This is a genomic window from Mesorhizobium sp. M4B.F.Ca.ET.143.01.1.1, from assembly GCF_004792275.1.
Lineage (GTDB): Bacteria > Pseudomonadota > Alphaproteobacteria > Rhizobiales > Rhizobiaceae > Mesorhizobium > Mesorhizobium abyssinicae.
Window position 1 is genome coordinate 1 of the sequence record NZ_SRSR01000010.1, and the last position, 225,031, is coordinate 225,031.

Sequence of the window (225,031 nt, forward strand, 5' to 3'; positions counted from 1 at the left end):
TCACGCCCAAGTCGGGGTAACGGGCGAGATCAACGATGATGTCCGCCGACAACCCTTCCGCGATACGCGTCCAGCGTTCTTCTCCACCGAGGTTGTCAAACGGGAGAACTGCGACGACAGGCGGCCCACACAGGTCTGTCGAACGGCGTTCGAATGGTAACTGGTCGAGTTCTTGGAGGCGGCGATCCGCAAGCAATGCAGCGAGCGCACTTTGCTGCGAACGTCGAGTTTCCGATAGATCGCCGACAGATGGGTCCGAACCGTGGCCGGCGCTATGAAGAACATCTCGCCGATTTCACGATATGTCATCCCCTCAGCGAACTTTGTCGCTATCATCCGCTCCCGGTTCGACAGAACGGTCAAGGGATTGTCTACGACTCTAAGCATCGCCCTCAACCTCGAACCGCTGTCGGCGAGAAGCCAGATTTAGCGAGGGCAGAAAGTACTACAAATGCGGGCCGAAAACACCGCATTTGTGTGATTCCGTCTGGCGGCCCTGGCCCAAGCCTATGTCGACCGGCGCACTCTCTCCGCGGTTAGCATGGTGATCTAGTCGGGACAGGAGGCGTGTCAAATCGGCGGCCCGGCCTGCCGGGCGTCGGGGGCAGACCTTCGAATGCTTTGAAAAAAATGATTCAAGTCAAAGCGCGGGCCGACATTTCCCTCAATGGTGGCGGGATGTGGAATCCGATCGCAAGCGCTCCGTTTGGTCGAAATCTCGAACTGGCCGTTATCGACGAGGACGGCCTGCACGCGCTCGTATTCCCCTGCAGGAAGGTGCAGGAAGGCTGGCGGGATGCCGTCACCGGCGTGCGCGTCGACATCCGCCCAACACACTGGCGTGACTGGGAAGCAGAAAATAGGCAGGCGGGTTCGCTTCCCGCCCCGGCCTAGTGCTTGGAATCGGCGATCAACGCCATGCGTACCAGATGCGACAGGCTGCCGGCGCCCATTTTGCTCATGACGTTTGCGCGATGGATCTCGACGGTGCGCGGACTGATGCCGAGGTCGTAAGCTATCGACTTATTAGGCAGTCCCGACACCAGTCCGTCGAGCACCTGTCGCTCACGCTCCGACAGGGTCGATAGGCAATTTCGGATCTCGGCGGCTTGCGGGTGCGTTGCGACCGCCAGATTGCGGTTGTCCAGCGCTGATCGAATCGCATCGATGAGCACCTGATCGTCGAACGGCTTCTCGATGAAGTCGGCGGCTCCCTCCTTCATCGCCTGAACGGCGAGCGCAACATCCGCATGACCCGTCATCACGATTACCGGGACGGTATGTCCGCGTGTCCGCAGCTGCCGCAGGAACTCTATCCCGTCGATGCCGGGCATACGCACGTCGGTGACGATGCAGCCATCGATAGTCTTCGGCGCAGTCGCGAGAAAGGCGGTCGCGGACTCATGCAGGCGCACGGCAAAATCAGCTGTCGCGAGCAGGAAGCCAAGCGACTTGCGAACATCGACATCATCGTCAACCACATGCACGACATCACTACCGGCCATTGGCGACCTCTTCCTTCTCCACGACGCGCAAGGTGAACCGGAAAGCGGTTCCTCCGCCTGGCATTGGCTCGGCCCAGATATGACCGCCATGCGATTCAACAATAGTGCGACAAATCGACAGGCCGACACCCATGCCCTGTTTCTTGGTGGTGACAAAGGGCTGGAAGAGCTGGGTCGAAACCTCGGGCGCCAAGCCCGGGCCGGTGTCTACCACGCTCACTTCCGCCATTCCGTCGCTACGTGCGGTCGTAGCCACCCGCAACTCACGGCGCGGTGCCCCCTGCATGGCCTCGACGGCATTGCGCATGAGGTTGAGCAGAACCTGCTGGATCTGGATGCGATCGGTGAGCACGAGCTCGGCTGCCGGGTCAAGATGATAGCTGACGCGGACATCGGCCTCCCTGGCGCCGACCAGGGCTAGCGACGCGGCCTCTTCGATCAGCTTCGGCAGCCGTTCGACCTGTCGTTCGCTTTCACCTCTTGAAACGAAATCGCGAAGGTGCCGGATGACATCTCCCGCCCGCAAGGCCTGTTCCGCCGCCTTCTCGACGGCGTCCCTCAACATTGGCGCGTTCTCTTCCGTGCTTTTCTCAAGCAGCCTGCGACTGCCCTTCAGATAGTTGGTAATGGCCGTCAACGGCTGGTTGATCTCATGCGCAAGCGTGGAGGCCATTTCGCCAAGCGCGGTAAACCGCGCCATGTGAAGCAGCTCCTGTTGCTGCTCCTGTATTCTGGCTTCTGCCCGATGGCGTTCGGTCAGGTCGCGGCAGAAGCCGGTGAAGAAGCGTCCGGTTCCCGGATGCATCTCGCCGACGGAAAGTTCCATGGGAAAGGTCGAACCATCCTTGCGCATTCCGGTGACCGTGCGACCAAGCCCGATGATCCGGCGCTCTCCGGTTGTCAGATAGCGGTGCAGATAGGCGTCATGCTCGTCGCGATAGGGTGCCGGCATCAGCAGGCTGACATTCTGGCCTATGACTTCGCTCGATGCATAGCCGAACAACGTCTCTGCGGCTGTGCTGAAGGATTGGATGCGGCCTTGCTCATCGATGACGACCATTGCATCCGGCACCGTTGCCAAGATCGAACGCAGATGGTCCTCACGCAGCCGAAGTGCGGCATTCGCAAAGGACAGCTCGCTAACATCCGTGCCTTCGACGAAGATCGCAGTGACGCGGCCATTGTCATCCTTGATCGGCTGGTAGACGAAATCGAGGATGCGCTCTTCTGCGGGCTCATCGGGCCTGTTGCGAAGGACGACCTTTTCCCCCTGGCCTCTATGTGGCTCGCCGGTCTTGTACACCTCGTCAAGCCGTTCGAAAAACGCTTGACCTTCGAGCTCGGGAAGCGCCTCGCGCACCGGCTTGCCAATCACCTGCCTGTTGTCGATCAGACGTTGGTAGGCGGCGTTGGTCAGTTCGAAGACATGATCCGGCTCACGCACGAGGGCCATGAAGCCGGGAGCCTGCTCGAACATCTGTGACAGAACGGATTTCAGCTTCGTCCCGCCGACCGGCAAAATAGGCGCTTCGTCTTGGCTCACCTGAAGTCCTTGGATTCGGCCACTCTTGCAAGAAGGGCTAATTATCACTCCTGGCCGCTTGCGCCAAACCTATCGAGGCAAACGTCTCAGAACGAAAACGGCGGCGCTTTTGACTCGCATCAAGGCATCGGGCGCCGGCGAATGCAATCGTTCAGGCACCCGACGACTTCTGAAAAAGGTGCCTTGCATGGCCTATAAGTCAATCATTGCAAATCTTGCGATAGATGCACCGCCCGCGCCCTTGGTGAAACTGGGGGTCGAACTGGCCGAGCGCTTCGGAGCGCACCTTGTTGGCCTAGCGGCCGCCGATGTTCCGCCCCTCGTCGCCACCGGTAACGGTCTGGTCTACGAGGGCGAGGTCATGCAGATCCAGCGAACCGAGATCGAAAAACGGCTTGCCGAGCTTAGGGCCGAGTTCGAGAGGTTGGTACCGGCATCGGTGAGCAGTGAATGGGGGCAGGCGGTGTGCAGTCCCACACGGTTCCTCAGCGAGTCCTCCCGCGCGGCCGACCTTATAGTCACCGGCGGAGGTGGCGAAAATGTCTATCGCGCCGTCGATATCGGGAGCCTGGCGCTCGGCGCAGGCCGGCCCATCCTCATTGCCGCGAGCAATGCCGAACATGTCATGGCAAAGACCGTGTTGGTCGCCTGGAAGGACACCAGGGAGGCGCGACGGGCGATTGCCGATGCGTTGCCGTTCCTCGCCGGCGCCAACAGAGTGGTTATCGTCACTATGGATACCGACCGTCATGAAAGCATCCGCGACAGTCTCGCCGATATCGCCGCCTATCTCGAACATCACGGCATCATGGCACGGACTGAACTGATACCCGATGAGGCTGACGGTCACCGGTTGCTTGCATTCGCGCACTCGATCCAGGCCGACCTGATCGTCTCCGGCGCCTACGGCCACAGCCGCCTGCGGGAATGGGCCTTCGGCGGCGTCACTCGCTCGCTGATCGAGAGCAACGGCATCCATCGCTTCATGTCGTATTGACCGCCGGCCGGAATCATCCGAGCCGGAGTTGCCTGTTGACCAAGATCAAGGCGGCGGCCCCCAGCATTGACGATCATGGCTGAGAACAGGAGTGATCCCAATGACTTTTCTCGACTACCTGATTTCAGTAGACGCCAGGACCGCCTTGATGGGACGCATGATGCAGAAGCTCGGCGTCGACAGACAGTTGAAGGTCATCGCGGACCATGCCGCCGTTACCAACCGGGCGGTAGACCGCTGCCGCTCCTGCGGTCACCAGGATGAATGTTCGACCTGGCTTGACCAACACCTGCAAGCCGACGACCCACCAGATTACTGCCGCAACCGCGACCTCATTGCACGGCTGCAGCATGCGGCCGGCCAGCGATAGTTGCTTTCAGCAGCGGCCGACCGCATGTAGCGTCCCATCGCTTGCGCGTAGCGGAGAGGTCTGCGAATGCCGTTGGACTTCCGGGGTTTGACAAGTGCCACCGTGTCAAACCGAGTTTGCAGGTGATGGATTTGCCTCCACGGGACAGGCAGTTTTGAGCAGGCTGTTTTTCCTGGAAGCATTTCTGCTCTTCGTCGCGCCCGGGCCAACCAATGCTCTTCTGATGGCCGGCGCGGCCAAGCGGCAGAAGGCGATTGCACTCTTGGTCGCACAGGCCTGCGGATAGGGGATCGCAGCAGCCTGCTGGTTTGCGCTGCGCCTGCCGTCCGACGCGTTCAGGTACTCAAGCTGGGTGCAGCCGTATGGCTCGCAATACTTGGCGTGCGTCTGATAGGCATCGACCGGATCGACGCATCCGAAGACGGGGATGGCCTTTCTGTTCTGGTAACGACTGCCCTCAACCCGAAAGCCTTCATATATTGTCTGGCAACCGTGCCGGTAGACGCGAGGCCATATGACTTGGGCTTGTTCTGGATTGTGCTCTTGGTGACCACAGCCGCCTCCGGCTCGATGTGGCTCTTGCTCGGTAGGCGGCTCAGCGGAGGCGAAGAAATGGCAGACAGGATCGCGGGTGCGGCGCTTGTTGTATTTGCCTTGACGCTGCTGCGGCCTCTGTTGGCAATAGCCGCGACCTAGGTTCAACGCGGATATTAATTCGAATTTTGGGTCATGCAGAATTTCTGCCGTGCTGAACTAAGAGACAAGCACCACCGACAGCGGCCCCGCGCAGAAAAGGTTATCCGTCACCGCACTTACGCCGCCGACATTTTCAGCGGCGACAATGGCTGCCTGCCGTTCGCGTTCGTCGAAGATGGCACCGCTCAGTATCACTACCCCTTTGTCCACCGTCACGTCGATCATGTCCTTGCCGGCCAATTTCTGCTTCGCAAGCTCGGCAATAATCTTCTGACGGATCTGATCGTCGTCCGTGGCTGTAGGGGCCGATCCGGGCAAGGCATTCAGCAATGCCCGCAGAAGATCGGAGCGGGTGACAATGCCGACAACGTTGCCATCGTCGACGACGGGAATACGTTTGACGTGATGGCGCATCATGAGTTCGACGATCTCGGGCAGCGATACGCTGGGGGATACCGTAACGACATCCGTCGTCATTACCTCCTCGATACGCCGTCCGTTGGCTTGAACATATTCGTCGGCGGCTCTTCCGGGGCTCACGAGAAACTCCAGCCAACGCGAGCGCCTGCGTTGCGTGCCGAGCTCTCCGCGGCGCAGGAAGTCTCCTTCGCTGACAATGCCCACCAGCGCGCCGTCGCTGCCAATGACCGGAAGGCCGCTGATCTTCCTGGAGAGCATCAACCCTACCGCATCGGAGATCGACGCCGTAGGTCCTATCCCGATGACCGGTGCGGTCATAATGGCGTCGGCCTGCATGTCTGCCTCCCGTGATATCGATCGGTCATTGTCGAGATCTTGCGCGGCAGATGCCTTGATCTCAATCATTTCCGGCTTCGACGGATGTCATTTTGCTTGTCGTCGCGGTCGATGAGTATCCGCGCCGCGGCTCCATCAAGATCCTCGTACTGACCGCTTCTCAAGGCCCACAGGAAGCCAGTCAGTCCAAGCGCACCGAGGAACAGCGCTACCGGGATGAGGTAGATGAGCGTCGTCATGAGAGTTGAACCAGCATGCCGGGGCGCGCGCGCCGATCTTGCCAAGCGAATTCAGCCGATGAACTTCTCGCGGAACCTTGCAGCCGCAGGGCGTTTCCGATCACGATCAGCGACGAGGCGGACATCGCGACCGCCGCAAGCAGCGGCGTCACATGCCCCGATATGGCGATCGGCACCGCAAACGCGTTGTAGACGATCGCGATGGCGATGTTCTGGCGAATGAGCCGACCTGCCTTCCTCGAGACATCCAGGGCGAGAGGCACTGCCAAAAGGCTTTCGCGCAGGAAGACGAAGTCGGCGGCATTGCGACCGACGTCTGCCGCGGTCGCGGGGGCCATCGAGACATGTGCCGCACCAAGCGCCGGGGTATCGTTGAGCCCATCGCCCACCATCAGAACCTTGTGGCCCTGCCTCGACAGCGCCTCGATCCGCTCGACCTTGCCGGACGGAAGCAGCGCCGGAACGAAGCTGTCGATACCCAGCGCCTTGGCGACTTGGCCGCAGGCATTGGCGGTATCGCCGGACAGCATCTCGACGGCCACGCCGCCATTCTGCAACGCTCCGAGCGCGGCCTTGGCATCGGCGCGCGCAGCATCCTCGAACGCGAAGGCGGCGACGATCGCCCCGTTCTTCGAGAGCACCGTTCCGCCAAAGCCGCCAGATTTGCCTTCGCCGCCGGTTCGAGCCTTCCATCCAGCCCATCCGCGCCGGCCGAGGCGCCAGGTATTCCCCTCGGTGACGGCCTCGATGCCGTAGCCTGGGTGTTCGCTGACAGACTCGAGCCTGGGTTGACCGGAAAAACCCGCGAAAACGGCTATGGCCTTCGAGAACGGATGGCGCGAATGCGCGGCCATGTCGGCTGCGATCGCCAGCATGGTCGGGTCGATGGACGACGCGTTGACCAGCCTCGGCTGTCCGAGTGTGAGCGTCCCGGTCTTGTCGAACACCGCCGTGTCGATCGCGGCCAGCCGTTCCATGGCCGAACCGTCCTTGACCATGACGCCGGCCTCGAACAGGCGCCGCGCCGCGACCACCTGCACGATCGGTACGGCGAGGCCGAGCGCGCAAGGGCAAGTGATGATGAGAACGGCGATCGCGATCGTCATTGCCAAGTGCCAGTCGCCGGACGCGACCATCCAGCTCAGGAATGTCAGCAAGGCCGCGAGATGAACCACAGGTGCATAGAGGGCAGAGACCCGGTCGGCGATCCTGCGATACTGCGAGCGGCCACCCTCTGCGGCATCCATGAGTCGGACCATTTCGGCCAGGAAGGAATCCTTCGCCGCGGCCGTGGCCTGCATGGTCAGCGAACCAGTGAGATTGAGCGTGCCGGCCTGCACCTGCGCTCCCGAGCCCACGGTCCGGGGCGCGCTTTCCCCGGATACCAGCGAGCAGTCGAGATCAGAGATTCCGCTGAGGATATTGCCATCGACCGGAATCCGCTCGCCGGCCGCGATGAGCAGTTGCATGCCCGGTTCGATCTCGCCGACGGGCAGGTAGTCGCGTGTATCGTCACCCCGCAGCACCATGGCGCCGCGCGCCGCCAGTTGCGCCAGGCCGTTCACTGCGGTCCGTGCGCGCTCCCGCATCACGTGATCCAGCGTACGGCCGATCAGAAGGAAGAACAGCAAGGACACCGACGCATCGAAATAGGCGTGCTCGCCGTGCGTGATCGTCTCGTAGAGGCTCATGGCATAGGCGAGCGAGACACCGACCGCTATCGGGACATCCATGTTCATGCGACCGTGGCGCAGCGCATTCGAGGCCGAGCGGAAATAGATGCCGCCGGCGAAGGCGAGCGCGGGGATGGCGATCAGCGCCGAAACCCAGTGGAATAGGTCGCGGGTCGCGCCTTCTGCGCCGGACCAGACCGAGACCGAAAGCAGCATGATGTTGCCCGCCGCAAAGCCAGCGACCGCGACGGCGCGGATCAGTTCCGACAGCGTCTTGTCCTTCCCGTCAGGCTCCGGATCGAACAGGTGCGCTTCATAGCCCAGTCGTCCAAGCGTAGCGACGAATGCTGGAACCTCATCGCCACGCCAGCGGACCGAAACACGTTTTGTCGACAAGTTGACGCGAGCGCCTTCGACATGGCCCAGCTTGCCGATTGCCGTCTCGATCGTCTGGATGCAGGCAGCGCAATGAACCGTTGGCACCGAGAGGTCGGTCTGGTGCAGGTCATCGCCAAGCGAGCGGCTGGCTAGCCTGATTTCCTGGCTCGACGGCAGGGCGGATGTGGCCCCGTCGAGATCCAGCGCCATTTCGGCGCCTGGTGCACAACAGCTCATTGCAGCGCTCCATGGGAAATCATGATTCTGCGCACGTCGCGATAGGGCTCCGCCAGACCGGCGTCGGCATCGATTTCGACGATCCAGACGCCGTCCTTCGGTGTATGACGGACGCCGAATTCCTGGCCCGAGCCAGAAGCCAGAACGACAGTCTTGTCCTCTGCTTCATAGGCAGGATGACGGAACCGGACTTTCACGCCATGCAGTGGAACAGGCTTGCCGGCGGCGTCGCTCAAGCTGTAGCGCACGTTGCCCGACACGATCGTCAGTTCGCCAGTCCAGCCGAGCGCCGCCTGCGCGCGACCTTCCTCCGCCTTTCGGTTGAACTGCTGGCTCGCCACATAGGTGTTTTCGACGACAAGGCCAGTCCAGCTCTTGCTGGCGAGGGTCGCCATGGTCACGTTGACCCCAATGACCACGCCAAAGAAGCCGAGAATGGTGAAAAGCATGTGCCGGCCGGTGAATTCGCGGGATCTCTGCGAATGGGCACTCATCTGGCGTTCTCCGGTGCATTGAACGTGGCTGTGTATTCTGCGGACTCGTGGCCGGCCCTGTCGTCGATCCGGAACTTGAAGCTTTGCGTGATCCCAAGAATCTGTCCCGGGGGCTGGCGCACGAAAACCTTCAGCGTCTTCAACCGGTCAGGCTCGACCAGGGTGGCGAAAGAGCGAGCCGGAGTAAGATCGACGCCGACCGTGCTCATCTCGGCGCCCGGCAGACCTTGCAAGGTGAGGACGATGGTCCTTGGCTCAGGGATCATGTTGAGCAGCTTGACGGTGTAGCCGTTGCGGATCGAGCCGTCGGAAAGAGTGACGAATTGAGGGTTGCGGTCGTGCAGGACATTGATCTCCAGCCGCTCGCGGGTCAGCAGCGAGTAAACCAGTGCGGCTCCGACTGCCGACCAGGCGCCAAGATAGATAAAGGTGCGCGGACGGAAGATCTTGCGTATGTGGAAATGCGCCAACTTCTCGGAGAATGTGCCGCCGGCGGTTCGCACCAGCGAAGGGTCCACCGGGCGTTCACCGCCCCCAGTGGCCACAGCCATGTTGGCGTTGTAATCGGACAATGTCGCATAGGAGATCAATCCGCGCTCCCTGCCGAGCTTGTCCATAATGCTGTCGCAGGCATCGATGCAAAGCGCGCAGGTGATGCATTCAAGCTGCTGGCCGTCGCGAATGTCGATCCCCATCGGGCAGACTGCGACACAGGCGTTGCAGTCGACGCAATCGCCGATTGGCTGTCCAGCGGCTATGGCCTTCTTGGCATGGCGCGAGCGGGGCTCGCCGCGCCAGTCATTGTAGGTGACGGTGAGCGAATTCTCGTCCAGCATGGCGGCCTGAATACGCGGCCACGGGCACATATAGGTGCAGACCTGCTCACGCATCAGTCCGCCGAACGTGTAGGTGGTCGCCGTCAGCACAGCGATGGTTGCGTAAGCAACCGGTGCGGCAGCGCCAGTGAAGACTTCGCCAATCAGCGTCGGCGCATCAGCAAAGTAGAAGATCCAGGCGCCCCCCGTGGCTGCCGCTATGACTAGCCAGATCGCGTGTTTCGACGCACGCAACACAAGTTTGCGCGCGGTCCATGGGCCGGCATCGAGTTTCATGCGTGCGTTTCGATCGCCCTCGACCGCACGCTCGACGACGAGAAACAGGTCGACCCAGACAGTCTGCGGACAAGTGTAGCCGCACCAGGCCCGGCCGACCGTGGATGTGATCAGGAAAAGGCCGATGCCGGCCATCATCAGAAGGCCGGCGACATAGTAGAATTCCTGGGGCCATATCTCGATGAAGAAGAAATAGAAGCGGCGGTTGGCGAGATCGAGGAGCACGGCCTGGTCTGGGGCGAACGGCCCGCGATCCCATCTCAGCCATGGCGTCAGATAGTAGATGCCCAGCGTAATCGCCATCACCAGCCATTTGAAGCGGCGAAAACTGCCCGAGGCCCGTTTCGGGAAAATCTTCTTCCGGGCAGCATAGAGCGGCTGCCGGGTCTTGGCGGAATTGACCGCCTGGGCTTCCAGTCGTTCTACCTGTATCTGATCCAGCACGGTTGTCTCCACTCGCGCGCTGGCGATTGTCGTGCCCGCGCTGAGCCAAACAATGCCGCTCGGCCGGCCGAGCCGCGTTGATGCAGGTCAATCTTGGAATGTCGGAAATGAACCGAGGCCCGGCGCGGCCGGGCCTCGTCGCTTTGGCGGCTGAGGGAAGAGAACAGGCCCCCGCCTTCCTATTTTCCGCCGCCAAGCGAATGGACGTAGACCGCAAGTTCCTTGACCTTGGTCTCGCCGAGACGTCCGATCCAGGCTGGCATGACGCCATGTTTCGGCTCGCGGACCTGGGCCGCGATGGCCGTCTCGCCCGATCCGTAGAGCCAGATCGCATCGGTCAGGTCAGGTGCCCCGAACTCCCTGTTGCCCTTCGCATTAGCGCCATGGCAGGCGACGCAATTTTCCGCGAACACCTTGGCGCCGGGCTCGATCAGGCCTTTGTTCTGGACCGGACCGGAAAGGCCGGCGACATAGGCGCTGACCTGCTTGATCTGGTCGCCCGTGATGATGGCACCAAACGCAGGCATTTCCGATTGCCGCGTATCCGGATCCGAGGCGAAGCGGATGCCGTGCATGATCGTCTGCTCAACCTGGGTGGCCATGCCGCCCCATAGCCAGTCGTCGTCATTGAGGTTGGGAAAGCCTTTGGATCCTTGCGCACCCGAGCCATGGCACTGGACGCAATTGACCTTGAACGTGGCTCCGCCGGCCGCGACCGCGAATTCACGCAGCGCGTCGTCAGCAGCAATCTGGGAGACGGTCTTTTCCTGGATGGCAGCGACATATTTGCCTTTGGCGGCTTCTGCGGCCGCCAGCTCGTTCCTGACATCGTTGCGGCTGGAATAGCCGAGCACGCCCTTCGTCGCTGAAGATAGCATCGGCCATGCCGGATAGGCGATGGTGTAACCCACTGCCCAGATGATGGTGACGTAGAAAGTTATCACCCACCAGCGGGGAAGAGGATTGTTGAGTTCCTTGATGCCATCCCACTCATGGCCGGTCGTCGAAATACCCGAGACGTCGTCGATATGCTCTGAGCTCATGATCAATCGTCCTTGAGGGGAATACGGGCGGCTTCATCGGCCTGGGCGCGGCCACCCGGCCGGAGTGCGAAAGCAATGCATCCGACAAAGAAGACCGCCATGGCGAGCAGGCCCCAGCTGTCTGCGAATTCCCGCATCAGAGTGTAATCCATGTTCGCTCTCCTCAGCGGTAACCGGCGGCTTCGTCATAGTTTTTGAAATCGACCAGGGTGCCGAGCATCTGGAGGTAAGCGACCAGGGCATCCATTTCGGTGACCTGCTGCGGATTGCCATCAAAGTCGCCGATCTTGGCCTTCGGATAGCGTTTCTCGAGGCCAGACGTATCGGCGTTCGGGTCTGCCTGCGCGATCAGATCGGCGTTGGCGTTGGCGATCATGTCATCGGAATAGGGGACTCCCACACGCCTGTTCGCGATCAGATGCGTCGAGAAGTCCTTTATTTCGATCGGCGCGTCCTTCAGGAAGGCATAGCTCGGCATGATTGATTCCGGCACCACCGAACGTGGGTCCATAAGGTGCTGGACGTTCCAATCGTTCGAGTATCGGTCGCCGACCCGGGCAAGGTCAGGGCCAGTACGTTTCGAGCCCCACTGAAACGGATGATCGTACATCGACTCGGCGGCCAGGCTGTAGTGGCCGTAACGCTCGACCTCGTCGCGGAACGGCCTGATCATCTGGCTGTGGCAGAGATAGCAGCCCTCGCGCACATAGATGTTGCGGCCTGCAAGTTCGAGTGGCGAATAGGGCCGCATGCCTTCGACTTTCTCGATCGTGTTGTCGAGATAGAAGAGCGGCGCGATCTCGACGATGCCGCCGACAGTCACCACAAGCAGCGAGCCGACGAGAAGAAGCGTGGCGTTCTTCTCGATGATCGCGTGTTTGTCCATCAAGCCCATTGTCTGGCTCCTTATTCGGCAAGCTGGAGGGCGGGTTCGGAACCCGGCAATGGTTGCTCCTCGCGCTGATAGCCGAGGATGGTCATGGTGATATTCCAGGCCATGAGCAGCGCGCCGGAGAGATACAGCGCGCCGCCCGCCGCGCGCATCACATAGTATGGATGCATGGCGGCGACGGTTTCGGCGAAGGAGTAGACCAGGAAGCCCTGCTCGTCGTACTCACGCCACATCAGGCCTTGCATGATGCCGGAGACCCACATGACCGCGGCGTAGACGACGATCCCGAGGGTCGCCAGCCAGAAGTGCCAGGTGACCAGCCGCAGCGAATAGAGCCGTTGCCGGTTCCATAGCTTCGGCACCATGTAATAGATCGCGCCGAACGAGATCATGCCCACCCAGCCGAGCGCACCCGAATGGACGTGCCCGATGGTCCAGTCCGTATAGTGCGACAGCGAGTTGACGGTCTTGATCGACATCATCGGACCCTCGAAGGTCGACATGCCGTAGAAGGCGATAGCCATCACCATCATGCGGATGATCGGGTCTGTACGGATCTTGTCCCAGGCACCGGAGAGCGTCATCAGGCCGTTGATCATGCCGCCCCATGAAGGCATCCAGAGCATGATCGAAAACACCATGCCGAGCGTCTGTGCCCAGTCGGGGAGGGCGGTGTAGTGCAGATGATGCGGCCCGGCCCAGATGTAGAGGAAGATGATCGCCCAGAAGTGGATGATCGAGAGCCGGTAGGAATAGACCGGCCGGTTGGCCTGCTTGGGCACGAAATAGTACATCATGCCAAGGAAGCCGGCGGTCAGGAAGAAACCGACGGCGTTGTGGCCGTACCACCACTGCGTCAAGGCATCCTGCACGCCCGAGAAGGCCGAGTAACTCTTCGAACCCAGGAAGGAGGCCGGCATCGACAGGTTGTTGACCACGTGCAGCATTGCGATGGTCACGATGAAGGATAGGTAGAACCAGTTGGCGACGTAAATATGCGGTTCCTTGCGCTTCATGATCGTGCCGAGGAACAGGAGGAGATAGGCGACCCAGACGATGGTCAGCCAGATGTCCACGTACCATTCGGGCTCAGCGTATTCGCGGCTTTCGGTGATGCCGAGGAGGTAGCCGGTGGCGGCCATGACAATGAAAAGCTGATAGCCCCAGAACACGAACCAGGCGAGATCGCCGCCGAAGAGCCGTGCGCGGCACGTACGCTGCACGACATACAAGGACGTGCAAAGCAGCGCGTTACCGCCGAAAGCAAAGACAACGCCGGATGTGTGCAGCGGCCGCAGACGGCCGAAATTGAACCAGGGCTGGATATTGAGATCCGGATAGGCAAGCTGCAGCGCAATGACCACGCCGACCAGCATGCCGACAACACCCCAGAACATGGTGGCGATGGCGCCGTAGCGGACCGGGCCATCCATGTAAGCCTCTGGGTCAATCGGGGCCGCCGGCTTGAACTCCGTCTTGCGCAACAGGATCGCAGTGAAGCCGGCCACGGCGAAGAACAACACCCACATGTGCTGGCGGAAAGGCTCATCCGCGCCGAAGCCTGCCGCGACGAGGGCCGCAAAGGCAAACAGGCTTAGAAGGACGATCTCCGTGCCAAATCTCATCGCGAAGTCCCCGATCTCGAATTTCCGGCGGATCGTGACCGCCATCGGCACGAATTCGGGATTTTCCCTTTTCTGGCCTTGATCCAGGTCAAAGGGCGGCTTCTTTTTTGTTTGGGGAGCGACAGTTCTGCAGAACGACGCAATGGGGCAGCCTGCAGGCGAACTGTTGGATTCAGATAGGGCGGCCGAAGCGGATATTATTACTTTCCCGGAGAAGGGACGATTGGCAGTTCAATCGCCGCAGCGTTCCTCAAGCCGAGCAACGCTTTCCAGGCTGATATGCCGCCTATTTGCAATCCTAATCACACCATCTGTTCGCAGCTTGGACAATTCGCGACTGGCAGTCCCGATCGTCAGTCCAAGAAAGTCAGCTATATCCGCGCGTTTGACTGGCAAGTCGAAGCTCATCGAGTTCGCCGAGTGGTTGCCAGGACCTATGTTCCTCAGAAGGAAGCTTGCGACCTTTTCCGAAGCAGTCTTGCGCCCCAACGCCGCCATCCAATAGCGTGCTTCGTCAAGCTGCTTCAGCGCGTGCTTTAGCAGCACACGCCTAAGCGCTGGCGTTTCCTCCATCATGCGCTCGATGATCGTCTTTGAAAACGAGCATAGCGTCACCTTCGTGAGGGCTCGCGCCGTGATGGGCCATTGTGCCTTGAAAGGCCTGCCCAGAAAATCGGGCGCGAAATGGAAGCCGACAATCTGCTGACGTCCATCCGAGAGGTTTCTCGTAAGTTTGATTACGCCGGACAGTACATTCGAGTAGGCTCCGTCGTCGGCCAATTCTGTCCCCCCCGGGATTTCATGCCTTGATGAAGCCTTGGCCAGGTTGACTAGTTGCCCAGTCTCAAGTGCGCCGCATAATCCACCTTGTCGCGCTTCGCAGGACTCACAGATCGTGGGAATGTCAGCTTGTTGAGCACCCTGTTTGATGGCCATTGTGACGCCTATGATCAATAGGACGCCTATTTGCTCCGACTGTGGCCTGCACCGCCTTGATCGAGATCAAGGCTTTGTCGGTGCTTGTTCCTAGGCCGGTGGCACCAGCGCTGCAAAGAAGAACAGTATGGGCTCTGTCGCCAATCATCAGCCGCCGCAGCGTTGTTCCAGCCGGCTCAGGCTGTCTACGATTATGTGTCGATGGTTCTCGATGCGGATTACCCCATCGGCTCGCAGCCTGGTCAACTGGCGACTTACCGTCTCGATCGTCAGCCCAAGGAAGTCAGCAATATCGGAGCGTGATAGGGGCAGATCGTAACTTGTCGGCCCAGCCGCGACATCAACGGCCGGATCGATATTCCTGGTGATCATCAGAAGAAAGCTCGCGACCTTCTCCGAGGCTGTCTTGCGCCCCAGCGCCACCATCCAGCTGCGCGCATCGTCAAGCTCGTTCAGCTTCTGCTCAAGCAGGCGATGCTCCAGCTCCTGCGAGTCTTTCATCATCCGCTCGATGACGGTCTTTGGAAATGAGCACAGCGACACCTCTGTCGCAGCTTCGGCATTGATAGCACTTTCCGCCTTGAACGGACGCCCCAAGAAATCCGGCGCGAACTGGAGTCCGACAATTTGCTGCCTTCCGTCCGGAAGGCTTTTTGTCAACTTAACCACCCCGGAAAGCACGTTTGAATAGCGTTCAACAGCTTCGGCATCGCCAACCAACTCACCGCCCGGGGGAACGGCACGCCTCGACGAGGTCTTGGCCAACTTGATCAATTGATCGGGCTCGAGCGCGCCGCACACCCCCCGGTGGCGCGCTTCGCAGGATCGGCAAAGAACGGGGATGCCGGCACTGTGGACATCCTGTCTGATCGTCATTGCATCGCTCGAGCCCAGAGAGAGAAATAGAATACCATACCGCATCTCGTTGCTGTTGCGTCAGTTTGTCCGTGGCGCCAAATGCCTTGATTGAAATCAAGGCTCGCCACACTTGCGCGGGCTACCTTGGCCCCATGCCAGCGAAAGCAATCAAAGACGCACGCCCCGTTTTGACGACCAATCCGGCAGAGAACGTGCCTCGTTACACGAGTTACCCAACGGCGCCGCACTTTTATCCGGGCGTTGACGCGGTAGTGGTTCGTGGATGGATGGACGCGCTCGAAGGCGATGACGAGATATCATTATATCTGCATATTCCGTATTGCGACCGGCTTTGCTGGTTCTGCGCCTGCCATACCAAGCAGACACGTCACTATGCTCCTGTGGCCACTTTTCTGCACTCCCTACATAGGGAGATCGAAACTGTCGGCAGGTTTGTGAGCGGTCGGGGCAAGGTCCGCGCCGTCCATTTCGGGGGCGGCTCCCCGACGATGCTGAAGCCCGACGACATCCTGGCGCTCGGTAGAGCGTTGCGGGACCGGTTCGACTTTCTCGATGATGCCAGTCTTAGCGTCGAGATCGACCCAAACGATATGGACGAAGGGCGGCTGGATGCCTTCGCTGCGATCGGCATGACGAGAGCGAGCCTTGGCGTCCAGGACTTCGATCCCAAAGTGCAGAGGGCTATCAATCGCGAGCAGAGTTTTGCCCTCACGAGAAGCATTGTCGATGCGGTCCGCGCGCGGGGCGTTGCATCCGTCAATCTGGACCTGCTCTATGGGCTGCCGCATCAGACTTGCGAGAGTGTTGCAACGACCGTCGCCCAGGCGCTGACGCTGGCGCCAGACAGGCTGGCTCTATTCGGCTACGCGCATGTGCCATGGTTCAAGAAGCACCAGACGATGATCGATGAAGCCTGGCTGCCCGATTCCGCCGCACGTCTGGCGCAGTCGCAGCTTACTGCACGACTGATTGTCGAGGCCGGATACGAGGCCTTGGGATTGGATCATTTCGCAAAACCGGAGGACACGCTGGCCATCGCCGCCCGCGCCGGCAAGATCCGTCGCAATTTTCAGGGCTATACCGAAGACCAATGCGAAACGCTTATCGGTCTTGGCCCCTCCTCGATCAGCCGATACCGGCAAGGCTACGCCCAGAACATCGTTGCGACCGGCGAGTACGAAAAGGCCGTCAATTCCGGACAGGTGGCGACAGCGCGAGGGATTGAATTCAGTGTCGATGATCAGGCGAGAGGCTGGGTCATCGAACGCCTGATGTGCCAATTCGCTTTCTCGGCGACAGACCTTGTCGAACGTTTTGGAAACGTCGGCCAACGGCTACTTTGTGAAGCGAGTCGACTGGCCATTGCCAGCGCAGGACAGGTTCTCCGGCTCGAAGGCGAGAATTTCGTCGTACCGGAGGAAAGCCGTCCGCTTGTCCGGACCGTGGCGGCGAAATTTGACAAATACCTGAAGAATGGAATCGGCCGGCATTCGGCGGCGGTGTGAACCGACCGCTCCAAGCCACAAGTCAAAAGTGCTCGCCAATCCTGAATGGACCGACGCGCGTGCCGGCGGCAATCAGATAAGCAGTCGACCAGCCGATCAGCAGAAACCCGTTGACGCCTTCCAGCGCCGCCAGGATTCGCCAGCCATGGGCGGGCACCACGTCCCCATAGCCGACGGTCGAAAAAGTGATGGTCGAAAAATAAAAGCCGTCTCGAAGTCGCTCAAGATTCCGAGCAGCCGGTAGATACCAGCCCATAACCAGACTTCTGCCGTCATGACGACAAAAAGCCCCATCACCACGCTGATCATGGCGACGATCCGGCTGCGGCGGCCGTGCATGCGGAAGAGCGCCACAAGATGTGTCATCACGTGAGTGATCGCGATAAGACCGAAAGTGTGGATCAGGACCGTCAGGCTTATGACGATCGTGCCGACGCAAAGATTAAGGATCATGCGAGGAACCTACTGGCCCCGATCGCTTGGAGTCCTTGCGCAAAATCAAGCCCCGCACCGGTCTGGCAGAATCACAGCGCCCGGCGCTTGCCAAGCCGACCTATTCGCTACCACCGGCCGCCGCTGGAGCAAGGCGAAAGAACATCGCAAGCTTCAGACTTGTCGCTATCCGTTCCGCTCGGTCGACAAACACCGCCGCCGTTTCAGGTGCGAAGAGTTCAGCGGCCGTCTCGCCGAACAAATCCTGCCAGATACCGAAATCGGCTTCGGTGACGTCCTGGAGTTTGAGGTGCGCCGGCGCCGGGCGGCCGTGATAGTCACCGCTCTTGAGGATGACCGAACACCAGAAGGCGGTCATCTTCTCCAGGTGCGGATCCCAAGCGCCGGTGATCTCGCGCGCGAAGATCGGCCCGAGCCGCTCGTCGCTCCTGACCTTGGCATAGAATTGGCGTACAAGTCTTCCTATTGACGCCCGATCGATGCCGGCGTGGTCCAAAGGTTGTTCTGCGACGGGGCGCACCCTGTCAGTCAATACTGGTTTCACTGTCATCATGCACTTTCGTTTACGGTGCTGTCAGGACAATTCTAGGTGCCGAAGGGCGGCCTGCACGGCACCGGACCGGTCGCGGACAAGCCGGAAACCCAGATTGTCAGGCGGCGTGCCGACCGCGCAACCGCCACTTTTGCCATCGCGGATGAAGTTCGACATGTAAGTGCGATGGAATCCCTCGACAACGTGCACTCCGCAATTGTCGATCGAGCTCGCAATCCCTAAGCCGTCGCTGGCGATAGTTGCGTGGACGTAGCACGTCGAGGTCCATTCCCAGATATTGCCAGCAACGTCCGCCAATCCCTTTGAGTTGGTGCCGAAAGCTCCCTGTACCCTTGGTTCAGGGTAGGGCTTCCGTCCAAGCGAACTCTCGGTGCGGTATTGGGCAAGCCAGCGACGGGCCGGGTTATTGGGGTCGTTTTCTTTACTCTCGATATCGCTCCGGAATCGTTCACCGGCGGCATAGGCCCACTCGGCATCCGTCGGCAGCCGCCATGCATCTCCAGTGCGGTTTGAAATCCAGTTCGCATAGGCTTCCGCATCAATATGGCTTACACCGGTGACTGCAACGTTGCCAATCTTGCGCGGGTCGGCTGGCTTGCAGGCGCCGTCCGCTACGCAGCGTGCATATTCGACGACGCTTACCTGATATTTCATGATCTCCAGTGGCGCGTCGATCCATACTTGCACGATGGGCGCCGCGACGGGGTGGTTCTCCTTGAGGAATTCCCCCGGCTCAGCGTGATCGAACACGCCTGGTCTGAGAATCACCATTTCGCTGACGGTTGCCGGTTGAGGGAACTCCATAGATCTGGTGTCGAGCGTATGGGTTATGCCCACGCCGATCAAGGCAGCAGCTGCAATCGTTCCGAAGGCAAAGACTGGGTCGAGGGACATCGCATCAAGTCCGGCTGTGGGTGCAACCCCTTGGCTCCGCCGTGGGATTGCACCGAGGTTCCGATCTCCCGACTACGAAGCGATGACCCTAGGCGCCTCGATCTGCATCATCAGATCGTCGTCCCAGCTGCCGTCGACCGTGAAGTGCGCGGTCGCGCCAAGCTCCACCGCCTCAATGAGATTGTGGTTCACATAGGCATAGACGCCCGGCTGCAGGAACGTGTAGAGCGCCGCCCCAGCGGACCCGCCACGGATGAACCAGGTTTCCATGTCCTTGGCCGGCGGGTTTGCAAACTTGCCCCCTTCCCAGACGAAGTCGCCATGGCCGCCGATAAGGTGCGGGCGGGTGTCGCGATTGGCCTGCGAGTGCACGATCAGGACAGTCTCGCCGACTTTGGCCTTCATGGCGTTGTCGCCGGTCAGCGATCCTGCCTTGCCGTTGAACACGACATGGGTCGGGATCAACCCGCGCATCACCTTCACGGTGTCGTCATAGTTGTCGCCGGCCGACTCGTACTTCTTGAATTTTCCCTGCTCGTCGCGGGGGATGTAGAAGTCGTTCTCGCCGATATAGTAGATGCGGTCATAGCGGACGGTCTTGCCCTTGTCGTCCTTCAGGCCGTCACGCGGCAGCACCATCACGGCTCCGCTCATCCCCGACACGACATGCCACGGGATCATCGCGCCGCCCGGCGCGCAGTGATAGACGAAGGTTCCCGTTCGCGTTGCCTTGAAGCGCAGCGTGACCTGCTCGCCGGGGTTGATCAGCGTCAGCGCACCGCCGCCTAGCGCGCCGGTCGCCGCATGGAAGTCGATGTTGTGGGCGAGACTGTTGGTGTCCGGGTTGATCAGTGTGAGCTCGAGATAGTCACCCTCATGCACGACCATGAGCGGGCCAGGGATGGAACCATTGTAGGTCATGGCGTTGAGCTGCGTGCCATCGGCATCGATGACCATCGGCTTCTCTTCGACATTCATGGTGAATTCGACGACCTTGGGGCCCCCCTTGGCCACCTGGTCGTGAGCATGCACGAAGGGCGGCGCGACGAGGATCACTTTCTCGCGCGGCAACCCGGCTACATCCTTCGGCTTGGCGGCTGCCATGGCCGGCGTTGCGCCAACGGCGGCAACGGCGGCTGCGGTGAGAACAGAACCCAATAGAGCTTCACGTCTCGTAAGCATCGTCATCTCCTTCGATTGCAACGGTTGAATGCCGTGAGGATAATTGATTTGCAGGCCGCGTCTTTGCGTTTACGCAAATCTCAAAAGAGAAGCCGGGTTGCTCTTGGAAACAGAGCGAGATCACGCGCTCCCAGGAAAATCACGGATGTGACGGAAATGGCCGGACAGACCCCTCCCTGGTCTGCCCGGCCAGTGCCTCCAGCCCGCCATTGCCGGAGGCAGTCCAAGAGATGTCAAATCAGTTCGAAGCAGCCTTGGTCGCTTCGGCGAAGAGTTCGGCAAAGACGGGCTTTGCCTTGCCAACCTGCTTGACGGCTTGCGCCGCATCGAGGTTGACCGGCTTGCCGACGACGATCAGTGCAACCATGCCCATGCCGAAGTGCGGGGCACACTTGACGCCATAGACGCCCTCCTTGGTAAGCGTCACGGTTACTTCTTCGCTTGGCTTGCTCTTGAAAGGCTCGGCGCCGTCCGGGATCATGTCCTTGATGCTCTCGGCGTTGTGGGATTTGTCGGTCGGCACGAACTTGACCGTGTCGCCGGGCGCCGCGCGGACAAAGGCAGGCTGGAAGACCATGGAGCCTTTCTCTCCTTTGTTCAGCATCTGTACGACGTGTTCCGCGGCATTGACCGGGGCAACGACAGACAGCAGGGCGATCGCTGCGGCAATCAGAGGCAGTTTCATTTGGAAGTCCTTTCTTGAAGTTCATCACGGCATCGACCGTCGTTGATGCTTGTAAGCTGCCGCGCGGCCTGCGATTTGAGCTGGCGCAGATTGGATGATGAAAAATGACTGGCGGAATCGAGCGCCAGCCGGTCGGCTTTTTTCAGCGAGCGTCCTTGCCACGCGCATGCAGACGCGGCTGCATTAGAATGCCGCCAAACTGGACTGCATAGCCGACGAAGGCGGCCACCCAGAGCACAGCTGAGACATGAAGGAAGATTGAGTAGGAAGGCGCCATGGAAGCCGCCACGCGCAAGATGGCAGCTATGACGATGGCACCGAAAACCGCGCATGTCGCGCTATTTGCTCTCAATTCTCGGCCAGTGTGGCCGAAGGTGGTGCGCGTCATGACGGCAAGCGTCATACAGGCGATCGCGCCCACCGCCAAGGCGTGAATTCCCGCCGCCATTGGGATGGTCTCCGGGGCGAAGGCGGACAGCCCGGCAAGCAGAAGTCCAACCGGTACAAAGACGAATGCGATGTGCAGGATCACAAGCAGGGGGTCGGACAGCGTCCGGGTGCCCGCCCAGCGGGCGAGTCGGACAGCATTGAAGATTGCGCCTGCGATCAGCAGAACGCCGGTACCCTTTGCTTCAGGATAGACGGTCCACGCCGCAAGCCCCGCCGCGGAAAGCGCGATCGTCCCAACATCGTATCTGCCAAAGGGTGTCGGGAGCCGTCCCGGCTTTTCGCGAACCAGCCAATTGCGGGTGAAGCTCGGTATGATGCGGCCGCCGATAACCATGACGAGAATGACGACCGCTCCCAGGCCGAGGCGGCGGCTCGTATCGGATATCCCGACGAAATGGGCTTCGACATGAAACAGGACATTTGCCACCAGAAGGGTCGCGACCGGCAACAGCACCTTGAGGTTCCGCCAGTTTCGACCGGCGATGATTTCCGCCGCTGCTGCAACCACTACGGCAACAAGAAATGAGCAATCTATTACTGCGCTCAGGAGCCAGCCGGTTTCCTGCGAGAAGAACACGGCGACCCGGCCCGCGATCCAGATCGATACCAGCAGGGCCAAGCGGAAATCCTGAACCGGCAGTCGTCCCGTCCAGTTCGGGATTGCGGTAAGCAGGAACCCGGTAATGACTGCCGTCAGATAGCCAAAGAGCAGTTCGTGGATATGCCAATCCACAGGCACAAACAGGCTAAGCGTTGCAAGCTTGCCGTAGTAGAGAGGCAACCACATAAGAATGGCGAGGCCGGCCTGCAGCGAGCCGAGTAGAAAGAAGGGCCGGAAGCCATAGGAAAGAATTGCAGGATAAGCGCTTGGCTGTGTCCGCGGAATTGCCATGATATGCCTCGCCGGGCAGGGATGCCCTCATTGTTCTTCTATCCTATGTCTGACGGGTGCAATTTGCCCCAGCGCAAACAATGCCAGGATCGCAGACGACGGCGAACAGATGGCATCACTTGTCGATGGGCGGTCGTCCGTGACACAGTCTGGAATCGGATTGTTGAAGCCGGGGAGGAATGGCAGTTGGCAAGCCTCGATCGATCGCTGATTGCCGGGTTGTTGGTCTTCGAGGGCATGACTACCGCGGATCTCGATCGAATAGTCGGGCAGGCGAAGTCGATGCGGATCGCTCGGGACCAGCCGGTTTTCGAGCAGGAGCAGGAAGCACATTCCTTTTTCCTACTGCTGGACGGCCACGTGCGCGTGGTGAAATCGACGCCCGACGGTCATGAGGTGACGGTGCGCTACATAAGTCCAGGAGAACTGATGGGCATCGCTTATGCGCTTGGCCGCACCACCTATCCAGCGAACGCAATCGCCGCCGTCGATTGCGTGGTTCTGGCCTGGCCAAGCCATCTCTGGCCGACATTCGCTGCCAGTTTCCCGAGCTTCAGCGCCAACACCTACAAGGCTGTCGGCACAAGGCTCCAAGATGCCCATGCGCGTGTCATCGAGATGGCCACCGAGCAGGTGGACCAGCGCGTCGCCCATGCGCTGCTCAAGCTGGTCAAGCAGACTGGCAAGAAGACCGTAGAAGGAATTCTCATCGACTTCCCCATCTCACGACAGGACATTGCCGAGATGACGGGCACGACACTCCATACGGTGAGCCGGCTGCTGTCGGCATGGGAAGACCAGGGATTGGTCAAAAGCGGGCGTCAAAAGGTGACCGTAGTCGAACCTCACCGGCTCCTTCTGATCGCGGAAGGCCGTGCCGAGAAAAGCTAGTCGGGGTCGGAATTCTCTATCGCCGCCTGCAAATCACTATTGAGTTGTTCCTCGTCCAGATCGTGCTCCCGTGCTGCGTCGGAAACGGTGTGGAACGAAGCAATCGGGCAGCCGACGCAAAGCATGCCGTGCTGTAGCAGGACCCGGACGGCGGCCGGCGACCCGTGCATGATTTCGTCCATCGTCGCATCGTCGTTGATCTTGCTTTTCATGCCGCTTGCTCGCGTCTTGGAAGCGGGTATCTTGCATCCTCTTTCCGGGAGGCTCGTTGCGCTGAGACAAAGAGCAAGCAGCTTGCTGCACCCCCTCGCGTCTGAACTACGCAGATCGTCGACCGCGTCAGAAACGGCTTGGCCGTCCCAATGGTTACGAAGCGGTTCGCCAAAATTCATTCAGGAAGCAGATCCGGCCACTCAGCGACCGTTTTTCCTCCACGCAATGGCAGCTTCGCGCCTGATATCGGCCGATGCGGTAAGGTTTGGCGTTTCCCAAAAGAGGTCATTGCTACCGGCCTTGGGGAGGCCAATTGTGATCAATTCAGATCGCTGGGCCGCGCCGCTGAAGCGATCGATCCTGAAATCATCGAGCGGCGTTTCGTTACGACCGGTCGTAATGAGTTCGGCCATGGCATCGCCGACGGCCGGACCGAGTTGGGCCGTGTCCGCAGAAGCCGAAGGCGTGGAACAGTCCCGGCGTCGTCGCCGAGCATCCATGACCGGCAGCCTATCCCGCACATCCCTCGCAGTACTCCTCCTGATACTTGGATTCGCCAGGCCATACGAGAGAATACGAAGGAAAGGGTTGGCTAACCACCCGCTAACGTATTGATTTTCTGTAGAAAACGATGGCCCTCCAGCCTGACATGACCATTGATTTCGCACGCGAAAAATGCGTCAATCTGGGGCGTGACGGTACTCTCTCCAACGGCCAAGGGCGCAGGCGGGCGCTACAAGGTGGCGTAAAATTGGCCGACTGCTGCCGATAGTTGCCGAAACCTCAAAAAATTTTTGCGGCATTTTTTGTCTTTGAAATTAATAGCGTAATTTTTTTACGGCCTTCATGCCGGAATTGTAGCAGACCAGGAAATATTGGGCAGTAATTTCAATGGGTTATACGCCAAGTAAATAATCGAGTGGGAGTAGGGGTCAGCGTAGTCTGGAGTGCTCCATAAATCCGCTTTTGTGCAAGAATAAACGATAGCGGAACGTTCAACCTCCAAGGTCTGATGTCGTGAGCCGACCCCAAGTCGCCCTTCGGCAGCATCCGCGATCGGACCACAAACCACGCCATGTGAGGAAGCCAAAAGGACGTGGTGAGTTGATCGCTGCTGGCGTCGGCACTGCACGCTCGCATTCGCGGTAGGACTAGCATACGCTCGCCGTGCCGAAGCTTCGACCTATGGGCAGGCAGGACACAGGCATGGAGCGACGCCTCACCGCAATTCTTGCTGCCGACGTCGTCGGCTACAGCCGCCTCATGGGAGCCGACGAGGTTGGCAGGCTTGCACAGCTGAAGAGGCTTCGCGCTGAAGTGATCGAGCCCAAGATCACAGCATCGCACGGACGCATCGTCGGTTCCGCTGGCGACAGCCTTCTTGTCGGATTCGCCAGCGCAGTCCACGCGGTGCAGTGTGCGGTCGAAGCCCAGGAGGGTTTGGCCGCTCTCAATGCAAGTTTGCCCGAAGACAAGCGCATGACTTTCCGCATGGGAGTGAATTTGGGCGACGTGATTGCACAGGACGATACGATCTACGGTGATGGCGTGAACATCGCCGCGCGGCTCGAGAAGCTTGCAGAACCTGGCGGCGTCTGCGTCGCGAGCAACGTCTACGAGCAGGTCAAAGGCAAACTGGACTATGCCTACACCGACCTCGGCAGCCATCAGGTCCACAACATCGTGGAGGCGGTGCGCGCCTATCGGGTCAGTCGAGCAAAACCCACTTCGGCATTCTCGACACGGGACACGCTGACGCTTCCCGAAAAACCGTCCATCGCGGTCTTGCCATTCGACAACATGAGTGGCGACCCCGAGCAGGGCTACTTCGCTGACGGCATGGTTGAGGAGATCATCACCGCGCTGTCCCGGACGCGCTGGCTGTTCGTCATCGCGCGCAACTCGAGCTTTACCTACAAGGGGCGGGCAGTGGACATCAAGCAGGTCGGACGCGAGCTTGGTGTGCGCTACGTGCTTGAAGGGAGCGTGCGCAAGGCGGCGAGCAGGATTCGCATCACCGGGCAGCTTATCGACGCGACAACGGGAGCACATCTATGGGCCGACCGTTTCGACGGCGGGCTGGAGGACGTTTTTGACCTGCAGGAGGAAGTCACCCGCAGTGTCGTTGGAGCGATCGCTCCGAAGCTGGAACAGGCAGAGATCGAGCGGGCCAAGCGCAAGCCGACCGAGCACCTTGACGCTTACGACTACTATCTGCGCGGGATAGCAAGCCTCCACCAGTTGACCAGGGAATCCACCGCAGACGCCCTTCAGTTGTTTTACAAAGCCATCGAACTCGACCCTGAATTTGCCTCGGCATACGGCATGGCCGCCTGGTGTGCCGTCATGCGCAAGGCCAACGGCTGGATGACGGATCGCAAGCAGGAAACCGCCGAAACCGAGCGCCTGGCTCTGAAGGCCGTGGATTTGGGCAGGGATGACGCGATCGCTCTTTCCCGCGGCGGGACCGCGCTCGCCTACGTCGTGGGCGACAATAATAGCGGGGCAGCGTTCATTGATCGCGCGCTTGCGCTCAATCCGAACCTGGCTACCGCGTGGCTATTCAGCGGCTGGGTCAGGGCCGACCTCGGCGATACGGAAACTTCGCTCCGGCACCTGGCGACCGCGATACGCATGAGCCCAGTCGACCCGCTCATGTTCGACATGCAGAATGCGGTTGCGGTGGCTCATCTCTTCGCTGGTCGATTTGAGGAGGCATCATCTTGGGCTGAAAGGTCGTTGCGGGAAAAGCCCGACTTTTTGGGGTCGTTGCGCTTTGCCGCTGCAAGCTATGCTCACGCGGGCCGAACCGAGGATGCGCAAAAAGTGGTGAGCCGAATGCTCGCCCTCGATCCCGGCCAACGAATTTCCAATCTCGCCGACGTCGTTTCAACTAGCCGTCCGGCCGATATGGCTCTGCTTGCAGAAGGTTTGCGAAAGGCGGGGCTGCCGGAATAGCGCTGTCAGGCTGGCGCATCGATCGCGAGTTGGTAGTTATGACGTGGGCAGCCTGGTGGCACGATGTCGCCGCCAGATAGCAACCAGATCCGTCATGTCGGCGGCCCTCGCGACCAATGGGGTTGGGGTTTCGATTAGCCCAAGCGGCGCAGGCGATCGCTCATTGGCTGGAAGTCACGTGTGCCTGCCAGGGGTCCCCGGATAATTGAGATTCGGGGGCTCCGGCGGAGAATGGGTCTCCGCCGGAGCACGCAACATCACTTCATCAGGTCGGTCCAGATACGGGTATAGAGTTCGTCGACCTCGGCGGGGCAGACTTCCTGCCAGCCGCCGGCGGCAATGTACTCCGCCGGAATGTTCAACTCGGGCGCGGCCTTGATGTCGTCGCGCATGAATTGGGTCGAGCCCTTGATGCCGTTGGCATAGGTCGCGAAGTTCGAAATCAGGGCCGCGTTTTCAGGCGCCATGATGAAGTTCAGGAACTTCTTGGCATTGTCCGGATGCGGCGCGTCGGCGAGAATTGCTACGCTGTCCATGAACAGCGAATAGCCTTCCTTGGGGAAGCCGAGCTTTATGTCGGCATTGACCTGCCGCGCCCGGAATGCGGCGCCATTGTAGTAGAGCTGGGCCAGCGTATCGCGGCTGTCCATCTTTTCGATGCCGTAATCCATCGAGACCCAGGACTTCTTGGCTTCAAGCAGCTTGTCTCGAACCTTCTTCAGCAGCGCCTTGTCTCCGGTGCACCAAGTGCCGCCCACGTACCGGATGGCGGCATAGAGAACATCGTTCTTCTCGGGCACGACATTGATCTTGCCCTTCAGTTCCTGCGGCGGATCGAGCCAGATTGCGCTGGTGTTGATGTCACCCTTGTAGACGGAAGTGGCAACGACCGGCCCAGTCATACCCCACTGCCACGGCACAGAGTAATGACGGCCCGGATCCCAGCTGACATTCACCCAGCGTTCGTCGACATTCTTGAAATTCGGCATCTGGTCGGGCCGCGATTCAAGGAGGAGCCCCTCTTTGATCCAGATCGGCACGAAATTGGCCGACGGAACCACCATGTCGAAACCCGAGCCGCCCGCCCTGACCTTGGACAGCGCGGTATCGTTGGAGTCGTAGTCCGTCACCGTGACCTTGATGCCGGTTTCCTTCTTGAATTTTTCCAGGAGTTCCGGGCTGGTGTAGTTGCCCCAGTTGTAGAGGCTCAATTCTTCCTCCGCGAGGGCCGCTGAACTTGCTGCCGCGAGCAGCATCGCCGATGTCAGCGCCGTCAATATGGATCGCATGCTTGTCACTCCTCTGTAAGGTTGCTTATTTTTTGCGGTTGATCAGATGCACGGCCGTCACCAGAAGGATCGAGGGCACCAGAAGCATGGTGGCGGCAGCATTGACTTCGGGGGTCATGTCTCGACGGATCTGACCCAGCATGTAGGTCGGCAGGGTTTCCTGTCCGCCGGACTTCACCAGATCGGTGATGACGACATCATCGAGCGAAATGACGAAGGCCAGCATGAAACCCGCTACGATGCCGGGCGCCAGCCTCGGAAGCGTCACATGCAGGAACGCCTTCCACGGATCCGCATAGAGATCGGCTGCCGCGGTTTCGAGGGTCAGATCCATGCCTTCCAGCCGAGCGCGGATCGGCAGATACGCAAACGGGATGCAGAAGGCCGTGTGCGCCAGGACCAGATAGCCGGTGCCCGAGTAGCCGGTTGCCGACTTGACTGCGGCGAACACGATCAGAAGCGAGATGGCCGTTACGATTTCAGGAACGATCAGAGGCTGGTTGATCAGGGCGTAGGAGACCAACTGCCCGCGATAGGCGTCGGTTCGGGTCATGGCAATGGCAGCCATCGTGGCCATGACGGTCGCCAGGACGCCGGCCACGGTGGCAAGAAACAAAGAGAAGAGGGCTGCGTTAATGATCAGGTCGTTGTGCCAGGCCTTGACGAACCAATCGAACGAGAAGCCGCCCCAGACGCCGAGCGAGGAGGTCGCGTTGAAGGCGAACACGACGAGGATGAGGATCGGCAAATAGAGAGCGACGATCGCCAATCGCGCAATGATGCTGAAGCCTGGCTGCGCCTTCAAATCGAATGCGTGCTGACTAGCCGCCATGCGCATTCTCCTTACCCGAACTTCCGCGGATGTAGATGATGAGCGCCACTGTCACGATCACCAGGAGGCAGATGGACAGTGCTGCCCCGAGGGGCCAGTTTCGACCCTGACCGAACTGCAGTTCGATCAGGTTGCCCATCATCATGTTCTTTCCCCCGCCCAGGACGCGCGGCGTCACATAGGCGCCGATTGCGGGGATGAAGACGAGGATCGATCCGGCGATCAGGCCCGGCTTGCAGGAGGGGATGACGATATGCCAAAGCACCTTTGAGCGCGTCGCATAAAGATCGTACCCTGCCTCAACAAGGTTGAAATCCATCCGCTCGAGGCTCGCATAGATCGGCAGCACCATGAGCGGCAGGTAGACGTAGACGAGCCCCAGGAGAACCGCCCCGTCCGTGAAAAGCATCTGCATGGGCTTGTCGATCAACCCGGCCCAGATGAGGATGTTGTTGACCGGCCCCTGATTGGACAGGAGGCCCATGATCGCGAAGGTGCGGATCAGAAGATTGGTCCAAAAGGGGATCGTGATCAGCAGCATCCATTGGGACCGGACCTGCTCGGGCCGGGTGGCGATGTAATAGGCGGTCGGGAAGCCGATGAGCAGCGTGGCCAGCGTCGCTACCAGTGCCAGTTTGATGGAACGCCAGAAGATGATGAGATTGGCGTCGGCCAGTACGAGCGTGTCGTCAAAGGGATCCCGCTCCACAAAGACATTCGTCCAGCCGTCGAGGCTGAAGTGACCGAGCGCGACCCCGCCGAAGGCACCCTTTGCCATCACCGAATAGACAAGCATCACTGCAAGCGGCCCGACAGAGGCGATCACGATGGTCGCTAGCGCCGGCGCCTTGAGCAACCAGCGGCGCCGGCCTTCGGCGGTTCGGCGTGTGGCCGCCATCTCAGCGATGCTGGACATGGTCGCCTCCGAGCAGCCGGGCGCTATGGCTATGGATTCGCAGCCATACCTGTGTGCCGGACGTCCTGATTTTCTCTTGTTCCGGGCTGTTGGTCAGGCGGGCCGTGAAAGTCGAACCGTCGTTCAGGCGCAATTGAAGGCGGGTGTCCGTCCCAACGAAAACCTCGTCCTCGACGACTGCAGGAATGCAGTCCGATGACGGGGAGTCGAGGACGTCGACATGTTCCGGGCGGATCAGGACCTGAACCGTCCCGTCGCCGGAAGTTCCGGCTTTGCCGTAGGCGGTAGCGACAGCGCCAGCAATTCTGACCTGGTGAGCATCCGCAGCCGCCTGCCCGACAAGCCGGCCGCTCAGAATGTTCGATTCGCCGATGAAGTCGGCGACGAACCTGTCCACCGGAGCGTTGTAGATTTCCCGTGGACGGCCAACCTGGAGCACCCGTCCACGGTTCATGACGGCAATGCGATCGGACATTGCCAGGGCCTCCTCCTGATCGTGCGTCACGAAGATAAAAGTGATGCCGGTTTCGGTTTGGAGCCGCTTCAGTTCGACCTGCATTTCCTTTCTCAGCTTGTAGTCGAGGGCCGACAACGGTTCATCGAGCAAAAGCACTTCCGGTTGCGGAGCCAGAGCGCGGGCCAGGGCGACACGCTGCTGTTGCCCGCCGGAGATTTCACTGGTCCGCCGGTCGGCAAGCGTTTCCATCCGCACGAGTTTCAGCATCGCGGCCACGCGATCCACGCTCCGGGACTTCGTCCAGCCCAGCATTTTCAGTCCGAAACCGATGTTCTCGGCGACAGACATGTGGGGAAAGAGTGCGTAGTTCTGGAAAACCGTGTTGATGGGCCGCCGAAACGGCGGAAGCGCCGCAATGTCCTTGCCGCGGAGCAGGATTTGTCCATTGGTCGGAAAGTTGAACCCGGCGATCAGCCTCAGAAGGGTCGTTTTTCCGCAGCCGGACGGACCCAGCAACGTAAAGAACTCGTTTTCGGCAATGTCGATCGACACATCGTCAAGCGCCAGAAAGGCCGAAGCGCCGGTCCCATAACTCTTATGCAGGCCGATCGCCTGGACCGCCAGGCGACGATCGGCGGTTTGCGGCTGGATGGGTTGGGACAATGCCAGCATATCAGGCCTCGAAGGTCACGCGACCGCCGCAGACGGTGAGTGCGGGTGAGAGGGTGTTGATCTCCTCGGGTGAAACGGCCTCGATATCGCCGGATAGGAGGACAAAATCGGCGAAATGACCGGGTTTGAGTTGTCCCTTCCGGTCCTCCGCGTGTTCGGCATAGGCGCCTTCGATCGTGTAGGCCGCAATCGCCTCGTGGACGGTGTAGCTCTGGTCTGGCAGATGCGGCGCCCAGGGCTTGCGGTTGACGGCCGCGTGGATGCCAGCCAGGACATCAATTCGCGCCACCGGCCAATCCGACGCGAAGACAACATGGGCTCCCGCCTGCTTTAAGGTCCGCCAGGCATAGGCAAGCGGCCAGCGATAGGGCCCGATGCGGGTCTTGGCCGGTTCAAGCGGGAAATCCATCACGCCTGGGGGATGCGCCGGCTGCATGGATGCGATCGCGCCAAGGGCAGCAAAGCGCGGAATGTCGGTGGGCTGGATGACCTCGATGTGCTCGACCCGGTGGCGCGCGTCCCGCGGGCCATTGGCCTTCACGGCGGCTTCATAGCCGTTCAGGACCGAGCGCACCGCGCCGTCGCCGATCGCGTGCACGGCGATCTGCAAACCGCGCCGGTCCGCCTCGATCGCCATTTCCGTGAATTGGGCCTGGGTGAAGAGCGGTTCCCCGGTGAAGTCGGGCCTGTCAGCATAGCCGTCGACGAGATAAGCGGTGTAGCCTTCGATCACGCCGTCATAAAACGCCTTCACGAGACCGGAATTCAGCCAGTCTCCGCGATAGTCGTCATTCATGCGGGACGCCTTTTCCAGCATGGCCACCGTCATGAAGTTCTTGAAATGGAAGGGAACCTTGACGCGGCAGAGCAGGGCGCCCTGTTCCTGGATCTCGGTGAGCAGTTCCAGCGTGTAAAGATTTCCGTCCATGTTGTGGATCGACGTGATCCCGTGCCTGGCGCACCAGGCCAGGGCGGCTTTTATGGATGCCCGGTCCAGCGCCCTTTCCTCTGGCGTTGGCGGTTCGGGCGGCTCGCCTCCCGTGGAAAGCCCCAGCGACGAACGAAAGGTGCCGGCATAGACATTGACCGGTCCGAAGGCCTCGACTTCGCGCAGTTCGCCGGTGGCGAGGGCGTCCCCGCCCATGACCACCTCGTTGCCGGGCCCCAGTGCCTTTCCATGGAGAAGCCCGACTTCCTTGAGCAGTATGGTATTCGCCCACATCGTGTGATGGTCGAAGGCCACGAAGGCCAGCGGCCGGTCATCGAGAATGCTGTCGAGGAAATGCCGGTCGATCGGCCTGCCGTCGAGCATGTCGTAATCGGCACCTTGGCAGAAAAGGACCTTCGCCTCCGGATTTGCCGCCGCGTGAGCCCGCACTTTGTCGCGGATCGCGGCTTCACCCTTCGTGCCCGTCAGCAACAGGTCATTGAGGATGGCGCCGCCGCCAAACACATGCATGTGCGCTTCGATGAAGCCCGGCAGCACGCTTCGGCCGGCAGCGTCGATTATCCGCGTCGAATTGCCGGCAAGCGGCAGCACTTCGGTTGCGTCGCCAACAGCGAGGATTCGTCCGTTGGCGATTGCCATCGCAGAAGCCGTCGCCGGGTCGGGTCCATGGTCAGAATTCTTGCGTTCGTGACCACCATGTCTGCTTGCATCAATGACGTTCCCCCAGCCTGCCCAATTCCCCTTTCGGGTAGGGCAGCAATTGACTACGCTTTTTGCATACTTTGTTGTATACAATATGCGCTTGCGAATGCGCGAGTCAACCGGTACCTATTTGCCGCGTTGACGCCAGCCGGTGTTAGGAGCCCCGATGAACGACGTTGCCCGCGGCCATTTGCGTCAGTCGACCTATGAATCGATCAAGGCGATGATCGTGACCGGGCAGCTGTCACCGGGTAGGCGAATTACGGAACTCGAGCTCGTCGAACAGCTTCAGGTCAGCCGGACGCCGGTGCGCGAGGCGCTCAATCGATTGGAGCGTGACGGGCTTGTGGTCGAACGTCCCCGCACCGGATTTGCGGTGGTTCAATTTGACGAGACGATGCTTCGGAATGTGTTCGACATCCGGGCTGAGCTGGACGCCTATGCGACGACCTTGGCGATCGCCCGCATCACCCTCGATGAAGTGGAGCTGCTGCGCGGCTTGGTCGCGGACTGCGAGCGCCTGGCGCAAACCGATTCGGCTCCTCGCGCCCGGCTGGAAGAGATGCAGACCGGCATGGAAATCCATCGCGCAATCGCGCGATTTAGCGCCAACGCCATGCTCGCGGAAATGCTGAACGGACTTTTGGACAAGTGCCAGGTCTATGTCTGGATGGAGTTGACCCAGTTGAACGACTGGAAGGCGGCGCGTGACGACCATCACATGATCGTTGAAGCGATCGCTGCCGGGGACGCCGACACGGCCTGCCGCGAATCCCGCCGTCATATCCGGCAATCGAGGGATGGCATCCTGGACCTCATGCTCAGGCAGCGCGATCTGCGCGACCTGTATCTATCCCGGACCGAGGAGTTGCAGACGCGGCCGGGTCTGGCTGTTTAGGCTTCGCAAAATTGACGTTTCTGCTGGTGTCATCTGCCGGGACATCTGGCGCTGTGTGACGTGGCGGATGCGGACATGCCATCGACGCTTGTCCCGCCATTCGGCGAAGAATTGGCAGGGAGACGCCAGCACCATGATGCACTCGGACCAGATCCATATCGATGCGGATATCGTTCGCGCGATGGTCTTCGACCAGTTCCCGGAGCACCGCCACGAGAAGATCGAGCAGCTTGGCGCGATCGGTACGGTCAATGCAATCTTCAGGATCGGATCGAGTGTAGCGGCAAGATTCCCGCTGCGTGCGATGGCGCCTGTCGAGTGCGCCAATATGCTGCGCAACGAAGCCGCGGCCATGACCGAGTTTGCCGCGCATTCTTCGGTTGCCTGTCCTCGACCGCTCGGGCTTGGTCAACCGGGCCCGCTCTATCCGCTGCCTTGGGCAATGCAGAGTTGGATAGAAGGTGACGTTGCCACGCACGATGGGCTTGCTGCTTGCGCGACCTTCGCACGCGACATTGCCAGGCTGATTGCGGCGCTGCGGGCAGCGACCACGGATGGACGTCGTTTTGATGGGCAAGGGAGGGGCGGCAGTCTTCCGGACCACGACGAGTGGATGTCGATCTGTTTCAACAACAGCGAGGGTCTCCTGGACGTGTCTCGGCTCCGTCGCATCTGGGCTCGGCTGCGTGAACTGCCGCCGTCCGGTCCCGACGTTCTGGGCCATCGCGATCTTATTCCGGCCAACCTGCTGGTGCGTGGGGACCGCCTTGTTGGTGTGCTCGACTGCGGCAGCTTCGGACCGGCCGACCCGGCCTTGGATCTTGTCGCCGCATGGCATCTTTTTGATCGCAGTCGGCGCGAAACCGTGCGTGCCCATCTTGGATCAAGCCAGCTCGAGTGGCAGCGCGGAGCGGCATGGGCCTTCCAGCAGGCGATGGGCCTGGTCTGGTACTATCGGAGCACCAACCCCGCCATGAGTGCGCTTGGCCGCTCGACGCTCTCCCGCATCATCGACGATCTGGAAATCTGATCCGAACCTGGGCGTCGTTCGGGCCTAAGTTCCTTCACAAGCGCAGGGAACCTGCGTAGCGGCAGCTCATGACCGCTCGTGCAGCAAGGCGGCGTGGGCGACCAATGCATCGATGATCACGCGCATGCGCGGCGGTACGACGCGGCCGGCGCTCCACAGCAGGTGGATGGGGGCAGTGTCCACGGCCGAGCTCATCAGCACTGGCACCAGCTCGCCGCGACGCAAGCTGTTGCCGGCGAGCCAGTCGGGCAGGAAGGCAATGCCGCAGCCGGCGACCGCCGCCTGCAACAGCGCATCGCCGTCGCCGATCATCAGCCTGGCTTGCGGCTGGTAGAGCATGGTTCCGTTGCCATCGGGCAGTGGCCATGGGTTGATGAAGTCGCGCCGGCCGTAGACCAGCAGCGCATGCTGGGCCAGCCCTTGGATATCGGCGGGTGTCCCGGCCGTGGCCAGGTAGGCGGGGCTGGCGCACAACAGCGAACGCTGCGTGCCCAGCCGTCGGGCGGTCCGTGAGGCATTGTCCGCGAGAGGGCCGAGGCGCACGGCGAGGTCGATGCCGTCGTCGACAAGGTCGGCGCGGTGGTCATCGAAGCCGATCTCGAGCCGGAGCGCCGGATGGTCCTTGGCCAGCCCGAACAGCACCGGCGCCACCCAGCGGCGGCCAAAGGCCAGCGGCAGAGCTAGCCGCACCACGCCCGCCGGCGCCTGTCGCCCGGCGGCGATGACGTCCTGTGCCTCGCTGAGCCCCGCAAGCGCGCGCCGGCAGGCCTCGTAGTAGATCTCGCCGTCGGCCGTCAGGCTCAAGCGGCGGGTTGTCCGGTTGAGCAGGCGCACGCCCAGCCGCTGCTCGAGCTGCAGCACCTTGCGACCGACGGCCGATTTGGTCAGGCGTAGCCGCGCCGCCGCTGCGGTAAAGGTGCCCGCATCGACGGCTTCGACGAAGGCGAGGGCGCCCCCAAGGCTGCCAGCTATGAGGCTCATTGTATATCCAATCGCAACGATCTTCCGACAAATTCGCACCATTGTAGCTGAATGCGCGATGGTAATACAGGCCGACAGGGTTGGAGATGCGCAATGGATGACATGACTGAAGCCTGGCGCATGACCGGGTTTGGGCTCGACAAGCTGGTACGCGGGGCGGTGCCGTTGCCGTCGGTCGGCCGGCGCGCGCTGTTGGTCGCGGTGCGCGCGGTGGCGCTCAACTTCAAGGACCTGCTGTTGATCGATGGCAAGTTGCCGGCGATGTCGCTGCCCTTCGTGCCGGCGTCGGACGCGGTGGGCGAGGTGGTCGCCATCGGGTCTGAAGTGACGCGTTTCCGCGTCGGCGACCGCGTGTTAGGGCAGGTGATTGCCGACTGGGCCGACGGCGATGGGCCGCCGGTGTTGCACAGACAGACGCTGGGGTTGTCGCTGCCGGGCGTGCTGGCGCGCCACGTCGTGTTCGGCGAGGACGCCGCCGTGCCGGCGCCGGCTTCGCTTGGCGACGAGGAAGCAGCGACTTTGCCAATCGCGGCGCTCACCGCCTGGTCGGCGTTGGTCGAGTCCAGACGGTCGCGGCCGGGCACGACCGTACTTATCGAAGGAACCGGCGGCGTGGCGCTATTTGCACTGCAATTCGCGCTGGCCTTCGGGCAAGTCCCTATCCTGATGTCGCGCCACGCCGACAAGCTCGAACGCGCCCGGATGCTAGGGGCAAGGCTCTGCGTCGACGCCGGCGCCAACCCCGACTGGACCGCACAAGTGCGGACGCTTACGGGCGGGCGCGGGGTCGACCATGTACTGGAGCTGATCGGCGGCGCCAATCTGCGGCAATCGATCGAGACAGTGGCAGCCGGCGGACTTGTATCCCTCATCGGCCAACTGGCGGGTACCGAGCTGTCCGTGCCGACACCGGTGCTGACGCGCAACCGCATTACGCTGCAGGGCATCGCCACGGGCTCGCGACGGCAGTTCGAGCGCATGAATGTGGCAATCGAGGCGCTGGGCGTCAGACCGGTGATCGATGCCGTCTATCCCTTCGAGGCGGTCCACGAGGCTTTCGAGCACCAGCGGCGCGGGCCGTACGGCAAGGTCGTGGTCAGTCTGGGCCAAATGCCGAGCTAGACAGGCATCCCACCCTGATCGTTTTCGCGACGCCGTTGCAGAGCTTCCCTTACCGCGCGCACGACATCAGCGTTGTCGGGAAAGTATCCCTTGCGCCTCGATGTCACGACCTGACCGGCCACCGCGACCTGGAATACGCCCCCTTTGCCGCGCTGGTCTTGCGCCCCGGCAACGACTGCTGCGGTACCTGGACATCATCTCGGATCGGCTCGCTGCCGATGGCTATGTGCGGGGCTGTCTGATCGGCGACTTCAGCCTGGAGGTGGTCCAGGAGAGCGAGCCGCTGCGCCAACATCTCGTCGCGATGTACCGGGAGTGGCTTCAGCCCTTTAGCGACTGCATCGCGGAGGCCCAGGCTGCCGGGGAAATCGACAGCACGTTCGCTCCACGGGATCTGGCGGAGTTTCTTCTTGCCTCCTGGGAAGGCGCGATCCTGCGCATGAAAGTGGAGCGTTCCGGCGAACCGCTCCGACGGTTCAAGGACATCGCCTTCGCTACCGTTTTTGGTCCGCCATAATTTTCCGATTTGACACTAAGGGGTGGCAAGAACGTCTTCAGGATCTGGCTTTTCGCCACTCCTCGTACTCTCCGCGGGCATCCTCATGCAGCGGATAATAGCGTTGCAACGACCCGCCCTGCATGAGCTTTTCGCGCGAGAATTCCTCCCAATCGTGATGCTTCTGCGCCTCTTCGATCACCTTCGCGGCCATTGCGACGGGAACCACCACCACCCCGTCATCGTCGGCAACGATGATGTCGCCGGGGATCACCGTGACATTGCCGCATGCAATCGGAACGTTGACGGCATTGGGATAGATGCTGGTCTGCACATGGTAATTGGGCGTCCAGCCGCGCAGCCATAGGGGCAGATCGAGCTTCTCGACATTGGGCCGATCGCGCATGCACCCGTCGATGACGATGCCAGCGCCGCCTCTGCCCTTGAAATAGGTCGACATCATATCGCCGAAGACACCCGAACTCATGTCACCGCGCGCGTCGACCACGACCACATCGCCCTCCTGAGCGTGGTAGAGCACGTGCCGGTGCAATTGCGTCTCCGGATCGGCATATTCTCCCTCGTTGAAGAGGTCGGGCCGCTGCGGCAGGAACTGCAGCGTCAGCGCCGGGCCGACGATCGACTTGCCGTGGTTCTGCGCCACCGGACCGACCATATGCGGATTGCGGAAGCCCATGTGACCAAGCGTGCCGGCAACGGTCGCGGCACCGATCTCCCTCAGCGCGTCGATCAGGTCCTTGGACGGCCGGGTGATGTCGGGGCTATGCGTCATGGTGGACTCCGGTTGACGTTGCGCTACCAGTTCGTGACAGAACCATCGCGGCGCTTGAGGTGGGGTGCTTCCCAGAAACGGAAACTCTGCGCCTGGATCGCCGCCTCGTTGATCTCGACGCCGAGCCCCGGCAGATCGCTGACCGGATAGTCGGGGCCGTCGAGCTGTGGTTGCACCGGGAAGAACTCGGAACTGTCGAAGCCCAGCTTTCTTTCCGGCGCCCTGGTCTCGAGCCAGGCGAAATTCGGCACTGCGGCGGCGAGATGTATGGTCGCGGCGGTGCACACCGGACCAAGGGGATTGTGCGGCATCAGGTCCACATAGTGCGCCTCGCTCCAGCCCGCGACCTTCATCGCTTCGGTGAGCCCGCCGACATTGCAGACATCGAGCCGATTGAACTGATGGATGCCGCGCTCGATGTAGGGCAGGAATTGCCACTTGCTGGCGAATTCCTCGCCGATGGCGAATGGGATGTCGGTCATCGTGCGCAGGGATTCGTAGGCCTCCGGCGTCTCGTCCCGTATCGGCTCCTCCAGGAAATCAAGCACGCCGCGGCCGAGCTTGTTGCAGAAGCTTGCCGCCTCGGCCACCGACAGCCGATGATGGTAGTCGATGCCGAGCACGAGGTCGTTGCCCAGCGCCTCGCGCGCCCTGTTCAGCATGCTTGCGGTGGCGCCGATCGACTCGCGCGGCTCGAAGATGTCCCTGCTGCTTTGCCCGACGGGAAAGAAGCGTATCGCCTGCCACCCCTGCGCGCGCAGTTCCCCGGCTCGTTCGATGGCGGCTTCGCCCTCGGCCTCGTCTCCGGTCGAGGCGAAGGTCGGGATGCGGTCGCGCTGCTTGCCGCCGAGCAGCTCATAAACCGGCACCCCCAGCGACTTGCCCTTGATGTCGTGCAGGGCGATGTCGATGGCCGAGATGGCCGCCTGCAGGACGCGCCCGCCTTCGAAGTACTGGCTGCGATAGATCTCTTGCCAGATCCGGCCGATCTGCATCGGGTCACGGCCGATGAGGAACTCGCGATAGTGCTCGATCGCGCCGGCCACGGCTTTCTCGCGACCGCTCAAGCCGCTCTCGCCCCAGCCGAAGATGCCCTGATCGGTCTCGATCTTGACCAGCATCTGGTTGCGGGTTCCCACCCACACCGGATAGGGCTTGATCGCCGTGATCTTCAGCTTCGTGGTCATTCACACTCGTTCCACACGCATCCGCCCTGTCTCAGTTGGCCTCGAGGGCCATCTCCGTTTCGCCGTCGAACAGGTGGATGCGCTCCTGGTCGAACTCGAGCCAGATCTGCTCGTCGGGTGCGACGGCGATGGTGGGGGACACGCTGATATTGATGATCGCGCCGGAGAGGAACGCTTGCACGAAGGTGATGTCTCCGGTCGGCTCCACCGTGTAGGCTTTGGCCGGAATGGCGCCGGGAACGGCGCTCTTGTGCAGCTTGATCGTCGAATGTCGCGCACCGAGCACGACCTTCCTGGTGGTCGCTCCCTGGACCTTGCGCGCGTTGAGTTCCGACAGTGCAAGGCTCCAGCCTTCAGCGCTCGTCAGAGCGGTGGCGCCGTTGGCCGTCGATGCCTCCAGCGGAATGAGGCTCATGGCCGGGCTGCCCACGAAGCTCGCGACGAACATGTTGGCGGGATGGGCGAAAACTTGTGCCGGCGAATCGTATTGCTGCAGATAGCCGCCGTTCATCACGGCCATCCTGTCTGCCATGGTGACGGCCTCCAGCTGGTCGTGCGTGACGTAGACGATCGTCGCCTCGAGGTCCTGATGGAAGCGCTTGATTTCGGACCGCATCTGCACGCGCAGCTTTGCGTCGAGGTTGGAGAGCGGTTCGTCCATCAGGAATACCGCCGGATCTCGAACCAGCGCGCGGCCGAGCGCCACGCGCTGCTGTTGCCCGCCCGAAAGTTCGCGCGGCTTGCGCTCGAGCAGTTGCGTCATGTCGAGCACCCGCGCCGCTTCCCTGACCTTCCTGTCGATCTCGTCCTTGGGCAGCTTGCGCATCTGCAGCGGGAAGGCGAGGTTCATATAGACCGACTTTTGCGGATAGAGCGCGTAGTTCTGGAACACCATAGCGATGTCCCGGTCCTTGGGGTCGAGGTCGTTGACCACCCGGTCGCCGATGAGGATGTCGCCCGATGTGATCGGGATCAGCCCAGCGATGAGGTTGAGTGTTGTTGTCTTGCCGCAGCCTGAAGGGCCGACGAGCGCAACGAACTCGCCGTCATCGACCGTCAGCGAAACCTCGTTGACGGCTTTGAAGCCGCCATAGGTCTTGACGAGATCTTTGAGGACCACGTGGGCCATCGGCAACTCCCTAGTGCTTGACCGCGCCTTCGGTAAGGGCGCGTACGAAGTATCGTTGCAGGACGAGGAAGAGGACCACGACGGGCACGCTCATCATGAAGCTGGCAGCCATCAGACCCGGGAAGTCGGTCGTGTTTTCCGAGAAGAAGCGCTGGATACCGACCGGCAATGTCAGCTGCTCGTTCTTGGAGAGGAAGGTGTACGCGTAGATGTATTCGTTCCATGCGCCGATGAAGGAATAGATCGCCGTGGCGATGATGCCTGGCGCCGAGAGCGGCATCACGATCAGGACAAAGGCCTGGAACCGCGTCGCCCCGTCGATGCGCGCCGCCTGCTCGAGCTGCACCGGGATGTTGTCGTAGAAGCCCTTGAGGAGCCAGATTGCCAGCGGCAGGCCGAAGGTGAGGTAGGTGAGAATGAGCGACCCATGCGTGTTCACCAGCCCGATGGCGCGCATCAGGATGAAGAGCGGCACGAGAAAGATCACCGCCGGGAACATGTTGCGCAGCAATACGGCGAAGAACAGGAAGTTCCGGCCGGGAAACGTGAAGCGAGAAAACGCGTAGGCCGCGGGAACCGCCACGATCACCGAAAGGATGGTCGTGGCTGTGGAGACGAAAAGGCTGTTCCAGAAGAAGCGGAGGAAGTCCTGGCCGACGCTGTTCTGCGGATCGAGCAGCTTCTGGTAGCTGGCAAGGGTTGGTTGGTCAGGCCACCATTGCGGCGGGAACTGCATCGCGGCGAAGCCGGACTTGATCGAGGTGAGCAGCATCCAGATCATCGGCAATGCGGTGTAGAGCAGCATGAATATGAGGAAGATACGCCCGCCCCATCGCCATCCGTCGATGCTCGCACGTCGACGGGCCTGACCCAGGCGGGCTGTCTCGGCGATCGTGCTCATGCGCCTGCATCCTTGCGTTCGTTTCCGCTTAGCGCGCGGACGTAGAAGTAGCCGAGCGTCATCAGGATGAGGAAAAGAAGCACCGAATAGGCCGATGCCACCCCCCAGCGCTGCCGGCCGAAGGCGAGCTCATAGATGTGGGTGATCCAGATGTGCGATGCGTTGGACGGCCCGCCGCCGGTCATGATCCAGGGGATGATGAAGGAATTGAAGTTGGCCACCGCCAGCAGCAGGATCGTCACCGTGGAGACGTTTCTCAAATGCGGGAAGGTGACGTGCCAGAAGCGCTGCCATGCATTGGCGCCGTCGACTTTTGCGGCGCGCAACAACTGCTCGGGGACTGTCTGAAGACCGGCCATCATCATGATCATGGCGAACGGAAACTCCCGCCAGATATTGACGACGATCAGGGAGGGCAGCACCGTGCTGACGCTGTCGATGAAATTCGGCGGCCGATCGGCCAATCCGAGGCCGACCAGTACCGCGCCGATGATTCCAAAGTCCGAATGGTAGATCCACTTCCAGATATAGGATGCGGCGACCGCGCTGATGACCCAGGGAATGATCAGGATGGCGCGCAGCACGCCCCGGCCGACAAACTCGCGATGGAGCGCCAGCGCGCAGGCAAATCCCAGGACAAAGGAGATGAAGGTGGATGCCAGTGTCCAGATAAGGGTGTTGGAGGTGACCTTCCAGAACACCGGACTGGTGAGGATGGCGGTGTAGTTGCCGAAGCCGACGAAGATCTTGTCGCGGAGCTGCAGGCCAGGTGGCGTGTTGAAGAACGACAGCTCGATCGTGTAGTAGATCGGATAAGCGATGACGATCAGCATCACGGCAATCGCAGGAAGCACGTACGCGTAGTCAGCGCGATGCTCCCAAATCTTGCCCGGCAGGGGTCGCAATCTTCGCCGAGCCCCGGTCTTTCCGGCCACGATCGTCACTTTGGCGTGCCCTTGTTTTTCGGAGCGAACCGGCCGCGCGCTCGGCGCAGCCGGCAAGATCGGGTCAGGCTTCGGCTAGAGGCCGCCGCCCATCAGGTCTTTCACCTTCTTGGCCGCGTCGTCCGCTGCCTGGTCGACGGTCATCGCACCGGTCAGGGCATTCTGCAGCATGTCCGGGACGATGATGTTCATGATCTCGGGCGATTGCGGCAGCGCCGGGAACGGGATGCCGTATGGCAGCATCGAGGTGGTGACATCGAGGAACTTGATGCTGTCCAGCCGCTCCTTCATCCATTTGGTCTTGAAGCCGTTAAGGTTGCCCGGGTTCGAGCCGGCGTAGGCCATCTTCAGCGACCACTCGGGGCTCGTCCACATGCAGATGATGGCCTTGGCCGCCGGCTCGTCCACCTTGCCGCCTTCGACATATTCGGGCTTCAGGATGTGAATGTTCGAGCCGCCGAACACGACGGCGCGCTTGCCGTCCGGGCCGGTCGGAATCAGGCCGTAGCGCATGTTGTCGATGACGGTCTGGGCCTTGTCCTTGTCGGTGCCGGTCGCCTTCTTCTGCAGGTCGAGCATGACATTGTAGTCGGACGGGTGCGAGATCATCATGCCGAGCTGGCCGGCCAGGAACAGCGGCTGGTTGTCGGCCTGCTGATTGGTGAGTGCCGAAACTGGAACCGACTTATCGCGAACATACATGTCGTAAGAAGCTTGCAGCGCCGCCTTGCTCTGCGGGCTGTTGAGCTCGATCTCCTTATACGTCGGGTTCGCCGTGGCTTCGTCGAAGACGCCGCCGCCATAGGCCCACAACTGAGGCATGAAGCGGTACGGCGTATTGCCGGCATTCTTGCGCGCCACCAGGCCGTAACCGGCGATGCCGAGCTTGTCGTGGATCTGCTTGGAGTACTTGACGACATCGTCCCAGGTCGCCGGAGCCTTGTCCGGATCAAGGCCCGCGCGCTTGAAGATGTCGGCATTCCAGATGAAAGCCATTGTTTCATTGTTGGTTGGAATGCCGTAGGTCACCCCGTCCCAGGTCACGGCCTTCATGGCGCCGGGCCAGAAATCCTCGGTCGAATACCCGACATCCTCCGGCTTGAGCGGCTCCAGATAGCCCTTTGAGGCGAATTCGGTGCCACCCAGGATTTGCAGGCGGACCGCCATCGGCGCTGCATTGCCAAGGAGCGCCGTGCGGAACTTGTCGAGGAGATCGTTATAGGTGAGGGCTTGTTCCTCGAGCTGGATGTTCGGATAGGTCTTTCGGAAGGTCTCGAAGAAGTCCTTGTAGTACTGGCGCAAGAGGTCGGGATCGCCCTCGAACACGCCCTGATACCAGAAAGTCAGCCGCCCCTTGTAGTCGAGCGGGGTGACCTTGCCGCAATCGGCCGCCGTATCAAAATCCTGTGTGCCGGCAATGGAGCGCACATATTCCGGCGACCACTTGCTCAGATCGACCGGCGCCGCACCCAGCGCTGGTGCGGACATCAACGATGCCATTAAGGCAGTGGAGACAGTGCCGCGCAGGACGGCACTGCCGAGTGTAATCCTCGTCATAGGTATCCTCCAGGTTTCTCTCCCATGCCGCTCAGCATCGAGGCGAGCGGTCTTTGCTCGTCGGCCATGGGGATATCTCGTTCAAATGTATCCCTTCGCGCATTTTGTACGTTTTCAGATCACAGATTGTCTGTCAACGCGATAAATCGTACATTGTTTATAGGAACCGTGCGTGATATCGGTCAAAATGTGTATGATTGGGGAACGGGCCTTGGCAGAAACAAGCGATTTCAAAGCGGAACCACCCGAGGGGATTGACGCTCTCGGGGCCTCAAGCGAGGGCGCCTCGCTTTATCAACTGATCAGGGAAGACATCATCGAAGGTCGGCTCGCCGCCAACGAACGGCTGGTGGTCACCGATCTCGCCCGGCGTCACGGCACCTCGACCAACCCGGTGCGCGAAGCCCTGCAACTGTTGCGGGGCGAGGGCTTTGTCACCTTCGTTCCCAACCGCGGGGCGCGCGTGCGGCCTATAGATCAGGATTTTGTCCGGGATATCTACGAGATCGGAGTCCTGATCGAGCCGGCTCTGACGCGATGGTTCGTGAATATGGCTACCGTCGAGGACATTGCTGAGCTCGAACGCATCCAGGGCCTGATCGAAGAGAACAACTTCGCCGACACGTTCAGGCACAGTGAGCTGGATACCGCCTTCCACACCGTGATGTACCAGAGGCACTATAACCGCCATGCCGCCGAGCTTTGGTGGAAGCATCGCGAAGTGCTGCGGGCGGTGAGCCGGCGCTTCAATTTCACGCTCGCCCGGCGCGCCGCGATCATTCGCGAGCACCGAGAGCTCATCGCGCATGTCAAAGCTGGAAATGCGGACGAGGCAGCCGAACTCATTGCACGCCATGTCGAGGGCTCCGGGCGGCATGTCCTCGAACACATGCGCGCGCGCAACGCCGCTCGGGCAGGGTAGGCTATCCGGTCTGGAACGTCGTTATCCCGACCGCATCGGACAAAGGCAGGTGAGATGAAAATCACGAGCATTCGGCCATGGCTGATCAAGTCCGATGCTTCTTATTGGGGAGAGTACCTGTTCGTCGAAGTGACGACCGACGAGGGCGTGAGCGGATGGGGAGAGATCACCACCACCACTAAGCTCGCCAACCGCGCGCTCTGCACGATCCTGCGGCAGATCGGTGCCGCCGTGACCGGCGAGGATCCGGCGCGCATCGAGCATCTCTGGCACAAGGTTTTCCGCAGCTTCACCTATATGGGCAGCCGCGGCGCCGCCGTCGAATGCGTAAGCGCCATCGACATAGCGCTTTGGGACATCCGCGGCAAAGTCCTCGGCAAGCCGATCTATGAGTTGCTGGGCGGACCGGTGCGCGATGAAATCGCCCTCTACACCCATCCCAACCAGGCGAAGTTTACCAGCAAGGAGGCTGTGGTCCGTGAAATTCGAGACATCGTCGAGTCCGGCCACACCGGGCTGAAGTTCGATCCGTTCCCGCACCAGGGCCGCACCACCGATGGACTGTCGCGCGAGCAGCGGGACGGCTACCTCGACGGCAGCATGACCCGCAAGGACGAGCGAGAGGCGGCCGAACTCACAGCTCTCATCCGCGAAACGGCAGGCCCCGATGTCGACATCCTCATCGATGCGCATGGCCGCTTCGACGTTCCCACCGCCATTCGCCTCTGTCGCAGCCTCGAGGAGGCTGGCCAGATCGACTGGTTCGAGGAACCTTGTCCGCCCGAAAGCCTCAACGCGCTCAAGCAGGTGCGTGAGAAGGTCAGCGCCGCCATCTCGTGGGGCGAGCGCGGCCACACGAAATGGGATTTCGTGCCGGTGCTGGAGAACAAGCTCGCCGACTACATCATGCCCGACGTGACCTGGACCGGCGGCATCACCGAACTCAAGAAGATCTCCGCCCTGTGCGAGGCCTACTACATCCCGGTCTCGCCCCATGATGCCGCGGGACCGATAAACGTGGTTGCGGGAGCGCAGGTGATGATGACCGTTCCGAACTTCTACAAGCTCGAAACGTCGGAGTGGAATCTCTCCAAATACGATCATCTCATCGACACGCCGCTCGACGTTTCGAACGGCAGCCTCAAGCTGACGTCGAGGCCCGGTCTCGGTGTCGAGATGAACCGCGACTATCTGCAGGCTCACGAGATCGAGCTGAGTTAGCCGTGCTCGCCGGCCCATGTGCGGGTCACAAGCCCCATCGACCAGAACGAGGATAAGTCATGCCAGAGACGGGTGGAGCCGACGGGGCGCTCAATCGGGTGAACACGAATTCCAGGCCGTCGGAGCTCCGCATCACCGACATGCGGGTTGCCGAAATCGTCGGCGCGCCGTTCACCTCGGCACTGCTCAAGATTTACACCAACCAGGGCATCGTCGGACTTTGCGAAGTGCGTGACGGCGCCAGCGCCACCTACGCGCTGATGCTGAAGAGCCGGCTGCTGGGCGAGAACCCTTGCGACATCGATCGCCTGTTCCGCCGCATCAAGCAGTTTGGCGGGCACGGCCGCCAAGGCGGCGGCGTCTCCGCAGTCGAGATCGCGCTGTGGGATCTCGCAGGCAAGGCCTATGGCGTCCCGATCTATCAGATGCTGGGCGGCAAGTTTCGCGATCACGTGCGCGTCTATTGCGATACCGACGCCGAGAGACCGAGCGGGACCGAAACCGGCAAGCGCCTCAAGGAGCGCATGGACCGCGGGTTCACATTCTTGAAGATGGACCTGGGCTTGATGCAGATCTCCCATGTTCCGGGCGCCGTCGTCGCGCCCGCCGGCGCGCTCGAAGGGTTTCACGCCAATCCGCGCGGCCGTGGCGGCACACTCGAGGAGCGTAAGGCCCGCAACCTCGCCTACGACGCGCAGAACGTGCAGCACCCGTTCACGGGCCTGCATTTCACCGAAAAGGGGATCGACCTGCTCGAGCAGTATATCCACGAGGTCCGCGAGGTCATCGGCTACGAGATCCCTTTAGCCATCGATCATGTCGGCCACATCTCGCTGCAGGACGGCATACGCCTGTCGCGCCGCATCGAGAAATACGCACCTGCCTGGCTCGAGGACGTGATCCCCTGGCAATACACCGAGCAATACCGGCAACTGCAGCAAGCCACCACGGTGCCGATCTGCACCGGCGAGGACATCTACCTCAAGGAGGCCTTCGAGCCCCTGCTCAAGAGCGGCGGCGTCTCGATCATCCATCCGGACCTGCTCACCAGCGGCGGCATCCTCGAGACCAAGAAGATCGGCGATATGGCGCAGGACCACGGCGTCGCCATGGCGATCCATATGGCAGAAAGCCCGATCGCCGCGATGGCTGCGGCGCATGTCGCGACCGCGACCGAAAACTTCATGGCGCTCGAATACCACTCCGCCGATGTCGACTGGTGGGACGACATCGTCACAGGTCTCCCCAAGCCGCTCGTCAGGGACGGCTTCATCACCGTGCCGGACAAGCCGGGGCTGGGGATCGACGACGTCGTCGACGAGGTCATCTCGCATCACCTGCAACCGGGTGTCACGGGGATATGGCAATCCACCGAGCATTGGGACAATGAATATAGCTGGGACCGGACCTGGAGTTAGCCCAGACCACCTTCCCTCCAAGCTCACAAGGTCAACGACCGACCATTCGTGTCGACCTCTCCCAAAGGAGAGGCGAAGAAAGAAACGGACGAAACCATGTTCTACGAACTGCGCATCTATGACTGCCTGCCGGGCAGGCTGCCGGCTTTGCTCAGGCGCTTTTCCGACCAGACGCTGGCCATCTGGGAGAGGCATGGCATCCGCCAAGCCGGGTTTTCACCACGGCGATCGGCGAAAACAGCAATCGCCTCACCTATTTCCTCGCTTGGGATTCGCTGGCCGAGCGTGAGGCGAAATGGGCGGCTTTCGTCACCGATCCGGCATGGCACAGGGCCCGGGACGAGTCTGAGCGCGACGGGCAGATCATTGCCAATATCAGCAGCCAGTTGCTCACGCCGACAGCTTTCTCGTCTGTGAAATAGGACTGCGCCATGAAGATCACCGACCTGCGCTGTGCCGTCATCGGCAAGCACCCCATAGTGCGCATCGTTACCGATGAGGGCCTCTATGGCCTTGGCGAGGTCGAGTTCACCAAGACGTATCTCAAGCCCTTTGTGCTGCATTTCCGCGACGCGCTGATCGGCGAGGATCCGACCGACGTCGAGCGGGTGATGCTGAAGATCCGCCAACGCGGCTCGTTCAAGCCCTATGGTGCCGCCGTTTCGGCCATCGAGCATGCCTTGTGGGACATCGCCGGCAAGGCGGCGGGCGTGCCGGCCTACAAGCTGCTCGGCGGCAAGGTGCGCGACAAGGTGCGTGTTTACAACGGCTCGATCCGCCGCAAACGCGCGGGCGATCGGCCGGAGGATTACGCCGCCGACGTCAAATGGATGATGGAGCAGCCGCAGAACTTCTTCATGATCAAGCAGGGAATCTCGTTCCATTCCAACATGAAGGACACCATCGAGGGCTTCCATTACGGCGTGACGCAGAAGAAGGCCGGCTATCATGGCGCCATGGATCAGGGCATGATCAGCGAGCGCGGTTTCAATCACATGCTCGACTGCGTGATCGCGATGAAGGAAGTGCTGGGCGACAAGGTCAGCCTGGCGCTCGATTGCGGTCCGGGCTGGATGCTGCCCGATGCGATCAGGTTCGCTCGCGCGGTCGAGAAGTACAATCTGATGTGGCTCGAGGACATGCTGACCGGCGACTATGTGCCCTGGGTCAATCCTCAGGCCTATCGCGAGCTGACGACCTCCACCTCGACGCCGATCCATACCGGCGAGCAGATCTACCTGCGGCACAATTTCAAGGAACTGATCGAGACCCAGGCGGTGCGCGTCATCGGCCCCGATCCGGCCGATATTGGCGGCATTGCCGAGCTCAAATGGGTAGCCGAGCACGCCTATATGCACTCGATCCTGATGGCGCCGCACGGCACCGCCAACGGCCTGCTCGGCCTCGGCGCGCTGATCAATGTCTGCGCCACCTTGCCCGCCAACTACGTGGCATTCGAATATCCCAGCGCCTCGGACCCGTGGTGGAACGATATCGTCATCGGCCTGCCCAAGCAGGTGGTAAAGGATTCAATGGTCGACCTGCTCGAAGCTCCCGGGCTTGGGCTCGACATCGACGCCCAGGGCGCCAAGCAATATCTGCTGGCAGAGGACGCCGGGTTCTTCGACTGATTGGGCGTGAAGCCAGCCAGAGCGAGCAGCCGGTGCCGGCGCCAGGCCGGCGGACACAAGATTATCGCTTCAGTCATCGCTGGTCTTGATCACGTCCCACGCGGCGGATGGTCAGCTCTCGTTCTCATGCGGTCGAGGAGGCGCGTGAACGCTCACCGGATGCGTTGTCCGTCTTCGCCGAAGAGCCGCGCCGATGCGGGCGCAAAATGCAGGATGATCTTGTCGCCGGTCCTTGGTTGCGACGACCGCCGCTCCGCGATGATGGTCTCGCCGGTCGCCAGCGTGGCGTGGACATAGGCCGTAGAGCCCATCGCTTCGACGAATTCCACCTTTGCCTCGAGGTCGACACCCTTGTCCTGGTCGAGATGTTCGGGCCTCAAGCCCAGCTGCAGTTTCCGTCCGGGCTCAAGCGGGGTCTGTGCCGGGCTGTCCATCTCTTGGCCTCCAAACGCGAGACGGCCCCCCGCCTGCACAATGGCGGTCAGAAAGTTCATCCGGGGAGAGCCGATGAAACCCGCGACGAACGCGTTGTCGGGATCTTGATAGAGGTCTTGCGGTGTGCCGATCTGCTCGATGCGCCCACTGCGCAGCACGACGATCCGATCGGCCATGGTCAGCGCTTCAGTCTGGTCGTGCGTCACATAGATCATGGTGTTGCCAAGGACCCGGTGGAGCTTGGCGAGTTCCACGCGCATCTGCACCCGCAGCTCGGCATCCAGATTGCTGAGCGGCTCATCGAAGAGAAACACCTTCGGGTCGCGCACGATCGCCCGCCCTATTGCCACCCGTTGGCGCTGTCCTCCCGAGAGCTGGGCCGGCTTGCGCTGCAAATACTCTTCGAGCTGCAGGATCTTGGCCGCGCGCCCGACCTTGCTGGCGATTTCCTCCTTCGGGCGGTGCGCCATCCGCAGGCCGAAGCTCATGTTGTCCGCCACCGTCATGTGCGGATAGAGCGCATAGGACTGAAACACCATCGCCACTCCGCGGTCGGCAGGCTCCGCGTCTGTCACGTCGTCGCCGCCGATGAAGATCTCGCCCCCGCTCGTCTCTTCGAGCCCGGCAATCATGCGCAGCAGGGTGGATTTTCCGCAGCCCGAAGGGCCAACGAATACGGCGAACTCGCCCTCCTCGATCGAAAGCGAGACATCGCGGATAACGTCCGTCGATCCAAAGCTCTTGCTGACCTGTTTCAGTTCGACACGCGCCATCGGCTAACCTTTCACTGCGCCCACCGCGATGCCCGAAACAATTCGTCGCTGGAACAGGATGTAAAGAACAACGATCGGCGCCGCCGCGATGACGATGCCAGCGGTAAACAGGGGTATCTGGTCCGAGTACTGGCCCTTGAGCGCGGAAATCCCCACCATGAGGGTGCGGTGCTTCTGCATGACCAGCAGGGAGATCAGAATATCGTTCCAGCAGCTCAGCGTGTTGAGGATGGCCAGCGTCACCAATGCCGGCGTTCCCAGGGGCAGCATCACGTGCCACCAGACCTGCAGCAGCGAGGCCCCGTCGATCCGCGCCGCTTCGATCAGCTCGCGCGGCAGGCCGGAGTAGAACGCCGTCATCATGTAGACCGAGAAAGGCAGGAAAAATGCGGTGTAAGACAGGATGAGCCCGATGTGCGTGTTGACCAGGTTGAGGGCAAGCATCGTGCGCATGAAGGGCACCAGCACGACTTGCACGGGGATCATCAGCGACGACAGGATGACCGCGAACAGGAAGCGCCGATAGGGAAAGCGCAGCGACGCGAGGGCGAAGCCGGCCATGGAAGACACGACCATCAACAAGATGACCGCCCCGAGCGTCGCAATCACGGAATTGAGGAAGTACTCATCGAGGTGCGCCCGGGTCCAGGCCTGCACGAAGTTGTCGAGCGTGGGCTGCATGGCGAGCCCGAAGCGGTCGAGCATGTAATCGTGACGTGTCTTGAGTGCGTTGTTGACCGCGAAAAAGATCGGGTAGAGGCAGCTCAAGGCCAGCAACCCCATCGGGATCGCCGCGATCCTGAGGGTTAGCCGCTGTCGTTTTCCTGCTCCTGACACGACCTCTCCTTCAGATGTTCGCGTTGCGCGACAAGATGCGAATCTGCAGCCATGCGAGAATGCTCGTCATGAAAAACAGGACCATCGAGACAGCCGCGGCGTAGGCGGGCCGGTTGAGCTTTCCCTGTGCGGCCCAGATCAGATATTCGGGCACCGTCGTCGCCGTGCCGGGTCCGCCGCCGGTCAGCACGTAGATCAGGCCGAACATCGAAGTCAGCAGGCCGATGGTCGTGATCACCGTCGAGAACTCGATGATCGGGCGAAGCTCCGGGATGATGACATGCCACCAGATCTGCCACATCTTGGCGCCGTCGAGACGTGCCGCCTCGACCATTTCCTTGGAGACGGTCGACAGCCCGGCAAGGAAGATCAGCACACCCATGCCGAAGGTCGACCAGCATTGGATCGCCAGCGTCACCGGAAGTGCGGTCGCCGAGTGCCCCAGCCAGTCCACACCGCTGATCCCCGCTATGCTCAGCAACGCGTTCAGATTGCCATTGAAGCTCAGCACCACGCTGAAAATAGACCCGATGATGACGCTCGAAAGAATGGCGGGAAAGAAATAGACGGAGCGGAAAAACGTGCGCCCCGGCACGCCCTGGTGGATCAGGATGGCCAGCAGCATCGGGATGGTCACAAAGATCGGCACCGAAAGCAGCACCACGACGGCGTTGGCCATGGCGGAGCGGAAATTCGGGTCGTCCAGTGCGCGCAGATAGTTGCCGGCGCCGATGAACTGGCCCGGGTCGGTCGACGTCGCGCTGGTCAGGGAGATGCCAAACCCCCAGAACAGCGGAAAGATGCGAAACACCAGGACAAGCAGGATGGCCGGAAGCAGGAACAGCACCGCAACGCGCGCCTCTGCCCGGCGGCTCCGGCCTGGGCGGGTACGGGTCCGCGCGGCTTGGCCTGTCTGGTGTAACGAATTGGCGGTCATGGGCACGTCACTGATGCGGGGACGGGGGCGCGTCGCAGCGCCCCCACTGTCTGCGTGAGAAGATTGCTATTGCGGCTTGGCTTCAGCCTGGACCTTGTCGAGCGCCGCCGCAGCCTGGTCCACGGTGGCTTCACCGTTGAACAGGAGCTGGCTCTGGTGGTGCCATTCATCGAGCTCGGCCGCTGAAGAATTGGCATGCGTGGTCGGAACGGCTCTGGTCGCAAGCCAGCCCATGATCTGCTTGAGGCCAGGGCTGTCAATGCCGGATGTGTTGACTTCGGTGTTTGCTGGCACCGAGCCGGTGTCGTTGACCAGGTATGACAGGACTTCCGGCGAGGCGAGGATTCGCACCGCGTCGACGGCGAGATCGATGTTCGCGGAGTCCTTGTTCACGCCGTAGCCAACGCCGCCGTCGAGCGGAACGCCGGGGGCACCTTCATGCTGATCGGCAGCAACGGTCGGCGAGGGCATGGGATAGACCCCGACCTTTTCGACGCCCATGTTGGTTTCGAACTGCTTCCAATGCGCGACGTTGGAGAGCAGACCCATCACGTTGGCTCCGACACCTTGCTCGAAGAGGGCAAACTCATCCATGAACATGGTCTGCGAGTTGCCGCCCTCCTGGTACCAGCCATTCTTGGCGGTATCGACCCAGGCCTGCAGGATCGCCTTGATCGGCGGATCCGACCAATGGAGCTTGCCTGCCAGCCAATCGGCCTGTTGCTGCGTGGTCAGCGACTGGTTCGCGGCTTCCGAAAGGAAGAACTCGGCGTTGTAGCCTTCCTTGTTGGCCATCATGAAGCAGGCGGGTTTACCCTGCGCCTTGAAGGCGTCGCAGACCTTGGTCAGTTCGGCCCAACTCGTCGGCGGCTTCTCCGGATCGAGCCCTGCGGCCTTGTAAAGCGCCTTGTTGTAGTAGACGACGTGACCCTGCAGCGTCGTCGGGATGAAGTACAGCTTGCCGTCAGGTCCGGTGAACGCGGACTTTCCAACGAGCTTCGGGATCAGGTCGGGCAGCTTGTCGTCGAGCGGGATTAGCCCGCCGACCAGGGCCTTGGCCTGGGCGCCGCCATTGGCCCAGATGACGTCGGGGCCGGCCTTCGAAGCGAGCGCCGTGCCCAGCAGCGTGTAGTACTCGGCGTCCGGTTGAGACAGGAGGTTGAGAGTTGCTCCCGGGTGCGCGGCCTCGAATGCAGCCTTCGCGTGATCGTAGTATGTCGCGTGGGCGGCATCGTCCACGTTGACGTCCCAGACGGTGATCTCCTGGGCCAGCGCCGGCGACGCCACCACCATGGTCGCAATTGCGGTCAATATCTTCAGCTTCTGCACGTCATTCCTCCCTTTTTATCTACCAGGCCTTCGCTTCATCCAGCGCTCGCTGCGAGTTTGGGACCACGTCAACCCGCGGGGTTGACGGGTGCATCACCAAGGTCTTCGCGCGACAGGATTTCGGGGCGCGTCCAATCCAGACGCCCGGTCTCCGACAAGACCAGCCCATGGCCCGTTCGATCGGGCGCATGAATCCAGCCGTCATGAATTTCGATTGTTTGCTCGACCAGGTGATCGAAGTTCTGGAACGAGTATTCGAGCCACTCGACTTCGGGCAGCGCACAGGCCATGTGTACGCCGATTTCGAGAAACGTATTGCCAAGCGTCACCGGGACGCCGAGTTCGGCTGCCAGCCAGCCGATGCGCATCACGTCCGTCACCTGCCCATGGACATTCAGCATGTCGGTAGCGCCGGCCTGCATCAACAGCCGCTTGCCGGCCGCATCAAGGTATTCGCCTGAATTGATCATGGTCCACGGCGTTGCCGCCTTGAGGTTGCGAAGTCCGTCGAAGTCGTGGCGCAGGATAGGGTCCTCGACCCAAAGCAGATCAAAGCCAAGGCTATGAATTTTCTGCAGTTTTACCGATGCCTCCTTGGCCCCCCAAGCCTCGTTTGCATCAATCATGATCGACGAGCCGGGCCGCACCGTCTTTCTCAACAGCTCCAGCCGGGACAAATCCCGGCCGAAATCGGGATGCCCCACCTTGATCTTGAACGCGCGATAACCAAGCGCCTCGGCATGGGCAAAGAACGCCTGGAATTCATCGTCGCTGAGGTGGAAATCGAGACCGGATGCGTAGGCTTTCACGCGTTTGCGCCGGCTCCCCAGGAGCTCGTGCAACGGCAGGCCGACCAGCTTCGCACTCAGATCCCACAAAGCAACCTGGAGGGCTTCCTCGAAAGGCAAGCCGAAGGCGCGCCTGTTTCCGCCGCGCGGCCGCTGGACTCGATGCACGAGCGCCAAAGGCGATTGCCCTGCGAGATCGGGCCAGGCCTCCTCTTCAAAAACCCGTACGATCTCCGCCTGGTCTGGTAGCGGGTGAAACAAGCTCTGGATAAAGCCCAGGCCGACCAGGCCATTCTCGGCAACGAGCTCAAGCGCGGCCACGTGCGCCGTATCGATGCGGACCTGACTGTCACCGATGGTCCGGTCACGAGCGAATTGATAGCGGGTAATGCGGTACTCGGCGATGCGCATACTGGCTCTCTGATATCTCAGAATGCGCTTTAGATATTTCAGTTTTGGACAAGAGGCAAGTTGCCAGGCGCAAAACTGTCGGGCAGGCAAGCACGCAAATGCAGCAGGCTACGCTTCGTCAACGGGTTGGCGGCCCAGGCTCGTTGGCGCCCGACGACCTCCAGGCAGCCCGGGATACCGGTTGCGCTCAACGCAAGACCCCGGTCAGCCGTATCCTGCAAAGGTGCATTGATAACCGGCAATGCGATACTTTACGATGGCACGGCCAGTAATGTTTCAGAATCATGCTTAGATATTTCAGAGGCGAGGGTCAAAGTGGCGCAGCACGACGATCAGTCCGATGGGGCCGCCGGGGCGGCAGCCGGCCAACGCCTTGGCGATCGTGCCTACACGCGCATTCTTGAGACGCTGTTTGAGCGGAAGATCCCCGCGGGCGCCTTTCTGTCGCAAGGCGATCTTGTCGAAATGCTGCAAATCCCGGTTGCGCCGCTGCGCGACGCGCTCAAGCTGCTCGAGGCGGAGGGGATCGTCATCATCCATTCGCGCTCGGGCATCCAGTTCGTCAAGCCCGGGTTCGAACTGACCAGGTCGACCTACCAGTTTCGCAGCATTCTGGAGCGCGCGGCGACAGGGGTTTACGCGCAAACCGCGGACGAGGCGGATCTGGCGGAACTGGAAAGACGTCATTTGGCGGTCATCGAGGAGATCGAGCGCGGTGGGCTCACCGACCTGGTCAGGGCCGACCTCGAGCAACTCGAGACCTTGCTGCATCACTCCATCATTGCCAGCCTGAACAATCCATTGATCGACAGTTCCTACAAGCGGCTTCACAACTACGTCCGGCTGATCCGGCTGGACAGAAAGGTCACCGTGCCTCTCGTGCTGCAATCCCTGCGCGAGCACATGCAGGTCATCCTGGCATGCAAGGCACGCGACCCGGAGGCAGCTGCGGCGGCAATGCAGGCGCATCTGGCCTCCGCCCTGCAGCGCGGTCTTGGGCTCTACTACGGCTACTAGGCTGAATGAGATCCCACGAGGCGGGCCAATAGTGACGCGGCTTCGGTGCCCGCCACGCCAAGGTCGCGGACGCTGCTCATGTGATTGGCCGCCGCAAGGGTCGTGCGCGAGACAGTCAGCCCTTGCTCTTCCAGGTGACTCGTGAACATCGCGGCCTGGCTGTGGAAGGGCGGCGTCTCATCGGCGCCGACCGAGATCCCTACGGCCACGGATGGATCGAAGCTGTGGTTGATCGGCGAGAACCGGCGGGCTTCTTCGTCGGTGATCGCGATCTCGGCGGCAAGGAATGACATCTGCAACGGCTTCAGGTCGTAAAGGCCGCCGAGCAGCAGCGCAGCTTTGATGCCGGACGGCCGGCTGTCGCCGTCGAAAAGCATCGTCGCCAGATGCGCGCCGGCGGAATGACCGCTGACCGTCAGCAGGTCGGGATCGCCGCCATGGTCCGCGATATGGTCAAGCACCCATCGCTTGGCGCGGCGCACCTGGTCGACGATTTTTGCCATCCTGACAGCCGGCATCAGCGCATAGTCGACGATGACTGCGATCGCACCGGCGTTCGTGACGGTCTCGGCGACATAAGAATAATCACGCTTGGAGAACATGCGCCAATAGCCGCCGTGAATGAACATATGCACCGGCAGGCGGTCCCGCTTGCCCTCGGGAAAGAACAGGTCGATGGTCTCGGTGGCGTCATCTCCGTAGGCGACATCGCCGACCATTGGCACGTTCGCCCTGCTATCTTCGCTTCTGCGCACGATCTCGGCGACGATGTCGTCGAACTCGACCACATGATCGCGAATGCGAAACGGATCTTTGGCGTGTCCGCTCACAGGGTCACGGCGATGTACTTCGCCTCCATGAACTCGGCAACGCCGTGCTTTTGACCGCCTTCGCGGCCCAGTCCGCTCTGCTTGACGCCGCCAAAGGGCGCCGCCGGATCCGACATCAGGCCGCGGTTCAGGGCGATCATTCCCGACTCGATCTTCGATGCCACGCGCATCCCCTTGGCCAGGTCGCGCGTGTAGACATAGGCAGCGAGACCGTATTCGGTGTCGTTGGCCCTCGCAATGGCGTCCGCCTCGCTGTCGAAGCGCATGATCGGAGCCACGGGACCGAATATTTCCTCATGCATCATGGCGGCGTCAGCGGAAACGTCGCGAAGCACCGTTGGCGGGTAGAAGTAGCCTTTGCCTTCGGCGATCGCTCCGCCGCACAGAACCTTGGCGCCACGGGCGACCGCGTCCCGGACGAGACGATCGATCTTGTCCACGGCCTTGCTGGTGATCATCGGGCCGCACTCGGTTTCCGTGTGTGTGCCAGGACCTACATTGAGGGCGGCCATGCGTTTGCGCAGCGCATCGGCGAAGGCATCATGGATGCCGGCCTGAACGTAAAGCCGATTGGCGGCGGTGCAGGCCTCGCCGGCATTGCGCATCTTGGCAACCATCGCACCGTCGAGCGCTGCTTCCAGGTCGGCGTCGTCGAAGACGATGAACGGTGCATTGCCGCCAAGTTCCATCGAACAGGAGATGACATGCTTGGCGGCTTCGGCCAGGAGCACCCGGCCGACACCGGTCGAGCCGGTGAATGACAGTTTCCGCACGCGCGGATCGGCCAGCATGGCCGCCGTCACCGGTCCGGGCGTCGAGGTCGTGAGCACGTTTACGACGCCGGGCGGCACGCCAGCCTCCTCGTAGAGCGCTGCCAGCGCATAGGCCGTCAGCGGCGTCTCGCTAGCGGGCTTCAAAATCACTGTGCAGCCGGCCGCGAGCGCCGGCGCGATCTTGCGCGTCGCCATGGCGGCGGGAAAATTCCATGGCGTGATGAGCACGCAAATGCCGATGGGCTGGTAGTCGACAATGATGCGGTTGGCGCCCGAGGGCGCAAGGCCGAACTCGCCGCTGATGCGGACCGCCTCCTCGGCATTCCAGCGAAAGAACTCGGCGGCGTAGGCGACCTCGCTGCGCGCGTCACGCAGCGCCTTGCCGTTCTCCAGCGAGATCAGCGCAGCCAGTATCTCCGCCCGTTCGGTCATCAGTTCGAAGCAGCGCCGCAGGATTTCCGAACGCCTGCGTGGCGAGGTCTCGCGCCAGCCGGCCGCTGCCTTCGAGGCCGCGTTGACGGCTGCGGCCGCGTCGGCAAGCGTGGCATCGGGAACCACCGCGATCACGGCTTCGGTTGATGGATCGACCACTTCGATCACGCGGCCCTCCGACGAGGGCTGCCAGCGTCCGCCAATGTAGAGACCGTGCGAGACCGTGGCGTAATCGAACATATCTTGATCCTCGTCGGATATGCCTGCGGCGATATTCATGGGGTGAACTCCTGGTCGATCACATCATGGTGGCGGACATGTCGCCATCATAAGCAGCCCTGACCAGCCGTCGCATCGCGGCGAGGTCGAACGGACGCGGATTGTTCTTGATCAGCCGGTCGATGCCGAGCGCCTGCTCGGCCGTCCAGTCGATCCTGTCCTCGGGAAGGCCAAGCTTGGCCAAGTTCGGTGGGATGCCGATAGCGCAAAACAGCCGGCTCACCTCTCGGATGGTGGCGTGCGCCGATGCATCGGCGCCGTCGCCGTTCTGACGGAGGCCGAGAGCGGCGCCAACTTCGGCAATCTCTGCGGCCGCGGCGGGAAGGTTATAGCTCATCACATATGGCAGCATCGTGGCGACGCCCAGACCATGCGCAGTATGTGTAACTGCGCCGACCGGATACTGCACCGCGTGAGCGGCGGCCGTTCCGGCGGTACCGAAGGCGCAACCGGCGGCCAGCGCTCCCATCATGACGTCGGCGCGCGCATTCCCGTCCGATCCGTCGCGATATGCCGTTTCGAGGCTGCGACCGAGCAGCCTGATGGCCAGAAGCGCGAAATGATCGGTCAGAGCGCTTTTGCCGACAAAGACATGCTGCTGCGGCAGACGGGGATCATCGCCGCGTCTGGCCGCGGTGAAGGCCTCGATTGCGTGCGTCAACGCGTCGGCGCCGGCGATCGCCGTCAGGGAAGGGGGGCATGTCGCCGTCAGTTCCGGATCGCAAAGCGCCACCGCGGCGATGAGGTGGGGACTGGAGATACCCACTTTCAGCGTCCGATCCGGATCGGAAATCACGGCGACGGGGGTCACCTCGGAGCCTGTCCCGGCCGTAGTTGGCACAGCGATCACGGGAAGGGTAGGGCCTGGTACCTTGAATTCGCCGTAGTAGTCCTGGGGCCTGCCACCATGGCTGAGCAGAAGTGCTGCGCATTTGGCCATGTCGAGGCAGCTGCCGCCGCCGATCCCGATCACCATGTCCGGCTTGAAATCCTCCGCCTGCGCAATGCAGGCGGCGACGCTGTCGCGGGGCACATCCGGCAGCGTTCGGTCGTAGACCAGCGTCTCTATCGCCGCATTGTGCAGGCCGGCAAGAATTTCGGCGAACTGCGAAGTCGCCGCGAAACGCTCGTCGGTGCAGACGAACGCGCGCCGCCCAAATTTGGCGGCAACAGCAGGCAGCACATGACGCTGGCCTTTGCCGAACAGGATCTCGCGCGGCAGGCGCGCGGCTGCGAACAAGGTCATGGACGGCATCCTTCAGTTCCAGGGGCCGGCCTCGACGTCTGAGTCATTTCCCAAATTATCCTCTATTAAATCGTATAGGATATAGGATTGAATTGCCCGAACCATCGTGCTAGTGAGTGCTCCTGTCAAGAGGGTAAACAATGCAGAACGCGGACCTGACGGAAGCTCCTTCGACAGCCCGTATCCAGCGCGCCAACAGCCTGGCCGGCGACGTTTACGAGGCAATCTTCGCGCAGCTGATGTCGCTCAGGATTGCTCCGGGATCGCGCATCACCGTCGACAATCTCGTGAAGGAATTCAACGTCTCGCATACCCCCATTCGCGAAGCGCTTGGCAGGTTGGAGGGTGAGGGCCTGGTGCTGAAGACCCACCTGATCGGCTATCGGGCCGCCCCGCAAATCACCCGCCGCCGCTTTGACGAGCTTTACGAGTTGCGCCTTCTACTTGAGCCCGCCGCCGCGGCCAAGGCCACTGCAACACTGGACGACGAGCGCCTGACCGTGCTGCAGGAAGCGGCTGGCGTCATGGCCCGGCGGGAGGGGAAAGACGAACGCCTGCGTTATTCGAACTTCGCCCGTCAGGATGCGATCTTCCACGACAAGATCGTCGAGTTCGCCCAGAACGAGCTCATTCGCGAGACGCTCAATCACCAGCATACCCACTTCCACATCTTCCGCTTGATGTATCACTCACGCGTGACCGAAGAGGCCCTCGACGAGCATGAGGCCATTCTCGCCGCCTTCTCCGCGGGCGACCCGGACGCCGCCGCAAAAGCCATGCGCGTGCACATCGAGAATTCGCGGGACCGGCTCCTGCCTGCGTTCGAGTAGGAGCGTCAAGCTCGACGCGCCGCCGATCACCCAGGTCAACGCCAAGGAAAACCATTCCCCGACTTAACCGCTCTGCTCCGATTTCGATCCCTGTCTGGCGAGGCGCCAAGTGCACCTCGCCTTGCCACAACCGAGAGGAAGACCATGCCAGGAAAAAAGATACTGATGCTGACGGGCGAATTCACCGAGGAATATGAAATCTTCGTCTACCAGCAGGCGATGGAGGCCGTCGGCCATACTGTTCATGTCGTCTGCCCCGACAAGAAAGCCGGCGACGTGATCAAGACATCGCTGCACGATTTTGAGGGCGATCAGACCTACACCGAAAAGCCCGGTCACAATGCGCTGATCAACAAGACCTTTTCCGACGCCGAGAAGCAACTGAGCCAATACGACGCCGTCTACTGCGCCGGCGGGCGCGGACCGGAATATATCCGCACCGACAAGCGCGTGCAGGCGATGGTGCGCCACTTCCACGAGGCGAACAAACCGATATTTACGATCTGCCACGGCGTGCAGATCCTGATAGCGGTCGATGGCGTCGTCCGCGGCAAGAAGGTCGGCGCGCTCGCGGCTTGCGAGCCGGAGGTGACGCTGGCAGGCGGCACCTATATCGATCTGTCTCCCACCGATGCCTATGTGGATGGGACGATGGTTTCGGCCAAGGGCTGGACCGCGCTTGCGGCGTTCATCCGTGAATGCCTGAAGGTGCTGGGAACGGAAATACGCCACGCGTAAGCGTTGGTTCCGACGCATCACGCAATGGATGCGCCGGGTCCCTCAAAGCGGCTCGTTCCTATCATTCGTCAAATACGATCAGCGAACGCATCAGCGTTTCTCTTGCCGAGCCCAGATGCGCTCGGCAGGCTCGCTCGATGCGTTCTGGATCGCGGCTTTCGAGCGCCTCGATATAGGCGAGATGCTCCAGGATCGCCGCCTGGTTGCGCTGTTTTTCGTCATGCTTGTTCCACTGATAGTGGTAGTGGAAAATGAAGCTGATGATATCGTAGAAATCGTCGATGAAGCGGTTCGGCGAAGCCTCGTTTATGAGCCGGTGAAACCGGTTGTCGAGGCCGGAAAAGTCGTGGAATCGGCTTTCAATCCGCTTCAGCAGTTCGGTATGCGCAATCTTGAGCACGGCCAGCTTCTCCCACAACGGGGAAGTGTCGGCCTGTCGGGAAAACAGATGCGCCGAGCGCAGCTCGAACATGACGCGGATCTCGAACAGCTCAAGTGCGAAATCTTCAGTAAAGCCCTTGAAAAGCCAACCCGTGTTCGGCCTTTTTTCGAGCAGCCCAAACCGGCTGAAGCGGATCAGGAACTCGCGGATTCCGTTGGTTGCGACACCGAACTGCCGCGCCAGCTCGAGCTCGTTGATGCTGGTGCCGGGTCTGGTGTCACCGCGCAGCATCCACTCCATGAATTGCTGCTCGACGTGCTTGGCCCGTGATGTGGTTTCGGCGTCGGGATAGTAGTCGCTATCCTCGACCGGTCGGCCTGCCGTCCTGACGCCGCTGCGCTCGGCAATAAGTTCGCGGTGGGCAAGTTCTCCCAGGACCTTTCGGACAGTCGTGCGGCTCACTCCCATTTGCCTTCTGAGTTCATTTTCGGAAGGGAGGTCGCCGGTCAATTGTCCGTCGCGCAGCATACTGGCGGCGCGGTTGAAAGCCTTCTTGTAAACAGTGTCGGTTCGCATTGGATCTACCTCAGAGCAACACCTTGTCCTTTTTAGCATGAACTTTATCCATAAAAAACAACTTGACCAAGTGATGTTGGTTGTTTTTTATCGATAAGAGGAAGCTAAAAATACAACATAAGCTTTTGACGACGAGGCTCACACAAGCCGCGGCGGGGAGGGAACTTTGCCTGAAGCGGGAAACACCGGCACCTCTGTCGGCGAGGCCGCAGTGCGAGCACCCAAGAAGCAAGAAGCCGTCCCTGGCCTTGCTCTGGGCTTGGCCCTGCTGAGCGCCGGTCCGGTCGTCATCCTGGCGTTGCTGATTGTCGTTCTCAGTTTTCTGTCGCCCTATTTTTTGACGGGGCGCAACCTCAGCAACATCCTCGCCCAGACCGCCGTCATCTCGGTTGTGGCGATGGGCCAGCACCTGGTCATCCTGACGCGTGGGATCGATCTCTCGGTCGGCTCGAACGTTGCACTGGCTTCGGTCGTCGGCGCGCTCAGTTTCCATGCCGGCGCCCCCGCCTTCCTGGTGATCGCGGTGATGGTCGCCTGCGGTGCGGCGGTCGGCGCCATCAATGGGCTCTTCTACGTCTTCGGCCGGCTGCCGCATCCGTTCATCATCACCCTGGCGACATTGAGCATCGCCAAGGGGCTGGCGCTGCAACTGGCTGACGGGCGCGCCATCCCTGGCATGCCGGATGCCATCGATGCGCTTGGCCGCGAGGCGGTCTGGGGTCTGCCTGGATCGGTCTTTGTGGTCGCCGGCGTTGCCGCGGTTCTTTTCGCAATGGCCAAGACGATGGTCTGGGGACGCTGGATCTATGCCGTCGGCGGCCGGCCCGACGCTGCCCTGCGCATGGGTATTCCCGTGTCCTGGGTGCTGGTTTCGGTCTATGTGATCTCGGGGCTGTGCGCCGGCATCGGGGCGGTCATCCTTGCCGGCCGCACCGACGCCGGTTCGCCCTTGTTCGGCAATCTGCTGGAACTGGATACGATCGCGGCGGTGATCATCGGCGGTGCCAGTTTTCTCGGCGGTCGCGGCCATCTTGGCCATGCCTTGATCGGCGCCATCATGATCGGCGTCATCCGCAACGCGCTCAACCTGCTCAACGTCAATGTCTTCTTCCAACTCATCGTCATTGGCGTGGTCATCGTCATAGCGGTCGAGTCCGACGTGTTGCGCAACTATCTCGAAGGGCGCGTGCGTGTCATGCAGGCCGGGAGGCAGTCGTGAGTGCCGTTCCAGCAAGCGTCGATCATGCAGCCACCGCCGCTGAATATCCCGTGCTTGCGGTACGCGGCGCGACCAAGCGTTTCGGCTCGGTTGTGGCGCTGGACGACGTCAGCATCGAGGTCCGGCGCGGCGAGATCTTGGGGCTTCTGGGCGACAACGGCGCTGGCAAGTCGACGTTGACCAAATGCATCAGCGGGGTGCACCAACTCGATGCCGGCGCGATCCTCCTGGACGGTGCGCCAACGCAGATACGCTCCCCTGCGGATGCGCGCTTCGCCGGCATCGAGACTGTCTACCAGGATCTGGCGCTGTTCGACAATCTGACGCCAGGACAGAACTTCTTTGCCGGTCGCGAACTGGCGGGGCCGCAATGGCTTCCTCGCGGCATGCGATTTCTTCAACAGCGCCGGATGGATGCCGAAACGCGCGTTCTGCTCGCCAATTTGAAAGTCACGTTGCCAAGGCTGGACGCCGTCGTTGCCATGATGTCGGGTGGACAAAGGCAAGCCATTGCGGTGGCCCGGTCGACCGTGTTTGCCCGCAAGGTCGTGATCCTGGACGAACCGACCGCTGCACTTGGCCTGCGTGAATCGCGGCAAGTGCTCAACTTGGTCGCGACGCTGCGCGACCAGGGCAACGCCGTCATCCTGATCACCCACAATATGGAGCATGTCGTCGAGCTTGCCGATCGCGCCGTGGTGCTTCGCCAGGGCCGCAAGGTCGGCGAACTGGTGCCGACCAAGGACAACAAGCAGGAACTGGTCTCCATGATCGTGGGAGCCTGATCCGTCCGAGATTTGGGGACTGTTGCGGTCCGCAAATGCCTGAAGCGACTTCCGCCGGAAGACGCCTCAATCCAAGGGAGGAATGGAATGCCAATGAACCGAAAACTGTTCGCTGGGCTGGCGATCGCCGTTGCGTGCGCGATGCCGGCTTCGGCCGCCGACAAGATCAAGGTCGGCCTGATTACGAAATTCCCGGTGCCGTTCTACTCGACCATGGAGGACGCGGCCAAGAAATACGCCGCCGCTCATCCTGAAGTCGAGTTGGTCACCGGCCAGGGCCAGGCGGCAACCGACATCGAGGGCCAGATTGCCCTGATCGAATCCATGATCACGCAAGGGGTCAAGGGGCTGGCGATCACTCCGGTCGATCCGACCGTCGCGCCGACGCTCGACAAGGCGGTCGCTGCCGGCATCAAGGTGGTTCTCGTCGACAACGGCATCCCGGACTGGAAGGGCCAGACCGCGTTGGTTTCGACCAACAACCTGAACGGCGGCAAGATTGCCGGTGAGTACCTGAAGACCGTGCTCAAGAGCGGCGACAAGATCGGCATCCTGCAAGGCGTTCCCGGAGTGCCGGCGCTGGACGACCGGGTCACCGGCATGATGGAGGGCCTCGGCGACGTCAAGGTCGAGGTGGTCGGCAAGGGCGCAACCAACTGCACGCTCGAACTTGGCACGTCGGTGACCGAAGACATCCTGACCGCCAATCCCGATCTCAAGGCGATCTACGCGGCATGCGGACCGCCAATCCCGGGAGCCGTCAAGTCGATCAGCAATGCGGGGATCGGCAACGACAAGATCATCCTGGTCGGCTTCGACGCCTGCTGTGGTGAGATCGAAGCGATCAAGTCCGGCGCGGAAGATGCCAGCGTGGCGCAATTTCCGGCAAAAATGGGCGAGCTTGGCATCGATACCGTCGTCAAGGCGATCCGCGGGGAACCCGTCGAAGCCAATGTGGATACCGGTGCAGGACTGGTGACGCTGCAGAACGTCAAAGACTTCGAATAGGCTCCACACCTTGGCCCGGCGGCGATCTCAGCCGCCGGGTTCTTTTTGAAACATTTCAGGAAGATAATTCGCATGAAAGCGCTCGTATGCCGCAAGCCCGGCGAATTGGTCTTCGAGGATCGCCCGGCGCCCGGCCCGCCGGGCGCCGGATGGGCGCTGGTCAGCATCAGCCATGTCGGCATCTGTGGCACCGACTACCACATCTATGAGGGCAAGCATCCCTACCTGGTCTATCCACGTGTCATGGGACATGAACTCTCTGGCACCGTGACCGCGGTAGGCGAAGGCGTCGCCATCGAAGTCGGCGAACGGGTCGTCGTAAATCCCTATCTGGCCTGCGGCAAATGCATTGCATGCCGTCACGGCAAGCCGAATTGCTGCGTATCGATCGAAGTGTTGGGCGTTCATCGCGACGGCGGCATGTGCGAAGAATTGCTGGTGCCTGCCGACAACCTCTACCCGGTTGCAGGACTGCCTCTCGTTGACGCGGCAGCTGTCGAGTTCCTGGCGATCGGCGCTCACGCGGTGAGACGCTCCAGGCTTGCTGCCGGCGCAAAGACGCTGGTCATCGGCGCCGGGCCTATCGGACTGGGTACGGCATTGTTTGCGCGTATTGCCGGCCAAGCGGTGACGCTCATGGACACCAGCCGGGAACGGCTCGACTTCGCCGAAAGCCAACTCGGGTTTCCCGTCATCGACAGTGCATCGGGCTCACCTGTCGAGCAGGTGAGAGAGCGAACCGATGGCGACTTTTTCGACCTCGTCTTCGATGCGACCGGCAGCAAGGTCTCGATACAAGCCGCGTTCGGCTACGTGGCCCATGGCGGCGCCCTGATAATGGTAAGCGTCATCAAGGACGAGATCACCTTCTCGGATCCCGAATTCCACAAACGCGAGATGATGTTGATCGGCAGCCGCAATGCGCTTCGCGTCGACTTCGACCACGTCATGGCGGCAATGCGCGATGGCGCCATTCCTGCGGCCAAGCTGATAACGCACGACACGACCCTTCAGAACAGCCTGCACGATATCGCTCGTTGGACACATCAGAAGTCGGGGCTCATAAAGGCCGTCATCGCCTTCTAGAAAGAACGATGCTGGCGCCTCCGCAGACCCTGGAGTCCGATCCGCCAAGGCCAAGCACATGCGGTCGCCGGCTAGATCCTGACGACGAGAGCGCCGCCGCTGAGGCCGGCACCCGCCGCAGCCAGAAGGATTTTCTCGCCCGACCGAAACGGCTCCGCATGATGGGCCAACGACAGCGACAGCGGGATCGTTGCTGCGGAAGAGTTGCCGTATTCGACGATCGTCTTGACGATCGCTTGATCGGTGATGCCAAGGTTCCGCCCCACCGCGTCGAAAATGCGGGCGTTGGCCTGATGCGGCACGAACCGATCGATGTCCTGCGGCCGCATGCTGGCAGCAGCGAGCGCGTCCCGCGAGCAGGCTGTCATCATATCGACCGCCTTGGCGAACACCTCGCGGCCGTCGATGATGGTCATCCGGGTCTCAGCGAGGTCGAGATCGGCCTGGAAGGGCTTGTTGCTTCCGCCCGCGGGAATCTGGATCAGCCCGTAGCGCGAGCCGTCGGAATCAACCGATGCGCCGAGAATGCCTCGATCCGGATCCTCGCAGGGACCGATCACCACGGCGCCTGCGGCGTCGGCAAACAGCACGGCGCTGGTGCGCTCGGCCGAATTGATGCGGCGGCTGAGGATGTTGGCGGCGATGACAAGGCTCGCTTTGCCGTGCAGGCGTGTAAATCCGTCCGCGAACATCAGCGCATAGATGAAGCCGGCGCAGGCGCCGGTCAGGTCGATCGCGCCGGCGCGGCCGAGCCCCAGTCGATGCGCGACCAGCGGCGCGCTGGGCGGCAGGAGGTGATCGGGCGTCGAGGTGGCAAGCAGCAGCAGGCCGATGTCGCCGCGCTCGATGCCGGCGTTCGCCAGCGCCATGTCGCCGGCGCGCGTGGCAAGGCCCGACAGCGTGTCTTCTTCCGTTGCCCAGAAGCGCGACCGAATGCCGGTGCGCCGCTCGATCCAGCCGGGCTCGAGCCCGAGACGGTTTTCGATCTCCGGGTTCTCGACCCTGCGCGCCGGCGCATGATGGCCGAAGCCGAGAAAGCGCGACGACCTGTTCATGGCTTTGCGCCAAAGCGTTCGCCGGCCTCCTCGATGGCGTCATAGAGGCCGTCGAGCTCGTCGCCGGTGATGCAATAGGGCGGCAGGAGATAGAGGACATTGCCGAGCGGACGCACCAAAAGTCCGCGTTCGAGGAAGAACGCGCGCAGCTGGGGCCCGATCTCGGCCAGATAGCCGGCGGAGCCGGTGCGCAGATCGAGGGCCGCGATTGTCCCCGTTGCGCGGCTGTCGCTAAAAAACGGATTGTCGCGAAAACGTCGAAGCCCGGCAGCCTGTTTTGCGCTCAGGTCCGCGACCCGCTCGGCCACCGGTTCGTCGCGCCAGATCTCGACATTGGCGAGCGCCGCCGCGCACGCGATCGGATTGGCGGTGTAGGAACTCGAGTGGAAGAATGTCTTCCGCCGGTCCTGCGAATAGTGGGCCTGGAAGATTGCATCGGTCGCAAGCGTCGCCGCCAGCGGGATAACGCCGCCCGTCAGGCCCTTTGAAGTGCACAGAATGTCCGGTGAGATCGATGCCTGCTCACAGGCGAACATGGTCCCGGTGCGGCCCCACCCGGTCATCACCTCGTCGGCGATCAGCAATGTGCCGGAGGCTTCGGCGATCTTCTTCAGCTCGGCCACAACCCATGCCGGATACATCAGCATGCCGCCGGCGCCGAGCACCAGAGGTTCGACGATCAGAGCGGCCGCGCGCCGGTCGCGGGAGACTGCCTCGAACCGATCGAGCGTCTCCTGCTCGCGACCGGCGGCCGGGAAGGGGATGGTGTCCACCTCGAACAGCAAGGGCTCGTAGGCGGCGTTGAACACGCCGCGGGCGCCGACGCTCATCGTGCCAATCGTGTCGCCATGATAGCTGTGCTCCATGACGACGATGCGAGAGCGCGGCGCGTCGATGTTGCGGAAGTAGCCGAGCGCCATCTTCAGCGCGACCTCGACGGCGGTCGAGCCGCTGTCGGAATAGAACACCCGATCGAGGCCGGCCGGAGCGAGGCCGACAAGCGCCTTGGCCAGGCGTTCGGCCGGCTCGTGAGTGAAGCCGGCGAAGATGATCTGGTCGAGGCTCGCCGCGGTCGTCTCGATGGCCTTGACGATGCGGGGATGGCGGTGGCCGTGGGTGACGACCCACCAGGAGGAAATGGCATCCAGGATGCGCGTGCCGTCGGCCTTGCAGAGGTAGGCCCCTTCCGTCCGGACGATTTCGGGGATAGCCGGCTCGAGCGCGTGCTGGGTGAAGGGATGCCAGACTTGAGACTGCGACATCATTCGCCCCCCGCGATCGCTGAGAGGTCGAAGCCGGCAACCATCGCTTCCCTCAGCGTCCCGCTCGTCAGCGGATCGAGCAGCGGCAGCCTGCCAAGCTGGCGCACGCCGCTGAATTCCACGATTGTTCTCTGCGTGTCGGCCACCTCATCGCCGATGAAGGCAATGCCGATGAGCGGGATGGAACGGGCCCTGAGCGCCTCGATCGAAAGCAGGGTGTGGTTGATCGTGCCGAGCTTGGTACGGGCGCACAGGATGACCGGCACTCGCCACTGCGCGAAGATGTCGATGAATTTGGTACGCCGGTTGAGCGGCACCATCAATCCCCCCGCGCCTTCGATGACGAGCGGACCCGGCAAGTCTGGAAGCGACAGCTCTGCGGCGTCTATCGCGACGCCGTCGAGTTCGGCTGAACGATGCGGCGACAGTGGCTCCTTCAGGCGATACACTTCGGGCAGCACGCGCCCCGGCGGCAGGCCGGCGAGCCGTTCAACGACCTCGCTGTCGGTCTCCTCATCAAGCCCCGATTGCACCGGCTTCCAGTAGAAGCCGTCGAGCAGGCCGGCCAATGCCGCCGAAAACACCGTTTTGCCGATCCCGGTATCTGTTCCGGTGATGACGATGCGCTTGGTCATGCCGCGGCCAACACCTCGACGAGCGCCTCGACCATGGCCGAAATGTCGGCCTCGTCGACATTGAGCGTCAGCGAAATGCGCAACCGCGATGTGCCCTCGGGGACGGTCGGCGGACGAATGCCGCGAATGTCGAAACCGCGCGCCTGCAGCGCCGCCGCCAACGCCATGGTGCGCCCGTTGTCGCCGATGACGAAGGGCTGGATCTGCGAGCCGCTGGGGGCCACGCCGCAGCGCTCGGCCAATTGGCGGCCCGCGAAGGCAACGCGCTCCTGCAACTGGGCACGGCGTTGGGGCTCGTCGGACAGCATGGCAATCGCCTCGCGCGCTGCCACGGCCATCAGCGGCGATGGCGCGGTGGAATAGATGAAGGGCCGGCAGCGGTTGACGAGATAGTCACACAGCAGTCCCGGCCCGGTGACGAGCGCACCGGCCGCGCCGAGCGCCTTGCCGCATGTGTGGAGCGCGACGATGTTGTCGCGGCCCTCGAAAGCGGCGGCAAGGCCGCGGCCGTCTGGCCCCCAGACGCCGGTGGCATGCGCCTCGTCGACGACGATGAAGGCCTCGTGGCGGTCGGCCAGCACGACCAGACCGTCCATCGGCGCGCGGTCGCCGTCCATGCTGTAGAGGCTTTCGACCACGATCCAGACGCGCCCGGTGCCGCCTTCGGCGCGCCAGCGCGTGATTGCATCCTCGAAGGCATCGACGTCGTTGTGCACGGCGAGCTTGAACTCGGCACGGCCGGCGCGGGCCCCCTCATGCATGCTGGCATGAGCCAATTCGTCGAGGACCAAAAGGTCACCCTTCTGCGGCAGGGCGGTCAGCAGGGCGAAGTTGGCGATGTAGCCGGTGCCGAAGAACAGCGCGCGGTCGGCTCTGAAGAACGCTGCCGCGTCCGCCTCCAGTGCCTCGTGTTCCGGCGCGTTGCCGCGCAGCAGCCGAGATCCGGTCGCGCCGACCGGCGTGCCCTGCGCGATCGCCGCCGCCACCGCGTCGCCGAGTCTTTTGGAGGCGGCGAGCCCGAGATAGTCGTTGGACGAGAAATCGAGCCCGGCGCGCGGCGAAAGCGTCCGCAGACGGTCCTTGCGCGCCAGTCCGCGCAAGGTCGCGTCATAGCGGGCAAGCGGCGCTTCGTTCATTGCGCCTCGAGGTCCATCGGCTCGATGCCGAGACGGCGGAACAGAAGGCTATCCTTGTCCTCGCCAGGATTGTCCGCCGTCAGCAGCGTGTCGCCGACGAAGATCGAATTGGCGCCGGCAAAGAAGCACAGCGCCTGCATCTCGTCGGTCATGGCGGTGCGCCCGGCGGAAAGTCGGACATGCGATTTCGGCATCATGATGCGCGCCAGCGCGATCACGCGCACGAACTCGATCGGCTCGATCGGCCTGGCATCGGCAAGCGGGGTGCCGGCGATCGGGATGAGCATGTTGATCGGAACGCTTTCCGGATGTTCCGGCAGGTTGGCCAGCGTCACCAGCATGTCGATCCGGTCCACCGGCTCTTCGCCCATGCCGACAATGCCGCCGCAGCAGACCTTGATGCCGCTGTCGCGGACATTGGCCAGCGTATCCAGCCGGTCGGCAAATGTCCGGGTCGAGATGATCTCTGAGTAGTAGCGCTCGGAGGTGTCGATGTTGTGGTTGTAGTAGTCGAGGCCAGCCTCCTTCAGCCGCTGCGCCTGGCCGAGGTCGAGCATGCCGAGCGTCATGCAGGTCTCCATGCCCAGCGCCTTGACGCCTTCGACCATCGCCACGACCGCATCCATGTCGCGCCCCTTGGGATTTCGCCAGGCGGCGCCCATGCAATAGCGGGTGGCGCCGGCGTCGCGCGCCTTGGTCGCCTCGGCGATGACGCGCCTGACCTCCATCAGCTTCGACGCCTTCAGCCCGCTTTCATGGTGCGCCGACTGGCTGCAATAGCCGCAATCCTCCGGACAGCCGCCCGTCTTGATGCTGAGAAGCCGGCTGAGCTGGACCTTGTTGGGATCGAAGTTCTGGCGGTGAACGGTCTGCGCCTGAAACAAGAGGTCGTTGAAAGGCGCATCGTGGAGAGCCTGGGCTTCTTCCAGGCTCCATACCTGGCGGTCGCCGAGGGATTGAACTTCAGGCGCGGTCTTTTCCGAAATCGCTGCGTGCATTTCGATCCTGTTCCTTGCGTTGTGGCGAGCCGGCTAGACTTTAGATGGCCTGGTCCGACGATCAAAGCTCACGATAATCGAGGCCGATATCGAGGATCGGGGCGCTGTGAGTCAACCAGCCGATGGAAATCAGGTCGATACCGGTTGCGGCAACGGCTGGCGCAATCGCGGCGGTGATCCTGCCAGACGCCTCGGTGACCGCCCGGCCATCAACCATGGCCACCGCCTTGCGCAAGTCATCGACTGACATGTTGTCCAACAGGACTGCGTCGGGGGCAAGCGCCAAGGCTTCTTCCAACTGGGCCAGCATATCGACCTCGACTTCGACCTTGACGAGATGGCCGACGCTCATTCGCGCCCGCTCCATCGCCGGGCGAATTCCGCCGGCGATGGCGATGTGGTTGTCCTTGATCAGGATGGCGTCGTCGAGGCCGAAGCGGTGATTGGCGCCGCCGCCGGCGCGCACGGCGTATTTTTCGATTGCCCGCAAGCCCGGTGTCGTCTTGCGGGTGCAGACGATCTTCGCCTTGTGCCCGCGGATCGCACTGACGATCGCTGCGGTCGCCGTGGCTATGCCGCTGAGATGGCACAGGAAATTGAGCGCCGTGCGTTCCGCCGTGAGAATGGCACGGGCCGGGCCGCTCACCGACGCGATGGTCTCCCCCTGCGCTACGTCGCTGCCGTCCGCGCGCTCCACCGTCATCTCGACATTCGGATCGATCAGCTTGAAGGCGAGCATCGCCAGATCGAGGCCGGCGATGATGCCTTGCTGGCGAGCCGCAAGCACGGTCGTCGTATGGCGATCTCGTGGTACGATGGCGTCCGTGGTCACGTCGCCGGCTCTGCCGAGGTCTTCGAGAAGAGCCGCCCGCACCATCGGCTCGAGCATGATTGCGGGAAGTGGCGAGAGGGTCATCAGGTTACGGTTTCCAGCGCTGGCGAGTGTGCAAGTTCCCGCGCTGCCGCAAGTGCTGCTTCGAGCGTAATTTCGGAGCGCCGGCCATCAGTCGCGTGATGGGGAAAGTCTGTCCGATAGTGAGCGCCGCGGCTTTCCCGGCGCAGCAACGCGGCAATCGCGATCATCAACCCGACGGCCGCCGGGTCCGCGCCCTCGTGCTCGGCGAGCGGCAACAAGGACCGTGCGGCTGCTTTCAAGCCTTCACCGTCCCGCACGACGCCGAGCGCACGCGACAAGAGGGGACGCACCGCCTCGGGATCGGACGGCGGGCAGTCGCTTGCATTCGCTTGCCTTGTCCGGAGGGCAGCGGTTCCCGCGATGCTTTCGGCGACCCAGCGCGCGCAGACCACCGCCTCGGTCAGGGAATTGCTGGCAAGCCTGTTCGCGCCGTGCAACCCCGTCGCGGCGACTTCGCCGCAGGCCCAAAGCCCCAAAACGGACGTGCGGCCGGAGCCATCCACGGCGATACCACCCATGTGATAGTGCTGGGCAGGGCGTATGGGAATGAGATCGCGCGTCGGATCGATGCCGGCCTTGCCGCAGGCCGACGCGATCGTCGGGAACTGCCGCGCGAATGCCGGGCCGGGTCTTTCCCGCACATCGAGAAAGACGCGGTGGCCGTTCGCAAGATGGTTCCAGACGGCACGCGCCAGCACGTCGCGCGGCGCAAGTTCCGCCCCTTGCACGCCTTGAAGAAGACGCCGGCCGCTTCCATCGACGATGGTTGCGCCTTCGCCGCGAACAGCCTCGCTGATCAGCGTCATGGGGCGGCCGGACCCGTCAAGTGCGGTCGGGTGGAACTGGACGAACTCAAGGTCGGCAAGGGTAGCGCCGGCACGCGCTGCGAGCGCCAGGCCTTGTCCGCAACTGCCCAATGGATTGGTGCTGTCGAGGAACAGGCCACCGATGCCGCCCGTGGCGAGGACGACCCGTCCCGTGGCGAAGAACACCGGACCAGTCGAGCAGGTCGCCAGCACGCCGGCGATGCTGCCGTCCTCCACGGCCAGCCGGCGCGCTTCGAACCCCTCAACGACCTCTATCGTCGGCGTCGAGCGGACGGCCGCGACCAAGGCACGCATGACCTCTCGTCCGCTGCCGTCACCACCGGCATGGACGATTCGCCGCCGGCTGTGCGCTGCCTCCAGTCCGAGGCGGAATGTTCCGTCTGGTGCCCGGTCGAAGCGGACCCCGAAGCCCGCAAGCCGATCGATGGCGCCGGGCGCGGCATTGAGGATACGGCTGGCCATCTCCCTGTCGCAGAGCCCATCGCCGGCGGCGAGGGTGTCGGCCAGATGCAGTGCCGGATCGTCGTCGTCGCCGAGGCTGGCGGCCAGCCCACCTTGCGCCCAGGCGCTCGATGCGTCAGCCCCCAGCGGTGCCCTGGACAGAAGAAGCACCGGCTGCGGCGCCAGATGCAGCGCGGTCATCAGTCCGGCAATGCCGCCGCCGATGATGACGGGGCGGCCGTCGAGATTTTGCACGCTCATACGGCCAGCATCCGCTCGACGGCCAGGCGCGCGCGGCCGGCGATGCCGGGCTCGATGCTCACGACATGGCGGTTCTCTTCGAGTGCCGTGCGAATGTTGGCCAGCGTTATCCGCTTCATGTGCGGGCAGAGATTGCAGGGCCGGATGAATTCGACCTCGGGATGCTGAAGCGCGACATTGTCGCTCATCGAGCATTCCGTCATCAGCACGACGCGGGGCGGCTTTTGCCTTTCGACATAGCCTGACATGGCGGCGGTCGAGCCGGAAAAATCGGCCTCGGCCACCACGTCGGGCGGGCATTCGGGATGCGCCAGCACCGTCACGCCGGGATGGCTTTCGCGCAACTCGCGAATATCGGCGGGCGTGAAGCGCTCATGCACCTCGCAATGTCCTTTCCAGGCGATGATCTCAACGTCGGTCTGCGCGGCGATGTTCTGGGCCAGATATTCGTCCGGCAGCATGATCACCCGAGGGACGCCAAGCGACTCGACGACCGCCTTCGCATTGCCTGACGTGCAGCAGATGTCGGACTCGGCTTTCACCTCGGCCGACGTGTTGACATAGGTGACGACCGGCACGCCCGGATAGCGTTGCCTGAGCAGGCGGATATCTTCGGCGGTAATGGAGTCCGCCAGCGAACAGCCGGCGCGCAGGTCGGGAATGAGCACGGTCTTCTCAGGGTTGAGCAGCTTCGCCGTCTCGGCCATGAAATGCACGCCGGCCAGCACAATCACGTCCGCTTCGGCCGATATCGCCTTGCGGGCAAGCGCCAGGCTGTCGCCGACGATATCGGCGACGCAATGGAAGATCTCCGGCGTCTGATAGTTGTGCGCAAGGATGACAGCGTTTCGTTGCCGCTTCAGGTCGAGAATGGCGTCGATGTCGCCGGCGAAGGCGGGCCATTCGATCGGCGGGATAGCCCGCCGCACGCGGTCGTACAGCGCGGCGGTGCGCGTGGAGGCGTTGAACATGCCTTACCCTCATTATGCTCGCGTTGAGTATAACTAGGGTATATGCTTAACTTGAGCATAAGGAATGTCAAGCGCGTGAAAGTGGCAATTTTGTCCCTGCGACAGTTCGTTCCGCCAGAACCGTCTGGCGGAAGCGGAAGCGCTTGGCCGGTCTCCCGCCGGTGTCCGACATCGTCTCCCCGGTCTCCTCGACCAGATCCTGCTGTTCGATGAGGCGCCGGAAATTCTGTTTGTGCACGAGCCGCCCAGCGAGCGCTTCGACGGTGCGCTGCAGTTGCAAGAGCGTGAAAGCCGGCGGCATCAGCTCGAACACGACGGGGCGGTATTTGATCTTGGTTCGAAGCCTGGCGATCCCGGTCGCCAGAATGCGGCGGTGGTCGGCAGTCATTGGTCGGCCCGGAATGGCCGGCGGAATGCCATTGTCCCGGCCGCGTGTAGCCTCCGGCACCAGCGCGGCCTCATAGAGCAGTTCGTAGCGCTGCAGAGCAAGCTCCTCGTTCCAGCCGCGATCATCCAGGCCGAAGGCATATGCCACGCGTTGCCGGCGATCGCGGCGCACGCCGAGATCCTCGGCAACGTCGGCCCAGGCCAAAAGCCGGGGCATGAGGATATCGGCCAGAATGGGCGGCGCGCCCACGCGGTGATCCTCCCACGGAAAATACTCATACCAGCCCCGCCAACCATGCGTTGGCGACCTTTCGGCCTGCTCTTCCCGTGTCAGGCCGAGATAGCTGATCGATATCTGCACGCGCGCATCGCCTGTCCTGTCGCGATCGGCAAACGTGTAGAGCTGCTCGATATAGCCTAGCAGGTGACCGGTCTGCCGCTCCACCCATGCCCGCAAGCCCGATTGCAAGGAGCGATGGTCGAGCTCGAAAGGGCCGGACGGCAAAGCTTGCGCCTGCTCGATGGTCAGGACGCGCGGCTCGCCATTCGTCACGGCAATGACGACAGCGATCAGGTCCGCACTGACGGGATGGCTCTGATCGTTCCTCTGAGCCTGCCTTGTCGCCTGGGTTGTATCGTATTGCATGGACTTCGATGGATTCCAGAAATCAGGTGGATGGCAGGCAAGCGAAGGTGAACTGCCGCCTGCCACCCGTCAACGTTTTGCACGGAAGAACGGTCTCGAGATCGGCCTCTGGAGGCTCATTGCATCGGCGTCTCGCCGCGAAACAGCGGCTGGTGCGCTTGCATCAACGCGGCAATCCGGTCGGCGACTTTTCGCACTGGCGGCGAGTGGCGTTCTTCGTGATGGGTGACGATCCATTGGTCGGTTTCCAGTTCGGGGATGGGCCGGGCGACGCGCACCAGTCGTGGATCGCTGTCGCCGACGAAGCACGGAAAGATCGAAAGGCCGGCGCCGGCGGCCACCAGTTCTCGCACCGAATGGGTGTTGTTGCCGCGCACCGCAATGCGGTCGCCGTGATGGGCTTGCAGCCAGCGCGCCGAGGCAACGTTTGCCCCTTCGCCGGTGACGCCGACGAACAAGCCGGCGGCGATGCCGTTGATCAGGTGGCGTCCGGAGTAAAGCGCGTGGGCGACCTTGCCGCTCTGACGGCCAGCCAGCCACTGCTCGGTCGGGCGCTCGCTGCGGATGCCGACGTCGGCGGCACGACGTCCGATGTCGACCCGGTCGGTGGTGGTGACGAACTCCATCCTTATGCCGTCATCGACCGTCCAGACCTCGCCGATATGGGCGGAAATGAAAGCCGAGGTCCATGGCCCGGCCGAGACGCGGACAATGCGGTCGGGCAGGCTTCCTTCGCGCCAGCGGGTCAGCGACTGCATTGCCGCCTCGACGTCCTCGGCGCGCCGCAGCAATTCTTCGCCGACCGGGGTCAGCCGGTAGCCGGTCTGCTGACGCACGAACAGCGGCTCGCCGATCTGCTTTTCAAGCGCGGTGACGCGTCGTCCAAGGGTAGCTGCGCTGAGGCGCGTGGTCGCCGTCGCCGCGCTCAGGCCACCCAGTCGCGCAACGTCGAGAAACAGCCTCAGATCGTCCCAGCCAATATCCATTTTGCAGAAATGAAAAATGCCTTGCGACCTTGGCTGTAGCGCGAAGCGGGCATCATCGCAAGTATGCAGCCATTGGCGGCCTTGGACAATCGTGCCTGGCGGGACAGCGGCAGGCGCCCAGGCTGGTCAGAAAGCCAGTGCAGTCCCTTCGGTCATGCACCCGCTTGCACAGGCTCTTTGCGTTTTCGAGAAACCCGGCGTGCGGGGCATTCCGCGCGCCAAAGGAGACAATCATGTTGTATGAACTTCGAGACCGTTTCACCCGCTGGCTTGTCTATCGTCAGACGCTTGCGAGCTTGCGGCGGGTTCCGAACAGAACCCTGGCGGATGCCGGCATTTCTCGCGAACACATCCGTGAGCATGCCCGTCGCGCCAGCCAGCATCATTGAGATCACCGAAGTGGCGGCGCCAGGATCCCGCCTTCATCGGCAGATCGTGCATCTCGACGAGATTGGGAAAGCGCTGGCATCACCACATGATGTTTCCAGCCTGCGGCTGAACCGGTCGGCCGGCTGGAGTCGGCACGCAAGCGTATCTATCCCCGCATGATGCGATAGACGGTTGCATCACCCTCCACGCCCCGAAGGGGCGCGTCAAAACCAAACACGCGATGGCCGGCAAGCATTTCGCTGACCCCGGGCGCGGAATGGAGCGCCTCGGAAATGCAGATCTGGCCGGCTTCCGCCAGCGATTGCACGCGCGCGGCGACATTCACCGTCTGGCCGAAATAGTCGAGGTTGTCGTTGAGTGTCACGGCGATCGACGGTCCACAGTGGGCACCGATCTTGAGGATGATCCCTGGCCCGTCATGCTCGCCGTTGAAGCGATCGATGTCTTCAAAGATGTGCAGTGCAGCCGAAATCGCATCCGAAGGCTGCGAGAAGACTGCCATCACCGCATCCCCGATCGTCTTGACCACCGCTCCGGCATGTTGCTGCACCGCCGCGTTGACCAGGGCGAAATGCTCGCGGACCAAAGCGTAGGCGTTGAGGTCACCAAGCCGTTCATACATGGCGGTCGAACCCTTGAGGTCCGTGAACAGGAAGGTGATCTGCCGGATGCCGAGCCCCTCCTTCTCGTCGACACGTTCGGACCGGAAGAGCTGGCGGAAGGTCTGCCGCGCAAGCAGCGCTCCACCGGAAACATAGGGGTCGAAATCGAGCGCCGGCTTGGTCGTCAGCGCGACAAGCTCGGGCGGCCAGTTGATGGCAAGCAACGAACCTCGCACCGGCCCTCTGTTCGCGACCTCGATGACAATCGGACCGGGTGGCACGGCGGGCAACGCCGGCAAGAAGCGTTTGCCGTCGTAGTCGATCTTCAGGAGTGTCGGCGCAGATACCTGGTCGCCTGATATCGGCACCGCGAATGCGGCCTGCGTCTGCACGTTGACGCCCGCAAGCGCGCCCGGTCCCAGGTCGGCGCGGAGCACTGTGGTGGTGCCGGGCGGCAGAAACGTCATGCCCCGAACGAAGCCGCGCAGTAGGTCCAGAAAGCGAACGTCTTGCCCCGGTAGCCGCCCGTCATGTCCGAAGTGGAGTTTCCAGTGAAAATCCTCGACAGAAAGCGTCTCGGGATCGTGGTACGGCAGGCGCCGCAGCTTCGGCGATATCGAGAAGGTGACCTCGATGAAGTCGTCGAGGTCGGTGTCGCCGGATACGTCGCACAGGCCACAGACGTAGTGGGTCTTCAGCGTGCGCAGGGCGCCGAAACTATCGAGCACCATACCGGACTGTGGACAGAGCACATCCCAGCTCATGTCGAACAAGCCGCAGCGGGCGGCATGAAGGAAGAGGTCGATTGCTTCAGGCTCCGCGACCGCGCGGTCGCGAGCAAAGGTCAACGGATTGACGCGATGGAGTGAGTGGTCGTCGGCGCTCCTGATCAGCGTCTCGAATTTCGAGATGACGCGTGGGCTCCAGGCTCGCGACTGCTCCACCTTGGTCATCTTGCTTTCGAGAAGACGATCGTTAAGTACCGTCACGCCGGATCCTCAATCTTGATGGGCTGCGGAGGCTGCTGGAAACTTTCCAGCGAAATCAACAGCGGAGCTATCCAGCGCCCGCCGGCCGATCGTAGCTGGCACAAGGCGTCGATCACGCCACGTCTGCTGCGATGAACCAATCGTTGATCTCCCGCAATTCCGCACGGGCCTCTTCGAACCTGCCCTGTGACCGCAATAGCTTCGCCAGACTGGTGGTCGCCTGCAGCTCCCAACTCCTGGCGTTCTGCCGCCGCGCAAAGGCAATCGCCTCGCGGAAAGAAGCCTCTGCCGCCCTGTCTCCCGCTCCGTTTGCAAGTTCGATCTCACCGCGAATGCGAAGCAAGGCGGCTGTAAAGTAATGCTCGCCGATCTTTTCGGCCTCGTGCAGACCTTTCTCAACGGTCTCTGCCGCTATATCGAATTGCCCGGAGTTCATGAAAGCCTTGGCGAGTAAACCTAAATAACACGACTTGTCGACCTCCTGATCTTCAAGGTCATTTTCGGTCAATGCCATCATGTGGCTTCCCGCCAGATTGTCATCGAGGTCCGATGCAGCCAGGCCGCCAAAAAAGCGCGCCACCCTTGCCCAGAGATTGAAGCCATTTTCCTGCGCCAGCGGCAGGAGTTCGTCGGCCAGTCGAGCGATCAAACTGCTTTCTTCGCGGAAGGCGAACAACACGCAGCCGTTTCCCAGGCAAGCGGCCAAGCGATAGGCGGGCTGCTGCCGAACGGTCGTCTCGGCCTCGAGGTAGAGTTTGAGCGCCTGACGGCGATACCCCAGAATGTGCAAGGTCCAGGAAAGGTAGATCATGGCCATGCTCGGAAAGTCGCTGCCGACCTTGTCCGCGCTTTCCTTGTGGCTGAGAGCGCGCTCGAGATATTGCCGGGCCGCCACCAACTCGCCCTGACTGAACAGGGTCATCCCCTTGAACTGCAAACCTATGACGAGCGCATTCAGGTAGCCGCCCTCCTCGCCAACCCGGATCAACTCATCGCTGGCTGCAAGGGCCTTGCCAAACTGGCCCGAGTTGAAATGGGTTCCGAAAAGCCCGTCGAGCGCCCTGATCGTCGCTTCCGGTTCGCCGAGCTTCCCGCTCAGTGCTATGGCCCGCTGATATGCGGCACTGCCTTCGCCGGTCACGTAGCCTTGCGCGGCGTAGAGCACGTCGCCCAGCTCCAGTTCGAAGCGAAGCAGCTTGCGGCTGCGATCGTCGGAATCGGGCAAGAGTTTCGCGGCTTCAAGCCCCTTCCTGAAGATACGCACCGCGTCAGCTTTTGCCCAAGTCTTGGCTGCCTTCACCCCTGCCAGCAGCCAGTAATCAGCGGCGCGATCGAACAGACCTGCGTCGGCGAAATGCTCGGCGAGCACTTCGGGACGGGCAAAAGCCGCGTTGCGGTCGCGCAGTTCGATACATTCGGCAATCAACCGATGAATCTGCTGCGCACGTTCGTGCAGCATCGTGCCTCTGGCGGCCTGCTGCAGGAGCACGTGGCTGAACGAAAAGCCCGCGCCGGCTGTCCCTCGCTCGGCGACGACCAGCCCCGTGCGCATCAGGTCGCCAACTGCGTTGCGCAGCTCCGCTTCGGGCCAATCGCAAATCTCGCGCAGTATGTCGAAGTCAAATTTTCGGCCGATCGCCGCTGCGATCTGCGCAACTTCCTTTGCTGGCCCCAGCCTGTCGAGGCGGGCAAGCAGCAAGAACTGCAGGGAGTTTGGAATGTTGTTCGTGAGTGACAAACGCTTGGGCTGCGCTGCGTCCAGCCGCAACCCTGTTTCGACCACGCTCCGGGTAAGCTCTTCGATATAGAGCGGGACGCCTTCACTGCGATCGAGCACCACTGAAACATCAGCGGCGACCGCATTCGGACTGATGTCATGGACAATAGCTTCGGCATCCTCGCGTCCGAGCGCTTCAAGCCTGATGTGATGCACATCCGGCCTGTTGAACCATGGAAGGCTTGCGGTGTTCCTGCTCGATACGAGCAGCAGCGCGGGGGTCGCAGCCAGGCTGGCGACGATTTTGTCGAGAAGCTCGCGCGAGGTCGCATCGGCCCATTGTTCATCTTCGAACAAGATCAGGATCGGGGTGGTGCGCGCCAGATAACCGACCAGATCCATCAACGCCTGTTCGGCGATGTTGCGCTGCCGTTCGGCGCTAATTCCCTCGAGCCTGTCCGGCCTGGCCGTTGGTATCCCGAGCAGGCTTGAGAAGATCGCCAGCGCGACGTCGCTGGACACCGAACCCATCGACAATCCGTTGCTGAGCTTTCGGAGCTTTTCCTCCGTTGGGTCACCGTCCTCGATCGTTGCGATCCTCTGCAATTCGGCGAGGAACGGATAAAGGGTGCTGTTCTCGAAGGTCGGAGAACATTGCATGGTCAGCTGCGGAAAGCTGCGCAGGCGCTGCTGGATCTCGTTGAGCAACCGGGATTTGCCGATACCCGACTCTCCCGAGACCCACACCGCACTGCCGCGCCTGTCGCGCACGACGGTCTCCCAGCGCTCCATCAGCAGTCGCAGTTCGGCATTGCGGCCGCACAGCCTGGTCATATGCGCGCGCTTTGCAAAACGGGTCGGCACCATGCGCTGCCGCTGCACCTGCCAAACCTGGACCGGTTCGGCGAATCCCTTCAGCTCATGTTTGCCGAACCTGGTGAAATCGATTGCGCCGCTCGCCGCCTCGAAGGTCGCCGCGTCGACAAGGACCATATTCGGCTTGGCCAGTACCTGCAGCCGCGCCGCCAGATGCGCGACGTGGCCGAAGGCGACGGTGGATACGCCGCTCGGCGCGCCGACGAACTCCCCCACCACCACCTGGCCGCTCGCGATGCCCACCCGCACTTGCAACGGATATCCCTGATTTGCCGAGATGGTGGCCACCGCATCGACGATCTCGAGCGCCGCCAGCACCGCGACCTCGCTGTCGTCCTCGCCAGCTATCGGATAACCGAAATAGGCCTGTATGGCGTCGCCGATGTAGCTGGCCGTCACACCCTTGTGGCGCCGCACGACGCTGCTGCAGGTCTGCAGAAAGGTCTCAATCAGGCGTTGGAAATCCTCGGGATCCAGGCGGTCGGCATATTCGGTCGACCCCACCATGTCGCAAAACAGGATGGTGAGATAACGCCGCTCCGCAACAGACTTCGCCGGGCCGGGCAAAATCGGGCTAGCCAATGGAACCGGCGTGGTCACGCTCCGGGACCCTCCTTGGTGCGGCGACCATGTAGCACCCGGTCATGTTATCGCAAATCGCGGCGCTCACCAGCCGCTTTCGATCGCGTCAGATGGATCATCGATGCTCGTCACACCGAACGTCGGCATAGACCAAATGGTCTGCCTCGCTGAATGCCGCTTGGCTTTGGTCGAAGCAGAACCGTTTGGGCACCAGCCGGATCAAGGTGCGTCGGTTGCATTCGCCAGGCAGATCGATCTGGAAGGTGCGCGGCGACATCGACGGCGTCGGGTCGCTCCATTTCGTGTGGCCGGCAAACGAAACGTCCTGGACCAGCAAGCTGGAGCCGGCTGAACTGACGGGACCGGAGATGGCCACGGCGTCGGTTCCTTTTGCCTGCTCGATGCTCGGATATTCGCCGCTTTGCGGTGGATCCCCGTTTGCCGGAATCGCGGCGGCGCCGACTGCCACATTGATCCTGACATCGTCGCGCTCAGGAACGCCACCGTAGCTGTTGCGAAAGGTCCAGCTTACGCGAAGGACAGGCGTCTTCACCGCCGCTCCGGGCAGGGGAGGCAAAACCTGAATCCTGGCATCGGCGAGCGAAGAGCCTTCATCCTCCGCCTCCGCCTCCGGCGCCGGGCAGCCGGTGTAGAGCGGGCGGTAGCCGCACTCGGAGCCGCCGGCTCCCCACAGACAGTCGCTCAGCTTGCGCCAGTCTTCCGAGCTCAGTCGCGGCGCGCTGGAGGACAGGTCATTGCCCGACCCCGGCAACATCCAGGGATGCATGCCACCGCTGCCGGCCGCCCAGTTCGTGCGGTGTGCTTCTATCTCGGCGTAGACGACCTGTTCCTCGTGCAGCTCGAGCAACTGGACCCAGGTCGGCAACGTGACTGTCGGCTCGTGCCCCGCCGCGTCGGCGGCAAAACGGCGGCCCGTGACTTGTGTGGTAAGCGTGTGGCAGCTTGTGCAGTTGGCCGTCGGATCTTCGACCGTCCTGGCTTGGCTGAGTTCATTGCGGTAGGTGCCGGTGTAGCCGGAGCCGACCACGCGGAACGGCGCGTCCGGCAACCGCGGCCGGTGCGGTAGAAAATCGCCCAGGCTGAAGGCGGTCGATCTGGCATCGCCGGCCGAACGAAAACCGACCCTGCTCTGCGCAATGTGCGGATCGATCACATAGGGGCTTTTGTTGTCATGGCATGCATGGCACGAGATCTGGAACGTCGGATCATAGATTTTCTCCGCCGTGTCCCTTCCCGCTTCATCGGAATAGCTGCGCCCGCCCGGCGGAACGAGGGGCTTTGACCAATCGAACTGGCTCTGGTCCTTGCGGCCGTCGAAGAAGACAATTTCTCCGGATTTCCGGTTGAACCCGATGGTGCCGAAGACAGAAAACCTCGGATCCGACCGCGTCCAGTAGGGATCGGTGCTGACCTCCTGGCTGATATTCGATTTCCTGCAGAGGAACAGCCATTCCACGTTGCCGCGCACGACTCTGACGACACGTGAGTTCAGCCCACAGTAGGTCGTGCTGCCGGTCAGCGAAGGCTTGTCGCATTTGGGCAAAGTCGCCGTCCATTTCACCACCTCTCCGTTCTCGTTCCTGTGCTCGAACTCCAGCGGAGTGCCCGGTTTTGTTGGATTGGGCTTGAGGTCGACGACATTGCCGTCGACTTCCAGTGGGATGACCTTCATCTGTGGGCTGTCGCAATCGCCGTCGGGAATAGGACCGAAGATCGCTCGCGCTTCATCGCCAGACCTGGTTATGACGTCGGTGCTCTTTGAGGCCGGCGCCCAAAAGATGTCGGGATTCCATCGCGTAACGGCGTTGGCGAACGACTTCGAATCCAGGTCGTCCTGATCGGAGCCGTGCCTCTCACCGGCTTGCGGCGTCGATACGAAAGCTGCATGTCGAAGCCCGATCGTCCCGGATATTAGGACAAACACAATGCCGAGGACCGCAGCGATCAGCGCAACGGCACGCATTTCAGCCCACTGGAGCGTGCCAGTGAACCCATGGCCGATCTCTGGGCGTCATCGCTTCTTCGCTGCGATAGAGCCAGCAACATAGTCGGCGTGGACTGTAAGCGATTGAAATCGCCACCTGCCGTCGTCCCCCTTTACAAAAGAGGCCCGGGCATCCGCCGAATAGTCAAGAACCGGTGCCGGAGAGTGGGAGTCCTGCAGAGTCACCAGGACTATCGATTTGGTGTTCACCGTCTTATCGTCAACCACGTCGAACAAGGTATTGGTCACGAGGTGCCGAGTCTGGAGGCTATCGGTCTCCATCTTCTTAAGTATTATTGTCATCTGTCCGAGGAGATCGGTTGCCGACTCCGGACCCATGCCGAGTGTCAACTTGAGGATACTGTTGCCTGAACTGCAAATCTTATAGTAAGACGATCTCGGTTCCGCAAAGAGACCAGTGAACGCGGGTGCATTTCTTTCGTCGATCGTCCAGGCATAGCGGGACAAGAGATCTTGAATTGCTTGACGATCCTCGGCCGGAGGATTCTCGACATCCCAACCGGCAGTAGCATCTGTTCCGCAGGAATCAGCTGAAGCAGTGCCGCTTAAAGCAAAAAAGAACCCACAAACCAGGGCAAGATTTCTCAAACTCGCGCAGTTAGTGATTATGCCTTTCCAACGCTCGCTCATGATGGCCCCCTCTATGGAGCTTGATGGGAAAGTACCCATTCATCTTATACCACCCCGAAAGAGGTGTCAGTCGAAATCGCTGACATTCGCGGCAACGGACATGATTTCGCGTTCCTGTTTTTTTGAATCTGAGGTAAGTTGCAATGCCCAGCCCGCAGCAATTTCATTCCTAATTTGTAAGGTAGGCTGCGGGCGATTCAGGTATGTTATCGCAAACTAAAAACTCACGTAGACGCAGCAATTCCGTCTGATCGTGGTTATATGGGAGCGTAAAATGCCAAGTATTGTTCGGAGTGTGACGCTTGTACTTTTGTATTTTTTTAGCCTTGTGCCCTTGGCGTTTGCGCAGCAGAATCAGGAAATTGAGATAGTTCTGCAATCGCGCCTGACTTCTTATGGAAACGATACCCCCCTAACTATTGTTTTTACTCTCACGAACCGATCGGGCAGCCCGATCAGGGTGCTCAGATGGACCACGCCGATCGACGGCGTCTCGGGCCAAATTTTTTCAGTGACGAGAGGGTCGCAGCCAATTCAGTATATTGGCCCTTTGGTGAAGCGAGCAGAACCGACCGAGGCTGATTTTATCGATATCGAACCCGGACGATCGATTTCGGCGACCGTCGATCTGTCATTGTACTACGCCATCTATGAAGCAGGGAACTATGCGGTTACCTATGATACAGAGCGAGTGGGTCTGCTGGTTGGTCATCCAGCTGCCCTGAGACGCGCCCAGGTTCTGAGCAACGCCGCCACGTTCAGGCTTCTATCCGGTCGAATTCCTCCGGAACGGATACCGCTCTCGGCACCCAGATTCGACCATTGTGACAGCTCTCAACAGGCTGATATTGGCGCTGCGCTGGCGGAGGCAAACAACATAGCCTCGGCTGCCCTGCAGGTTTTGCAGGGCACGCCCTCTGCCCAGCAGCCGAATTCCCAACGATATCGGACATGGTTTGGGGCGCATACCGTAGGACTGTACGCAAAGACCACTGGAAATTTCTCGAAGATTGCGGATGCTCTTGCAAACAAGACAATAACGTTTGGATGCCACGGCAGCATCTGCGGACCGGATGTCTATGCGTATGTGTTCCGTGATCAACCTTATAATATTTTTGTTTGTCAAAAGTTCTGGTCGGCGGCTCTGAAAGGAACGGATTCAAGATCTGGAACGATTGTACACGAAATTAGTCACTTTGAGGTCGTCGCCTTCACGGACGACTATTCATCTGGCGGTCAAAATTTTGCCAAGATACTCGCGGTTGAAAACCCGCCGCAAGCTACAGAAAATGGCGATAGTCATGAATACTTTGCCGAAAATAGCCCCGAGCTTCCGATGTGAGGAACGCCACACCCAACTGAGCTAGCATGGATGCGGGTGCCGCATCGCCATCGGAAACGAGCAAGGATCACCGAGGGTTGCAGCCTCGTTGACGCAAATAATCAACATTCCGCTGCTACCAGCGGGCGTCACAGCTTTCCTACTCCGTTGTGCCGGCTTTTTTTCTGCGCCGATTGGTATGCGACTGCGCAACGGCCATTTTTAGCTCCGGTGTGATCTCCACAGGCGCATTCTCTGCCCCATGTGGGTTCTGCAGCCCCTCGACGTGGACGGTCGGGAATGGGAGTTCGATGCCCTGCTCCTTGAAGGCCTGGCGGAGGCGTAAAAAGAATCTGCCTTTCATAGCGAAGGCGCCTCCCGGTCTGGTTGTGACCTTGACCCTCAAGACGATGCCGTACTCACCGAACTCCTGTACGCCCTGCATCTTGATCGGTTCGATCACCCAGTTTTTGAATTCGGGGTCTTCCGCCAGTTCCAGGCCGATGCGCTTGATCAGCTTACGAGCGAAGTCGATGTCGGTGTCATAGCCGACGGTGATGTTGAATTTGTCGGTAACCCAGTCGCGGCTCTGGTTCTGGACGGCTCCGAGTTCACCGAACGGTATTGTGAACAGCGGGCCGCGATGGTGCCGCAGCTTCACCGAGCGCAGCGAAAAGCTCTCCACCGTACCCCTGTAGCTGCCCGATGAAATGTATTCGCCGACGCGAAACGCATCGTCGAGCAGATAAAACACGCCTGAGATCACGTCCTTGACGATGGTTTGCGCGCCAAAACCCACGGCGACGCCGACGACGCCGGCGCCGGCGATCAGCGGGCCGATCTGGATACCAATTGAGGCGAGCATCATCAGCACCGCCATAACGACGATCACTGCGAGCAGAATGTTCTGGATGATGGGCAACAGCGTGCGCAGCCGCGCCTGCTGCGGATCGAGGGTTGGGATGTCCTCCTCGCCGATCACCGCATGCGACGTTTCGATGCCCAGCTTTCGTTCGATCAAGGCCTTGATGATCGACCAGCCGAAATCGGCGGCAAGAGCAATGACAATGACATTGATCAGGCCGCGCAATATGAGCGTGGTCGTCGTATCGCCGTCTCGCATGGCCTGCATGTCCAGACCCCAGACACGCGCAAGAAGGTAAGCCGCCGCCAGGATCAGGATCATCCGGATTCCGCGATCGATCACAGCGATCGTCACCGCCGGGATCGTAGGCCGGCCGGCATCTTCCGAACCCGGCCGCAGAACGAAATTGACCCCGCGCTGCGTCAGCACGATTGCAAAAGGCAGGACGAATGCGGCCAAGGTAAACCAGAACCACGTGTACAGGCCGACGATGCGCTCCAGGAACAGAGCGACGAAATAGGCAGTCAACAGCCATGTCGCTGCCGTGTGGCCGTGCCCATCGCGCCGTGTCCTTGGCCGGCGCCAGACGGCAAGCAGCAGGAGCACCAGCAGCACGAAATCGGCGCCCACCGACAGCACCATCATGCCGTCACGGTCGATGCCGAGACCCGGCAGGAGGATAAACGCGGCGGCGAAGAAGGCGAAGACGCCGACGATCCGCGTCAGCCAATAGGACCAATGGTCGGCCGTCTCGTTGCTGACCGGCAAGGCACGAACCTCGACAGCGTTCTCGACCTGCATGAAGGAAGGGACGAGCAGGGCTATGAGGTACGTGCGCACCCCCCATGTAACGACTGCAGCCATCAGGAATGTCAGCACGATCTCACGGATGAGCATTGGCCAGTCGAACAGCATGAACGCGCCGGCGCTGCCCAGCGCGAACGAGACGATCAGCAGGCTGGAATAAAGCAGGCGGCCACCAATCTTCTTGGTCCGCCCGGTCGGCGTATCCTTCGATTGCGCGATGATCCAAAGGCGAAATGGACGCGTCAGCTTGTACGTTGCCCAGGTGAGCGCAAGGCCGGCAGCGATGAAAATCGCGATCAGCATCAATACGCCGGCAGGTCCCCTGCTGGACATATCCTCCATGGTCGCTTCCCGAACGCGCGCGAATTGGCCGGGCAGCGAGGGCAAGGTTCGCACGATCCGTTCGATGTGATGCTTGATCCGATCGAGCGTCGAGGATGCCATCGTGTTCATCTGGCCCGTTGCGGCCGCGGCGTCGGACGATGCGTCAGCCGGTGAAGCGCCTGCCGCGGCAGGGGCTGCCGTTGAACCGGCGTCCTGATTTCGTTGTTCGGCCACCCAGGCCTTCACCGACGGATCGTCGAGGAGTTCGAACAGCTGTTTGACCCTTTCGGGCGGGACGGTCGCCGGCGTCTGGGCCTGTGCCGGACCGGCCAGGAAGAGGGCTATCCCGACAACAAGGGACCCGGCAATCAGGGCAAACATCGCGGTTAGATATTGGAGACGTCGTGCCGGGCGCGCCGGATTCCTGGCTCCCAATCGTCGAATCATGAGCGGCATCGCGCTGTAGCCTTCCCTCAAATCGGCAAGCAAGACATCTATGCCCGTCGTTGCTCCTACCTTGAAGAAGCCCATGTTGTGGTGCAAGACGTCATCATTGCGAGCTAGACAATTGCGCGATATCGCCGCGCGTCCGTGCACACAACGAAGTGTGATTCTGGAGTGAATAGCGCCATCGGGCCTTTCGCGTTCGGCCCGGTCGGCGCAGTGTGCAGAGAAGTCGGTGGGTTCGCGGATTGCTAGGCGATCTGCGGCTTCTTGGGTGATTCAAATTGAAAATTGCGCCTTCATGTTTCAAAACAGGTCTGTAGACCAGGATGGTTTCGGAGCCTGCGGGTCGGTGACGGCCCTCAAGGCGAGAATTCGAAAAGACGTTCAACAATGACCCAGCACGCAGAAAACACTCGAATTCTCATGTACAGCCACGACACGTTCGGGCTCGGCCACCTGCAGCGCTGCCGGACTATCGCGCATTCGCTGGTCGAGGATTTCCGCGGACTTCAGGTGCTTATCATTTCGGGTGCGACCATCGCTGGCGCCTTTGATTACCGCGCCCGTGTCGACTTCGTGAAGATCCCCAGCGTCATCAAGTTGCGCAACGGCGAATACACCTCGCTGGAAAAGGATATCGATCTGCACGAGACGCTAAGGATGCGCCAGTCGATCATCCGCCACACGGCCGAGAGCTTTCGGCCGGATATCTTCATCGTCGACAAGGAACCGCTCGGCCTGCGCGGCGAGATCGAGGACACGCTGTCCTATCTCAAGACGCGAGGCACCACGCTCGTGCTGGGCCTGCGCGAGGTGATGGATGCGCCGCATCTGCTCGAAGCCGAGTGGGCACGCAGGGATGTGATGCGCAAGATTGGCATGTTTTACGACAAGGTCTGGGCCTATGGTCCGCCGGATTTCTACGATCCGTTGACCGGCCTGGATGTGCCGCCGGCTGTCAGGGCAAAGATGACCTTCGTCGGTTTCCTGCAACGGAGCCTGCCGCGGAACGAGTTGCCCGGCCATCGGCCCGAGGGCGACTATATCCTCGTTACCACCGGTGGCGGGGGTGACGGCGCCGAACTGATCCACGACGTTATCGATGCCTATCAGCAGGATCCGCAATTACAGCACAGGGCGCTGATCGTGCTTGGGCCTTACATGCCGGCGCGCAAGCGCAACAAGCTGCTCAGGAAGGGGTCCAAGATCCCCTACATCAAGATCATCGAGTTCGACAACCGCATGGAAGACCTGATTGCCGGCGCCAAGGCGGTTGTGGCGATGGGCGGTTACAACACCTATTGCGAGATCCTGTCTTTCGACAAGCCGGCGCTGATCGTGCCGCGCATCGAACCCCGCGAGGAACAGCTGATCCGCGCGCGGCGTGCAGCAGAACTCGGCCTCATCGAGATGCTTTTGCCGGAGGAGGCCAAGGATTCCCAGCGGTTTGCCGATGCACTGGTGGCGCTGCCGGACCGGCCTCGCCCGTCGCAGAGCAATCCGCATCTGACGCTGGAAGGGCTGCCTCATATTTCCGAAATCGTCGCAGAACTGCTCGACCGGCGGGCCGGCCATCACCTTTCGGTCATCGAAGGATCGAACTGAGTTGCAACGTCGCAAGATCGTCGTGGTTCTGAAGGGCTATCCGCGGCTGTCGGAAACCTTCATCGCGCAGGAACTGCTCGGTCTGGAGCGTGCGGGGTTCGACCTGGTACTCGTCGCGCTCAGGCGGCCGACCGACGCGAAACGCCACCCCGTGCATGACGAGATCAAGGCGCCGGTCCATTATCTGCCGGAATATCTGCATCAAGAGCCGCTACGCGTGGTTCGCTCGCTGTTTGCCTGTCTGCCGCGTCCGGGCTTCTGGCGCGCGCTCGGATCGCTGGCCACCGATATCCCCCGCGACTTTACGCGCAATCGCGTGCGCCGCTTCGGGCAGGCACTCGTGCTGGCCGCCGAATGGCCGCAAGACGCGGGATGGTTGCATGCGCACTTCGTGCACACGCCGGCATCGGTGACGCGCTATGCCAGCCTGCTTCTTGGTCTGCCCTGGAGTTGCTCGGCCCATGCCAAGGACATCTGGACTTCGGCGGACTGGGATCTGGCCGGCAAGCTGTCCTCGGCGCGTTGGACGGTCACCTGCACAAGAACAGGCTTCGACCGTCTGAAGGAACTCGCCAACGGCAACTCGTCCGTACATCTGAGCTATCATGGGCTCGATCTTGATCGCTTCGGCAGCTTCGGCGAGGCGCGAAAGCAGCATGACGGCTCGGCGCCGGGCGAACCGGTTGTCGTTCTCAGTGTCGGGCGCGCCGTCGAAAAGAAGGGTTACGATATCTTGCTGGAGGCCCTTGCCCTCCTGCCAGCCGATTTGGCGTGGCGTTTCGAGCACATCGGCGGCGGCGAGGAACTGGAACGGCTCAAGGCGCTGGCGCTAAAGCTCGGCCTGGATGGTCGCGTCGCTTGGAAAGGTGCGCTTGCGCAGGAGGAGGTGCTTGAGCACTATCGAAGCGCCGACATTTTCGCCCTGGCCTGCAGGATCACTGCAAATGGTGACCGGGACGGCCTGCCGAATGTTCTGGTCGAGGCGGCCAGCCAGCGGCTTGCCTGCGTGTCGACCGACATTTCCGGCGTGCCGGAGCTTTTATCGCCGGATGAAACCGGGCTGCTGGTTCCGACGGAAAACCCGATTGCCTTGGCACAGGCGCTGGAGCGCCTGATCCGTGATCCCGCGCTGCGCGCTCGCCTCGGCGACGCCGCCGAACGGCGCGTGCGAAGCAATTTCGACCATATGGCAAGCATTGGGCAGCTCAAACAGCTGTTCCAACAGGAGTGGCAGGCTGCCGAATGATGCGGCTGCGCGCCTTCTTGTATGTCCAGCACCTGCTCGGCATCGGTCATCTCGCGCGCACCAGCCGCATCGCGGCGGCTCTGGTCGATGATGGGTTTGACGTCACCGTCGTGACCGGCGGAGCGCCGGTCGCGGGATTTCCGGGACCGGGGGTAAAGTCGGTAATCCTGCCACCTGTCACCTCAAGTGATGAAGGATTTTCCGGCCTTGTCGACCTGCAAGGCAAACCCATCGACGATGATTTCAAGAAGCGGCGTTCAGAGATGCTGCTGCAGGCATTTCGGGATTGCAGGCCTGATATCGTCATGATCGAGGCGTTTCCATTTGGACGCCGGCAGATGCGTTTCGAACTCATGCCGCTGATCGAGGCCATCGACGCGACATCGCCCAGGCCGCTGTTGGCGACGTCTGTCCGTGATATCCTTCAGGAGCGCGTCAAGCCGGGCCGAAACGAGGAAACGGTCGATCTTATCAACAGGCATTTCGACGTTGTCATGGTTCACGGCGATCCGGCTTTCGCAACCATCGACAAGACATTTCCACTGGCCGGGGCGATCACAGCCGAGGTCACCTACACGGGGCTCGTTGCCGCGCCGCCACCGCCCGCGGCCTCCGAGCGCTTCGACGTTCTGGTGTCGGTTGGCGGCGGCGCTGCCGGAAAACACCTGGTCAGATCCGCCATCGCCGCCGCAAGGAATGCCAACAACGCTTGGAAATGGTGTTTGATCACCGGCCCAAACTTGCCGAAAGACGAATTTGACGCGATCGCGCGCGATGCCACGCCGGGGCTGTCCATCTTCCGGTTCCGCGAGGATTTCGCCAGCCTGCTGACCGGCGCCCGCCTGTCGGTCTCGCAGGCGGGTTACAACACGGTCTGCGATGTCCTGCGCGCCGGTTGCCGCTCCCTGCTGGTTCCATTTGCAGCCGGTGGGGAGACCGAACAAACGGTTCGCGCCCTGATGCTCGAAGAACTCGGTCTTGCAACGGTGCTGACGGAAAAGGACTTAACGCCTGAAGGTTTGGCGCAAGCGATCGAACAGGCGCTGGTGGCGCCGGCGCCATCCGCGCATCGCCTCGACCTGGAAGGCGCGCATCACGCGGCGCAAATCCTGCGCGAGCGGCATCGAGCCTGGTCCTTGAAATCCTAACGCGGGTCGCGTCCGTGTTAGAGACGCGCAAAGCGCTTCAAACAGTTCCAATCAGCATGAAGCGCGTATATTTCTTCGTCGGCAGCTCGCCGGAGAACCTGATCTCGCGCAGCGCCGCCATGGCTTCGAACGCTGCAAGTGAAGCCACGCAGTTGATGTGCGTCGGCTCGCTGAAATAGTCGTTCGATTGCAGCAGGACAGTCGTGCCGCGCGGAAGCAGAGCAAGCCAGGCGCCGAGATCGGCTATGTGTTCACAGCTTGTATTGACCACCAGGTCGGGTTGCCCGGCCGCATAGTCGAGTGCGTACATATCGTCCGTCAGCGCCCGGAACCGGTCGCCGGCTTCCCGGTTGAGGGTCAGGGCCACCGCGCCGACTTCGGGATCGATATCGATGCTATCGACCGCCGCTATGTCGAAACGGGCGTCGTTGAAAAGCATTGCCGGCAATACGCCGTACCATCCACCCAGCACCCATATGCGCTCGAACCGGCCGCCGCAGCTTTCGAAAAGCCTGTCGAGCGCCCACATCTTGCAGGCGACCTGTTTGTGGTTGAAGGCGTTGGCGATGTCGGCCCGCGGATGCTTGGCGATGACGCGCGCCAGCCCGCTCACGAGAGGGTGGTTGACATAGGCAGCAATTCCCCGCGTAAGGTCCAGGGCCTGCTCGTGCCCGTCCAAGGCGGCATTGCGTGGTTGCGTGACATCCATCATAGTCGTCTTGTATGGTGGGATTTCGGGCGACACAACGCAATCTTGCCCCCCGCAAGGCTGTTTGATCCGGGACGTGATTATGCTGTTAGCCGCTTCGCCATTGCCCGGAGAGGGCCGGTTGCATCTGTCCGGACCGAAGGCGTCCTGGGTGGGCTGCGGCTGCGAGCTTGTCTTTGGCGACGAAGACCTTGCCGATGCGCCCTTCGCCGGCAGGTGCTCTCACATCCTGCATCCTTCCAGCTGAAGGACCCACAGTCGCATATGGAACCCAGCCTAGCCCGCTATATCTGGAGGCACACCAGGAAGCAGCAGCTCTGGATATTGATGATCGTCCTGCTTTCGATGATCCCGTATTTCATGTCCTTCGACCTGCCGAAGCTGATCGTCAACGGCCCGATCCAAGGCAAAGGCTTCGAGCAACCGGGCGCCACCCAGCCATTCATGAGACTGCACTATGACCTGCCGTTCATTGGCGAGGTCCAGTTCTTCTCCGGCTTTCAGCTCGACCGCTCGGCAACGCTGCTTGCCCTAAGCGTCGTGTTCCTGTTGCTGGTCGTCATCAACGGCTTGTTTAAACTCTACATCAACACCTACAAGGGCCGCCTCGGCGAACGCATGCTGCGGCGTATCCGCTTCGATCTGGTTGATCGAGTGCTGCGGTTTCCGCCGTTTTACTTCAAACGGGTGAAATCCGCCGAAGTGGCGACCATGGTCAAGGACGAGGTGGAGCCGCTGGGCGGCTTCATCGGCGACGCCTTCCTGCAGCCGGTGCTGCTCGGCGGCCAGGCGCTGACGGCCATGCTGTTCATCATGGTCCAGAATTTCTGGCTCGGAACGATAGCGGTCGTGATCGTGGTGATCCAGATCGTGCTGATCCCGCGAATGCGGCGGCGGCTGATCGTCCTCGGTCGCGAACGGCAGCTGACGGCGCGCGCGCTTTCGGGCCGGGTTGGCGAAATCGTCGACGGCATCGGCGCGGTTCACGTCCACGACACCTCGAACTACGAGCGCGCCGACATAGCTGCCCGGCTAGGGCTCATCTTCAAGATCCGCTTCGATCTTTACCAATGGAAATTCATGGTAAAGTTCCTCAACAATTTTCTCGCGCAGCTGACGCCCTTCCTGTTCTACATGATCGGCGGGTATCTGGTCATCGAGGGGCGGCTGGACGTCGGCCAGCTCGTGGCCGTGATCGGCGCCTACAAGGACCTGCCCGGACCGATGAAGGAACTGATCGACTGGGATCAGGCGCGGCAGGATGTCCAGGTCAAATATCAGCAGGTCGTCGAACAGTTCACCGTCGACGGTGTCATTGCGCCGACAATCGGGGCATTGACGATCGACGCCCCCGGGCCGATGACCGGCCCGCTGTCGGCGATCGGTCTGTCGATAGCGGACGATGGCGGTGCATTGCTCCTCGACCGTATCTCCCTCCAGGTCAAGCCGGGTGAGACGGTGGCGCTGGTCAGTACCGCAACAGGTGGAGCGGAGGCGCTGGCGGAAGCCTTCGCGCGGCTGAACCGGCCGAAAGGCGGCAAGGTCGCTTCGGGCGCCCACGACCTGCTTGAACTCCCCGAAGCAGTGACCGGCCGGCGCATGTCCTATGCCTCGTCGGATGTTTTCCTGTTCCAGGCAAGCCTCCGCGACAACCTGCTCTACGGGTTGAAGCATGCGCCGCTGACATCGGTGACTTATGACGGCGCTGCGGCAGACCAGCGCCGATGGAACATCCACGAGGCGCGCCGGTCGGGCAATCCCGATCATGATATCCAAAGCGACTGGATCGACTACGCTTCCGCCGGCGCTACCGGCCCGCACGACCTCTTTGAAGCCGTGCGCCGGGTGCTCGACGCGGTTATTCTGTCGCGCGACATTCTGGATCTTGGCCTGCGCTCTTCGGCCGACCTGACGCGTCACACGGAGCTTGCCAGGCGAATCGTCGAACTGCGTGCGGCGCTGCGAACGCGGCTGGAACACGAAGGGCTGAGCGGACTGGTGGTTCCTTTCGAACCGGGCGCCTACAACAAGGAAGCAACGATCGGCCAGAACCTGCTCTTCGGCGCTGCCGCCGGCCCCGAACTGGCCGACAGGGCTCTGGCGGCCAATCCGTATTTTGCTTCTGTGCTGAGCCAGGCCGGCCTCGACCGCACGCTCTACGAAATGGGCATGGAGATCGCCGACCAGGCGATCGAGCTGTTTGCCGACCTGCCGCCCGATCACCAGTTCTTCCAGCAGCTCGCCTTCATGAGCGCCGAGGAGATACCCGCCTACGAAACCTTGCTGCAACGGCTCAAGAACCGTCCCTACGAGGCGGTCTCAGAGAACGATCGCGCCATGATCGTCACCTTGAGCTTTGCCTATATCGAGCCCCGGCATCGCTTCGGCCTGCTGAGCGACGAGCTGATGAGCAAGATCGTCGCTGCGCGCAACGGATTCTATGAAAACCTGCCGCCCGAGCTGCAGAATGCGGTCGAACGGTATGATCCCGCCAAATACATCGCCGCGGCTACCGTCATGGACAATGTCCTGTTCGGCCGCGTGGGCAACAACCATCCCGACGCGCCGGACCGCATACGCTCCATCGTCTATGACATTCTTGACGAGCTGGGGCTCTATGCCGAAGTTCTGGATGTCGGTCTGGACTTCAATGTCGGTTCCGGCGGTAGGCGGCTGACCGGTGGACAGCGCCAGAAGCTCGACGTCGCCCGGGCCTTGCTCAAGCGTCCCGATTTTCTCATTCTCAACCGGCCGCTGTCGGCGCTCGACCAGCGTATGCAGGACAAGGTGCTGCAAAACGTGCTCGAGGAGGCCAGACGCGACGGCCATTCGCCGGCAATTGTGTGGGTGGTGACGAATCCGGCAATGGGGATGATGTTCGATCGCGTTGTCGTCTTCGACTCGGGCCAATTGGTTGAAGACGGAACACACGAGACACTTTTGGCGGAGAGCGGTATCTTCAAGGAACTGCTATCATAGAGCATTGGACATTCAGATGGGATCATTCTGCCGGTGGGAACTTGTGGCAAGGTCAAGGGATTCGGGTTTCCGGCTGATCGGGCCCGCCACCTTTCGCGTGGTTCGTCCCGCTACCCGGAAACAGAATTGATCCTATCTGGGGGTCGGTTGTTCTAGTCTCGCAGACGTGAGTTTTGGGAAGGTTCGCGACAATGCTGCTCAAGGATGAGGTTGGAATGCTGCAACGCGTTCCCTTGTTCTCTGGCATAGAGCCGACAAAGCTCAAGCTGCTTGCGTTCACATCCGATCGCGTGAGCTACGCCGCCGGCCAGATCCTTTTCCGGCAGGGTGATGAGGGAGATGCGGCCTATGTCATCCTTTCAGGCAGGGCGGATATTCTGGTCGATTCCGACAGCGGACCGATAAAAGTTGCCGAACTGCTGCCAAATTCGATCGTTGGCGAGATCGCCATATTGTGCAACAGCTCCCGCACGGCCACCGTCAGAGCCGCAAGTCCGGTTGAAGCCTTGAGAATTCACAAGGATCATTTCCTAAGGCTTATGAAGGAGTTCCCGGAAATGACCATCGAGATGGTTCGGGTTCTTGCCGATCGCCTGAGCCATACGACCGCGGATCTGATCGACGCGCGAAGCGCCAATAACGAATGAATTGCGCTCGATCCTTGCCGTCGTGATGGCACGGGCCTCTCACGGACAAGGTCATCAGGAGGAAAACCTTTCTCGCCTAGCAGCAGTTGTTTGGCTACGATGGCCGAGGGGGACTACGAAGGGCTTGCATGGACGACGACGTTTTCCTGGTCAGGTTTTGGGGCGTGCGCGGCAGCATTTCGGTATCGGGGCCAGAATTCTCTCGTTATGGCGGCAACACAATCTGCATCGAGATGCGATGCGGCAAGCATACGCTTCTATTCGACGCGGGCTCTGGCCTGCGGCCTGCCGGCTGGGCGCTTCGTGCGTCGGGCGTGACCGATTTCGATCTGTTTTTCACGCATTGTCATTACGATCACATCATCGGGCTGCCGGCCTTTAAGCCGATGTATGACCGGAGCGTCAAACTCAGGCTTTGGTCCGGGCATCTTGCAGGACGCATGACGACCCGGCAGATGGTCGATGAGTTCATGCGGCCGCCCTGGTTTCCGGTGAGACTGGATGTCTGCAAGGCAAGCCTCGACTATCGCGATTTCGTATCCGGAGACGTGCTTCGGCCGCGCCAAGGGGTGGTGGTCCGAACCGGCAGTCTCACCCATCCCGGTGGCTGCATAGGCTACCGGGTCGAATGGGGTGGCCGCGTCGTGGCGGTGATCACGGACACCGAGCACGAGCCGGGCCAGCTCGATCAGGCGATCCTCGATCTCATCGAGGATGCCGACCTCGTCATTTACGATTGCACCTACACCGAGGAGGAAATGGAGCGCTACCGCGGCAACGGGCACTCGACATGGCAACAGGGAGTCAAGCTCTGTGAGGCTGCCGGCGCGCGGGGGCTTGCCCTGTTTCACCACGATCCGTCGCGCACCGACGATCAGTTGGACGAGATGGAGAAATTGGCCAAAGACCGGTTTGCAGGCGCTTTTGCCGCGCGGGATGGCCAGACGCTCGAATTTCCCGTCTCATCGCATAAAAAGCGCTGAGCTATTTTCCTTTGCCGGCGCTGCGCCCGATCAATGTCCTGATCGGAAGCCATGCGCAGCCTTCAGCCTGTGCGGTGACTGCGAACAGCCGTTCGAGGAAAAGCCAGGCCGATTCATCATGCACGAGATGGTGGGTGAGCAGGCCGACCGGTTCGCCGCCATCGAATGCCTGCTGCAGTTGCGCGACGATAGCCTGAACCAACAGGCCATGATCGCGGCAACCGCGCGTGCCATGCCAATCCATGATGTCGACATTGCTGTTGATGACCGCCAGCGAAGCCGGCTTCGGCGGCCCGTAGACCGACAATGCCGCAAATCCTATCGATCCAAGGTCGGAAACCAGGCCGGCGTCGATCCTGTTCCAGGGTGGCACCAGCATCGGAACGGCACGTGCGCCGTGCAGGCCGGTTACGTGCGACAGCCCGCGCGCCAGATCATCGAGCATCGCCTCGCGTGGCCGATGCGGGCCGAGCTCCTGCTTTTTCTGGTCCTCTGGCGCATGATTCCGGTGCGCCCAGCCATGGATTGCGACCGTGGCATGCGGCGCCTCGTCAAGCCGGGCGACAAGCTTCTCATCAGTCCGGGCCGGAATCACGGCCAGGGCGACCGGAACCGCGAATGCACCGGTGAGGCGGAGCAGCCGGTCAAGCGCGGGCGTCGGATCCACGGCGTCATCGTCGCGCAGCCAGAACTCTGCCTTGCGGCCCACCCGTTGCCGACGCGCCAGTTCTTCCACCAGGGGTTGCCAGATCCGATCGGGTGTCATGAAACCGGGATCTTCGCAAGAAGTTCGGTCAGACGCGCAGCCGCCGCACCGAGGGAACGCTCTTCGAGGGTGAAGCGTCTGGCTTCCGCGGCCATGATGGTTCTTTCGTCGTTCCGGGTCAGGAGCCTTTCAATGGCGGAAGCGAATGCCGCCACATCGCCCGGCGGGGTGAGAAACCCGGTCTGGCCATCCCGCACGACCTCCGGCACGCCGGCGATGTCCTGAGCTACCACCGGAAGGCCGGCGGCCTGTGCTTCAAGATAGGCAATGCCATAGGCTTCGCCGAAACCCGGCCAGACGTAAATTCCCCCACCGTAGAGGACATCCGGCACGGCGGTTGGCTCAATCGCGCCAAGCCATTCGATACGGTCGGCGGGCAGGCCCGCGAATTGCGCTTTGACCTCTTCACGGGCAGGCCCGTCCCCGACGACCGAAATGGTCCAGGGCAGGTGGCCGATCGAGCCGAGCGCTTGCGCCAGCATGCGATAGCTTTCGAGCTTGTCGCCCGGGCGCATCATGGCGACGGTAATGAGGCGCGTCGGACAGCCCCGTGTCGGGGTTTCCCGGAATGCCGATGTGTCGATGAAGGGCGAAAGCATGCCCAGAGCGGCATCGGGTATCGCCTCTGCCAGTCCCTGACGATCCCTTTGCGTGAAGCAGATGTTCAGCGCCGCCTGTTCGACGGCTCGCACCACCAACGCTTGCGCATCGGCCCACAAACCGGTGTTGCGCCGCCTCGAATAGGAGGCTTCCGCTGTCACATAAGGGACGGCAAAGGCCGATGCCAGCTCTGGCCCGATCGGGTCGGGCGCCTTGTAATAGGGATGATAGGTGAACCAGAGATCGGGTTTGCCGTCATGATCCCAAAGCCTTGCCAGCCGCGCCGCTTCCGCTCGGGCCTCGATCTTGAGCGCATCGAAACTTTTCGACTCCGGTTCGCGTAGATAGAAGCGCAATTCGGAAGCCAGTTCGACGCTATGCCCGCCGCGCTCCAGCGCCTTGACCAGCGCCCTTGCCATCTGGCGGTCGCCGGAGGCAACGGGATGATTGAGTGACTTCAGCGGCGCGTAGAAGGCAATTCGCATTTCCGGACCCTATCATCGCAAAGCCAGCGCAAGTCAATTTCGCAGCACGATCGACTTCACCTTCAAGCAGTGGAAATGTGCTATCTCATGCTCATGGAAACAGCCGCCGCGTCCGACCCGTTTGTCGCTTCTCTGCCGGTCTTCGCAAAGTTCGAAAGCGTCGCCGATATAGACAACTATCGGCCTCTCCCCGATGGCTGGGCGCTGGCCACGGCCGACATCGTCGGCTCGACCAAGGCGATCGAGGCTGGGCGCTACAAGACCGTCAACATGGCCGGCGCCAGCGTCATTTCGGCGCTGCTCAACGCGCTTGGCCGGCAAGACCTTCCCTTTGTCTTCGGCGGCGACGGCGCGCTGGTGGCGTTTCCCGGCTCGGCGCTGGAGGTTACCCGCAACGCGCTGGCGGCTGTCCAGAGATGGGTGGCGGACGAACTGGACCTGACCTTGCGTGCCGCAATCGTGCCGATAAAGGATATAAGAGCGCAAGGCCGCGACGTTCGCGTGGCGAGGTTTCAAGCCTCCGAAGCGGTCTTCTATGCCATGTTCGCCGGCGGCGGCGGCAGTTGGGCGGAAGCCGAGATGAAAGCGGGACGCTACCGCATCGATCCTGCGCCGGCCGGCGCGCGGCCGGATCTGACCGGCCTCTCCTGCCGCTGGAATCCGATCGAAGCCCGGCACGGCGAAATCGTCTCGATCATAGCCATACCGGGGGCGTCGCGCGATTTGCGCGGTTTTCAGTTTCTGGCGTCCGACATCATCGCCCTTGCCGGCAGGCAGGAACGCGATGGCCACCCGGTACCGGTGAACGGGCCGGACTACAGCCTGCTGCCTGCCGGCCTCGATATCGAGGCGCGCGCCACGGCCCCGGCAGGACGGCGCTGGCTAACGAAGCTGTGGGTCATGTTCCTGATGACGCTCACGGCCGTCACCGATAGATATGGCTGGACGATCGGCAGTTTCGATCCGAAGGTCTACAAACGTGACGTGGCCAGCAATTCGGATTTCCGCAAGTTCGACGACGGCTTGAAGATGACCATCGACGTCGACGCGGATGTGTTGCAACGGATCGAGAACCGGCTGAAGCAGGCGGAAGATGCGGGCATTTGCAACTATGGCCTGCACCGCCAGAAATCGGCCTTGATGACATGCCTCGTCGCCTCGCCGCTGCAGCGCGATCACCTTCATTTCATCGATGGCGCGGCCGGCGGCTACGCGATGGCTGCCGCCAGCCTAAAGGCGAAGGTGCCGGTTCGATGACGGGGTTGCGGAAATCGATCTTGGGCAATATGCCTCGGCCGTGGTTCCTAGTGAGCCTCGCCACGGGAACGGACCGCCTGTCCGAATTGACGGGAAAGCAGTTTTTTGGACGCCTCGCGATCGATATATGACCGTCTTCTAGACCGGATTTCGACCCGCGCCGCGCAAGTCGGCGTGATCGGACTGGGCTATGTCGGGTTGCCGCTGGCGGTTGCGATCGCACGCGCCGGCTTTCCGGTTTTCGGCTTCGATATCGAAGCCCAGAAGGTCGAGAGCCTGAACAACGGCCAATCCTACATCGAGGCAGTGACGTCGACTGCCCTTGCCGACCAGGTGGCGGGCGGACGGTTCCGCGCCACTGAGGATTTTGCCGAACTGGCCGTCTGCGATGTCATCATCATCTGCGTTCCGACACCGTTGACGAAACACCGTGAGCCGGATCTCTCCTTTGTCAGGAACACTGCAGGCACCATTGCGAAGCATCTGCGTGTCGGCCAGCTGATCGTGCTGGAATCGACCACCTATCCCGGCGCACCACTGACGACGTGATCAAGCCGATACTGGAAGAAACCGGCTTGCAGTCGAGGATAGACTTCTTCCTCGGCTTCTCGCCCGAGCGCGAGGATCCCGGCAACCGCAGCTTTGAAGTCGCGACGATCCCCAAGGTCGTGGCAGGCGATGGCATGGAAGCGGCGAGGCTGGTGCAGGCTTTCTACCAGGGCGTGGTCAAGACCGTCGTTCCGGTCTCCACCACCGCGACCGCCGAGGCGGTCAAGCTGACGGAAAACATCTTCCGATCGGTCAACATAGCGCTCGTCAACGAGTTGAAGGTCGTGTTCGACGCGATGGGCATTGATATCTGGGAGGTGATCGAGGCGGCAAAGAGCAAGCCCTTCGGCTACATGCCCTTCTATCCTGGCCCCGGACTTGGCGGGCACTGCGTTCCGATCGATCCCTTCTACCTGACGTGGAAGGCGCGCGAATACGAACTGCCGACCCGCTTCATTGAGCTGGCGGCAGAGATCAACACGGCCATGCCGCATCGCGTGGTCGATGAACTGGCGAAGGCGCTGGACAGGCGCTGCGGCAAGGCGCTCAGCCGCTCGCGCATTCTCATCATCGGGCTGGCCTACAAGAAGAATGTGCCCGACATCCGCGAAAGCCCCTCGCTGCGGCTCATTGAGCTTATTGAGGAATGGGGCGGCAAGGCGGAATTCCACGATCCGCACGTCACCGAGATTCCGGCCACGCGGGAGCATATGGCGATCAAGGGGCGCCGCTCGGTCGAATTGACCGAGGCGGCCTTGAAGGATTTCGATGCTGTCGTCGTTGCAACCGACCACGACGCGATCGACTATCGGGCGATCGCTGATCACGCCCTTGTGATCGTCGACACACGCAATGTTTTTGGCCGCCTCGGGCTGGCCCGCGAGAAAGTGATGAAGGCCTGACAGCGTCCAAGCCGGCGAATTTTCTGCCCGATGTCAGGATCGTGGTTGCACTCCGAAGGCAGCTTCGCCACATAACGCCCAGAACATAGATGCAGTTACGTCTGCTGCCGCAAGGACAGTCATCAGGGAAATTCTTCGCCGCTTTTGCCGCCGAAGCAGGTCTCGTTGACTTCGGGGGATTATCCTTGGGGTTGTTGGCGGACTGTTTTATGGCGGATCAAACGACAAGGGCTCCGTCTTCGACGGGTTGCGAGATAGCATGAGCACAGCGCAGGCAGAAATTTCCACCATTCTCATGGATAAGGTTGCAGATTGGCTGAACCAATCGGCGCTGGCGGGCAGCGACCTGGAAACATTGGTAAAAGGCTTTTGCGAGCGGCTGGCTGCTGCCGGCCTGCCGCTGAAGCGGGTGCATCTGAGCTTTTCGATGCTGCATCCGCTTTATGATGCGCTTGGCTTCACCTGGGTTCGCGGCCAGGGCATGGAAGTGGAAGGTTTCCGCGTTGAGCCGGGCGAGCCGTCCGACAGATTCCTGACCAGCCCGTACTACCATCTGCTCAGCAACAAGCTCGACCATCTGCGTCGCCGGATCGACCCGTCATTGCCGCCGGAGTTTCCGATTTTCGGTGAACTCGCGCTTATGGGCGTCACCGACTACATGGCTTTCGTCCATCCCTTCAGCGACGACACCAGTCAGGGCATGATCGGGTCGTGGTCCACCGACGGCACTGCAGGCTTCAGCGATAGCATGATTTCAGCGCTGCTTCGCATCCAGAGCCACCTCGCGATCGCAACCAAGATGGCGGTGCTCACCAAGCTCGCCGACAACATGATGACCACCTATCTCGGCGGCGACGCCGGCAGGCGCGTGCTTGACGGTCAGATCAGGCGCGGCGAGGGTGATACGATCCGGGCCGCACTGGTCATGGGCGACATGCGCGGGTCGACAAGGCTTGCCGCAACCTCGGGCCGCGAAATCTATATCGATACGCTGAACCAGTTTTTTGACGCAGTTGCCGCGCCTTTCAATCGCAAAGGCGGGCAGATCATGAGTTTTATCGGGGACGGCTTTATTGCCGTGTACCCCTGCGAAAGGCACCGCTCGCAGTCCGAGATCGCCTGCCAGGCTGCTCTTGCGGCAGCGCACCAGGCTAGCGCGCGGGTCATGGATCTCAATCTGCGCCGAAAGCAGCAGGGGTTGTCCGACATAAAATTTGGCATCGGCCTGCATGTCGGCAATGTGATGTTCGGCAATGTCGGGCTTACCGACCGGCTCACATTCTCTGTCTTCGGCTCGGCTGTAAACGAGGTCCAGCGCCTCCAGATCCTGACCAAGAAATATCCGCACAGCGTTCTCGCCAGCAAGGACTTCGCCAGCTATTGCGGCGCAAACAGCTGGCTGACGCTGGGCCATGAGGAGCTGACCGGCATCAAGCAGAAGCTGACGGTGCTTTCACCCGATCTGTCGGGTGCGCTCGCGCTCGATGAAGACGGTGCGATGGAGACGATTCACGATCGAAAATCGGAGGCCGAGCAGGTCATGCTGCTGCATCGCGATGCCGCCCGGCTGTCGGCGGGCGACCCGAGCAAGCTCCAGTAAGCGCCACGAACCAACCCGAACGCCCTTGCCAGGCGGTCCGGTCGCCGGCGCCGCCGCTGGCGACCGCTTCGAATCCAAGTTGCTCTAGGCTGGCAATACGCTAGTCTCGCTTTCTGGAAGTTGCCAGAGTGGGGCTGGTTTAAGAATGAATTCAGGTGTTGACCTGCTGCGGATCGAGGATGTTGGCATCTCTTTTGCCATTATCGGCGGGCCGTTGCATGCCGTCAGGCGCGCAAACCTTCGCGTCCTGCCGGGCAAGGTTACCGCGCTTGTGGGCGAGTCGGGTTCCGGAAAATCGGTTCTCAGCCAGGCGGTGATGGGCATTTTGCCGAACACAGCCCATGTTCGTGGCCGCATCCTGTTTTCCGATCCTGAAAAGCCCGGCACGACGCAGGATATCCTGCAGATGTCGCGCGACGGACCTGAAATCCGGGCGTTGAGAGGCAGCCGCATCGGCAAGATATTTCAGGAGCCGATGACATCGCTGTCGCCGTTGCACACGATCGGCAACCAGGTCAGCGAATCCCTGCAGATTCATACGCCCATCGCTCGGGCGGAGCGCAAGGCGCGGACCGAGGAAATGCTCAGCCTTGTCGGCTTTCCCAATCCCAAGCGCGCCTATGACATGTATCCGTTCGAACTTTCGGGAGGACTGCGTCAGCGCGCCATGATCGCCATGGCGCTTGTCTGCCGGCCCGCTCTGTTGATCGCCGACGAGCCGACGACGGCGTTGGACGTCACCATCCAGGCGCAAATCCTGCAATTGCTGCGCGAGCTTCAGAGCAAGCTGAACATGGCGATGCTGCTGATCACGCACGACCTTGGCGTGGTCGCCAATGTCGCCGACGAGGTGGTGGTCATGTACCATGGCGAGATCATGGAAGCGGGACCTGTCGAGGCGATATTCCGCCGGCCGGGCCACCCCTACCTGAAGGGCCTGATGGCTGCCGTTCCGCATTTCGACCTGAAGCCCGGCGAAAGGCTGAAGGCGCTGCGCGAGGTGCCGGTGAATGTCGGGAACCTGCTCGGCAAGCAGACGGCGCCGGCGTCCAAGGGGCCGGACGACATCCTGCTGTCGGTCAGGGATCTGACGAAGACCTTCACCATCCGCAAATCCGGATGGTTCGGCGGGGATCATCAAACCTCCATTCGCGCCGTGGACGGCGTGAGCTTCGATATCAGGCGGGGTGAGTGCCTGGGTCTGGTCGGCGAAAGCGGCTCCGGCAAAACCACTGTCAGCAAGATCCTCATGCGGGCCGTCACCCCCAGCGGCGGCTCTGTGATCTTCAATGGCCGCGATGGACCGATCGACGTCTTGGGAGGCGAGGGAGACGCGCTGCGCCTGCTGCGCGCGAAAATCCAGATGGTTTTCCAGGATCCGGTTTCGTCGCTCTCACCTCGCATGACGGTGGAGAACATCTTGAGCGAGCCGCTGGAGATCCATCAACGTGGCAATGCCGCGTCCCGCCTCGCAACGGTCAAGAGCCTGATGCAGGCGATCGGGCTCGATCCGCGCTTCATCAAGCGTTATCCGCACAGTTTCTCCGGCGGGCAGCGTCAGCGTATCGGCATCGCGCGGGCCTTGGCGCTGGGGCCTGAACTCCTGATCTGCGACGAGCCGGTTTCGGCGCTCGACGTCTCTGTCCAGGCGCAGATCCTGAACCTTCTGAAGGACCTGCAGAAGGAACTGGGCCTGACCTACCTGTTCATATCCCACAACCTCGCGGTGGTGGACTACATGGCAGACCGCATCGCGGTGATGTGCGGCGGGCGTATTGTCGAGCTTGCGCCGCGCGAAATCCTGCTCAGGAAGCCGATCCACCCTTACACGCGCTCACTGGTCGCCGCGGTGCCTTTTCCCGATCTCGATAGGCCGATGGATTTCAGGACGCTGAAGCTCAGCGGCGCTTCCGACACCAGCGCATGGGGACCGCAATTCCGCGACGAGGGCGACGAGAATATGCTGTCGCCGCTCGATCTTGGCGGCGGCCACCTCGTGCTGGCCCGACGTTCGGCCGATGTCAGCGAGCTACGCCATTGATCAGCCGGCGCACAGTCCTTGGGCTCATGGCTTCGGCAATTCTGCCGGGCACGGTGCGCGCCGGCGATCTGGAGCCGGATTTTCTTCAGCCACGGCTGAAGGCCAGGTCGCTGCCGGCACTCGCCGAACGCCTGCCCAAGCGCCCGCGCGCGTTGAATCTCGCTGCGATGGGCCGGCAGCCCGGCCAGTATGGCGGCACGCTGCGTACGATCATCGGCAGCCAAAAAGATATCCGGATGATGACCATCTACGGATACGCTCGCCTGGTCGGCTATGACGAGAAGCTTAACTTGCAAGCCGATATTCTCGAAAGTTTCGACGTGGCGGATGATCGCGTCTTCACTTTCAAGATACGGGAAGGACACAAATGGTCTGACGGCAGCCTGCTGACGCCGGAGGATTTTCGCTATTGCTGGGAAGATGTCTGGCTCAACGATGAGCTTTCGCAAGGCGGGCTCGCCCCGGTGCTGCTGGCGGACGGCAAGCCGCCACGCTTCGAGATCGTCGACCCGTTGACGGTCCGCTACAGTTGGGATGCCCCCAATCCCGACTTCCTGCCTAAGCTCGCTGCGGCTTCGCCGCTGTCGCTTGTTCTGCCGGCCACCTATCTCAAGCAGTTCCACAAGAAATACCAGGATCCATTCCGGCTCGCCGGCCTGATGAAGGAGAACCGGGCCCAGAAATGGACGCTCCTGCATATCCGCATGTCGCGGCAGTATCGCCCGGAGAACCCGGATCTGCCGACCCTCGATCCCTGGCAGAACCGAACCAAGCCGCCGGCCGAGCAGTTCGTCTTCGAACGGAACCCGTTCTTTCATCGAATAGATGAGAATGGCCGGCAACTGCCCTATGTCGACCGGATTGTCATGAATGTCAGCTCGTCGGCGATCATTTCCGCCAAGACCGGCGCGGGCGAGAGCGACCTGCAATGCATGGGAATTGACTTCGCCGACTACGCGTTCCTGAAGGACGCGGAGAAGCGTTACCCGGTGAAGATGCGTCTGTGGAAACGCACACAGGGCTCGCGGCTGGCGTTGCTGCCCAATCTGAACTGTGCCGACCAGGTGTGGCGCGGCCTTCTTCGTGACGTGCGCGTGCGCCGCGCGCTTTCGCTCGCTGTCGACAGGCGCGAGATCAATATGGCCGTGTTCTACGGATTGGCGCAGGAGAGTGCCGATACGATCCTGCCGGAGAGCCCGCTCTACCGGCCGGAATTCGCGAAAGCCTGGATCGCCCATGATCCCGACCGGGCCAATGCCCTGCTCGACGAGGCCGGGCTTCAGGCGCGTGACGATGACGGCCTGCGGGTACTTCCCGATGGACGCCCGGCGCAGATCATCGTGGAAACGGCCGGCGAAAGCACGCTGGAAACCGACGCGCTCGAACTCATCACCGATCACTGGCGCCAGATCGGCATCGCCCTGTTCATCCGGACCTCACAGCGCGACATCTTCCGCAGCCGCGCGCTTGGCGGCCAGATCATGATGTCGATCTGGTCGGGCATCGACAATGGCGTGCCGACCGCCGACATGAACCCCTACCAGCTGGCCCCCACCATCGACGACCAGCTGCAATGGCCGCTCTGGGGTGCCCACTACTTGTCTCACGGCACGCTGGGTGAGGCGCCCGACCTTCCGCCTGTGGTCGAGCTGATGGCTTTGCTCAAGCGCTGGAACGCATCGACCGAAGCCACGGAGCGAGCCGAAATCTGGAATTCGATGCTGTCGATCTACACCGATCAGGTGTTTTCGATCGGCACGGTGAACGGAACGCATCAGCCAATTCTGGCGTCCTCGCGGCTGCGCAATCTGCCTGACAAGGCGCTCTACGGCTACGACCCGACCTCCTACTTCGGTGTCTACATGCCGGATACATTCTGGCTTGGAGAGTCCTGAGCGTGCTTCGATACATTGTCTGGCGCATTGCCGTGATGGTTCCAACGCTGCTGATCATATCGGCGCTTGTGTTCACGATCATCGAACTTCCCCCAGGCGACTATTTCGACAGCTATGTCGCCGAGCTTCGGGCTCAGGGCGAAGCGGTGGATTCCGATCGCATCGAGATGATGCGGAAGGACTATGGTTTCGACAAGCCGCCGGTCATTCGCTATTTCTACTGGGTCGGCGGGATGCTGCACGGCGATTTCGGCTATTCCTTCGAATATGAGCTGCCGGTTCGCGACGTCGTCGGGGACCGAATGTGGCTGACCGTGTTGGTGTCCTTCGTCACGATCATCTTCACCTGGCTCATCGCCTTTCCGATCGGCATTTACTCCGCCACGCATCAATATAGCTGGGGCGATTACGGCCTGACTTTCTTCGGCCTTCTCGGCCTTGCCATCCCGAATTTCATGCTGGCACTGATCCTGATGTATTTCGCCAACATCTGGTTCGGCACGTCCATCGGCCATCTCATGGACCAGCAATATCTCAGCGAGCCGATGAGTTGGGCCAAGGCGAAGTCTATCCTCGCCCATCTCTGGATCCCGGTCTTGATCATCGGCACCGGGGGCACGGCAAGCATGATCCGGCGGCTGCGCGCCAATCTGCTCGATGAGCTTCACAAGCAATATGTCGTGACCGCGCGCGCCAAAGGCCTTCATCCCTTCAAGGCGCTGATCAAATATCCGCTGCGCATGGCGCTCAATTTCTTCATTTCAGACATCGGCTCTATCCTGCCGGCCATCATCTCCGGCGCCGAAATTACCGCGATCGTGCTGTCTTTGGAAACGACCGGGCCGATGCTGATCAAGGCGCTGCAAAGCCAGGACATGTATCTGGCAGGGTCGTTCCTGATGTTCCTCGCCTTCCTCACGGTCATCGGCGTCCTGATTTCCGACCTGGCGCTTGCGCTGCTTGATCCACGAATTCGTTTGCAGGGCGGCAGCACCAAATGAACACGCAAACGCCGCTGCCAGCTCCGGGTGCCCCACTGCAACACTACGTTTCCATCGCGCCCTTCGACCTGCAGTCGGTCGAGGCGATGACGCCGGAGCAGTCGAAGGTCTTTCAGGCGTCGCAGTTGCGGCTGATGTGGTGGAAATTCCGACGGCACCGGCTTGCCCTTGTATCCGGCCTGTTCCTGGCAGTGCTCTATTTCGGGATACTGATCTGCGAGTTCCTGGCGCCCTACAATCTCCATACGCGCAACATGGACTACATCTATTCGCCGCCGCAGCGGGTTCACCTGTTCCACGACGGCCAGTTCGTCGGGCCGTTCGTCTATGGCCGCCGGATGACGCTGGATATGGACACGCTCAAGCGGAACTACGTCGATAAGCAGGACGATGTTCAGCGTATTCGCTTCTTCTGCAAGGGCGACAGTTACCGGTTCTGGGGCCTGTTCGAAGGTGACAGGCATTTTGTCTGCCCTGCCGAAAACGGCCAGCTCTTCCTGGCCGGCACTGACAGGCTGGGGCGCGATGTGTTCTCGCGCATCATCTATGGCGCACGCATTTCAATGACGATCGGCCTCGTCGGCATCAGTTTCAGCTTCCTGCTCGGCATAGTCATCGGAGGATTGGCCGGCTATCACGGCGGCATCTTCGACCTGATCGTTCAACGGATAATCGAAGTTCTGCAATCGATCCCCAGCATCCCGCTATGGCTGGCTCTGGCGGCGATCATGCCGATAACCTGGAGTCCGATCCTGATCTATTTCGGCATCACGGTCATCCTCGGGCTGCTCGACTGGACCGGACTGGCGCGGGCGGTGCGCTCGAAGCTTCTGGCCTTGCGCGAGGAGGATTATGTACTGGCCGCGCAATTGATGGGCGCCAGCAGCAGCCGCATCATCCGGCGGCACCTCATTCCCGGCTTCATGTCGCACCTGATCGCGACGGCGACGATCTCCATACCCGGTATGATCCTGGGCGAGACGGCGCTTAGCTTCCTCGGGCTCGGCCTCAGGGCGCCGATAACCAGTTGGGGCATCCTGCTCACCGAGGCGCGCAGCGTCAGCGTGATCGCGTTCTATCCATGGCTGCTTTTGCCGATGCTCCCCGTCATTCTCGTCATCCTGGCCTTCAACTTCCTCGGCGACGGCTTGCGCGACGCCGCAGACCCCTACAAGTGACATTGCTGTTCCGCGGCGCGCCGGGCCGCCGGCTCCGCCCGGTAAGATCCTTGTTGGCAGCCTGTTCGGTTGTTGCGGTGCTGATCGTTGGCCTCTATATGCGGCGAGGCTCGATCGGGGGTTCCACCCGCGAACCGATCTGTTCGCTGGCAATTGCCGATCTCTTGAGCTGGTTCAGGACACAAAAACGCATATGTCTCGCCTCGAGAGCTTCATCCGCAGGCTGACCGCACAACGCGACATTCTCGATCAAGTCTGCGCGGAAGTGGCGAAGATCGAGGGCCCCGTGCTCGAGCTCGGCCTCGGCAATGGCCGGACGTTCCACCATCTGCGCGAGCGCCTGCCCGGACGCCGGATCGTGGCGTTCGATCGCGCACTGGCCGCGCACGCCAGCTCAATTCCCGAGGCTGAAAACCTCGTGCTCGGCGAAATACGCGAGACGGCGAGCAGGTTCATCGGCATCGACGCCGCTCTCGTTCATGCCGACATCGGCACCGGCTATGAAGATCGCGATGCAGTGACCGCTACCTGGCTTCCCGATCTGATCGCGCGCCTGCTCCGCGTCGGCGGCATCGCGGTCAGCGGCACGCCGCTCGATCACCCGCAATTGGAGCGCCTCGCGCCGCCACCTTCGGTGCCCGCCGATCGCTATTATATCTGTAGGCGCGTGTGAGGGCCGGGACGATCTAAGAGCGTTTCACCGTTTCAAAGGAACGGCGAACCGCTCTATCTCTTTGTTTTGACGCAAATTCCGGACGGAAGGCTACGGCGAAGTCGCCGAGCCTAACCGCTCACGCCTTTCCTGGAATTGCTCTCGTCTTCAAGGGATCGTGTACACTGCTATCTCTCGCTCAATGCCGCGCAGCGAGACCTCGTGGGGTACGGGTGTGAGGGCGTTCCTGTGCAACAGATCGGCGGTGAGATTGTCGTCGACCACCGCGCGAGTGGCGAAGATCGCCTGTGTGTTTGCAAGGTTCTGCACCCGTGAAGCAATGTTGACCGTCTGGCCGAAATAGTCCTGTCGCTCGTTCAAAGACACGGCGATGCAGGGGCCGGCATGGACGCCGATCTTGAGCAGCAGATCCTCGCGCCCGCTCGTGTCGTTGAGCTCACGCATGGCATCGCGCATCCTGAGGGCCGCGGCAATCGCTCGGTCAGGCGTCGCGAAGGTTGCCATCACCGCATCACCGATCGTCTTCACCACCGCGCCGGCCTCCGCCGCGACGATCTCGTGCAGAACCTGGAAATGCGCGCGCACGAGATCGAAGGCCGCAAGGTCGCCCACCCGCTCGTAAAGCGCGGTCGATCCGCGCAGGTCGGTGAACAGGAAGGTCAGGCTGGTGATCTTCAGGCGCTGGTCGATGTCGAGCGTATCCGCGCGGTAGAGATCGCGGAACGTCTGGTTGGTGAGCAGGCGCTTGGCGGTGAGGAATGGCCGACGCTTGCCCAGGAAATCATGCAATGCCTCGCCGGCGATGAAGACCGCCGGCAGCACGCGGGTGTCGGTCCGGTTTTCCAGCGAAATGCGCAACGGCCCAGGCTGCATCTCCAGTGTCTGGTTCTGGACATGGTCGCGGTCGAAGACCAGAGAGAGGCTTCGGCGCTCCTTTGTTGGTTCGCCCTTCACGTCGATGAATTGCGCTGAATGGGTGACCGGCTCGAAGACGATGATGAATTCGGAGGGAAGCTGTATGGGCAGAACCGCCTTCTCACCGGGCGCAAGCTCGATATCCTCCAGCGAGAACGATTCCAGCTTTTTCGCGAAATCCTCATCCGGTACATCGACGCCGGACGCCCAGTAGATCTGGCGGAAATATTCCACCATCGGCAGGTCGTGTGGATTATGGGCGGCAATCCTGCGTATGCGGGGACTGACGGTAAATGTCACCTCGACCATCTCGTCGAGGGTCGGCGAATAGCCCTGAGAGCACAGCGCGCAGGTGTATTCGTCCTTCTGCAGGGTTTTCAGCGTGGCGTTGGTGTCGAGCACGCCGCCGCAGCCGGGGCACAGGACATTCCAGGAAACATCGAAGATTCCCACCCGCGCCGCATGCAGAAAGGCGCTGATGGTGCGCTCCTCGTCCAGGCCATGCTTGCTGGCGAAGGCTGGCGCGTTGATGCGGCAAAGTTCGCGGTCCTTGCCCTCCGCGATGGTTCGCTTGATCGCGTCGATTGCCAGTGGGTCGACATCGGTAGATTGCCGCAGAAGCGAGAACAGATCCTGAGCTTCGTTCATCGTGCAGGCTCCGGAAAATGCAACCCGAGGCGTGTTGGCCGGACCGTCTTTGGTCCGACTGCTCCCTTTTACGTCGAAACGTACAGTACGGCCATTCGAATAGACAAGCGACAGTCCAATCTTCATTCGGCCGATTTTCACCGGCCGCATGCGGCACTATGATGGTCCATGGGCATTCATCTTTGGGGCTCTCCCATGCCGACATCCGACAACCCGCCGTTTCCCGCGGGCCTGCGCCTGTTCTCCGCGATGGTCATTATCGTCCTGATCGTCGGCGCCGGCCTGTTTTTCGCGCCTGTGCTGGTCAAGCCGCGCTGGCCCTGGGCCGTCACGCCGTTCAATGCCCGCTTCCTCGGCGGCTTCTACACCTCCGAAATGGTCGTGATGGCGGCGCTGCTGTTGTGGAATCGATGGTCGCCCGGCAGGCTCGTATTGGTCATGGCCTTCATCTTCACCGTCATCGTGTCGGCGGCTTCGTTCATCAATCTCGGCTATTTCAACTTCGAGCGCAAAGCGCCCTGGCTCTGGTTCTTGATCTATCTTGCCTCGGTCGCGGTATCCGGGCTGTTCCTGTGGCGGGCCAGGACCCGTCCCCCTGCAAAAGGGGTGACCTTGAATCCCGCATGGCGCCGCTACCTGCCTGTGGAATCGGCGATCCTCGGGCTCTATGGCCTCGGCCTGTTGCTGTTTCCCCTGACATTCAGCAGCATCTGGCCATGGCCGGTCGATGCCTTCCATGCTCAAGTCTACAGCGCCATCTTCCTCGCCGGCGCGGGCGGCACATGTCTCGTCTGGAGGAGCGCGCCGCGCGAGGAACTGCTGGTGCTAGGCTTGGCGCAGTTTCTCGTTGGCCTGCTTGCCATCCTTGGCCTCGTCATCACCGACGCTGCGGTGCACCGGATCGACTGGACGGCGACCGGCACATTGTGCTGGCTCGCTCTTTTCGCCTGGATCGGCATCAGCGGCGCCTTCAAACTCTACGCCGCCTCGCGATATTTTGACTCGCAATCGGCGTCATAGGTTGCGAAGACGGCTGGATTTTCAGGTCGTGTCCGGTGCATCGTGCCGTGCCGATTGCCTTGGAGCATTTCACCGTTTCAAAGGAAACGGCGAACTGCTCTATCTCTTTGTTCTGACGCAATTCCAGGCGGAAAACCGCTTTACACTTTTCCTGGAATTGCTCTAGCCAGGAACGCCATGAGCAGCACGACTTCGCCATCCTCCGAGAAAATCCAGCCGCAGCTCCGACCCGTCCGGCCAAGCGATGCGGAGGCGCTTTGCGCGATCTTCAACATGCCGGGCTTTCGCTGGGGCACGTTCAGGATGCCCTTCGAGCGGGTGGAGCAGGTGGAGCGGCGCATCGCCAAGTCCGGTCAGGAAACCACCTGGATCGTTGCGGAGTTGGACGGCAAGGTCGTCGGCCATGGCAACTTGGTGGTGCAGGGTTCGCCGCGCCGTTCGCATATCGGCCAGATCAACATCGGCGTCGACGATGCCCTTGTCGGCAAGGGCATCGGCTCTGCCATACTTGGCGCGCTACTCGACGTGGCCGACAACTGGCGGGCCCTGAAACGGGTCGAATTGACCGTCTATGCCGACAACGAACCGGCCATCCGTCTCTACTCTGGCCACGGCTTCGAGGTCGAAGGTCGGCATGTGAAGGCCGGTTTCACCGACGGGCAGTACCATGACCTCCTCAGCATGGCCCGGCTGCGATTCTAAGATCGGCTGCATGGTTTTGGCTGTCTGGTCTCCCTTGGCGTTTTCACCGCAAGCGGCTAGACGGGGCCAATGACCGCCGTCTTTGATCCAACCCCTGCGCCTCCGGCGGAAATTCTGGCGGTGCTGTCGCTGCTCTGCCCGGAAGTCGTGCGTGACATCGAGCAGAACTGGAATGCACCGGTTTCCGATTACGCCCGCCATCTGTGGCGGCCCGTGGCAAGGCCTGCATCGGGCCCGGCGATCACTGCCCGCTCGATCCTGCGCGAAGTCCTGCAGCAGCGCCTCAGTGTCGTCATCCAGCCTGAGGAGATCGGCAAGGCTCTCGAAGAGTTCGAGCACAGACCGGTGATCCAGTCCGGCCTGCATTGCCTGCTTCTGATGGACCGGATCACCTTTGACGCCCTCCTGCTTGCCTGGTTCGGCGCGATCGAAAACGGGCTGTCGGCCTTCGTTGCTTTCATGGGAACGACGATGACCATGGAGACAATTGGCCGGGAGGGGCCTGGATGGCTCGATGTCGGCGACGACAAGGTCAACCTGTTTGGCATGGGCCGCCACAAACTGTGCCGCAAAAGCGCCTGCGCGGCGGGTCCCGTTTCCCTCAACAAGCGCGCGCTCGAAGCGGTGGGCGATGAAACCGATGCCAGCCGCTGGCTTGGTACGCTGCTTGCCAGCCAGGACAAGGTGTTCGGAACCGCCGCCGATGCGCTGACAGCGCTCAACGAGGATCTGGTCGCAGATTGGGATCGTTCCGGCATGGCCCGGCCGGTTTTCATCGATGACCGGCTCGCCGCTTCTGCCATGGCGCGGCATCTGGAACATGACGGCAGCCTTCTTTCCAGGCTACTCATCGAGCCCGCAAGACGCCAGCGTCTCGAACATGCCCTGCAAGAGGCCGCATCGGGACCATTCGGCAGATTCCTGCCCAATGCCACGGACTATTTCTGGGGTATCCGCGAGCAGCGCGTACGCAAGCTCGTGCTGAAGGACGGGCACCTGATCGAGCCTGACAGGCCGCAAGGTCTTTCCATCCCGTTCGAGCGGGTGCAGCTGAGGCAGGCGCTGCTGGACGGCGTGCTGCTGCCGAACCTGTTCCTGATGTTCCTCGTCCTTGCAATATTGCCGCGGGTGCGGGTAGTGGGCGGCCTGAGACAGATTGGCTATGTAGCGCTTTTCCACTCGATCCTGTTGGCTGTGCTAGATGAAAACGTGCCGGAAGAGCGCGATCTGGCAGCGGAGCTGCAGGTTCGGGAAAATGCCTGGGGGATGCGGGTCATCGATGAAAAGACCTCGGTCCGTGAGCAGCTCGCAGGCTTGCCGGAAGGGGCGCTCTTCCCGGACCTGCTTCGGCAGTATCGATTGCGGACATTTGCCCAGACGACCGACGACCTGAAACTGGTTCGCGAAAACGCCCGATGGCGCAAGATCGGCAAGGCAGCGATCAAGGCGACCTGAGCCCCTCAGGCTTTATTTCAAGCTGATTTTCCAGTGCGTAACCGCAAGCGATGGCGACCATCGGTGAACTTCCGGCCACTTCATTCGAGCACCGCCTCAAGAATGGCAACAAAGTCATCGAGCGAACGATCGCCGCGAATCTCGATGCGCGGAAGGTCGATGGGATCGCCATCGAGGCCCGCCGGCCCATGTCTGCCGCCGAAGCCGATCCGATAGCCGCACTCCCTGAGCAGCCGGCCAAGTCGCCGGTCGGTGACTGAGAAGGGTGCCGCGAACGCCGTGGTTGGCCGACCGGTCCACCGTTCGATGAACATACGCGAGCGCAAGAGCTCGGCGGCCAGGTCAGCGGTCGACAGGCCATCGATTGCACGATGCGTCGCCATATGGCTGCCGAAGAACGCACCTTCGCCGGCGAGGCGTCGCACCGTCCCGGCATCCATAAGCTGCGCCGGCGGACCGTTGTGGGCGTCCCACTCTGCACTCTTGCCAACCAGGTCCGTCACCAGGAACACTTCCGCGGTCAGGTCGCTCGCACGCAAGATCGGCCAGGCATGGTCGGCAAAGTTCTGAAAACCGTCATCGAAGGTGATGAGCACCGGGCGGCCAACGAAAGGCTGACGGTTGGCGATGGACCATTCCAGCTGCTCGGACGCAATCGCGTGAAAACCGTTGGCGCGCAGCCATGCCATCTGGCTGCCGAATAGGGCGGGCGTGCACCGAAAACGGGCGAGCGCGGCCGGACCGTCTTCGGCAACGGAATGATACATAAGGACCGGCATACGCTCCCGCCGCTCGCTGCGTGCGACGTCGCGGCGCAAGGCCTGCGCCCCGCCCCAGACGATTTTTCGCGCGACCCCCATCTCGATGCGCGCGCGGATCGGCACACAATCAATCTTTGGTTCCGCCGCCACGTCGCCAGGCGACAGGCGGCGAAAGCGGTCTATGCGATAGAGCTCCGTCTGGATCGATTGCTCGAGGACGAGGCCTTCGGTCCCTGCCAGCGTCTCCGAGATCGCTTGTGCACCGAATGTGTTCCAATCGAAGCCCGTTCTCTCAGGATTGTCGCGCAGCACGAATGCGTGTGCGGTGATGAGCCTGCCGCCAGGCGCCAACGCCTCGACGACCTTGTTGGCGAAGCGTTGCAACTCGGCGAGATCATCCAGGTAGTAGAGCACTTCCGAACAGAAGATCAGATCCATTTCATCCGGCAGCGTATCCGCCATGAAATCCAACACGCCGTACTCGACATTCGGCTGATCGCCGCCGCGCGCGCGTGCCCGCTCGATGGCTACGGCGGAGATATCAGTTGCGGTCAGATGGGCCACTCGCGGCGCCAGCTGCCGCGTGAAGTGACCCTCCGCGCAGGCCAGCTCAAGCGCCCGTCCGATGCGACCGGCAGGCAGAATTTCGAGCTGCCGCTCATATTTCTCCTGCTCATAGGACGAACTGTAGTTCCAGGGATCCTCGGTCGCGAAATGGCGATTCCAGAACGACGTGCGATCCTTGTCGCGACCATCGGCTGCCCGTGCGCGGCGCGACGCTGGAAGAGCCTCCGTAGCGTCGGCGCTCGAGGCAGCCAGCTCCCGCGCCTGCGCGGTCAATTGCGCGAGTTTGCCGAAGTGGCTGTCCCGACCCGTCCGGCGTACTGGCCGCTCAGGGGGCACGAAATTCGGCGCCAATTCAATCCAATGACGTCTTGTCACGGTCCCGAGTGCGCCGAACTGCACGCGCGCCTCGATCTGGCCGTCCATCATCAGACAGGCGTAGATCTGATCGATTCCTTCCGGAAGTTCGACAGAGGCCGGGTTTCGAACGTCGACGCGAATTCCAAGTGTCCGCGCCAGTCGGCGCGGCGCGGCAAGGTCGTCGATGTCGAGAAGCATTTGCTCAAGCTGATACTGGGCGCGGCGCGCCGCTGCGGGATCGCCCCAGACCTTGCCGAGTTCGACGATCAACTCGGTGACGGCGCCGCCGAACCTGGCCCACCTGGCAGCCAATTGCTCTGGCGTCGACAGGCTTCCAACCATCAGGCCATCAAAGACCACCCTAACGGCCTTGCGCACCCACTTGCGCGCTACCGGGAGCGCGCGCAGGGACTGTAGGTTGATCGGGCGCGAGCCGCGGCCGCAATCCGACGCGGCGTTCCACAACGCGAACCACGCGAGGGCTTCGGCAGCGGTGCCGCCGTTGGCCTCGATCGCTCCATTGGCGTGAGCCGATGCCGGGTGTTTGACCCTGGGATCGCGAGAAAAGCCGCGGGCGATCACGATTTCCGCATCTGCCACCATCTGCGTCGAATTGCGATAAAGCGCGTTGGGGCTGATCCGATGGAAGGCGAGCGGCTCGTCGACCATCACCCAATTCTTGCCCAGGCGTGCCAGACGCTGCCACAGATCCCAGTCCTCGCAAGTGCGCAGCGAGACATCGAAACCGCCCAGCCCGACAATCGTCTCCCGGTCGACCAGCAGCGCGTGCGTGCGGACGGCGCACTGGCGGGCGAATGTTTCGAAGGGCTGGATCGCAACCTCCGGCGAGATGGTCGACGGGGTGAGCGCGCCGTCGGGCATCACGCGCCGGGAACCGCAATAGGCGGCCACCGCATCGGGAGCGGTTTCTAGTGCGGCCAGCACTTTGGCGAGGAAGCTGGCATCCACCCAATCGTCGGCATCCAGAAACATCAGCCACTGGCCGCGCGCTGTCGAAATCCCGCTGTTGCGCGCGCCGGCGGGGCCATTGGCGGAAGAGTTCAGCGTTCGAAATCGGGCATCGCGCTCCATTTGAGCGGCGATGATAGCGGGGGTGCGATCGGTGGAGGCGTCGTCGACGATGATCGCTTCCCAATCCGCTATTTCCTGATCGAGCAAGCAATCGAGCGCGCGCGCCAGCGTCGCCTCCGCGTTGTGCGCGGGCACGACGATTGAAACCAGGGGATTATGTGCCACGCCGTCTTACCCGCGCCTGGTTCGAAGGGAGAACGAGGGTCCCGAAACATAGCCGGCGATTTCCTGCATCATCGAGCTTTGGTTTTCTTCGGCAAGAGTCGGCGAATGTGAAAAACGGATGATGGCATCGGATGGCAGCACTGCCCTGTCAAGATCGGGGCGGACTGGAGGCAGGCAAAAAGGATCGGCTGCAGTTCAAGGCCTGACCTCACTCACCTGTCATTGCACAATGCCGGCTTTGCGGAGCCCGTCCACCATGCGCTCGAAATCGGCAGGGTTCTTGTAGGGCATGACTTTGCGACGGTATTCCAGCGAATAATCTGGATTGACGCGAAGCACTTCCTCCCATGCCGCGCGGGCCTCGGCGAAACGGCCCAGCTGGCCGTAGCAGGCGGCTAGAAGCGCGCGCGAGACGTCGGTGACGGCATTGCGCGCCAGCCGTTGCATCAAAAGGTCAATGGCCTCTTCGTACCTTCCAAGTTGAAACTGCGCCAAGGCCTGGAAGTGCAGAAGCACGTCCGGAAAGTATGGATTCAAGGTCTTCCCTCGGGCGAAACTCTCGAGGGCCTCCTCGGATCTGCCCGAATAGTGCAGCGCCTCGCCGAGGATGACGTGCCCTTCGGCGAAGTTCGGATTGAGGGCTAACGCGCGCTCGGCCTCGTTGATGGCGCCATCGTGCCGTCGTGTGTACAGCTTGGTTATAGCCAGCGCCCAGTGCGCCCAGGGATCGCTGTCATCCAGCGTTACCGCTCGCATTGCTGCCTCTTCCGCTTGCGCCATCGATTCCGGCGGCGACGCGCTCCATCTGTTCAGGTAATCGAGCCCGTGCGTGAGCGCGAGGAAAGCGTGGGCAGAGGCAAACGCCGGGTCCAGTTCGATGGCACGTTGCAAGAGGTTGCGGGCTGCGAGGTTCGTCTCCTTCGTCAGCTGGTGCCAGAGTTCCCGGCCCCGCATGAAATAGTCATACGCCTCAGTGTTGCGCGAGTGCTCGGGCGCCAGCCGCTGACGGTCACCCTCGGTCAGATTGAGCGCCAGCGCTCCGACGATCTGCTGCGTCACGTCGTCCTGCACGGCGAATATGTCGGTCAGGTCGCGGTCGAACCGCTCCGCCCAAAGATGGCCGCCCGTGGTTGCATCGATGAGCTGCGCGGTGATGCGCACCCTGTTCCCCGACTTGCGTACGCTGCCCTCAAGCACATGCCGCACGCCGAGCTTCGCACCCACGTCCTGCACATGGACGTTCTGGCCCTTGAACGTGAACGACGAATTGCGGGCGATGACGAAGAGCTGCGACAGTTTGGACAGCGCCGTGATGATGTCCTCGGAGATGCCGTCGGCGAAGTAGTCCTGTTCGGTGTCCCCGCTCATGTTGGCGAAGGGCAGGACGGCGATCGACAGCTTCGGCGGCGCTGCCGTCGCCGGCCGGCCCGTCGCGGTTTCCGGGGCCGCGGCCGCCTTGGTCGCGGCGCTGCCGACTTGCAGCGAATAGACCCGGATCGGCTCGGCGATGTTCTTGAGCTGCGTGCTCCCGAGATCGCTGACTGAGAGGTCGAGCCTCGCCTTGACCTGGCGATAGGCATCCTCGGACAGGCAGATGGCGCCGGGCGACGCGACGCCTTCCAAACGCGAAGCGATGTTGACGCCGTCGCCCATCAGGTCGCCGTCGCTTTCTTCCACCACATCCCCCAGATGGATGCCGATCCTGAACTCGATGCGGCGGTCCTGCGGCACGCCGGCATTGCGCTCGACCATGCCATTCTGAACCTCGACGGCGCAGCGCACGGCATCCACCACGCTGCGGAACTCAACCAGCGCCCCATCCCCGGTGCGCTTGATCACCCGCCCGTTGTGCACCGCGATGGTGGGATCGATCAGGTCGCTGCGCAGTGTCCGCAATCTCGCCAAGGTAAGATCTTCGTCAGCGCTCGCGAGCCGGCTATATCCGACCACATCTGCCGCCAGGATTGCCGCTAGCTTACGATTCTCGCTCATGGTCCGTCTCCTCGTCTCCACGATAGCAGGAAGACGCAGGGCAAGAGGGAACTTTCGCAAAAGACGGCGACACAGCTGCCGGAGTCGGCAGCGCTCTGCCGCCGGACGCACGGGTCGTTCGATGCCCATTTGCGCTGCCGCTTGCTGGTCGGCTTCTATCGGTTCATGCTTGTGAATACCGTGGCCGTGAAGCGCTTGGCGAGATCACGCCGCCACGGCCGCGAGTGAGGTCTTGCTCCATGGACTGCTCAGGCTGCGGTTTCGAGGTTGAAAGCGGTTTCGCTTTCTGTCCGAAGTGTGGCAGGCGCCAGCCCGTGCCATGCGGCAGTTGCGGCTACCTCTGCGCACCGGATTTCGAGTTCTGTCCGAAATGCGGGACAAGCCTCGGCGCGCCGGCAAAGCCGGTCGAACGGCCTGCTCCGACACCAAGCCGAACCCTTGAGCCGCCTTCTCGACCTGCGTCGCAGCCTGCGAAGGTCGAGAGCGAAGAACAGCTGCATCCCGTCTCTGACGCCGATCGCCGGACGGTAACGGTCCTGTTCGCCGACCTTTGCGGCTTCACGACACTCAGCGAGCAGCTCGACCCCGAGGTCATGCAGACGCTGCAGAACGAACTGTTCAAGGAATTGACGGCGGCCGTGCGAAGCTTCGGTGGTTTCGTCGACAAATTCATCGGCGATGCACTGCTGGCTTTGTTCGGCGCACCGGTCGCGCATGAGGACGATCCGGAACGCGCGCTTCGCGCCGCTCTCGACATGATCGCCAGGACGGCGCGGCTCGGCGAAAGCGCCCCCCGTTCCGGCTCGCCTCTGCTGCTCCACATCGGCATAAACACTGGTCCGGTCGTTACCGGAGGATTGGGCATCGGCGCCGCCAAATCCTATTCGGTGACCGGCGACACAGTGAATACGGCGCAACGGCTGCAATCGCTGGCCGCACCGGGCGAGGTGCTGGTAGGCGAGCTCACCCACAGGCTGACCCGGCATGCCTTCTCTTACGAGTCGCTGGGCGACGTCGTGCTTCGCGGCAAGGCTGGCAGTGTGCTCGTCCATCGACTGGACGCACCGCTTGCGGCGCCGCGTGCAGCGCGTGGGCTCGAGGCGCTCGGCCTCGGTGCGCCTCTAATAGGTCGCGGTGCCGAGCTCAATAGAATGCTGGCGAGCCTTGACCAGGCGTGCGGCGGCTCGGCCCAGCTTGTCCGCCTCGTCGGAGAAGCCGGTATCGGGAAATCGCGGCTGGTGAAGGAGTTCGTCGCCCGCGTCGGCGACGAGGATCGTTTTCGCAACGTCGCCGTGCGGCAGGCCACGTGCTCACCGCTGGGCGAACAATCATTCGGCGCCTTGGGCGCAGTGGTGCGCAGCGCTGCCGGGATGATGCAAAACGACAATGGCGACGAAATGCGGGAGAAGCTCGCAGCCTTGCTTACCGATCTCGGCCTGCAGGGCGAGGAGGCGAAGCGGCTGATGCCTTTGCTCTACCATGTGCTTGGCCTTGGCGACCCCGATGCCACCCTGCAGCATGTCGAGCCCGAGCAGCTGCGGCGGCAAATTCTCTACGCAGTCCGCACAATCATCGAACGGCGGCTTGCCTTGTCGCCGCTGCTGATTGTCGTTGAAGACCTGCACTGGGCCGACGCCGCTTCGCTCGAGGCACTGCGTTTCGTGATGGATAAGTTGGAACGCACGCGGTTGATGTTGCTGGTCACGCATCGTCCGGCGCCGGACAACGACCAGCTCGACTCAAGTCGGGTCAGTCACACAGCGCTCCGGCTTTCGCCGCTCAACAGCGATGACGGACGCGGATTGCTGGCGGCGCTTTTCGGCGAGAGCTGGGTGAGCTCGGCAGGCGGACTTCTCGACCAGATCCTCGAGCGTGCGGGCGGCAACCCCCTGTTTGTAGAGGAGATCGTTCGCGGTCTTATCGATCGCGGTGTCCTGGTGCGCGAGGGCCAGCGATGGCGGACTGTGGCAGGCGAAGTCGCAACCGGCATTCCCGCCACTATCCAGGCAATGCTGCTTGCCCGCGTCGACCGGCTGCCCCCGGAGGTGCGCCGGTTGGCCCAGGAAGCCGCGGTGATCGGCCCGCGCTTCGATGCCACACTTCTGAAAGCCGTGACAGCCGACCCCGGCCGCCTGGAAGCGGGCTGCGAACTGCTTTGCGATGCGGAAATCATCGAGGAAGTTGTCGGATCAGGATCGGTCTCGTCGCAAAGCTATCGCTTTACGCAAACATTGCTGCAGGACGTGATCTACCAGAACCTGCTCCTGCAACGCCGGACCGATATCCACGGGCGGGTCGGTACAGCCTTGGAGCAACTGTGCGGCGACAAGCCGGAACGGCTCGAGGATCTGACCGCGCTCGGTCATCATTTCGCACAGAGCGCCGAGCGGGAGAGGGGCGCGCATTACCTGCAGGCGGCGGGGGATCGCGCTCGCACGATATACGCCAACGACGACGCCCTTCGTTTCTACGAGCGAGCACTGACTGCATTGGGCGAAATAGGGCAAACACCGCTCAAACTGGCAATCGCAGAGCGCGTCGCCGATCTGAGCGGCCCGTTAGGCCGTCGCGACGTCGCGCACCAGCACTACGAGACGGTGCTGCAGGCATATCGCGCGTCCGCCGATCGTGTCGCTTCGGCGCGGGTTTTGCGTAAGATCGGTCGGCTGCTCTGGGACGTCGGCAAGCGGGACAACGCAGTATCCCGCTATGCCGAAGCGGCAGCGCTCCTCGATGGCGCGGATGCTCCGGTCGAGCAGGCGCATCTCTGGCAAGAACGTGGCCGACAGGCGTTCCGTAGCGGAGATCACGCCCTCGCGGCGAAATGGGCAGACGCGGCGCTGGATTGCGTCGGAACTCTGACAACCGAGCATGTCTCCGAGGTAGGGCGCGATGCCACCCTTGTGACCGCCGAGGCACTCAACACCAAGGCTGTCGCCTTGGCTCGTCTTGGGCGAGACCGCGAAGCCGTTAGCCAGGTAGAGCGTAGCATTGAATTGGCCGAAGCCGCCGGCCTGCTGGGCACGGCTTGCCGCGGCTACACCAATCTCGGCGTGCTTTACACAACCATCGATCCGACAAAGGCGATGGAGGTCTGTCGGCGTGGCCTCGAAGTGGCGCGCCATATTGGTGATTTGGGCTTCCAGGCGCGCCTCCTCGCCAATCTGGCGGTCGCTTGCTGTACTTTCACGGATCGCTGTCCAACGGAGGGCGTGCCTGCCGCCGAGAAGGCCATCGAGATCGACCGGGCGCTCGACCAGCGCGAGCACCTGTCGGTGCCGTTAATCGTGCTAGGGCAGATCCACCAGTGCAACGGCCGTCCGGAACTGGCGGTTGGCTTGTTCCACGAAGCACTGGGGGTAGCCCGCGAAACGGGCGAACCGCAACTGCTGTTTCCGTGCTATGATGGTCTCGCAACGCTTAATCTCGACCTCGACAATCTGGCCGAGGCCGAACGCTACTTTTCCCTGGCGCAGGGTATATGCGCCCAGCACGGGCTCGACCCGGAAGGGCTTGTGGTGCTGCCTTTTCTCGACTAGCCGGGGTGGGAGGTTGGAATGTCAGCGCGCATTGACTTGATACCGCTTCAGCCGGGCGACCGTGCGCCGAACGTGATACTCGACGCCATCACCCACGAGGGCAAGATTGCGCTTGACGACTTTCGCGGCCAAAAACCGGTGCTGGTCGGCCTGTTTCGAGGTCTGCACTGCGCGTTTTGCCGGCGCCATATCGCCGCCCAGGCGCGGCTCGATCCGGAACTGCGCGAAAAGGGCGTGGGGAGCCTGACGGTGGTCAACACGCCCATCGAACGGGCGCGTCTCTATTTCCGCTACCACCCGATGCCGAACCTGCTTGCGGCCTCCGACCCTGAACGTGCTTCACATCGCGCTTTTGGCCTGCCCAATCTCGAATTCACCGAAGACGAGACGAATTGGCCCTACAAGGTCTCGATCGCAGCGGCAAAGGATATGCGGGTCAACGTACCGGGCGAGTTGCCCGGTCCAATGGATCCTTTTTCGGCCAGCGAAATCCTCAACAACAAGGACCAGTACGAAGTGACCGAAGCCGACGAGCAGATGATGGCGACCGGACACGGACAACTGATAGGTCAGTTCCTGCTGGACCGGCAGGGCATTGTCCGCTGGAGCTTCACCGAGGTTCCAGAGGGTGGGCGACACATGTTTGGGGCGCCAAGCCCGCAGGAACTGATGTCAGCCGTGTCGCAAGTCGCCCAATAGACTTGCGAACGAGGTAATGCTCGCTTTCGCCCTAGCGATGTCGTCGGTGCATCGGCCTGGTGTCCGGTGGGTTTGCGCAAAGATTTTGCATTTTGTGCGCGTGCCAACCCAAGCCTCCCGAAATACCAGATATTTGTAGTCTTGGAGAATCGAGATCAACTCGTCGGCCTGTGGCGGACGGCCCGAACACTGTTCGTCCTGATTCCGATTGTCGAATAGGCTGGCGGAGTTGTCGCAGACACGGCGGCGGCTGCGGGTTTAAGGCGGCCCAGCAGACGCGGGTACGAGTTGGGTGGCCGCTGGGCCTAACCAGCGTCTTTTGGGGGGCGCCGGCTAAGCCCGCATCTTATTCATTTTCCTGCAATTGCTAATTTAGCAAAAAGGCGGATGCTCGTCGTACTACCCATCGGAACGGCCCGATCTCGACCGGAATTCGTGCTTGGCGAACGCGTGCCGGCAGCCAGCCGGAGCTCGTCCCTTTGGATGATGCCTGTTTGGAAGCCGAGCTGTCGCTGCATCCGCCTGGGCTCGCGGAATGAAGGCCGCGTCTCCCCGGCAATCGCCTCGGCTCGGCAATGCATGCCGGGCCGTTCGGGTCAGGCGTTGACCTGCCTGAGCGAGGCCTTGCCCGTATCCGAAACTGGCATTGGGAAGGGCTCGACCTGTCCTCCGGTCTTGTCCAGATACTGCATCAGCGCGGTGACCAGATGGTAGAAGATGCTGGCCGGGACCTCCGTCGCCGCTGACCTGCCGCGCTCGTCGATCCTGTCGACCCACAGCCCGAGCGGCGCCGGATCGATATGCCATCTGAAGAGGCGGGCGACACGCGCTTCGATCTCGGGTTTCAGGTCGGGTCCGCCAATGCCGTCCAGGGCGACTGCCGCCTTGACCGCCTCGCATTGCGGCCAGCTTCGAGAGAGCCGGTCGAGGGGGATCCCGTGCCGCGACACGGCAGCATAGGCCAGACCCGTGGCCCGGTTCAGTCCGCTGGCGACCGCCGACGAATAGAGCTTCCTCGCATAGGCGACCAGGTCCTTCTGCCCGCTCGCCCGGGAGAACTCGACGAGCAGCGAGGCCCATTCGAAATGATGCCCTGGTTCGGTCCACTGTCCGTCGTCGCCCGGCAGAGGCAGCCAGTCGACGTCGAAACGCTCCCCGAGCGTCCAGCTCTCCTGGTCGAAGAAATGGCACCGGAAGAGATCGATGACGCGCGCCGCCCGGCGCAGATAGGCGCGGTCGCCGGTGACGTCATGCCAGGCAAGGAAGGATTCCAGCATGTGCATATGCGGGTTCGAGAACCGCACTCCGTTCCAGCCGGGGCTCTCGAGGAAGCCATTCAGGCTGCCGTCCTCGAGATGGTTGTCGATGAAACCAAATGTCTCCTGGGCAAGCCGCAAGGCGTCGCCATGGCCGCATCGATGAGCGTGGGCAAGCGCCAGCAGCACGCAGGAATGGTCGTAGGCGTCCTCCGCCGGATCGGCCACGCTGCCGTTGCAATTGAGGGTGCGCACCCAGCCGCCGCGGTCGCTGCGGCCGTGTTTGGCGATGAAGCCGATGCCATGGTCGATGAGCCTGTCGGCCGGTCCGTCCCAGCCGCGTTCCTTGGCCACCGCGAACGCATAGATCTGGCGCGCCATCGTGCGCATGCGCTTGGGTTTTCCGAGCGCCCTTGCATCGAAACCGAGCGCCTCGTGGAAGCCGCCATGCACATCGTCGACACCTGCCGTCGACCACAGCGGCAGGGTTTCCTCGAAGAGCCAGTGCTCGACGCGCTTGCGCCATGATCCGCTGACAATGACGCGGTCTTCCGACGCCGTGAATTTTGTCTCGAGGCGTCCGCTCTTCTCCAGCTGTTCGACGACCTTCTTCACGTTCTGGCTGTGGCTTACGGGCGCGACGAACACCGCGTCAGGCGTGGCCACCACCGCCACATCCTTCATTCCGATGACGGTCAGCAGCCTGCCCTGGCTGCGCAGGTAGGAACTGTCGCAATCCATGGCGACGACATCGCCCATCACGACGTTGCCGTCGCGGTCGGTCGGGCTGGCTTCCAGCAGCGATTGCCACGATCCAAGGTCATTCCAGCGGAAGGAGGCCGTGACCATCGCGATGCCGTGGGCATGCTCCATGACAGCGTAGTCGATCGATGTCGACGGGACAGCCGAGTAGAAGCCCTGCGGCAGATAGATGCCGGAAATATCGGCCCGTGCGGTCTTATACGCCCGCTCGGCGCCGTCCCAGATGTCGGGCCGGAAGTCGAGAAACGCTTGCCGCATCGTGTCGGCGCGAAACAGGAAGATGCCGGCGTTCCAGTAGAAGTGTCCCGAAGACACATAGTGGCGGGCGGTCTCGGCGTCGGGTTTCTCGACGAAACGCGAGACGGCGGCCACCCCGTCGCCATTCGCCGACACCTCGACGTAACCGTACCCGGTTTCGGGATGTGTCGGCTTGATGCCGAATACGACGATCCGTCCCGACGCGGCCGCCGGCCTGCCCGTCTCGACGGTTTCCCAGAATTGCCTTTCGGTGGATATCTCATGATCGGAGGGGACCACGAGCACAAGCGCATCGCCGCCATGCTCGGATATCGTCTGCAGCGTGGCGATCGCGACCGCCGCGGCGGTGTTGCGGCCTACGGGTTCGAAAATCGGTCTGCCGCCATTGAGGCCGAGCGGACCGATGTCCGACACAAGGCGGTCGGCATGCCGCTCGGACGCTATGAGGTAGATGGGCGTCTCGCCATCCGGCCGCGCCTTGAGGCGCCGGACCGTCTTCGCTAGCATGGAGCCGTCGCCCGAAAGATCGTGGAACTGCTTGGGGTTGTCTTCGCGCGACAGCGGCCACAGCCGTGAGCCGACGCCGCCGCTCATGACAAAACTTACGATCCGGTCCGGCATGTCCAGTCCCTCTCGGGCTCCTTTTCGGGGCCTAGGTGCCCGAACCACCAACCCGCGTCGTGTTCCCGAAAGCCGGTGGCCCTGGTGGGCGCACTGGTCTCGAAAGCGAGCGTGTTCAACCTAGCCTGGCCGACTATGTTCAGGGCCACGGTTTCCCCTCCGCACTTCTGGGCGGAATCCTAGCACGCTGCCGAACCCAAGGCCTCTTCATGAATTGGGGGTAGCCCTTGGTCCGCACCCACTCATCCAATAGGAGCATGCCTGCCGACAGCCGAGAGGATACGTCGCGCATCCTGCTCGGGCGCCGACGGGAAGGGTGGGCTACAAGGATGGCGGACCGCGCCGCGTTCTCTTCGGAGCGTGACGGGCCCGACGGAGGTTCGTCGTCTGGAAGCCGGCTTTACCGCTCGCGTAGCGATTCCTGCTGATATTTCGCCAGAGGCGAGAGGAAGTAGCCGATGATACTGCGCGTGCCGGTCTTGATCTCAACCGTCACCGCCATGCCCGGACCGAGCTTGACGAGCTTGTCATCCACCTGCATGTCCGTACGGTCAAGTGAAACGCGTGCGGCATATTGGAGTTCCTGATCTCTCGGCTCGCTGTCGCTCTGCGCTGCGCCCGACGCACGGTCGTTCGACCCGGTCGGTTGCCGGTCGCGAACTATGGCATCGGATGACACGCTGACCACTTCACCATGAAGAAGCCCGTAGCGGGTGAAGTTGAATGTGTCGACCTTGATTTCCGCCATCTGTCCCGGATGGACAAATCCGATGTCTCGGTTGGAGAGCATGGCCTCGATCTCGAGATGGCTCTCACTGGGCACCACCACGGCCAGTGGCTGAGCGGGCGTCACCACGCCTCCCACCGTATGAACGGCCAGTTGTTGTACGACGCCATCGACCGGCGCGGTCAATTGTTGGAGCTTCGTGCGCCGCTCAGCCTTGATCACTTCTTGCCCAGTGCTCGCAGCTCTCTGCTCGGCTTTCGCGAGCGCCTCATAGGTCGCGCGCCGGTACTCCGCGGTCGTCTTTTCCCTCGTTTCCCTTAGCAACGCGATGGCTGCGTCGGCTTCGCGCAGCCGGCTCTGCTGCAGGTTGAGATCCTGTTGAAGGCCGACCAACTCCTGATACTCGGAGAGATAGAGGACCTTCGAGGCAAGTGCCTTGTCGACGAGCTGCTTTTGAATGTCGACCCGCTCCTGCAGCAGCGGTATCGTCGCCTCGAGCTTCGCCCCGCTCGCCAAAGTGGTCGATCGTTCCGCTTCTTTCTGGGATTGCTCGCGATCTATCTCGGCGAGCTTGGTGTTCTGTTCGGCGAGCTGACTGACCAGATACTGGCGGTGCATCTCGATCTCCGCTGCGCTCGCGCCCTGCGGCGGCCGGAAGGCCGCAAGAGGATCCTCCGCGAGCGCCGCGCGCAGCCGCGCGACGTCGAGTTCGGCCGAAAGGAGATCGCTTTTCTGGCGCTCCTGGTCGGCGTCCGCCATGGTCGGGTCGAGCTCGATCAGGACGTCGCCAGCCTTTACGCTCTGTCCATCGCGTACGTTGATGGCGCGGACGACGCCCGTGTCGAACGGCTGGATCAGCTTGGTGCGCCCGCCTGGCACGATCTTGCCCGTCGCGGTTGCGACGATATCGACTGTGCCCAACCACGCCCACGCCAGCGCGAAGCAGAAGACCGCGATGATACTCGCCCCGATCGCGCGCCCGATCGGCGACGGCGGCGACTCGGTGATTTCGAGCGCCGCTGGCAGGAACGCAACTTCGTGCTCGTGGCGACGAAGTTTGACTCCCGGAAATTCGACGATGTTTTGACTAGCGGACTTCATGGATGCCAGCCTGCAGATAGTGGAGGTTTGCGTAACGCCCGTTCGAGCGGATCAGGTCTTCATGGGTACCGTCCTCGACGATGCGGCCATGCTCGATCGTGATGATCCGGTTCGCGTGACGCACAGTCGAGAGCCGATGAGCGATGACAAAGACGGTCCGGCCGGCAGAAATTCGCTTCATGTTCTGCTGAATGGCGCGCTCGCTTTCGTAATCCAGGGCGCTGGTCGCCTCGTCGAGGATGAGGATGCGCGGGTCCGTAATGAGTGCCCGAGCGATTGCCACACGCTGGCGCTGCCCGCCGGAAAGACTGCTACCGCGTTCGCCGACGACGGTGTCATAGCCCTCTGGCAGCTCCAGGATGAAATCGTGAGCACCGGCGAGCGATGCCGCAGCAATGACGCGCTCCATGGGCATGGCCGGATCAGAGAGCGCGATGTTCTCGCGAATGGATCGGTTGAAGAGCACGTTCTCTTGCAGGACGACTCCGATCTGGCGTCGAAGCCAGGTCAGGTCTACCATCGCCAGATCGACGCCATCGACCAGCACGCGTCCACTCTCCGGCACATAGAGCCGCTGTATCAGCTTAGCAATGGTGCTCTTGCCGGAGCCCGAGGAGCCCACGATGCCGATGACCTGACCGGGCTCGACGCTGAACGACACGTCGTGCAGCACCTCGGGGCCGTCGATCCGGTAGCGGAAAGTCGCGTGCTCGAATGTCACCCGCCCGCGGATCGCCGGCAGCGCGGCGCGGCCAGGATTGAAGCTTGGCTCGGGAATGGTGTTGAGGATATCGCCCAGACGATCGATCGACAGGCGAGCCTGATGGAAATCCTGCCAAATCTGCGCGAGCCGCAGCACCGGCATGCTCACGCGTGATGCCAGCATATTGAATGCGACGAGTTCGCCGACGGTCAGGTCGCCGCCGATCACGAGCTTGGCACCGAAGTACAGGATTGCGGCGACGACCAGCTTGTTGATCAGCTGCACCGCCTGGCTCGCAGTATTGTTCAGGCTCAGCACGCGAAAGCTTGCGGTCACATAGGCGGCGAGTTGCTCCTCCCAGCGGCGCTGCATCTGCGGCTCGACCGCCATGGCCTTCAGCGTCTCGACGCCCGTGACGGTCTCGACGAGGAAAGCTTGATTCTCCGAGCCGCGATCGAATTTCTCATCGAGGCGCCGGCGAAACAGTGGCGCAGCCCCCGCGGAAATGCCGATGTAGAATGGGAACGACGCCAGAACGATCAGCGTCAACGAGGTCGTGTAATAGAACATCACGGCAAGGAAAACGACGGTGAAGACGAGATCGATGACAAGCGTGAGCGCCGAACTCGTCAGGAACTGGCGGATATTTTCGAGCTCGCGCACGCGTGCAACCGAATCCCCCACGCGGCGTGTCTGGAAATATGCGATCGGCAACGCCATCAGGTGACGAAACAGCCGGGCGCCGAGCTCGACGTCGATGCGGTTCGTCGTATGCGCGAACAGATAGACGCGCAGCGTGCCGAGAACAGTTTCGAAAACGGTCAGCGCGACGAGACCAGTGACCAGAACATCGAGCGTGCTCATGCTTCGATGCACGAGCACCTTGTCGATGATCACTTGGAAGAATAGCGGTGAGAGAAGGGCGAAAACCTGAAGGAAGAACGACGCGACAAGCACTTCGCTGAGAAGATAGCGGTACTTGTGGACCGCGCCGAGGAACCAGCCGATATCAAACCGTCGAGAGAGATCCGTCAGGGCCGCGCGCCGGGTCATCAGGATGATGCCGCCGTCCCAGATGGCCTCGAACTCGGCCTGGGTCATTGTGATGGGTTGCGGCGACGATGGGCGCTGAACGAGGAGCTTGTCGTCGACAACTTTGCCGAGGATCAGGTATCCACCGTCCCGAAGCACGGCGATTCCAGGCAGCGGAGTAACCGCAAGCCGATTCCAGTTTGTCCTCTGTGCCTGAGCCTTGAGTCCAAAATCTTTTGCACAGCGCAGGATTTCGGTAACGCCCACTGGCGCCGCGCCCATCCGATGCCGGATCTGGTCTGGGTCGGCCGCGATGCCATGGCAACGCATCAATATCGCCAAGGCAATAAGCCCTGAATCATCGCCGCCTTCGGGTGCGGTGCTCGCCGCCTCGACGGCCGTATCGCGTCGATCGGCGAACCGCGCAGGCAACACGGTATCGCGGGCGCGGCGTACCAGATCACGCCCGCGGGTAGCCATGCCGGCAAGGGCATGAAGCGCCCGTTGCGCAAGGTTCTGTGATCCGGCCAGGATCAAACGGCCGTCCCAGATTGCCTCGAATTCCTCGCGCGTGAGCCGCTTCGGCCCTGACAAGGGCGGATGCAGCACAACCGCTCCGTTGTCGTCGACCTTCCCGAGAAGCAGAAACCCGCCGTCATGCAACGAAGCGATGCCAGGCAGTCGGACGCTCGCAAGTTGTTTCCAATGTGTCTTGCGCGAACCGACCTCAAGCCCGAGCGAGCGGGCGCAGCGAAGCATCGCGCGGATGCCGATTGCACTGCCGCCGCCACAGCGCTCGCGGATCTGGTTGAGTTTGGCGTCTACGCCATGAGAGCGCAGGAACAGAGCCAAAGATCGAAGTCCCAGGTCTACGGCATGGGTATTCTCGTTCTGCATCGCCATCTTGGCACAACCCTTCGCGGATACGTCCGCGTTCCATCCCCCTTGCATTCACAAACTTGACGGCGCCGCACCCAGGGCCGAACCCCCGGGTGCGGCGGCGATCAATGTTGCGGTCTGGTCAGGTACGAGTCGTGATTCCAATTGCCTCCATTATTCGACAAGGAAGCCACGATCTGGCCGGGATCGACCGGGCCGGAATTACCGGCCAAGTACTGGCTCAGCAGCGCAAAGCTCTGGCTTGCCAGCGACGCTCTGGCTGTGCCGGTCGCAAATGGGTGATCCGCCATGGCGGTGTTTTGGGGCGCCAAGGTTCTGGTGGCGCCGGCGACCAGGTCCCTGTGCTCGTTCAGCAGCGCAGAGCCCTGGGCTGCCAAGGACCGTTGCCAATTGGCGGGAGCAAGCTTGCGATCCGTATGGGTGACCGCCAGCGACGACGTTGTGATGGTCGCAGGCCGAGGATCCGTTACGGCGATGGTCTGCGGCGAGGCTGTTGCGACGGCGCCGGTGACCGGGTCCTTCGCCGTTGCCGTCAGCGTCAGCGTCGCCACCGGATGAGCCGCGCCCCTGTAGTTCGATTGCAGCGTCAATCCGCTGTCGACCTGCGCTGCCGTCAAGGTGATGTTCTTGCCACTAAACGTCTTACCATCGAGTTTGTCGGTGATCGTCTCGTACCTCGGCAAGCCCGTCACCTTCACGGTCACGAGGTCGTTGGGGTCGGTCGTTGTCACCTTGACCCCGAGGTCGACCGTACCGCCCAGCCCGCTCACGTCGAGCGTTTTGTCAGCGATGGTGAGGACCGGCGCGATCACTGACGGGGTCGTTGGGGTTGTTGGGATGGTGGGGGTTGTAGGGACGGTGGGGGTCGTTGGGGTGGTTGGGGTTGTTGGGGCTGCCGATGACGTCGCGATCTGGAGACCGGAGAACGTCTTCACCGCGGCCGCAAGGTTCGCAGCGACACCGCCGGCGTCCTTGATGCTCGCACCGTTCGGAAGATTGACCCCGGTGATGGCAAGTGCCGAGGTACTCGTGTGGGTCGACGCGACCGTGATGCGGAAGTTGAGCGCGCTCGTTCCGGAGCCGCCCACATAGGTGGCGGTCGCGCCATTGTTGAGCGACAGCGTCGGCGTGCCCGATACCGCCACGGCCTCGTTGAAGCCGAGTGTCAGCGTGACCGTGTCTCCGACGTGCTCGGTGCCGGTTCCCGGCGAGGCTGTGGCCTGCGTCACCGCCGGCAAGATCGGATCGATCTGGAGCCCGGAGAACGTCTTCACCGCGCCCGAGAGGTTCGCCGCAACACCGGACGCATCCTTGATGCTCGCGCCGCTCGGAAGATTGACCCCGGTGATGGCGAGCGCCGAGGTATCCTTGTCGGTCGAAGCGACCGTGGTGCGGAAGGTGAGCGCGCTGGTGCCAGAGCCACTGAGATAGCTGGCCTTTCCGCCGTCATTGAGCGACAGTGTAGGCGTGCCCGTGACGGTCACGGCCTTGTTGAAGGCGACCGTCAATGTGATGGCATCGCCGGCATGCTCGTTTCCCGTTCCCGGCGAAGCGGCGACCTGAGTCACCGCCGGCTGGACCGTCGGCGTCGTCGGGGTCTGGGTCGATGACGTCGTCGAGGGAGTGACGTTGGCGCCCGTGACGGTGTCGCCGCTGCCCGCCTTCTGATAAAGCTGAACCCCGTCGATCAGCATTTGCATCGACGATGGGGTCGAACCATCCAGAGCCGTATGCCACCCGCTCGCGTTGTCATTCGCGACCCCCAGGTTCATCATCAATTGCATCGGCTCATCCGGGATCGCGACCTGGGCGCTGGTCACTTGCGCCATCTGTTTGCCGTCCAGATACCAGGTGATCGATTCACCGGGCACCCAGTTGATGCCGTAAGTGTGGAAGCCGCCCGTGAGGTCGATGCCGCTGTCGATAGTGTCGCCGACCCACCCTGATGGCCCGTGGAGGTGCCAGGAGAAGTTGTTGTCAGCCGACCCCGAACCGGTAAATCCACCCTCCTGTATGTCGAGCTCGAAATTGTCGCCGCTGCTGCCCGCGCCATCGCCGGGCATCAGCCAGAGGCCTGGCCATGCGCCGTCGCCGCTCGGCGCCTTCATGCTGATCTGAAGGTAGCCGCCGTTGAATTCAAAGTTGCCATAGCTGCTGACGGCGCCGGACGTGATCGGGAATGTCTGTGACACCCCACCCTGATTTACGCCGTTGATGGCCTGTTTGATCGCCGTGAGATCCAGGTACCCGTTGCTCACCGACACCTGGCTCGGCATATCGTAGTCGGCATTATATGGGCCGCCCGGCGTGCTTCCTCCCGACCCATTGCTATTCCATGCCCAGCCGTCGGCGGCATTGCTGGTGATGTAGGTATTCCAATCGCTGCCGAGCGTCGTGCCGGAGAAGTTTTCCTCGTAGACGAGGTCGCTGGAAGTATAGCCTGCGGGGGCGGAAAGAGTCATTCCGAGATCCTTCTTTGGCGCTGAAAAAAATAGAGAACTCCACTGCCGCGCATCGCCAAGCTGCGCGACATGTCGCCTGCTCGCAGTCAGGCACTGCGAATGGATTTCAAAGTAACTGAGGTTTGGAAGGCCTCGCACTAGACATATTGTCGAGCGAGCCTAACGTCGAACGCATCATCGGTGGCGGGTTTTGTCGACGGGAATGCTCACATCTCGCCCGGCGGGAGCACAGCCAAGCATGCCTTGTAGTATAAGCACGGTAGATCCTTGGTTCATTGCGTCTTTTTTGTTTTAATTCGACCCGCGCACCCAAGCAAAACGCAGGCATTTCCGCTTCTTAACTTATTCACTCACATCGTTTTGTACCTGCATGAATTGATCATTAAGGATGATGTACGTGACGTCGGCGACCCTACCACGATTTGCGGCGAGAATGAGGCTGGCAGAATGCCTGTTAACAAATTACTAACATAACTTATTAACACATTCTAATATGGAAAGTGATCGAACGGCCGCACTGGAACCGCCTTCCCGACGTCCTGCCAAACCGTGTCCGTTGGCTGAAAATGTTGCGCAGCTTGGGTTCGAGCGGTCGTTCGCATAGTGGAAGGCTGGCGTCATCGGGCGCCGCGCCGACGGCACCAGACAGGCCGTTCACTCGCGACCCCAACGTGCCTGCATAGCGATCATGGCGTTCAAGATCTGGGTGGCACCAGGATGCGTTTGGGCGGCTTGTTGAAATGGCTGAAACGTGGCCCTGGTGCGCGAAGGGGTTTCGTCGCCGCGGGACGGCCCCGTGGATTGTCAGATCTGAGCCGCGCAACCAGTCGCCAAAGCTCCACCTCGTGGCCGTCTGCTAACTGCCTGGCGTGCTCTTGCGCCGCGCCGTCGTCCGTGCAGGCAAGGTTGACCCCGCCCATGAACTGGCCGCGTTCGTCCAGAACGTAGAGCCGATAATGGGGCATCGCCTGTTCTCGATCAGGATTGCCAGCCCGTCTCGGCGCTAGCTGGATTTGCATTGAAGCCTCCAGCAGCGCTGCGCCGCTGTCGCCGATCGCTCCACTTTTGTGTACTCGCAAGACAAAGACGCTGCATGACGACATGCCCGAACATGGAATGTATATCCTCCGCAATTTGCATGTCATTCACATTGACCCAGACCACATGTTGGGCGATCTGCCGGAGCGTGCCTCCGCCGAATCCGCAAAGGCCTAACGTAACTGCGCCATGATCATTGGCGTATCGAACGGCGCGCAGAACGTTTTCCGAGTTTCCGCTTCCCGATATTGCGATGACCAAGTCGCCCTCGTTCAGGATGTTCTTCAGCTGCTCGACGAACACATCCTGGAAAGAAACATCGTTCGCGTATGCAAACGTAAGGCCCACATTGTCGACCAGCGTCCGGCCACGAAACGGGCGCTTCGTGGAAAGATAGATGCTCTTGTTCCAGTCCGTGATGAAATGCAGCGCCGTGAGCGAACTGCCACCATTTCCAAGCGTGATTATCTGCTTGCCATCCTCCTGTGCCTGCGCGACCAAGGCCACTGCATCATCGATGCTTTGGTGGTCCAATGAAGCCAGGACGATCTCGAGTTTCTTGAAATAGCCTTGAGCACTGCCGCCAACATTTTTTATTGAGCGGGCTCCGATGTCGGTTGATTGATTACTGCCGCCAAAATGTTTCATTGGGTGGACTCCGATGTCGGTTGATAGTGAACGATGCGGCTCCCGGCGAAGTCGAACTTGACAGGGAAGTGCTTTAGGTCCCCTAGGGCCGCTTTGATGGCGTCGTGGCGATCGAGAGGTGCGAAGAACATGAGAAAACCTCCTGCACCTGCTCCCAGCAGCTTGCCGCCCGTGGCACCCGCCCGCATTGCGGTCTGGTACCAGTGATCGATTGCATCGTTCGTGATTTCCTCAGAGAGGCTCTTTTTTAAGAGCCAGTTCTCGTGGAGGATTTCGCCGAAGGCGTCGAGGTTGCATCGATGTAGTTCATCACGAAGCTGATAGGTGAGCCCGACCATCCGCCTCAGCGCTTTGCGCTTGTCCGGCGCTTTTGCGATCCCCTCCGACTGGCGTACGAGAATGTCCGAAGCACTGCGAGTAATGCCGGTGTAGAACATGAGAACTTGCTTCTCGATCGAAGCGATGAAATTACGCGGGCATATGAGCGGTGACACCGAAACGCTGTCATCGCAGTGAAACTCGATGAGATTCAATCCGCCGAAGGCGGCGGCGTATTGATCCTGCCTTCCAATGGGCGCGCCACAAAGTTCGATCTCGATGCAACAACTATCGGCACCGAGCTTTGCCTTGGAGACATATTGCCCTCGGAACGCGTTCAGCGCGTGCAGAAGGCCAACCGTAAAAGCGCTCGATGATCCAAGTCCGGTTCCCTTGGATGGAATATCGGCAATAGTCGTTATTTCAACGCCCCCGCATATCCCAAGGTATCCCATCGTCGCCCTGACAATCGGATGCTGGATATCCTCAACGCTATCGACCTCTTCCGTTTTGGAATAAGCGATTCGAGTGCCGTTATCGAACTTGCGGTTCACATTCACGTAGACGTACTTGTCGATAGCAACACTTAGGACGGCGCCGCCTTCCTCCCGATAGAAGGCAGGCAGATCGCTGCCACCTCCCACGAAGCTCACTCGAAGCGGCGTCTGGCTGATAATCATCCCACGGCCTCAATCAGCTCGATCGCCCGCAATCGGACACAATGGTTGGCGCGCGCCCGCGATGCCAGAACGATTGGTGTCTCGTCCTCCTGGCGGGAGCTGTAGATACGCGCTGCAGCCTCCCGATCCACGCCTCGACGCGAGTATTCCCGCGTTACTCGGTACCTCCTCAGCTCCTCATCGATATCAACGAAGAATGTGTGTGCACGACCGGGCAAAACCACATCGGACAGCGAAAGAGCGACGGATCCTTCCACGACCAGGACGGTTTCCGGAGAAATGCTTATCTTTTCCGATCTTGGATGCGATATGCGGCTCAGCTTTTCGTAGTAGGGCAGATCGAGCGTCTCGCGAGAACGAACGCCGACCAGGCGGCTTAGAACCTTCCTGATCTCGTTCATGTCGTAGCGACCCATCACCGTTGCCTTGCGATCGGCGGCGGACCGTATCCAGCGATCAAGGGCAACGACTTGTGCATCAATGCCGCGGCCGCGAAGCACCTCGGCGATAGCGCTGGAAAGGACACTCTTTCCGCTCCGGGAGAGCCCTGCCACGAAACACACATCACCCGGCTTCACATGCGCGATCAGATCAGATGCCGTGTCGACCAAGGTCGGGTGAACGGTGAGAATGAACTTGGCAGCCTCGAACAAGTCTGGGACGGTATAGTCGGGCATGACATGATACTTGCTGTCCAGCCCGCCCGCGCCCGTCTCGACCAGAATCGATCTGATGCCGGACCGTTTTGCGAGTGCGACGTCGGCAGAGGAATCGCCGATGACCCAGGATTGTCTGCGATCGATATTGAACGCCTCGACCGCCTGGTCGACCAACCCGGTGGCGGGCTTGCGGCATTCACAGTGGACCTTTAGCGCTTCAACCTCGCCGGCAAAGCCGCGGTCTGGATGGTGCGGGCAGTAGTAGATGGCATCGACAAAAGCCCCGTGGCGGCCAAGCTCGGTCTCCATCTTGTTATGGATCATCCGCAAGTCTCGTACAGAGCATCCTCCTCTCGCCACAACGGGTTGGTTGGTGACGACGATTGCCCGGTATTCGGCCTGGTTGAAACAGGCGATCGCGGCCGCGGCCCCCTCGATCAGTTCGAAGCGTTCGGGACGATCGATGTGCCCATAGTCGACATTGATGCACCCATCCCTGTCCAAAAATACTGCTTTCTGCGGAGAAGCGAGTGAAGCTCGGGCTATGCGGCCGGAGGCAAGGTCGGCGCAGGCCTTGTCAAGTCTCGCCGGGGTTCCCGCGTCTTTTATGTACTCAGGGCTGCTATAGCTTCTGATCTCCGCGCCGGCCCGAAGCATTTCAGGAAAGAGATCTTTGCCAAAATCCAGCGGAGTTGCCGCGGCGCGCCACGGGTACAGGGCTTGTCTTCGAATGTAGTAAAGAGCCGCGCTGACTTTGTTGGGATAAAAGCAACCGGGATCGTGTGGATAAGGATGGAACGCGGCAACCACGCCATCTTCCGACGTTTCGATCAGATCGGAATCTTGCGGGTGATCATTCGGATGGGTGAAAACAGTTGCGGCTGCTGCCTTGTGTTTTTCATGGAAGCACTTGAAGCGGGTGAGATCGACGTCGAGCATCGTGTCGCCGTAGATGGTGAGGAAGTCGTCGTCGAGCAGATGCAAAACAGACAGAACCGCTCCGGCAGTCCCGCGAGGTGCACCGTCATCTACACAACGAACGTCAATCCCCCAATTCCCGCGCTGAGTGCAAAATTCCACGATCTGCTCGGCTGCATGGTTCACCAGGATCAAGATCCTCTCGATCCCGTGTTGCTTGGCGAGGAGGATTTGATGCTCGAGAAGCGGCGTGCCACCAATGTTGGCCAGCGACTTGGGCAAATCACCGATCCGGCCCCTGAGCCGTGTCCCCAGACCACCCGCAAGTACCACGGCTTGCATCACGGGTGTCCTTCCTGCCGCACGATTTCCACGACGGCTTTTCGGACAGCGTCGGCCGATCCAAGCTGGGGCCGCCAACCGAGTGCACGGAGCTTTGCTACGTCATAGGAAAACCGGGGAACATCCCCCGTCCAACCGCGATCTTCAAATCCGTATTCGATCCCCGCGCCCGGTGCGACGGCCTCGACGGTCGTTTCCGCTATGAAGCTGACGGTTACCCCTTTGTCCTCGGGGCCGATATTGTAGCAGCCAAGCCGCTCGGATGCGTTTGCACGCAGGTAGACGATCGCATCGATCAGGTCATTGACGTGAAGATAGGCCTTCCGTTGCCGGCCCGATCCCAAGACATTCAGCTTGTTTGGTGTGATCTTCAGCTTTCTGACGAAATCCAGAATGACGCCATGTGTTGCCGGAACGCCGATCACGTTCGGAAAGCGAAAAATCAAGGCCCGCGCCAACCAATTCTCGACGGCTGCGCTGATTAGCGCTTCCGATGCGAGCTTCATGGCGCCGTAGTTGGAAATCGGCAGCAGCGGCCCGACATCCTCTCTGATCGGAGCCTCCCCCAAATCGCCGTACACGGCTGAGCTGGAAGCGAAAGCAAGGAACGGAACCTCTGCCGCCTTCATTGCGTCCAACACGTTGAACGTCGTCAGAAAGGTATCGCGCAGATCGACAGAGGCATCGGCGATTCCTGCGGGAATGTCTGAATTGGCAGCCATGTGCCAGACTTCGGAAATCGGAATGCGACCGTGACAATTCAAAAATCGGGTTCTCACCGCAGCCGCGTCTGAGAGATCCACTTTCTCGAAAAAGAACCTCTCATGCGAGAGAAGTCCGTTCAGGTTTTCCCGAGAGCCTCGCGACAGATTGTCAAAGCCGAAGACCGGATATCCGCGGTCAACAAAGATCCTTGCAAGCCTGCTTCCTACAAAGCCGGCCACTCCCGATACGAAGATGGCGCGCGGTTCACCCAATCGGATTGCCCCTTACCTCTTGTGCGCAAGCTTTCGCGCCACAAGTCCTCCGGATTCTGCAATGACTTCCGTTTGCAAGCCTTCACCGCCGGACAAACAGGGAATTCGACGGGGGCTCGGCGTTAACCTCTGCGCTCGTCTTTGAGGTCATGCGTCTCTTGCGTCTTTGTGAATCATTGCATGGTTTTCTTCGATCCGCGATTATTCCTCGGGGGTAGCCCCATTTTGCTGATCCGGACTGAATCGCATCGCGCCCGCCTGTGCGGCGACGCTGCCGCGGATCCTTGCGATCGTGCCGGCCGCAAAGTTTCGCCGTTTGCGTCTCTGGCGGATCGAACCGGCCTTCGACTAAGAATACCGACGCAATGCCCCGGATGAGGGGCCGTCGCCATCCAGCGAGAAGCTCCGAAACTCGATACCGAGTTGCCTGAGCCGCTCTACGCCGGGAACCGCACGCGCCGGGCGCACGAGCCCGAGGATGGAGTCGGATCGGAAGGGCAGGGGGACATGCAGGGCCTCAGCTGCCTTGAGCGCGCCACTGACAAACTGCCAGGGCACGGGGACGGCGTGCAGTGCTCTGCCTTGCGATGCGGCGATCTCGTTCATGAGCTGTCGGAACGGCACCGGTTCGGGGTTGGCCAGCCCTACCGGTTCCAGCAGCGGCATGTCCGACTCGGCAATTCGCACCATGGCGGTTGCCATGTCCGCCTCATGCACCATGAACTGATGGGAGCGCGCCCCGATCAGGGGTGTGACCGGCAGCGTGGTGAGCTTGCGGAGCGCGCCTGCCATCCCGCCCCAACCAGGGCCGTACACCAGGCCGAGCCGGGTGGAGACAGCTCCCAGACTGCCGGCGGTGCGTTCGCAGGCCAGCTTCGCCTGACCGTACAACTGTTGGGTTCCCTCCCAGGCGGACATCGAGGAGATGAAAATGACCCGGCGAACCCCCGCGTCGACCGCATTGCGGAGGAGGTGCTGCGAGCCGGACACATTGGTGCCCCACACATCGCCGGCGCTGACGAGGGTCAGGTCCCATGCGCCGTGGATGAGCACATCCAGGTCGCTGAATGCTGCCCCCGACAGTGGGCTTTTGATCTCGTACGGGCGCCACTCAGTGACGCCGGCGGCAGGCCCGGAGGTCACCCGGTTCGAACGGGCGAACGCGATGACCTCATGCCCTTGTTCGGCGAAGGCGGCACGCAGGATGGTCCCGACATATCCGTTCGCTCCGGTGATACCGACCCGCATCGAACGCTCAAGCCATCAGCTGCATCGCTTCGCGAGCGATGCGATGCGAATTAGCCATCACCGTCAGGGTAAAGGTGGTTGCCGGAACACTTGGGAAAACCGACCCGTCGATGAGATGGATCCGGTCCCAGCGCGCCAGCCGCCCGAGGCGGTCTGTCGTCGCACTCCCGGAGTCCGGCTCATTGGCGTGAGGAAAGCTGCCGCCAAAGTGGTAGCTCTTGGCTCCGCCCGACCATAGCATCTGCGGCGTGACTGGCCACAAGTCCAGGTAAGGTGCCGCTTTGCGGATCCGCCTTATTACGTCAGGCAGCATCGGAGGCACACATTTGCCCCTGACCCTGGCCTTGCTGAAGCCCTCCGAAGTGAGGGTAATCTGGGGAAGCTCGTCAGGAGCTGCTGCGGACAGCTGGGCGCTCACCCGGATCTTAGGTGATGCCCAGGACGGCAAGTAGCCCAGGCCTACCGTCAACCGGCTGAGCAGCCGATCGGTCGCGAAGGCGGCGGCGCGGTGTTTGAGGAACCCGGGAAGCGCATCGTAATATGCCTGGTTGAACGGGTAGAAGTGAATCTGTGAAACATCCAAGCCTTCGTCGTCCCGGGCGATGACCATGGTGAACTGGTTGAGTGTGAACTCGCGCCTTGCACGTGGGTCGGGTGTTGGCTTCATGGAAATCATTGGAAGAACGAACTGAGCAGATTCCGAAAGATGTACCGGCTGGTCCGACCTGAGCGAGCCTAGCATCAGCCTTGTGGTCCCGATTGCTCCGCAGCCCACGAAGACCCGGTCGGCCGTGAATCGCTGGATATGGCCGCTCGACAGTTCCCGGGCGTGCACGACGGCCGTGTCGCCATCCTGTTCGACTCGCACCGCGAGCAACCCGCTGCGGTAGTCGATCCTCCCGTTTCGCCGGAAGCGATCGAAGCTGTGCGAGGCCGAGAAGATCAGCGACCGTGGGCACCCGGTCATGCACAGGCCGCAGGGCTGGCATTCGGGGGCAGCGAAGGCGAGCCGGGCGCGGCCTATCGTTATGCCGGTGGAGCGCACTCGCTCGCGGTGCCGGTGGTAATTGGCCAGGACCATCTGTGTCCGCGGCGCCAGCGGCGGAAGCGGGTCCGGGGATCCGATGAGCGGAAACCACTCCTCGAGATCGTCGGACTCTCCAGCGAAAGGAATGTGACCCAGGATCGTCCGATAGTGCTCTTCCATATCCGAGAAGTCGACCGGCCATCCCTTGAACGTGGCGGCGCTGAAGGGCATGATTTGGGCCCCCCAGACATTGCTAAACCCGCCGTAGGCGCTCGATATGACCGCCGGGTTCACTCTGCCCACGGAATGGACGCGGTCGAGCTGGCCCTTGTTGGCAAACGGGAAATCGGATCCGTAGCTTCTCTTTTCAGGCAGCGAGTCGGACTGGACCCGCTTGGGCTGCAGGCTGACCCGGCGGACGTCCTCCTCATCCCAGTCGTCGACACGCAGCCTGGACAGCCTGGCTATTACCTCCTGGGTCTCCGCGTCCAGCACGGTGCCCGGATCGAACACGGTTATCTTCTCGTCCGGTTTTTCGGACAGCGCCAACACGGCGGCGGCTGCAGCCGGACCCGACCCGATGATTAGCGAAGACGGCATCTACTTCCCACGTCTAATACCTTGCGCGGCTGCGTCCAGTATCTGCTTGTTGGCCTGACGCAGCCGGCGCAGGCGGCGCAGCAGCGCGATCCGGCCGGTGACATGGCCTGCCGCGGCAAGACCCACGCCAACGATTATTGCCGCGCATCGCGCCAGCCCGTGGGCGTCGCCCTTGGCCGCTTGCAAAATCTCGCGCGGAACGCCCCTGGTCAGCGCGTGCCAGACGAAGCGGGTCTCGGCACCCAGTGTGGCGGCGTCGCCCATCTGGGCAAAGGCCTCGACTTTCCCCTTGTTGACGAAGAAGCAGCGGCGCCAGAAGTACTTCCAGGTCGGCCGTGAGGCGGGCACAAAGTGGCGGACGGTCGCCGCCGGTTCATAGATGACTGCCTCGCTGCCCTTGATGTGCGCCACGCGGTGGCACATGTCCATGTCGTCGTGATGGTCGGAATGGAACCCTCCCACCTGCTCGAGGAGGGTCCGCCGCACCGACATGTTGGCTCCGATGAGGTGGGCCGAAGGGCCTCGGCTGGTCGGAAGGCCATCGTAAGCACATCCGAACACCCAGTCGAACTGTAGAGGGAACCAGGCCGGGCGGCCAACCTCGAACACCGGAATGGGACGCCCGCCGACGGCGCCGATGCGCGCGTCCTGGTACGGGGCGGTGAGAACCTCGAGCCAGTCCTTGTCGGCCGCCGCATCGTCATCCAGGAACGCCAGGATCTCTCCGGCAGCCGTCTCGGCTGCCGTGTTTCGGGCCGACCCGAGATGCCCGTCCCATTTGTTCTGGATCACCCGTATCGGGGGGGTGGATGCAGCGAAGTCAGCCCATTGGACGGCACAACGGCGGAACAGGGGCTGGTCGACGCATACGATGATCTCGCAGGGCTGCAATGTCTGCTCCTGAGCCGAGGCCACCGACTTCAGCAGCAGTGCCCACCTGTCCGCAGTGTAGGCACAAATAATTACTGAGATCGTAGGGGGGCGGCGTTCGCTGCTGACGCCATCCTCGGACTGCCCGGTTTTCGATCGCGGCTGACCGGTTGTGACAACGTCAGCGCCGCAAGCGAGACCGATATTCGGGTTCCGGACGTGGCCCTCTTGGCCAACGCCAGTCGAAGCATAGGATTGCGCAAGCTTCAGAATACGCATCTAGGATTTCTCCCGACTTGAGCTGCCAGTGTCTGTCCAAACTCTTGGATAAAGGTGCGATGGTCCTGGTTTGAAACGCCAGGCCTCACGCACTGGATCCGGCCTGCCCGGAGGGCGGTTCTCGCCACGGAAGATCACCAGGGCCCGCGTGCGCGGCGGGTCTGGCGGCGCACCGGCGTGACGCAAACCACCTCGCGTTACGCAGTCCGTATTTTGTCCGTTTCCGGTCGACAATCATCCCTCCACGTGACTCCTGTCGCAGGCACAGCGCAAGCGCCCCGAAGGACTACCCCTTCTGACCTCGCACAGGCGAGCGTCGATCGGGCATAGTAGTGCCTGGCCGCTTCCAGCCGCTCGAGTGGGGACCCGTGCTGTCAGCCATCTCCCAAATCAAATGTTCGGCGAGTGTCCGAAACCGCAGCGGGTGGAAACCATCCTCGCGCTGCGGGGCGCGCTGCTGCTTTGTCATCGTGGAGTTGTGAGCTGGCGTCCTTTTGAAATCGGCTGCGAGAACAACAATGCGTATCTGCCTCAATCTCGATCCGTCCCGGCTACTGCGATGGCACCTCTGGCTGGCAGAAGCGCTTGCTGAAGTGCCTGGCAACGAAGTCTCCTGCGCTTTGGTGGCCGGCCGCCGGCCGCTGCCGTTAGTCTGCCGTCTGCTCCTCGAACTCGAAAGACTGGTCTATGGCCTTCGCGGGAAGAGCGCCGTCGACCCGGTAGACGCGGCGCTGCGGCGCCTGCCGCCGCCTCCGGCCGACCGGGTGGATGTGGTGATCGATGTGAGCGGGCTGGGATCGCTCCCGGCGGCGCGGCGCGTGCTCACTCCGGTATTCAACGGCGCACCCGGCGAGATCGGAGTCATGGCGGCCTGGGTGAACAATCAGGATCTTGTCGTCGAGCTGCACGACACGGCTCGCCCGTTGTGGCCGTGGACGGCGCGCCTGGCCAGCGCGGACCATGAAGTGCTGGCAATGAGGCTCGACAGCGCCCTTTCCTGCGCTGTGCCACTAATCCTCAAAGCCCTGCGCGAGGAAACCGGTTCAACTACGCACGGTATCTCCGGTCCACGGAAGGCAGTACCTTCATTTGGCGCGCTTTCGGCTCTGGCAAGGGCGACCGGCACGGTTGCATCGAAGGCGATCGGGGCTTTGGACATTCTGGCGAGGGGCGGTAGGATGTGGGGGATCGGCTGGCGCTTCGATGAGTCGGCGAGCCTGCTCGACAAAGGCGAAGCAGGCTTTCGGGTGCTCACGGGAAATGCCGACAGCTACCTTGCCGACCCGTTCCCGTTCCGGCACCAGGGGCAGGCTTTCATCTTTGTTGAGCAGTTCCTCTACTCGAGGAACCGGGGGTGCATTGCGGTCGTGGCAGTGAACCGGGATGGGACAGCCGGCGCCCCCCGGATCGTTGTGGAGGAACCGCATCACCTCTCGTACCCGTTCGTGTTCGAGCAGGATGGTCAGATCTGGATGATCCCTGAATCGGGGGCGGCCAGGAATGTCAGCCTCTACAGGGCAGTGGAATTTCCCTACCGGTGGACACGGGAGGCCTGCCTCATGGAAGGCATTGAGGGCTACGATACCACGCCGCTCTGCCACGAAGGGGGTTTTTGGTTTTTCGTCAGCCCAAGGCTGTGGAGGTCCACCGCCTGGGATACTCTCAGCCTCTACCATGCCGAGAGCCTGGCCGGGTCTTGGACGCCCCATGCTGCCAATCCCATTGTGATCGATGCCGGGCTCAGCCGCCCCGCCGGCGCCGTAATCCGACACGGCGGACGCGCGATGCGCCCAGTCCAAGACTGCGCGCGCGGCTATGGCGGCGCGGTGACATTCTGTCAGATCGATGCGCTCGGCGCGTCGGAATTTGCCCAGACCCCGGTCGGTCGCATTTGGTCCGGAGCCTTCGGGTGTCACACCTACAACCGCCGGTCCGGCTTGGAGGTGATCGACCTGTTCGGACATGTCCGGGGGTTGCGAGAGGTCACGACCGCTTATCGAGTGCTGGTACCGAACGCGCCGGTCTCCGGAGCGCGCGGAATCTCGGAGCCGTATGGGCAACTCGTTTCCCTGCCGGTCTCACGTCCGGATTAGCCACCCGCTGCAAAAGCGGTCGAGCGCATGGGATAGCCCAAAAGAGCTAATCATCTATTGTCTCTTTCTAACCATCCATCGTCCTTCCATTTCAGATCTTCGCCGGTAATGCTCGTATGCTCGTACAGCAACCAAAGCTTTAGGGGGCCACAAGCGCTCCAATAGGCGCACCAATCTTCTTTCAGCTCATCTTCATATTCGTTGTGGCCGGGGAGTCCGCATATGGTTGGATCAAACACATCCGTGTATGTGGCGCTCATTGGAGATGGCCCCTGCGGCTTGTCGCTGGCCGCGCACTTGCCTGCGCGTGGTGTGGCGCGCTTCCAGCGCGCCCTCTGGGTCCCGTCCTCGACCTCGCAGCACTGCCATGAATGAGCGCCTCGCCAGCAATCTCGCCCACGTCGGTGCCGTATCGCCGGCCGACCCGATTGATTTTGCCCTTCAGCCGGCACTGGCACTGCCTCGGGTGAGCTTCATCGTCCCGACGCTCAATGAAGCCGAGAACCTCCCCTGGCTTCTGCCGCGCATCCCCAACTGGGCGCATGAGGTCATTATCGTGGACGGTCGTTCGACTGACGACACGGTCGCGGTCGCGCGCCGCCTGCGCGAGGACGTGAAGGTCGTCATGGAGCCCCGGCGGGGCAAGGGCGCTGCATTGCAAGCGGGATTCCGGGCCGCCACAGGTGAGATCATCATCATGCTGGACGCCGACGGCTCCATGGTCCCGGAGGAGGCGATCGTCTTTGTCAGTGCGCTGATGGCTGGCGCAGATCTCGTTAAGGGTTCACGGTTTATCCAGGGCGCCGGCACCGACGACATGTCGCTATTCCGGATGTTCGGCAACAGGGGGCTGACCCTGTTCGTGCGGTTGCTCTATGGCGGTTGGTTCTCCGATCTATGCTACGGATACATAGCCTTCTGGACCAAGCACCTCGGCACGCTGAATTGCGACTGCGATGGGTTCGAGATAGAGACCCTCATCAACGTACGGGCCTTGAAGAGCCATCTCAACATCGTCGAGGTGCCGAGTTTCGAGGCTCCGCGCATCAGCGGTGTGAGCCATCTGCGCGCCCTCCCGGACGGCTGGCGCGTCCTCAAGACCATCCTGCGTGAGAGGGTGCACCAACAGCGGGGCGCGACAGCCCGTGCTGAGGGCGGGTAAGCCTGATGCGAATCTTGATGGTTGCCGCTCGCTGCTACCCCTTTATGGGCGGAACCGAAACTCACATCCAGGAGGTCGGTCCCCGCTTGGTGGCGCGTGGCCACGCGGTCGACGTGCTCACGACCGATCCCTCGGGGGAGCTGCCAGTCGAGGAGGAGGTGCGCGGCATGCATGTGCAGCGCGTACCGGCCTGGCCAAGGGAGCTGGATCTCTATGTGGCGCCGGGCATTTACACAGCGATCCGGCGCGGGACTTGGGATCTGATCCACTTCCAGGGCTACAGTTCTTTCGTGGTGCCGATCGGACTGCTCGCGGCCGTCCGCGGGCACGTGCCGTTCGTCCTGACCTTCCACAGCGGCGGGCATTCCTCCCGGTTGCGCAACGCAGTGCGCAGCACCCAGCACATGCTGCTCCGGCCGCTGGTCGCCCGGGCGGCGCGCCTGATCGGCGTCTCCGAATTCGAAGCCGACTTCTTCAGCGGGAGGATGGGCGTGCCGCGGGAGCGGTTTGTCGTCATCCCGAACGGCGCCGCAATGCCGGCTCCGAGCCCAGGCGTCAAGGTCGATCCGCACCTGATCGTCTCGGGCGGCAGGCTGGAGCGCTACAAGGGCCATCACCGGGCGATCGCGGCCTTGCCCGAACTGATCCGCCGGTTACCGGACGTGCGACTGCACATCGTCGGTACAGGCCCGTACGAGGGAGAATTGCGGCGCTTTGTCGGGACGCTCGGCCTCGAGAAGCGGGTCACGATTGCGGGTATTCCCGGGTCACAGCGGCAGAGAATGGCAGACCTCCTGGCAAGTGCCGGGCTATTCGTGCTGTTCAGCGAATACGAAGCCCACCCGGTCGCCGTGATGGAAGCCCTGTCGCTGCGCCGTCCGGTCCTCGTCACCGACACGTCCGGTCTGCGGGAACTGGCCGCCAATGGCCTGTGCCGGGCGATTGCGTGCAACGCCGGTCCGGCGGAGCTGACCGTCGCCATGGCCGAGGAACTGGAGGCCCATCGGGAGGTCCCGGATTTGGCGCTGCCCGACTGGGATGCCTGCGCGCAAGCGCTGAGCGACGTCTATCGTGATGTGCTGAGCAGCCGATCCACGGTCCGCTTGCCACCCGGACGCGTGACATCGTGGCCTCCCGCGACGATGGCATGATGCTGATGATGGCGGCTCATTTCACCGCGGGAACCAGGATTAGCCCGCTCAAGGCCGGGATACGGTTCATCTCGGCCATTATCGGTCCCGACCTTCGCGGCGGCAGCGCCGATGCCCCGCCGCAACGGGCTAGCTGCGGATGGATCGCGATTCTGGGCCTGACGGTCGCCACGGCTCTGCTCCTGGTCGTGGCCGGGCACGGAGCCGGGCGCCGGGGTTATGAGATGGCGCCGCTGCTCTTCTGCTCCGGTGTCATCCTCCTGGTCGTTCCGACCAGCCTCCGCATCGCCTGGCCGACGACAGCCCGGGGGGAGCGTCTGTGCCTCCTGTTCCTGCTTAGCGAAGCCTTGTTCTACTGCAAGAAGGTCTATTCCCCGACGAGCTTCAGCGGTTACGACGAGTACCTGCACTGGATCGCAACCCAGGATCTGATCACGGCCCGCCGTCTGTTCCTGTCCAATCCGCTTTTCCCGATTGGGCCAACGTATCCCGCCCTGGAGATCCTGACGACGGCGATCGTCGATCTGACGGGACTGTCCTTGGTTGTGGCGGGGACGCTCTTGCTTGTCATCCTCAAGGGCACGTTCATCGGTGCCCTGTTTCTGTTCCTCGAAAGCATCACCGGATCGCCGCGTATCTCGGCAATCGCCTGTCTGGTCTATATGGGCTGCTCAACCTTCTTCCTGTTCGACTCAAGTTTCTCCTACCAGAGCCTCGGCATCGTGCTTTGCGTGCTGACGTTTGCGGTCGAAGCAGCCCCTAATAATCTCGTCGGGCTATCGAGGCTGAAGTCGCTCGGGCTGGTTGGCTTGCTGTTGGCAAGCCTCGCGGTCACGCATCACCTCTCGGCCGCCTTCGCCGCCATCTATTTTGGAGCGCTGGCGGGCCTCGAGGCTTTGCGCCGGCACGACCCCCTGCGGTTCGAGGCCAGGATCGTCGTGAGCTTCACGGCGATCCTGGCCATCGCTCTGCCGTTCCTGTGGATGCAGTGGCGTGGCATCCCTCTCGCAGCCTATCTCGGCCCGGTTATCGGGGCCGGCCTCAACGCATTGCTCGCGAAGATCCTGGGCGCGGCCAGCCCAATGTCGGAACACCTCGGAGCGCCGGATAAGGCCCTCTACTTGCGGCTGACTACCTTGACGGCACTCCTGCTGTTGGCACTCGGCCTGGCAACGGGCTTCTTCCGGTCGTTGGCCATGGCGGCTCCGAGTGGTGGGCGGTCGGATTGGCGTCCGATTCAGGAGATTTTCCAACGCCGCTGGCGCGACAGTCGGCTCGTGCTCCTCACCTTGCTGGCCTTCGGGCTCCCCGTCTCAGTCGCCTTCCGACTGACCTCCGCCGGATGGGAAATCGGCAACCGCATGGCAACGTTCGTGTTCATCGGCGTCGGGCTGGTCGTCGCGGTGAGCATTGTCCACTTCTGGCAAGGCCGCACACCGCGCGGGTGGCGCCGCATCGCGCCGGCCCTCGCTGTAGCGGTTATCGTCCTGGGCGGCGTCGCAAGCGCTGCGATCAATCCGATCCATGGGCGCTACAGGGTGGCGGCAGATCAGGAATCAATCGAGCCCATGGGGATCGAAACGGCACGCTGGGTTAGGGAATGGCTCGGTGCCGGCAACCGCTTCACATCCGACCGCATCAACCGCCTTCTCCTTGCGGCCTACGGCCGGCAGGACGTCAGGGTCAGGATCAAAACGGGCGTCGATGCCGCGCGCATATTCGAGGCCGAGAATTTGGGGGCCGACGAGTTTTGGGCCTTGGCGGGGAGCGACATCGATTTCCTGCTGGTGGACCTGCGCCTGACCACGGCTCCGCCGGTGCTCGGCTCTAACTTTCAGCCGTGGCAACGGCACCAGGAAAAGCCGCTCTCGGGTGCAGCGCTGCTCAAGTTCAATCATATCCAGGGCGTCGCCCGCATCTACGACAACGGCTGGATCATGATCTATGACGTGAGGGGATTGCATGGGAATCCCTAGCAAGCGGGACCTTTGGGTCGCCTTTCTGTGGGCAGCAGCGACGGTGGCGGCCGTAGCGCTCAGCGACAATGTGTTCCTGCGTACCCTCCTGGGCGCGCCCATGGTGTTCCTCGTCTCGGGCCACTCGATTCTGCGGGCCATTGGCGTCCGGACCACCTCAGTGTTGCAACACCTCGCTTACGCGGTCGGGGCAAGCTTCGCCGCCGGCATCGCCGGGGGGTTTGCCCTCAACGCCGCAGACTACCTTACGCCGCTCGGCTGGGCGGCGTGGTTCTGGGCCGTGACAGCCGCCGCGGCACTGGTGGCCGCCATCCGCCGCGACACTCCCGACCTGCCAGCTTGGCCGGCTCGCACGCGGTTCCGGCTTTGGCAGGGGGTCGCGATCCTGTTGGCAATGTTTGTGGCAACCGGAGCCTATGCGCTGGCCGTCAGCGACGAAGCGGCCTACCGGGAATTCAAATACACCGAGTTCTGGTTGTTGCCGTCGATCAGTGGCGAGTCCGGCCGGATCACCGTCGGCATCAGGAGCGCCGAGACACAACCTCAAAACTTCGACGTCGAAATCACTCTTGATGGGCAACCGTTGGCGGTTCTCCGATCGATCGCCATCGCGCCGGGCGACACCTGGACGCGAGAAGTCCCGGTGCCGGCCCTGGCGACTCGCCAGACCGCCGAAGCCCGGCTCTATCGACCGGGGGACAACCGACTCTATCGCAGCGTTTCGACGCTGGTGCCGCGCATCTGAAACGAGGCTCGATCATGCGCATCCTGCTGCTATCGCAGTTCTATCCTCCGGTGATCGGCGGAGAGGAGCGGCACGTCCGCAATCTGGGCGCAGCGCTGGCGCGGCGGGGCCATCAGGTCAGCGTCGGGACCTTGATGCATCCTGGATCGCCCGAAACCGAACTGGACGGCGAGGTACGCGTCCATCGCCTGCGCGGCACGCTCCAGCGTCTGTCGGGCCTCCACGCCGATCCCGATCGCCGCCACGCACCGCCCTTCCCGGATCCCCATCTGGTGCTTGCCCTGCAGCGGCTGGTCGCCCGGGAGCAGCCGGACATCGTTCACGCCCATAACTGGATCTACGCGTCCTTCCTGCCGCTCAAAGGTCTGAGCGGGGCACGCCTCGTGGTTACGCTCCACGATTACGGCCTTGTCTGCGCCAAAAAGAATTTCATGCACTTGGGCGCCCAACTCTGCAGCGGCCCGGCGACGGCAAAGTGCCTGCCCTGTGCCACACGGCATTACGGAGCGGTGAAGGCAACCGCGACCACCTTGGGTAACTGGGCGACGAGCTTTGCCGCTCGGCGCGTGGTGGACCGCTTCATCGCGGTGAGCCACGCGGTCGCCGGTCACACCGGACTCACCCAAGGCCGCGCCCCCTACGACGTCATCCCCAACTTCGTGCCCGACGATGTCGAAGTGCTCGGCCCGGAAGATGCCTGCCTGCAGGGGCTTCCCGAGGATGGATTCATCCTGTTCGTCGGCGACCTGACACGCCTCAAGGGCATTGAAGTTCTCCTGCAAGCCTATGCCAGCCTGAAGCGGGCGCCGCAACTGGTGCTGGTCGGGCGCCGGGTCGCCGATACGCCAACCGAATTTCCGCCGAACGTTCGAATATTCAACATGTGGCCGCATTCCGCCATCATGCATGCATGGCGGCGCTCACTGTTCGGCGTGCTGCCGTCGGTGGGGCCAGAAGCCTGCGCGACAGTGATCATGGAAGCGATGGCGTCCGGAAAGGCAGTTGTTGCAACCGACATCGGCGGCATGCCGGATATCGTCAATCATGGCGAAACAGGCCTTCTCGTGCCGAGCGGCGACGCGCACGCCCTGGCCAGCGCGATGCAGACACTTCTCGATGACCGCGCCTTGCTCGCCCGCCTGGAGGCGACAGGCCTCGCCAGGATCGAGCGCCTCAAGGCCGGAGCGGTCGTGACCCGTATCGAGCAGGTGTACCGGGACGTCCTGCGCCCAGCCCCCGGAAGGTCCGCGGTGCCGGCACAGCAAGGTTCGGGATAGCAATGATGTCGGTAGACCAATCCGGGGCGGCCATTGCTCGCGTGCGCCGAGAGCTTCGAAAGAGCGCCGCGTTCGTGATGAATTCCGGCGCCATGGCAACCGGAACGGTTGCAGCGGCCGGTCTCGGATTCGTCTATTGGTGGCTCGCGGCGCGGCTGTTTCCACCGGAGGTGATCGGCAACACCTCTGCTCTACTGTCCGTGATGGGACTTATCGGCACGCTGGGGGAGGCGGGGCTCGGAACGATGCTGGTGGGCGAGATCGTCCGGAATCCCGGCAGGGAGCGCGGCCTGGTGGCCGCAGCACTGTGCTTCGGGCTGGCGCTGGGGGTCGGGCTGGCCTTCTTGTTCGTCTTCGGGCACGCGTATTTCAGCAGCTCTACCGAGCTGATCGGCGGCTGGTTCGTGGGCGTTGCGTTCGTCCTCGGCTGCGGTCTGACCGTTTTCGCCATCTTGGCCGACCAGGCGTTCCTGGGCAACCTGCGCGCCACCGGCAGGATGATCCGGCAAGTGCTTTTCTGCACGTTGAAGCTGATGTTCATCGCCACCGCCGCGATTGGCGGCTACACCTCCCATACCGCGCTTATTCTGAGCTGGGTGGCCGGACTTCTGGCGTCCATCATCGGCGTGGACCTGTTGACCCGGGGCGGTGCGCGTCGCCTCGTTGGGCCTCCCGATTTCCAGCTGCTCCGCACGCTGCGGGGCAAGGTCTTCGACCACTACGTGCTCGACGTGGCCTTGCAGGCTCCCGGCATCATCATGCCCTACGTCGTGCTCGTTCTCCTGTCTCCGGCCATCAATGCCGCTTTCGTATCCCTATGGATGCTGGTCACCATCGCCTCGTTGATTCCCGCGGCCATGGCCACGGTCCTGTTCCCCGTGGTGAGAGCGAGCCCGAAACAATCCAGACACGACATCCTTCTATCGGTGATGGCGTCATTGCTCTTTTCGCTGGTCTGCGCCGTTTTCATCTTCACCTATTCACAGAAGATCCTTGCGGTCTTCAATCCGGCCTATGCTGAGATCGCCGGTTCGAGCCTGCGCTTCCTTGGCTTCAGCCTGCTGGGAACAACGCTTAAATTTCATGCCTGCACGCTGGCGCGGTTGGGCGACAGGATGCGCAAGGCATCTCGCTGGTTCGCGCTTGGCGGATTGCTGGAGCTGGGCTTGGTGATAGCTGGAGCGAGGCTCGGTGGACTTGAAGGCCTAGTCCTGGGCTGGACGCTCGCCACCAGCATCGAGGGCGTGTGCGCGGCCCTGACTTTGGCCTTCGCAATAAAATTTGATTCTGCCGCAGGCCCCGTGCACGAAGAGTCGCCCCCGTCGCCGCTCCAGACTTGAAAGACGGGATCGCGTTGTCAGGACCCGCTTGAGATGCTCGAACGCGCAAGCCTGAGCGCCGCGGCCGAAGCCTCAATTGCCGAAAGTGATGTCATGACGCTGCCGGCGCGAAGGGCTGCGGTCCGCAAGCAGCTCGATGTGATGCTGGATGGCGTCAAGTCGGTGCGCGCCGCGCTTGAGGATTTCTATGCCAAGGCGCTGCCGAGGCGGCCATGGAAGTCGCGATGAAATTCTCGGACGCTGATGCGCGATTCCTCCGTCACTCAGAAGTACGATGAAGGGGAAGAAACAGCACATCGGCAGATTTGGTACCGGTTGTTCTGGCCTCAATCTCGGATTGGCTTGCCTTTCGGCGCCCGGTCCGGGTCAGCCAGTATGCCTCGTATCCGTTATCCGACAAGAGGCGCAGGACTACCAAAACCGACGCCCCGAACTTGTTCAATCCCTGGTCGGAAAGTTCGACGAACAGGGCCGGCCGGGCGAACCTCAGGATCTCGATCATGCCCTGAAGCGCCAGCAGTTCGGCGCCCTGCACATCGATTTTCACGAGCGCCGGGCGCCGGGGTCCCTTGTCCGCGAGCAGCCCGTCGAGCGTCACGGCGGTGACCGGCACGCCGGTGCCGTTCCGGGAAAGCTTGTGGTCGGACGGGTAAAGCGGGTTGATTTCGAGAAAGGTCGTGCCGGGCTCAGCGGCGGCGACCACCCTCAGCGCCTCAACGCGGCCAAGGAAACCCGCGCGCTCGAGCGCGGAAATCAGGCCGCTGTAATTCTGATCCTCCGGCTCGATGGCGATCACTTTTCCGCCATCGCCGACCCATTCAGCAAAACGGAGCGTGAAGAAGCCGACATTGGCGCCGACATCGATGACCAGCGATCCGCCTGGCACGAATTCCCTGAGCTGATCGATCGGGCCTGCTTCAAAATACCTTTTGTAGAGGGGATAAAGCGCAAGATAGGCGCGGTGGAAAATCGGAAGACCCTGCAGGCCGAGCTTGGCGGTCAGCACATACAGCTTGATAGCCGAATCTCTTAGTAAAGCTATGAGCATTCAGGAACCATCCAATGACACCGATGCAGGATTTGTTGGCTGTGGCTTGTCGAGGGGCCCGCTCGGAGAGAGGGGGCCCGCTCGGACGGCGGCATCGCAACGATCATCGTTCAGTTCTGCAAACTTTATCACTCGATCAAGGTCTGATCGCGGGGATAAAGAGGTACCACTCGAGGATCAGCATCGACACGCCGCCCCAAGACCACCTGGCTGGATAATGCCGCCACCGCCACAAGCAGGAGGTTTCCCAACTACAAACATCATCAGGAGCATTTCCTCCCATCACCGGCTGGCGTGGCACAGCTCGGAAAACCATTGCTTGGTCCCGGCGAACAGCTTCGCTGAGTGCGCTTCCGAGCGGAGCCCAGTGACCAAAAAAACGCGGTCTGGTTCGCCCGCAAATGAGGCATGTGGCGACATTCAACGGCGACCGACGGACGGACCGCTACGTTTATGGCTTCCTCACAACGGCGCCGAACGAGCCGTTTCATCCCAAGGCTATGCCGTGATCACACCGCGGATGAGGAGTGCGACGCTTGGATGTGCCGTGCGACATGGGATGAGGCGAAGGCGTTGCAGCGGTCGGATAATGCGCGGCGAAGACCAAGAGGGTAGGGCAGTAGCGTTAAAGCGACTGATACCTCTATAACCTCGTGCCCTATGGTCGCATCGAGGCCCACCTGCCGCGCCGCAATATAGTCGGGGTATCCTCTCATTGTCGACTATCCAGTCCTTGTCGTTTCGCTTTAAGATTGGCTGTGACATCGATGAGCGGTGGCGACCATTGCAATCGCATCTTGGTCAAGCCCTCGTTACGAGAGGGCAATATGAAGAGTATATCGAAGTACATTTCTGTCACAACGCTCATGATCGTCTCGTGCGACACCAGTGGTGGAGGCGGTGGGTCGTCGCTGCCACCGCCAACTGGGTACACTACCAGTCAGCTGATATTCGAGGACACCTTCGCCGGGCATTCGCTCGACTCCACGAAGTGGATACCGGCGATCGCGGACCAGAACGGTATCTGGCAGCAGAGCGTGCCATCGCCGTACTCCGCGATGAACGCTGGTGGGTTCGACGCCGAGTACTTCGACCCGGCTCAGATCAGCACTGGCCCATCAGGCTTGAAGATCGTTGCGACGAGAAGCAACCGGTTCGCCGGGTACGCGTGGAAGTCCGGCGCTATCTGCACGCACGGCAAGTTTTCGTTTGCCGGTGGCTACGCCCAGATACGCATGAAGCAACCGGACGTCAGCACTGGCGGATGGCCAGGCTTCTGGCATCTCGAGGGCGGGGCCGAGATCGACACGCAGGAGGGCGGGTTCCTCCACGGCTCCGGGTCGGCCAACGGAGTGCTGGCAAAGTCGGCCAACCGAGTGCTGGCAAACGCTTTGTTGGCTGCCACCAACGAGCAGCGGTTCTTCGATGCTGGTGTGGACCTGTCGGCCGACTACCACGTCTGGGGCATGGAGTACAAACCGGGCGTGTCGATCAAGTTCTTTTTCGATGGTGTGCTCAAGCGAACCGTCACTACGAACGTGCCGACCGGTGCCATGACCCTGCTCATCAGTCTGAGTATTGCCAACAGCAGCGCGTCTGGCTGGCACACGGCCTACGACAGTTCGACCCCGGCAACGCTCGAACTGGAGGTGACCGACGTTCAGGTCTACCGCCTGAGCATGAACTGACAGCATTGTGGGGTGACGACACGAAAGTGAGCGTTACGCACCGCACGATAGAACGGAGCAGGAAACTAAGAGGCGAGCAGCGAGACGGGCCGGCGCAGCGGCCGCAAGCCGTCGGTGGGCGCCGGATCGGCGCCCCAGGCGTGACGTCGTAGTCCGCTCCTGGCGGGGCCTGCATCGACAGGCGCTCATGACAATGACCGCTTATCCTTTCCTCCAGCGCCGCCTGAGTGCGGGTGGGGGAAAAAAGAACAGCCGAAAGACCCCATCAGCCAACCCTACCCGCCGTTCCGAAGAGCCCTTAACGCGGCCATCTTACAATCAACGCCAGGGAGCGATGTCCTCACTGCCGCATTGGGCTCACGACAACGATGCGACCACCTCCAGCATTACCTCCGTGGCGCCGCCGCTGATGGATATGGCGCGGGCGTCACGCGCCATGCGCTCGATCGGGCTCTCGCGCATGAGGCCCATGGCGCCGTGGAACTGCACGCAGGTGTACATGACCTCGTTGACGAGTTCGCCGCAGATGGCCTTCACCATCGAGACCTCGCGCAGGCAATCTTCGTCCGCCGCCATGCGCCAAGCGGTGGCATAGAGAAACTGGCGGCTCGCCTCTACTTTCGCAGACAGCATCGCGAGGCGTTCACGGATCGCCTGCATGTCCCATAGCACGCCCCCGAATGCGCGGCGCGCTTTTACCCAGGCGAGGGTCATATCGATCGCCGCATCGGCCGCGCCTATCGCCATGCCGCCGAGGACAAGGCGCTCGTTCTGGAGGTTGCTGATGATGGAGTAGAAGCCCTGTCCCTCCGCGCCAAGCACGTTCTCGGCGGGGACAAGGCAACCGTCGAAGACGAGCTCGGCAGTGTCGGATGAGCGCCAGCCGTGCTTGTCCATCTCGCGGGCAACGCTAAAGCCAGGCGTGCCCTTCTCGACGAGGAACATCGTGATCCCGTGCATTCCCGCCGAGGGATCGGTCTTGGCGGCGACGCAGTAGAGATCCGCGTGGACGCCGTTCGTGATGTAGAGCTTCGTGCCGTCGAGGACGTAAAAGTCCCCCTCTCGGCGGGCACGCGTGCGGATTTCCTTCACATCCGAGCCCGCATCTGGCTCAGTGATGGCGAGCGCGGTGATCACCTCGCCGCTGACAATGCCTGGCATCCAGCGGGTCCGCTGGGCTTTGGTCCCATCGCGAAAGACATGCACGGAAGCCATGTCGGTATGGACCAGTGTCGCGTCGGCGAAGCCGCCATAGGTCGAGCGCCCGAGTTCCTCGGCGAAGATCGTCGATGCGACCGCGTCCATCTCCGCACCACCGTACTCGGCCGGGTAGCGGATGCCGAGGAAGCCGAGTTCGCCCATGCGTCGCAGGATCGGACGGGGAATGAACCCGTCTTCCTCCCAGCGATCTGCAACGGGTTTGATCTCCTCCTCGACGAACCGGCGCACCTGGTCACGTAAGAGTTCGTACTCCCCCGCCGCCCAAGGCAGGCCCGGCCCGCGCCCCGGTTCCCATCCTTTGTCCATCGTCTTCATCCGCTCTGCCATGCCAGCGCAAGAACTTCCGTGGGATTGGTCCCCCAGCCATTCGGAGGCCTTGCGGCAAGCTAGAATTCGATTTCCTCTCTCGGTCCTTCCGAGACTAAAGGGGCTCTCGACTCGGCCACCCAATGCATTCCGTCGATCACTTCCGCCAGTCCGGTCACGGTCGGGCGCTCGAAGAGGTTGCGAAGCTGCACGTCGACGCCGAAGGTCTCTCGCATGCGCGCCACCGCCCGCATCACCAGGAGCGAGTGCACGCCCAGGCCGAAGAAGTTGTCGTCACGGCCGATCGACTCGACCTTCAGAAGATCGCACCACAGCGCGGCCAGCCTCTTTTCGGTCTCCGTCGAGGGGGCAGCGAAATCTTGTGCAGGCTGGATGTTTTTCGCCGTCGGCTCGGGAAGCGCCGAGCGGTCGATCTTGCCGTTGGATGTGAGCGGCATCCGTTCGAGGCGAACATAGTGCGTCGGAATCATGGACTCCAGGAGTTGCTCGGCGAGGTGGGCGCGCAGCTCCGCCACCGTCAGGGGTTTCGACGATACATAGTAGGCCACAAGCCGTGCGATGCCGTCTGTCGCTGGTGTCACCACCGTGGCGGCGATGGCAGCGACAGCGCATTCCTGGACGTGCGGGTGCTTCAGAAGACGAGCTTCAATCTCGCCCAGTTCGACACGCGCGCCACCAACCTTCACCTGATGATCGGCGCGGCCGAGAAAGTCCAGGCGCCCTTCCGAATTCCAGCGGGCGAGATCGCCCGTCTTGTACAGCCGCAGCCTCGAAAACCCATCTTGGGGATCGGCGACCGTGAGGAAACGTGCGTCGGTGAGGTCGGGGCGATTGAAATAACCTCTTGCGAGACCGTCGCCGGCGATGAACATCTCGCCGATAATGCCGGAGGCGGTGGGCTGATGTGCGTTGTCGAGGACATAGATGCCTGCATTGGCGGCCGGGACGCCGATCGGCACCGATGCGGAATGATCCCGGTCGATGTCGAAACGGTGGATCATGCAGCCCACAGTGGCTTCGGTTGGTCCGTACTCGTTGTAGATCTCGACAGGACCGGGGATGGCCTTCGTGATAGAGCGAGCCAATTCGGTCTTGAAGTCCTCGCCACCCACGATGAACTTGCGCAGCCTTGTGGTCTCGAGATTGCGGTCGCGGACCATCGCGAGGTGCGCCGGCGTCAGCTTCATGATGTCGACGGCATTGTCGTCGATGACCTTGAGCACGACCATGCTCTGGATTCCGGGATCACCCAGATAGACCACGATTCGGCCGCCGGTGATGAGTGGCGTGAAGAGCGTTGTGACGGTCAGGTCGAAGGCCAGGGATGAGAAAAGGGGCCATGCGAGACGTTCACCGGAACTGTACACCCGAGCGGCCCACCAGATATAGTTCACCAGGTTCCGGTGCTCGATCACGACGCCCTTAGGCGTGCCGGTCGAGCCGGAGGTGAAGATGATATAGGCGGCGCCGTCCGGAGTGGCCGCGGACGGCCGGGCCGAGTCCGGCTGATTCAAAATCGATCCGAAATCGGCGTCGAGCACGAAAATGTCGGCAATGTTCGGGGAAATGACCGACTGCAGGCGCGTCTGAGTGATCGCCACCGGCGCCCGCCCGTCGGTCCCGTCGGCAATGTCCTTCAGGATTGTCGCGAGACGCCCCTTCGGTGTTGCCGCGTCCACCGGCACATAGGCTGCGCCTGACTTCAAGACGCCTAAGATCGCGACGACGACTTCAATGGAGTGCTCCATGAACACAACGGCAATCCGACCCGGTCCCACGCCGATCGAGCTCAGATGCGTGGCCATCTGGTCAGATCGTTCGTCGAGTTGCCGGTACGTCAGCGTTGCGTCGCCGAAGCGGATCGCTTCAGCGTCAGGACTGCGCGTCGCCTGGTCGCGGAAGAGATCAATGATCGTCCTGTCCGACGGGTAAGGCGCTGCCGTGGCGTTGTACTCGACAACCAGCGCCCGACGATCGGGACCTTTCAACAAGGGGCGCGCAACGCCCTCCGCCGCGATAGGTAGGACTTCATTCATGAGATACGCTCCCCATTGCAGAAATCAAAAATCAATCACGTCAATCGCTCAGCCTTTCGGGTTGCCTTGCGATAAAGCTCTGCGATGGCAGATGCGTCCGGCTCCTCCAGCATATGGCTATCGTTGCAGTCGTCGGGCCCGAAATAAAACTCGGCTTGGGGCATCACTCGAAGCCATTGGCGCGGTGCCGCACCCGATCGCATCCAGGCCTTGTTTGGAAGGAATATGCATACTCGACCCGAATACGGGGTGGGGATGTACCGCCGCAAAGCCGTGATCGCCGTGGATTTGAGTCGAGCTCTGCTCGCTAGCACCGGATCTGACGTGACAGGCTCTTTGCTTTTGCGGACGGGGAGCACTAGGGCGCCGACGCGCCCGCCAAGGTTCCGGAGACGCCTGCCGAAATACCGGAGACGAGCGCCGAATGTCGGCAGCTTTGCTATCTCTCGCAGGGACGAATCGGCGGTGCGACTGGCAAAGAAATACAGCTGATGCAGCAATTGCTTAAAGATGATGGGATGAAGGGGGCCAAAGAGCGCCATGCACGGGACCTCCGCTCCGCGTTGATGCAGGATTTTCGCCAGCTCGAGAGCGGTTGCGGCGCCGGAGCAGTAGCCGGCGATGATGTACGGACCGGTGGGCTGATATGCGACGATCTGGCGGGCGAAATACTCGGCGATATCTTCGACGCGTTCCATCGGTTCGCTCTGCCCGTCGAAGCCAGACGGTTGGAGTGCGTAGAACGGTTGATCGCCACCCAGGTGCTTCGACAGGTCCGAGAATGAGAAGGGCGCCCCGATATGCCCGGGCACGGCATAAATGGGCGTGCGTGTTCCGCGAGACTGCAGGGGAATGATTGCTGGCTGTTGCCGGGCTGCCGCAGTGGCCATGTTCAGAAACGCGATGATTTCGCCCTTCCGGTCACGCAACTGGTCGGAAGACTCGGCAGTCAGTGCGCCAGCTGGCGCGTTGCACCGCAGCCGGCCGCCCTCTACCCAGACCTTGATGTCCTTGACCGCGAGGTCTGCGAGAAGCTCTGGGATCTGCATCACGTCCGCCGACATAGGGCCTCTCGAGTTGGTTGACCTCATCGCTCATCCGCATTGCATCGTAAGTGAATGATGGCATCGCGGGCACTTCAATTTCGGACTACCAATTCTGGACTACTACCGTCCCCACGTAGCCAGGTTTCGGCACGAAGCTATGGACAGCCCAATCCCTTTCAACCCAGGAAAGGGGCTGTCCTAAGCCGCACCCCAGAGCCTTGGAGATAGCCTCCAGCCGGGTCCAGCGCCGGAGGAAACCTTCCAACCGGTCTTCCGGACCGAGGGCGGTGTAGGACCCATACTCGGAGGCGGAGAAGCAGAGCGCTGCGATCTCGTCCGCTTCGGGCACGGGGAGAACGGCCTCGATGTCCACCCCGATATCCTGCCTGGTCGAGAGGGCGACGACCGCGAGATCTCCGGATCGTGAGACGCTGAAGCGCAGATCGCGAGCAGGCATGCGGTGCGAGAGGTGTGGCTTGCCTTGGCGTCCATATTCCAGTTCGACGTCGGACGGCGCGATTCCCAGCCTGGAAGCGAGGATCCGGCGCAGCTGCCCACGGGTCGCGACAAAGCGGCGGCGGTCCCGCTCCAGCCTCAACCCCTCGGCGCGCCGGCGTTCCTCTTCGCTGAGCCAAATGCCTATCTCGCGGATGACGATCTGCTCAGCATCGAGGATGAACGCCAGGAGCTGCAAACCATCATTCTCGAGAATCGGCACTATGATCTCGGATCCCAGCTTGGCCGAGACAGCAGGAAAACGGTTCGCGCCCAATGCGCCATGGCGATCGTCCCCGCCCGCGCCAGGAAATTGTATCAAGTTGAGCTCAGGGCAGCAGTCAGAAGACATAGGTGGATGCCGATCGCTTGGAGCGCTCACGCGCACAAGTGCAACTCTTTCCAAACGGGAGCCGAAAGGCCCCTGTTCAACGACTTGATATGCTGCCTCTAGATCTATGGCTCCAGCGGTAGGGGTCGAACCTACAAGCCTCGCGGCGTCGCATTAACTGTGCGGTGCGTCTACCAATTCCGCCACGCTGAAACATAGATTAGAGAGCCTATCGCGCGAACAGGTGCTCTGATACCGAGTTGAACCGGATACGCGCTGTGCTTCAAACAGCCGCTCTTTCATGTTCGTAGCTACGGTCCCCAGCACCCGCCTGGCACCGCGCAGCTTTGCCTCGATGCGGCGCTCCGGACCGTCCCTGCCTATTGCGATCCACTTCAAAGGATGTTCCGCATTGGCCAGGCGGGACTTGTGCCCCGAGAAGCCTGCCAGAAAATCGTAGCCGCACTCCCCGCGCCCGATGCTGTCCTCGATGGCCAGAACATGGCTGACAAGCCCGGGCTTGAGCCGGCCGTCGCGCTCATAGAGAAAACCGCTTTGGTAGTTGTAGACACGGCCGTCATGCACGAAATTGTAGAGGATCCCGATTGTCTGGTCCCCAGCCAAAGTCCGTGAGATGCGGACGGCCCCGGTGGGAACTCCGCGTGCAATGAGCTCCTCGTGAAATCGACGGAAGCTCGGATGGGCGAAGGCTCCCTTGCGTCCCCACCGCACCTGATGAAGCTCGGCGAGCAAATCAAACGCGGCGAGCGCCTCCGATGTGGCTTCCATGGTCCGGAACGAAATGGGGCCGCGTTCAGCATACAGCCGCATGGCGCGGCTTACCGCTTGCCGAGTATTGCGGCCCAATGTGGCGCGGAAATTTCCGCCTTTCTGGCGGACTTTGGCGAAATCGATCCACCGCGCCATATCGTCCGCCCTCACATCGGCAAGCAGCCCGGCTCGGCCCGCGGTGCGACAGGCGGCCAACTCAAAGTCCGGATCAATTCCGGAGAGCACCAATTGGTCAGAGTGGCGCAAGTGATGCGCCAGGGCCTCAAGGCACGCCAACCTCGTGGCATCGGCCAGGGATCGCTCCGCAAGAATATTGTTGTACTCGATGAATAATCGATCGAAACGAACGTCTCCGGTTTCATTGAGTAGCCAACGCGCCCGCGCATGCAGCCCGAAACTCCAGGTCTTGCGCCGGCAAATAATCGCCAATCCAACGGTCCTGCTTGACGTCCGAGCGACCAGAACATGTGGTTGCGCGCCGCGCGGCAGATGACGTAGCCAAGTACCGATCCAGAGCCAGGACAGGTAGAATGAGTGACTTGCCCGCGCTTCGAGCTCCGTCCAAATGGTCTCGAGCCTCGCGATGTCCCGCATCGTCTCCACTGTAACGTCAATAGCTGTATCCTGGCTCATGGCCGGTTCTACTGAAGTTTGTGGCAATGATGCCAAGGATATCCCCATTGCGCCCTGCTGCTCAGCCATGGAGTACTCGGAGTCTGTCTTGTTTGGCGAAGTCTCGTATCGCCAGCGCGAGAAGTGAAGTCCCTATTCCTGACTACTCAAGGCGGGCACTGCGCGGTCAGCACCTCCATCTTTGGAAGCGCTCGCGGCGACCGGCGAGCTCGCGGCGGTCGGCGACGAGCCCAAAACCGTCAGTTCCTCTTCGCCCACGAGGATATTGACGAGGTCGCCTGGCTGCAACAGGGTCATGCCGACCGACTTGATGCTGACCGGCCCGGATGCCGATTGCCGCACGATTTGATAGGTTACGCTGCTCGCGTCCGTCGCCAACTGGGCGCTGCTCCCCGGCAACGCGTAGAGGACGCCTTCGCTGGAGTTCAACTCGCGCAAATTGGTCGCGATCTGGCTCTCCGTGGACTCGATCTCAACCTCCAGATCGTTCGCAAGGTCGGCCCGGGTCCTTAGCGCCTCGGCCTCAAGTGAGGCGAGGCGCTGCTTGGCCATCGCGTACTGGTTGAGGGCGTCCTGCCGACGCTGTTCCGCGTCGGAGAGTTCGCTCCGGACCTGATCCATCACCGTCATGCTGACGACGTTGCGGTCCACGAGCGTGCGCATGCTGTTGACGCGGTCCTGGCGCAGCTTGACGAGTTCGTCGAGCGACTCCATGTGCCCATACGTGGTAACATCCTGCTTTGCCGCCTCCAGCGCACCCCTAATCGTGCGCTCGCGCTCTTTGCGGGCGGTGGCAATGGCCTTGCGCCGGTCGCTCTGCTCGTTGACGAGGTTGGCGGCTTCGGTCTCGCCAGCCAACTCCAGCAACTGGCGCGGGATCTTGGGTTCCGTACCGTCGCGCTCGGCTTTCAGAACCGCCGTGCGGGCGAGCAACTTCGACATTTGATCGATCGCCCCGCTCCGCTTCTGGGTTTCGCGCACGGCTTCGATCTTCTGCCACGGCTGGCTGTCGCCCCGGTCGAGTCCGCCGGCCAGCGCGATGGCGTGCAGGATCGTCATGCCGGGCGCGTACTTAAACGAGCCTGGATTCTTGACCGGCCCCAGTACGTAGATGGGCGAGCGCTCCAGTGGCAGGATGTCGACCAACCCCTTGCGGCCCAGCAATTGGCCGAAGATTTCCGCTGAGTCAGCCTGTACTTGTCGCGTCGACCGATTGGCGACCGGAATGGAGCCAAGCAAGGGCACGGAAATCGTGCCGTCCTCTTGGACAACATACTCGCCGCTCAGTTCCGGACGCTGCACGATGCCGCGCAGGGCAGAGGCCGAGGACCCGTCCCCCCATTTGTCTTCCTCGACGTCGACGCGCTCGTAGAACACAACCTTGAGACGATCGCCGACGCTGAACAGACTTCCGGTTGGCAGGTCTGGCGCCGTGCTGACCGCTTTGGGGCGCGCGGCACTGGTGGGGACGGCAGGTACGACGCTCCCTTCGACCAAAGTCGCCTTCGGCGCATCCGGTCCCGACACGATTGCGCGGGAAGGTTCGGAGGTGGTTTGAACCGGTTGATCTTGGGGTTCATCTTTCCAGCTGTCGATAGCAGCTGACGCCTTCTGCACAAGGGCTCCGGAGACATCCCCAACCCTCTGCGCCAACGCTTCGGAGACAGCCCCGGCCTTCTGCACCAGCGCAACCGAGACATCCTCGACCTTCTGTGTCACGCCTCCGGAAGCAACCTGGATGGCCTCCCAGTGTCTGACTGCGCCTCCTCCCAGGACGGTGACTCCGGAGAGCCCAACGACAAGCAGGATGGCCTTCACTCCCATGCGGCCAGCCGCCGGTGACAAGGGAGAGACAGGTTCGGAATTGTCATCTTTGGCCATGGCGCGTGGCTTTCACCTTTTCAATGGTGGCAATCCCCTCCCGAACTGGTCGAGGCACGGGTCGTCGACGAGCAAGGCTCTCTGTTATCGTGATCCTTCACCGCCTGCGGCACAACTATCCCTTTGTGGGCACTCCTTCCGGATAAGCACCACTTTTGGCGAACTCGTCCAATGAGCAGATTGCTGCGAGGGATCACTCCTGCCGCTTATGGGCCGCGGCTCCCGCTCGGCACGCGGCAGCCGCACCGTGGGAAAACCAAGCCCGGCAAGCACTGCCGCGCGTCGAAAACCGCGATGGTGCAGGTCCGCTGCCCGCTCTATATGCCCTGTGCCAAGCCACTGGTTTCAGAAACCCGGGCAGGCTCGACAAGCGGCCCTACGCCTAATGAGGGTATTTTGGGGTAGGGTTTCCCTAGCGTACCTTCAAAAAATGGGCGGTTGGCGCATCGAGCGCTTACCCGACGTGTTGGGGAAGTTACGATGACAAAACAATCTTGTATGACAGTGCTTGTCGGGCCAAGCGAGTTACTCCGAGAAGGCCTTAGTAGAATCCTCGATGAAGCAAAATTTCGTATCATTTTCTCCGTGGCTTGCGTTCACGATCTTCTGCAGAAGCCACTACCCCAACACAGGCCCATCCTGCTCGTCATGGATGTCGGCGGTACCGATGCAGATGCTGAATTCGCACAAATTACTGATTTTAAAGCGATTTATCCGAACAGCCACGTCGTTGCGCTAGCCGACCACTCTCGATCGAGCGATATAGTTTCAGCTTTTCGTGCGGGGGCTGACGCATATTTGACAAAGGCCGCTGCTGCCGACACTTTCGTCAAAGCGCTCGAATTGGTTATGCTTGGTCAGACGGTTCTACCGGTGGAACCCTCGTCGTTTATTCGAGATATCAGGCAAGACGTGAAATATGATGCGTTGACTAATGATTTGACCGGCGTGGATATAAAAATTGAGAATGTAGAACGAGAACTATCAATTTTATCAACCAGGGAAAAATGTATTCTGCGCTGCTTAATCGAAGGGGAGTCTAACAAGACAATCGCGCGCGAGATTAGAATTGCCGAAGCTACGGTGAAAGTGCATGTCAAAGCAATCCTTCGCAAGATTCGGGTTCGCAACCGTACGCAGGCTGCGGTTTGGGCGATGAACCATGGTGTGCTCACTCCCGCGTCGTCAGGCAACGAAAAGATGGAAACTCAGCCCTCTCGCTATCCGCAAGATCTATTTGAAGCACAAAAGGGGTACCGCTTTATCGAGAACGCTCATCCCGTGTAACCCGCTATATTCGGGTTGATGCATTCCCCCTCAAAAAGATGCGGTGGAGACGGATCGCGATGGTGCGCATTTAACCCTCTCCAGGTTCGATGCCAGCGGAGGTCAACCAACTGGCCTGGAATGTCTTCCGCGATCATCTATGCTCGAATTGGGACGGCAACCTCCGCCAGCCGAATGCATACGTGCCGCTCACGGCCAGCGTGCGGGAACGCAAGATCGGACGCAGCGCGCCAAGGACTGGCTCGACCGCCAGACCTTCGTCGGGCTTGCGAGATTGCGCGACGCAGCCGAGCATTTCGCCGGGGCTTTCACGCTTCGGAAAGCCAGAATTCTTTGCGGGTTTCGCGCCAGAAACTAACAGTGGATCATGGAGTGAAAGGGCTTTGAACGTATCCGGCGATCTGCTAACAAACTTGCCTGTCGTCGTCCGGCGAAACAGTCATTTACAGGTAAGATAGGCACGGAATCAGCGATCCAAGCCAACGTATTTTTGCCGATGCGTTCTGAGGGAATTGACTAAGGTGGGCCAAGCTGCACTTGCACCTGGATTTTCGCTCAACGAAGCTCGAATCGGAACGGTCGAGGGGGGAGAATCCGGCCTTCTTGTTTGGAAATTTGGCCAGTTGGTTGCTGTCCTCACCCGGATCGACGAGGAAGCCTATTCCACGAAGGGAAAATGGTTCCTCGAGACGGGCTTCGGATTGCTGAGCGGGCAGCACAAGAACTTCGACACGATCGAGGAAGCCGTAAGCTGGGTCGGCAAGTACACCTTCCCTAGCGCCGCCAACTCTGCAGATTGATCGGCGGATTCCAAAACACCAGGCCTCCAGGCTCTCAGGAGCCCTCAAGACTCCGGCGCAATGTCAGCCGCGGCCGAGCTCGGCGTGCGGCCCACGGACGTTACCCGTAGCGTTCCGGGGTCAGATGATTTTTGAGCTGGACGCGCGGACGCTCCGTTCCAGCGGCAACCCTGCATGTCGGCTCAGGGTCCACTGGAACGGGAGGTTGTTCTATCCAACACGGTCACTTCTCGGCCAGCGTTCCTTCCGCGAAGAGATCGTTGACCTTGTAGGCGACTTCCGTGCGGTTGGTCGCCTTCAGTTTCTTCATGATATTTCGGATATGCACCTTCACGGTGCTTTCGCGCAGGTTCAGTTCGTAGGCGATGATCTTGTTCGCCTTACCGCGCCGGAGCGCCTGCGCTACTTCGGCCTGCCTGAGCGTGAACATTCCGGTAAAAGGCTGCGTGTCGCGGCTGCCTGAATCTATCAGATGCCGCATGGAGAGAACGCTGCTCGCCGGAACGAAGATGCCTCCGGCTGCCGCAAGGTTGATCGCCTCGACGCAGACATCGATCCCCACGGAGGTCGGAATGTAACCTCGCGCGCCGCATTCGAGAGCCGTCAGGATCTGTGTCAGCTCTTCGTTGTCGGCCAGGATGACCAAGGGGATTGATTTGAACTCGGACGATATGTGCCTGATCTCGTCCGCTATACCACGATCGGTGACCTTCCGGCCGCCGAGGTTGAAGAGTATGGCGACAAGCGGAGGGGCCGAGCCCTTCTTCGTACGCCATTCTTCGATTGAACCCATGGCGGCGACCGCCATGCCGAGTTCGTGCTCTACAAGGGCCGATGCTAGACACTCGCGGTCTAAGGCCCTGCCATCCAAGATGAGCAGGCATTCCCTGCTGGAGGCATTTTCGGTTCCGTTGGCTGGAACTCGCGGCTGATTGGCCGAAGCATAATTAGACAGTCCTACTGCGGTACTCATACTACCCACCCTTTCCCACACCGAGCCGCCTTCCGGCGGCCGACATAAACTCCTTGTCCTCTAGATTTGGAAGGTGATCCCCAACCCTACGCCAAAAGTTGACGCTCTTTTGCCCTAAGCCCTGGCGTCCTTGGCAGTTTCCCGGTTTGCCCCCGAAGAAACGGCTTGGGTAGTTTAGAACCAAATTATTAGGGGTCTCTAACATAGGTTAATTTTTAGTAAATTTCTGGTCGAAAGGCCTGCGCTGAGATGGGCTCTCGATGCATCGCAATTTGCTGCAAAAGGGGAGACATGGTCAGCCCGATGCACTGTGGCCTGGCGCCACGGGGAGGCAAGCCACGAGAATAAGACTAGGCCGTAGCGGGAGAGAAACCCTACCGCAGGTACTCATTGTCGAACCCGGCAACCTTGACCAGATTCTTGCGGTTGAGGATTTCCACATGGCCTGCCTTGAAAGAGACGAGATCGGCCTTGCGAAGTTCGCTCAATGTCCGGTTCACATGAACCGTGGTCATTCCGAGGATGTCTGCCAGCTCGTGCTGAGTGAGGGGGCACTCGTATCTGCCATGGGCAGATAGGCCAACGGAGGACAGCCTCTCTTCCAATTCGAGCAGGAAATGAGCAGTGCGGCTCATCGCATTGCGCCGCCCGACATTCACCAGATGTTCGGCAAGGATGGCATTCAGGCGAGCGAGCGAGCAAGCGATCTTGTTGCCGAAGCTGCCCCCCGACAGAATGCGCTCGACGAGCACCTTCCTGGAAACCTCATGAACCGCCAGTTCCGTTATCGACGCCAGCGATGCGAAACGGGGTCCGTCGACGGAACGGAAGCCGACAACGTCTCCCCACAGCGGAGTGTCGATGATCTGCCGTTCTCCGTCCAGCAGCCCGCGGTAGAGCAGGGCCCAACCCGATTTCACGATGAATATTGTGTCGTCGTCATCATCCTGGCGGCACAGGACCGAGTGGGGTTTGTAGATCTTGGCGGTGCCGAGAAAATCATTGTTCGCCCACTCGTTCTTGGACGATGTTTCCCCCGAATGATGTGACCCTATGAACTGCGACAGCGTCTGCATGGAGACCCGCGAGTTTGTTTCAATTTATGCACAACCTACAATAGTTGCTTTCAAAAGGCCAGCTGTACACAACTTTGTGTGTTCTGGCCTTGCCGATGCATCGTGCCCCACCCGCCGCGCAAATCAGCCAATTGCATCAACGCTGCGCCGAACTTCAAAGTTCCGCATCCGGCATGGATGCGGGTCGAAAATGACTTTTTCCGCTTTGGCGATTGCGCGGCCCATCCGAGGAAGGCGGTGACTACCCGGCGCGCGGGCGCCGCGCGGCGAACACGCCGCGGCCTGTTCCCGGATAAGTTGAGAGGCAAGCGGGCTCCGCCTTAGGGCAGGCGTCGATGGCATCGACGGGACAGCAGGGTCACCTCGTCCGCCGGCTTCGCGGACGCCGCCCGTGAAGTCCAAGTCTCAGGCGTTTCCTTTGGGATTGGCGTCACGCAGCCACTGCGTCTCCAGGGCCGTTCCGTCGGCCCGGATCACCGTTTCGAAGGCGTCGATCAGTCTTTTGGCGGCTCTGCTTGCAATGTGTGACTCCGGGTATCTGGCCTTCACCTCCCGGGCGCGGTCGTAGACTTCCTTGAGCTGCCGGAGTTGCTTGGCTCGCAGCGCACCCTGCATGACCTGGCCGGTCATATCGTTTCTCCTCCTCCTCTCGGAACGCGAAGCAACCCGTGGACCGCCCGTGTGCTTGTGTCCTCCCAGCCGGCATCCAGCCAGCAAGGCAGCTTACATCGTGCCGAGGTCTCCAGCACATTGACCCCGCTTAAGCTTTAGTACGTATCGTCAGCCCGGCCGTGCGCAGGCTCATTCGGAAGGAGTATCGGCTGCCATCCTACTGCCGTGGGATGTCCAGCTACGTCCTTTGGCTTCCTTGTCCGGGCCCCTGGTCTGCCGAAGTAGGGGGGTGTGAAACACAGGCAGCCTGACGACATCCAACCCGCGACTTGTGCGAGAAAGGCCGAGCGACCATGCAGGTCTCGATTCCGGGACTGACAGGGTGCGCTGCCATCTTGATTGTCGCTTACTATTCCCGCGGCATGTTGGTCATCGGACTGATTGCATCCATGGCATTCGGCGCCACGGCTGCCATGATCCTTACGGCGCTCGAACGCGGCCCTGGCCGGCATAGTGGCGAGCTCGGTGTCGGCCGGCGGCGCCGGTCCAGGCATTCTCTTCTTCATAGCATTTGCTGTCGTTGCCACCGCGAGGGTTCGCGCCCGGCGCGCGATGGCTGCATTTGAACAGACTTGGCATCGGCTGGTCACGCAGCCAATATGAGCGGCTCGCCGACGGCGAAAATGGTGCGAAATTCGATCGCAGACGGCAGGGCAGGAGCGAGCCTCGATCATGCCAGCAATCGCGCCGGCACGCCGAGCAAGGACCGACCTCGGCAAGCCTCTGGTCGTTTGTACTCTGGCGCCATGTTATGACGCCGTTACGAGGCGCAGGGCATCGCCGGCGCGCAGGCCGCGCCGGAGCTTACTTGCGCCCGTCCTTGCGGGCCGACGCCTGCTAGACCAGCGAGGTCCAGCTGTTGCTCGAGGCGAGGTGGCAATAGAGCATTCCCAGCGCGCCCGATTTCCTGAGGTCGAAGAAGGCCTCGTCGCTCAGTTTGTTGAACGCGACCTCGTCGATCACCTGGAAATCGGTGAGGTTCAGCACCTCGCCGCCCTCCAGTGTCACCTTGCTCTGGCGCGGCGCGAACAGGCCGTGCGCGTCGATCTTCTCGATCATGGCCCGCGTCGCGTTGAAGTCGGGCTGGAACTGGTTGCAGAAGGCCAGCGCCTGCCGGGTCGCCTCGGTCGGCTTGGTGCCGTTGAAGAAGGGCGCGATCTGGCCGCCATCCTCGCGGAACGGCGCCAGCAGCTGGTCGATGACGCGCTCGCTGGCGCGGTCGATGCCGGCCGGCCGTCTTGGTCTCGTCGGCGAGGATGAAGGGATAGCGCCGCACATAGGCCGGAATGTAGTGCGGCTCGCTCCAGCGGCCGTCGGCATCGACGAACAGGTTCTCGTTCTGGCGCACGCCGGTGATGATCACTGGCGCCTTGGCGACGCCGATGAAGACGATCGGATAGGAGCGCATCGCCGCCGGCATTTCCGAGGCCACCACGGGGATGGCATGGGCGGACAGGGCGAAGGAGAAGTCGGCACGCGCCGTCAGCCCGAGCGAGCCGTGCCGTATCGGGTTGAGCGCCTCGGGCTTCGAATAGAACAGCGGCAGCCCGGTATCCGCCGCGGCCGGTGCCGTCTGCGTCTTCAAATCACTCATCCGTATCCTCCTCTGGCGCCATCTGGGTTTAGAGCAATTCCAGGAAAAGTGTGTAACGGTTTTCCGTCCGGGATTGCGGCAAGGCAAGAAATAGAACGGCTCAACGTTTCCGCCAAACGATGAACCGCTCCGGTGACCCGCAAGCCGGTGACCATTCCGATCTCGCTGGCCGGCTTCACCGCCGCGATCGACAAGCTCGCAGCCGTGAAGTGATCAGGGAAGCCCGAACGGCTCCGAGTGCAATTGACCCCACCGCGATGATCGAGGCCGCTTGCGAAGAGTGGAGCGAACGGCGTCGATCGACTAGCTTCATGGTCCTCGGTCGCTTTCGAGCGAGCGCATCACGGAGGATCGGATGGTGACGGGTGGCTGTCTTTGCCGGCGGCGTGCGTTACGAGATCGCGGGCGAGCTCTTCCAGCCGATCGCATGCCACTGCTCGCAATGCGCGCGCACCAGCGGCAATTTTGCCGTCATGACGGCATGCCGGTCGTCGGATATCAGGCTGCTGACCTCGTCGACGTTCAGCTGGTACCGCTCGTCGCCCAAGGTCGAGCGCGGCTTCTGCTCGCGCTGCGGCGGCAACCTGTTCTGGAAGGCGGAACCCGGCGCCGAGACCTATGTCACGGCCGGCACCCTCGACCGGCCGACCGGCCTTCGCCTTGGCGAGCACATCTTCGTCGGCTCGAAATCCGACTTCTACGAGCTGACCCTGCCCCAGAAGCATGAATGGTAGGTTGCAAGAGCCTATCGTTCCCGGAAGCCGCGATTGAATGAGTCGCGAACCGAGGCCAGTGTCCGGCGGCTATTTTTCCCGCATCGCCCGGCGGAAGTTCTGCGTGATCGGCTCGGCGATGTAGGAAAGCACGGTGCGGGCGCCTGTCCGGATCATCGTCTCGCTCGACATGCCGGGCAGCAGCTTGCGGCCCTCCAACTTCGCGAGTTCGGTCTTGTCGATCAACACGGTCGCCGCGAAATACGGTGCCCCGCTGCGCTCCTCCGTCATGCGGTCGGCCGACACGACCTCGACGACGCCGTCGAGCGGCGGCAGGTTGTAGCGGGCGAAAGCCGGGAAGCTGACGCGCGCGGGCTGTCCGGGGGCGATCGTCTCGACATCCTCCGGTTTGACCATCGCCTCGACCACGAGCTGTTGCCCGAGCGGCACGACTGTCATCATTGTCTCGCCGGGTTTCACGACACCGCCGGCCGTGTGGACCTTCAGATCCATGACGATCCCGTCGACCGGTGCGACGACATTGGTGCGGGCAAGCACGTCCCTGGCGGAACGCTCCCCCTGTCTGAGGTCGAACAACTCCGCCTCGACCTTGCTCAACTCCTCGACAGCCTCGTTCAGCCGCACAGTGTTGAGGTTCAGGGTCTGCATGTCGATCTCGGCCATGGCGCTTTTGGCGCGCGCGATCGCCGCGACGTTGGTGGCGCGCTCGCCTTCGATCTCGCGTTGTTGCTGCCTGAGCGACAGATTCCGTTCGCGGGTGGTCAGCCCCTTCTTGAGCAGGCCCTCAAGGTCCTTGGTCTCGGCCTCGAGCGCCTCGATCTGCCTGTCCTCGGTGGCGACAAGCTCCTGCAGTCCCGTTATCTCTTCCTCGGTCTGGTGACGGCGCTGGGCGAGAATTCCCCGCTCGTCCTCGAGATTATGATGCTTGGCCGCGAACACGTCGCGCTGCGCGGCCACCGCGTCCCTCGCGGCGGTAGTGGGATTGGCGAGCAGCGTCGGATCGAACTCGATCTCGGCCTTGCCGTCGCGCTCGGCCCGCAGACGCGCCGCCAGCGCCTCTCGCGTCGCTATCCGGTTCTGGACCAGGTCGAGCTGCGCCTTCGCCTGCGTGTCGTCGAGCCGGAGGAGGACCTTGCCCGCCTTGACGATATCGCCGTTGGCGGCGTTCAGGTCCGCGATGATGCCGCCCTCAAGGTGCTGGATGAGCTTGCGGTCGCCGGCGACCTTGATAACGCCCGGCGCCACCGCGGCGCTGTCCAACGGTGCCAGCGCCGCCCAGCCCCCGGCGACGCCGAAGAACAGGAACATGATCGCGAACCCGGTGGATGTCACGCCGGCGAGACGCAGTGGCACCGGCTCCAGCCGCGACGGTGGCGGCGCGGGTAACTCGACGACGTTCATATCCGCCCCCGTGTCCTTGGTTGCGCGGCACCGGCCTCACCCTCTCGAACGCTGCCCTGTCGCGCGGGAACGAGGTTGAGGCTCGGACGCAATTTTCGTTCCGCGTATCGGCGCGCCGGAGGTGGGGCGCTGTCCTGGTTCGCCGGCACGGCCTGGTTCGCCCCTATGGCCTGGTTCGCTATGGCCGGCACCTGACTGATCTGTCGGATGCGCGCGGCGAGTTCGCCGAAGACATAATCGCGCGGACCGTAGAGGTCCTGCTGGCCCCGGTTGAGCACCAGGATCTTGTCGACCTTCTCCAACATGTTCGATCGGTGCGCGATCAGGATAATGGTCGTGCCCGCCGCCTTGACGGCGCCCAGGGCAGCGACCAGGGCATCCTCTCCCTCGCGATCGAGGTTGGAATTGGGCTCGTCCAGGATGAGCAGCGGCGGGTCGCCGTAGAGCGCGCGCGCCAGCCCGATGCGTTGGCGCTGCCCGCCTGACAGCACCGCTCCGGATTCGCCGATCTCGGTGGCGTAGCCTTTCGGCAGCCCTTTGATCAGTTCGTGGACTCCCGCCAGTTGCGCGGCCTTGACCACGTTGTTGAACACCGTCGGGTTGAGCTGCGCGAAGCGGCAGATGTTCTCGGAAATGGTGCCGGCGAAGAGCTCGATGTCCTGCGGCAGGTAACCGACATAATGGCCGCGGTCCTCCGCCGCCCATTGGGCGACATCCATGCCGTCGAGCAGCGCGCGCCCGCCGGATGGACGCCAGGCGCCGGCCAGTATGCGCGCCAGGCTCGTCTTGCCGGCCGCGCTCGGGCCGATCAGCGCCATTGCCTCGCCTGGATTGAGCCGGAAGCTGATGCCTTTCAGGATAGGTTCGCCGCCCGGTCGGCCAAGCACGAGATTGTCGGCCTCGAACTTGCCTTTCGGCCGAGGCAGCGGCAGCACCGGCGTGGCCTCAGGATGTTGTCCGGCAACCGCGGTGAGGCGCCGGTAGGCGGCGCGTGCTCCGACCGTCGCCTTCCATGTGCCGATCGCCTGCTCGACCGGGGACAGAGCGCGACCCATCAGGATCGAGGCGGCGATCATGATGCCGGGCGAAGCCTCGTTGCGAACCACCAGGTAGGCGCCAAGGCCGAGTATCGCCATCTGCAGGGCCAGCCGGTGACAGCGCGCGATGGCCGAGATGACGCCGCCGCGGTTGGCGGCGAGAACCTGTCCCTTGTTTGCCTCGTCCTGCTGCTCCTTCCAGCCTTCAAGCAGCGGCTTCAGCATGCCCATCGCCTGCACGACCTCGGCGTTGCGGATGGCCGCCTCGGCCTGCACGTAGGCCCGCGACTGCGCGTTTGCCGCCTCGGTCAGCGGCTTCCGCGTGAGGTATTCGTTGAGCAATGCCAGCCCAAACAGCAGGATTCCACCGACCAGGGCCAGCCAGCCCAGCCAGGGGTGCATCAGGAATATCGCGGCGAAGAACAGCGGCGCCCAGGGCGCGTCGAGGATCGGGAAGATGCTCGGGCTGGTGAAAAAATTCCGCACCTGATCCAGGTCGCGCAGCGGACGGGCGTTGGCATGACCGGGCGCCGAAGCGGAATATTCCACCGATGCGGTCAAGAGTACCGGCGCCAACCGTGCATTCATCCACGATCCGACCTTGGCCAGGAGGCGCCCGCGAACCACCTCCAGCCCCGCCATCGCCGCGAGTGCCGCCGCCGCCATCAGCGACAGCATCGCCAACGTCTCCAGGCTGTGGCTGGACAGCACGCGATGGTAAACCTGGAGCATGTAAAGCGCCCCGGTCAGCATCAGCACATTGATGCCGGCGCTGAACCAGATAAGCGGCCGGATGGCGCGTCTGGCCTCTTTCATCACGACCTGCAGCGCAGGGAGCTGTTGGCTGGCTCTCATCATTATTTCTCTGTGCGGGATGACATCGGAGCGTCGTCCACAGCATCGTAAGTGGACACTGCAAGCCGCCGCTTTGCCCGTCGCCTGGTTTTAGTCCAGGGCCTTGATGTCTCGTGAACGACCGGTCCCCCAAGGGGGACCGGATCGCCAGGCTTTGAAGTTCTTGCAGGCTGCGAGGACGCCATTAAATGAAGTCCTGGCTTGCGAGGATGCTCAGGTCTTGCGTGGCAGCATCGCCGTCGAGGTCGGTGTTTGCCAGCGTGAAGTCGAACTGCTGATCGGGAACCGGACCCTCGATGCTCGTCGAGAAGTCGAGGATGCGAACACCCGAGTTGGCACCGGGGACCGTGAACTGAACGTAGGCCGTGTCGAAGGCTTGACCACCATCGTCGTTGATGGTCACGGTCTGATTACCCGAGCGCAAGCCAGTAACGTTGTCGATATTGTGATCGATCAGATTACCGGCATTGTCGTAAAGCCACGATTCTACAGTGATGGCATTGATGTTTCCAATTCCTGCGACCGCAAAGGTTAGATTGTTGATATCAGAACCGTCCGCAGTATGGAAGGTGAAGCCCTCGTTGTTATTAATCTGCGAAGCCTGACCGCCTTTCACCCCGAATCCAACCGCATCGGGGTTAAGATCGTCAGCAGCTACAGTCGGGCCTCCCAGTGGAGCCGTGTTGAACGGCGTAAAGGCATCCTTGGTCGCGTCCGCTGCGGGGTGAGTGTTGAAGATAAGACCGTCAAAGACGATGCTGCCGGTGTTGTCCACCGTGGGTACCGTCAAGGTCTCCTGAGGACCGCCCGACTTGACCGCATTGAAGTTGAGGTCGGACTGCTCACCGTGGGGTGTGAAGAGCACGTCGAAGGTGTACCCCGTGTCCGTCACGTTCAGTTGGTAGAGGTCCGTATCGGTGGCCACGTCGTGGTAAGTCAGCGTGGTTCCGTCGTTGGTGAGGATCTCCGTGATGTCATCGCCTCCGAGATCGGTGTATTCGGTGATGATAACGTGTGAGCCATCGGCTCCGGCAGTAAGGTCGAACGTCCCTGTGTCCTGTTGACCGGCGGCCAATCCGACCTGGAACGGCAAGGTATCACCAGTGATGTCGGTGAACGTCGGCCCGGCGTCCTCGAACACCAGGTGCGTCCCGAGATCCTCGTGGTTGACGACCGTCACCTCGGACGATGATGGGAACGCGACTTCGAGGTTCTCAACGCGTACGCCGGAGGTGCTTACCTTTGTGTCGTAGTAAAATCGAACGTAGATTTGGTCGACGCTATCGGCCGTTTCGATGGTATAATTCTCAAAGACGGCGCTGCCGGAAGGTAAGTTTACGGTGTCGGTGTCGGTAGCAACTACTACTCCATTATCGACAGCCCACCACTCAATGTTCACTTTCTTCACGCCGCCTACGGCCTGGATGTCGAACCTGATGCCGCCGATTTCGTTCGCATCCTGATCAGCAGAAGTCCAGGCCGCGTCTTGAACCAAGAAGCCCTCATTTTGATTCATCTGAGAGGCTTGACCGCCCTTCACACCGAAGCCGATGGCGTCGGGGTTCAGATCATCATTGGTTCCGGGGTTGGTTGGGACTGTCGTTGGATCGGCCACCGTCCCCGGGAAGATGAGTCCATCAAACTTGGCGCTGTGATTGTCAGTGGGATCGGTTGTCGCAACCGTGAGGGTCTCCTGCGGGCTACCTGACGGGATCGACGCGAAGTCGAGTGTCTGAAACGTCGTTACGATCTCGGTGGTCGATACATCCAGTGTGATCTTGCCATCGGCAAACGACAGGATGTCGTCATCGTCAACGTTGAGAGGATCGCTGTGCCCCAGCGGCTCGTATTGAATGAGGTAAATTTGCGCCGAGGACAGGTCGCTCTCGTCCAGCGCAACAGCGAACGCCAGGTCGCCGTTCGGGTCAGCGTCACCATTCGCGTCGGCCTCGCGCCCATAAATGATGCCGCCTTCGTTGTAGAGGAAGATTGCCACACCGTCGACGGTAGAGAGGCCGCTCGCCGTGCCGTCATCGGGGATCGATAGCGCCAGATCGGTCACTCCGGTTGTGTCAAGGAGGGCGTCGTTGACGGCCACCTGCGGGAAGCCTGTTGTGGCGTCGGTACCGCCACTGATATCAGCCACGCCGAGAGTGGTGAGCGTGTTGATCAGCGTCGCGTCGAGTTCTTTATCATTATCATTGGTGACGGTCTGTACGCCGATTTGCTCGTCGAGAACGAGATTGCCGTTAATAGTAGCCATAATCTGCCTCCCAATTGTGATCGAGTTATTCCAGGGTCAGTTGGAATTAGGTCAGGGCGCGCCGAAAATGGTGGATTCGAGAACCAGAACAGAACACGCCTTAACGTAAGCAAGTTCCGGAAGCGTCGAAAACTACGATTGCCCGTCCGCCATGACTTGGATGCTGGCAAACCCCAGTTGCTGAGGATCGATCTGAAATGCGGCCCTCGGAGTCATTGTCCGGCCAAGGCAGAGGGCGCGTCCATTCGCGTTTCGATAGCTTTTCGGTCAATGATCGTCCTGATCGAACGATATATATCCTTCGATATACGGGCGGACGCGGGCCTGAACGCGCTGGGTCTTCGTGTCAAACACGTCGACAGACACTCGCGCGCCGGCGCGATGCGCTTCAGCCTGAAAAGGGGATCAGATCAGGTCTGTGTTGGGACGGTCGCCCTTGCCGTGCGTCGCCCAAGCGAGCTCGGCCCTGCTGCCGAGGTTGAGCTTGGCGTAGACGTGGTGCAAATGCATCTTCACCGTGCCTTCGGACACATGCAACCGCTGGGCGATGGTCTTGTTGCGCAAGCCGCGCGAGACGAGGTCGGCGATTTCGCTCTCGCGCCCCGTGAGCTTCGAGAGGGGCTGCGGCTGCGGCCTGGGCATCAACAGATGCTGGACGATCTTGTTGTCGATCCACTTTTTGCCGCTCGCCACCGCGTTCACGCATTCGACGAGAAAGCGGTTGCTGATGCCGTCAAGCACCACGCCATCGGCGTCGAGCGCCTGTATTTCCTTGATATCGAAGCCGCCGTTTTGCTGCAGGATGAAGACAATGCCGAGCGCACGGTGGGTGGCTCTCAGCCGGGAGGAAAGACTGGCCGTCTGCGGGTCCGCTGTGTCCAGGCCGACGATGACAATATCGGGCAGATGGCGCTCCACATGGGGGAGAACGTCAACAGCGCGGTGGCACTCGGCGACAATCTCGTGACCGGCCTTCCGCAACACCCACTCCAGACCGGCGAGATACACCCCCCGCGGGTCCGCGACAACCACTGTCGACATGCGAACACCGTCCGTAAAAAACGCAACGAACTTTGTTTAAACCCCTAGGAAAAAGGAAACCAGAGGTTAGGCTAATTGTCAAGAAGTCCCTAATATAGTTGCGGCTATAACCGTAGTCCAAGGCTGTTCTTGCCCCGGTGCGCCGGACGGTCCGGCAACGCCGATGTTTTGAGCTTCGGCTCTGAATGCTAGCCGAAGCCGCGAATTCTCTCAGTAGCCGACGGTGAAGCGCTGCCGGATGTGCCTCGGCGTCTCGATCTCGTCGGCCATGACGATGGCGTAGTCCTCGAAGGAGATGCTGCTGCCCTTGTCGGAGGAAAGCAGCGTATCCTTGCCGAGCCGGAACGTGCCGGTGCGCTCGCCCGCGGTGAACAGCGCCGACGGCGACAGGAAGGTCCAGTCGAGATCGCCGACCGTCCGCAGCGTGTCGAGGAAGTCGCCGCCCTTCTGCGCCTCGGCCTTGTAGATGGCCGGAAATTCCGGCGTGTCGACCAGGCGCTTGCCAGGCGCGACCTCGAGGCTGCCGGCGCCGCCGACGACAAGGTAGCGCTTGACGCCGGAGGCGCACGCGGCGGCGATCAGCGTGTCGGGATCGCTGGCGGTGAAATGAACCGAACTGACGACGGCGTCATGTCCCTTGATCAGCGCGGCGAGGCCCTCCTTGTCGAAGACGTCGCCCTTGACAGCGGTCACGCCTGGCAGCTTGGCGATCTTGTCCGGGTTGCGGGCGATTGCGGTGATGGTGTGGCCGCGATCGGAGAGTTCTTTCAGGATGCGCGAGCCGGCCTGGCCGGACGCGCCGATGAGGGCGATCTTCATGGCATTTCCTTTCTGCTTGGGGGAGGGCTGGGAGGATCACGCCGCCTGGATATGGGCGACGAGATCGTCGTAGCTGCCGAACAGCGCGTTGGCGCTGATCAGGCGCGGCGCCGCGTTGCGGATCACGGCGAGCGCGGGGACGCCATTGGCATGCAGGCGCTGGAACAGCGTGCGGCCATGGCCGACAAGGTCGCGGTGCGCGGCCAGCAACGCCGGCGTCGGCGCCTTCAGCATCTGCGCCGCGTCCGCCATGCCGACGTCGGTCAACACCGCGGCGACACCGTCCACCGTCACGATGTCGCGTCCGCCGACATAGCGGGCATGCTGGATTGCCTTCAGCGCCGCAAGCCGCTGGCGCGGGTCTTCGAGTCCGCCGGCGACGATGCCGAGGGTGGCAGCGCCGGAATCGAGCAGGGTGCCGCGAACGTTCAGCACGTTGTCGAGATAAGCCTGGCTGAAGCGCTGTCCGCTCAGCCGCTCGATGCGCTGGTCGTTCGCCCAGGCATGGGCGGCAAAGCCGGCGTCCAGCGGCCGCGCGCCGGCGCCGGAGAAGAGGCCGGTCGGCAGGAGATCGAGCGCGATGCCGCTCTGCTCCAGCCTGTCCAGCATCGGCGTCGCGCCATAGCACCAGCCGCAGAGCGGGTCGAAAAGATAGGTCAGCGTTGCATTGTTCATGGCCGTCTCGTCCGGTGTCTGTCACGGATCTAGATGGCAGTTCGCCCAATTGCGAAAAACAGCGATCAATCGTACAGACTGTCTGACCAGATCAGACAATGGCTTTGCCGATGGCCGAACTTCTGAACCTTAACCGGCTCGTCTATTTCACCACGGTTGTCGAAACCGGGTCCTTCACCGCGGCCGCCGACCGGCTCGACGTCGCCAAGGCGGTGGTCAGCCACCAGGTCGGCAGGCTCGAGCGGGAACTGGGCGCCACGCTGCTGCGGCGCACGACGCGGCGCGTCACGATGACGGAGGAGGGGCGGCTGTTCTACGACCGCGCCGCCATCATCCTGCGCGAGGCGGAAGCCGCCTATGGCGACATCGCGCGCAGCGCCGACAAGCCGACCGGGATGCTGCGGCTGACGGCGCCGCTCGACTATGGCGAGAAGGTCGTGGCGCCGACCATCGCCGCCTATCTCAAGAAATATCCGAGGATGCGGGTCGAGACGATCTTCGACGACGCGGTCAGCAATCTCGTCGACGAGCAGATCGATCTCGGCATCCGCGCCGGCTGGCTGGCCGATTCCAGCAATCTGGCGCGCCGCCTTGGGAGCTTCCGGCAGGTCGTCGTCGCAAGTCCGGAGCTTGCGGCCAGGCTGCCGCCGGATGTGGCCCCCGGCCAGGCGAGGTCGCTGCCCTGGGTCGGCAATGTCCAGCTCCGCGGTATCGGCCAATGGCTGTTCTCGAAAGACGGCGAAACAGTGCTGGCCGAGCTCAACCCGATCGTCAGCTGCGACAAGAGCCCCGGCGTCCATGCCTGCGTGAAGGCCGGCATCGGGCTCGGCATCTTTCCGGACTACAGCGTCGATGACGACATCGCCAAGGGGCGCCTGGTGCGGATGTTCGCCGACTGGAGCCTGCCGACCGGCGGTATCCATGCCGTCTTTCCGCCGGCGCGCTTCAGGCCGGCCAAGGTGCGCGCCTTCGTCGAGCTTCTGGCGGCGGCCGAACGAAAGCGCGCCCGGGGCTCAAAACCGGACTGATGTCTCGACTGGTCAGCCCGGGCGGGGGGAGCAGGTCAGGGGAACCTTTGTCCGGCTGGCGATTTTGGATATGGTGGAACTTCGAACCGGTTAGGAGGGGTATGCGAATGACGACGAAACGCCTTGCGATCCGCGCACTCGTTTTCGCTGTGGCTTGCGGCATGGCCGCCTCGGCCTTCGCCGGAAGCCGCGACCATCGGGCCGAATCCGAACGCTACGTCCCCGCGCATCGCGATATCATCGACATCCTGTTCGCGGGCCCGCACTACTATGACCAGCAATTGTTCACGACGGCGGCCGGAGCCTGCTCGTACCAGCGTGTTGGCCCTGACGCCAATGCGTTGAACAAGATCAACGATCACCACTGCGGTAAATAGGCGGCCGGCCTCAGCGCCCGCCGCTCTCCCTCATCTTGCCGATGATCTCCGCCATCAGCGCCAGGTCGGCGCGTGAATCCGCGAGGTCGGTCAGCGGCTTCGTGCTTTCCATGATATGGCGGTGGAAGGTCTCGAGCTCGTTGGAGAAGGCGTCGCCATAGAGCGGGCCGAAGGCCTTCGTCACCGGACCGAGCGGACCGGCTTCCGTCACCTCCAGCCGCGTCGGGAGGCTGCGGACATAGGGCGTGTCGTAGATGATGCGAACCCGCCTGGTGTTCGAGCGCACCTCGATCATGGCATCGAACAGGCCGAGGTCGTCGACCACCGCGTCATAGAGGCAGGCGAAGTGACCGTAGTCGAAGGTCACGCTGGTGTTGGCGCCGCCATTGGTGCGGTGCGCCGCCACCACGCGCTTCGGCTCGCCGAGCAGCCCGCGCATCGCCGAGATGTGATGCGAGGAGAGCGCCGTCAGCCCGCGATAGGCGCGCACCAGGTCGGCGGAGGCATCCTGCCCCACCACTTCGCGGATCAGCGCGTCGCGTTCCTTCGCACCGCGCGCCAGGATCGCCGGATCGATGTCTGTGGGATAAAGGACGTTCTGGCTCTTCTTGAGGAAGTGCCGGCCCTCCGAGATCAGGTCGAAGATGCGCACATGGATGATGTCGGCGTGGGCCGGCAATTCCTCCCGTGCCGCCAGATAGGCCGGCGCATAGCGGCGCATGTAGCCGACGAACATGGTCTTGCCGTAATCCTTGCTCAGCGCCAGCAATTCGTCGATCTCGCGCACCGTCAGGCAGGCGGGCTTTTCCAGCAAAATGTGCTTGTTGGCCGCGATCGCGGCGCGCACGAAGCGGCTGTGCGTATCGTCGGACGACAGCACGAACACCGCGTCGATATCGGGCGAGGCGATCAGCGCCTCGGCGCTCTCGAACGCCTTGGCGGTCGGATATTCCGAGGTGACGAGCGACACCAGGCTTGGCGAGACGTCATGGACGCCGGCGATCACCCAGCGGTCGCGCTGGTCGGCCAGCACCGGCAAATGGATCGACTGCGCCACCTCGCCAAGCCCAACAAGTCCGACACGGATCACAGCCACGGCAAACTCCCTTGCATTTCCATTCTGTCGCCGGCCACCGAGGCCCGCGTTTGACGTCACGAATGACGGGCGATCACGCCGCGCCGGTGACCAGCGCCACCAGTTCGTTGCCGGTGGTTTCGGAGGCGCGCACCGTCGCCGCCATCCGCCCGGCCCGCATCACCCAGATCTGGTCCGAAAGGCGCCGCACCTGATCGAAATTGTGGCTGACCAGGATGACGCTCACCCCTTGCTCGCGCAGCCGCCGGATCAGCGCCTCGACATTGCCGGTCTCCTGCACGCCGAGTGCGGCCGTCGGTTCGTCCATGACGACGAGCTTGGCGCCGGAGCCGGCGGCGCGGCAGATCGAGATCGCCTGTCTTTGCCCGCCCGACAGGCGCCGCACGCGCTGCGTTACTGAAGGCACGTTGATCGACAGGCGCGACAGCATGGCGCGAGCCTGCGTCTTCATCGCCTTGCGGTCGAGCAGCGCGAACGGGCCGATGCGGCGCACGATCTCGCGGTTGAGGAAGAGGTTCTGCGCCACGGTCAGCTCGTCGATCAGCGCCAGGTTCTGGTGCACCGTCTCGATGCCTGCCTTGCGTGCTTCGTCGGGATTGGAGAAGGGATGCGGCCGGCCGTCGAAGAAGATCTCGCCGCCGTCCGGCGCATACACGCCGACCAGGCAGCGGATCAACGTCGACTTGCCGGCGCCATTGTCGCCGATGACAGCGGTGACCTCGCCGCGGCGGGCCTGGAAGGCGACATCGGTGAAGGCGCGGATGCCGCCGAAATGCTTGCTTAAGCCGTCGCAGGCGAGGATCGCTTCGGTCGAGGGGGTGTGATGGACGGCGCTCATTTCTGGTACCGCATGATCAGCGCCGCCAGCACCACGATGGCGCCCACGGCGAGCGGTTGATAGAAGGCCGAGACGCTGAGCAGCGTCAGCCCGTTGACCAGCGCGGTGAGCATCAGCGCGCCGATGGCGGGCCCGAGGATGCTGGCGCGGCCGCCGAACAGGCTCACGCCGCCCAGCACCACGGCGGCCACCGAATTGAGGAGCAGGCTGGTGTTGATCAGCGGCTCGGCCGAGCCGATCCGCGCCACCAGGAGCAGCGAGGCGATGCCGGCGCAGAAGCCGGAAATCGTGTAGGCGGCGATCTTCACCCTGCCGGTGCGGATGCCCAGCGCCGAGGCGCTTTCGGCCTGGCCGCCGGTGGCCAGCAGATGCACGCCGAAGCGCGTGTGATAGAGCGCGACATGGGCGACGATGACGGCCGCGATCGCCACCCAGACCGGATAGCCGAACGGTCCGAACGAGCCGGAGGCCAACCGCAGCAGGAAGGTCGAGCCGACCATCGTCGGTTCGCCGCCCGACAGGATGAGGCCGAGGCCGGTGATGCCCGACAGCGCGCCCAGCGTCACCACGAAATCGGGAATTTTCCCGGCGGTGATGAGGACGCCGTTGAGGAAACCCACCGCGCTGGTGGCAAGGACGGCGAGCACGCAGGCCGCGAATATGCCCCAGCCGGCGGCGTTGACCAGGCCGAGGATGATGGCGCCGAGCATGACGGCGGCGGCCAGCGAAAGATCGATGCCGGAGGTCGCGACGACGAAGGTCTGGCCGATCGACAGCACCACCAGGATCGCCGCGGCCAGGAGCAGCGCCTGCAGATTGGCGACGCTGAGGAAGACCGGCTGGGCGATGCCGAAGACGATGACGAGGCCGACCAGGCCGACGACCGAGGCCCAGTCGGCCCAGAAGGAAGGATCCAGGAGGAGAGCCGACAGGGAGGAACGGCTCTCCTCCGCCGCGCCCGCCGTCACTCGAGCGGGCGCGCTTTGTTCAGGTGTGCTCACTTCAACATCTCGCGGAAGGGATCGGGATACTCGCCGCCGGGCGCGGGGAAATTCTTCAGCGACGCTTCCGCATTGTCCTTGTTGATCAAGAGCACCGGCGCCGGAACATTGGCGGGCAGTTCCTTGCCCTTGGCGGCAATGGCGCAGGCCTCGACGCCCATTGCGCCGACGACATAGGGATATTGCGCGACGGTGGCGGTGAGCTCGCCGGCGGCGATCGATTTCAGCGCGTCGACGATGCCGTCGAGGCCGATCACCTTGACGTCCTTGCCCGAGGTCTGCACGGCGCGTTCGACGCCGAGCGCCATGACGTCGTTGGCGGCGAAGAAGCCGGCGAGATCGGGGTGCGCGGCCAGGATGTCGGTGGCCGCGGTCAGCGCCTTCTCGCGATCCCAATCGGCGCTCACCATCACCACCACGTCGAGCTTGCCTTCGACGGCCTGCTTGAAGCCCTTGATGCGCGCGTTGGAGCCGACGTCGCCGACGATGCCGGCGACCAGCGCCACCTTGGAACCTTTCGGCACCAGCTTCAGCATCTCCTCGCCCGCCAGCGCGCCGGCGGCGACGTTGTCGGTGCCGATATAAGTCGAGATGGCAAAGCCTGCCGCCTTGGCTTGTTCGGCGTCGATGGTGCTGTCGATGTTGACGATCGGCTTCTTCTTCTGGGCGACCGGCACCAGCGCCTGCACCAGGTTGGAAACGCTGATCGGGTTGACCAGGTAGCAGTCGAAATCCTGCATCGCCATGGCGGTCAGGCGATCGGCCTGCCCGGTCGCGTCGCCCATGTTGGCGGCCGCCTGCACGGTGACGCCGACGCCGTCGGCCTTGGCCTGGTCCTCGATGCCCTTCTGCATGGTCTGGAAGAACGGATTGTCGAGACCCTTCACGATCGCCCCGACTTTCGGCGCTTCTCCGGCATGCGCCGGTACGGCAAGCGTCGTTGCAAGCAGGCCCGCGCCGAGCGTCAGGCAGTTCAACATGCGCATATGTCTTCCTCCTCCGAATTTTGGTTTGCGGTTGGTTGTTCTGCGAACGGAATGCCTGACGGCGCGCAAGCGACCCAGGCGCTCGTGCTGGAGAGGTGCAGGGTGTCTTCCATGTCAGGCATGCTCCTCCCAGAGCGCTGGCCGATGTGCCCTGCCAGAATTTCCGCATGTTTTAGAAAAATTTGACACGCGTCAAGAATTAAAGTGGTGTGCAGCGTGTTTTAATGTGCTGCGGTGCGGTAGGAGACGGCTGCGCCTTCTTGTTTCGTCATCCACGGGCGGAGCGGGAACGAAGCGGACGCGCAGACCCGAGGATCCATGCCGCTCCTTGCATGCGTCGCAGCGGTGCAGAACGTATGATTCTGCAGCGCCCTGTCGTTCGAAAGTCACGGGTGTGGATCCAGGGTCTCCGCGACGTCGCTTCGCTTCTGCTCTCGCCCTGGAATGACGAAGAAGGGTCTGCTCAGGCCCGCGGCGCCAACGCTGGCTCATCCTGCCCGCCGGCGCCGCTCCTGGTCTCGTCGTTCTGCACCATCGCCAGCGCCGTGCCGGGCTCGCCCTCCCACAGGATCAGGCTGGCCGCGCCGACCAGGCCCGCCCGGTCGCCGAGCTCGGCCGGCACGATCGGCACGTCGCGGTAGGCCGGCATGGCGCGCTCCTCGACCGTCGCCCTGATCCCCGGAGCCAAAAGGTCGAAGCCATTGGCGAGGCCGCCACCCATCACGATCAGGTCCGGCGAATAGAGATGCAGAAGATTGGTGAAGCCGATGCCGAGCCATCTGGCTTCCGCCTCGACCAGTTGGCGGGCGGTCGCGTCGCCCGTCCGCGCGGCCTCGACGACATGGCGGGCGGAGATGTCGCCGTCCTTCGCAAGGCGCCGGAGCAGCGATCCGTCGCCGGGCGCTGTCAGCCGCGTCGCCTGGCGCCCGAGCGCCGTGCCGGAGGCGACCGCTTCGAAGCAGCCGACCGCGCCGCAGAAGCAGCGGTCGCCTTCGCCGGTGATTGTCATGTGGCCGATCTCGGCCGCCAGCCCGCGCCTGCCGTGATAGATGTGGCCGTCGGCGACCACGCCGCCGCCGATGCCGGTCGAGACGGTGACGAACACCAGCGATCCGGTGCCGCGGCCGGCGCCGAAGCGCCATTCGCCGAGCGCTGCCGCATTGGCGTCGTTCTCCAGCCGCACCGGCAAGCCGAACTGCCGGCTGAGGATGTCGATCAGCGGCACATTGTGCCAGCCGGCCAGAGTCGGCGGTCCGATGACGATGCCCGCCTTGGGGTCGAGCGGGCCGGGCGCGCACATGCCGATGCCGACGACCTTGGCCTGCGGGTGCTGCTTGAGCAATTTGTCCGCCAGCGTGATGATCTGGCCGATCACCGCCTCCGATCCGGCACCTGCAAGCGTCGGCGCCGAGACGCGGACGATGACGTCGCCGCTGCGCTCGACCAGCGCGCCGCGCAGCTCCGTGCCGCCGAGATCGAAAGCGAGCGCGACCGTGTTCATCACGCGGCGGCCTTCAGCCCGTGCAGCCAGGCCATGCGCTGCGCGAGGTCGGGGTCGCCGAAGGCAAGCGAGCCAAGCACCACCGTGTCGGCGCCGGCGGCGCGCAAGCTGGGCACCGTCTCGTGGCGGATGCCGCCGTCGGCGGCAAGGATGATATCGGCCTCGCGCCCGGCCTTCCTGATCAGCGCGCGCGCCTCGATCAGGCGCGGACAGGCCTGCTCCGACAGGCTCTGGCCCTTGACGCCGATCGACGTGCCGAGAAGCGTCACGAACGCCACCTCTGCCAGGAACGGGACGATTGCCGCGACAGGCGTTTCCAGCCGCAGCACGACGCCGGCCTCGGCGCCGAGTTCACGCGCCAGCCGCACGGCGCGTAGGCCCGCTTCGCCATTCTCGGCGTGGATGGTGACGAGGTCGGCGCCGGCCTCGATGAACTGGCGCGTCTGCGCCTCGACGATCTCGGCCTCGACCATCAGATGCACATGGATCGGCTTCGCCGTCAGCCTGGCGATGCGCGCCACGAGGTCGGGGAAGAACAGGAAGCCGGGGGTGAAGCGGGCATCCGCGACGTCGACGTGATGCAGGTCGGCATAGGCCTCGATGCGCTTCAGGTCGCGCTCCATATTGGCGAGGTCGGCCGACCACAGCGAGAATTCGCCGAGCAGCCTGTTGCGCGGCAGGGCGGCGATTGCGGCGGGGCCGGAGAGGGATTTGCTGGTCATGACGGAATGAGGCTCCGGACTTTCGAGTGGGACTGGAGGAACGTGGTGATCTCAGTGTGCAACTCACTGAAATGCTGCTTGCTGTCGCGGGCCTTGGGTGTGACCTCGGCGAAAACCGCGTTTGGCATCGTGGCGGCAAGCGTGTAGGCGCTCGACAGCGGATGGACAGCGTCCATGGCATTGCCGACGAACAGCGCCGGAATGGCGAGCGCGGCCACTTCGTGTTGCGAAACACCCGGTCCGTCGGCGGCAATATTGGCCAGCACCTGCGCGAAGGCCTTGGCGTCGGGCCGGTCGAAATAGCCGAGCAGCGAGGAAAGATTGTCGGGCGCCTCGTGATAGAGGCGCGTGGCCGTCGCCGTTTGCGCGAAGATCGTCCTCGCCTTGTCGGGCCCATGCTCGAGGATCAGTTCGGCGACCTCGGCTATGGGCTGCATGTTCGGCGGTGCCGCCGCGAAGGTCCAGGCAGGCCGCACCATGACCAGGGCGGCGACGCGTTTCGGATGGCGGCAGGCCAGCCGCAGCGCGATCCCGGCGCCCATCGAGACGCCGCCGGCAATGAAGCGGTCGAGGCCGGCCCGATCGGCGGCCGCGAGAACGTCGTCGGCGAACATGTCGAAGGAAAACGGGCGCCGCTCGCCAAGGCCGGAGCCGCCATGCCCGCGGCATTCCAGCGTGATGCGGCGGAAGCCGGCGGGGAAGGTCTGGGCGACCTGCGCCTCGCCGCCACCCAGCCCATGCTGGAAGACGACCGCCAGACCTTCGCCGGCGTCGGTGAACCGCAGCGTGGCGCCGTCGCGAGAGAGCGTCGCCATCACACCAGCCCCTTCAGGAAACGGGCGACACCGGGCGCTTCCTCGGCGGAAAGCCCATGCGTCACCAGCGGCCCATCGAAGCCGGTGCGCTTCAGCCGGGTGATGAAGTCGGCAAAGTCGACCACGCCGTGGCCGGCCGTGGCGAAGCGGGCGTCGGCGAAACGGTCCTTGGCATGCGCCATGGCGACATGACCGGCCGTGCGTTCGACCGCATCGGCGACGATGGCGCGCGCCTGTGCGGCATCCGCCTGCTCGAAGAGGTTCGCCGGATCGAGCACGACGCGCAGCCGCTTCGAGCCCATCTCGGCGATCAGGCGCGTCGCGTCGGCGGCGGAGGTGACGATGTTGGCCTGCTCGGGCTCGATTCCGAGGTCGACGCCGTGGCGCTCGGCAATCTCGAGCGCCTTCTCCATCTGGCGCGCCATATCGGCCCAGGCCGAGGGGTCGGCATTGTCGGGGTGATGCGCCCACTGGTCGTCGGGGTTGCGTGTTCCGGTGCAGAGCGTCACCAGCGGCGTGGAAAGCCTGGCGGCCGCCTCGATCACCAGCGCCAGCCGGCGCAAGCCGTCGTGGCGCACCGCCTTGTCCGGATGCGCCATGTTGTAGGTGCCCGACAACGCGACAAGGGCCACGCCCGAAGCTTCGGCGGCGGCCTTGATAGTCCGGATTGCCTCGTCGGGGACGGCATCCGGCATCGATGGCAGGCCGGCGCAGGCGAGATTGAACTGGGTGACCGCGAAGCCCGCATCGCGCACGGACGCAAGCACGCCGGCCGGCTCGGTGCCCGGAAAGGTCTTGGCGAACACCCCGACCTGCATCAGACCGCTCCCGTCACGCTGGCGATCTCGACGCGCTCGCCGCTCTCGACCGAGCGGGCGATCGCCACCATGGCGCGGATCGAGGCGAGCCCGTCCTCGACATTGGCGCCGCGCATCGGCTTGCCGTCGAGCACGGTTTCGGCGAGGCCTTCGATCTGGCGCCGGAAGAAGTGGCCGTCGGCGCCGAGCGGCTTGCGCGAGGTCGCGTCCTTCTCGTGGAAGATGTCGACCTCGCTCGCCCGGAAATACCAGGGATTGAAGGTCTTCGCGATCACGGAGCCGTTCTCGCCATAGAGCTGGAAACCTTCGTGCCAGTCCATGCGCACGGCAACGGTGAGATCGAGATGGCCGAGGGCGCCATTGGCGAACTCGGTTTCGACGAACCAGCAATAGGCGCCGAAGCGCTCGTTGAGGCGCGCCCGCACGGCGGTGATCTCGCCGGCGAGGAAGCGCGCCGTGTCGACCAGATGCGAGCCGTGCGCCAGCATGAAATATTGCCTGAGATCGGCTTTCGGGTTGCCGGCCGGCTTCCGCGCCAGCTTGCTGGTCACCGGCAGCGGCTGCACCGCGTCGGTGTTGGTGTAGCGATGCGTGGAATCGCAATACCAGGCCTTCAGCGCCAGGATCTCGCCCATCTCGTCGCGGACGAAATCGCGCGCCGCTTCCAGCGCCGGATCGAAGCGCTTCATGTGCCCGACCTGCAGCACCTTGCCCGAGCGCTTGACCGCTTCGGCCAGCTTCTCGCCTTCCTCGACCGAGACGCCGATCGGCTTTTCGCACAGCACATGCTTGCCGGCCTCCAGCGCCTTGATCGACATCGGCACGTGATAGGCATCCGACGTGGCGACGATCACCGCTTCCAGCGCGGGGTCGGCGAGCATCTCGTCAAAGTCGCCATACATCTTCTGCGGCTCATAGGTCGCGCCCATGCGCCCAAGCAGGTCGGGCGCGGCGTCGCAGATCGCGTAGAGGTCGGCGTTGCTCGCCTTCGCGCAGGATTCCAGATGCGCGAACTGCGCGATCGGCCCGCAGCCGAGCACACCGACACGAAGGCGACGGTCTTGCTTGCGGATCATCGTCTCAGGCTCCGTATCCGCGCATGGTCTGGCGGTTGGTCTTGACCGCGCCGGCTGGATCGGCGGCGGCGGTCTCGGATTCCTCCTCCAGCACCAGCCAACCGTTGAAGTTGGGCGCCGCGCTCGCGATCTCGATCACCTTCGCCGTGTCGCAGACACCCTTGCCGAGCATCGCCCAGGTGCCGCCGGCGTCGACGTCCTTCAGGTGCACGTAGCGGATGCGGTCACGGTAGGTGGTGAGCGTGTCGGCCATGTCCTTGTGGCCGCGCAATATGTGCCCGGTGTCCGGCACCCAGCCGACCAGCGAGGCGTCCAGCAGGGAAAAGATGCGGTCGTAGTCGGCGCGGTCGAAGAGCAGCGTGTTGTGGTGCGAGCTTGGATGCACCGCGACCTGGACGCCGACCTCGCGGCCGATCTCGCCGGCCTTGCTATAGAATTCCGCCGCAATGGCGAACTTGTCGTCGCGCGGCCCGTCGGAGACGACGGTCGCCGAGCCCATCGAGACAAGCGCGCCCGGAAAGGCCGCGGCAAAGTCGATCCAGCGCCTTGCGGTTTCGAGGTCGGCGCCAATCTGGTCCTTCAGCGTGAAGCCGCTCTTTGAACCGAAGGCGAAGGAGACCAGCGTCAGGCCGGTGGCCTTCAGCGCGGCGGCAAATTCCGCCGGCTTGCCGGCGTAGCGGCCGATCATCGTGTCGGTGATCTCGATGCCGGCATAGCCGCCATTGGAAATGGCCTTCAGGAGATCGTCCGGGCCGCCGGCAAAACGGTCTCCGAGCATTTCCCAGGTGAAGGTCTGGCAGCCGACTTTGAGGTCTTTCACGTTCATCCTTTCAATCCTTGATACCGCCCATTCCGTGATGTCGCTTTGCGTCTTCATGGGATGGACGTCTACTTGACCGAGCCCGCGGTCATCCCGGCGAGGAAGTACCTCTGGGCAAGAAGGTAGATGAGCAGGAGCGGCAGCGAGCCGAGCACGCTCATCGCCATCATCTGGTTCCATTCGAAAGCGTGCTGCCCCATCAGCAGCTGGATGCCGATCGGGACCGTGCGCATGGATGTCGACTTCGTCAGCGTCAGCGCGAAGAGGAACTCGTTCCAGCACAACAGGAAGGTATAGACCGAGGTCGCCACGATGCCGGGAAGCGAGATCGGGACGATCACCCGCCAGAGTGCGGTCCAGCTGCTGCCGCCGTCGACGGCGACGGCCTCGTCGAGATCGCGCGGCAAGGTGTTGAGATACCCGGTCATCAGCAGGATCGCGTAGGGCAGCGTGAACACCAGATAGGTCACGATCAGCGCGACATAGGTGTCGAAGATGCCATACGAGACGACTAGCCCGAAGAAGGGGATCAGAAGCGTGATCGGCGGAATCGTCTGCGTGCTGATGATGAGCGTGTTCAGGCTGCCCTTGCCGCGGAAGTTGAAGCGGCTGAACCCATAGGCTGCCAGCAACGCGATCAGCACCGTCAGCACGGTCACTGCTCCGGCAACGAAATAGCTGTTGAAGAAGAAGCGCAGTTTTACTGGGTCGCCAAGGATGGCCGCATACGCTTCCAGCGTGAAGGCCTTCGGCAGGATGGTTGGCGGCAGGGCAAAGATTTCGGTATTCGATTTGAACGAACTGGTCAGCATCCAGTAGATCGGGAAAGCCGCGAAAAACAGCCCGGCGGCAAGCGCGACATGCAGCGCGACGGTGATCAGTCGATCTTTCGGTGTGTGCCTTTTCCTCATGGTGACTACCGAGCCTTCTGATAACGGATGTAGAACAGCGTCAGGCCAAGAGAGATCAGCAGGATGATCACGGCGCTCGCCGCCGCCTGGGACAGGTTGTAGCTCGAGAACGCCAGCTTGTAGGTGTAGGTGCTCAGCACCTCGGTCGAGTAGATCGGACCGCCGCCCGTCGTTATCCAGATCAACGGGAAGACCTGCATGGTCCAGATGAAATCGAGCAGCGAGATGCTGATGATGATCGGCATCAGCTGCGGAATGGTGATGAAGATCAGCTTCTGGTAGGCCTTCGCGCCGTCGATGTCGGCGGCCTCGTAGAAATCCTTGGGAATGCCCTGCAGGCCCGCGAGCAGGCTGACCATGAAAAGCGGGTACCCCGCCCAGATATTGGCGAAGGTGACGGCGTGCAGCGCCGTCTCGGGCGAGGAAAACCACTCGACCTTGGAACCGATGATGCCCAATTGCATGAGGATGCTGTTCACGACGCCGTTGGGCTCGAGCAGCAGGCGCCAGATCACCGCGATGATCACGGCGGTGAACAGCCAGGGCAGGATGTAGAGCACGCGCAGGATATTGCGCAGCGTCGGATTGATGCGGTCGCTGTTCAGCATGAGCGCGAAGATCATGCCGATGGTCATGTGGAAGACGACGCTCATGCAGGTGAAGTAGAGCGTGTGCCACAGCGAAGCCCAGAACACGGGATCGGCAAAGATCGCCTGGTAGTGTTTCAGTCCGGCAAAGGAAGGGTCGCGCCGCAGCACCGCGCTGTTCTGGAACGAATAGCCAATCACCGTCACCATCGGCAGCAGCATCAGCAGGCTGATGATGATGAGCGAGGGCGACAGATAGAGATAGGGTGCGACCGCTCGTTTCAGCCGATGGTGGGAGCGCTTCTGCGGGGTCATATGCCAACCTTGGGATACGCCTTCAAGAGAAGGGGAGCTTCGGAAACGGGTCCGTCCGCATTGCCGATGCGTTGTTGCCGGGAGGCCTGCCCGAAGTCAGGCCGCCCGGTAGAGATCGCAAAACAGGCCGATCAGAATTTCGCCATCCAGCCCTTTTGAGCGTTGGCCGCGGCTTCTTCCGGAGATTGTTCGCCGGCGAGCATCTTCTGGGCTTGCACGTCGAACTGGGTCATCAGGTCTTCCGCCACCGGCAGGCCCGTGAACTCATTGGCAAGATAGCCGGTCTTGAAGATTTCGAAAGCCTTGCCGAATGCCTTGTCGGAGGTCACGAAATCTGGCTTGGCGTTGACGTTGCCGGGGAAGGCGTTGGCAAGCGACACGAGCTTGGCGTTCACCTTTTCGCTCATCAGATACTGGACGAGTTTCCAGGCCTCTTCCTGATGTTTCGAGCCCGCGGAGATGCCGATGCCCCAGGAGGCGTATGGCAGGCCGCGCTTGCCGTCGTAGTTTTCCACGACCGGGACCGGGATCAGGTCGAAGTTCAGATTGGGATTGCGTTTGCGGATGAGGTTCACATGCGCGAGCGAGTCGATCATCATCCCGACCCGGTCGTTGACGAATTCCTCGACCTTTTCCTGTTCGGTTTTGGTGGCGATGCCGGGCGAGATGGTGCCCGCGTCATTAAGCGATTTGACGAAGGTCAGCATATCCACCACCGGCTTGGCCTCGAGAGCGGGCTTGCCGTCCGCCATCATCGATTGACCCGACGCCCAGACCCACGACATCATGTCGTTCTGGACACCGGACGGCGTCTGCAGCGACAGCGGCAACACCCAGCCATACTGGTTCTTGTCGGCCTGGGTCATCTTCTTGGCGGCTTCGAGGAACTCCGCGCGGGTCGACGGCAGCTTGGTGACGCCCGCCTTGGCGGCGAGGTCCAAATTCACGAAGACCGGATAGACGAACGAAGCCACGGGAAACATCACCGCTTTGCCGTCCACCTTGATGATGTCCGCGACCTGGGCTTTGTCGAAGCCGCTCGCATCCATCATCGGGTTCATGTCGGCCAGCGCGTTCTGCGCGTTCAGATTGTTGACCCAGGCGCCGTCGAGACCAACGACGTCGCTAAGCGTTCCCGTCGCAGCACCAACCGAGATCTGGTCTCGCGTGGTCGCATAGGGGCCGCTGACCAGCGTCACCTTGATCCCGGGATTCGCGGCCTCGAATTCGTCCATGATTTTCCGCAGCGAGCCGGCGGGCAGCTCAGGCTCCCACCATTGGGTGAACTCCAGCGTCGTGTCCGCCATGGCGCCGGTTGCGCCAAGCAACCATGCGGCCGCGGCCATTTTCAGCACCGCGGGTCTTATCCGAAACGTCATTTTCTCCTCCTTCTTTAAGATCGGCTGCACAATGCGGACGATCGTCTGGTTTATTCAGAAGTCTTCATTCGCGGGCGCCTCGCTCTCGCCCGCCGGCTCTGCCGCAATTCTTCAGATCGCCAGATGCGTCTCGGGATCGAAGAAATGGAGCTTGCTGTCATCCAGGGCCAACCGGATTTCCGAGCCGGAGCGGACTGCGCTGTCCGGTTCGAATTTCGCCACCGCGTTCGACGTCAGGCCGTAATCCTCCACCGCGTCCGGGTCGCCGGAGTCCACCCGGACCGCGTCGATGTTCAGATGGACGATATGTTCCGACCCGAGTTCCTCGATCGAGGTCACCTTTGCCGGTATCGTCTGATACTTGCGGCCGGATTCGAGGCTGCTGTCATAGAGATGCTCCGGGCGGATCCCGAACACGACCTTGCGCCCCGCATACGACCTCAAGCCCGGCCTGCGCACGAAGGCTGCATCCTGCAGCCGGACGCCGAAGGTGCCGGACGTCAGTTCGTCGCCCGTCAGGGTCGCCTCGAAAAGGTTCATCGAAGGAGAACCGATGAAGCCGGCAACGAAGGCGTTCACCGGCGATTCATAGAGCCGCTTGGGTGTGTCGACCTGCTGCAGCACGCCGCCCTTCAACACCGCGACCCTGTCACCCATCGTCATCGCTTCGGTCTGGTCGTGGGTCACGTATATGGTCGTGACGCCGAGCTGCTTTTGCAGGCTGGTGATTTCCGCGCGCATCTGGACACGCAGTTTCGCGTCCAGATTGGAAAGGGGTTCGTCCATGAGAAAGGCGGCCGGCTCGCGCACCATGGCGCGGCCCATGGCAACCCTTTGACGCTGTCCGCCTGAAAGGTTCGCGGGTTTGCTGTCCAGCAGCGACGTCAGCTGCAGGGTCTTGGCGATCTCGTCCACGCGCTTCCTGCGCTCGGCCTTCGGCTTGCCCGCCAGCCGCATCGAAAAGGCGATGTTTTCGAACACTGTCATGTGCGGGTAGAGCGCATAGCTCTGGAAGACCATGGCAATGTCGCGGTCCTTGGGCGGCATGTCGACGACGTCGACGCCGCCGATCCGAAGGCTGCCGCTGGTGACGTCCTCCAGCCCCGCGATCATTCGCAACGCGGTGGATTTACCGCAGCCGGACGGGCCGACGAGGATCAGGAACTCGCCGTCCTCGACCGACAGGTTCAATTGGTCGATGGCGTGAAAATTGTTCCCGTAGGTCTTGCAGATATTCTCAAGAATGACTTCTGCCATCTTCCTCCTCCACAAGTCTCAGTTCGACCGCTGACGGAGCGTTCGCAGAGGTCAGAAGTTTCGTGACCTGGTCGTTGGTGGGCAGCGCTTCGCGCCCGCCACGTCCCGTTACGGACAGGGCTGCGGCCGCGGCCGCGAACGCGACCCGGCCTGCGGTGTCGGCCCCGCGCGTCAATGCATGGGCATAGGCGCCATGAAAGCAGTCACCGGCGCCGGTCGAGTCGACGACGTCAACCCGGTGCGGGGGCAGGTGCCAGAGCCCTGTCTCGTCGCGCCCGCGATAGTAGACGCCCCTGCCGCCATCGGTCAGAACCACGGCGGACCGCGACGGCAACCATAGCGCATCGAGCATCTCGGCCGGCGATCGGCGGCCCGTGGCAGTCCGCGCAAAGCCGAGGGGAAGAATGAGATGGTCGCAGAGCGCGATCAGCCTCTGGGTGTCCGGGCCGCTGCTCCATTCGATATCGCCGAGGATCGCAAGGCCGAGATCGCGAGCCCGGGCCACGACATCCAGCGACCGGATCGCGTAGCTATCGACGATCAGGACGGCTGCCCGGCTGAGGATATCGTCCGGAAAGTCCGGCGTGGTGCCCAGCATCGCTTCGTCGTCATAGGCGATGAACCGTTCCCCGTCCGAGCCGACTGTGATGCGCGAGCGCACCGGGCGCGCGTCCGGGTGGCGCGGTGCGAATGCGGTTTCAACGCCGCTCGCAACGAGATCGCACAGCACGGCGTCGTCCGCGGCACTGCCCAGCCATCCGACAAACCCGGCGGTTCCGCCGAGCCGCGCGACGGCGGCCAGCGCCGTCGCGACATTTCCGCCGAAAGCCCGGGCACTTTGCAGAACCTTTCCCTTGCCCGCCGACAACGGCTGATCGACATAGACGATGTCGTCGATCGCAATAGCGCCGAAGCCGAGGATCGAGGGGACGGCGGGCATGGTTCAGGCACCCGCCTTCGCCAGGGCGTCTTTTGCCGACAGGCCGTCATGGATGACGCCGCGAAAGGCAAGCGCCGCCTTCTGCGGATCGCCATGCCCCCAGAGATTGCGGCCGACCACGGCACCGCGCGCGCCGGCACGGATGGCGTCCGCCGTCTGCTGAAGCGCGCCGAGCAGCGTATCGGTCTTCGGACCACCCGCGATCACAACCGGCACCGGGCAGGTCCGGACGGTCTCTCGGAACGACTCGAAATCGCCCGTGTAGCCGATCTTGATCACGTCGACGCCGGACTCGTAGCCGATGCGCGCCGCATAGGCGATCTCGTCGGGGGTGAAGACGATTTTCGCCCCGTCGGTGAAATCGCGAGGGTAGATATGCGCCACCACCGGCATGCCGTAGCGAGCCGCCGCGTTCACCGAATCGGTCAGCCAGCGTATGTACTTGCCCTCGGTCGCGCCGCGCACCGGAATGGCCACTGCCAATGCATCGGCCCCCGCGCGCACCGCATCCTCGGGCGTTGCGATCAGCTCGCTGATGCGATCGTCCGGAGTGAAGCAGCCCGCCTGGATCACCAGGGAAGCCTTGCCCGCATATTGCGGCCACAAATGGCGGGCGGTGCCAGGCTGGATGCTGACATAGTCGGGTTTGCCCGCCATGACGCGCGCCAGCGCCCCCGGCAGGTCGGCAAGGCCGCCTTTGCGCACGTCGCCATAGCCGACGAAGTGGTCGACCGCGCCGCCAAAAAGGTTCCCCGATGGATGCGAGAAGAGGCGCGCAAGGCGCACCTTGGTTCCGAGGCTCATGAGTTCAAAATTCCCCAATCGGTTGTTTTCAAAATCCTGCTGCGTCAGCGTTTTCATATGCTCCATAAAATTTTTACGCGCGTCAAGAATTAAAATGTTGTATAGCGGCTTTCGATTGTGATCCATTGCTTGCGCCAGGGTGCGGCCAAGCCGTGGCCGCGTTGGGAGGTACGATCGAAAATGCACGGAAAATCAAAGACAAAGCTCGGCATCGGTGTCATCGGATGCGGCAACATCTCGATGACCTATCTGCGCAATGCGGCTCTGTTCGGCGGGATGGAGTTGCGCGCCTGTGCCGACATTTCCGCCGACATGGCGGCGCTCCGTGCCAAGGAATACGGCATCCGCGCGCTCGGCGTCGACGCGTTGCTGGCCGACCCGGACATCGACCTTGTCCTCAACCTGACGATACCGGCGGCGCACTTCGACATCTCGTTCTCGGCGCTTTCGGCCGGCAAGCACGTCTTCACCGAAAAGCCGCTGGCAACCTCGGCCGGCGACGGCCGCCGGCTGGTCGCCGAAGCAGCCAGCCGCGGCCTGCTGCTCGGCTCGGCTCCCGACACCTTCCTCGGTGCCGCCGGGCGCCGCGCGCGCCGCCTGATGGATGAGGGCGCCATCGGCCGCGCGGTGACCGGCACCGCCTTCATGATGGGGCGCGGCATGGAGCACTGGCATCCCAATCCGCAATTCTACTACCAGCCCGGCGGCGGCCCGGTCTTCGACATGGGCCCTTACTACCTGACGATGCTGGTCAACCTGCTCGGCCCGGTCGCCAGCGTCATGGCCATGGCGACGCGCGGCCAGGAGGAGCGGCTGATCACCGCCGACGGTCCCTTCAAAAACACCAGCTTCAAGGTCGGCACGCCGACCAACATCCTGTCGCTGCTCGAATTCCGCTCCGGCGCCAGCGTCACCTTCGGCGCCTCCTGGGATGTCTTCAGGCACTCCAACCATCCGATCGAACTGCACGGCACCGAGGGCTCGCTGAGACTCCCCGATCCCGACACGTTCGGCGGCACCGTCTCGCTGTCGGCGCGCGGCGCCGAGTGGAAGGATTTCGAGAGCGACAGCGAGCTCTACGGCGCGCGCAACTGGCCCTATGCCGCGCCCGACCGCGCCAACTACCGCATGCTCGGTGTCGCCGATATGGTCCGGTCGCTGTCCGAGGGCAGGAGGCCGCGCGCCTCCGGCGAACTGGCGCTGCATGTGCTGGAGATCATGGAGGCGATCCTCGCCTCGGGCGAGCGCCGCGGATCGGTTGCTGTCAATGGCACCGTCGACCAGCCGCCGCTTCTCGCCGAGGACGAGGCGACGAGCCTGCTGGCCTGACGGGAGGCCGCCCGATGACGACATCGCCCTCGACGGCAGCCGGGCTCGATCCGCAAGCCCGCCACGTGCTCGATCTCGGCCGGCAGGCCGCCGCCCCGCCGTTCGAGACCGGCACGCCCGAAGAGGCGCGCCGCGCCTATGACCAGGGCTCTCCGGACCTGCAGGGCGAGCGCGAGCCGGTCGGCCTGGTCGGCGAGCGCACGCTCGCCGGACCCGGCGGATCGCTGGTGGTAAGAATCTATCGCGGGCAGGGGGCTCCGTCCCGGGCTGCTCCCGCGCTGCTCTATCTGCACGGCGGTGGCTGGGTGATCGGCAATCTCGACTCGCATGACGAGATCTGCCGCTGGTTCGCCAACATCGCGGCATGCGTCGTCGTTTCGCCCGCCTACAGGCTGGCGCCGGAGCACAAGTTTCCGGCGGCGGTCGAGGACTGCCGCGCCGCGCTCTCCTTCATGCGGGATGAGGCCGCCGCTCTCGGCATCGATGCTGGGCGCATCGCCGTTGCGGGCGACAGCGCCGGCGGCAATCTCGCCGCCGTGCTCAGCCTGCTCGCGCGGGACGACCGGATTCCGGTGACCGCACAGCTTCTGCTCTACCCCAACACCGATGCCGCGCAGACGGCGGACAGTTACCGACGCTTCGCCGAGGGTTTCGGCCTGACCGCCTCGACCATGGCATGGTTCCGCGACCAATATGTTCGCGACGCCGGCGACATCGACGACTGGCGCGTCTCGCCGCTGAAGACCAAAGGCCTTGCCGGTGCCGCCCCCGCCTTCGTCGCCATCGCCGGCCACGACATCCTCGCCGACGAGGGCGAGGCCTATGCCAGGCGTCTCCATAACGACGGCGTGCCGGTGGTGCTCAAGCGCTGGCCGGGCCAGATCCACGGCTTCGTCTCGATGGGCCGCCACGGCCCGGCATCGCGGCAGGCTGTCGAGGCGGCGGTCGCCGCCTGGCGGAGCTTCGATCCCGGTTGAGTTGGGTCGGGTCTGTCGAGGTTCAGGTCACGCCGACTGGCGCATCACCAGCGTCGCGTCGAGATTGACCTTGGGCGCCACCGCCGTCCCGTCCTCGTTGAGCAGCCCCAGCAGCGTTTCGACGCTGCGCCCGGCCATGGCGGCGAAGTCCTGCGCCATGGTGGTGAGGCCGGGGCAGGTGTAGCGGCTGAGCGGATGATCGTCATGCGCCGCGACCCTGAGGTCGCAGTCCGCCTTGCGGCCGACCTTGATCCCCTTCGAGAAGGCGGCCGCCATCACGCCGAAGGCGAGACGATCGTTGTTGCACAGGATGGTCTTGCCCGGCAGGCCGCCACTGCCGAGCATCCTCTCGGTCTGTTCGTAGCCGATCCGCTCGAAATCCCAAGTGTAGTCCCTGGTATTGCCTATGACGATCGGCTCATGCCCGAGCCGCTTCATCGAGGCGACATAGCTGGCCAGCCGTTCGGGCGAGTTGTGGTTGACATGCGGGATGTCGAAATAGACCGGCGCGTCGCCCGATCGGCAGAGATACTCGACGATCGTCGCGACGCTCTGCGTGTTGTTGTTGCCGACGAAGGGCGTGCCGCCATCGAGATAAGTGTCGAAATAAACGATCGGGATGGCCTGCGTCAGCTTCTCCAGCGTGCGGTGATCGGAGCGCCGCCCGAGCGGCGCGACGAGCGCGCCGGAGACCTTCAAGGACAGGATGGTCCGCGTCGCCTCGACCTCGAGCTCGGTCGAGCCGTGCGAGGAAATGACGATCGGCCAATAGCCTTCGTCGCGCAGCCGAAGCTCGATGCGGCTGACCATTTCCGAATAGAACGGGTCGGTCACCGTCGGCACGACGATGCCGATGCTGCGGGTGCGCTTGCGGTTGAGGTTGCGGGCGAACAGATTCGGCTGATAGTCGGAGGAGCGCAGCGCCTCCTCGATGCGCTTTCTGGTCGCCGGCTTGACGCTGGTCGGATCGTCGAAATATTTCGACAGCGTCGGTCTGGAGACGCCGCAGGAACGGGCGAAATCCTCCATGGTCTTGTGCGTCATCGCCATTCCAACCCTCGCGGCATGGACATCCGAAGAATCCTCGGTTCCATGCGACTGCCCCGGCACCTACTTAGAGCGCGCCGGCGCGCACCTGCAAGGTGAAACTTTACAGACAAGTTTTCAAGTTTCAACGCGTTATGAGAAATTATTGCATGCGTAAATTTTGTGCAGAAGCGTGTGCAGCTTTCAGTGAGGGTAACGCCTAGAGCCGGATGATTTCAGGTCGAATCGACCTGAAATCTGAATCCGGCTCTAAATCAGAGAAATAGAGCATGATGTCGCCCGAAAACCGCTTCACACTTTTCGGCATCATGCTCTAGTAGACCGGCGTCGCCATATGCCGGGGCGCCGGCCATTCCTGGGTGATGCCGGGCTGCACCGGCCGCTCGAGATACGTCGACAGCACCACATAGCTGCGCGTCGAGGTGACGCCCGGCGTTTCGTAAAGCCGTGACAGCAATCCCTCCAGCGCGCGCGTGTCCTCGGTGCGGACCTTGAGCAGCATGCAGGTGTCGCCGGCCACCGTATGGATCTCCTCGACTTCGGGGAATTCGGACACCGCCATCAGCTCCGGCGTCTTGCCCCAGCCCCTGGTGTCGATATGCACGAAGGCGAGCAGCGGCTTCTTCACCGCTCTGGGATCGATGATCGCCGCCGTGGCGCGGATGGCGCCGCTGCGCTTGAGGCGCTTCACCCGCTCATGCGCCGCCGGCGGCGACAGGCCGACGCGATCGCCGAGCTCGGCGTAGCTGATGGTCGCGTCGTCGACCAGGATGCCTAATATCTTTCGGTCGATAGGGTCGATATCGCGGGTAGGCTGCCTGTTCCGCTGAATGCCATCTGTTTCTTCATCCATATCGGAATTCCTCATTGATGCCGAATTAAATACGGCCATTATGAGCATATGTCGAACAGTGATCAATCAGCAATTCTGGTGGCGGCGCCCCGGCCGCCGATCCCGGCGCTCGCCTATCTCCTGACCGGCTGCATCGCCGTCATCGGTTCCAACTCGCTGGTTCTCGGCCCGATCGCGCCCGCCGTGGCGACCTCGTTCGGGACGAGCGTGCCGGCGGTGATGAGCGCGGCCGCTGCCTTTGGCCTCGGCACCTCGGCCAGCGCGCTCTTCCTTGCCCGCTATATCGACCGGGTGGGCGCGCGCCGCATGCTGCAGGGCGCATTGCTGCTGCTGGCGCTGGCCCTGGTCGCCAGCGCGCTGGCACCGACGGTGACGGCGCTGGTCGCGGCCCAGCTGGTCGCCGGCATCGCCGCCGGCGTCGCCATGCCGGCGATCTACGCGAGTTCGGCGGCGATCGCGCCGCCCGGCCGCGAAAGCGGCACCATCGGCGTCGTGCTGACCGGCTGGACGCTCTCCATGGTGGCCGGCGTCTCGCTGTCGGCCGTGCTTGCCGATCTCGTGCACTGGCGCGCCGTCTTCGCCGCCGTCGCGCTCCTGGCCGCGACCGCCGTCGTCGGCCTGACAATGAGTTCGCTGCGCGACAGCAAGAAAAGCGGCCCGGCGCCTTCGCCGCTCGGCGCCCTCGCCGTTCCCGGCATCCTGCCGCTGCTGATCGCCTGCGGCGCCTTCATGACCGCCTTCTACGGCGTCTACGGCTATCTCGGCGATCACCTTCACCAGGGCCTCGGCGAGCCGGTCAGCGCCAATGGCCTGGCGGCACTCGCCTATGGTTTCGGCTTTGGCGCGGCGGCACTGCTCGACGGCGTCATCGACCGCCTCGGCGCCCGGCGCGTCATGCCGTTCGCCTATCTGCTGGTGGCGGCCGTCTATGTCGCCATGGCCACCGCCAGCGGCAGCTTCGGCCTGCTCATGGCGACGATCGCCCTCTGGGGCCTTGCCAACCATTTCGGGCTGAACGTCCTGGTGATGCGCCTGACCGCGCTCGACCCCACGCAGCGCGGCACCATCATGGGCCTGAACAGCTCCGTCACCTATCTCGCCGTCTCCATCGGCACCGCCGGCTTCGGCCCGCTCTATACGAGCCTCGGCTTCGCCAATTGCGCCGTGATCGCGGCCCTGCTGATGCTGGTCGCCGCTTCGGCGGCGGCATGGCGCTCGGCAGGCACTGCCCAGCAGTAAGCTTGCGTCCCTGTTCGGTCCTTCGCTAAGGCTGGCAAATGGAACCGAACTGGACGAAGCGATGAAGACGACGCTTGAGACCACCGCCGATCCTTCGGCGCAGGAACTCGCCTTCCTCGGCGAGCAACTCACGGCCTTCAACGACGCCGATGTCGGCGCCTCGGGCCGAAAGGCGCTCGCCGTCTTCGTTCGCGACGAGGCTGGCAAGGTCGTCGCCGGCATCTCCGGCTACACCGCCTGGGGCTGGCTCTTCGTGCAATGGCTGTGGGTCGACGAGAGCCTGCGCGGCCAGCACATGGCGGGCCAGATGCTGCAGGCGGCCGAACAGGAGGCGGTGGCGCGCGGCTGCCACGGCGCCTGGATCGACACCTTCAATCCCAAGGCGGCGAGGGCCTATGAGCGCCAGGGTTACCAGCGGTTCGGCACGCTGCCCGATTTCCCCATCGGCCGCAGCCGCATCTTCCTGCAGAAGAGCCTGACTGCCGCCTGATCGGCGGTCCGGAATTGCGTCAACCAAAACCTACCCGGCGAGCTTCCCGCCGCGCATCGGCTGCGGCACGCCGGTCGTGCTCGGAAAACTGATCGGCAGGCCGCGCAGCACCCGCACCGCCAGGAACGCAAAACACTCCGCCTCGACCGCGTCGCCCTTCCAGCCCAGCGTCTCGGCTTGCACGGCCTCGACGCCGGAACGGCTGGCGAGCATCGCCATCATCGTCGGGTTGTGGCGGCCGCCGCCGCTGACCACCAGCCGTTTCGGCCGATGCGGCAGAAGGTCGAGCGCCTTGCCGACGGCGGCGGCGGTGAAGGCGGTCAGCAAGGCTGCGCCATCCTCGGCGCCGAGGCCTTCGGCCATCGCGGCGGTGAAGTCGAAACGGTCGAGCGATTTCGGATAGGGCTTGGTCAGATAGGGATGTTGCAGCAGCCTTGCGAGCCGCGCCTCGTCCACCGTGCCGGCGCGCGCCAGCGCGCCGTCGCGATCCATGTCGCCAAGCCCCTTTGCCTTGATGAAATCGTTGAGCGGCGCGTTGGCCGGTCCGGTGTCGAAGGCGACGACATTGTCCTTGCCGTCCCACCAGGTGATGTTGGCGACGCCGCCGAGATTGAGCACCGCCATGTCGCCGCTGGCATCCGCCGCGCGCAGCAGCGCGGTGTGATAGGCAGCCGCCAGTGGCGCGCCCTGTCCGCCGGCGCGCATGTCGGCCGAGCGGAAGTCGTAGGCGACCTTGGTTCCGAGGATCGAGTGCATCAGCTCGCCGTCGCCGAGCTGGCGGGTCTGGCCGAGCCGGCCGGCCTCCGGCGCGCGATGCAGCACCGTCTGGCCGTGGAAGCCGACGACGCCGATATCGGCCATGGTCAGGCCATGGCTTTCGACAAGGTCCTTCACGGCCGCCGATTGCGCGCGCGTCAGCGCCTCCTCGGCCTCGCGGAAGATCGCCGGTTCCGGTCCGGTGAAGTTCCACGCGCGCGCCTTCAGCAGCGTCTCCTCCAGCAGGGTACGGATCGATTGCGAGTAGGGCGCCAGCGCATAGGTGCCGAAATCGGCGATCCGCTCGCCGTCGGTCCTGATCAGCGCGACGTCGATATTGCCGTCAAGCACGGTGCCGGTCATCAGGCCGACGGCCCAGATTGGTTGCATGGGTTGCTAGTCCTCGTTGATCCGATCGCCGACAGCCTGGCGAAGCGCGGCGATTCCGCTGTTGAAATGACGTGTCGGATGGATCCGGTTGGTGAGCAAGGTCCAGGCCCTGCCTTTGTCGAAGTCGATCCACAGCCCGGTGCCGGTGAAGCCGGTATGGCCGATCGTGCCGGGGCTGCAGAGCCCGCCGCCGGACCAGCCTTCGTAAGGGCGTTCCCAGCCATGGGTGCGGGTGGCCGACAGCGGCGCCCGCATCAGCGCGATCGAGGCCGGCGAGGCGCCGGTGCCGTCGAGCAGCCCTTGCGCGAAATCGAGGACCGAGGCAGCCGTGCCGAACAGGCCGGCATGGCCGGCGCCCTCGAGCGCCGAGCAATTGTCGTCATGCACCTCGCCTGAGAGCACGCGGTGGCGCCAGGTGCAGTCTTCCGTCGCCGCCGCCTGGTCCGGCGCGGCCGAGAAGGCGAAGCCCGGACCGGGATCCATGGCGCGGATCCTCTTGCCCGACAGGCGCTCCATCGCGAAGCCGAGCAGGATGAAGTTGATGTCGGAATAGACCGGCATGCCGGCCTGCCATTCGCGCTGCAGGATGAAGGCGCGCAAGAGGTCGGGATCGCGGCCATAGGTGTATATGGGCGCGACGGCCGGAAACGGCGTCTGGTGGCCGAGGCACTGGCGAAACGTTACCTTTCGCTCCCACGCCTTCTCGTCATATTGGCGCAGGTCCGGCAGCGCCGAGATCAACGGCGTGTCGAGGTCGATGACGGCATCCTCCGCCAGCTTGAGAATGCGCGGCGTGGTGAAGATGACCTTGGTCAGGGAGGCGAGATCGAACCAGGTTCCTTCATGCATGGGCCTGGGTTCGGGCACGCGTTGGGCGAGGCCTGTTGCACGCACAACGCGGGCGCCGCCGCGCTCGACAATCCCTAACACGCCGCCCGGAATGCGGCCCTCGTTCACCGCGGTTTCGAGCGGCGCGAAGGCGTGAGTGAAGAGCTCGGCGAGGGCGGTCAATATCGGCCTCCATCGGAGAGGCAGCGATCCGTCCCACACCCCTCTGGCCGGCAGGCCGGAGGGGAGTGCTGTCCCGCCAAGCCTGCGCATCTTTGAGCGCTATCCTTCACCCCTCGATCCTCACTCTGTGATCCGACCCAAACACATCCCACTTTGCTGGCCCCGGTTCAAACCCCAGCGGCCGCACCAGCGACGGCACTTGCCGCGTGTCCAGTTCGAAACGCTGGCGCCGCCGCTCGATGGTCGGCACCGCCGCGATGAGCTTCTTCGTGTAGGCATGCCTGGGCGCCGACAGCACCGACTTCGCATCGCCGATCTCGACGATCTGGCCGGCATAGATCACGGCGATCCGGTGCGCGATGCGTTCCACCACGGCCATGTCGTGCGAGATGAACAGATAGGCCAGGCCAAATTCGCGCTGCAGGTCGACCAGAAGCTCCAGCACCCGAGCCTGTACCGAGACGTCGAGCGCCGAAACCGCTTCGTCGAGCACGACGACGGACGGGTTGAGCATCAACGCGCGCGCTATGCACAGCCTTTGCCGCTGACCGCCGGAGAATTCGTGCGGATAGCGCTCCAGGCTGTTTTCCGGCAGGCCGACGCGCTTCAGCAGCGTCGTCATCCTCGCCCGCGTCTCTGCATTCACGCGGCCGCCGCTGGCGATCACCGGTTCGGCGAGGATGCTCTCGATCGTCAGTCGGGGATTGAGCGAAGCATAGGGGTTCTGGAACACCATCTGGATCGGCAGTGCGCTCTGCCCGGCGGCGGCCTTGCGGACGCTGGCCGAAAAGCTGCCGCGCGTCGAGCGCACCAGGCCTAGCACCGCGCGGGCCGTGGTCGACTTGCCGGAGCCGCTCTCGCCGACAATGGCCAGCGTCTCGCCCGGCATCAGCTCGAAATCGACGCCGTCGACGGCATGCACTGCGCCGGTGGCGCGCCCGAACAGGCCGCTCCTGACCGGATAGCGCACGGCAAGCCCGTCGACCTTGAGCGCCGGCTCGGCGTCAGGCGCCTTCTCGCGCCGCCCGTCCGAACGCGTTGCCTTGCCGCTGGCGAAATGCGGCACGGCGTGCAGCAAATGCTGCGTATAGGCATGCCGCGGATGGTCGAGGATCTGGTTCAGCTCGCCCTGTTCGACGGCCTGTCCGTTCTGCATCACCATCACCTTGTCGGCGATGCCGGCGACGAGGCCGATATCGTGGGTGATGAAGATCATCGACATGTCGGTCTCGCGCTTCAGCTCGGCCAGCAGCGCCATGATCTGCGCCTGCACCGTCACGTCGAGCGCCGTCGTCGGCTCGTCGGCGATCAGCAGGCGCGGATTGCAGGCAAGCGCCGTGGCGATCATCACCCGCTGCAGCATGCCGCCGGAAAGCTGGTTCGGCGTGTATTTCAGCCGCCGCGCCGCATCGGGGATGCGTACCCGGTCGAGCGCATCCTTGGCGGCGGCCATCGCCTGGCGGCCGGTCAGGCCGCGATGCAGGCGGAACGATTCCGCAATCTGCGTACCGATGCTCAGCACCGGATTGAGCGAGGTCATCGGCTCCTGGAAGATCATGCCGATCTCGGCGCCGCGGATCTTCGTCAGTTGCGGTTCGGCCGCTCGCGCTAGATCGAGAACGCCGCCGTCGCCGCGCCTCAGCCGGATCGAGCCGCTGGTGATCTTGCCGCCGCCGAAATCGACGAGCCGGTTGATCGACAGCGCGGTGACCGACTTGCCGGAGCCGCTCTCGCCGACGATGGCGAGCGTCTCGCCGTCGGCGAGCTCGAAGCTCACGCCACGGACAACTTCATAGGCCTCGGCCTTGCGGCCGAAGCCGACGCTGAGATCGGATACGGAAAGCAGCGGGATCACGCGATCGCCCTCCGCATCTTCGGATCGAGAATGTCGCGCAGGGCGTCGCCCAAAAGGTTGAAGCCGAGGATGCTGATCATGATGGCGATGCCCGGGAAGATCATCAGCCACGGCGCCGTTTCCATAAGATTGCGGCTGTCACTCAGCATCAGGCCGAGCGAGGCTGCGGGCGGCTGCGTGCCGAGACCGAGGAAGCTCAAGCCGGCTTCGGTGAGCAGCGCCCAGGCCAGCGCCAGCGTCACCTGGACGGTCAGCGGCGCGACCAGATTGAGCAGCAGGTGCCTGGTCAGGATGTAGCTTGAACTGCTGCCGAAGGTGCGCGCGGCGTCGACGAATTCGCGCGCCCTGAGCGACAGCGCCGGGCCGCGCACCACGCGCGTGAAGATCGGCGTGTAGACGATGCCGATGGCAAGCACGCTGGTCCAGGTGCCGGGACCGGCGACGGCGACGATGAGCAGTGCCAGGAGGATCGCCGGGAAGGCGAGCAGCACGTCCATGATCCGCATCAGCACGCCGTCCCAGCGGCGCCCGAACCAGGCCGCAGCGAGGCCGAGGACGGTGCCGGCGAGCGTGGCGAAAGCCACCGAGAAGAAGGCGACGGTGAAGGACTGGCCGATGCCCATCATCAGCCGGCTCGCGACGTCGCGGCCGAACAGGTCGGTGCCCATCCAGTAGGCGGCGCCTGGCGCGTGCAGGCGGTCGACACGGTACTGCGTCAGCGGGTCGTGCGGCGTCAGCCCGAGCAGGCCAAGCACGGCAAGCAGGAGATAGAGCCCGACGATGAAACCGCCGATGCGGCCGCTGGTATGCGCGAAGATGGCTTTGAGGATGCGCATCAATTCTCCCCCAGCCGGATGCGCGGATCGAGCGCGGCATAGGCGAGGTCGACCAGGAGATTGACGATCATGAAGTTGAAGGCGATGAACAGCACGCATCCCTGCACCAGCGCATAGTCGCGCTGCAGGATCGCGTCGAGCACCAGCCGTCCGAGGCCGGGCAGCGCATAGATCTGCTCCACGATGACTGCGCCGCCGAGCAGATAGCCGAATTCGATGCCGCTCAGCGTCACCACCGGGATCAGCGCGTTGGGCAAGGCATGGCGCCAGATGACGCTGCGCGCCGAGGCGCCCTTGCTGCGGGCGGTGCGCACATAGTCGTCGCTCAAGACGTCGAGCATGGCCGAGCGCGAGATGCGGGTGACCGAGGCGGCGAAGGCGAAGCCGAGCGTGATGGCGGGCAGGATCAATTGGCCGAGATTGCGCAGCGGATCCTGCCACAGCGGCGCGAACTCGCCCATCGCCGGCAGCACGCCGAAGCCGGCCGACAGCGTGTAGATGATCAGCAGCGCCAGCACGAAGTTCGGCGTCGACTGGCCGATCATGGCGGCGACGCGCACGCCGAGGTCGGAGAGCTTCTCGTTGCGCGTGGCGGCAAAGACGCCGGCGGGCACGCCGACCACAAGCGCGATCAGCATCGACAGCAGCGCCAGTTCGAGCGTCAGCGGGAAGCGCTCGAGGATGACGTCGAGCACCGGCCTGCCATAGGTCGTCGAGATGCCGAGATCGCCGTGCAGCAAGCCGAGCAGCCAGCGCCCGTACTGGACGAACCAGGGCTGGTCGATGCCGAAATAGGCGGCCAGCGCAGCGCGCTGCTGCGGCGTCAGAAGCCCCGCCTCGGTGCCCAGCATCGCCGTGATCGCGTCACCCGGAACCATCCGGATGGCGACGAACACGACGATGGAGACGCCGATCAAAACGAGAGGAAACACCGCCAGGCGCCTGAGCAGATAGGTCACGCGAAGAACACCTCTCGTCCGCCGGCCATCACTGCTGGATGGTGACCTTGCTCAGACTGAACAGCGTGCCGGTCGGCGTCGGCACGAATCCCGCGACGTTCTTCTGCTGCGCCGTGTAGCTGTAGGAGGTGTAGAGCCAGATCCACGGCGAAACCTCGGCGATGTGCTTTTCGAACTCGGCGAAGATCGCCTTGCGCTTTTCCGGATCGGTCTCGGCGCGGCCCTTCTGCATCTGGCTGTCCAGCGTGTCGTCGATGTAATTGGCCACCTTCTGCAGATTGCCGGCCTTGGTCCAGTAGCGGTTGTACATTGTGTAGGGGTCGGCCCTGCCGCCATTGAGCGCCACCGCCATGTCGAAATCGCCCTTCAGCCAGGCGTCGACGTAAACGTTGAGCTCCATCATCTTGATGTCGAGCTTGACGCCGATCTCGGCGAGCTGCGACTGGATGACCTGGGCTTCCGCCGCCGCCGTCGGCGGCTCGCCGGTGGCGCCGATCACGGTCGCCGAAAAGCCGTCGGCAAAGCCGGCTTCGGCCATCAGCTTCTTCGCCTTCTCGACGTCGCGCTTGTAGCAGAACAGCTGGCCGGGATCGGTGGCCATCGAGGGAATGGTCAGCGGCCCGGTCACCTTGCCCTCGCCGAGCGAGGCGGTGTCCAGCACCTCCTGCCGGTCGATGGCGCAGGAGATCGCCTGCCGCACCTTCAGCTCGGTCATCGGCTTGCGCGACGGGTTGAGCTGCAGCACGTGATAGGCAAGCACCGGCACGCGGTTGAGCTGCAGGCTGGCTTCCTTCGGCACCAGCGTGGCGACCAGCGGGTCGTTGAGCAGCGCGAAGTCGATCTGCTTGGTGCGCATCGCCGCCAGGATCGCCGTCTCGTCCGGCAGCACGCTGATCTCGATGCCGTCGACGCCGGTGGCGCCGCCGGCCCAGTCCTTGTTGGCGCTGAGCACTTCCTTGGCGTTGGGGTCCCATTTATCGAGCTTGAACGGGCCCGAGCCGATCGCCTTGGTGCCTATCGAGCCGGCGGCGATCTCGCTGGCCGGAACGATGGCCGCGTTGACGTCGCTCATCGCCGTCAGCAGCGGCACGTCCGGCTGCGACAGATGGAAGACGACGCTCGCCGGATCGGGCGTGTCGATGCTGGCGATCGACAGGAAATTGGCGCGGGCAGCCGCCCCGGTCTTCTCGTCGAGGATGCGCTCGAACGAGGCCTTCACGTCGGCCGAGGTGACAGCGGCGCCATTCTGGAACTTGGCTTTCGGGTTGAGCTTGAAGCTCAGTTCCTTGCCGTCGGCCGAGAACTGCCAGCTATCGGCGATCGCCGGCACGATCTTCAGGCTGGCATCGACCCTGACCAGCGGTTCATAGACCAGCTCCAAGAGCCTCAGGGACGAAAAGGCGGTCTGCTTGTGCGGATCGAGCCCGGTGGCGTCCTGCGCCCAGGCCATGTGCAGCGTTGCCGCACTTGCCTCCAACGGCGCGGCGGCGATGCCGACCAGCGCCGCAAGCGCCATGCCCGAAACCAGTTTCCTCGTCAGATGCTTGACCATTGTCGTCTCCCATTTCGTTCGACCTTGCTTTGCAATTCCGCGGACCGCTTCAAAGGGGCAGGCGCCCCGGACTGTCGGCCCAGTTTTCTCGTGCGGCTTCACGCCGTCTTTTCGCTGATCGCCTTGCGCAGGAACCCTCCCGCCTTGCCGAGCGCCTCGCGCGCATCTTCCACGCCCATGCCGGTAATCACCATCAGGATCGCCAGCTTCACGTCCTTGCCCGTCGCCTCCAGCGCCTGCCGTGCCTGCTGCGCCGTGCAGCCGGTCGTCTGCATGATGATGCGGACGGCCCGCGCCACCAGCTTCTTGTTGGACGGATTGAGGTCGACCATCAGGTTCTGGTAGCTCTTGCCGATGCGGATCATGCTGGCGGTGGTCAGCATGTTGAGGACCAGCTTCTGCGCGGTGCCCGACTTCAGCCGGGTCGAGCCGGTAAGCACCTCCGGACCGACGACCGGCGAGATGGCGATGTCGGCAATGCCGGCAATGGTCGAGCGCGGATTGCAGGACAGCGCCACCGTCGTCGCGCCCACGTCCTTGGCGTAGTTGAGCCCGCCAATGACGTAGGGCGTGCGGCCGCTGACGGCGATGCCGACCACCACGTCGTCGGCGGTGAGGACGATATCCCGCAGGTCCTCCGCGCCCTGCTTCGGATCGTCCTCGGCGCCTTCGGCGGCGCGCACCAGCGCTTCGGCACCGCCGGCGATGAGGCCGATCACCATATCTTCGGGAACGCCGAAGGTCGGCGGGCATTCGGAGGCGTCGAGGACGCCCAGCCGGCCGCTGGTGCCGGCGCCGACATAGATCAGCCGCGCGCCCTTCTGGAAGGCTTGCACGATCCGGTCGACGGCCATCGCTATCTCCGGGATGACCTTCTCGACGGCGGCGGCGACGCCCTTGTCCTCGTCATTGATCCGGCGCAACACGTCGGCGGTGGGCAACAGGTCGATGTCCATCGTGCGCGGGTTCCGGTCCTCGGAAACCAACCGCTCCAGCTCGGACATCAAGCCGTGTTCGCTCATCCGCTTGCTTTCAAACGCTGCCTTTTGGCAGGGAATCTGTTGCAGCACCGGACGCCGACCAGTGCCGCGGTCGCGGCATTGGCGCTCATATTTGTGGCCGGTTCTGCTTCGTTAACTTTTTAGAATTCAATATTCGCAGTGTCAACGGCAGAGTGGAATAGATTATTCCTATCGACGAGACGCGTCAGCGACCGGCGAGGGACCTTTTGGCCAGGATGATCGCTCCCGAAACGGCATCGCCGTCGGCGGGCTTCAGACGCCGGCGCACGTCGGGCGCGAGCCACGGCTCGAGCGGGCTGGACAGGCCGCCGAGCAGCGTTACCCGCGGCGCGCCCTTGTCGAACAGCACCCGCACGAAAGTGTCGACCTGCTCGGCCGCGCTCTGCACGATCCGCCGCCCGGCCGCGTCGCCCTGGTCGGCATGGCGGATCACCATCGGCGCCAGCGCCGCGTAGTCGGTGGCGCTGGCGCGGTCCATCCAGGCGACGGCCTCCATCGGATCGTCCTTGAAGCGCTGCATGACTTCGGCGAGCAGCGCCGTCCGCTCGTAGCGTCCGTCATGGGCGCGCAGGGCAAGCCGCACCGCCTTGAGGCCAAGATCGGCGCCGCTGCCTTCGTCCGAGATCGGAAAACCGTAGCCGCCGACGCGCAGGTCGCGCCCGTCGACGAAGCCGAGCCCGATCGAGCCGGTGCCGGCAATGACGATGGCGCCGTCCTGGCCCGAATGCGCGCCAAGGCAGGCCCCGACCCCGTCGCTGACGAAAGCGATGCTGGCGAAAGGATGCGCGATCGCCTTGAGCGCCTCCAGCGCCCCCTTGCGGCCGATGCCGGCGAGGCCGATGCCGGCGCGGATCCGGGCGATCTCCGCCGGCCCGAAACCGGCCTCGTCGATCGCCGCACCGAAGGCCCGCGAGACGGAGGCCCAGGCCAGCTCGATGCCGAGCCGCGTCGTCGCCGGGCCGGACAGGCCTTGCCCGAGAACGTTTCCCGCCTCGTCCTCGATGCGGGCCCGGCAGCCGGTGCCGCCGCCGTCGACGCCGAGGAAGAAATGCGGCGAGCCCGCGTCGGCGCTCATCTGCTGATCCGCTCGATCTCGGCGCCGCAGAGACGCAGCTTGCGGTCGAGCTGCTCATAGCCGCGGTCGAGATGGTAGACGCGGTTGATGATCGTCTCGCCTTCCGACACCAGCGCCGCCAGCACCAGCGAGACCGAGGCGCGCAGATCCGTCGCCATCACCTGGGCGCCTCGCAGCTTTTCGCCGCCGCGCACCAGCGCCGTCGTGCCCTGCAGCTTGATGTTGGCGCCGAGCCGCGTCAGCTCCGGCACGTGCATGAAACGGTTCTCGAAGATCGTCTCGCGCAACAGCGAGGCGCCGTCGGCACAGCACATCAGCGCCATGAACTGCGCCTGCAGGTCGGTCGGAAATCCCGGATAGGGCTCGGTGGTGACGTCGACCGCCTTGAGCGGTCCGTCGCGCGACACGATCAGCCCACGATCGCCTGGCCAGATTTTCACCCCGGCGGCCTCCAGCAATTGCACCACCGATGCCATGTGCTCCAACCTGGCATGGGTGAGCTCAAGCTGGCCGCCGGTGATGGCCGCCGCGACCGCATAGGTGCCAGCCTCGATGCGATCGGGGATGATGTCATGCGTGGCGGCGCGCCAGCTGGTGCCGCCCTCGATCAGGATGCGGTGCGTGCCGGCGCCCTCGATGCGCGCGCCCATGGCGTTGAGGCAGGAGGCAAGGTCCGCCACTTCCGGCTCGCGCGCCGCGTTGAGGATCTCCGTCTCGCCCTTGGCCGTCGTCGCCGCCATCATCGCCGTTTCGGTCGCGCCGACCGAGGGCGAGCTGAGTACGATGCGCGCGCCCGCGAGGCCCTTCGGCGCCGAGGCGACGATCGATCCGCCTTCGATGCCGATTGCGGCGCCGAGCGCGGCGAGCGCCGCGACATGCATGTCGACCGGCCGGGCACCGATGGCGCAGCCGCCCGGCAGCGACACCCTGGCATGGCCGAAGCGGGCAAGCAGCGGCCCCAGCACCAGCACGGTGGCGCGCATTTTTCTGACCGTATCATAGGACGTTTCCGCGGAAACGGCGGCACTGGCGTCTATCGTCGCCGCGTGCGCGGACCTGGTGACCACGGCGCCGTGCAGGCCGACGACGCCCAGCATGTTCTCGACGTCGGTGACGGAAGGCAGGTTGGTCAGCTGCAGCGGATAGGGGCTGAGCAGTGCCGCCGCGATCTGCGGCAGCGCCGCGTTCTTGGCGCCCGAGATCGTCACCGCGCCTTCAAGTCGCTTTCCGCCGATGATCCGCAATTTGTCCATGCCGACTCCCGGTTCGATCCGCTTCCATTGACACTCGATCGACCATTCTTGGCTGTCAATTGAAATTGGAATAATTTATTCCATGCTAAGGCATTGCCAACCGCGATGGGCGGCTGGTGACCAGCGCAAGGGAACTCGATGTCCGTCCTGAAGAAGATCGAGGCCAAGCTCGAGACGATGGCGCAGGGCGATCGCGAGATCGGCCGCTACATCGTCGACAATCCCGATCAGATGCTGCGCCTGTCGACGGCGGCGCTCGCGGCCGAGATCGGCCGCAGCCAGTCGAGCGTCGTCAAGTTCAGCCAGAAGCTCGGCTATGCCAGCTATCAGGAGCTGAAGCTTGCCGTCAGCGAGGCCAAGGCGCAGGAATGGCAGGTGCCGGCCGGCGTCATCCACGGTTCGATCGAGGTCGGCGACGGCCATCAGGTCATCCTCAAGAAGCTGATCGGCAGCAAGCTTCTGTCGATGCAGCAGACCGTTGCCGCCAACAGCGAGCGGATACTTTCCCGGGCGCTGGACCTGCTCGATGGCGCGCGCCGCATCCATCTGGTCGGCGTCGGCGCCTCCTCGCTGGTGGCGCGCGATTTCTCCTACAAGCTGATGAAGCTCGGCCGCAATGTGCTGCACGACAGCGACAGCCACATCCAGATGGCCAATGTCTCGACGCTTGGGCCGGAGGACGTGCTGTTCGCGCTCTCCCATTCCGGCGCCAGCATCGAGACCTTGCGCATCGCCGAGCTTGCCCGCAAGCGCGGCACCACCGTGATCGCCGTCACCGGCCTGCACGACAATCCGCTGAGCCGCGTCGCCAACATCCGCCTCTACACCATCGCCGACGAGGAGCGCGCCCGTTCCTCCTCGATCACCGCGCGCGACGCGCAGCTGACCCTGACCGACCTTCTCTTCCTGCTGCTGGTGCAGCGCCAGCCCGACGCCAACGACCATATCCACAACAGCGAGGCGGCGGTCTCGGTGCTGAAGGCGGAACGGTCCTAGTAAGTCGCGCAACCCGGGTTGAGCCAGGCCGTTCGGATTTGCATGCCAGCTTCTTGCGAGGCAGGCCTTTGGTATCCACGTCCTCCTGACGCAGGCACCGGAGCAGGCTTTCTTGCCTCTTGTCGTCGAAGGCGCGACGCTGCAGGCGGAAAGACGTTTGCAAGGAGGACAACATGGCAACCGATGTGGCGGTGATCGCAGGCGCGGGGCAGGGCTTGAGCGCCTCGCTGGCGCGTCTCCTGACCAAGGAAGGCTTTCGGGTGGTGCTGGCCGCCCGCAACACCGGCAAGCTCGCCTCGCTGGTCGAAGAAACCGGCGCGCTGGCCGTCGAGACCGACGTTGCCGATGCTGCGTCGGTGGCCAGCCTGTTCGAGGCCGCCGACAAGGCGGGGTCTCTTGCGCTTGCCGTCTTCAATGCCAGCGGACGCACGCGCGGACCGATCGCCGAGCTCGACCCGGACGCGGTGAAACAAGCGCTGCTGGTCGGCGCCTATGGCGGCTTCCTCGTCGGCCAGCAGGCGGCGCGGCGGCTGCTGGCGCGCGGTTCCGGCTCGATCCTGTTCACCGGCGCCACCGCCAGCCTCAAGGGTTTTTCCGGATCGGCCGGTTTCGCCATGCCGAAATTCGGCCTGCGCGGACTGGCGCAGTCGATGGCGCGCGAGCTCAGCCCAAAGAACATCCACGTTGCGCATTTCATCATCGACGGCCAGATCGAGCCGCCCGGACAGGCGACCGAGCCGGACCGGCCGGATCGCCGCCTGTCGCCCCACGCGATCGCCGAGACCTATCTCGCTGTCCACCGCCAGCACCGCAGCGCCTGGAGCTTCGAGGTCGAGCTCAGGCCCTGGGTCGAGACGTTCTGACTTCCCGACCGTGGCGGCGCCGCCGATTCCAGGCGGCGCCTCCCGCCGCTCACCCGCACCCCGGCGGGCGTGCTCGCTGTCGTGAAATCTTTGAGAGAATATTTCCTGCTCGGTTCCTGAGAAGAAAAGCAGTTCTTTGATCGGACGCCCAGCATTGCCGATGCTGTCATTAAGGCTTCGCATTCCGCCAAGCCGATACGATTTCGGGATCGCAAGGAAAGAACCATGTCCGGACACGGCAACGCTTCAAAAACTCTCGTTACGTCAATCACCAGGCGCGCCGGACTTGCGGCGCTTCTTGCCTCGGCGCTTGCCGTTGTCGGCCTCGCAACGCCAACGCCCTCCTTCGCCGAGGACAAGAAGGCGATCAAGGTCGGCATCATCAGCGGCGAGGACGAGGATGTCTGGCGCGTCGTCGTCGCCCAGGCGGCCGAGAAAGGCCTCACCATCGAGACCGTCGTCTTCAACGACTACACCCAGCCCAACGAGGCGCTGGAACGCGGCGAGATCGACGCCAACGCCTTCCAGCACAAGCCCTATCTCGACAATCAGATCAAGACGCAAGGCTATCACATCGTCCCCGTCGGCTATACCGGCGTCTGGCCGATCGGCCTCTATTCGAAGAAATACACCAAGGTCGCCGAACTGCCGGAAGGCGCCGTCATCGGCCTGCCCAACGATCCGTCCAACGAGGGCCGCGCCCTGCATGTGCTGCAGAACGAGGGGGTGATCAAGCTGAAGGACGGCACCGGCATCCTGGCGACCACCGCCGACATTTCGGAAAACCCGAAGAAGGTCGCCATCAAGGAACTCGATGCCGGCATCGTTGGCCGCTCGGTCGAGGATCTCGACGCCGCCGTCGTCAACACCGACTGGGCGTTGAAGAGCGGCCTCGGTCCCGACAACCGCATTGCCCAGGAGCCGGTGGCCGACAATCCCTACCGCAACTTCATCGCCGTCAAGGCCGGCAGCGAGAACGAACCCTGGGTGAAGACGCTGGTCGCCTCCTACCAGAACGAAACGGTGAAGGCCGAATTCGACAAGGTCTACAAGGGCACCGGCATCAGCGCCTATTGATCGGCGCCTGGCTGCAGCAGCAGGCGGCCCGCTGTTCGGCGGGCCGCCATCGCGTTTGCGGATCGCTGAAACGGAAACAAAGATGAACCAGCATGTCACGGCCGAAATGGCCGATCCGGCGCACAGCCCTCCGGCAGATCGGGAAGATGTCGTCCGCCTCGTCGACCTGAAGCGGCGCTTTGGCGCGACGCCGGCGCTCGACGGCGTCTCGCTGACGGTGCGCAAGGGCGAGATATTGGGCATTATCGGCCGCAGCGGCGCCGGCAAGTCGACGCTGATCCGATGCCTGAACGGGCTGGAGCGGCCGGATTCCGGCGCGGTGTTCATCGAGGGCCGCGAGATCGGCCGGCTCGGCGAGCGCGAACTGCAGCCGCTGCGCCGCCGCATCGGCATGATCTTCCAGCATTTTAATCTGCTCTCGGCCAAGACCGTCGAGGACAATGTGGCGCTTCCGCTCAAGATCGAGGGCCGGCCCAGGGCCGAGCGTCTGGCGCGCGCGACTGAGCTCCTGGAACTCGTCGGCTTGTCGGAGAAAGCAAAAGCCTATCCGGCCGCGCTGTCGGGCGGCCAGAAGCAGCGTGTCGGCATTGCCAGGGCGCTCGCCGCGCGCCCCGCGCTGCTGTTGTCCGACGAGGCGACCTCGGCGCTCGATCCGGAGACGACGCGATCGATCCTCGCTTTGCTCAAGGACATCAACCGGCGGCTCGGCCTCACCATCCTGCTCATCACCCACGAGATGGAGGTGATCCGCTCGATCGCCGACCGCGTCGCGGTGATCGATGCCGGGCGGATCGTCGAGGAAGGCCCGGTCTGGTCGGTCTTCGCCGATCCGAGGTCCGAGATCACCAGGAGCCTGCTCGGCGGCATCCGGCCGCAACTGCCTGATGAGATCGCCAGCCGGCTCGTTCCGGCAGGCGGCTGCGAGACGATCCTGAGGATCGATGTCGCCGGCGAGGCCGCGCGCGGCCCGCTGCTGTCGGACCTCGCCACTGCGGTGCCGGGACCTTTTCGCCTCGTCCATGGCGGTATCGATCATGTCCAGCAGCAGCCTGTCGGCACTTTGTTCCTCGCGCTGCCCGGCAACGATGCCGATCGACTGCCGAAACTGATCGCGTTCCTGGAGGCCCGCGAGGCGCGGGTGGAGGTGCTTGGCCATGTCGCCGGTTCTGTTTGAGCTTCTCCTCCGTTCGATCTGGGAAACGGTGCTGATGACCGGAGCCTCCGGCCTCATCTCGCTGGTCTTCGGCCTGCCGCTCGGCCTGGCGCTGGTCGCCACCGATCGCGGCGGCATCGCCGAAAGCCTGTGGCTGAACCGCGCCCTCGCTGCGGTCATCAACGGCTTCCGCTCCGTTCCCTTCATCATCCTTCTGGTGGCGCTGATCCCGTTGACGCGGCTGATCGTCGGCACCTCGATCGGCACCTGGGCGGCCATCGTGCCGCTGTCGATCGCCGCCACGCCCTACTACGCGCGCATCGCCGAAGTGTCGCTGCGCGAGGTGGACCACGGACTGATCGAGGCGGCGCGCGCCATGGGCGGCAACCGCTGGACGATCATCCGCGAGGTGCTGGTGCCGGAGGCGCTGCCGGGCATCGTCGCCGGCTTCACGGTGACCCTGGTGACGCTCGTCGGCGCCTCGGCCATGGCCGGCGCCATCGGCGCGGGCGGGCTTGGCGATCTCGCCATCCGCTACGGCTACCAGCGCTTCGAGACCAGCGTCATGGTCGCCGTGGTCATCGTCCTGATCATCCTTGTCTGCGGCATCCAGTGGGCAGGCGACCGGCTGGTCGCCAGGCTGGATCGACGCTCATGACGGAAGGGCCGGAAGTTCTTTGCCCGCCGACAGCGGAATGCAGCGCCGGCTTTGCGTCATTCGCGCCGAGATTGGATCGTGCGTTGCTTGGGCCAGGGCCGCGCGCATGGCATCGTGGGGCGGGGTCGCATAGTGCCGCGAAAGGAGCCTGACCATGGCCAGAATTATCCCCGTGCTCGATCTCGACCGCCTCGACCAGGGCGCCTCGGAACTGCGGACCTTTCTGTTCGACCTGCGCACGGCCGCGCGCGACGTCGGCTTCTTCTATCTCTCCGGCCACGGCATATCGGCTTCGGAAATCTCCGACGTGCTCGATGCCTCGCGGCGGTTCTTCGCCTTGCCGGAGGCCGACAAGCTGGCGATCGAAATGGTCAAATCCTCGCAGTTCCGCGGCTATACGCGCGCCGGCGGCGAGCTGACCAAGGGCAAGGCCGACTGGCGCGAGCAGCTCGACATCGGCGTCGAGCGGCCGACGATCGCGCAGGGGCCGGGCATTCCGGCCTGGACGCGGCTGCAGGGGCCGAACCAGTGGCCGCACGCCCTGCCGGAGCTGAAACCGGCGCTGCTTGCCTGGCAGAGCAAGGCGACCCAGGTGGCGATCCGCCTTCTCAAGGCCTTCGCGCTCTCGCTCGACCAGCCGGAAGACGCCTTCGATGCGATCTATCGCGACGAACCCAACCATCGCATGAAGATCGTGCGCTATCCCGGCCGCGACGCCACCGGCGACGACCAGGGCGTCGGCGCGCACAAGGACGGCGGCTTCCTGACGCTGCTGCTGCAGGACGAGAACAAGGGGCTGCAGGTCGAGTACAACGGCAATTGGGTGAATGTCGACCCGATCCCGCAGACGCTGGTGGTCAACATCGGCGAGCTGCTCGAACTGGCCTCGAACGGCTATCTGCGGGCAACGGTCCATCGCGTGGTGACGCCGCCGCCCGGTGTCGAGCGCATTTCGGTGCCGTTCTTCTTCAGCGCCCGGCTCGACGCGACGATCCCGCTGCTCGACCTGCCCGAGGACCTGGCGGCGGAGGCGCGCGGTCCGGCAAGCGACCCCGACAATCCGCTGTTTCGCGACGTCGGGACCAATGTGCTGAAGAGCCGCCTGCGTTCCCACCCGGATGTGGCGCGCCGGCACTATGCCGATCTGCTGGAGGCGGCAGCGGCTGGCTGAGGCCGCGGTCCTGCTTGCGCGATATTATTTCGCGGTTCGGCTGATATTTGGAATTCTGTTCGTCGCAAACTCACCGGTCAAAGCCCACATAGGACATATCGTTCGGCGTTCTCCTCCCATTGCGCCGAACGGTGTTCCCCTCTGAAGGTTTGACCTTCATTTCTGGCCGGGCCGCATTCGCGCCCGGCCTTTTTTCTTTCGGGATGGGCGCTGTCAGGCGAAGGCGATGCGGATGGTTCCGTACGGGCCGAAATCGGCGGCTATTTGGTCGCCGTGCCTGCATTCCACTGGCCGGATGAAGGAGCCGGACAGCACCACCTCTCCGGCGGAGATGCGCATGCCGTACTGATGCAGCCGGTTGGCGAGCCAGGCGATGCCTTTCGCCGGATGGTCGAGCACGCCGGCGCCAAGCCCGGTCTCCTCGACCTCGCCATTGCGCGACACGATGGCGCCGATCCAGCGCAGGTCCGCCTCGCGCGGCCCGGCCGAGCGGCCGCCGACGACGATGCCGGCATTGGCGGCATTGTCCGAGATGGTGTCGAAGAAGGTGCGGATCCTGCCGGTCTCCTTGTTCACCCGCTCGATGCGGGTGTCGAGGATCTCCAGCGCCGGCGTGATATGGTCGGTGGCGTCGAGCACGTCGTCGACAGACACGTCCGGGCCGGCGAGCGGCGCCTTCATGACGAAGGCGATCTCGGCCTCGATGCGCGGCTGGATGAAGCGGCCGGCCGGAACCGTGCCGCCGTCCTCGAAGAACATGTCGTCGAACAGAATGCCCGAGTCTGGAATGTCGATGCTGAGCGCCGATTGCATCGCCTTCGACGTCAGGCCGATCTTCCAGCCCTTGATGGCCAGCCCCGACGCCACCTTGCGCTTCACCAGCGCCGCTTGCACCCGGTAGGCGTCGTCCATCGTCGCTTGCGGAAAGTTGAGGCTGAGCAGCCGGATCTGCCGGCGCTCGCGCTCGGCCTCGAACAGCCTCGCCGCGGCATCCTCGACCTGCGCTTCGGTCATCATCGGCCAGCTCCTTCGTCGACCACGCCGTTGCGGAGCAGGCCGATGCCGTCGGCCTCGACCTCGATCACGTCGCCCGGCTTCAGCCAGATCGGCGGGTCGAAGCGGGCGCCGGCGCCGGTCGGCGTGCCGGTGACGATGATGTCGCCGGGCACCAGCGTGGTGAAGGTCGAGATGTAGGCGATGATCTTGCGGAAGGAGAAGATTATGCGGCCGGTGCGGTCCTGCTGCCGGACCTCGCCATTGACACGCGTGACAAGCGAGATGTCGGCGATCTGCGCCTCGTCGGTGAACGGCACCAGCCACGGGCCGATCGAACCGGAACTGTCGAAATTTTTGCCTTGCGTGACGTTGAACTTGGCGTGGCGCACCCAGTCGCGGAGCGTGCCCTCGTTGCAGAGCGACAGCGCCGCGATGTGGCCGAGCGCGTCGGCCTCGGCGATGCGGCGGCCGCCTTTGCCGATGACGATGACGATCTCGCCCTCATAGTCGAGCTGCGGCGATTCCGGTGGCCGCACCAGCGGCGCGCCATGGCCGACGAAGGACCGCGGGAAGCGGATGAACAGCGACGGGTTGGAGGGCGCCGCCTGTCCGTCCTTGTACTCCTCGTTGCGGTCTGGAAAATTGACGCCGACGCAGATGATTTTTTCCGGGGAGGGGATCGGGATCTCGTAGGCGATGTCCTCAACCTTGAAGTCGGGCGCGAAGGCATCCGCCTCCTCCGCCAGCCGGCGCAACGCGCCGGCCTCGATCACCTCGCGCAGCGTCGGCCATTGGGTGTGGCGCGCCGAAAGGTCGACGACGCCCTTGTCGGTGATCGCGCCGTAGCGCGTCCTGCCGCCGACGGTGAAGGTGGCGAGGCGCGCCGCGCTCATGCTGAAACTCCGCACACAGTTAGGGCGCCACGATCGGCGACGCCGCCAGATCGAACGCACGCGGCTTCACCCCGGCAAAGACGCTGCCTTCCTCGAACCAGCTCTTCGGCGCCGGCGCGCCCCACAGCGTCTGACGCTGCGGATCCTTGAGGTCCCATTTGATCGGCTCCAGATCGGGGTCGACAGTCTGGTAGTCCGAGCAATAGATCTCGATGCGGTGGTTGTCGGGATCGCGGATGTAGAGGAAGAAGGCGTTGGAAATGCCGTGCCGGCCCGGGCCGCGCTCGATGTTCGGCAGCCAGCCGGTGGTGGCCATCAGGTCGAGCAGGTCGATGATGTTGAGCGGCGTCGGCACCCAGAAGGCGACGTGATGCAGGCGCGGGCCGAGGCCGTTGGTGAAGGCGATGTCGTGCACGCCGCCCTTGCGATGCGTCCAGGCGGCCCACAGCCTGCCGGTCTCGGCATCCTCGGTGTATTCGGTCACGCGGAAGCCGAGCTCGTTGTAGAACGCGACCGATTGATCGACGTTCGGCGAGAAGCAGTTGAAATGGTCGATGCGCAGCGGCTTCACGCCCTTGTAGAGCGCGTATTTCTGATGGATCGGCGGCAGCCGCTCCATCTTCGAATAGAACTCGAGCGGGATGCCGTGCGGATCGCGGGTGCGGAAGGTGCGCGACTGGTAAGGCCGCTCCACCCACTCCACCGGCAGGCCCTTGCCCTCGAAGAAATGCGCGGCCTTGTCGAGGTCCTCATCGGAAAAGACCTTGAAGCCGAGGTCGCGCGCTTCCGCGACCGGGCCTTTCCTGAGCACGATGCAGTGATGGCCGCGTTCTTCCATCGCGCGCAGGTAGATCGCATCTTTGGTCTCGTCGGTCACCTGCAGGCCGAGCGTATCGACATAGAACGCGCGGGACTTCGCCAGATCCGTGACGGCGAGCTCGACGTGGCTGAGCCGTACGATGTTGAAAGCCGGGTAGAGGTTGGGTTGGGGTAGGGGCATCTTTGGGTCTCCGGTCAGCCGCCGAGCTTCTGGATGGAATGCGGCGCCGTGGCGAACGCGATGTTCTTGGTTTCCATGTAGAAATCGAATGACCAGTCGCCGCCGTCGCGGCCGATCCCCGAACTTTTCACGCCGCCGAACGGCGTCGGCAAATGCCGCACATTCTCGGAGTTCACCCAGATCATGCCGGCGTCGAGCGCGTCGGTGAAGCGGAACGCGCGGGTGACGTCGGAAGTCCAGAGATAGCCGGTCAGGCCGTATTGCGTGTCGTTGGCAAGCGCCAGAGCCTCCGCCTCGTCCTTGAACGAGATCGCGGTCAGCACCGGCCCAAAAATCTCCTCCTGGGCGATGCGCATTGTGTTGGTGGCGCCGACAAACAGCGTCGGGCTGACATAGCAGCCGCCGCCCGGGCCGTCGAACTTGCCGCCGCCGGCGGCGACGACCGCGCCTTCCGACTTACCGATCTCGATATAGGACAGGACCTTTTCCTCATGCACCGGATGGATCAGCGGACCGACCACGGTTTCGGGGTCGAGCGGATGGCCGACCCTGATGCGCTTGGCCTTCTCCGCCACCAGCGCCGTGAACTTGTCGTAGATGCCTTCCTCGACCAGCAGGCGCGACGATGAGGTGCAGCGCTCGCCGTTGAGCGAATAGATCATGAAGACCGCGGCGTCGGCGGCGCGTTCGAGATCGGCGTCGGCGAAGACGATCACCGGGTTCTTGCCGCCAAGCTCGAAATGCACGCGCTTCAGCGTCTCAGCGCCTTGGCGCATGATCATCGAGCCGGTGCGGCTTTCGCCGACGAAGCCGATCGCCTTGATGTCGGGGTGCTCGGTCAGCGCGCGGCCAGCGTCCTCGCCGAAACCGTTGACGAGGTTCCACACGCCCTTGGGCAGGCCGGCCTCCTCGGCGATCTCGACCAGCAGGCGCGCGGTCAGCGGCGACAGTTCCGCCGGCTTGTGGACGATGGTGCAGCCGGCGGCCAGCGCCGGCGCGATCTTCCAGGTCGACAGCATGAACGGCGTGTTCCACGGCGTGATCACGCCGACGGGACCGATCGGCGCCCGCGTCGTCATGTTGACCTGGTTTGGCGCGCGGATGGTCTGACCGTCGCGGGCTTCCGGCGCGCGGTCGCCATAGAAGCGGAAGTTTTCCGCGCCACGCAATGCCGCCTTGGCCATGAACTTCAGCGACTGGCCGGTGTCCATGCATTCGACGAAGGCGATCTCCTCGGCGCGCGCGACGATGGCGTCGGCGATCCTGTGCAGCAGCTTCTTGCGGGCATCGCCCGATATCGCCGCCCACTCCTTGAAGGCGGCCTTTGCTGCCTTGGCTGCGCGGTCGATATCGGCAGGCTTGCCGCGCGCCACCGTGGCGATCGGCTTCAGGTCGATCGGCGAGATCGTCTCATAGGTCGAGCCGTCGGCGGAGGGCACCGCCTCGCCGCCGATCTGGTTGAGCACGCCACGCTTCCTGAAGCGCTCCAGATAGGCTTCGGCCTTGCGCAGATTGTCGTCCAGTGCCGCCATGGGTCTTTCCTGTTCTCTAGCGCTCAGTCATTTGCCGCGAAGCCGCGGGTGGATGGCGTTCTTCTTCCAGCTGAGTTCGGCGTCGATTTCGCGGATTTCCAGCGACAGTGCGAAATGCGGCGTCGCGAACAGCCTCGCAAGATGCTCGGACACCGCCGCGAAGATCGCTTCGCCTGCGCTCCTCTTTTCCGCCGCGCTGCGGCCCTTGCCGATACGGAAATTCATGTCGATGAAGCCGTTCTCGGGCAGGCGGTCGGCGATCGCATAGGCCTCGGCGCGGAAGGCGCGCACGCGGACGGCGCCTGGTTCGAACAGGCCGGTTTCGAGGATGGTGCGCGAGACCAGCTCGCAAAGCGCGCCCATGTCGACCTTCGCGTCCAGATTCGCGGAATATTCGATCGCCATGTGGGGCAAAGGTTCCTCCACCTTTTAATTAACATGTGAATTACATCTTGACGATCGAATGTCAAGCGTCGTTCTCTGTCTCCCGGGAGCGGGATTGCCGCTCCCGGCAAAATCGCGGATATAGCTGCGATCGGGGTGCTAATATTTACGCCGACTCGTACTGGATTGGATTTTCGGAGACCTGATTTTGCTACCACCGAGCACTCGTCGCTCCCTGCCGATGGCTCTGCTTCGCGCTCGCGAGGTGATCATGGCGCATTTCCGGCCGATGCTTGCCCGCCACGACATCACCGAGCAGCAATGGCGCGTGCTGCGGGTTCTTGCCGAGACCGGTCCGCTGGAAGCCACCGAACTCGCCAACCGCGCCTCGATCCTGCCGCCCAGCCTGACCCGCATCATCAAGGCGATGGAAGAACGCGAATTCATCACCCGCAACAAGGTCAAGGACGACGGCCGCCGCGCGTTGCTCGCCATCAGCCCGGCCGGCCTTGCGCTGATCGAGGACCTGGCGCCGGAGCGCATCGCCATCTACGACGCGATCGAGAAGCGCTACGGCGCCGAACAGCACGAGCGCCTGCTCGACATGCTCGAAGGCCTGATCCAATCGGAGTCGACGGAGGGGTGAAACTCCCCCTTTCTCCCCTGTGGGAGAAGGTGTCGCCGCAGGCGACGGATGAGGGGTGTTCCAGCCTGGCGATACGTTCAAAATAGCCACGCCTCATTCCGTCGCGCACCCCTTGTGTGTCTGGAATCGTGCATTGTTGAGGGGTGCCACGGACCAGGTGCTTGCCTGATCCGTGGCGGCGGTCGAGAGCCCGTCACCTCTCAGGTAGCCTAAACCGTGGATGAGCTGGGGCCCGACCGCCTTCTTTTGTGAACCCGAACAGTTGCAAGGGGCAAGCCCCCGCACACAAGGAAGGGACCGAGAAGATGGCTGCAGGAACGGTTCAG

189 protein-coding genes, 1 tRNA gene and 6 pseudogenes are annotated in these 225,031 nt (G+C 62.6%); 69 read left to right on the top strand and 127 right to left on the bottom strand.

Annotated features, from left to right (window positions below; genetic code table 11):
* Positions 1-630: 630 nt before the first annotated feature.
* A complete protein-coding gene (locus tag EN786_RS23030; protein ID WP_245478071.1) occupies positions 631-894 on the top strand; it encodes a hypothetical protein in 264 nt (87 codons plus the stop codon).
* Here the strand turns inward: EN786_RS23030 and fixJ are convergent.
* Positions 891-1,505 (bottom strand): response regulator FixJ, encoded by a 615-nt coding sequence (fixJ, locus tag EN786_RS23035; RefSeq protein WP_127284842.1) that lies wholly within the window; start codon positions 1,503-1,505, stop codon positions 891-893. The two genes, EN786_RS23030 and fixJ, sit on opposite strands and share 4 nt — an antisense overlap.
* On the bottom strand, positions 1,495-3,048 hold the full coding sequence (locus EN786_RS23040) for a PAS domain S-box protein (protein WP_127284841.1): 1,554 nt from the start codon (positions 3,046-3,048) through the stop codon (positions 1,495-1,497). The genes fixJ and EN786_RS23040 overlap by 11 nt, the downstream gene beginning before the upstream one ends.
* Positions 3,049-3,235: 187 nt before the next feature.
* On the opposite strand from EN786_RS23040, the gene EN786_RS23045 reads away from it, so the two are divergent.
* Positions 3,236-4,045: a universal stress protein gene (locus EN786_RS23045; RefSeq protein ID WP_127308701.1), complete on the top strand. Its 810-nt coding sequence runs from the start codon at positions 3,236-3,238 to the stop codon at positions 4,043-4,045.
* Between the two features lie 100 nt (positions 4,046-4,145).
* Positions 4,146-4,415, top strand: coding sequence for a DUF6455 family protein (locus tag EN786_RS23050; RefSeq protein WP_127284839.1), 270 nt, complete (start codon positions 4,146-4,148; stop codon positions 4,413-4,415).
* A 753-nt stretch (positions 4,416-5,168) separates the two neighbouring features.
* Here the strand turns inward: EN786_RS23050 and EN786_RS23060 are convergent.
* The 11 genes from EN786_RS23060 to EN786_RS23110 all read right to left on the bottom strand — a co-directional run bounded on the left by EN786_RS23060 (position 5,169) and on the right by EN786_RS23110 (position 15,816).
* Entirely contained in the window at positions 5,169-5,936 is a 768-nt protein-coding gene (locus EN786_RS23060; protein ID WP_320254843.1) for a CBS domain-containing protein, read from the bottom strand.
* A complete protein-coding gene (gene ccoS / locus EN786_RS23065; RefSeq protein ID WP_127284837.1) occupies positions 5,933-6,106 on the bottom strand; it encodes a cbb3-type cytochrome oxidase assembly protein CcoS in 174 nt (57 codons plus the stop codon). The genes EN786_RS23060 and ccoS overlap by 4 nt, the downstream gene beginning before the upstream one ends.
* A complete protein-coding gene (locus EN786_RS23070) occupies positions 6,103-8,394 on the bottom strand; it encodes a cation-translocating P-type ATPase (protein ID WP_127308702.1) in 2,292 nt (763 codons plus the stop codon). Before EN786_RS23070 ends, ccoS begins: the two co-directional genes overlap by 4 nt.
* Positions 8,391-8,888 carry a FixH family protein gene (locus tag EN786_RS23075; protein WP_127308703.1) on the bottom strand — a complete coding sequence of 166 codons (498 nt, stop codon included), beginning with the start codon at positions 8,886-8,888 and terminating at the stop codon, positions 8,391-8,393. Before EN786_RS23075 ends, EN786_RS23070 begins: the two co-directional genes overlap by 4 nt.
* Positions 8,885-10,444, bottom strand: a complete 1,560-nt coding sequence (gene ccoG / locus EN786_RS23080; RefSeq protein WP_127308704.1) for a cytochrome c oxidase accessory protein CcoG — start codon at positions 10,442-10,444, stop codon at positions 8,885-8,887. Before ccoG ends, EN786_RS23075 begins: the two co-directional genes overlap by 4 nt.
* 179 nt (positions 10,445-10,623) lie before the next feature.
* On the bottom strand, positions 10,624-11,487 hold the full coding sequence (gene ccoP, locus EN786_RS23085; protein WP_127308705.1) for a cytochrome-c oxidase, cbb3-type subunit III: 864 nt from the start codon (positions 11,485-11,487) through the stop codon (positions 10,624-10,626).
* 2 nt (positions 11,488-11,489) lie between these two features.
* A complete protein-coding gene (locus EN786_RS23090) occupies positions 11,490-11,639 on the bottom strand; it encodes a cbb3-type cytochrome c oxidase subunit 3 (RefSeq protein ID WP_127284833.1) in 150 nt (49 codons plus the stop codon).
* An 11-nt stretch (positions 11,640-11,650) separates the two neighbouring features.
* Complete coding sequence (gene ccoO, locus EN786_RS23095; RefSeq protein WP_127284832.1) at positions 11,651-12,382, bottom strand: cytochrome-c oxidase, cbb3-type subunit II; 732 nt, start codon at positions 12,380-12,382, stop codon at positions 11,651-11,653.
* A gap of 11 nt (positions 12,383-12,393) precedes the next feature.
* On the bottom strand, positions 12,394-14,004 hold the full coding sequence (ccoN, locus tag EN786_RS23100) for a cytochrome-c oxidase, cbb3-type subunit I (protein ID WP_127284831.1): 1,611 nt from the start codon (positions 14,002-14,004) through the stop codon (positions 12,394-12,396).
* A 231-nt stretch (positions 14,005-14,235) separates the two neighbouring features.
* Positions 14,236-14,940 carry a Crp/Fnr family transcriptional regulator gene (locus tag EN786_RS23105; RefSeq protein ID WP_127308706.1) on the bottom strand — a complete coding sequence of 235 codons (705 nt, stop codon included), beginning with the start codon at positions 14,938-14,940 and terminating at the stop codon, positions 14,236-14,238.
* A 147-nt stretch (positions 14,941-15,087) separates the two neighbouring features.
* On the bottom strand, positions 15,088-15,816 hold the full coding sequence (locus EN786_RS23110) for a Crp/Fnr family transcriptional regulator (protein WP_127308707.1): 729 nt from the start codon (positions 15,814-15,816) through the stop codon (positions 15,088-15,090).
* A gap of 134 nt (positions 15,817-15,950) precedes the next feature.
* Here EN786_RS23110 and hemN point away from each other — a divergent pair, with 134 nt between their 5' ends.
* The gene (hemN, locus tag EN786_RS23115) at positions 15,951-17,324 is read left to right on the top strand and encodes an oxygen-independent coproporphyrinogen III oxidase (protein ID WP_127308742.1); all 1,374 of its coding nucleotides are present in this window, start codon (positions 15,951-15,953) and stop codon (positions 17,322-17,324) included.
* A gap of 22 nt (positions 17,325-17,346) precedes the next feature.
* Here the strand turns inward: hemN and EN786_RS38705 are convergent, their stop codons facing one another.
* From EN786_RS38705 to EN786_RS23145, 7 genes are all read right to left on the bottom strand, one after another.
* Complete coding sequence (locus EN786_RS38705; RefSeq protein ID WP_246688751.1) at positions 17,347-17,484, bottom strand: hypothetical protein; 138 nt, start codon at positions 17,482-17,484, stop codon at positions 17,347-17,349.
* Complete coding sequence (locus EN786_RS23120; protein WP_246688752.1) at positions 17,421-17,777, bottom strand: two pore domain potassium channel family protein; 357 nt, start codon at positions 17,775-17,777, stop codon at positions 17,421-17,423. The genes EN786_RS38705 and EN786_RS23120 overlap by 64 nt, the downstream gene beginning before the upstream one ends.
* Before the next feature lie 100 nt (positions 17,778-17,877).
* On the bottom strand, positions 17,878-18,327 hold the full coding sequence (locus tag EN786_RS23125; protein ID WP_127308743.1) for a group III truncated hemoglobin: 450 nt from the start codon (positions 18,325-18,327) through the stop codon (positions 17,878-17,880).
* A gap of 24 nt (positions 18,328-18,351) precedes the next feature.
* The gene (locus tag EN786_RS23130) at positions 18,352-19,224 is read right to left on the bottom strand and encodes an SUMF1/EgtB/PvdO family nonheme iron enzyme (RefSeq protein ID WP_127308708.1); all 873 of its coding nucleotides are present in this window, start codon (positions 19,222-19,224) and stop codon (positions 18,352-18,354) included.
* A 72-nt stretch (positions 19,225-19,296) separates the two neighbouring features.
* On the bottom strand, positions 19,297-20,406 hold the full coding sequence (nirK, locus tag EN786_RS23135; RefSeq protein ID WP_127308709.1) for a copper-containing nitrite reductase: 1,110 nt from the start codon (positions 20,404-20,406) through the stop codon (positions 19,297-19,299).
* A 238-nt stretch (positions 20,407-20,644) separates the two neighbouring features.
* The gene (locus EN786_RS23140; protein WP_127308710.1) at positions 20,645-21,091 is read right to left on the bottom strand and encodes a pseudoazurin; all 447 of its coding nucleotides are present in this window, start codon (positions 21,089-21,091) and stop codon (positions 20,645-20,647) included.
* Between the two features lie 142 nt (positions 21,092-21,233).
* Positions 21,234-22,433: an NnrS family protein gene (locus tag EN786_RS23145; protein ID WP_127308711.1), complete on the bottom strand. Its 1,200-nt coding sequence runs from the start codon at positions 22,431-22,433 to the stop codon at positions 21,234-21,236.
* A 186-nt stretch (positions 22,434-22,619) separates the two neighbouring features.
* On the opposite strand from EN786_RS23145, the gene EN786_RS23150 reads away from it, so the two are divergent.
* A complete protein-coding gene (locus EN786_RS23150) occupies positions 22,620-23,324 on the top strand; it encodes a Crp/Fnr family transcriptional regulator (protein ID WP_127284776.1) in 705 nt (234 codons plus the stop codon).
* Here EN786_RS23150 and EN786_RS23155 read toward each other — a convergent pair.
* Together EN786_RS23155 and EN786_RS23160 are read right to left on the bottom strand one after the other, a co-directional pair.
* Positions 23,321-23,536, bottom strand: a complete 216-nt coding sequence (locus EN786_RS23155) for a DUF1858 domain-containing protein (RefSeq protein ID WP_127284777.1) — start codon at positions 23,534-23,536, stop codon at positions 23,321-23,323. The genes EN786_RS23150 and EN786_RS23155 overlap by 4 nt on opposite strands.
* Positions 23,537-23,881: 345 nt before the next feature.
* Positions 23,882-24,035, bottom strand: a pseudogene (locus EN786_RS23160) (FAD-binding oxidoreductase); the annotation flags it as partial.
* A gap of 708 nt (positions 24,036-24,743) precedes the next feature.
* On the opposite strand from EN786_RS23160, the gene EN786_RS23165 reads away from it, so the two are divergent.
* On the top strand, positions 24,744-26,495 hold the full coding sequence (locus tag EN786_RS23165; RefSeq protein ID WP_127308712.1) for an adenylate/guanylate cyclase domain-containing protein: 1,752 nt from the start codon (positions 24,744-24,746) through the stop codon (positions 26,493-26,495).
* A 257-nt stretch (positions 26,496-26,752) separates the two neighbouring features.
* On the opposite strand, the gene EN786_RS23170 is transcribed toward EN786_RS23165, so the two are convergent.
* From EN786_RS23170 to EN786_RS23190, 5 genes are read right to left on the bottom strand one after another with little or no spacing between them, the layout of a single operon-like run.
* On the bottom strand, positions 26,753-27,784 hold the full coding sequence (locus tag EN786_RS23170) for an extracellular solute-binding protein (protein WP_127308713.1): 1,032 nt from the start codon (positions 27,782-27,784) through the stop codon (positions 26,753-26,755).
* A gap of 25 nt (positions 27,785-27,809) precedes the next feature.
* The gene (locus EN786_RS23175; RefSeq protein ID WP_127284784.1) at positions 27,810-28,616 is read right to left on the bottom strand and encodes an ABC transporter permease; all 807 of its coding nucleotides are present in this window, start codon (positions 28,614-28,616) and stop codon (positions 27,810-27,812) included.
* A complete protein-coding gene (locus EN786_RS23180; RefSeq protein ID WP_127284780.1) occupies positions 28,606-29,532 on the bottom strand; it encodes an ABC transporter permease in 927 nt (308 codons plus the stop codon). Before EN786_RS23180 ends, EN786_RS23175 begins: the two co-directional genes overlap by 11 nt.
* Positions 29,516-30,661 carry an ABC transporter ATP-binding protein gene (locus EN786_RS23185; protein WP_127308714.1) on the bottom strand — a complete coding sequence of 382 codons (1,146 nt, stop codon included), beginning with the start codon at positions 30,659-30,661 and terminating at the stop codon, positions 29,516-29,518. The genes EN786_RS23180 and EN786_RS23185 overlap by 17 nt, the downstream gene beginning before the upstream one ends.
* Position 30,662: 1 nt before the next feature.
* Positions 30,663-32,147 (bottom strand): amidohydrolase, encoded by a 1,485-nt coding sequence (locus EN786_RS23190; RefSeq protein ID WP_348642246.1) that lies wholly within the window; start codon positions 32,145-32,147, stop codon positions 30,663-30,665.
* 331 nt (positions 32,148-32,478) lie between these two features.
* On the opposite strand from EN786_RS23190, the gene EN786_RS23195 reads away from it, so the two are divergent.
* Positions 32,479-33,210, top strand: coding sequence for a GntR family transcriptional regulator (locus EN786_RS23195; RefSeq protein WP_127282681.1), 732 nt, complete (start codon positions 32,479-32,481; stop codon positions 33,208-33,210).
* Positions 33,211-33,343: 133 nt separating this feature from the next.
* On the top strand, positions 33,344-34,240 hold the full coding sequence (locus EN786_RS23200) for an aminoglycoside phosphotransferase family protein (RefSeq protein ID WP_187331230.1): 897 nt from the start codon (positions 33,344-33,346) through the stop codon (positions 34,238-34,240).
* A gap of 66 nt (positions 34,241-34,306) precedes the next feature.
* Here the strand turns inward: EN786_RS23200 and EN786_RS23205 are convergent, their stop codons facing one another.
* Positions 34,307-35,221 (bottom strand): LysR family transcriptional regulator, encoded by a 915-nt coding sequence (locus EN786_RS23205; RefSeq protein WP_127308715.1) that lies wholly within the window; start codon positions 35,219-35,221, stop codon positions 34,307-34,309.
* A 93-nt stretch (positions 35,222-35,314) separates the two neighbouring features.
* Here EN786_RS23205 and EN786_RS23210 point away from each other — a divergent pair, with 93 nt between their 5' ends.
* Positions 35,315-36,343, top strand: a complete 1,029-nt coding sequence (locus EN786_RS23210) for an NAD(P)-dependent alcohol dehydrogenase (RefSeq protein ID WP_210212270.1) — start codon at positions 35,315-35,317, stop codon at positions 36,341-36,343.
* A 157-nt stretch (positions 36,344-36,500) separates the two neighbouring features.
* Positions 36,501-36,860 (top strand): annotated as a pseudogene (locus EN786_RS23215) (TetR family transcriptional regulator C-terminal domain-containing protein); the annotation flags it as partial.
* 37 nt (positions 36,861-36,897) lie between these two features.
* Here the strand turns inward: EN786_RS23215 and EN786_RS23220 are convergent.
* The 6 genes from EN786_RS23220 to EN786_RS23245 all read right to left on the bottom strand — a co-directional run bounded on the left by EN786_RS23220 (position 36,898) and on the right by EN786_RS23245 (position 43,350).
* Positions 36,898-37,632 (bottom strand): ribonuclease activity regulator RraA, encoded by a 735-nt coding sequence (locus tag EN786_RS23220; protein ID WP_135908901.1) that lies wholly within the window; start codon positions 37,630-37,632, stop codon positions 36,898-36,900.
* 23 nt (positions 37,633-37,655) lie between these two features.
* On the bottom strand, positions 37,656-38,819 hold the full coding sequence (locus EN786_RS23225) for a mandelate racemase/muconate lactonizing enzyme family protein (protein WP_127390794.1): 1,164 nt from the start codon (positions 38,817-38,819) through the stop codon (positions 37,656-37,658).
* A 31-nt stretch (positions 38,820-38,850) separates the two neighbouring features.
* A complete protein-coding gene (locus EN786_RS23230) occupies positions 38,851-39,948 on the bottom strand; it encodes an ABC transporter ATP-binding protein (RefSeq protein ID WP_127308719.1) in 1,098 nt (365 codons plus the stop codon).
* Between the two features lie 10 nt (positions 39,949-39,958).
* A complete protein-coding gene (locus EN786_RS23235) occupies positions 39,959-40,849 on the bottom strand; it encodes a carbohydrate ABC transporter permease (RefSeq protein ID WP_127308720.1) in 891 nt (296 codons plus the stop codon).
* On the bottom strand, positions 40,846-41,793 hold the full coding sequence (locus EN786_RS23240) for a sugar ABC transporter permease (protein ID WP_127308721.1): 948 nt from the start codon (positions 41,791-41,793) through the stop codon (positions 40,846-40,848). Before EN786_RS23240 ends, EN786_RS23235 begins: the two co-directional genes overlap by 4 nt.
* A gap of 75 nt (positions 41,794-41,868) precedes the next feature.
* The gene (locus EN786_RS23245) at positions 41,869-43,350 is read right to left on the bottom strand and encodes a sugar ABC transporter substrate-binding protein (protein ID WP_127308722.1); all 1,482 of its coding nucleotides are present in this window, start codon (positions 43,348-43,350) and stop codon (positions 41,869-41,871) included.
* Between the two features lie 211 nt (positions 43,351-43,561).
* Between EN786_RS23245 and EN786_RS23250 the strand changes: the two genes are divergently transcribed.
* The 5 genes and pseudogenes from EN786_RS23250 to EN786_RS23270 all read left to right on the top strand — a co-directional run bounded on the left by EN786_RS23250 (position 43,562) and on the right by EN786_RS23270 (position 48,542).
* Complete coding sequence (locus EN786_RS23250; RefSeq protein ID WP_127308723.1) at positions 43,562-44,272, top strand: GntR family transcriptional regulator; 711 nt, start codon at positions 43,562-43,564, stop codon at positions 44,270-44,272.
* Between the two features lie 54 nt (positions 44,273-44,326).
* Positions 44,327-45,493 carry a mandelate racemase/muconate lactonizing enzyme family protein gene (locus EN786_RS23255; RefSeq protein WP_127308724.1) on the top strand — a complete coding sequence of 389 codons (1,167 nt, stop codon included), beginning with the start codon at positions 44,327-44,329 and terminating at the stop codon, positions 45,491-45,493.
* Between the two features lie 59 nt (positions 45,494-45,552).
* Positions 45,553-46,911 carry a mandelate racemase/muconate lactonizing enzyme family protein gene (locus EN786_RS23260; RefSeq protein WP_127308725.1) on the top strand — a complete coding sequence of 453 codons (1,359 nt, stop codon included), beginning with the start codon at positions 45,553-45,555 and terminating at the stop codon, positions 46,909-46,911.
* A 96-nt stretch (positions 46,912-47,007) separates the two neighbouring features.
* A pseudogene (locus tag EN786_RS23265) lies at positions 47,008-47,333 on the top strand (NIPSNAP family protein).
* Positions 47,334-47,342: 9 nt separating this feature from the next.
* Complete coding sequence (locus tag EN786_RS23270) at positions 47,343-48,542, top strand: mandelate racemase/muconate lactonizing enzyme family protein (protein ID WP_127282694.1); 1,200 nt, start codon at positions 47,343-47,345, stop codon at positions 48,540-48,542.
* Between the two features lie 152 nt (positions 48,543-48,694).
* On the opposite strand, the gene ugpC is transcribed toward EN786_RS23270, so the two are convergent.
* The 5 genes from ugpC to EN786_RS23295 form a co-directional block, all read right to left on the bottom strand.
* Positions 48,695-49,750 carry a sn-glycerol-3-phosphate ABC transporter ATP-binding protein UgpC gene (gene ugpC / locus EN786_RS23275; RefSeq protein WP_127308726.1) on the bottom strand — a complete coding sequence of 352 codons (1,056 nt, stop codon included), beginning with the start codon at positions 49,748-49,750 and terminating at the stop codon, positions 48,695-48,697.
* 3 nt (positions 49,751-49,753) lie between these two features.
* Positions 49,754-50,587, bottom strand: coding sequence for a carbohydrate ABC transporter permease (locus EN786_RS23280; protein WP_210212271.1), 834 nt, complete (start codon positions 50,585-50,587; stop codon positions 49,754-49,756).
* Positions 50,588-50,597: 10 nt separating this feature from the next.
* Positions 50,598-51,434 carry a sugar ABC transporter permease gene (locus tag EN786_RS23285; RefSeq protein ID WP_245478072.1) on the bottom strand — a complete coding sequence of 279 codons (837 nt, stop codon included), beginning with the start codon at positions 51,432-51,434 and terminating at the stop codon, positions 50,598-50,600.
* A 156-nt stretch (positions 51,435-51,590) separates the two neighbouring features.
* The gene (locus EN786_RS23290; RefSeq protein WP_245478073.1) at positions 51,591-52,853 is read right to left on the bottom strand and encodes an extracellular solute-binding protein; all 1,263 of its coding nucleotides are present in this window, start codon (positions 52,851-52,853) and stop codon (positions 51,591-51,593) included.
* A gap of 68 nt (positions 52,854-52,921) precedes the next feature.
* Positions 52,922-54,052, bottom strand: coding sequence for a mandelate racemase/muconate lactonizing enzyme family protein (locus EN786_RS23295; protein ID WP_127308728.1), 1,131 nt, complete (start codon positions 54,050-54,052; stop codon positions 52,922-52,924).
* A 315-nt stretch (positions 54,053-54,367) separates the two neighbouring features.
* Between EN786_RS23295 and EN786_RS23300 the strand changes: the two genes are divergently transcribed.
* The gene (locus EN786_RS23300; RefSeq protein ID WP_127282711.1) at positions 54,368-55,069 is read left to right on the top strand and encodes a GntR family transcriptional regulator; all 702 of its coding nucleotides are present in this window, start codon (positions 54,368-54,370) and stop codon (positions 55,067-55,069) included.
* Here the strand turns inward: EN786_RS23300 and EN786_RS23305 are convergent.
* Genes EN786_RS23305 through EN786_RS23315 form a run of 3 tightly spaced genes read right to left on the bottom strand, consistent with a single transcriptional unit; the run spans position 55,066 to position 58,629 of the window.
* Positions 55,066-55,899, bottom strand: coding sequence for an alpha/beta hydrolase (locus tag EN786_RS23305; protein WP_127308729.1), 834 nt, complete (start codon positions 55,897-55,899; stop codon positions 55,066-55,068). The genes EN786_RS23300 and EN786_RS23305 overlap by 4 nt on opposite strands.
* Positions 55,896-57,344: an NAD-dependent succinate-semialdehyde dehydrogenase gene (locus tag EN786_RS23310; protein ID WP_245478075.1), complete on the bottom strand. Its 1,449-nt coding sequence runs from the start codon at positions 57,342-57,344 to the stop codon at positions 55,896-55,898. The genes EN786_RS23305 and EN786_RS23310 overlap by 4 nt, the downstream gene beginning before the upstream one ends.
* A 58-nt stretch (positions 57,345-57,402) precedes the next feature.
* Positions 57,403-58,629, bottom strand: coding sequence for an iron-containing alcohol dehydrogenase (locus tag EN786_RS23315; protein ID WP_127308731.1), 1,227 nt, complete (start codon positions 58,627-58,629; stop codon positions 57,403-57,405).
* A gap of 140 nt (positions 58,630-58,769) precedes the next feature.
* On the opposite strand from EN786_RS23315, the gene EN786_RS23320 reads away from it, so the two are divergent.
* A complete protein-coding gene (locus EN786_RS23320; protein ID WP_127308732.1) occupies positions 58,770-59,459 on the top strand; it encodes a GntR family transcriptional regulator in 690 nt (229 codons plus the stop codon).
* Positions 59,460-59,603: 144 nt separating this feature from the next.
* A complete protein-coding gene (locus tag EN786_RS23325; RefSeq protein ID WP_127308733.1) occupies positions 59,604-60,197 on the top strand; it encodes a DJ-1/PfpI family protein in 594 nt (197 codons plus the stop codon).
* 61 nt (positions 60,198-60,258) lie between these two features.
* Here the strand turns inward: EN786_RS23325 and EN786_RS23330 are convergent, their stop codons facing one another.
* Positions 60,259-61,155: a GntR family transcriptional regulator gene (locus EN786_RS23330; RefSeq protein WP_127308747.1), complete on the bottom strand. Its 897-nt coding sequence runs from the start codon at positions 61,153-61,155 to the stop codon at positions 60,259-60,261.
* 166 nt (positions 61,156-61,321) lie between these two features.
* Here EN786_RS23330 and EN786_RS23335 point away from each other — a divergent pair, with 166 nt between their 5' ends.
* The 4 genes from EN786_RS23335 to EN786_RS23350 all read left to right on the top strand — a co-directional run bounded on the left by EN786_RS23335 (position 61,322) and on the right by EN786_RS23350 (position 65,253).
* On the top strand, positions 61,322-62,374 hold the full coding sequence (locus tag EN786_RS23335; RefSeq protein WP_245478074.1) for an ABC transporter permease: 1,053 nt from the start codon (positions 61,322-61,324) through the stop codon (positions 62,372-62,374).
* Positions 62,371-63,159 (top strand): ATP-binding cassette domain-containing protein, encoded by a 789-nt coding sequence (locus tag EN786_RS23340; RefSeq protein ID WP_127308734.1) that lies wholly within the window; start codon positions 62,371-62,373, stop codon positions 63,157-63,159. The genes EN786_RS23335 and EN786_RS23340 overlap by 4 nt, the downstream gene beginning before the upstream one ends.
* Positions 63,160-63,252: 93 nt before the next feature.
* Entirely contained in the window at positions 63,253-64,167 is a 915-nt protein-coding gene (locus EN786_RS23345; RefSeq protein ID WP_127308735.1) for a sugar ABC transporter substrate-binding protein, read from the top strand.
* A 72-nt stretch (positions 64,168-64,239) separates the two neighbouring features.
* A complete protein-coding gene (locus EN786_RS23350) occupies positions 64,240-65,253 on the top strand; it encodes a zinc-binding alcohol dehydrogenase family protein (RefSeq protein ID WP_127308736.1) in 1,014 nt (337 codons plus the stop codon).
* Positions 65,254-65,324: 71 nt separating this feature from the next.
* Here the strand turns inward: EN786_RS23350 and EN786_RS23355 are convergent, their stop codons facing one another.
* From EN786_RS23355 to EN786_RS23400, 10 genes are all read right to left on the bottom strand, one after another.
* Positions 65,325-66,308: a beta-ketoacyl-ACP synthase III gene (locus EN786_RS23355; protein ID WP_127308737.1), complete on the bottom strand. Its 984-nt coding sequence runs from the start codon at positions 66,306-66,308 to the stop codon at positions 65,325-65,327.
* The gene (locus EN786_RS23360; RefSeq protein ID WP_127308748.1) at positions 66,305-67,570 is read right to left on the bottom strand and encodes an adenosylmethionine--8-amino-7-oxononanoate transaminase; all 1,266 of its coding nucleotides are present in this window, start codon (positions 67,568-67,570) and stop codon (positions 66,305-66,307) included. Before EN786_RS23360 ends, EN786_RS23355 begins: the two co-directional genes overlap by 4 nt.
* Positions 67,570-68,205 carry a dethiobiotin synthase gene (gene bioD / locus EN786_RS23365; RefSeq protein ID WP_127308738.1) on the bottom strand — a complete coding sequence of 212 codons (636 nt, stop codon included), beginning with the start codon at positions 68,203-68,205 and terminating at the stop codon, positions 67,570-67,572. The genes EN786_RS23360 and bioD overlap by 1 nt, the downstream gene beginning before the upstream one ends.
* Positions 68,202-69,341, bottom strand: a complete 1,140-nt coding sequence (locus tag EN786_RS23370) for an 8-amino-7-oxononanoate synthase (protein WP_127308739.1) — start codon at positions 69,339-69,341, stop codon at positions 68,202-68,204. Before EN786_RS23370 ends, bioD begins: the two co-directional genes overlap by 4 nt.
* Positions 69,338-70,339, bottom strand: a complete 1,002-nt coding sequence (bioB, locus tag EN786_RS23375) for a biotin synthase BioB (RefSeq protein WP_127308740.1) — start codon at positions 70,337-70,339, stop codon at positions 69,338-69,340. The genes EN786_RS23370 and bioB overlap by 4 nt, the downstream gene beginning before the upstream one ends.
* A 61-nt stretch (positions 70,340-70,400) precedes the next feature.
* Positions 70,401-71,255, bottom strand: coding sequence for a carboxylating nicotinate-nucleotide diphosphorylase (gene nadC, locus EN786_RS23380; protein WP_127392942.1), 855 nt, complete (start codon positions 71,253-71,255; stop codon positions 70,401-70,403).
* A complete protein-coding gene (locus EN786_RS23385) occupies positions 71,255-72,784 on the bottom strand; it encodes an L-aspartate oxidase (protein ID WP_127312017.1) in 1,530 nt (509 codons plus the stop codon). Before EN786_RS23385 ends, nadC begins: the two co-directional genes overlap by 1 nt.
* Complete coding sequence (gene nadA / locus EN786_RS23390) at positions 72,781-73,755, bottom strand: quinolinate synthase NadA (RefSeq protein WP_127312018.1); 975 nt, start codon at positions 73,753-73,755, stop codon at positions 72,781-72,783. Before nadA ends, EN786_RS23385 begins: the two co-directional genes overlap by 4 nt.
* A gap of 67 nt (positions 73,756-73,822) precedes the next feature.
* Positions 73,823-74,788, bottom strand: a complete 966-nt coding sequence (locus EN786_RS23395) for a hypothetical protein (protein WP_127310793.1) — start codon at positions 74,786-74,788, stop codon at positions 73,823-73,825.
* Positions 74,789-74,904: 116 nt separating this feature from the next.
* Entirely contained in the window at positions 74,905-75,774 is an 870-nt protein-coding gene (locus EN786_RS23400) for a LysR family transcriptional regulator (RefSeq protein ID WP_127310792.1), read from the bottom strand.
* Between the two features lie 233 nt (positions 75,775-76,007).
* On the opposite strand from EN786_RS23400, the gene EN786_RS23405 reads away from it, so the two are divergent.
* Positions 76,008-76,163, top strand: a complete 156-nt coding sequence (locus tag EN786_RS23405; protein ID WP_127310791.1) for a DUF1127 domain-containing protein — start codon at positions 76,008-76,010, stop codon at positions 76,161-76,163.
* A gap of 146 nt (positions 76,164-76,309) precedes the next feature.
* Here EN786_RS23405 and EN786_RS23410 read toward each other — a convergent pair whose 3' ends face one another.
* From EN786_RS23410 to EN786_RS23425, 4 genes are all read right to left on the bottom strand, one after another.
* Positions 76,310-77,755: an adenylate/guanylate cyclase domain-containing protein gene (locus EN786_RS23410; RefSeq protein ID WP_127310790.1), complete on the bottom strand. Its 1,446-nt coding sequence runs from the start codon at positions 77,753-77,755 to the stop codon at positions 76,310-76,312.
* A gap of 112 nt (positions 77,756-77,867) precedes the next feature.
* Entirely contained in the window at positions 77,868-80,948 is a 3,081-nt protein-coding gene (locus EN786_RS23415; protein WP_127310789.1) for an adenylate/guanylate cyclase domain-containing protein, read from the bottom strand.
* 97 nt (positions 80,949-81,045) lie between these two features.
* Positions 81,046-82,914, bottom strand: a complete 1,869-nt coding sequence (locus tag EN786_RS23420) for a hypothetical protein (RefSeq protein WP_127310788.1) — start codon at positions 82,912-82,914, stop codon at positions 81,046-81,048.
* Between the two features lie 48 nt (positions 82,915-82,962).
* Positions 82,963-83,586, bottom strand: coding sequence for a nuclear transport factor 2 family protein (locus EN786_RS23425; protein ID WP_187331229.1), 624 nt, complete (start codon positions 83,584-83,586; stop codon positions 82,963-82,965).
* 274 nt (positions 83,587-83,860) lie between these two features.
* On the opposite strand from EN786_RS23425, the gene EN786_RS23430 reads away from it, so the two are divergent.
* Entirely contained in the window at positions 83,861-84,928 is a 1,068-nt protein-coding gene (locus EN786_RS23430; protein ID WP_127392099.1) for a M35 family metallo-endopeptidase, read from the top strand.
* A gap of 139 nt (positions 84,929-85,067) precedes the next feature.
* Here the strand turns inward: EN786_RS23430 and EN786_RS23435 are convergent, their stop codons facing one another.
* The gene (locus EN786_RS23435; RefSeq protein ID WP_246688750.1) at positions 85,068-87,446 is read right to left on the bottom strand and encodes a mechanosensitive ion channel family protein; all 2,379 of its coding nucleotides are present in this window, start codon (positions 87,444-87,446) and stop codon (positions 85,068-85,070) included.
* Positions 87,447-87,740: 294 nt separating this feature from the next.
* On the opposite strand from EN786_RS23435, the gene EN786_RS23440 reads away from it, so the two are divergent.
* Genes EN786_RS23440 through EN786_RS23450 form a run of 3 tightly spaced genes read left to right on the top strand, consistent with a single transcriptional unit; the run spans position 87,741 to position 91,349 of the window.
* Positions 87,741-88,955: a glycosyltransferase family protein gene (locus tag EN786_RS23440; protein WP_127283545.1), complete on the top strand. Its 1,215-nt coding sequence runs from the start codon at positions 87,741-87,743 to the stop codon at positions 88,953-88,955.
* A 1-nt stretch (position 88,956) separates the two neighbouring features.
* Positions 88,957-90,201, top strand: coding sequence for a glycosyltransferase family 4 protein (locus EN786_RS23445; protein WP_127309846.1), 1,245 nt, complete (start codon positions 88,957-88,959; stop codon positions 90,199-90,201).
* Positions 90,198-91,349: a glycosyltransferase family protein gene (locus EN786_RS23450; RefSeq protein WP_127309845.1), complete on the top strand. Its 1,152-nt coding sequence runs from the start codon at positions 90,198-90,200 to the stop codon at positions 91,347-91,349. The genes EN786_RS23445 and EN786_RS23450 overlap by 4 nt, the downstream gene beginning before the upstream one ends.
* A gap of 37 nt (positions 91,350-91,386) precedes the next feature.
* Here EN786_RS23450 and EN786_RS23455 read toward each other — a convergent pair whose 3' ends face one another.
* Positions 91,387-92,058 (bottom strand): class I SAM-dependent methyltransferase, encoded by a 672-nt coding sequence (locus tag EN786_RS23455; RefSeq protein ID WP_127309847.1) that lies wholly within the window; start codon positions 92,056-92,058, stop codon positions 91,387-91,389.
* A 264-nt stretch (positions 92,059-92,322) separates the two neighbouring features.
* Here EN786_RS23455 and EN786_RS23460 point away from each other — a divergent pair, with 264 nt between their 5' ends.
* The 3 genes from EN786_RS23460 to EN786_RS23470 all read left to right on the top strand — a co-directional run bounded on the left by EN786_RS23460 (position 92,323) and on the right by EN786_RS23470 (position 96,667).
* A complete protein-coding gene (locus EN786_RS23460) occupies positions 92,323-95,037 on the top strand; it encodes an ABC transporter ATP-binding protein (protein ID WP_128346031.1) in 2,715 nt (904 codons plus the stop codon).
* A 191-nt stretch (positions 95,038-95,228) separates the two neighbouring features.
* Positions 95,229-95,684, top strand: a complete 456-nt coding sequence (locus EN786_RS23465; RefSeq protein WP_127284751.1) for a cyclic nucleotide-binding domain-containing protein — start codon at positions 95,229-95,231, stop codon at positions 95,682-95,684.
* Positions 95,685-95,812: 128 nt separating this feature from the next.
* A complete protein-coding gene (locus EN786_RS23470; RefSeq protein WP_127284752.1) occupies positions 95,813-96,667 on the top strand; it encodes an MBL fold metallo-hydrolase in 855 nt (284 codons plus the stop codon).
* 1 nt (position 96,668) lies between these two features.
* Here the strand turns inward: EN786_RS23470 and EN786_RS23475 are convergent, their stop codons facing one another.
* Both EN786_RS23475 and EN786_RS23480 read right to left on the bottom strand, forming a co-directional pair.
* Entirely contained in the window at positions 96,669-97,433 is a 765-nt protein-coding gene (locus tag EN786_RS23475) for a polysaccharide deacetylase family protein (protein WP_127309466.1), read from the bottom strand.
* Complete coding sequence (locus EN786_RS23480) at positions 97,430-98,518, bottom strand: glycosyltransferase family 4 protein (RefSeq protein WP_127309467.1); 1,089 nt, start codon at positions 98,516-98,518, stop codon at positions 97,430-97,432. Before EN786_RS23480 ends, EN786_RS23475 begins: the two co-directional genes overlap by 4 nt.
* Before the next feature lie 93 nt (positions 98,519-98,611).
* On the opposite strand from EN786_RS23480, the gene EN786_RS23485 reads away from it, so the two are divergent.
* From EN786_RS23485 to EN786_RS23520, 8 genes and pseudogenes are all read left to right on the top strand, one after another.
* Complete coding sequence (locus EN786_RS23485; protein ID WP_127391584.1) at positions 98,612-99,775, top strand: DUF3095 domain-containing protein; 1,164 nt, start codon at positions 98,612-98,614, stop codon at positions 99,773-99,775.
* Between the two features lie 105 nt (positions 99,776-99,880).
* Positions 99,881-101,226, top strand: a pseudogene (locus EN786_RS23490) (nucleotide sugar dehydrogenase).
* Positions 101,227-101,485: 259 nt separating this feature from the next.
* The gene (locus EN786_RS23495) at positions 101,486-102,826 is read left to right on the top strand and encodes an adenylate/guanylate cyclase domain-containing protein (RefSeq protein WP_127310538.1); all 1,341 of its coding nucleotides are present in this window, start codon (positions 101,486-101,488) and stop codon (positions 102,824-102,826) included.
* A gap of 145 nt (positions 102,827-102,971) precedes the next feature.
* A complete protein-coding gene (locus tag EN786_RS23500; RefSeq protein WP_127310537.1) occupies positions 102,972-104,867 on the top strand; it encodes an ABC transporter ATP-binding protein in 1,896 nt (631 codons plus the stop codon).
* The gene (locus tag EN786_RS23505) at positions 104,864-106,762 is read left to right on the top strand and encodes an ABC transporter substrate-binding protein (RefSeq protein ID WP_127310536.1); all 1,899 of its coding nucleotides are present in this window, start codon (positions 104,864-104,866) and stop codon (positions 106,760-106,762) included. Before EN786_RS23500 ends, EN786_RS23505 begins: the two co-directional genes overlap by 4 nt.
* A 2-nt stretch (positions 106,763-106,764) precedes the next feature.
* Positions 106,765-107,763 (top strand): ABC transporter permease, encoded by a 999-nt coding sequence (locus EN786_RS23510; RefSeq protein WP_127285079.1) that lies wholly within the window; start codon positions 106,765-106,767, stop codon positions 107,761-107,763.
* Complete coding sequence (locus EN786_RS23515) at positions 107,760-108,941, top strand: ABC transporter permease (protein WP_127285078.1); 1,182 nt, start codon at positions 107,760-107,762, stop codon at positions 108,939-108,941. Before EN786_RS23510 ends, EN786_RS23515 begins: the two co-directional genes overlap by 4 nt.
* 193 nt (positions 108,942-109,134) lie before the next feature.
* On the top strand, positions 109,135-109,614 hold the full coding sequence (locus tag EN786_RS23520) for a class I SAM-dependent methyltransferase (RefSeq protein WP_127310535.1): 480 nt from the start codon (positions 109,135-109,137) through the stop codon (positions 109,612-109,614).
* 147 nt (positions 109,615-109,761) lie between these two features.
* Here the strand turns inward: EN786_RS23520 and EN786_RS23525 are convergent, their stop codons facing one another.
* On the bottom strand, positions 109,762-111,177 hold the full coding sequence (locus tag EN786_RS23525) for an adenylate/guanylate cyclase domain-containing protein (RefSeq protein ID WP_127310534.1): 1,416 nt from the start codon (positions 111,175-111,177) through the stop codon (positions 109,762-109,764).
* Between the two features lie 195 nt (positions 111,178-111,372).
* Here EN786_RS23525 and EN786_RS23530 point away from each other — a divergent pair, with 195 nt between their 5' ends.
* The 3 genes from EN786_RS23530 to EN786_RS23540 all read left to right on the top strand — a co-directional run bounded on the left by EN786_RS23530 (position 111,373) and on the right by EN786_RS23540 (position 114,354).
* Positions 111,373-112,197: a hypothetical protein gene (locus tag EN786_RS23530; protein WP_135908903.1), complete on the top strand. Its 825-nt coding sequence runs from the start codon at positions 111,373-111,375 to the stop codon at positions 112,195-112,197.
* 177 nt (positions 112,198-112,374) lie between these two features.
* Complete coding sequence (locus EN786_RS23535) at positions 112,375-112,899, top strand: GNAT family N-acetyltransferase (RefSeq protein WP_127309703.1); 525 nt, start codon at positions 112,375-112,377, stop codon at positions 112,897-112,899.
* Between the two features lie 120 nt (positions 112,900-113,019).
* Complete coding sequence (locus EN786_RS23540) at positions 113,020-114,354, top strand: hypothetical protein (RefSeq protein ID WP_245478200.1); 1,335 nt, start codon at positions 113,020-113,022, stop codon at positions 114,352-114,354.
* Positions 114,355-114,434: 80 nt separating this feature from the next.
* Here the strand turns inward: EN786_RS23540 and EN786_RS23545 are convergent, their stop codons facing one another.
* Both EN786_RS23545 and EN786_RS23550 read right to left on the bottom strand, forming a co-directional pair.
* Complete coding sequence (locus EN786_RS23545; RefSeq protein ID WP_127309701.1) at positions 114,435-117,296, bottom strand: glycosyltransferase; 2,862 nt, start codon at positions 117,294-117,296, stop codon at positions 114,435-114,437.
* A 219-nt stretch (positions 117,297-117,515) separates the two neighbouring features.
* Complete coding sequence (locus EN786_RS23550; protein ID WP_127309700.1) at positions 117,516-119,288, bottom strand: adenylate/guanylate cyclase domain-containing protein; 1,773 nt, start codon at positions 119,286-119,288, stop codon at positions 117,516-117,518.
* A 239-nt stretch (positions 119,289-119,527) separates the two neighbouring features.
* Between EN786_RS23550 and EN786_RS23555 the strand changes: the two genes are divergently transcribed.
* Positions 119,528-122,827: an adenylate/guanylate cyclase domain-containing protein gene (locus tag EN786_RS23555; RefSeq protein WP_127309699.1), complete on the top strand. Its 3,300-nt coding sequence runs from the start codon at positions 119,528-119,530 to the stop codon at positions 122,825-122,827.
* Positions 122,828-122,845: 18 nt separating this feature from the next.
* Complete coding sequence (locus EN786_RS23560; protein ID WP_127309698.1) at positions 122,846-123,526, top strand: redoxin domain-containing protein; 681 nt, start codon at positions 122,846-122,848, stop codon at positions 123,524-123,526.
* 596 nt (positions 123,527-124,122) lie between these two features.
* Here EN786_RS23560 and EN786_RS23565 read toward each other — a convergent pair.
* From EN786_RS23565 to EN786_RS23615, 11 genes are all read right to left on the bottom strand, one after another.
* A complete protein-coding gene (locus EN786_RS23565) occupies positions 124,123-126,423 on the bottom strand; it encodes an AGE family epimerase/isomerase (protein ID WP_127309697.1) in 2,301 nt (766 codons plus the stop codon).
* Positions 126,424-126,823: 400 nt separating this feature from the next.
* Entirely contained in the window at positions 126,824-128,251 is a 1,428-nt protein-coding gene (locus EN786_RS23570; RefSeq protein ID WP_127285033.1) for an HlyD family type I secretion periplasmic adaptor subunit, read from the bottom strand.
* Positions 128,238-130,889: a type I secretion system permease/ATPase gene (locus EN786_RS23575; RefSeq protein WP_189340381.1), complete on the bottom strand. Its 2,652-nt coding sequence runs from the start codon at positions 130,887-130,889 to the stop codon at positions 128,238-128,240. The genes EN786_RS23570 and EN786_RS23575 overlap by 14 nt, the downstream gene beginning before the upstream one ends.
* A gap of 101 nt (positions 130,890-130,990) precedes the next feature.
* Positions 130,991-133,348, bottom strand: a complete 2,358-nt coding sequence (locus EN786_RS23580; RefSeq protein WP_135858495.1) for a glycoside hydrolase family 16 protein — start codon at positions 133,346-133,348, stop codon at positions 130,991-130,993.
* Positions 133,349-134,326: 978 nt separating this feature from the next.
* Positions 134,327-135,034 (bottom strand): SIS domain-containing protein, encoded by a 708-nt coding sequence (locus EN786_RS23585; RefSeq protein ID WP_127285298.1) that lies wholly within the window; start codon positions 135,032-135,034, stop codon positions 134,327-134,329.
* Complete coding sequence (locus EN786_RS23590) at positions 135,031-136,032, bottom strand: GHMP kinase (protein WP_127285299.1); 1,002 nt, start codon at positions 136,030-136,032, stop codon at positions 135,031-135,033. Before EN786_RS23590 ends, EN786_RS23585 begins: the two co-directional genes overlap by 4 nt.
* Positions 136,029-137,951 (bottom strand): HAD-IIIA family hydrolase, encoded by a 1,923-nt coding sequence (locus tag EN786_RS23595; protein ID WP_127390825.1) that lies wholly within the window; start codon positions 137,949-137,951, stop codon positions 136,029-136,031. Before EN786_RS23595 ends, EN786_RS23590 begins: the two co-directional genes overlap by 4 nt.
* On the bottom strand, positions 137,951-138,928 hold the full coding sequence (locus EN786_RS23600) for an NAD-dependent epimerase/dehydratase family protein (RefSeq protein ID WP_210212288.1): 978 nt from the start codon (positions 138,926-138,928) through the stop codon (positions 137,951-137,953). Before EN786_RS23600 ends, EN786_RS23595 begins: the two co-directional genes overlap by 1 nt.
* Before the next feature lie 348 nt (positions 138,929-139,276).
* Positions 139,277-140,176 carry an NAD-dependent epimerase/dehydratase family protein gene (locus tag EN786_RS23605; protein ID WP_127309822.1) on the bottom strand — a complete coding sequence of 300 codons (900 nt, stop codon included), beginning with the start codon at positions 140,174-140,176 and terminating at the stop codon, positions 139,277-139,279.
* 7 nt (positions 140,177-140,183) lie between these two features.
* Positions 140,184-141,803 carry a GMC oxidoreductase gene (locus tag EN786_RS23610; RefSeq protein WP_127309823.1) on the bottom strand — a complete coding sequence of 540 codons (1,620 nt, stop codon included), beginning with the start codon at positions 141,801-141,803 and terminating at the stop codon, positions 140,184-140,186.
* The gene (locus EN786_RS23615) at positions 141,804-142,952 is read right to left on the bottom strand and encodes a glycosyltransferase (RefSeq protein ID WP_127309824.1); all 1,149 of its coding nucleotides are present in this window, start codon (positions 142,950-142,952) and stop codon (positions 141,804-141,806) included.
* A gap of 518 nt (positions 142,953-143,470) precedes the next feature.
* On the opposite strand from EN786_RS23615, the gene EN786_RS23620 reads away from it, so the two are divergent.
* Positions 143,471-145,045 (top strand): hypothetical protein, encoded by a 1,575-nt coding sequence (locus EN786_RS23620; protein ID WP_127309825.1) that lies wholly within the window; start codon positions 143,471-143,473, stop codon positions 145,043-145,045.
* Positions 145,046-145,095: 50 nt separating this feature from the next.
* Here the strand turns inward: EN786_RS23620 and EN786_RS23625 are convergent, their stop codons facing one another.
* Positions 145,096-145,305, bottom strand: coding sequence for a hypothetical protein (locus EN786_RS23625; RefSeq protein WP_127309826.1), 210 nt, complete (start codon positions 145,303-145,305; stop codon positions 145,096-145,098).
* A 107-nt stretch (positions 145,306-145,412) separates the two neighbouring features.
* Between EN786_RS23625 and EN786_RS23630 the strand changes: the two genes are divergently transcribed.
* Genes EN786_RS23630 through EN786_RS23660 form a run of 7 tightly spaced genes read left to right on the top strand, consistent with a single transcriptional unit; the run spans position 145,413 to position 152,924 of the window.
* The gene (locus EN786_RS23630; protein ID WP_127309827.1) at positions 145,413-146,207 is read left to right on the top strand and encodes a glycosyltransferase family 2 protein; all 795 of its coding nucleotides are present in this window, start codon (positions 145,413-145,415) and stop codon (positions 146,205-146,207) included.
* Between the two features lie 5 nt (positions 146,208-146,212).
* Positions 146,213-147,358: a glycosyltransferase family 4 protein gene (locus tag EN786_RS23635; RefSeq protein ID WP_135908905.1), complete on the top strand. Its 1,146-nt coding sequence runs from the start codon at positions 146,213-146,215 to the stop codon at positions 147,356-147,358.
* Positions 147,355-149,334 (top strand): hypothetical protein, encoded by a 1,980-nt coding sequence (locus tag EN786_RS23640; RefSeq protein WP_127309829.1) that lies wholly within the window; start codon positions 147,355-147,357, stop codon positions 149,332-149,334. The genes EN786_RS23635 and EN786_RS23640 overlap by 4 nt, the downstream gene beginning before the upstream one ends.
* Positions 149,321-150,079, top strand: coding sequence for a hypothetical protein (locus tag EN786_RS23645; RefSeq protein WP_135908907.1), 759 nt, complete (start codon positions 149,321-149,323; stop codon positions 150,077-150,079). Before EN786_RS23640 ends, EN786_RS23645 begins: the two co-directional genes overlap by 14 nt.
* A 14-nt stretch (positions 150,080-150,093) precedes the next feature.
* On the top strand, positions 150,094-151,356 hold the full coding sequence (locus EN786_RS23650) for a glycosyltransferase family 4 protein (RefSeq protein WP_127309831.1): 1,263 nt from the start codon (positions 150,094-150,096) through the stop codon (positions 151,354-151,356).
* A 5-nt stretch (positions 151,357-151,361) separates the two neighbouring features.
* Positions 151,362-152,696, top strand: coding sequence for a hypothetical protein (locus tag EN786_RS23655; RefSeq protein ID WP_135908909.1), 1,335 nt, complete (start codon positions 151,362-151,364; stop codon positions 152,694-152,696).
* Positions 152,697-152,729: 33 nt separating this feature from the next.
* Positions 152,730-152,924, top strand: a complete 195-nt coding sequence (locus tag EN786_RS23660; protein ID WP_127311949.1) for a hypothetical protein — start codon at positions 152,730-152,732, stop codon at positions 152,922-152,924.
* Positions 152,925-152,955: 31 nt separating this feature from the next.
* Here EN786_RS23660 and EN786_RS23665 read toward each other — a convergent pair whose 3' ends face one another.
* Positions 152,956-153,744, bottom strand: coding sequence for an FkbM family methyltransferase (locus tag EN786_RS23665; RefSeq protein WP_127283936.1), 789 nt, complete (start codon positions 153,742-153,744; stop codon positions 152,956-152,958).
* Positions 153,745-154,571: 827 nt separating this feature from the next.
* On the opposite strand from EN786_RS23665, the gene EN786_RS23675 reads away from it, so the two are divergent.
* Both EN786_RS23675 and EN786_RS38710 read left to right on the top strand, forming a co-directional pair.
* Positions 154,572-155,432, top strand: coding sequence for a glycoside hydrolase family 16 protein (locus EN786_RS23675; RefSeq protein ID WP_187331226.1), 861 nt, complete (start codon positions 154,572-154,574; stop codon positions 155,430-155,432).
* Positions 155,433-155,586: 154 nt separating this feature from the next.
* Positions 155,587-155,721: pseudogene (locus tag EN786_RS38710) on the top strand (IS701 family transposase); the annotation flags it as partial.
* 68 nt (positions 155,722-155,789) lie between these two features.
* On the opposite strand, the gene EN786_RS23680 reads toward EN786_RS38710, so the two are convergent.
* The 7 genes from EN786_RS23680 to EN786_RS23710 all read right to left on the bottom strand — a co-directional run bounded on the left by EN786_RS23680 (position 155,790) and on the right by EN786_RS23710 (position 164,194).
* On the bottom strand, positions 155,790-156,968 hold the full coding sequence (locus tag EN786_RS23680) for an acyl-CoA dehydrogenase family protein (RefSeq protein ID WP_127283938.1): 1,179 nt from the start codon (positions 156,966-156,968) through the stop codon (positions 155,790-155,792).
* Between the two features lie 71 nt (positions 156,969-157,039).
* Positions 157,040-159,016, bottom strand: a complete 1,977-nt coding sequence (locus tag EN786_RS23685; RefSeq protein ID WP_127310750.1) for a non-ribosomal peptide synthetase — start codon at positions 159,014-159,016, stop codon at positions 157,040-157,042.
* 35 nt (positions 159,017-159,051) lie between these two features.
* A complete protein-coding gene (locus EN786_RS23690) occupies positions 159,052-160,080 on the bottom strand; it encodes a thioesterase domain-containing protein (protein ID WP_245478335.1) in 1,029 nt (342 codons plus the stop codon).
* Between the two features lie 85 nt (positions 160,081-160,165).
* A complete protein-coding gene (locus EN786_RS23695) occupies positions 160,166-160,879 on the bottom strand; it encodes a 4'-phosphopantetheinyl transferase superfamily protein (RefSeq protein WP_245494497.1) in 714 nt (237 codons plus the stop codon).
* Between the two features lie 137 nt (positions 160,880-161,016).
* Positions 161,017-161,101, bottom strand: a tRNA-Asn gene (locus EN786_RS23700).
* Positions 161,063-162,382, bottom strand: coding sequence for a GNAT family N-acetyltransferase (locus EN786_RS23705; RefSeq protein WP_245478337.1), 1,320 nt, complete (start codon positions 162,380-162,382; stop codon positions 161,063-161,065). The genes EN786_RS23700 and EN786_RS23705 overlap by 39 nt, the downstream gene beginning before the upstream one ends.
* Positions 162,383-162,445: 63 nt before the next feature.
* The gene (locus EN786_RS23710) at positions 162,446-164,194 is read right to left on the bottom strand and encodes a polysaccharide biosynthesis/export family protein (RefSeq protein WP_127310752.1); all 1,749 of its coding nucleotides are present in this window, start codon (positions 164,192-164,194) and stop codon (positions 162,446-162,448) included.
* A gap of 480 nt (positions 164,195-164,674) precedes the next feature.
* On the opposite strand from EN786_RS23710, the gene EN786_RS23715 reads away from it, so the two are divergent.
* Both EN786_RS23715 and EN786_RS23725 read left to right on the top strand, forming a co-directional pair.
* The gene (locus tag EN786_RS23715; protein ID WP_127310753.1) at positions 164,675-165,481 is read left to right on the top strand and encodes a response regulator transcription factor; all 807 of its coding nucleotides are present in this window, start codon (positions 164,675-164,677) and stop codon (positions 165,479-165,481) included.
* 521 nt (positions 165,482-166,002) lie between these two features.
* A complete protein-coding gene (locus EN786_RS23725; protein WP_187331225.1) occupies positions 166,003-166,281 on the top strand; it encodes a hypothetical protein in 279 nt (92 codons plus the stop codon).
* 223 nt (positions 166,282-166,504) lie between these two features.
* On the opposite strand, the gene EN786_RS23730 is transcribed toward EN786_RS23725, so the two are convergent.
* The 5 genes and pseudogenes from EN786_RS23730 to EN786_RS39320 all read right to left on the bottom strand — a co-directional run.
* Positions 166,505-167,161 carry a response regulator transcription factor gene (locus tag EN786_RS23730; protein WP_245478124.1) on the bottom strand — a complete coding sequence of 219 codons (657 nt, stop codon included), beginning with the start codon at positions 167,159-167,161 and terminating at the stop codon, positions 166,505-166,507.
* 467 nt (positions 167,162-167,628) lie between these two features.
* The gene (locus tag EN786_RS23735) at positions 167,629-168,330 is read right to left on the bottom strand and encodes a Crp/Fnr family transcriptional regulator (protein ID WP_127309023.1); all 702 of its coding nucleotides are present in this window, start codon (positions 168,328-168,330) and stop codon (positions 167,629-167,631) included.
* A 405-nt stretch (positions 168,331-168,735) separates the two neighbouring features.
* Positions 168,736-168,960: a hypothetical protein gene (locus EN786_RS23740; RefSeq protein ID WP_127309024.1), complete on the bottom strand. Its 225-nt coding sequence runs from the start codon at positions 168,958-168,960 to the stop codon at positions 168,736-168,738.
* 879 nt (positions 168,961-169,839) lie between these two features.
* Entirely contained in the window at positions 169,840-170,322 is a 483-nt protein-coding gene (locus tag EN786_RS39315; protein ID WP_348627049.1) for a SapC family protein, read from the bottom strand.
* Positions 170,306-170,596: pseudogene (locus tag EN786_RS39320) on the bottom strand (SapC family protein); the annotation flags it as partial. The pseudogene EN786_RS39320 and the gene EN786_RS39315, both read right to left, overlap by 17 nt.
* A 365-nt stretch (positions 170,597-170,961) precedes the next feature.
* Here EN786_RS39320 and EN786_RS23755 point away from each other — a divergent pair.
* Positions 170,962-171,330, top strand: coding sequence for a GFA family protein (locus tag EN786_RS23755; RefSeq protein WP_210212279.1), 369 nt, complete (start codon positions 170,962-170,964; stop codon positions 171,328-171,330).
* A gap of 69 nt (positions 171,331-171,399) precedes the next feature.
* Here EN786_RS23755 and EN786_RS23760 read toward each other — a convergent pair whose 3' ends face one another.
* From EN786_RS23760 to EN786_RS23785, 6 genes are all read right to left on the bottom strand, one after another.
* Positions 171,400-172,731, bottom strand: coding sequence for an HlyD family type I secretion periplasmic adaptor subunit (locus tag EN786_RS23760; RefSeq protein ID WP_127309025.1), 1,332 nt, complete (start codon positions 172,729-172,731; stop codon positions 171,400-171,402).
* Entirely contained in the window at positions 172,728-174,584 is a 1,857-nt protein-coding gene (locus EN786_RS23765; protein ID WP_245478123.1) for a type I secretion system permease/ATPase, read from the bottom strand. Before EN786_RS23765 ends, EN786_RS23760 begins: the two co-directional genes overlap by 4 nt.
* Positions 174,585-174,807: 223 nt before the next feature.
* Entirely contained in the window at positions 174,808-176,886 is a 2,079-nt protein-coding gene (locus EN786_RS23770; RefSeq protein ID WP_135908911.1) for a hypothetical protein, read from the bottom strand.
* 405 nt (positions 176,887-177,291) lie between these two features.
* Positions 177,292-177,927 carry a response regulator transcription factor gene (locus tag EN786_RS23775; RefSeq protein WP_127309027.1) on the bottom strand — a complete coding sequence of 212 codons (636 nt, stop codon included), beginning with the start codon at positions 177,925-177,927 and terminating at the stop codon, positions 177,292-177,294.
* A 210-nt stretch (positions 177,928-178,137) separates the two neighbouring features.
* The gene (locus tag EN786_RS23780; RefSeq protein WP_127309028.1) at positions 178,138-178,746 is read right to left on the bottom strand and encodes an NAD(P)-dependent oxidoreductase; all 609 of its coding nucleotides are present in this window, start codon (positions 178,744-178,746) and stop codon (positions 178,138-178,140) included.
* Between the two features lie 36 nt (positions 178,747-178,782).
* Entirely contained in the window at positions 178,783-179,421 is a 639-nt protein-coding gene (locus EN786_RS23785; protein ID WP_127309029.1) for a DsbA family protein, read from the bottom strand.
* A gap of 110 nt (positions 179,422-179,531) precedes the next feature.
* Here EN786_RS23785 and EN786_RS23790 point away from each other — a divergent pair, with 110 nt between their 5' ends.
* A complete protein-coding gene (locus tag EN786_RS23790; RefSeq protein WP_127309030.1) occupies positions 179,532-180,449 on the top strand; it encodes a LysR family transcriptional regulator in 918 nt (305 codons plus the stop codon).
* A 107-nt stretch (positions 180,450-180,556) separates the two neighbouring features.
* A complete protein-coding gene (locus tag EN786_RS23795) occupies positions 180,557-180,826 on the top strand; it encodes a hypothetical protein (RefSeq protein WP_127309031.1) in 270 nt (89 codons plus the stop codon).
* A gap of 10 nt (positions 180,827-180,836) precedes the next feature.
* Here EN786_RS23795 and EN786_RS23800 read toward each other — a convergent pair whose 3' ends face one another.
* The 16 genes from EN786_RS23800 to EN786_RS23875 form a co-directional block, all read right to left on the bottom strand.
* Positions 180,837-181,922 carry a Gfo/Idh/MocA family oxidoreductase gene (locus EN786_RS23800; RefSeq protein WP_127309032.1) on the bottom strand — a complete coding sequence of 362 codons (1,086 nt, stop codon included), beginning with the start codon at positions 181,920-181,922 and terminating at the stop codon, positions 180,837-180,839.
* A 73-nt stretch (positions 181,923-181,995) separates the two neighbouring features.
* Positions 181,996-182,760 (bottom strand): ATP-binding cassette domain-containing protein, encoded by a 765-nt coding sequence (locus EN786_RS23805; protein ID WP_127309033.1) that lies wholly within the window; start codon positions 182,758-182,760, stop codon positions 181,996-181,998.
* Entirely contained in the window at positions 182,757-183,761 is a 1,005-nt protein-coding gene (locus tag EN786_RS23810) for an ABC transporter permease (RefSeq protein WP_127309034.1), read from the bottom strand. Before EN786_RS23810 ends, EN786_RS23805 begins: the two co-directional genes overlap by 4 nt.
* Positions 183,758-184,747, bottom strand: coding sequence for a substrate-binding domain-containing protein (locus EN786_RS23815; RefSeq protein ID WP_127282943.1), 990 nt, complete (start codon positions 184,745-184,747; stop codon positions 183,758-183,760). The genes EN786_RS23810 and EN786_RS23815 overlap by 4 nt, the downstream gene beginning before the upstream one ends.
* A 463-nt stretch (positions 184,748-185,210) precedes the next feature.
* The gene (locus tag EN786_RS23820) at positions 185,211-186,248 is read right to left on the bottom strand and encodes an ROK family protein (RefSeq protein WP_127309035.1); all 1,038 of its coding nucleotides are present in this window, start codon (positions 186,246-186,248) and stop codon (positions 185,211-185,213) included.
* Positions 186,248-186,970, bottom strand: coding sequence for a ribulose-phosphate 3-epimerase (locus EN786_RS23825; RefSeq protein ID WP_127309036.1), 723 nt, complete (start codon positions 186,968-186,970; stop codon positions 186,248-186,250). Before EN786_RS23825 ends, EN786_RS23820 begins: the two co-directional genes overlap by 1 nt.
* Entirely contained in the window at positions 186,967-187,785 is an 819-nt protein-coding gene (locus EN786_RS23830) for an alpha/beta fold hydrolase (protein WP_127309037.1), read from the bottom strand. Before EN786_RS23830 ends, EN786_RS23825 begins: the two co-directional genes overlap by 4 nt.
* On the bottom strand, positions 187,785-188,603 hold the full coding sequence (locus tag EN786_RS23835; protein ID WP_127309038.1) for a sugar phosphate isomerase/epimerase: 819 nt from the start codon (positions 188,601-188,603) through the stop codon (positions 187,785-187,787). Before EN786_RS23835 ends, EN786_RS23830 begins: the two co-directional genes overlap by 1 nt.
* Entirely contained in the window at positions 188,603-189,679 is a 1,077-nt protein-coding gene (locus tag EN786_RS23840) for a Gfo/Idh/MocA family oxidoreductase (RefSeq protein WP_127309039.1), read from the bottom strand. Before EN786_RS23840 ends, EN786_RS23835 begins: the two co-directional genes overlap by 1 nt.
* A 4-nt stretch (positions 189,680-189,683) precedes the next feature.
* Entirely contained in the window at positions 189,684-190,505 is an 822-nt protein-coding gene (locus EN786_RS23845; protein ID WP_127309040.1) for a sugar phosphate isomerase/epimerase, read from the bottom strand.
* A 62-nt stretch (positions 190,506-190,567) separates the two neighbouring features.
* Entirely contained in the window at positions 190,568-191,410 is an 843-nt protein-coding gene (locus EN786_RS23850) for a carbohydrate ABC transporter permease (protein WP_127309041.1), read from the bottom strand.
* Positions 191,411-191,415: 5 nt separating this feature from the next.
* The gene (locus EN786_RS23855; protein ID WP_127309042.1) at positions 191,416-192,312 is read right to left on the bottom strand and encodes a sugar ABC transporter permease; all 897 of its coding nucleotides are present in this window, start codon (positions 192,310-192,312) and stop codon (positions 191,416-191,418) included.
* A 131-nt stretch (positions 192,313-192,443) separates the two neighbouring features.
* Positions 192,444-193,691 carry a sugar ABC transporter substrate-binding protein gene (locus tag EN786_RS23860; protein WP_127391400.1) on the bottom strand — a complete coding sequence of 416 codons (1,248 nt, stop codon included), beginning with the start codon at positions 193,689-193,691 and terminating at the stop codon, positions 192,444-192,446.
* A 111-nt stretch (positions 193,692-193,802) separates the two neighbouring features.
* Positions 193,803-194,948, bottom strand: a complete 1,146-nt coding sequence (locus EN786_RS23865; protein WP_127309044.1) for an ABC transporter ATP-binding protein — start codon at positions 194,946-194,948, stop codon at positions 193,803-193,805.
* Positions 194,929-195,888 carry a PfkB family carbohydrate kinase gene (locus EN786_RS23870; protein WP_127309045.1) on the bottom strand — a complete coding sequence of 320 codons (960 nt, stop codon included), beginning with the start codon at positions 195,886-195,888 and terminating at the stop codon, positions 194,929-194,931. Before EN786_RS23870 ends, EN786_RS23865 begins: the two co-directional genes overlap by 20 nt.
* A 3-nt stretch (positions 195,889-195,891) precedes the next feature.
* On the bottom strand, positions 195,892-196,692 hold the full coding sequence (locus EN786_RS23875) for a class I fructose-bisphosphate aldolase (protein ID WP_127309046.1): 801 nt from the start codon (positions 196,690-196,692) through the stop codon (positions 195,892-195,894).
* 180 nt (positions 196,693-196,872) lie between these two features.
* On the opposite strand from EN786_RS23875, the gene EN786_RS23880 reads away from it, so the two are divergent.
* Positions 196,873-198,021: a Gfo/Idh/MocA family oxidoreductase gene (locus EN786_RS23880; protein ID WP_127309047.1), complete on the top strand. Its 1,149-nt coding sequence runs from the start codon at positions 196,873-196,875 to the stop codon at positions 198,019-198,021.
* A 14-nt stretch (positions 198,022-198,035) separates the two neighbouring features.
* On the top strand, positions 198,036-198,998 hold the full coding sequence (locus tag EN786_RS23885) for an alpha/beta hydrolase (protein ID WP_127282929.1): 963 nt from the start codon (positions 198,036-198,038) through the stop codon (positions 198,996-198,998).
* 27 nt (positions 198,999-199,025) lie between these two features.
* Here the strand turns inward: EN786_RS23885 and EN786_RS23890 are convergent, their stop codons facing one another.
* On the bottom strand, positions 199,026-200,048 hold the full coding sequence (locus EN786_RS23890; protein WP_127310598.1) for a LacI family DNA-binding transcriptional regulator: 1,023 nt from the start codon (positions 200,046-200,048) through the stop codon (positions 199,026-199,028).
* 310 nt (positions 200,049-200,358) lie between these two features.
* Positions 200,359-200,898, bottom strand: a complete 540-nt coding sequence (locus EN786_RS23895) for an Lrp/AsnC family transcriptional regulator (RefSeq protein ID WP_127310597.1) — start codon at positions 200,896-200,898, stop codon at positions 200,359-200,361.
* Positions 200,899-200,946: 48 nt separating this feature from the next.
* Here EN786_RS23895 and EN786_RS23900 point away from each other — a divergent pair, with 48 nt between their 5' ends.
* Positions 200,947-202,137, top strand: a complete 1,191-nt coding sequence (locus tag EN786_RS23900) for an MFS transporter (RefSeq protein ID WP_127310596.1) — start codon at positions 200,947-200,949, stop codon at positions 202,135-202,137.
* A 61-nt stretch (positions 202,138-202,198) separates the two neighbouring features.
* Positions 202,199-202,627, top strand: a complete 429-nt coding sequence (locus tag EN786_RS23905) for a GNAT family N-acetyltransferase (RefSeq protein WP_127310595.1) — start codon at positions 202,199-202,201, stop codon at positions 202,625-202,627.
* A gap of 30 nt (positions 202,628-202,657) precedes the next feature.
* On the opposite strand, the gene EN786_RS23910 is transcribed toward EN786_RS23905, so the two are convergent.
* From EN786_RS23910 to murA, 9 genes are all read right to left on the bottom strand, one after another.
* Positions 202,658-203,773 (bottom strand): anhydro-N-acetylmuramic acid kinase, encoded by a 1,116-nt coding sequence (locus EN786_RS23910; RefSeq protein WP_127310594.1) that lies wholly within the window; start codon positions 203,771-203,773, stop codon positions 202,658-202,660.
* Positions 203,774-203,779: 6 nt separating this feature from the next.
* Positions 203,780-204,784 (bottom strand): serine hydrolase, encoded by a 1,005-nt coding sequence (locus EN786_RS23915; protein ID WP_245478318.1) that lies wholly within the window; start codon positions 204,782-204,784, stop codon positions 203,780-203,782.
* A gap of 106 nt (positions 204,785-204,890) precedes the next feature.
* Positions 204,891-206,639, bottom strand: a complete 1,749-nt coding sequence (locus tag EN786_RS23920; RefSeq protein ID WP_127310592.1) for an ABC transporter ATP-binding protein — start codon at positions 206,637-206,639, stop codon at positions 204,891-204,893.
* Positions 206,636-207,475, bottom strand: coding sequence for an ABC transporter permease (locus EN786_RS23925; protein ID WP_127310591.1), 840 nt, complete (start codon positions 207,473-207,475; stop codon positions 206,636-206,638). The genes EN786_RS23920 and EN786_RS23925 overlap by 4 nt, the downstream gene beginning before the upstream one ends.
* On the bottom strand, positions 207,475-208,434 hold the full coding sequence (locus EN786_RS23930; RefSeq protein WP_127310590.1) for an ABC transporter permease: 960 nt from the start codon (positions 208,432-208,434) through the stop codon (positions 207,475-207,477). Before EN786_RS23930 ends, EN786_RS23925 begins: the two co-directional genes overlap by 1 nt.
* Positions 208,435-208,462: 28 nt before the next feature.
* Positions 208,463-209,986 carry an ABC transporter substrate-binding protein gene (locus tag EN786_RS23935; protein WP_127310589.1) on the bottom strand — a complete coding sequence of 508 codons (1,524 nt, stop codon included), beginning with the start codon at positions 209,984-209,986 and terminating at the stop codon, positions 208,463-208,465.
* Positions 209,987-210,084: 98 nt separating this feature from the next.
* Positions 210,085-211,008 (bottom strand): N-acetylmuramic acid 6-phosphate etherase, encoded by a 924-nt coding sequence (gene murQ, locus EN786_RS23940; protein WP_135908913.1) that lies wholly within the window; start codon positions 211,006-211,008, stop codon positions 210,085-210,087.
* Between the two features lie 184 nt (positions 211,009-211,192).
* On the bottom strand, positions 211,193-212,083 hold the full coding sequence (locus EN786_RS23945) for an N-acetylglucosamine kinase (RefSeq protein WP_127311229.1): 891 nt from the start codon (positions 212,081-212,083) through the stop codon (positions 211,193-211,195).
* Positions 212,080-213,336, bottom strand: a complete 1,257-nt coding sequence (murA, locus tag EN786_RS23950) for a UDP-N-acetylglucosamine 1-carboxyvinyltransferase (RefSeq protein ID WP_127311228.1) — start codon at positions 213,334-213,336, stop codon at positions 212,080-212,082. The genes EN786_RS23945 and murA overlap by 4 nt, the downstream gene beginning before the upstream one ends.
* Positions 213,337-213,474: 138 nt before the next feature.
* On the opposite strand from murA, the gene EN786_RS23955 reads away from it, so the two are divergent.
* The 6 genes from EN786_RS23955 to EN786_RS23980 all read left to right on the top strand — a co-directional run bounded on the left by EN786_RS23955 (position 213,475) and on the right by EN786_RS23980 (position 219,254).
* A complete protein-coding gene (locus EN786_RS23955) occupies positions 213,475-214,332 on the top strand; it encodes a MurR/RpiR family transcriptional regulator (RefSeq protein ID WP_127311227.1) in 858 nt (285 codons plus the stop codon).
* A gap of 173 nt (positions 214,333-214,505) precedes the next feature.
* The gene (locus tag EN786_RS23960; protein WP_127311226.1) at positions 214,506-215,195 is read left to right on the top strand and encodes an SDR family NAD(P)-dependent oxidoreductase; all 690 of its coding nucleotides are present in this window, start codon (positions 214,506-214,508) and stop codon (positions 215,193-215,195) included.
* Between the two features lie 225 nt (positions 215,196-215,420).
* On the top strand, positions 215,421-216,272 hold the full coding sequence (locus tag EN786_RS23965) for a MetQ/NlpA family lipoprotein (RefSeq protein ID WP_127311225.1): 852 nt from the start codon (positions 215,421-215,423) through the stop codon (positions 216,270-216,272).
* Positions 216,273-216,354: 82 nt separating this feature from the next.
* Positions 216,355-217,446: a methionine ABC transporter ATP-binding protein gene (locus EN786_RS23970; protein ID WP_127311224.1), complete on the top strand. Its 1,092-nt coding sequence runs from the start codon at positions 216,355-216,357 to the stop codon at positions 217,444-217,446.
* Positions 217,427-218,083 carry a methionine ABC transporter permease gene (locus EN786_RS23975; RefSeq protein WP_135908915.1) on the top strand — a complete coding sequence of 219 codons (657 nt, stop codon included), beginning with the start codon at positions 217,427-217,429 and terminating at the stop codon, positions 218,081-218,083. The genes EN786_RS23970 and EN786_RS23975 overlap by 20 nt, the downstream gene beginning before the upstream one ends.
* A gap of 154 nt (positions 218,084-218,237) precedes the next feature.
* Positions 218,238-219,254, top strand: a complete 1,017-nt coding sequence (locus tag EN786_RS23980) for an isopenicillin N synthase family oxygenase (RefSeq protein ID WP_135908917.1) — start codon at positions 218,238-218,240, stop codon at positions 219,252-219,254.
* A 213-nt stretch (positions 219,255-219,467) separates the two neighbouring features.
* Here the strand turns inward: EN786_RS23980 and hpaH are convergent, their stop codons facing one another.
* Genes hpaH through EN786_RS24005 form a run of 5 tightly spaced genes read right to left on the bottom strand, consistent with a single transcriptional unit; the run spans position 219,468 to position 224,089 of the window.
* Positions 219,468-220,271, bottom strand: a complete 804-nt coding sequence (gene hpaH, locus EN786_RS23985) for a 2-oxo-hept-4-ene-1,7-dioate hydratase (RefSeq protein WP_189340698.1) — start codon at positions 220,269-220,271, stop codon at positions 219,468-219,470.
* Complete coding sequence (locus tag EN786_RS23990) at positions 220,268-221,143, bottom strand: fumarylacetoacetate hydrolase family protein (protein ID WP_127311938.1); 876 nt, start codon at positions 221,141-221,143, stop codon at positions 220,268-220,270. The genes hpaH and EN786_RS23990 overlap by 4 nt, the downstream gene beginning before the upstream one ends.
* Positions 221,144-221,162: 19 nt before the next feature.
* Positions 221,163-222,143, bottom strand: coding sequence for a 3,4-dihydroxyphenylacetate 2,3-dioxygenase (hpaD, locus tag EN786_RS23995; protein WP_127311939.1), 981 nt, complete (start codon positions 222,141-222,143; stop codon positions 221,163-221,165).
* A 14-nt stretch (positions 222,144-222,157) separates the two neighbouring features.
* Complete coding sequence (gene hpaE, locus EN786_RS24000; protein WP_135908919.1) at positions 222,158-223,675, bottom strand: 5-carboxymethyl-2-hydroxymuconate semialdehyde dehydrogenase; 1,518 nt, start codon at positions 223,673-223,675, stop codon at positions 222,158-222,160.
* Positions 223,676-223,702: 27 nt separating this feature from the next.
* Complete coding sequence (locus tag EN786_RS24005) at positions 223,703-224,089, bottom strand: 5-carboxymethyl-2-hydroxymuconate Delta-isomerase (RefSeq protein WP_127312164.1); 387 nt, start codon at positions 224,087-224,089, stop codon at positions 223,703-223,705.
* A gap of 211 nt (positions 224,090-224,300) precedes the next feature.
* On the opposite strand from EN786_RS24005, the gene hpaR reads away from it, so the two are divergent.
* Entirely contained in the window at positions 224,301-224,705 is a 405-nt protein-coding gene (gene hpaR, locus EN786_RS24010) for a homoprotocatechuate degradation operon regulator HpaR (RefSeq protein ID WP_245478510.1), read from the top strand.
* Positions 224,706-225,031: the final 326 nt, after the last annotated feature.

What these genes read in the sequence shown, in the direction of transcription:
- EN786_RS23030 (WP_245478071.1), top strand. Translation starts at nt 631, where the DNA reads ATGATTCAAGTCAAAGCGCGGGCCGACATTTCCCTCAATGGTGGCGGG.
- fixJ (WP_127284842.1), bottom strand. Translation starts at nt 1,505, where the DNA reads ATGGCCGGTAGTGATGTCGTGCATGTGGTTGACGATGATGTCGATGTT.
- EN786_RS23045 (WP_127308701.1), top strand. Translation starts at nt 3,236, where the DNA reads ATGGCCTATAAGTCAATCATTGCAAATCTTGCGATAGATGCACCGCCC.
- EN786_RS23050 (WP_127284839.1), top strand. Translation starts at nt 4,146, where the DNA reads ATGACTTTTCTCGACTACCTGATTTCAGTAGACGCCAGGACCGCCTTG.
- EN786_RS23060 (WP_320254843.1), bottom strand. Translation starts at nt 5,936, where the DNA reads ATGATTGAGATCAAGGCATCTGCCGCGCAAGATCTCGACAATGACCGA.
- ccoS (WP_127284837.1), bottom strand. Translation starts at nt 6,106, where the DNA reads ATGACGACGCTCATCTACCTCATCCCGGTAGCGCTGTTCCTCGGTGCG.
- EN786_RS23070 (WP_127308702.1), bottom strand. Translation starts at nt 8,394, where the DNA reads ATGAGCTGTTGTGCACCAGGCGCCGAAATGGCGCTGGATCTCGACGGG.
- EN786_RS23075 (WP_127308703.1), bottom strand. Translation starts at nt 8,888, where the DNA reads ATGAGTGCCCATTCGCAGAGATCCCGCGAATTCACCGGCCGGCACATG.
- ccoP (WP_127308705.1), bottom strand. Translation starts at nt 11,487, where the DNA reads ATGAGCTCAGAGCATATCGACGACGTCTCGGGTATTTCGACGACCGGC.
- EN786_RS23090 (WP_127284833.1), bottom strand. Translation starts at nt 11,639, where the DNA reads ATGGATTACACTCTGATGCGGGAATTCGCAGACAGCTGGGGCCTGCTC.
- ccoO (WP_127284832.1), bottom strand. Translation starts at nt 12,382, where the DNA reads ATGGGCTTGATGGACAAACACGCGATCATCGAGAAGAACGCCACGCTT.
- ccoN (WP_127284831.1), bottom strand. Translation starts at nt 14,004, where the DNA reads ATGAGATTTGGCACGGAGATCGTCCTTCTAAGCCTGTTTGCCTTTGCG.
- EN786_RS23105 (WP_127308706.1), bottom strand. Translation starts at nt 14,940, where the DNA reads ATGGCCATCAAACAGGGTGCTCAACAAGCTGACATTCCCACGATCTGT.
- EN786_RS23110 (WP_127308707.1), bottom strand. Translation starts at nt 15,816, where the DNA reads ATGACGATCAGACAGGATGTCCACAGTGCCGGCATCCCCGTTCTTTGC.
- hemN (WP_127308742.1), top strand. Translation starts at nt 15,951, where the DNA reads ATGCCAGCGAAAGCAATCAAAGACGCACGCCCCGTTTTGACGACCAAT.
- EN786_RS23120 (WP_246688752.1), bottom strand. Translation starts at nt 17,777, where the DNA reads ATGATCCTTAATCTTTGCGTCGGCACGATCGTCATAAGCCTGACGGTC.
- EN786_RS23125 (WP_127308743.1), bottom strand. Translation starts at nt 18,327, where the DNA reads ATGACAGTGAAACCAGTATTGACTGACAGGGTGCGCCCCGTCGCAGAA.
- EN786_RS23130 (WP_127308708.1), bottom strand. Translation starts at nt 19,224, where the DNA reads ATGTCCCTCGACCCAGTCTTTGCCTTCGGAACGATTGCAGCTGCTGCC.
- nirK (WP_127308709.1), bottom strand. Translation starts at nt 20,406, where the DNA reads ATGCTTACGAGACGTGAAGCTCTATTGGGTTCTGTTCTCACCGCAGCC.
- EN786_RS23140 (WP_127308710.1), bottom strand. Translation starts at nt 21,091, where the DNA reads ATGAAACTGCCTCTGATTGCCGCAGCGATCGCCCTGCTGTCTGTCGTT.
- EN786_RS23145 (WP_127308711.1), bottom strand. Translation starts at nt 22,433, where the DNA reads ATGGCAATTCCGCGGACACAGCCAAGCGCTTATCCTGCAATTCTTTCC.
- EN786_RS23155 (WP_127284777.1), bottom strand. Translation starts at nt 23,536, where the DNA reads ATGAAAAGCAAGATCAACGACGATGCGACGATGGACGAAATCATGCAC.
- EN786_RS23165 (WP_127308712.1), top strand. Translation starts at nt 24,744, where the DNA reads ATGGAGCGACGCCTCACCGCAATTCTTGCTGCCGACGTCGTCGGCTAC.
- EN786_RS23170 (WP_127308713.1), bottom strand. Translation starts at nt 27,784, where the DNA reads ATGCGATCCATATTGACGGCGCTGACATCGGCGATGCTGCTCGCGGCA.
- EN786_RS23175 (WP_127284784.1), bottom strand. Translation starts at nt 28,616, where the DNA reads ATGGCGGCTAGTCAGCACGCATTCGATTTGAAGGCGCAGCCAGGCTTC.
- EN786_RS23180 (WP_127284780.1), bottom strand. Translation starts at nt 29,532, where the DNA reads ATGTCCAGCATCGCTGAGATGGCGGCCACACGCCGAACCGCCGAAGGC.
- EN786_RS23185 (WP_127308714.1), bottom strand. Translation starts at nt 30,661, where the DNA reads ATGCTGGCATTGTCCCAACCCATCCAGCCGCAAACCGCCGATCGTCGC.
- EN786_RS23195 (WP_127282681.1), top strand. Translation starts at nt 32,479, where the DNA reads ATGAACGACGTTGCCCGCGGCCATTTGCGTCAGTCGACCTATGAATCG.
- EN786_RS23200 (WP_187331230.1), top strand. Translation starts at nt 33,344, where the DNA reads ATGATGCACTCGGACCAGATCCATATCGATGCGGATATCGTTCGCGCG.
- EN786_RS23205 (WP_127308715.1), bottom strand. Translation starts at nt 35,221, where the DNA reads ATGAGCCTCATAGCTGGCAGCCTTGGGGGCGCCCTCGCCTTCGTCGAA.
- EN786_RS23210 (WP_210212270.1), top strand. Translation starts at nt 35,315, where the DNA reads ATGGATGACATGACTGAAGCCTGGCGCATGACCGGGTTTGGGCTCGAC.
- EN786_RS23220 (WP_135908901.1), bottom strand. Translation starts at nt 37,632, where the DNA reads ATGACGCATAGCCCCGACATCACCCGGCCGTCCAAGGACCTGATCGAC.
- EN786_RS23225 (WP_127390794.1), bottom strand. Translation starts at nt 38,819, where the DNA reads ATGACCACGAAGCTGAAGATCACGGCGATCAAGCCCTATCCGGTGTGG.
- EN786_RS23230 (WP_127308719.1), bottom strand. Translation starts at nt 39,948, where the DNA reads ATGGCCCACGTGGTCCTCAAAGATCTCGTCAAGACCTATGGCGGCTTC.
- EN786_RS23235 (WP_127308720.1), bottom strand. Translation starts at nt 40,849, where the DNA reads ATGAGCACGATCGCCGAGACAGCCCGCCTGGGTCAGGCCCGTCGACGT.
- EN786_RS23245 (WP_127308722.1), bottom strand. Translation starts at nt 43,350, where the DNA reads ATGACGAGGATTACACTCGGCAGTGCCGTCCTGCGCGGCACTGTCTCC.
- EN786_RS23255 (WP_127308724.1), top strand. Translation starts at nt 44,327, where the DNA reads ATGAAAATCACGAGCATTCGGCCATGGCTGATCAAGTCCGATGCTTCT.
- EN786_RS23260 (WP_127308725.1), top strand. Translation starts at nt 45,553, where the DNA reads ATGCCAGAGACGGGTGGAGCCGACGGGGCGCTCAATCGGGTGAACACG.
- EN786_RS23270 (WP_127282694.1), top strand. Translation starts at nt 47,343, where the DNA reads ATGAAGATCACCGACCTGCGCTGTGCCGTCATCGGCAAGCACCCCATA.
- ugpC (WP_127308726.1), bottom strand. Translation starts at nt 49,750, where the DNA reads ATGGCGCGTGTCGAACTGAAACAGGTCAGCAAGAGCTTTGGATCGACG.
- EN786_RS23295 (WP_127308728.1), bottom strand. Translation starts at nt 54,052, where the DNA reads ATGCGCATCGCCGAGTACCGCATTACCCGCTATCAATTCGCTCGTGAC.
- EN786_RS23310 (WP_245478075.1), bottom strand. Translation starts at nt 57,344, where the DNA reads ATGTTCGATTACGCCACGGTCTCGCACGGTCTCTACATTGGCGGACGC.
- EN786_RS23315 (WP_127308731.1), bottom strand. Translation starts at nt 58,629, where the DNA reads ATGACCTTGTTCGCAGCCGCGCGCCTGCCGCGCGAGATCCTGTTCGGC.
- EN786_RS23320 (WP_127308732.1), top strand. Translation starts at nt 58,770, where the DNA reads ATGCAGAACGCGGACCTGACGGAAGCTCCTTCGACAGCCCGTATCCAG.
- EN786_RS23325 (WP_127308733.1), top strand. Translation starts at nt 59,604, where the DNA reads ATGCCAGGAAAAAAGATACTGATGCTGACGGGCGAATTCACCGAGGAA.
- EN786_RS23330 (WP_127308747.1), bottom strand. Translation starts at nt 61,155, where the DNA reads ATGCGAACCGACACTGTTTACAAGAAGGCTTTCAACCGCGCCGCCAGT.
- EN786_RS23345 (WP_127308735.1), top strand. Translation starts at nt 63,253, where the DNA reads ATGAACCGAAAACTGTTCGCTGGGCTGGCGATCGCCGTTGCGTGCGCG.
- EN786_RS23350 (WP_127308736.1), top strand. Translation starts at nt 64,240, where the DNA reads ATGAAAGCGCTCGTATGCCGCAAGCCCGGCGAATTGGTCTTCGAGGAT.
- EN786_RS23355 (WP_127308737.1), bottom strand. Translation starts at nt 66,308, where the DNA reads ATGAACAGGTCGTCGCGCTTTCTCGGCTTCGGCCATCATGCGCCGGCG.
- EN786_RS23360 (WP_127308748.1), bottom strand. Translation starts at nt 67,570, where the DNA reads ATGTCGCAGTCTCAAGTCTGGCATCCCTTCACCCAGCACGCGCTCGAG.
- bioD (WP_127308738.1), bottom strand. Translation starts at nt 68,205, where the DNA reads ATGACCAAGCGCATCGTCATCACCGGAACAGATACCGGGATCGGCAAA.
- EN786_RS23370 (WP_127308739.1), bottom strand. Translation starts at nt 69,341, where the DNA reads ATGAACGAAGCGCCGCTTGCCCGCTATGACGCGACCTTGCGCGGACTG.
- bioB (WP_127308740.1), bottom strand. Translation starts at nt 70,339, where the DNA reads ATGCACGCAGCGATTTCGGAAAAGACCGCGCCTGAAGTTCAATCCCTC.
- nadC (WP_127392942.1), bottom strand. Translation starts at nt 71,255, where the DNA reads ATGACCCTCTCGCCACTTCCCGCAATCATGCTCGAGCCGATGGTGCGG.
- EN786_RS23385 (WP_127312017.1), bottom strand. Translation starts at nt 72,784, where the DNA reads ATGAGCGTGCAAAATCTCGACGGCCGCCCCGTCATCATCGGCGGCGGC.
- nadA (WP_127312018.1), bottom strand. Translation starts at nt 73,755, where the DNA reads ATGTTCAACGCCTCCACGCGCACCGCCGCGCTGTACGACCGCGTGCGG.
- EN786_RS23395 (WP_127310793.1), bottom strand. Translation starts at nt 74,788, where the DNA reads ATGCAATACGATACAACCCAGGCGACAAGGCAGGCTCAGAGGAACGAT.
- EN786_RS23400 (WP_127310792.1), bottom strand. Translation starts at nt 75,774, where the DNA reads ATGGATATTGGCTGGGACGATCTGAGGCTGTTTCTCGACGTTGCGCGA.
- EN786_RS23405 (WP_127310791.1), top strand. Translation starts at nt 76,008, where the DNA reads ATGTTGTATGAACTTCGAGACCGTTTCACCCGCTGGCTTGTCTATCGT.
- EN786_RS23420 (WP_127310788.1), bottom strand. Translation starts at nt 82,914, where the DNA reads ATGCGTGCCGTTGCGCTGATCGCTGCGGTCCTCGGCATTGTGTTTGTC.
- EN786_RS23425 (WP_187331229.1), bottom strand. Translation starts at nt 83,586, where the DNA reads ATGAGCGAGCGTTGGAAAGGCATAATCACTAACTGCGCGAGTTTGAGA.
- EN786_RS23430 (WP_127392099.1), top strand. Translation starts at nt 83,861, where the DNA reads ATGCCAAGTATTGTTCGGAGTGTGACGCTTGTACTTTTGTATTTTTTT.
- EN786_RS23440 (WP_127283545.1), top strand. Translation starts at nt 87,741, where the DNA reads ATGACCCAGCACGCAGAAAACACTCGAATTCTCATGTACAGCCACGAC.
- EN786_RS23450 (WP_127309845.1), top strand. Translation starts at nt 90,198, where the DNA reads ATGATGCGGCTGCGCGCCTTCTTGTATGTCCAGCACCTGCTCGGCATC.
- EN786_RS23455 (WP_127309847.1), bottom strand. Translation starts at nt 92,058, where the DNA reads ATGGATGTCACGCAACCACGCAATGCCGCCTTGGACGGGCACGAGCAG.
- EN786_RS23460 (WP_128346031.1), top strand. Translation starts at nt 92,323, where the DNA reads ATGGAACCCAGCCTAGCCCGCTATATCTGGAGGCACACCAGGAAGCAG.
- EN786_RS23465 (WP_127284751.1), top strand. Translation starts at nt 95,229, where the DNA reads ATGCTGCTCAAGGATGAGGTTGGAATGCTGCAACGCGTTCCCTTGTTC.
- EN786_RS23470 (WP_127284752.1), top strand. Translation starts at nt 95,813, where the DNA reads ATGGACGACGACGTTTTCCTGGTCAGGTTTTGGGGCGTGCGCGGCAGC.
- EN786_RS23475 (WP_127309466.1), bottom strand. Translation starts at nt 97,433, where the DNA reads ATGACACCCGATCGGATCTGGCAACCCCTGGTGGAAGAACTGGCGCGT.
- EN786_RS23480 (WP_127309467.1), bottom strand. Translation starts at nt 98,518, where the DNA reads ATGCGAATTGCCTTCTACGCGCCGCTGAAGTCACTCAATCATCCCGTT.
- EN786_RS23485 (WP_127391584.1), top strand. Translation starts at nt 98,612, where the DNA reads ATGGAAACAGCCGCCGCGTCCGACCCGTTTGTCGCTTCTCTGCCGGTC.
- EN786_RS23495 (WP_127310538.1), top strand. Translation starts at nt 101,486, where the DNA reads ATGAGCACAGCGCAGGCAGAAATTTCCACCATTCTCATGGATAAGGTT.
- EN786_RS23500 (WP_127310537.1), top strand. Translation starts at nt 102,972, where the DNA reads ATGAATTCAGGTGTTGACCTGCTGCGGATCGAGGATGTTGGCATCTCT.
- EN786_RS23515 (WP_127285078.1), top strand. Translation starts at nt 107,760, where the DNA reads ATGAACACGCAAACGCCGCTGCCAGCTCCGGGTGCCCCACTGCAACAC.
- EN786_RS23520 (WP_127310535.1), top strand. Translation starts at nt 109,135, where the DNA reads ATGTCTCGCCTCGAGAGCTTCATCCGCAGGCTGACCGCACAACGCGAC.
- EN786_RS23525 (WP_127310534.1), bottom strand. Translation starts at nt 111,177, where the DNA reads ATGAACGAAGCTCAGGATCTGTTCTCGCTTCTGCGGCAATCTACCGAT.
- EN786_RS23530 (WP_135908903.1), top strand. Translation starts at nt 111,373, where the DNA reads ATGCCGACATCCGACAACCCGCCGTTTCCCGCGGGCCTGCGCCTGTTC.
- EN786_RS23535 (WP_127309703.1), top strand. Translation starts at nt 112,375, where the DNA reads ATGAGCAGCACGACTTCGCCATCCTCCGAGAAAATCCAGCCGCAGCTC.
- EN786_RS23550 (WP_127309700.1), bottom strand. Translation starts at nt 119,288, where the DNA reads ATGAGCGAGAATCGTAAGCTAGCGGCAATCCTGGCGGCAGATGTGGTC.
- EN786_RS23555 (WP_127309699.1), top strand. Translation starts at nt 119,528, where the DNA reads ATGGACTGCTCAGGCTGCGGTTTCGAGGTTGAAAGCGGTTTCGCTTTC.
- EN786_RS23560 (WP_127309698.1), top strand. Translation starts at nt 122,846, where the DNA reads ATGTCAGCGCGCATTGACTTGATACCGCTTCAGCCGGGCGACCGTGCG.
- EN786_RS23565 (WP_127309697.1), bottom strand. Translation starts at nt 126,423, where the DNA reads ATGCCGGACCGGATCGTAAGTTTTGTCATGAGCGGCGGCGTCGGCTCA.
- EN786_RS23570 (WP_127285033.1), bottom strand. Translation starts at nt 128,251, where the DNA reads ATGAAGTCCGCTAGTCAAAACATCGTCGAATTTCCGGGAGTCAAACTT.
- EN786_RS23575 (WP_189340381.1), bottom strand. Translation starts at nt 130,889, where the DNA reads ATGGCGATGCAGAACGAGAATACCCATGCCGTAGACCTGGGACTTCGA.
- EN786_RS23580 (WP_135858495.1), bottom strand. Translation starts at nt 133,348, where the DNA reads ATGACTCTTTCCGCCCCCGCAGGCTATACTTCCAGCGACCTCGTCTAC.
- EN786_RS23585 (WP_127285298.1), bottom strand. Translation starts at nt 135,034, where the DNA reads ATGAAACATTTTGGCGGCAGTAATCAATCAACCGACATCGGAGCCCGC.
- EN786_RS23590 (WP_127285299.1), bottom strand. Translation starts at nt 136,032, where the DNA reads ATGATTATCAGCCAGACGCCGCTTCGAGTGAGCTTCGTGGGAGGTGGC.
- EN786_RS23595 (WP_127390825.1), bottom strand. Translation starts at nt 137,951, where the DNA reads ATGCAAGCCGTGGTACTTGCGGGTGGTCTGGGGACACGGCTCAGGGGC.
- EN786_RS23605 (WP_127309822.1), bottom strand. Translation starts at nt 140,176, where the DNA reads ATGCGGGTCGGTATCACCGGAGCGAACGGATATGTCGGGACCATCCTG.
- EN786_RS23610 (WP_127309823.1), bottom strand. Translation starts at nt 141,803, where the DNA reads ATGCCGTCTTCGCTAATCATCGGGTCGGGTCCGGCTGCAGCCGCCGCC.
- EN786_RS23615 (WP_127309824.1), bottom strand. Translation starts at nt 142,952, where the DNA reads ATGCGTATTCTGAAGCTTGCGCAATCCTATGCTTCGACTGGCGTTGGC.
- EN786_RS23620 (WP_127309825.1), top strand. Translation starts at nt 143,471, where the DNA reads ATGCGTATCTGCCTCAATCTCGATCCGTCCCGGCTACTGCGATGGCAC.
- EN786_RS23625 (WP_127309826.1), bottom strand. Translation starts at nt 145,305, where the DNA reads ATGAGCGCCACATACACGGATGTGTTTGATCCAACCATATGCGGACTC.
- EN786_RS23630 (WP_127309827.1), top strand. Translation starts at nt 145,413, where the DNA reads ATGAATGAGCGCCTCGCCAGCAATCTCGCCCACGTCGGTGCCGTATCG.
- EN786_RS23635 (WP_135908905.1), top strand. Translation starts at nt 146,213, where the DNA reads ATGCGAATCTTGATGGTTGCCGCTCGCTGCTACCCCTTTATGGGCGGA.
- EN786_RS23640 (WP_127309829.1), top strand. Translation starts at nt 147,355, where the DNA reads ATGATGCTGATGATGGCGGCTCATTTCACCGCGGGAACCAGGATTAGC.
- EN786_RS23645 (WP_135908907.1), top strand. Translation starts at nt 149,321, where the DNA reads ATGGGAATCCCTAGCAAGCGGGACCTTTGGGTCGCCTTTCTGTGGGCA.
- EN786_RS23650 (WP_127309831.1), top strand. Translation starts at nt 150,094, where the DNA reads ATGCGCATCCTGCTGCTATCGCAGTTCTATCCTCCGGTGATCGGCGGA.
- EN786_RS23655 (WP_135908909.1), top strand. Translation starts at nt 151,362, where the DNA reads ATGTCGGTAGACCAATCCGGGGCGGCCATTGCTCGCGTGCGCCGAGAG.
- EN786_RS23660 (WP_127311949.1), top strand. Translation starts at nt 152,730, where the DNA reads ATGCTCGAACGCGCAAGCCTGAGCGCCGCGGCCGAAGCCTCAATTGCC.
- EN786_RS23665 (WP_127283936.1), bottom strand. Translation starts at nt 153,744, where the DNA reads ATGCTCATAGCTTTACTAAGAGATTCGGCTATCAAGCTGTATGTGCTG.
- EN786_RS23675 (WP_187331226.1), top strand. Translation starts at nt 154,572, where the DNA reads ATGAAGAGTATATCGAAGTACATTTCTGTCACAACGCTCATGATCGTC.
- EN786_RS23680 (WP_127283938.1), bottom strand. Translation starts at nt 156,968, where the DNA reads ATGAAGACGATGGACAAAGGATGGGAACCGGGGCGCGGGCCGGGCCTG.
- EN786_RS23685 (WP_127310750.1), bottom strand. Translation starts at nt 159,016, where the DNA reads ATGAATGAAGTCCTACCTATCGCGGCGGAGGGCGTTGCGCGCCCCTTG.
- EN786_RS23690 (WP_245478335.1), bottom strand. Translation starts at nt 160,080, where the DNA reads ATGTCGGCGGACGTGATGCAGATCCCAGAGCTTCTCGCAGACCTCGCG.
- EN786_RS23705 (WP_245478337.1), bottom strand. Translation starts at nt 162,382, where the DNA reads ATGGCTGAGCAGCAGGGCGCAATGGGGATATCCTTGGCATCATTGCCA.
- EN786_RS23710 (WP_127310752.1), bottom strand. Translation starts at nt 164,194, where the DNA reads ATGGCCAAAGATGACAATTCCGAACCTGTCTCTCCCTTGTCACCGGCG.
- EN786_RS23715 (WP_127310753.1), top strand. Translation starts at nt 164,675, where the DNA reads ATGACAAAACAATCTTGTATGACAGTGCTTGTCGGGCCAAGCGAGTTA.
- EN786_RS23735 (WP_127309023.1), bottom strand. Translation starts at nt 168,330, where the DNA reads ATGCAGACGCTGTCGCAGTTCATAGGGTCACATCATTCGGGGGAAACA.
- EN786_RS23740 (WP_127309024.1), bottom strand. Translation starts at nt 168,960, where the DNA reads ATGACCGGCCAGGTCATGCAGGGTGCGCTGCGAGCCAAGCAACTCCGG.
- EN786_RS39315 (WP_348627049.1), bottom strand. Translation starts at nt 170,322, where the DNA reads ATGCCGACGGCCGCTGGAGCGAGCCGCACTACATTCCGGCCTATGTGC.
- EN786_RS23760 (WP_127309025.1), bottom strand. Translation starts at nt 172,731, where the DNA reads ATGAACGTCGTCGAGTTACCCGCGCCGCCACCGTCGCGGCTGGAGCCG.
- EN786_RS23765 (WP_245478123.1), bottom strand. Translation starts at nt 174,584, where the DNA reads ATGAAAGAGGCCAGACGCGCCATCCGGCCGCTTATCTGGTTCAGCGCC.
- EN786_RS23770 (WP_135908911.1), bottom strand. Translation starts at nt 176,886, where the DNA reads ATGGCTACTATTAACGGCAATCTCGTTCTCGACGAGCAAATCGGCGTA.
- EN786_RS23775 (WP_127309027.1), bottom strand. Translation starts at nt 177,927, where the DNA reads ATGTCGACAGTGGTTGTCGCGGACCCGCGGGGGGTGTATCTCGCCGGT.
- EN786_RS23780 (WP_127309028.1), bottom strand. Translation starts at nt 178,746, where the DNA reads ATGAAGATCGCCCTCATCGGCGCGTCCGGCCAGGCCGGCTCGCGCATC.
- EN786_RS23785 (WP_127309029.1), bottom strand. Translation starts at nt 179,421, where the DNA reads ATGAACAATGCAACGCTGACCTATCTTTTCGACCCGCTCTGCGGCTGG.
- EN786_RS23790 (WP_127309030.1), top strand. Translation starts at nt 179,532, where the DNA reads ATGGCCGAACTTCTGAACCTTAACCGGCTCGTCTATTTCACCACGGTT.
- EN786_RS23795 (WP_127309031.1), top strand. Translation starts at nt 180,557, where the DNA reads ATGACGACGAAACGCCTTGCGATCCGCGCACTCGTTTTCGCTGTGGCT.
- EN786_RS23805 (WP_127309033.1), bottom strand. Translation starts at nt 182,760, where the DNA reads ATGAGCGCCGTCCATCACACCCCCTCGACCGAAGCGATCCTCGCCTGC.
- EN786_RS23815 (WP_127282943.1), bottom strand. Translation starts at nt 184,747, where the DNA reads ATGCGCATGTTGAACTGCCTGACGCTCGGCGCGGGCCTGCTTGCAACG.
- EN786_RS23820 (WP_127309035.1), bottom strand. Translation starts at nt 186,248, where the DNA reads ATGAACACGGTCGCGCTCGCTTTCGATCTCGGCGGCACGGAGCTGCGC.
- EN786_RS23825 (WP_127309036.1), bottom strand. Translation starts at nt 186,970, where the DNA reads ATGACCAGCAAATCCCTCTCCGGCCCCGCCGCAATCGCCGCCCTGCCG.
- EN786_RS23830 (WP_127309037.1), bottom strand. Translation starts at nt 187,785, where the DNA reads ATGGCGACGCTCTCTCGCGACGGCGCCACGCTGCGGTTCACCGACGCC.
- EN786_RS23835 (WP_127309038.1), bottom strand. Translation starts at nt 188,603, where the DNA reads ATGCAGGTCGGGGTGTTCGCCAAGACCTTTCCGGGCACCGAGCCGGCC.
- EN786_RS23840 (WP_127309039.1), bottom strand. Translation starts at nt 189,679, where the DNA reads ATGATCCGCAAGCAAGACCGTCGCCTTCGTGTCGGTGTGCTCGGCTGC.
- EN786_RS23845 (WP_127309040.1), bottom strand. Translation starts at nt 190,505, where the DNA reads ATGAACGTGAAAGACCTCAAAGTCGGCTGCCAGACCTTCACCTGGGAA.
- EN786_RS23850 (WP_127309041.1), bottom strand. Translation starts at nt 191,410, where the DNA reads ATGAGGAAAAGGCACACACCGAAAGATCGACTGATCACCGTCGCGCTG.
- EN786_RS23855 (WP_127309042.1), bottom strand. Translation starts at nt 192,312, where the DNA reads ATGACCCCGCAGAAGCGCTCCCACCATCGGCTGAAACGAGCGGTCGCA.
- EN786_RS23860 (WP_127391400.1), bottom strand. Translation starts at nt 193,691, where the DNA reads ATGACGTTTCGGATAAGACCCGCGGTGCTGAAAATGGCCGCGGCCGCA.
- EN786_RS23865 (WP_127309044.1), bottom strand. Translation starts at nt 194,948, where the DNA reads ATGGCAGAAGTCATTCTTGAGAATATCTGCAAGACCTACGGGAACAAT.
- EN786_RS23870 (WP_127309045.1), bottom strand. Translation starts at nt 195,888, where the DNA reads ATGCCCGCCGTCCCCTCGATCCTCGGCTTCGGCGCTATTGCGATCGAC.
- EN786_RS23875 (WP_127309046.1), bottom strand. Translation starts at nt 196,692, where the DNA reads ATGAGCCTCGGAACCAAGGTGCGCCTTGCGCGCCTCTTCTCGCATCCA.
- EN786_RS23880 (WP_127309047.1), top strand. Translation starts at nt 196,873, where the DNA reads ATGCACGGAAAATCAAAGACAAAGCTCGGCATCGGTGTCATCGGATGC.
- EN786_RS23885 (WP_127282929.1), top strand. Translation starts at nt 198,036, where the DNA reads ATGACGACATCGCCCTCGACGGCAGCCGGGCTCGATCCGCAAGCCCGC.
- EN786_RS23890 (WP_127310598.1), bottom strand. Translation starts at nt 200,048, where the DNA reads ATGGCGATGACGCACAAGACCATGGAGGATTTCGCCCGTTCCTGCGGC.
- EN786_RS23895 (WP_127310597.1), bottom strand. Translation starts at nt 200,898, where the DNA reads ATGGATGAAGAAACAGATGGCATTCAGCGGAACAGGCAGCCTACCCGC.
- EN786_RS23900 (WP_127310596.1), top strand. Translation starts at nt 200,947, where the DNA reads ATGTCGAACAGTGATCAATCAGCAATTCTGGTGGCGGCGCCCCGGCCG.
- EN786_RS23905 (WP_127310595.1), top strand. Translation starts at nt 202,199, where the DNA reads ATGAAGACGACGCTTGAGACCACCGCCGATCCTTCGGCGCAGGAACTC.
- EN786_RS23910 (WP_127310594.1), bottom strand. Translation starts at nt 203,773, where the DNA reads ATGCAACCAATCTGGGCCGTCGGCCTGATGACCGGCACCGTGCTTGAC.
- EN786_RS23925 (WP_127310591.1), bottom strand. Translation starts at nt 207,475, where the DNA reads ATGCGCATCCTCAAAGCCATCTTCGCGCATACCAGCGGCCGCATCGGC.
- EN786_RS23935 (WP_127310589.1), bottom strand. Translation starts at nt 209,986, where the DNA reads ATGGTCAAGCATCTGACGAGGAAACTGGTTTCGGGCATGGCGCTTGCG.
- murQ (WP_135908913.1), bottom strand. Translation starts at nt 211,008, where the DNA reads ATGAGCGAACACGGCTTGATGTCCGAGCTGGAGCGGTTGGTTTCCGAG.
- EN786_RS23945 (WP_127311229.1), bottom strand. Translation starts at nt 212,083, where the DNA reads ATGAGCGCCGACGCGGGCTCGCCGCATTTCTTCCTCGGCGTCGACGGC.
- murA (WP_127311228.1), bottom strand. Translation starts at nt 213,336, where the DNA reads ATGGACAAATTGCGGATCATCGGCGGAAAGCGACTTGAAGGCGCGGTG.
- EN786_RS23955 (WP_127311227.1), top strand. Translation starts at nt 213,475, where the DNA reads ATGTCCGTCCTGAAGAAGATCGAGGCCAAGCTCGAGACGATGGCGCAG.
- EN786_RS23960 (WP_127311226.1), top strand. Translation starts at nt 214,506, where the DNA reads ATGGCAACCGATGTGGCGGTGATCGCAGGCGCGGGGCAGGGCTTGAGC.
- EN786_RS23965 (WP_127311225.1), top strand. Translation starts at nt 215,421, where the DNA reads ATGTCCGGACACGGCAACGCTTCAAAAACTCTCGTTACGTCAATCACC.
- EN786_RS23970 (WP_127311224.1), top strand. Translation starts at nt 216,355, where the DNA reads ATGAACCAGCATGTCACGGCCGAAATGGCCGATCCGGCGCACAGCCCT.
- EN786_RS23975 (WP_135908915.1), top strand. Translation starts at nt 217,427, where the DNA reads ATGTCGCCGGTTCTGTTTGAGCTTCTCCTCCGTTCGATCTGGGAAACG.
- EN786_RS23980 (WP_135908917.1), top strand. Translation starts at nt 218,238, where the DNA reads ATGGCCAGAATTATCCCCGTGCTCGATCTCGACCGCCTCGACCAGGGC.
- hpaH (WP_189340698.1), bottom strand. Translation starts at nt 220,271, where the DNA reads ATGATGACCGAAGCGCAGGTCGAGGATGCCGCGGCGAGGCTGTTCGAG.
- EN786_RS23990 (WP_127311938.1), bottom strand. Translation starts at nt 221,143, where the DNA reads ATGAGCGCGGCGCGCCTCGCCACCTTCACCGTCGGCGGCAGGACGCGC.
- hpaD (WP_127311939.1), bottom strand. Translation starts at nt 222,143, where the DNA reads ATGCCCCTACCCCAACCCAACCTCTACCCGGCTTTCAACATCGTACGG.
- hpaE (WP_135908919.1), bottom strand. Translation starts at nt 223,675, where the DNA reads ATGGCGGCACTGGACGACAATCTGCGCAAGGCCGAAGCCTATCTGGAG.
- hpaR (WP_245478510.1), top strand. Translation starts at nt 224,301, where the DNA reads ATGGCTCTGCTTCGCGCTCGCGAGGTGATCATGGCGCATTTCCGGCCG.